Origin of the sequence: Yoonia sp. GPGPB17 (genome assembly GCF_037892195.1) — a bacterium.
In the GTDB taxonomy this organism is placed as follows: domain Bacteria; phylum Pseudomonadota; class Alphaproteobacteria; order Rhodobacterales; family Rhodobacteraceae; genus Yoonia.
In genome coordinates this window covers 2,508,243-2,738,928 of record NZ_JATACI010000002.1, presented here as the reverse complement: position 1 = coordinate 2,738,928, position 230,686 = coordinate 2,508,243, and the positions used below count along the sequence as shown (strand labels likewise).

Genomic DNA, 230,686 nt, shown 5'->3' with positions numbered 1-230,686 from the left:
CCCGGTGGTGGTGGCACACCCTTGGCTGCGGGGATGATGACTGCATTTGAGCAAGCCACCCAAGCTAGCTTTACGCGGGCTAACACCGACGGTTGCGATCCTTACCGACGGACGTGCAAATATCGCACTTGATGGGCAAGCCGACCGCAAACAGGCTGCAACGGACGCCCAACAGATAGCGCGTGTCCTGCGTGCACATGGCACCGACGCTATTGTCATCGACACGGGCAACAGGCCCGAACCCGCGTTACGCAACCTCGCGCAAACACTGGACGCGGCTTATCTGCCGCTACCCCGGGCCGATGCGGAACGGCTTTCGAAATCTGTCGCAACAGCGTTGGGCGACTGATGCGCTGGCCCGATGATGCCCGGGACTGGCCTCTGACAGCTTATTCACGCCAAATCCTGCATCGTCCACATCGTTGGCATGTTCAGGAACATGGAGAAGGCCCGCTCATCCTACTGATCCATGGTGCAGGCGGCGCCACGCAGAGTTTTCGGGGGCTGTTTCCGCTGTTGGCAAGAACACACCGTGTTGTGGCCGTAGATCTGCCCGGGCAGGGGTTTACCCAACTTGGCGCCCAGCAGCGTTGCGGGCTGGATCATATGTCCCATGACCTGCTGGCGCTATGCCGCAACCAAGGTTGGATGCCCGATATCGTCGTCGGGCACTCTGCCGGAACGGCGATTGCGTTGCGCATGTGGGAACTTGGCATGCAGCCCCGCGAGGGTATTGTCGGGATCAATGCGGCCCTTGGCAATTTCAAAGGTATGGCAGGCTGGCTTTTCCCGATGATGGCCAAGGCGCTTGCTGTTACGCCCTTCAGCGCCGGTTTGTTCGCCAGCACGACAACTCGCGCCAGCGTGCGCAACCTAGTGGAAGGGACAGGCTCGACGCTTGATCAAGATGGACTGGAGCTCTACTATCGACTTGCCACCGACAAAGGACATGTCGATGCGACCTTATCCATGATGGCACAGTGGTCGCTTGATGGGTTGCTGTCGCGGCTTGAACAGATTGATATCCGCGTGCATTTGATCGTCGGTTTGGCTGACAAAGCAGTGCCACCGGACATCAGCAGAAGGGCTGTCGAAAGACTGCCAAAGGGCTATCTGACTGAGTTGCCTGACCTCGGCCATCTGGCGCATGAAGAGGATCCCGAACAGGTCGCGCGCGTCATTCTTGAAACGTAAAAGGCCGTCGGGATTTTCCCCGCCTACCTGAATACCACCACACAAAAATGGGTTTGTTTGTCGCTTAAGCTTATTCTGCGACAAATGTTGCAAGGTAGGCATAAAGGTCATACGCCTGCTCTTCCTGACGGACCTGATAGGCCATTTTGCCGCGGGCGCGACGGTTATCAAGAGTTTCGCGCAACCAGCCGGTTGGGTCCTGAACATAGCCAACAAAGGATTCTTCAGTCCACAATGTCCCGGCTTCGCCCAGCTCGATCAATGCGTCGCTGTAGCGGAAATCTTCGACTGTACCCATTGTACGGCCAGCGATACCATAGAGGTTCGGGCCTGTGCGCGCATTGCGGCCAGCCAGGACCTCACCGGATGCGTCGGCAACCACATGGCACGCAACACACTGGCGGTTAAACTGCTCTTCTCCGGCAGCAGCATCACCAACAGTCGCGGCATGGCCATCGGCAAAGGCGGGTGCGGAAAGAACAGCAAAGGCTGCTGCGATTGTAAACTTCTTCATGATCGTATTCCTCTTCGATCTAGTTCTGTGACCGTTCGCCCCAGTCGGTGGGCAATGTAATACAACAAGCGGGACGGTCCACCCCCGGTGTGCAAAAGATTGCGTGATAGGCGCTATGCCACCGCGTGGGCGAGGGCGCATTGCCTCCACAAAACCCTTAAGGCATTGATAAGGTGATCAATATCAGCATCTGTATGAAGAGGGGACGGCGTGAAACGTAGCCGCTCGGTCCCCTTGGGGACGGTCGGATAATTGATAGGCTGCACATAGATATCCCATTCACGCATCAAATAATCTGCCAGCATGCGGGTCTTGACTGGATCACCAATCATGACGGGAACAATGTGACTTTCGTTCTGCATATGGGGGATACCCTCGCGATCAAGTGCAGCGCGCAAACGCGCAACCTGACGCTTTTGCTGGGCCCGTTCAAATTGGGATTCCTTCAAATATGCGATTGATGTCCGCGCCGCCGCCGCCACCGCTGGCGGCAGTGCTGTGGTAAAGATAAATCCAGAGGCAAAGCTACGGATAAAATCGCATAGCGCCGCCGACCCGGTAATGTAACCGCCCACAACGCCATAGGCCTTGCCCAACGTCCCCTCGATCAGGGTAATGCGATCAGCCAGCCCTTCGCGTTCGCTAACACCGCCGCCGCGGGGGCCATACATGCCCACGGCGTGCACCTCATCCAGATAGGTCATCGCACCATACTTCTCGGCCACTTCGACGATTTCTTTGATGGGCGCTATGTCGCCATCCATCGAGTAGACACTTTCAAAGGCAACGATCTTGGGCACGTTGGCTGGCAGGGTCCGCAGCTTCATCTCAAGATCATGGACGTCGTTGTGCTTCCAAATGACTTTGGTCGCGCGACTGTGCCTTATGCCTTCTATCATTGAAGCGTGGTTGCCTTCATCCGACAGGATGACGCAGTCTTTCAACCGGCTGCCCAATGTGCTGAGCGCGGCCCAGTTTGATACGTAGCCCGAGGTAAACAGCAGCGCTGCCTCCTTGCCATGCAGATCAGCCAGCTCGCGTTCCAGCAACAGGTGATCATGGTTCGTGCCAGAGATGTTGCGTGTTCCGCCTGCGCCGGTGCCGGTTCGCTCAACAGCTTCGCACATTGCGCCAATCACCTTGGGGTGCTGGCCCATGCCCAGATAATCGTTGGAACACCAGACGGTGACATCGCGCACGCCTTCCTCGGCGTGGTTGGCCGCCCTCGGAAACTTCCCGCATTTTCGTTCAAGCTCGGCAAAGTACCGGTAGTTACCTTCGTTTTTCAGCTGATCCAACTGGGCATTGAATAGGGCGTCAAAATCCATCGCTACTGTCTTTCTTCTTTGGGCATCGTTTTTTGCGCCGGAAGCATCCAACGCCAGAGTTTCGCATCTGGCAGTGGAACCACCATCAGCCAGTGTTCAAGCAGGGCAAGGCCCGCTATTGCGGTCAAAAGGGCAAAGCCCACGACCGTCACGTCCGATCCGGCAGTCCAGAGCCGTTCGGCGCAGACCGCGAGAAGCGCGGTCAAAATAGTGATCGCCGCCGGGAAGGCGAGGGTCACCGGACCACGCCGGAAGTATGATTTGAGGTGGGACAACCGGTCGGGCACAAATTCCAGATTGATTCGCGGCACCCCGTAAAACAGGTTCAGCTTGGCAGAAATGCGGGCGAGGAACAGGACCAGATAGGTCGCCATCGCAATCCGGTTCTCTGCCCCATCTGATGCTATGACCAAACCCCAAAGACCCATGGTCAGCGCCAGTTCGTGATAGGCCACGGTCTGAAAGGCGCGGAAGAATCTGTCGCGCCCGGATAGGCCCGGTGGACATGCTTCGCGTTGCGGGCCGGTAATGACCCCGGCCAAGAACGCCAATTCAATCCAGCCCCAGATCGCCAATGCGCCCAAAAACCCGATATAGGCACCTGCAACGCTGGCATCACTCAGCGATACAGCAACCGCCCAAACGCCCAGCGCCAGCAACGGCAGGCCCATGACTGTCGTCATCCCATGCGTGCCCAGACGATCCGCCCGGCGCACCGCCACCAAAATCGCCCCGGTGGCAAACCACCAGACGAAAATAGCAATCAGCGATGCGATCCACGGCGAGGTCATCAGTAAGCAGGCTCCAACCGTGGGCTGTCAGGCACAGCGTTTTTCTGGGCGGGAATGGTTAGAAGCGAGACAAAGGCAAAACCGGCCTTGACCGATCCGACCATTCGTTTGGCCCAACCACCAATCCCACCTTGCTTGCGGCCTTCGGCGATTTGCACATTGGCGTCCTGCATCCGGTTCAGCGTTGGCTCCCACCGTGGGTGGTCGATGTCCAATGTCATCGGGAACACCTGCTTGGAGATCTCGGACGTTTTGCGGAACACCTCTTGCCCGTACCACTTAGGATCAACGCCCAGCGCCTTGTGGAATTCAGGACGCTGGTGATCGCGCACCCACATGGTCGAGAAGACGGCGGTGAGGAAGAACTTGATCCACATTTTGTTGGCCCAAGTCTCGGTCAGCTTTGGATCGGTCTTCAGCAACAGCGCAAAGGCTTCACCATGCGAGAACTCATCATTGCACCACTCGCAGAACCACTTGAAAATCGGGTGGAACCGCTTGTCGGGGTTCGCCTCAAGATGACGGTAGATGGTGATGTAACGGGCATAGCCAATCTTTTCGGACAGATAGGTCGCGTAGTAGATGAACTTGGGACGGAAGTAGGTGTACTTCTTCGCCTGTGTCAGGAAGCCAAGGTTCACGGCGATACCGGCTTCGCGCAGGGCATCATTGATGAAACCAGCATGACGCGCTTCGTCCCGTGCCATCAATTGGAACAACGTCGTGATATCTTCGTTTGAGCCACGGCGCTTCATTTCCTTGTACAGAACACAGCCCGAAAACTCGGCGGTACAACTGGAAATCAGGAAGTCGATGAACTCGGCCTTCAGCGCAGGCTCCATCCCATCCCAATCAACATCGTCCCAGTCTTCGTTTTTCTTGAAGTGGCCCTTGTTCGGGTCAGCTTTCATTGCGGCGATCAGCTTGTCCCACTCTTCGCGGACTGGCGTGACGTCAATGGCGTCCATTTCATCAAAGTCTGTGGTATAGAAACGCGGCGTCAGCAACGTGTTCGCCATCGCCACTTCTGTCGCCTCTTCATTGGTCAGCGGCGGCAGGGCCTCTTGCGCGGCAATCGCCTCTTCTGCGGTCGCGGCAGTGGATGAATGCATATTCATGACATCACCTCTTCGCTGAATGAAAACTCACAAAGTTCCATAAACTCCAGATCGCCCGTGGCGCGGGTCCACAGCTGTTCGAGCTTGGAGGCGCGGGTAATCACCGCTGTACGCTTTTCTTCAATGATCTCGCCAAAAGCGGCCATGATCTCGGGCCCCTGCACCTGCACCGTGTCGCCTGGGTGGATCACTGCACCGTTGTCGAGGCGCACGTGCGCTGACAATTCTTCAAAGCGATGCGAGATTGTGACCGTGCAAGGCGCGGTTTCTTTCTCTCTGAATAGTAGTCCCATGTGAGTTCCCTTTCACATTAGGCGCCGGTGGCTAACCCGCGCACGGTTTCAGTTAAGCAGCTTGGCAAAAGCTGCCACGTTGTCTTTGCCGTATCCGATCAGTTCGACCCGCAAATCGGTCGTGTCATCAATGATGGCGATGTTGCCGTTTTCGCGGCGCACCACGGTGATGGGCGCATTCCCCTGCAGGTCATGCACCAGGCGTTCGCGGTCGATAACCCGGCCCATCACACCGATAAAGCCGCCCATTTCATCAGCCGAAGATGCGATCTGGGTGCCGTCCAAAGTCGTGACGGTGTAGGTGCCGCTGCGGTCGCCTTCCATCACAATGTCAAGCGATTGCACAACGGGTGCTTCAACCAGAACACCCCTGTTGGGCACATCAAACCATTGGGCATAGGCCACAATGGCAAGGCTTGCCGCCATCAGGCCAAACATGGCCTGTACTAAAATCCGAGGGACCATTTCTTTGTCCCGGTGACGCATTTGTTGTTCAAGCTGAGACATGGCCAGTTACTCCGCTGCGACGGCTGTGCCGTCTGGTTGATCAACCCGTGTGACACGTGGTTCGGAAATCCGGGTCTCTGCCGCTTCGGCAAAGATGCGGGCGACGTTTTCGGCATCCGGGATGCAGCGCAGCGCGGGCTGGGTCCGCGCCATGCGCCACGGCCGCACATGGGGCCAGGACATCAGATAGGAAATCCGGGTTTCGCCGATCAGCTCAAACGCCAAGGTGCCGTGACCGGATGGTTTGAGATCCAGTTTCGCTGTTCCAATCCAAGTGTAAGGCAGGTTCAGCGTCATCGTCAGCGCCGCGCCAATGCGCATCGCCACCCGCTTGTTGGTTAAGGTGTAGACCGTCGAACGCGCCTGCACATAGGCGATGCCACAAAGGATAGCACAGGCCAAAAAGCCAGAGATGATGAACGGCACCCCATGCATCAGCGCGATGCCAAATGGGAAATCCGCCGATGATACGCCAACCCGCCAAAAGGCCAGCAACGCAAAATAAGCCATGACCCAACGCACACCCAATGCCTCGCGCGCCAGGCGACGTGGATCAGGCGCACCCTGCCACAAGATATGTTCCCCTTCAGGCAACTGCTCAGGCAACCCTCTGATGGGTTCAAAGTTAAAGTCGTCATGGCTCATGGCATGTTCCCTTTCATTGCCGATGCGGCCCCGGTGGCGAGCCGGGGTCGCGGCGTTGCGTCATCAGATCAGGAGGCGTACATCGTGCCGCCGGCGTAATACGCCATGATCTTGTCTTCCTCGAGCACGGTCACCTGCTCCATGCTTCTGGTCGCGGGCACATTGTCCCAATTGCTTTCCATCAGTGACCGCACGACCACGCGGTCCGTGCCGATCTTGGCCATGTTGATGGGGATCAGGCGTGTTTTACCCGTCCCTTCTGGGTTCAGATCAACTGTTAGAAAACGCACCATCTGCTCGGGCACATCGACCCACATGTCCGTCACGCGGCCAACAACCTCGCCGTCACGGCCAACCACGGCCAACCCGCGCGGATCGCGACCTGCGGAAATTTTGAAGTCCGCCAGCAGCGACATCGGACGGATTTTGACGTGACCATGCGCATCCAGTTCAGGTTCGTCCCGGCGCGGTGCCCATGACGCAGGGCCAACACCATCAACCATCGGATCACCGGTGGGGATCCAAGGTGAGCCGGACGCCGCAGATGACTGCGCCAATGCCAGATCATTGCGCATCTTGGCATCTTCGTATTCACGTGACGGGACAGTCAGTTCACCGCGCCCATCGCGCAGCTTGAAGGTCTTTTCCTTTGGCATCGGCAACAGGCTCTCATTCGCCGGAACGCCATCTTCATCGTCACGCAAAGGATAGCCTTCACGCATGTTTTCGGTCTGCAGATAAACGATGAGACCCGCAAAGAAGATCCAGAAGAGCCAAATCGCCGCGCTCGCCAGATCGAAGTCTCCAAAGAATGTTTCACCAACCATTTTGATGTCCTTTCGGTGGTTAGGTCGGGAAATCTGCCAATCCCAGCTTGGCAGACCCCCCGGTGTTAATGGGCCGAAGCCGCACAAGCGGCCCCAGCACAATCAGGGTGATAAACAGAAGGCCAATTTCGGTGTGATAAACGACCGAATAGCCTGTGGCAGGCGTGGCGAGCGCCTCTCCCAAGGTGCCGTTCCCAGCGGCATGGTTCACGAGGTCACGGATCGTGCCCCCGATAAAGATGGACAGCCCGGCACCGGTGGCTTGCGCAGCCCCCCAGGCGCCCAAGGCCAAACCACGGCTAAGCATTGCCAAGCGTGGGCATTGTCATGGCAGCGGTCAGGGTTGAGACGCCAAAAAGGCCGCCTCCGAAACCGATCAAGGCCGCGCCGATATAGAACAAGACAGGCGATCCGACGGGTGCCGAAAAGATGACGGCACTGAAGGCAAGCACGCCAGCCAAAATGCCTCGCGCGCACATACGGTAAGGGTCCATGCCCTTCGCCAGCCAGCGCGCCGCAAAGCCAAATGCAATCAATGCGCCACCAGCCCACATGGCTGTAAGCAAGGTTGTCGCAGACACCGAAAGCCCAAGGATTTCGCCGCCATAAGGCTCCAACAAAACATCCTGCATATTGAACGCCATGGTCCCGATGAACACGACCGCCAAGAGACGCCCTGCATCGCCACCCGCCGCCAGATCATTCCAGGCGTCTCGGAACGTCGGTGAGGCCTCGGCCCGTTCCGCTTTGGTCATCGGCTTGACCTTCTCCTGCCGCCAAAGGGCGACCAGGTTCAGCAAGAGCGTTACAACCGCCGTGCCCTGCACAACCTGCACCAGACGCAGCGCCGAATAGTCACGCAGCAACGCACCAATGATGATGGCGGCAAACGCCATGCCCACAAGGTTCATGACATAAAGCAGGGCCACGACTTTGGGTCGCGTCTCCTCGGTCGCGCGGTCAGCAGCCAGTGCCAGACCTGCGGTCTGCGTCATATGCATGCCAAAGCCGGTCATCAAAAACGCCAGGGCTGCGCCAAGATATCCTGCGATTGGCAGATCAATCGTGCGGTCGCCAGACAGCACCAATAACGCCATCGGCATAATCGCCAAACCACCGAACTGCCACATGGTGCCCAGCCAGAGGTATGGAATACGCTTCCACCCAATCGCGGATTTGTAGTTGTCAGATTTGTAGCCAACCAAAGCGCGCAAGGGGGCAACCAAGACCGGCAATGCGATCATCGCCGCCACCAGCATTGCGCCGATATTCAGCTCAACGATCATCACCCGATTCAGCGTTCCCAGCAGCATAACAGCCGCCATGCCCACCGAAATCTGGAACAGAGACAGGCGCAGCAATTGGCCAAGCGGCAACTCATCGCTCACCGCATCGCTGAACGGCAGTAGTTTCACCGAGACTTGTTTCAGAGAGGAGGCTTTGAAGATCATGTCTTCCCTCCGTCAAAAACCAAGGCGTTCGAGATGTAGAAACCAGACTTCACACGGTCGATTTCAACCAGGCGGCCTTTCACACCTGCCATCCGCAGAGCGTCGGCAATACCGGCTGTTGTTTGGGGGATCATCGTCGGGCTGCGATCGGCCCGCGGGAACAGTTTGCCGACACGCCACATCGCCATTAGCGCAGGTGTGCGCGGCGGCAGGGTAAAGACGAACTTGCCGTTGATGCGCGGGCTTGCCTTCGCAAGCAAGGCGGCGATGTCGGGCGCGCTATAGTAAATCATCGAGTCCATCGCGAGCGCGTGGTCAAAAACACCGGTCGTGGCCTCAAGCATATCGCCTGCAACCCAAGTGATGTGTCCCGCTAGGTTTGCAGGCATCCGCTGTTCCGCGATCCCCACCAAAGCTGGCGAGATATCAACGGCCACCACGTCAGCCCCGCGCTGGGCCAGTTCCACGGCCATCGTGCCTGTGCCGCAACCCGCATCCAAAATCCGCGCACCGCGCAGGTCTTCGGGCAGTTGCGCCAGCATCAGCGCACGCATCCTGTCGCGCCCCGCACGCACCGTGGCCCGCACCCCGGAAACAGGCGCGTCAGACGTCAGCCGCTCCCAAACCTTGGTCGCGGTGCGGTCGAAATAATGCTCGACCCGGTCACGTGTGGCGGCGTAGTCAGCCATTAATCAAACCCAAGCAATTCAAAGATTTCACGATCAGGAAGTGGGGCCGGGGCCAAAGGCTCTGTCCCGTTCCAAAGCGTCTCAGCGAGGCGGATGTATTCCTTGCGGACCTGAACGATGTCCTTTTCGTCCTCCATCTCGAACAAGGTCTTCTTCTTCAGACGGCTGCGGCGGATGGCATCCAGATCAGGCATATGGGCAATGCGGTTGAAACCCACGGTCTCGCAATAGCGATCCACCTCATCGGTCTCGCGGCTACGGTTTGCGACGCAACCGGCCAACCGCACCTTGTAGTTGGCCGACTTCGCCTGAACGGCGGCAATAATCCGGTTCATCGCGTAGATGCTGTCAAAGTCATTGGCGGTCACGATCAACGCACGGTCGGCATGCTGCAACGGTGCGGCAAAACCACCGCAAACCACATCGCCCAAGACGTCAAAGATCACGACATCGGTATCTTCCAATAGGTGATGCTGCTTGAGCAGTTTCACCGTCTGCCCAACTACGTAACCACCACAACCGGTACCGGCAGGCGGACCACCCGCCTCGACGCATTTCACACCGTTGAAACCGTCAAAGATGAAGTCCTCGGGGCGCAATTCCTCAGAATGGAAGTCGACCTCTTTAAGGATATCAATCACCGTCGGCACCAAAGACCCCGTCAGCGTGAACGTGCTGTCATGCTTGGGATCACACCCAATCTGCAATACGCGCTTGCCCAGCATCGAAAAGGCGGCTGACAGGTTCGACGATGTCGTCGATTTCCCAATCCCGCCCTTGCCGTAGACCGAGAACACCTTTGCACCTTCAATCTTTGCATCGTCCGGCTGATGGACCTGGACGGACCCTTCGCCATCCAAGCCTTTTAGGTTCGGAACGTCATCTCTGGGGCTCATGCGAGCCTCCTTTCATTGTTGGGGACAGACCCCATTTCTCATGTTCAAAAATACCTCGGGGGAGTCCCGTAGGGACAGGGGCAGCGCCCCCACACCGGCGCTCCGAATGAGCGCAAAGCCCAATCAACACAATCATTCTGCTGCGACCCCCTCCATCCGATCTTCCAGCGCATCCGCTGCATCCTGAAGGGCCGCCAATGTGTCTTCGTCGGGCGCCCAGTATTCGCGATCCGACGCTTCAAGCAGGCGGTTCGCCATGCGCATGGACGCCTGCGGGTTGAGCGCCGCAAGGCGTTCGCGCATTTCGTCATCCAGAAGAAATGTTTCGGACAGGCGCTGATAGACCCACGGCTCCACTTCGCCGGTCGTTGCAGACCAGCCCAGCGTGTTGGTCACATGTGCCTCGATCTGGCGGACACCTTCGTGCCCGTGGTTCAGCAAAGCTTCGTAGAATTTCGGGTTCAGGCTCCGGCTACGCGTTTCAAGCGCCACCTGATCCTGCAAGGGTACGCACCTTGGCCGACCCACGGGTCTGATCACCAATGTAAACCGGCGCGCTCTTGCCACCTTTCGCACGCTTCACGGCACGGGAAATGCCACCGAGCGTATCGAAGTAATGGTCAACCGTGGTCACACCCAACTCGACTGACTCCAGGTTTTGATAGGCCAGATCAACGTCCTTCAACGCCTTCTGCAACAGGGCCGGGTTCTGTGCGGCCTTGCCGTTCACACCATAGGCAAAGGACTTGCGGGCCTCATAAGCATCGGCCAGTTCATCCTCATCGCCAAAGGCCGAGCTATCGACCAACTGGTTCACGTTGGACCCATAGGCACCCTCGGCGTTGCTAAACACCCGCAACGCCGCCGTCTCTAAATCGCACCCCATGTCCTCTGCGTAAGCCAGTGCATGCGCCCGGATGTAGTTCTGCTCCAACGGCTCGTCGGCCATGGCACATTTCAAAGCGGCCTCAGCCAGCATCCGCGTCTGCAAAGGCAAGAGATCACGGAAGATCCCAGACAGGGTCATCACCACGTCAATGCGGGGGCGGCCCAGCTTCTTTAACGGGATCAAATCAGCGCCGGACAAGCGGCCAAAACTGTCAAACCGCGGCTTCGCACCCATTAGCGACAACGCCTGACCGATCGGTCCGCCATCGGACTTGATGTTGTCGGAACCCCAAAGCACTAACGCCACAGTACGTGGCAAACCGGCATGGGTTTCCAGCAGCAGATCGGCCTGTTTGGCCCCTTCGGACATGGCGAAGGCGGTCGGCATGCGGAACGGATCAAACGCATGGATATTGCGGCCCGTGGGCACAATCTGTGGCGCGCGGATCAGATCGCCGCCGGGGACTGGCGGGATGTAGTGCCCGGACAAGGCACGCATCAGCGCTGGCAGTTCATGGTCTTCTTTCAACAGCTCTGCTGCATGATCCGCTGCTTCGCCCGCAGGCATCAGGCGGATCATATCTGCCCGTGCCGCGCCGGACAGCGGCTTGCCTACAACATGCAGACCTTCGGTGATCAAAGACCCTTCGGTCTCCAGCAACTTCAACCAAAGCCGGTCAATGTCGCGGGCGTTCATATCGACCGCATTTGCCTGATCGCGCATCAACTGCTCCAAATCGGCGCGCTGGTCATCGCCCTCTGGCATCTCGCGCCAGCGGGTCAGGCTGTCTTTCAGTTCAGCCAGCCCCTTGTAAAGGCCTGCTGTCGTCAAAGGGGGCGTCAAATGTGTGATCGTCACGGCATTGGAGCGGCGCTTGGCCAAAGTCGCCTCGGAGGGGTTATTGGCCGCATAAAGATATACATTTGGCATCTCGCCGATCAGGCGATCCGGCCAATCGCGCGCGCCCAATCCCGCTTGCTTACCTGGCATGAACTCCAGCGCGCCATGCATCCCGAAATGCAGCACAACGTCAGCTGCAAACGTATTGCGTAACCAAAGGTAGAAGGTGACAAAAGCGTGCGTCGGCGCAAAGCCCTTTTCAAAGAGCAGGCGCATTGGATCGCCTTCATACCCAAAGGCTGGCTGAACACCGACAAACACATTCCCAAAGTGCTGGCCAAGCACATAAACACCGCGCCCGTCTGACTGGATGCGGCCCGGTGCCGGCCCCCAAACGGCCTCAACAGCCGCAAGCGGTGGCGTGGTCCGCACAATCGTGTCGGCATCAACGTGGGCAGCGACATTCGCGTGCTGACCATATTGCGTCGCATTCCCCTGCAGGATAGCCGCACGCAGATCATCAACCGTTTCGGGAACATCGACGGTAAAGCCATCCATCTTCATCTGCGTCAGCGTATTGTGCAGGCTTTCAAACACGCTCAGATAAGCGGCGGTCCCGACAGCGCCTGCATTTGGCGGGAACCCGAACAGGACGACACCGACCTTCTTGTCAGCGTTCCGTTTGCGGCGCAGCTGCGCAAGGCGCAGTGTTTTTTCGGTCAGGCTGGTGATCCGTTCATGGCAGGGTGCCATCGCTTTGCAGTCAGATTGGGCAGAGCAAGCAACCGCACAGCCTTGGCAGCCTTCGGCACCATGACGTCCGGCAAAGACGGTCGGGTTCGTGGCACCGTCAATTTCGGGCAGCGCGACCAGCATGGTGGTCTCAATCGGGCCAAGACCCTGACCGCTGTTAGCCCACTGCCCTAAAGTCTGAAATTCAAGTGGCTGGGCGGCGATGTAGGGCACATCCAACGTCTCAAGAAGCGCCACGGCCGCGTCGCTATCGTTGTAGGCTGGTCCGCCAATAAGAGAGAATCCGGTCAAGGACACCATCGCATCAACGCGGCCCTGAAAATACCTTTCGACCGCAGGACGGCCATCAAGCCCGCCTGCAAAGGCCGGGATCACGCGCATGCCCTTGGCTTCAAATGATCGGATCACCGCATCATAATGGGCACTATCAGACGCAAGGATGTAGGATCGCAGCATCAACAGGCCGACGGTCGCAACCGGTGCCGTGGGAGCTGGCAAATCACCCAGCTCGGTAACAATGTGATGCCCCGGCAGATCAGGATGATATAGGCCGACATCAGGATACTCGATCGGCAAATCGGCTTTCGCGCCCTGCCAATTGGGCCGCGTCGCATAGCGCCCAATCAGAAAGCGGATCATCTGTTCGACATTATCGTCAGACCCGCCCAACCAGTATTGCATTGACAGGAACCAGGCACGCAAATCCTGCGCCTTACCGGGGATCAGTTTGAGGATTTTAGGCAAGCGGCGCAGGGTCTTCATCTGCTTGGCGCCCGAACTGGCCGAGGCCTTGGATGAGCCACGCAATTTCTTGAGCAAAGCCATCGCGCCGCTGGCAGGCTTGGACATATCCAGCTCACCCATGCGGGTCAGTTTGACGATTTCTGCGTCCGCGATCACACCCAACATCGCATCGCACTGGTCCCTGCGGGCCTGCATCGTCGGCAGAATGGCTTTCACATGTTCTTCAAGGAACAACAGGTTGGCAATGATGATGTCGCCCTGCGCCACGGCCTCTTGTGCGCGGGCCAGTGCGTCGGGGCATTCCGACCATTCAGCCGCCGCAACAACTTGCACCTCAAGCCCCGGAAAATCAGGGGCCAGACGCGATGAGACACGCAGCGCCGGACCAGCAGCATGCGCGTCCAGTGTGACAATCACCACGCGGTAAGGTTTATGTATCACCTCATCGCGCATAATGGGCCTTTGCTTCGTAAAGGGTGTCCAAGCTGATTTCGTGCAGCCCTTTTTCTATGGCGAATGTCTCGGTATTTCGGCGCGCCTTGCCGCGCACAAAGAATGGAATCTTCTTGAGTTCCTTTTCGGCGTCAGAAAGCCAAATCACATTGTCATCTATCGGCTGAATTTGCTCGGTAGGTGCATCTTCTGTCTTGGCTTTCGCCTTACCGCCGTGATGGCTTGGTCCTGCTTCGTCGTGGAACTCAAAATCATCGCGGAACATGGTCAACAGATGCTCTTCCAGACCCATCACAAGCGGATGGATCAACGTATCAAAGATAACGTTCGCGCCTTCAAAGCCGACCTGCGGCGAGTACCGCGCTGGGAAGTCCTGCACATGCACCGGCGCAGAGATCACGGCGCATGGAATGCCCAAGCGCTTGCCGATATGACGCTCCATCTGCGTGCCGAGGATCATTTCAGGGCTCAGCCGCTCAATCGCCGCCTCGACCTCCAGATAATCATCCGTGATCAGCGCCTCGACACCGTATTCCTTGGCCAGCGCCCTGATAGGTCGCGCCATTTCGCGGTTGTAGCAGCCGATGCCGACGACCTCGAAACCCATCTCGTCGCGGGCGATCCGGGCATGAGCCGCAACATGGGTTCCGTCGCCAAAGATAAAGACGCGCTTGCCGGTCAAGTAAGTGCTATCCACCGAACGCGACCACCAAGGCATCCGCAAACGGCTTTCATCAGGGCGACCAGTGACGCCGGTCATCTCCACGACTTCGTTGACGAAGTCGCGTGTCGCACCCACGCCGATAGGCACGACTTTCGTAAATGGCTGATCATGGTTCTTTTCGAGGAACCGTGCCGCAGCCTCACCTGTTTCGGGCGAGAGCAACACGTTGAAATGCGCCGCTGGGAGGCGCGCAATATCAGACGGCGTTGCGTTCAAGGGGGCGACCACGTTTACGTCGACCCCCATGTCGGACAGAAGCCCGGTCAGTTCTTCCACGTCATCGCGGGCGCGGAAGCCCAGCGCCGTGGGGCCAAGAATGTTGCAAGTGACCCGCGCAGTCCGCTCTTGCGGCTGCGCGAGGCTACGCACGATCTGATAGAACGTCTCATCCGCGCCGAAGTTTTCTTTGCGGCTATAGCTGGGTAGTTCCAATGGAATGACGGGGATGCTGAGGCCCATCGTTTCAGCCAATCCGGCCGGATCATCCTGGATCAGTTCAGCGGTGCAGGACGCACCAACAATGATCGCCTCTGGGTCAAACCGATCCACAGCATCCTGACAGGACGCTTTGAACAAAGTTGCCGTATCTGCACCCAAATCACGTGCCTGAAAGGTCGTATAGCTCACCGGCGGACGGTGATTGCGCCGCTCAATCATCGTGAACAGCAGGTCAGCATATGTATCGCCCTGCGGGGCATGCAGCACGTAGTGCAGACCCTTCATCGCCGTCGCAACACGCATCGCACCAACATGGGGCGGACCTTCGTATGTCCAGACGGTCAACTTCATTCGGCCGCCTCCAACTGGAGGACCGACTTGCGGCGCAGAGGACGCGAGAAAAGACCGGCGAGGTCGCCAGCTTGTTCGTAAAAGTGCACCGGTGTGAAAACCAGTTCGATGGCCCATTTGGTCGAAAGGCCTTCAGCCTCAAGCGGGTTGGCAAGGCCAAGGCCACAAACCGTCAAATCAGGGCGGGCAGCACGCGCGCGCGCTAGCTGTTTGTCAACATCTTGTCCTTCGGAAATTTGCGGACCAGCAGGTAGCAAGTCCAAGTCAGGGCCGTGCAGCGCATCGTGAATGTAGGGGCTGCAGACTTCTACGGCCGTCATCCCGCATTCGCGGGTCAGGAAGCGGGCGAGGGGGATTTCCAGCTGACTATCGGGGAAGAAGAACACCGATTTACCACGCAACGCCTCTGCCGCTTGCGCGATCGCCTTGCGCGCCCGCGTACGTGGGGCGGCTGTAACGGCCTCAAAGGTTTCATCGCTGACGCCAAATTCAATCGCGATGGCGCGCAACCATGCTGTTGTCCCTTCATCACCAAACGGGAACGGGGCCGCGATATGGCGGGCGCCCCGCCGCTCAAGTGCGGCATGCGTATCGCCTAGGAAGGGTTGGGTCAGCGCGAAGACGGTGTTCTCGCCGACGGCAGTGGTGTCATCAATCCGACGTGCTTAAGCAGCAGCCGGATCGGGCCGATGCCCATGTCGGTCAAAAGCGACATCATCTGATCTTCAACCACGTCAGGCAGGGCGCCCACAACAAGCAACTCGCGCGCAGTCGTGTCTTTCAATACCGGAACCATCGAGGCGAGGCAGGCGTCCTCACCTTCGGTGAATGTCGTCTCAATACCGGAGCCAGAGTAGTTCAACACGCGGACATGCGGCGCATGCACCTGGCTCAAACGCTCTGCTGCGCGAGCCAGATCAATCTTAATCACCTCCGACGGGCACGACCCAACCAAGAACAACTGTCGGATGTCTGGTCGGCGCGCCAGAAGTCTCTCAACCTCGCGATCAAGCTCCTGATGCGCGTCGGCCATTCCGGCCAAATCCTGCTCTTCCAGAATCGCCGTACCGAATCGCGGCTCTGCAAAGATCATCACACCCGCCGCAGATTGCAGCAGATGGGCACAAGTCCGGGACCCGACCACGAGGAAGAACGCGTCCTGCATTTTGCGGTGCAACCAGATGATTCCGGTCAGGCCACAAAACACCTCACGCTGGCCCCGTTCCTTGAGAACCGGAGCCGTGCGACAACCGCCGTTTGTGGGGGGCAGCGGGACGTTCATAAGCGCGCCTCTGCGTCCAGTCTGGCAAGGCGCAATTTCCAGACGAATTGGGCGGCATTGATGACATAGGCTGCATAGGCTGCGAGTGCGATATACATCAGATCCACGGGCGTAAATGCGTCAGCTAGAAGCGCAAAAACATATAGTAAATGCAATGCGATAACGGCAAAGCTGAACACGTCTTCCCAAAAGAATGCGGGTGCGAACAAGTACTGTCCAAAGACCACTTTTTCCCAGATTGCCCCTGTCACCATAATCAGCAGTAAAACCGCCGTTTTGATGACGATCGACAGGGTTGCTGCTTCGTAGCCGACACCGGTTACCAGATAGCGGATCACAAGCACCAAGGAGATCAGGAAAACAACAAATTGAAAGGGTGCCAAAAGGCCCTGAACAAGGGTCCATTTCGTGGCGTCTCGGCGGGCTCTTTCAGCATCCGAGTAAAGGCGCCGACCAAGCGATTGCGCACCTGTTGTATTGGTACTGGCGATGGTCATGTAAATGTTCCCTGACAGTCTATTGTGTCAAGAATAGGTGTCAAACTATCTATGTGTCAACTTCAAGTTACACCTATGTCAGGACGAGTTGACGCACGGGAAACGGCGATTGATCAAGGCTAAATGTCAATATAATAGGGCTTATTTCAAATACTTCGTTAACCAATACCTGTTCTATGTCAATTTACTTTGACATTCCTGCACCCACCAACGAGAATAACACAACTTCTGCAATAGAGGCCTTTTGGCATTGATTCAGTCAGAGGACACATAGATGGCCGATCGTCAGAACTTTGACGCCAAGAAGGAAAACACTGTACCCCGGGTGCAGGCAGAGCGTCGTGGCGCGATTCCTTTTTTTAATGATGGCGCCGACCAGAAAATGAATGCCGCACTTCTGGCGACACTCAAGGCGGCAGCGCTTAGCCCTGATCGCAATGCCTGTCGCGATACGGTCAATGTAGCCCTTGCAGACGGTACCCGGCCCGAGGATTTGGCAGATTTGTACATCCCGGCTATCGCACGTGATCTGGGTGACCAATGGTGCGAAGACGAACTGAGCTTTGCCAGCGTGACCATCGGTGTATCGCGGTTGCAAGCCATGATGCGTGAGTTGGGGCCAAGCTGGACCGGCGACAACGCCATGACGCCAGGTGCTCCATCCATTCTTTTGCTGGTTCTGCAAGACGTCTATCACACGCTTGGTGCCATCGTTTTAACCAGCCAGCTGCGCCGCAAGGGCTTTTCGGTAAAGCTTGTTTTGGGGTGCAGAGCCGAAGATGTAGCCGAACGCCTGGTGCGTACTAAATATCATGCTGTCTTTATATCATCATCGCGCGGCGAAACACTTGAATCACTGCGCCACATCATTGATGTTATAAAAACATCAACGGATACACCACCGCCTGTCGTGGTTGGTGGCACTATTCTGGATGTTGAAACAGTTGAAGATGTAACGGCACTCACAGGGGCTGACTATGCCACAAGAATTCCGGACGAGGCCCTGAAGCTTTGCAATCTACTAGAAAACACGCGCAACCAAATAACACACGCCAAAGACGGAACCTAACGCATGAAAAGGGTTCCCAATCACAGGCGTCTTCAATGACATCCCGCGGAACGAAATACTGGAATAGCGGGGCGATCCCACTGATTGCGCCTGAAATCCTTGGTAACATTATTGCAGAGGTTGCTGACGTTGGCGTGGTAATCTCTGAAACCGGCTCGATCCTCTCTGTCCTTGTGAACCCCGCAAACGAAGCTTTCCGCCAGCTTGAAAGCTGGGAAAACAAAGATATTCGTACCGCTCTGACGATTGAAAGTGTGTCCAAATTTGAAAGCCGCCTCGCAGAGTTCCTTGAAGATAACTCTCGGGTTCGCCCGGTCGAGCTGAACCACACAGATGGCAACAACCGGTGGGAATCTCCGGTGCGATACAGCTTTCACCGCATTGGGCCGGACGGCGCGATATTACTGCTTGGTCGCGATCTGCGCCCGATTGCGGAGATGCAGCAGCAATTGGTCGAAGCGCAGCTGTCTTTGGAGCGTGACTATGAGACCCAGCGCGAATACGACACCCGCTTTCGCGTGCTGATGGAAAGCACAAGCGACGCTGTGATGTTTGTGTCGGTACTGACTGGCGAAATTACGGAGGCAAACTCGGCCGCAGTTGCACTCTTGGATCGTCCGCTTGAAAACCTGATTGGCAATCAACTGTCAGGATGTTTTGAAGGGCGCAAACGAGGCGATATGGTCGATGCCCTGGCATCACAGGCAATCTCGGATCAGAACAAGAAGATGACGGTCGATTTACGCGGCAACGGTGGCACGGTTGAGGTTTTCCCAACTCTGTTCCGCGCCGCCGGAGAGCGTATCTTGCTGTGTAGGCTGGTCCCCGAAAACCAAACGAGCGCCAAGGCAGACGCACTTAGTCACAATCTTCAAGCACTCTATGCAGACGGGCCCGATCCGATGGTGTTTACCACGGATACCGGTGATGTGTTGTCAGCCAACGATGCATTCCTCAACATGATTGATGTGGCACATGACATCAATGTGCGCGACCGCAGTCTTGCTGATTATCTGCAGCGGGGCAGCGTAGATTTCAAGGTTATGGCAGAAAACGCAGCGCGCGCCGGGCGCATGCGCAATTACGCCACAAAAATCGCTGGCGCTTACGGAAGCCCTCGCGCCGTCGAGATTTCAGTCACAAAGCTTTTGGCGGGTCAAAACACGATCTTTGCGTTTGTGCTGCGCGACGCCAACCGCGCTGAAGTCGCCCATTCACGTACGCACCCCGCCAACGACGAAAGCATGCGCTCTGTCGTTGAACTTGTCGGCAGCGCGACTTTGAAAGATATCGTCGCCGAAACAACCAATGTCGTGGAAAAGATGTGTATCGAAACGGCGGTCGAGTTGACAATGAACAACCGGGTTGCGGCTGCAGAGATGCTTGGGCTTTCGCGCCAGTCACTTTATGTAAAATTACGTAAGTTTGATCTGCTGAACCGCGAAACCGAAGAAGACAAGTAGATCAGAAATGCCGCTTAACGCGGGCTGCGCTTTGCCAGGATGCGCTGCAAGGTTCGCCTATGCATTGAAAGCCGCCGCGCGGTTTCAGACACATTGCGGTCGCACAGCTCATACACCCGCTGAATATGCTCCCACCGCACGCGGTCTGCGCTCATTGGATTTTCCGGTGGTGGCGGCAGCTCATCTGTCAGTGCGAGAAGGGCATTGGTCACATCGGTCGCGTCCGCTGGCTTGGCCAAATAGTCGGTTGCACCAATCTTTACAGCAGCAACGGCTGTGGCTATCGCACCATATCCGGTCAGGACAACAATACGCGCATCGGGTCTGCGGGCGCGAAGGGTTTCGACAACATCAAGGCCATTCCCATCCTCCAGTCGCAGATCAACAACTGCATATGCTGGCGGACGCGCTGTTGAAACTGCCTTGCCTGCCGCGACAGAGCCCGCCATTTCGACGTCAAACCCGCGTTTTTCCATTGCTTTTGCAAGTCGGCGCAAAAACGCTTCGTCATCGTCAACCAAGAGAAGGCTTTTGTCTTCGCCCAGATCCAACGCCTCGGTATTCATATTCAGACCTATTGCTCTTTCCTAGACTTAGGTAGGATTGTCGCGGGCGACGTCAACTCGCACCGCCAAATCTATAGAGCATGTAAACCTAAGCGACAATCAAGTCGCATTGATCATCCTATCATTCAGGCTATCCTATCCACCACAGTTTGTATCGGACCAACACGTATGCCGTCGACCGACTTTCAGCTGCTGGAACGACAAGAGCGTAGCGACTGGGTTAGGCTGCGGACGCTGATGACCCTGCGCTGGTTCGCAATTATTGGCCAATCAGCAGCCATTCTTGTCGCGAACCGGGTCTACAATATTGATCTTGCCTTAGGTGCAGTAGCGCTTGTGGTTACGGTTTCCATTTTTGCCAATCTGGCGTCCTATTACGCTTATCCCACCAACAAGCGTCTCTCGGAGTTCGAAGCAACGCTTTGGCTGGTGTTCGATATATTGCAGCTCACGGCGCTTCTCTATTTCACAGGCGGGCTGAATAACCCGTTTGCGATGCTTGTATTGGCCCCCGTAACGATTTCCGCAACGGTTCTGCACACAAGAAGCACCATTTTTCTTGGCTTGACTGCGATGGCGCTGATGACAGTCATCAGCGGCAACAACATACCTTTGATAGGCGACGACGGTGCCGAGCTTGTAATGCCGGTGTTGTTTCAGTTCGGCTTCTGGGTCGCTTTGCTGATCAGTCTGGTTTTCCTTGCACTCTATGCACGTCAGGTCACATCCGAAATGAACGCCATGAACGAGGCCTTGCTTGCTACGCAGCTTGCGCTTTCACGCGAGCAAAAGCTCACGGATCTGGGCGGCGTTGTTGCCGCAACCGCCCATGAACTGGGAACACCGCTGGCGACCATCAAGCTGGTCAGCAGCGAGTTGAAAGAAGAACTTCAGGATCAGCCCGAATTGCTGGAAGATGCTGAACTGATCCGTTCTCAGGCCGATCGGTGTCGTGACATCCTGCAGTCTATGGGACGGTCTGGAAAAGACGATCTGCAAGTGCGCTTCGCACCGGTCGAGACAGTCATCCGAGAGGCTGCAGAGCCGCATCTGAACCGGGGCAAGCGAGTGGAGTTCAGTGTTGTGCCGCAGGACGGTGCCAACCTGACTCAGCCTAGCATTGAACGGCGCCCCGAAATTATCCACGGATTGCGCAACCTTGTTCAAAATGCTGTCGATTTCTCACGCTCACGGGTGATGGTGGACATGACATGGTCCGAAAACAGCATCGACGTGCGTATTTCTGATGATGGCCGCGGCTTTCCGCAATCTGTCATTGGCCGCATCGGCGATCCCTATGTCAAACGCCGCCGATTGTCCGAAGATGGCGCGCGGCGCCCCGGCTACGAAGGAATGGGGTTGGGGCTCTTTATTGCAAAGACTTTGCTAGAACGCTCTGGCGCAAAGCTGAAGTTCTCTAACAGCCGCAGGCACGGCCATGCAAGCTGGACCGGGCAGGCCACGGGCGGCGCGATAGTAGAGGTCAGTTGGCCGCGCAGAATGCTGCAAACCAACCAGCCAAACGAGAATGTACCGCTTGGCCAGAACCAACCCTTTGCAATTTGGCCTTAATTCCACCTTTGACGTTAAGCCCACATTAACTTTCCTGACCGATATTTTAACCGGGCAGACTCGGGAATGGAAAGATTATGTTGTTGAACGTGGCAGAGCTTGGCGCCATCACGGTTGCGGCTTTATGTGGCGCTGTGCTGATCATCGCACTGCTGCAATTCAGGAAATCGTCCGACGTACAGCCCGTCGCTGCATTCAACACCATGTCCCAGGATGGCATCGTTTTCCTTTTTGCTTAAGAAAGACCTGATTGATGCCACCGCAGAGGCCTGGGCACTGATCGGGCATGGTTCCAATAACATCAGTGATCTTGACCTGATGATCGCCAGTATCTCCCAAGAGTTTCCGCAGATCAAAGACAAGCTTGCCGACCCTGCCGCCAAAGAGTTCCGTATCTCGAGCGAAAGTGACCTGACTGTCTTTATCGATGCTAAACGGACTGGCGATCGTCTGCGGATATCACTAAATGGCGATGAAGACTGGGCGCGTGCGCTGGTTTCGCTACGCTTGTCGTGTGATGTCAGCAACGCCGAAACCGCTTTGATGAATGACATCACAGCACATTCCACTCAACTTGTCTGGCACGAAGACGGCAACGGCAATCTGCTGTGGGCCAACAACGCCTATGCTGATGCACTGCGGCACCTCAGCATTGATGCAATTCTCGACAACAACGACGACCCTTCAAACCCGCAAAAACGCCGGATTGCAGTGCACCCGGGGAACGACAAAAGAGAACAATGGTTTGATGTATCAACTGTCCCGCACGGCGATGGGCGGTTGCATTTTGCAAACAACGCGACCGAGGTTGTGCGTGCCGATGATGCCCGATCTGAATTTGTCAAAACACTTGGTAAAACTTTCGGAGAACTCTCGATCGGCCTTGCCATCTTTGACAAGAACAGGCAGCTGGCCATGTTCAATCCCGCCTTTGTGGACATGACATCGCTGCCATTTGATTTTCTGAGCGCTAGCCCGGCCATTGATACGGTTCTTGACCGTTTGCGCGAGTTACGCATGATGCCGGAACCCAAACACTATGCATCCTGGCGCGAACAATTCACCGCCGTGGAAGATGCCGCAAAGGCCGGAACTTACAGCAAGAAATGGACCTTACCCGAAGGCCAAACATACCGGGTCACAGGCTAGACCACATCCGGACGGCGCGTTCGCTTTGTTGTTTGAAGATATCAGTGCTGAGGTTTCGCTCACCCGGCGTTTCCGCTTGGATATCGAAACCGGACAAGCCGTGCTTGATACGCTTTCCGATGGGATCGCGGTCTTTTCATCAACCGGTACGTTGGTGATGTCCAATCGCGCCTATGGCAGGCTCTGGTCAAACGGGCCAGACCAGGTGATGGAGCATCGTATTCTGCAGTCAGAGATGAAAACATGGCAAAATCAGTGCATCCCGTCGCCAATGTGGAACGAACTGCGCGATTACATCCAACAACTGGGCGCAAGGCAGCCTTGGTCAGACACCGTACTGATGGATGATGGGCGGCATATGGAGTGCCATGCGAATCCCATTGCAGGTGGCATGACCATGGTGCGCTTTACCATTGCCCGGGCCAAACGGCCTGAAATCAGAAAGCTAATGATGCATGATACGGCCATACGGGCTGCCAAGCGCTGATTTCCGCTTGCAGGGCCTGCGCAAGCTCATAATGTCGGGGCATGGCCTACACATTGTTCGAGTTTCCGTTAGCCGATGAAGCAGCAACCGGTGCGTTGGCCACGCAAATCGCTGGACGCTTAAAACCGGGCGATACGCTTTTGCTGGAGGGTGAAATCGGCGCTGGAAAATCGGCCTTTGCGCGCGCACTGATCCGCGCACGTCTTGGCCGGATAGAGGACGTCCCCTCACCTACATTTACGTTGGTCCAGACATATGAAGATGCGGCAGGCGACATCTGGCACTGCGATCTGTATCGTTTGAGCCACCCTGACGAAGCATTGGAGCTCGGCCTTGATGAGGCCTTTGAAACAGCCATCTGCCTGGTCGAATGGCCTGATCGCTTGGGCGACGTTGCCCCCAAAACCGCGCTGACCCTGGCCTTTGTGGCGCAACACGACCAACACCATGTCACTGTTTCCGGACCCGCCTTTTGGGCCGATCGGCTGCGAGGGTTGGATGCCTGATCGCACCGCAGCTATCGCCAGTTTTCTAGCCAACAGCATTTGGCAGGACTGGGCACAAACCCCACTCGCTGGTGATGCGTCTGCTCGCAGCTACCTGCGTCTAGCATCGGGGTCCAAGACAGCCATTCTGATGGATGCACCACCCGAAAACGGGGAAGATACGACACCTTTTGTCGAAATCTCAAGGCTGTTGCACCAACATGGCCTTGCCGCACCAGATATCCTCGCACATGATCCAAAGCAGGGTTTGCTACTGCTTAGCGACCTAGGCCCCGTAGACTTTGCCCAATGGCTACAAAATGCACCATCCGATGAGAAGGTACTTTACCGTGCCGCCACAGATATCCTGCTGAAGCTCGAAAAGGTCGATGCGCCCAGTCACCTTCAGCGCATGACACCCGCCGCGGGAGCCAAGATGATCGAGATCATTGGCCCATATTACAGCAATAAACCCACCGATGATCTTTGCGCCCAAATCCAACTGGCGCTAACACATTATGCACCTGATGCAACCACGCTCGCCTTGCGCGATTTCCATGCCGAGAACCTGATATGGCGTAACGCGCAGCAAGACGACGCGCGCGTTGGCTTGCTGGATTTTCAGGATGCCTTTGTTGCGCCACCCGGCTATGATCTTGTCTCGCTTTTGCGCGACGCGCGGCGTGATGTCAGCCCCAAGGTCGCAGATGACCTCATCAGCTACTTTGCTGAACAGACCCATGCGAAAGGCCCCATTCGCACATCACTGTCCTGTCTGGGTGTGCAACGCAACCTCCGTATCCTTGGTGTATTTGCACGCCTTGTAGCTGAGGTTGGAAAACCAAGATATCTTGATTTTATGCCCCGTGTCTGGGGCCACATCCTACATGATCTGCAAGACCCCGCGCTCAAGGACCTGCAGCAAGCTGTATTGGACACGGTACCGGCTCCAACAACCAACAAACTGGCAGGGCTGACCGCATGAGCATGCCAATCCTGTTTTTTGCGGCGGGTATGGGCACCCGCATGGGTGCGCTAACCGAAACTGTGCCAAAGCCACTTATCCCAGTTGCTGGCAAGCCGCTGATAGACCACGCGTTGGAGATCGCTGCTGCTGCCCGCATAGAAAGACAAGTCGTTAATCTGCACTATCGTGGTCAGATGATCAAAGATCACCTGAGAGGTCAGCCCATCATCTTTTCTGATGAAAGTGACGCGCTGCTAGAAACCGGCGGCGGATTGCGAAAGGCACTGCCTTTGCTTGATGGTAATCCGGTGCTGACCATGAATACCGACGCCGTATGGAAAGGGCCAAATCCGGTGCAGTGCATCCTGCAATCATGGCGGCCAGAGATGGAGGCGTTACTTCTGATCATCGAAAAGCCCAATGTTCATGGTCATTTGGGAAAAGGTGATTTTCGTATCAACGGCGATGGGCGCCTGCACCGCGCGCCCGAAGAAATCTATACCGGCCTTCAAATCATCCGCACGGATGTTCTGGGCGAAATCCCTGAAACAGCTTTCTCAATGAACCTTGCATGGAACCTGATTGCCAGCCGCGGCGGTCTCTATGGTACAACTTATCCGGGGCAATGGTGCGATGTCGGGCAGCCCTCCAGCATTGCGGCGGCAGAGGCGATGCTAGATGTTTGAGCCAAGCCGAAAACCACGGGTCTTTGCCAACCCCCTTGGTGTTGATTTCGCGCAAGGCCTTGTTGATGGGTTGATCGCGCGTATCGCGCATATGACCCCGACTGATCTGGCGCGGGTCGAAATCTATGTGAACACCACCCGTATGCAACGCCGGATCAGGGCTGTTTTCGACGACGGCCCAGCGCGGCTGTTGCCGCGTGTGCGCCTGATTACAGACCTTGCCAATGATCCCGTTTCGCTGGCCCTGCCACCAGCCGTGTCGCCTTTGCGGCGGCGGTTAGAGCTATCGCAGTTCGTGGCCAAGCTACTGGAAAAAGAACCCGATCTGGCACCGCGTTCCGCACTTTATGATCTGTCTGACAGTCTGGCCAAACTGATGGATGAGATGCAGGGCGAGGGCGTTAGCCCCGAAGCAATAGCCGCCCTCGACATCACCGACCAGTCGGGACATTGGGAACGCGCGCTTGCTTTCCTTAAGATCATCACACCGTTCTTTGATCAGCAGAACGAACCGCCAGACCAAGAGGCACGGCAACGTATGGTGATCGAAGCACTTGCGACCAAGTGGGAAACAAACCCACCCGAGCACCCCATCCTGATTGCGGGATCCACCGGATCGCGCGGCGCGACTGCCCTGTTCATGCAGGCTGTTGCAAAACTGCCCCAGGGGGCGATCATCCTGCCCGGCTTTGACTTTGATCTGCCTGATCCCGTTTGGGATGCCATGGATGATGACATGACTGCAGAGGATCACCCGCAATTTCGGTTTCGCCATCTGATGAACCTGATGGGGTTTCAGCGTGACGATGTTAAACAGTGGTCATCTGGTTCCCCAACCCATCCGCAGCGGAATGCGCTGATATCCCTTTCGCTCCGCCCAGCGCCAGTGACAGATCAATGGTTATCTGAAGGGCCAGGTTTGGGTGACCTGCATAGGGCCACCGCCGGGTTGACACTGGTCGAGGCCGCATCGCCGCGGGCCGAGGCCGAGACCATCGCGCTGCGCCTGCGCCAGGCCGCCGAAGATGGAATATCAGCCGCGTTAATTTCGCCGGACCGGATGCTGACGCGACAGGTGACTGCAGCGCTTGACCGTTGGGACATCAAACCTGACGACAGTGCGGGCACACCGCTGGCCCTGTCGCCACCCGGGCGGTTCTTGCGCCACGTTGCTGATCTTTTTGGCAAACAGTTAACCGGCGAAGCACTCTTATCCTTGCTCAAACATCCACTGTGCCATTCCGAACGCGATGATCGGGGCGAGCATCTGCGCCACACCCGGGACTTGGAACTATACTTGCGCCGCTATGGGCCACCGTTTCCAAGGGCGGATGACCTTCTGTCATGGGCTAAGAAGGGAAATGGGCGCGACGATTGGGCTACATGGCTGGCGTCGCTAATCACCGGACTGGCAGACGCTGGGCCCGAAACGCTGACTAACCATCTAGACCGGCACATCGCGCTGGCCGAACGGCTTTGCGCTGGCCCCTCTGCGTTAGGATCGGGCGGGCTTTGGCATGAAGCCGCCGGGCGCGAAGCCCGCAAAACCTGCGACAACCTGAACCAAGCTGCCAGTGCCGCATGGCACAATGAACCCGCGCGATTACGCCGCCCTTTTTGGTGCAGTCATCGCTGAAGGTGTGGTGCGCGACCGTGATGCAGGTCACCCCAATATCCTGATATGGGGAACGCTTGAGGCGCGGGTGCAAGGGGTTGATTTGACGATCCTGGGTGGCATGAACGATGGGGTTTGGCCCGAGGCGCCGCCACCAGATCCTTGGCTGAATCGGGTTATGCGGGCAAAAGCAGGGTTGCTGCTACCCGAACGGCGGATTGGGCTGTCTGCGCATGACTATCAACAGGCGGTCGCCGGACGCGAGGTCTGGATCACGCGCGCGAAGCGCTCTGCCGATGCGGAAACCGTGCCGTCGCGCTGGGTGAACCGGCTGACCAATCTGCTGACGGGTTTGCCACAACAGAACGGCCCGGATGCACTGGCCGCGATGAAAGCAAAAGGCGATCATTGGAGCGCCATGGCGGCGGCACTATCGTCGCCGGACATGCGCGTGCCGCCAGCGCCGCGCCCATCGCCATGCCCGCCCGTTGTAGCACGGCCCCAAAAGCTATCCGTCACTCAGATCAAAACACTGATCCGCGATCCTTTTGCGATTTATGCCCGCAAGACCTTGCATCTCAATCCGCTCGATCCACTGTCACCTACCGCCGATGCCCCGCTGCGCGGCATCATCGTGCATGGTATCCTAGAGAAATTCATCCGCGCCGGACATGGCGCTGATGATCGGGAGGCACTGATGCGGATCGCTGCGGCAGAATTCGCAGCACATTGCCCGTGGCCGACAATCCGGGCCCAATGGATGGCGCGGATGGACCGTAGTGCCGATCAGTTCCTTGCCGATGAAGAGGCGCGACAAGCGCTTGCAGCGGACCACAAGACCGAAGCTTATGGGGAAATTCTGGTTGCCCCCACAGGCTTGCTACTGACCTGCAAGGCCGACCGTATTGACCTTACGGAAACACGGGCGGCATTGATCTATGACTATAAAACCGGGGCTGTGCCGACCAAGAACCAACAGCTTACGTTCGACAAACAACTGCTGCTTGAAGCCGCAATGGTCGAGCTTGGTGCGTTTAAGACCCTTGGCCCCGTGCCTGTCGGTGGTGCTGAATTTATCGGGGTGAATGCCGCGATGAAGAACGTCGCGGCACCACTCAAGGAGCAGCCAGCAGACCGGGTTTGGGCAGAGTTAGAAACACTTTTTACCAATTGGCAGGACCCCAAACGGGGGTATACGGCCCGCCTCGCGCTTTTCTCAAAAACCGACCAAAGCCCCTATGATCACCTATCGCGCTATGGGGAATGGGATACCAGTGATGATCCCGAACCACAGGTCCTGACATGATCCGTGATGCCGCCACCCAACGGCAGGTTGATGCCGCTGATCCGCGTACATCGACGTGGCTATCAGCGAATGCTGGGTCTGGAAAGACCCGCGTGTTGACGGACCGCGTCGCGCGTCTGTTGCTGGAAGACGTGTCGCCGCAAAACATCCTTTGCCTGACCTACACCAAGGCCGCCGCGGCAGAGATGCAGAACCGCCTGTTTCAGCGTCTGGGCGGGTGGGCGATGATGGCAGACAATGATTTGCGCGCCGAGTTGCAGGGCTTAGGCGTTGATCGTCAGATCACTGCATCGCAGTTGTCCCAAGCACGCACCCTCTTTGCCCGTGCAATCGAAACGCCTGGCGGCTTGAAGATCCAAACTATCCACTCTTTCTGCGCAGGCGTCCTGCGGCGTTTTCCGTTAGAAGCGCAGGTCAGCCCCCAGTTCCGCGAAATCGAAGACCGCGCAGCCGAGATTTTGCGCGCCGAAGTCGTGGATGAGATTGTGATGGGTCCGGAAGCCGACGTCGTACACCGATTGCTGGCCCATTTTTCTGGCAACGACTTGTCCAAGTTCACGGCAGAAATCGCGAGCCAACGCGATGTCTTCGCCAGACAGGCCTCTCAGGCTGATGTGAAGATATCCCTTGGCCTAAACGCGAAAGCCCAGCGCGAAGACGCTTTGGCGATGGCGTTTCGGGGCGATGAGGCAGAGACTGTTGCAGAGTTGCAAACCGTCTTTCAAGGGCAGTCTGCGACCTACAAGCAGTTTGCAGGGGCATTGGCCGCACTCGATCTGCAAAACCCCGATTGGGCCGCGTTAGACACGCTTTTTCAGCTGTTTCTTTATGCGGGCACCTGTAATTCCAAGTCTGTTAACTTCCCCCAAAGCAACCACGGCAAAGCAGTCGAAGCGATGGCACCGATTGCCGAAGCCGTCCACGATTGGATGGACCGGGTCGCTGGCGCACGCGCGCACCTGTGGGCCATGGATGCCTTGGACCGGACCATGGCGCTCTATGATTTTGCCGACATTTTTGTCCCGGCCTATGAAGATCGCAAGCTTGCGCTGGGCGCGCTTGATTTTGACGATCTGATCCGCAAAGCCAAGGCACTGCTGACGGACCGCGATGTAGCACAATGGGTGCTGTTCCGGCTAGATGGCGGCATTGACCATATCCTTGTGGACGAAGCCCAAGACACCAGCCCGACCCAGTGGTCCGTTATTGAACAGCTGACGCAGGAGTTTGCCACGGGCGAAGGCGCACGGATGGACCGCGAGCGTACCGTGTTTGTAGTGGGCGACAAAAAGCAGTCAATCTATTCGTTCCAAGGGGCTGACCCGGCTGCCTTTGATCAGATGAAAGCACACTTCAAAAATGCCCATCAGGCGATTAGCAAGCCGTTTGAAGTCACTTCGCTGGATCACTCTTTCCGGTCATCTCAAGCCATACTGTCGGTTGTGGATCAGACGTTCATCGGTGATCGCGCCGCAGGGATGGACGACAGCCTGACCCACATCGCTTTCAAAGAAAATATGCCTGGCCGTGTGGATCTTTGGCCTGTGATTGAAAAATCCAACGACGAAGATGATCGCAAATGGTTCGAGCCTGTCGATCAACCAAGTGCCACCGATCATACTGTCCTAATGGCCCAGCGCGTTGCAGAACAGATCAAATATATGATCGCGCATGAAACGATCCCCGACGAGATTGGGAATTCTGGGGCGTTTTGTCGCCGTCCGATTACCGAAGGTGACTTCCTTATCCTGGTGCAACGCAGGTCTGAGCTCTTTGCCGAGATCATTCGCGCCTGCAAGGCCGCCGATCTGAAGATCGCGGGTGCAGACAGGCTGCGTGTCGGTGCGGAGCTTGCCGTAAAAGACCTTGCTGCCGTTCTGAGTTTTCTCGCATTGCCCGAGGACGATTTATCGCTGGCTTCTGCATTACGATCGCCGCTGTTCGGGTGGACCGAACAGAGCCTGTTTACCCTCGCGCATCATCGCGCAGAGAATAGTTTTCTATGGGAAGCACTGCGTAACACCGACCACATCAACACGCTGGACATCCTCAACGATCTGCGCAGTAAATCGGACTTCTTGCGCCCCTATGATCTGATCGAACGCATCCTGACCCGGCATGACGGACGACGCAAACTACTCGCCCGTCTTGGGCCGGAAGCCGAGGATGGGATCGATGCGTTGCTATCCCAGGCGCTGGCCTATGAAAGCACCGGCGTGCCCAGCCTGACGGGATTCCTGACATGGATGGAAACGGACGATCTGGAAGTAAAACGCCAGATAGAAAGCCAAAGCGACCGCATCCGTGTGATGACAGTGCATGGCGCGAAGGGTTTGGAAGCACCAATCGTCATTCTGCCCGACACCGCCAAGCGTGATGTGAAGGTCAATCAGGAACTTCTGCCAGCGGGCGACCATCTGATCTGGAAAACGCCCGTCAAAACGTCAGCAACTGCGGTGACCGCGTTGCGCGATCAGGTCGTGGCAAAGCAAGCGCGCGAAAGGATGCGTTTGCTTTATGTCGCCATGACGCGCGCTGAAAAATGGCTGATTGTTGGCGCCGCCGGAGACGTGGGCGAGGGCGATGCCAGTTGGTACAACATCGTCGCTGACGGCATGAGCAGACGCGGTGATTACAATGCGATGTTGGGCGATATGCCGTTGCGCCGGGTGTCCGAGTTGGATTGGGATTCGCTTGAATTGGTGACGAAGACAGCAGAACCGAAACCGCATATCGCACCGCCGTCATTTGGTACATTACCAATCCCCCAACCCACCAAGACCATCGCCCCGTCAGAACTGCCAGGTGCCAAAATTATGCCAGGTGATCCCGCCGGTGACGATATCGAAGACGCACTCGCGCGGGGCACACAAATTCACCTGTTGCTCGAACATCTGCCAATGATCGCCAAAGATCAGCGACATCAACTTGGCCTGCAACTGTTGCAATCCGACGATGCAAGCCTTGTGGATGACGTGATCGCTCTGATCGAAAAGCCGGAACTGGATTGGGTGTGGGGGGCTGATGCCCTGACCGAAGTTGTCATCACCGCCGACATCCCCAACCTTGGCCGTATCCATGGGGCGATTGACCGGTTGATCATCGGGGCGGATACGATCACGGCTATCGACTACAAATCAAATCGGCTTGTCCCTGACACCGCTGACGCGACACCAATTGGCCTGCAACGTCAGCTTGCGGCTTATGATCATGCCTTGCGCGACATCTACCCTGATCATCAGATATCAACGGCAATTTTGTGGACGCACAGCGGCACTCTGACAGTTTTCTCGCAACAACATCTTCACGAAGCGCTGAACGCGCTCGCTACATCTTGACCAACCGCAGTAGGGTTCCTAGTTTCGGTCTTCAATGATTTTTCGCCAAGGAGTAACCCAATGGCAACCGTAGCAGTCACAGACGCAACTTTTGACGCCGAAGTCCGCCAGTCCGATATCCCCGTCGTCGTGGATTTCTGGGCCGAATGGTGTGGCCCATGCAAACAGATCGGCCCCGCACTTGAAGAGCTGTCCGCCGAGATGGAGGGCAAGGTCAAGATCGTCAAAGTCAACGTTGACGAGAACCCGAATTCTCCTGCTCAGATGGGCGTCCGCGGCATTCCAGCGCTGTTCGTTTTCAAGAACGGTGAAGTCGTGTCGAACAAGGCCGGTGCCGCACCAAAGGCGGCACTGCAGGGCTGGATCGAAGAGTCGATCTAAGCCACTTAATAGACTTTGCATGAAGGGCACCTTTTATGGTGCCCTTTTTGCGTTCAGACAGGCCAACCGTGATACCGCAATGACGCCGCTATCCGCTTCTTTGCCTCTGGCCGCCCTGCGTTGATCGCACGCAGTTGCAGGAACCAATAGAGGTATGCGGCATAGTTCGGCGCATGATCTTCGACTGACGCGAATGCGCGGTTTGCTCCCAATTCAATGGCGTTCAATGCGATATGATGAAAGTCTGACTTCGCGAATAAGATCAGCGGTTTGCTGAAGAAGTATCCCTCAAACCCAACACTTGAGTTCTGCGTCACGATGTAGTCGCAGTTTTGCAAGTAGCGGGGTGAACCAGCACGGTCGATGATGAGCCTGTCTTCGTTCGAATCCAAATCCTCCAACGCCTTTTGTTCCTCGATCGAATACGCCTCGGACGGGTGCAATGTGGCGACGACTTGTCGTTTCGAGTCATGGGCCAGTACCGCTTTCACCATCTCCAACGGGCTGCATGATTGAAACGATCTTTGCCGTAGAAGCTGGCCCTGCAACGGAATATAGACAAACCCGTCTTGACGGGCGTGGTCAGGTGCATCTTGAAACAGCCGTTGCCGCCACAACCGGTAGAAATTCTTGGCCTTGCGTGCATCAACCTTCTTTGGATCAAAAACATCTTGAGCGACCGGCCAATTCCAGCGCGCGGCCTCTTTCTCGATATGCCAGAACGGGTAAATATAGGTCTTTCGAAACGTCAACCCGCGCCCATTCACAGGTTGGTCCATGAGGTAAAGCCCGCGACCTGGCCGCGCCAACGCCCGAAGGCGCGCCAGATCATCATCGCCATCAAAGGCAACGGTCAGCCCAGCCTCCGAGAGCACCTCCGCCACCTTTTTGATGAAGTTTTGATTGCCCCGCTCAGCCTGTTTGCGCAGTTGCGGTGGTAGGTAAAATGTCACTGTATCACGGGCGCTCATCCGCCGAACGCTAGCTGTAGCATACACCATGAACAACCCGTCCGGGGTTGTTTGCCCCCATCGCCCCGCCATATAGGCGTGAGACGACAAGGAGCGATCAATGGCAAGTGAAGAATTCCCCGGCTGGCACGGCACGACAATCATCGGGGTTCGCAAAGGCGGGCAGGTTGTCATTGCTGGTGACGGACAGGTCAGCCTTGGCCAAACCGTGATCAAAGGCACCGCGCGCAAAGTGCGCTGTTTGTCCCCCGGTGGACAGGATGTGATTTGCGGCTTTGCTGGCTCGACGGCAGATGCCTTTACGTTGCTTGAGCGTTTGGAAAAGAAGCTGGAGGCGACACCCGGCCAATTGGCCCGTGCCTCGGTCGAACTTGCCAAGGACTGGCGCACCGACAAATACCTGCAAAAGCTCGAAGCGATGCTGATCGTCAGCGACGGATCCGAATTGTTTGTCATCACTGGTGCAGGCGACGTATTGGAACCAGAACATGATATTGCAGCTATTGGGTCAGGTGGAAATTACGCGCTAGCCGCTGGTCGCGCATTGATGGACACAAAGAAAGATGCCGAAACGATTGCCCGCGAAGCGATGGCGATTGCGGCGGATATCTGTGTTTACACCAACGGCAATCTGACGGTTGAGTCCATCAAAGCATGATCGAACGCGATGATCTCAAAGCCGCAGTTGGCAGCGGGCTGATCAGCGAAAGGCAGGCAGCAGGGCTGATCAGCCTATCTGACAGCCGCCGCGGTGCGCGCGAAAACCTGAACCCGGGCGATGAGCCGTTTGAACTGTTCAAAGGGTTCAATGAGATTTTCATCGTCATCGGCCTGATCATCCTGTCATTTGGCTGGTGGGGCGTTGTGGCCCTTGCGCTGGGCGATGAGGTCGTGAACCTGCAGGACTATGCGATGTGGGTCACGCTGATTGCGGCGGGTATTTTGTGGTTGCTGTCTGAATACTTCGTGCGCAAACGGCGCATGGTTGCCCCCGCTATTGCGCTTTCGATCCTATTTGCGGGAAATGCGGCATTTGGATTCAATGCTGTGCTGGCCGAGCCTTTCATGATCGCGCAGAATGACTATTCCAGCGTTCCTTTGCCCCTTTTGTTGGCGACCGTTGGTATCTTTGTCTATTGGTGGCGCTTTCGCGTGCCATTTGCCATGGCCATGATTGCATTAGGTTTGTTCGTCGTCGCGATCGTTTACGCGGCCAGCCAGCAAGGACGCGGCACAAACCTGAATGAGTTCTTCCTTCTATCCGCCGATGGGCCCTTCGCGTGGATCACCTTGGCCCTTGGAATCTTGGTTTTTATCGCTGCGATGATGTTCGACATGAGCGACCCGCACCGAGTGACACGCAGATCTGCGAACGGGTTCTGGCTGCATGTGGTCGCGGCCCCTGCCTTGGTCAACACCATGGCGTTATCGCTGCTGGATCAGGAAAACGGCGGATCAAACCTGATCCTCCTCGCTGTTCTTTTCCTGTTCGCTGTCGTCGCCATTGTCATTGACCGCCGGTCGTTCCTGATCGCCGCGATTGGCTATATTGTGGCGCTGGCGGCTACTGTTTTTGATGGTGACGGGGCCGCACTGACCGTGCTGATACTCGGCATTGTCCTCCTCTTGCTTGGTGCCTTTTGGGAACGGATCAGGGCACGCGTCCTGCGTCTGATGCCTGGCTTCGTCCCACTGCACCGCCTTCCGCCTTCTCAAGTTTAAGGACTGACATGACAGACCTCACCCCTCGCGAAATCGTCTCGGAACTCGACCGGTTCATCATCGGCCAGAAGGACGCCAAGCGCGCCGTGGCTGTGGCTTTGCGCAACCGTTGGCGGCGTAAACAATTGGGCGATGATTTACGCGATGAGGTTTATCCGAAGAACATACTGATGATCGGGCCCACAGGCGTTGGTAAAACCGAAATCTCGCGCCGTTTGGCGAAACTGGCGCGCGCGCCGTTCCTGAAGGTTGAGGCGACGAAGTTTACCGAGGTCGGCTATGTTGGCCGCGACGTCGAACAAATCATCCGCGATCTGGTGGATACCGCGATCATCGACACCCGCGAACACATGCGTGAAGACGTGAAAGCCAAGGCGCGTGCGGCAGCGGAAGACCGGGTGATCACCGCAGTCGCCGGAACCGATGCCCGCGACGCCACGCGCGAGATGTTCCGCAAGAAACTAAAATCGGGCGAGTTGGACGACACCATCATCGAACTTGAATTGACAGACAATTCCAACCCCATGGGCGGTTTCGAAATCCCCGGTCAGCCCGGTGGCATGGGCGGCATGATGAACCTTGGCGATCTATTCGGCAAAGCGATGGGTGGCCGGACCGTCAAGAAGCGGATGAGCGTCGCCGACAGCTATGAAGCGCTGATCGCCGACGAAGCCGACAAGTTGCTGGATGATGAAACTGTCACAAAGGCTGCGTTGGAAGCTGTCGAGCAAAACGGCATCGTTTTCCTGGATGAAATCGACAAAGTCTGCGCGCGCGCCGATGCCCGTGGGGCCGATGTGTCGCGCGAAGGCGTCCAGCGTGATTTGCTGCCGTTGATCGAAGGGACAACAGTTTCGACAAAACACGGGCCGATCAAGACGGACCACATCCTGTTCATCGCATCTGGCGCATTCCACGTGGCGAAGCCATCGGACCTGCTGCCCGAATTGCAAGGTCGCCTGCCGATCCGTGTCGAACTGCGTGCGCTCACGGAGGATGATTTTGTCCGTATCCTGACCGAGACAGACAACGCGCTGACGCTGCAGTATTCGGCGCTGATGAAAACCGAAGAGGTCACGGTGACTTTCACAGAAAACGGGATCAAGGCGCTGGCCAAGATCGCAGCCGAGGTCAACGAAGCCGTGGAAAACATCGGCGCGCGCCGTCTTTATACCGTGATCGAGCGGGTGTTCGAGGACCTATCCTTCAACGCGCCCGACCGCGCTGGTGACGAGATTGCCATTGACGCGGCCTTTGTCGAAGAGCATTTGGGCGAGCTGTCGCGGTCGATGGATGTCAGCCGCTATGTGCTTTGATCTGTGCTAAAGCTGAACAGATATCCGGTTTTTGCCATTCTGCTGATCGCAGGGCTTTTTACCATCATCTTTGCCTATGCCACGCTCAACCTGTTTCAGATGTCGATGGCAAACATTCGGTTCATCCGAGAGTTCGGGTGGACCGCTGTGATGGAAGGCGCGTTAGTGCAATTGCTAGAGATTGCCATTTCGGGGGCGTTAGCCCTGCTAAGCTATATTGGTTTCAAGATTTGCGAGAGCGAGTTGGTTCACAGATATCACGATTGGCAAAACAAGTGATTTAGGGCTTTCGTCCACTGTGGTCTGGGATCATCAAAGCGGGATGAGCCAGCCGACCGGATATCTGCGTTTCATCCGCGAAAATGTCCCGTTCCTTGCGACGGGGGCGCTATTGTCATTTCTGTCGAGTTTCGGGCAGACGTTTTTTATCTCGATCTTCGGTGGTGAAATCCGCGCGGCATACGGATTGTCCAACGGCGACTGGGGACTGATTTACATGGTCGGTACCGGTGCCTCGGCCCTCTTAATGGTGTTTGCTTAAGCGGGTTGGCTGATAGGTTCCGCGTGCGCACGCTGGGAATCATCGTCATTCTGATGCTCGCGTCCGCCTGCCTGTTCATGGCGTTCAATGCAGTTGCAGCGTTGCTACCCTTTGTCATTTTTGCACTGCGGTTCACAGGCCAGGGCATGACGCACCATGTCTCAACTGTCGCCATGTCGCGCTGGTTCATCGCGACACGCGGGCGCGCTTTGGCAGTCGCTGCTTTCGGCTTCATGTTGGGCGAAGCGACATTACCACTGACCATGGTCTGGCTGAAGTCATTCATCGATTGGCGTACATTGTGGGTTTGTTTCGCGGGTTTTTGTGTCTTGGCCTGCTTTGTCCTTTACCGCTTACTCAGGCTAGAGCGCACACCGCAATCCATGGCGGAAACAACCGAGGCAACGGGTATGGGCGGCAAGCATTGGACCCGGGCCGATGCCCTGCGTCATCCTTTGTTCTGGGCCATGATCCCTGCAGTCATGTCATTCTCTGGCTTTGGCACAGCCTTTTGGTTTCATCAGGCCCATTTCGCCGAGATCAAGGGTTGGTCGCATCTCGCGCTGGTGTCAGTTTTTCCGCTCGGTACGATCATGCTCGCTCTTTCAACTATCGCCTATGGCTGGGCGATCGATCGGTTCGGGGCGACGCGGCTTTTGCCGTTCTACCTGATCCCCTATGTGATCGCGTTCATCTTGCACTGGTATGCGCCATCATTGGGCTGGACTGCCCTTGCCGTCGTGTTGATGGGTACGGCTGGTGGCGGTCAGGCTACCTTGCTCAACGCCTGCTGGGCCGAGTTTTACGGCACCAAACACATTGGGTCGATCAAATCAGCTGCCGCTGCTTTGATGGTACTGGGGTCGGCTATCGGACCGGGCCTGAGCGGTTGGTTGATCGACCAAGGTGTTGGTTTCGAAGTGCAGATGCTGGGGTATGCTGCGGCCTTTGCCTTCGCCGCACTGATCCTGATCATTCCGACACAGACAGCGCGGCGGGCTTTAGCGGTTGCGCCTTAGGTAAACATAATACGCCCCGTGCCCACCATGTTTCAGGTGGGCTGGCGTGACCTGCAAAATCGCTTGCGATAAAGGCGGCAGTGCCAACCATTGCGGGACCTGATGGCGCAGCACCCCGAAGCGGGTTGGAATCGGGCCACCATCATCGCGGTCTTTGCCTTTGCCTGTGATCACCAAGACCAAACGGTGCCCCATAGATTGCGATCCAAGAATGAAGGCGACCAGTTCCGGGTGCGCCTCGGCCATTGTCATGCCGTGCAGGTCGATGCGTGCTTCGGGTTTGAGCTTACCGCGCTTCATTTTGCCGAACGACTTATTATCCATGTTCACCGGCGCGACCGCTAACCGATCAACCAATGGACGCATCACGTCATGGGTGCGTGCCATATCCGCTTTTTGACCAACGCGAAAATCAGGTATCGGGTCATGCAAAACCAAAGTTTTCTTGGGCTTTTGAACCGGTTGTGCGTCAGGCTTTGGCAAGTCTCGGTCCGCATGCAATGGCGTTGCACGTTCGGCGACCCGGTCCCAAAGCGCGCGTTCTTCCGCAGATAGATGACGAGGCTTGCGCACTACCGGTTCGCCACAACCAGACGATGCGCCATTGTCGTCGGCATAAGAACAACCATGCGACCCCCGTCCCTGATCTTGCCCGCCTCTCGTCCGGCCTCATCCCCGGTGCCAAAGAATATGTCTGCACGCTGCGCACCTTTGATCGCAGAGCCCGTATCCTGCGCGATCATCAGGCGGTTCATCGGCTCCGCACCTTCCTTTTCAATCCAGACAGGTGCGCCCAAAGTCACAAAGGCAGGATCAATGGCGATTGAGCGACCTTCGGTGATCGAACGGTTCATCGCGCCAAGCGGGCCCAGATCAGCAGGCACTTCGCTGACTTCCCGAAAGAACACATAGCTTTCGTTTTCCCACAAGAGCGCGCGGCCCTCTTCGCGATTTTGACGCACCCAGTTGCGGATCACGGCGGCGGACACCTGATGCGGTTCAAAAATCCCGCGATCAACCAGCGCCATACCGATGGAGGAATAGTTGCGCCCGTTTTTATCGCCATAACCCACACGCATCATGCTGCCATCTGGCAGGCTGATGCGGCCTGATCCTTGCACCTGCAAAAGAAAAGATCGACAGGATCAGTCAGCCAGGCCAGTTCCAAACCACGGTCGGCAAGCGGCTGATCCTCATCAATCTCGCGGCGCGTATAGTACGGCTCTCCAGACACAAGGTCATCCGGCACCCCGTAGATCGGATAGCGGTATGAGGCACGCTTTTCGCGCGACCCGGGAAGCTGGGGCTCGAAATAGCCCGTGAAAAGCATCTCGTCGCCATCTTCAATCAGGACAGGGTTAAAGAACTTTTCAAAAAAACCACGTGGATCAGGGTTCGTCTTGGTGAAATCACACAAGACCTCCCATTGGGGATCATCCAGATCACGGCAGGTATTGGTAAAAACATCAAAGGCGGCCTGATGATCATCATCACGCCACCCTTGCAAATCATCGAACGTCAGCTGGGTGTAGGTCGGTTCAGCCATTGCGCTGCCCGCAAGTAAAAAGAGAACGCTGCACCGACAAACCCAGCTAAGGATCATTCGCCGGTGGCAACAAGCCGCCAGTTCGGGTCGCCCGCGTCCATTTTGCGGGCGAAGGTCCACGTATCTTTCTGACGTTTGATTTCGGTTTCGCTGCCTTCGATAACGTCGCCCGCATTGTCACGCACGACAGATGTCATCTCGGACTTAAAGCGCACCGACACTTCACCCTCTTTCGAGAATTCGTCGAATACGGCCTCGGTCAAGGTCATATCGCTGATGCCGATAAACTTGGCATCAATGGTCAGGCCCTGACGCTGGCGCTCATCAACGACCGATGCGAAGGCCTCGTAAACATCTTCCGAGATGAACGGCACGATGCTATCCAGATCGCCGTTTTCAAAGGCCATCAGGATCATCTCATAGGCGCCGCGGGCACCACCCAGAAATTCACTGACGTTGAACGATGGGTCGATACGCTTCATCGCGGCCAACGCTTTGGCTGAGTCTGAATCTTCCTCAACGTGGTCCGTGATATCCAGATCAGGACCACCTTCGATGACATCGAAATCAGGCTTGCCAACGCGCGATGACGGCTCTGGCCGCGTCACGGCGGGCTTTTCAAAACCTTCGCGCGTGCCAAGCACGCCACGCAGGCGCAAAATCAAGAAAACAGCGATGCCAGCAAGCACCAAAAGCTGAATAAGCGGAGAGTTCATTGTGACCTCGTTTTGGGGAGGGCATGGAAACACGCCCTTTCGTCCCTTATGTAGGTCGCAGGCGGGGCCGAGTCCACCTTACCCCCCGCACATGTTATGAAAGGCACACCTTATGTGGCTGTTATTTGCGTTTATCGCAGTCCCGATGATCGAAATCGCGCTGTTTATTCAGGTTGGCGGGTTTATCGGGGTATGGTGGACCCTGTTGATCGTGTTCATGACAGCGATCGCCGGATCGTATCTGGTACGCAATCAAGGCTTACGGGAAATTGGCAACCTGCAAAGATCATTTTCGGAGCTGCAAGATCCGACTGAACCCTTGGCGCATGGCGCGATGATCTTATTTGCGGGAGCATTGCTGCTGACACCAGGGTTTTTTACAGATGTTGTTGGTCTATCACTTTTGGTTCCAAGTGTTCGCAGCGCAGCTTTTGTCTGGGCAAAGTCCAAAGTGAAAGTGCAGCGATTTGAAATGGGCCAAGGCCCCACCCAGCACCCACGCCAAACAGGTGATCGTGTGATTGACGGTGACTTTGAAGACGTAACCTCACAGAAAAGCCGCAACAACGGTCCGTCAGAGTGGACCCGGGATTGAGCCCGCACATTTAGGCTGATAGGAACGCGCGAACCTTATTTAACCGGAGCAGTTTTCCATGACAGATACACCTGAAAACGGTGCAGCCGCCGCACCAGCGGCCCCGCAAATCACCAGCCGCGTTTTAGCGCAATACATTCGTGATATGTCTTTTGAGAACATCCTCGCGCAAAAGGGTGTGACAGGTGATGCACAGCCCGAAATTCAGGTGCAGGTCAATCTAGATGCGCGCAAGCGCAGCACCGAAAACCAATACGAGGTGATCACAAAGCTGAACATCACCAGCAAAACCAAAGAAAAGGGCGACCCCCTTTTCGTGCTTGAAATTGAATACGCTGGCGTGTTCCACGTGGAAGGTGTGCCCGAAGATCAGATGCACCCTTACCTGCTGATCGAATGCCCACGTATCACATTCCCATTCCTGCGCCGGATCGTCAGTGACGTCACCCGCGACGGTGGTTTCCCGCCGCTGAACCTTGAAACAATTGATTTCCTGGCACTCTATCGGTCTGAGCTAGCACGCCGGACAGAAGCCGAAAAAGCGAAGGCCAACTAAACCAGATTCTTAGCTGTTCCAGATCGCGCCGTCGCCTAGCCGTTCAACAAACGCGGCATGGGCGGCGGCTTCTTCTTTCGTGAGCTTGGGTTCCAGCGGTTCGGGCCGCGGCATCGGGCGCCAGTCATCAGATTGATCCCCCTCAGTTTGGGTCCGCGCATCGGCAGCCAGCGCAAAGTCCGGCTGACGCCCCCCGATCAACTCAAGATATACCTCTGCCAGGATTTCACTATCCAGCAACGCGCCGTGCAGCGTGCGCGAACTGTTATCGATGGCGAAGCGGCGGCAAAGCGCGTCAAGCGATGCCGGTGAGCCCGGAAACTTGCGACGCGCAATCGCGAGCGTATCCAGCGCCTGATCCATTGGCAGCAAAGGGCGGTTCAACCAACCGAGTTCAGCATTCAAGAACTTCATATCAAAAGCGGCGTTGTGGATCACCAGTTTGGCATCTCCGACAAAATCAACGAAGTCTTGCGCGATATCCTTAAAAATCGGCTTATCCCGCAGTGTTTCTTGACCCGGCTTTGGCTCTTGCGGCGGTTCCAGCAAATCGGGGCCGATCCCATGCACACCAAATGCCTCTGTCGGCATTGAACGCTGCGGGTTAATATATTGGTGATAGGTGCGCCCCGTTGGAACATGGCCCATCAACTCGACCGCACCGATTTCGACAATCCGATCACCTTCATGCGGTTCAAAACCGGTCGTTTCGGTATCGAGTACGATTTCACGCATCTGTTTGCCCTGTCAGTTCTGAAATCAGTTTTCGCACGGCCATCCGGGTGTCGTCTAGGTCCAGCGTTTCAATCACATGGTCAGCGGCAGCACGTTTTTCAGCATCGGGCATTTGGCGCACAATAATCCGCTCGAACTGATCTTCAGACATTCCGGGACGGGCCATAACCCGGTCTTTCTGCACGTCAGCTTGGCGCTGAAACGACAAGAACGGAGGTTAACCAACCTTGCGCACTTGTTTCAAACAACAAGGGAATATCAAAGACGACAAGGGGACCATTGTTGGCATCAAGAAAGGCGGCGCGGTGCTGTGCGACCAAAGGATGCACGATTATTTCGAGTTCGCGCAGAACACCCAGATCATCTGCAATCATCTGTTTGAGACGGTCCCGGCTGACCCAACCATCTACGACAGCCTCTGGCAAGGCTGTTTGAATAGGTGAAACGGCAGCGCCACCTTTGGCATAAAGTTCATGCACGGCCGCATCAGCATCCCAAACGGGAACACCTTCATCACGAAACATCTGGGCCGTCGTGGACTTTCCCATGCCGATGGAGCCGGTCAATCCTAACAGATGCGTCACGCCAACACGGCCGCACGGGTGGCATCATCGACGTCAGGGCGCCGACCAAACCAGCGTTCGAAACCAGGGACACCTTGATGCAAAAGCATGCCCAGACCGTCAACCGTGATACAGCCCTTTTTAGTTGCCGCGAGCAGGAATGGAGTTTGCAATGGATTATAGACAATATCTGTCACGACGGCATTGGGCGAAAGCGCATCAAGTGAAACTTTGAATTCCTGTGCACCGGTCATGCCGAGGGATGTTGTGTTGATGACGGTATTGGCGTCTTCAAGCATCTGGTCGGCCTGCACCCAGTCAACAACACTGACACGTGCACCGAAGTCTGCGCGTAGTGCTTCTGCCTTGGCGCGGGTTCTATTCGCCAGAACAATCTGTGGAACACCTGCGTCAGCCAGCGCCACGATAATCGCGCGCGCAGCACCACCGGCGCCAAAAATCGCGGCGGGGCCAGCTTTCGGATCCCAATCCGGGGCGCTTTGCCGCAGATTGGCCATGAAACCATAGCCATCCGTATTATCCGCGAAAATCCTACCATCTTCCTTAAAGATCAACGTGTTGGCAGCACCGATCAGCGTCGCCCTATCGGTGATCTGATCGGCGAACTGCATCACACTTACCTTGTGAGGGATCGTGACATTTGCACCGATGAACCCTTGGGCGGGAAGGGTGCGAAGCGTTGTTTCAAGAGCATCCTCTGTCACTTTCAATGCTGTGTATTCGCCATCGATCTCATAACGGTTCAGCCAATAGCTGTGCAGCTTGGGCGAAAGAGAATGGCTGATCGGGTTTCCGATGACAGCAGCGCGCGGGATGTTTGTCATGACGGCAATGTTCCGCGAAGTGTCAAGTATGACAAGAGTTCAAGGAGCGGTAAGCCAAGGACATTGAAATAATCTCCTTCAATGCGTGTAAAAAGTCGCACTCCTTCTTCTTCCAGCTTATAAGCACCGACCGAATGGCGGATACTCTCCCAATTTCGATCGACGTAGTCTGCGAGGTAATCGTCAGAGGCATCCCGCATCAAAAGACGCACAACGCCGACGTGACGCCAAACTGGCTTACCATCACCATAGATCACCGCAGCGGACAAAAGCTGGTGTTTCTGGCCGCGCAATGATTGCAGCTGAGTCAATGCTTCGTCTGGGTTCTCCGGTTTGCCATAGATGTCTTGGCCAAGTGCCAGTATCTGATCGCAACCTATAACAAGTGCATCTGGATGACGTGCAGCAACGCGTTGCGCCTTAAGCTCGGCGAGCGTGTCGGCAATGTCACGTGGTGATGCGTGTTCGGCTTGCAGTGATGCGCGAACTGACTCTTCATCGACACGGGCAAGCGAAACGCCAAAATCCAAACCTGCATTCCGTAGGAGCTGAGCACGGATTTCAGAGCCGGAGGCAAGGATAATCTGGTCGCTCATGTGGATAACCTTTTGGACAAGTTCTGTGTTGTAGGACAAGCTGTTTCTGGGATAACTAGCATGCTGTCTAAGCTTGGGTAGAAATCTGTCGTTTCGCATTGGCCCAGCCAGCTTTCTCCACGGTGGATATGGATAAGTTGCCGCTGTGGAAGAATCATTGTGATAAGGTGGTCAACCCCACGAAAGACGAAAAATGGCTACAATTGGTTACACCTAAGTTTTTGTTTTTCATATACTAAAGTGTTCAGAATGAAATCGCCGCGCTTTTATTTCATTTCTACCGTCTTGGGATAAGTCTGAGGATCAATCAACAACCCACAGAAAATCACCCGACAAACAACAACATCATCTTTTCTTTCTCTTTATATTTATTAAGGAAGAGTAGGGCCCTGACAGTGGAATAGTATGATTGATCTTCTTGACAGTTTTTATCCGTGGATCAAAGCGATCCATATCATGGCTGTGATTGCCTGGATGGCTGGGCTGTTCTACCTGCCCAGGTTGTTTGTCTATCATGCGGAACGCGCCAGTGTTGGATCCGAGTTGGATCACACGTTTCAGATCATGGAAGAGAAGCTGTTGCGGGTGATTATGAACCCGGCGATGATTGTCGCATGGGTGGCGGGTTTGATCATGATCGGCTTGGGTGCGTTTGATTGGGGGTCTGCCTGGTCTTGGGTGAAGCTGGTGGCGGTGATCTTGATGACGGGAGCGCATGGATGGATGAGTGCCAGACGCAAGGAGTTTGTCGCGGGAACGAACACACGCTCGGGTAGGACATACCGGTTGTTCAACGAAGTACCGACAGTTCTCATGGTCTTGATCGTGGTGGCCGTGGTTGTGCGACCTTTTTAGTGGTTGATTGACTCTGGGGTTCGGCTTGCCTATGTCTTACCCAGCTTCCCGTCCGGGAAAGTGATTTTCCATTTCTAATCGCAAAGATGCTGGCGTTCATGTCAGCACTAGGAATATTTCATGTCACAGCACCGTTTGAATCTTGCCGATCTGAAAGCGCAGAGCCCGAAGGATTTGTTGTCCTTGGCTGAAGAGCTTGAGATCGAGAACGCCTCGACCATGCGGAAGGGCGATATGATGTTCGCCATCCTGAAAGAGCGGGCGGATGAAGAGTGGGTCATCGGTGGCGATGGTGTGCTGGAAGTATTGCAGGACGGGTTTGGATTTCTGCGGTCGCCTGAGGCGAACTATTTGCCAGGTCCGGATGATATCTATGTGTCGCCTGATATGATCCGGAAGCATTCATTGCGCACCGGGGATACGGTTGAAGGCGTGATGAAGGAACCGAATGATACGGAACGGTATTTTGCGCTGACCTCCGTTGAGACGATCAACTTTGAAGAGCCGGAAAAAGCCAAACATAAGGTTGCTTTTGACAACCTGACGCCGCTGTATCCGGATGAGCGTTTGAACATGGAGGTGGCAGACCCAACGGTCAAGGATCGGTCTGCGCGGATCATTGATTTGGTGTCGCCGATTGGGAAAGGTCAGCGATCTTTGATCGTGGCACCACCGCGGACGGGTAAGACGGTGTTGTTGCAGAACATCGCGAACTCGATCGAGCAGAACCACCCTGAGTGTTACTTGATCGTTTTGTTGATTGATGAGCGGCCTGAAGAAGTGACGGACATGCAGCGGTCGGTGAAAGGTGAGGTTGTATCCTCGACCTTTGACGAGCTTACGTCACGCCACGTGGCGGTGTCTGAGATGGTGATAGAAAAAGCGAAACGTCTGGTCGAACATAAGCGGGATGTTGTGATCCTGCTGGACTCGATCACCCGTTTGGGTCGGGCGTTTAACACGACCGTGCCGTCTTCAGGTAAAGTGCTGACCGGCGGTGTCGACGCGAATGCCTTGCAGCGGCCGAAGCGGTTCTTTGGTGCGGCCCGGAACATTGAAGAAGGCGGTTCTTTGACCATCATTGCGACGGCCCTGATTGATACAGGATCGCGGATGGATGAAGTGATCTTTGAAGAGTTTAAAGGGACTGGCAATAGCGAGATTGTTCTGGACCGCAAGGTGGCTGATAAGCGTGTGTTCCCTGCGATGGATATTCTGAAATCTGGAACGCGGAAAGAAGAGCTGTTGGTGGACAAGGGCGACTTGGCGAAGACCTATGTTCTGCGCCGTATCCTGAACCCGATGGGCACCACAGATGCGATCGAGTTCTTGATAGGGAAGTTGAAGCAGACCAAGACGAACTCTGACTTCTTTGATTCAATGAATACGTAACTTATTGTTATAAAACAATGGGTTAATATATGGATACTATCTTTGCTTTAGCCACAGCACAGGGCCGGGCAGGCGTTGCTGTTGTCCGTATCTCAGGTCCAAAGGCTATGGAAGCGGCAAGTCAGTTGTGTGGTTCTGTTCCGAAGCAACGGGGCCTGCGTCAGCTGCGTGATGCCACTGGTGAATTGCTTGATGAGGCGCTCATCTTGAATTTCAAAGAGGGGCGGAGTTTTACCGGTGAAGCTGTTGTCGAGCTTCACTTGCATGGCAGTCCGGCGGTCGTGACAGCTGTGCTGCGGTCGTTGGGTGAGATGCCAGATCTGAGGCAGGCAGAAGCTTAGCGAGTTTACGCGTCGCGCGCTGGAGAATGGTTGTCTGAACCTGGCGGAAGTTGAAGGTCTTGCTGATCTAATTGACGCGGAGACAGAAAGTCAGCGCAAGCAAGCGGTGCGTGTTTTTTCCGGGGCTTTGGGGGAGCTGGCAGAGAACTGGCGGACGCGTCTTATTCGGGCGTCTGCGCTGTTGGAAGCGACGATCGATTTTGCGGATGAAGAGGTGCCGGTAGATGTTGGCCCCGAAGTGAGAGAACTCTTATCTGGCGTACAGGCTGAAATGGTGCATGAGGCAGATGGTGTACGTGTTGCGGAACGGGTACGGGATGGGTTTGAGGTTGCGATCATTGGTGCACCAAATGTGGGTAAGTCGACGTTGCTGAATCGTCTCGCTGGGCGGGATGTGGCCATTACATCAGAGATAGCTGGAACGACACGGGATGTTATCGAGGTGCAGATGGACCTTGACGGGCTACCTGTGACGCTACTTGATACCGCTGGTGTGCGGGATACGGATGACGTTATCGAAGGTCTGGGTGTTGCAAGGGCACTGGATCGTGCGGCGCGTGCTGACTACCGGATTCACTTACAACTTGACCTTGCTGACGCGGCCTATGGTCCAGATGATTTGGTGGTGCAGGCGAAGTCGGATTTGTACGGGCAGAATGGCTTATCAGTATCCGGTAAGACCGGTGACGGTATTGATGATTTGATTGCTGCCGTCAGCTTACGCTTACAGGAGAAGGTGGGTCAAATCGGGATCGCAATGCGGGAGCGTCACCGCGTGGCTATGATGCGCGCTATCGTTTATATGAATGATGCGATGATGTCTCTGGATCAGTCAGATTCGATGACTGATATCATTGCTGAAGATCTTCGCTCCGCTATTCGCGCAGTGGATAGTATCGTGGGTCGTGTTGATGTAGAACACGTGCTGGATGAGATTTTCAGCAGCTTTTGCATCGGGAAGTAGGGAGTGTTTCACGTGAAACATCATGACTACGACGTTATTGTTATTGGTGGTGGCCATGCGGGTGCAGAGGCAGCACATGCGGCTGCTCGTATGGGAGTACGCACGGCGCTGGTTACATTGACCAAAGAATCGATTGGGGTGATGTCCTGCAACCCAGCAATTGGTGGTTTGGGCAAAGGTCACTTGGTGCGCGAGATTGATGCCCTGGATGGTGTCATGGGCCGTGTTGCGGATAAGGCAGGTATCCAGTTTCGCTTGCTTAATCGTAAAAAGGGCCCGGCAGTGCAGGGACCACGTGCGCAATCTGACCGTCAGATTTACCGCACAGAGATGCAATCGGAGCTGAAATCCCTTGAAAACCTGGACATTATCGAGGGTGAAGCTGTTGATTTGCTGATGACCGGCCAGCAAGTGACAGGTGTTCAAATGTGTGACGGTTCCGCGCTGAGTGCGCAGGGAGTCATTCTGACAACGGGTACATTTTTGCGCGGCGTGATTCATATCGGTGATGTTTCGCGGCCTGGCGGGCGTATGGGAGATGACCCTTCGGTGAAGATGGCGGAGCGCCTGGATAGCTTTGATTTGCCCTTGGGACGTTTAAAAACAGGAACACCACCGCGTTTGGATGGTCGGACAATTGCGTGGGATAAGCTTGAAGTACAGCCAAGCGATGAAGATCCGGTATTGTTTTCGTTTCTTTCTACTGGAACTTATGCGCCCCAAATTGATTGCGGGATTACCCACACAAACGTACAAACACATGAGATTATTCGAGAGAACCTTGGCCGATCTGCGATGTATGGTGGGCAAATTGATGGGGTGGGACCGCGCTATTGCCCGTCAATCGAAGACAAGGTGGTGCGTTTTGCCGAAAAGGCGTCTCATCAGATCTTCCTGGAACCGGAGGGGGTAAACGACCACACTGTTTATCCAAATGGCATTTCCACATCATTGCCCGTTGATGTGCAGGAAGACTACGTGAAATCTATCTACGGTCTTGAAAATGCTATTATTTTGCAGCCAGGTTATGCCATTGAGTACGACTATGTTGATCCCCGCGCGCTGCAAGCGACGTTGGAGTTACGCGATGTTGGCGGGTTGTTTTTAGCGGGTCAGATCAACGGTACAACAGGATATGAGGAGGCTGCGGCGCAGGGACTGGTGGCGGGATTGAATGCCGCCGCGAAAGCCAAAGGCCAAGAATCTATCATATTCAGCCGCCGCGATCTTACATTGGCGTGATGATTGATGATCTCATCACGCTGGGTGTGTCAGAACCTTACCGTATGTTTACGTCACGTGCCGAATTCCGGCTATCATTGCGTGCAGATAACGCAGATCAGCGTCTAACAGAACGGGGTCGTGATATCGGGTGTGTTGGCGAAGCCCGTTGGATGCACTTTAGTCGTAAGCTCGACCAGATCACCCGTGCAAAGGAAAAACTGGGAAAGATGACATTGTCGGCACGAGAGATCGCTGGCGTTGGCGTCAATCTGAATGCTGACGGCCCTCGCAGGACAGCGTTGGAGGCGCTTGCGCTTTCCGATTTTAATTTTCCCGATTTGGCAAAGTTGGAGCAAGATGTTGGTCAAATTCCGGCGCACATACAAGATCAGGTAAAGAAAGACGCGCTTTACGCACACTACATTGCACGTCAAGAGCGCGATATCGCGGTTTTGGAGCGGGATGAAAAACACCTGATCCCTGCGGATATTGACTATGCTGAAATCAAGGGGCTTTCGAATGAAATTGTATCAAAACTGGCCGCGGTACGGCCCGTCAATATTGCCCATGCAAGCCGCATCGAGGGTATGACACCTGCCGCCCTTATGTTGGTTGTTGCAGCTACCAAGAAGCACCAGAAGGCGACGGGAACTTAGCCTTATGGTTTCCAGCATCGCAGGTATAGATGTTTCACGTGAAACAATGGCTGAATTGGCGGTTTTTGGTGATCTGGTCGCAAAATGGACGCCCAAGATCAACCTGATTGCACGTGGCAGTGTAGCGTCAGTCTGGGAACGGCACATCCTCGATTCGGCACAGCTTTATCGTTTTGCACCAAAAGACTATGAAAAATGGGTCGATATCGGCAGTGGCGGCGGCTTTCCGGGTATCGTCATGGCAATCTTGGCAAAGTCATTTCATCCCCAAGCGCAATTCATTCTGATCGAAAGCGACCAACGCAAGGCCGCCTTTCTCAGGACAGCTGCCCGTGAATGCGGGGTGCGCGTGACCGTTCTTGCTCAGCGTATCGAAAACGCACCTGAACAAGCAGCAGATGTGGTATCAGCGCGTGCACTAACCGCACTATCTGGACTTCTACCCGTCGCCCAAAGACACCTCAAACCAGGGGGGTCGCCTTATTTCACAAGGGTCGACAGGCGCGACAAGAAATCGCCGACGGCCAAAAGAACTGGGCGTTTGACCTTGAAAGTTATGCCAGTATTACTGATCCTGACGCCCAAATACTTGCGATCCGAAGGATAAAAGCCCTTGGCCAATGACCCGAAAATCATCGCGATTGCCAACCAAAAAGGTGGTGTTGGTAAAACAACGACAACGATCAACCTTGGCGCTGCTTTGGCAGAACAGAAAAAGCGCGTCCTGCTGATCGACCTTGATCCACAGGGGAATGCGTCTACCGGCCTAGGTATTGATCATGACCAACGGGATGCCACAACATATGACCTTCTGTCCGGTGATGTCACCTTGGCCGAGGCGGTGCAGAAAACGAAAATAGATCACCTTTCAATTGTCCCAGCGACAACTGATCTCAGTTCTGCTGATCTTGAGCTTGTTGACAATGCAAAGCGCAGTTTTCTATTGCGCGATGTACTGCAAACGGCCAGCGCGTCCGTACTAGGTTTTGACTATATATTGATAGACTGCCCTCCATCTCTCAATATATTGACAGTCAATGCGATGGTCGCAGCGAACTCTATCATTGTTCCCTTGCAAAGCGAATTCTTCGCACTCGAAGGTTTGTCGCAGCTCATACTCACAGTTCGTGATGTACGCCAGACAGCAAACCCAGATCTTCGGATCGAAGGGATTGCGCTCACCATGTATGACAGCCGTAACAATCTGTCTCTTCAGGTCGAGGATGACGCGCGCGAGAATATGGGCGATATGGTGTTCAAAACTGTCATTCCGCGTAATGTGCGTCTCAGTGAGGCGCCCTCATTTGCTGTTCCGGTTTTGACGTATGACAGTGCATCTAAAGGTAGTGCAGCTTATCGGGCACTTGCAAAAGAACTTATTGAAAAAACAAAGAAAAAAAGGGCCGCATAAATGGCGCGTACGACAAAAAAATCTCGGGGGTTGGGTCGTGGTCTGTCCGCTCTCATGTCAGATGTCGCTGCCGATGAAACGCCACAAGCGTCACCACGGCGCCCTGATATGGTTGTACCGATTGAACAGGTTCAGCCAAACCCAGATCAACCTCGCCGAACCTTTGCCGAGGACGCTCTGAACGAGCTGGCGGCATCTGTGGCTGAGAAAGGGATCATCCAACCACTGATCGTCCGCCAGTCCCCATCGGCTGCTGAAACCTACGAGATTGTTGCCGGTGAACGCCGTTGGCGGGCAGCACAGATCGCAAAGCTGCATGAAATACCCGTGCTGTTGCGTGACTATGACGATACAGAAGTCCTCGAAATCGCCATCATCGAAAATATCCAGCGGGCTGATCTGAATCCGGTAGATGAGGCTGCTGGATACAAGCAGTTGATGGACCGCTTTGGTCACACACAAGATAAGCTGGCGTCAGCTTTGGGGAAAAGCCGAAGCCACATCGCCAACTTGCTACGTCTTCTTAATCTACCCAATGAAGTTCAGACCTACCTGATAAACGGCCAACTGACGGCAGGGCACGCTCGGGCTTTGGTTGGGCATGATCAGGCCGTCAGCCTTGCCCGCGAGGTTATCCAGCGTAACTTGTCTGTGCGCGAGACTGAACAACTCGCCAAAAAGGGCCCGGCGATCAAAAAACGCTCGGTTCCCGGCGCACCCGTTCCAAAAGATGCCGATACCGTTCAAATCGAAAATGAATTGTCAGCCACGCTCGGCATGAAGGTTACCATTGACCACGCGGCAGGATCAGACAGTGGAAAACTGGTGATCGGATACAAATCACTTGATCAACTTGATGATCTTTTGCGTGCCTTGTCGGGCGGCTAAACGTCGAGCATCTCGCGTAACACGGCATTCAATATCGGAAGCCCACGATCTGTTGCTTGGACCGTGCCATCTTGGTATTCGATCAGTTTAGAATCAACTAAAATATTGATATTATTATAATATTTATTATTCATCAGCTCCGGGAACCGATCAATCTTCACACCTTCACGCAGCCGCATACCCATCAGTAAGAATTCAACAACTTGATCCGCCCGATCAAGTCTCTCGCGGCAAGAATCGCCGTTTCCTGTCTTATGCACCTGTGACAACCAAACAGCTGGCGCGCGGGGTGCCTCTGTCGCGTATCGATGTCCGCCGAGCGTCAAGCGCCCGTGTGCACCGGGCCCGATGCCCGCATAGTCGCCATATTTCCAGTAAATCTTGTTATGAATGCTCTCACATCCGGGGCGGGCGTGGTTTGACACCTCATAGCCCAGTAAACCCGCGTCTCCACAAATGTCCTGCGTTGCTGCGTACATATCGGCTGCTGCATCATCATCTGGCAACCCACGCAGCCTCCCGGCTGCATAGCGATCACCAAAGGCCGTGCCGTCTTCAATTGTAAGCTGATAAAGCGACAGGTGATCAACAGCCAAACTTACGGCCTGTGACAGTTCTGATGACCAATCTGCGAGCGACTGTCCCTGGCGCGCATAGATCAAATCAAAACTGACCCGGTTAAAGACATCGCGCGCAACATCAAAGGCTTGTGTTGCTTCGGCCGCTGTGTGCAAACGACCCAATGCTTTCAGATCAACGTCGTTTAATGCCTGTATACCCATCGACACACGGTTCACACCCGCATCGCGATAGCCTGCAAAGCGGCCAGCCTCCACCGACGTTGGATTTGCTTCCAGTGTTATCTCAATATCATTGGCGATAGGCCATGTCGCACGCACTTTCGCTAAGATCGCATCGACAATATCGGGGTCCATCATGCTGGGCGTACCACCGCCAAAAAATACCGACCGTAGCACTCGGCCCTCAGTGTCGGCTCCAATCCGCGTGATCTCGCTCAGATAGGCCGCTTCCCACGCTTTCTGATCAATCTGAGCCACCACATGACTGTTAAAATCGCAGTAGGGACACTTTGCCTGGCAGAATGGCCAGTGAATATAGAGGCCAAAGCCTCCATGTTCCCAATCTTCAGGCAAAACAACCCGCAATCAGTTTGGCAACGGCATCTGCTCTGTGGCTGATCTTGTTCTTTTCCCAGCGGTCCATCTCACCAAAGGTGATGTCATAGCCCTCGGGCTGAAAGATAGGATCATACCCGTGTCCCTGATCACCGCGCATCGGCCAGACAATCTGGCCCGGCATTACACCAGGAAACACCTCATCATGACCATCTGGCCATGCCAGAACCAAAGTGCAACAAAACCGGGCTGTTCGTGGAAAAGGCGCAGAAACAGACTCTAACGCCGCCCAACTGCGCTCCATAGCCATCTTGAAATCACGACCATTCGGTGTTTCGGCCCAATCTGCCGTATGAACACCTGGTGCGCCATCAAGGCCATCAATCTCGATCCCACTGTCATCGGCCAAAGCCGGTAGACCGGTTGCTTTTGCCGCTGCATGCGCCTTGATCCGGGCATTGCCCACAAAGGTGGTCTCGGTTTCTTCTGGCTCTGGCAATCCGTGATCGGCGTTTGACGTCAAAGACACCCCATAGGGCTTCAGAAGATCTTCCATCTCTTCCAATTTGCCGTGGTTATGCGTCGCAATAACCAGTTCCTTGCCGTCAAACCGTCGCATCAGCCAACCGCCGCCAGTTGTGCCGCGGTTAGTTCGGCCACACCCTTTTCCGCTAGATCGACAAGCCCGTCCATCTGCGCCCGCGTAAATGTCGATCCTTCCGCCGACATTTGCACCTCAATCAGCTTGCCACCGGTCATCACAAAATTTCCGTCGACACCGGCCTCGCTATCCTCCGGGTAATCCAGATCAAGCACCTCTTGGCCCGCATAGACTCCGCAGGAAATCGCCGCGACAGGATCAATCAACGGATCGCTGATCACGTCGCCTGCTTTCATCAGTTTCTGCACCGCCAGCTTCAAAGCAACCCAACCCCCGGTGATTGACGCACACCGTGTCCCGCCATCAGCTTGAATCACATCGCAATCCACGACAATCTGCCGCTCACCCAACGCAACCCGGTCAACACCAGCCCGCAAAGATCGGCCAATCAGGCGCTGAATCTCTTGCGTCCGTCCCGACTGCCCATTCTTGGCTTCGCGCCGCATCCGCGTATTGGTGGCCCGTGGCAGCATGCCATATTCCGCCGTGACCCAACCCAATCCAGAGTTCTTTAGAAACGGTGGCACACGTTCATCGATCGATGCGGTGCATAAAACATGGGTGTTCCCGCATTTAATCAGGCACGAGCCCTCAGCATGCATCGTCACGCCAGTCTCAATCGAGATTTCGCGCATTTCGTTTGTCTGACGGCCTGATGGACGCATGGGGTCTCTCCTATCGGTTGCAGGGTGGGGATACGCTGCCCACATATGAAATCCAACCCCGATTGACGCGACCCTGAACTTCGTTTTAATTGCCCAGCCTTTGCCTGAGGACAAGATGACCGAACAACCGCTAGATATCGAAGAAATGAATGATCGCTCGCGCGAAGTTTTTCGGCGTGTGGTTGAAGGGTATCTGGAAAGCGGTGCGCCTGTCGGGTCGCGGACGCTAACTCGCGATTTCTCAGAACAGGTGAGTGCGGCGACAATCCGCAATGTCATGCAGGATTTGGAGTTTCTGGGCCTGTTGGGTAGCCCGCATGTGAGTGCTGGTCGTATCCCGACGCAACTTGGTCTGCGGATGTTCGTTGATGGTTTGCTCGAAGTCGGCGATCTTGATGGCGAAGATCGCCAAAAAATTGACCGCACGCTGACAACCAACGATCAGGATGTCACCTCTGTGCTTGATCAAGTCGGCACGGCGCTGTCCGGCGTGACGCACGGCGCTAGCCTTGTCCTGACGCCAAAACACGAAGCACCGATCAAACACATCGAATTCGTTTCGCTCTCTCAAGACCGGGCCCTTGTTGTTCTGGTCTTCGCAGACGGTCACGTTGAAAACCGCGTTTTCACGCCGCCACCTGGCCAAACCCCGTCCTCTATGCGCGAAGCGGCCAACTTCCTGAATGCTATAGCAGCAGGTCACACGCTCTCAGAACTCGGCGCCGTGATTGCCCGCGAAATTGCAGCCCGCTTAAGCAAGAGATTGACCAGCTCGCTGCTGCCCTTGTGGAAGATGGCATCGCGCTTTGGGAAAATGAAGGCGAACCCACCGAACGCCTGATCGTGCGTGGACGCGGCAATCTTCTGGGTGACAGCGAAAATGAAGCCGATCTAGAACGGATTCGCACCCTTTTTGACGACCTTGAACGCAAGCGCGATATCGCCGAATTCCTTGATCTGGCCGAGGAAGGCGAAGGCGTGCGCATTTTTATTGGCTCAGAGAACAAATTGTTCTCTTTATCGGGTTCATCTCTCGTCGTTTCCCCTTATATGAACGCCGACCGAAAGATTATTGGCGCGGTCGGCGTGATCGGGCCAACACGGCTCAATTATGGGCGCATCGTGCCGATTGTGAATTACACCGCAAAGCTGGTTGGCAAAATGATTGCTGACCGCTCTTAAAGGGAAGATCGATGTCTGAGAAAGACCAAGAACTGCAAAGCCTTGATGAACTCGCCGCCGAAGGCGATGAAATAGATTTTGACGCGGCAGAAGCCAGCTTTGATGAAATTGAGGCCCTGCGCGTTGAGCGTGACGAGTACCGCGATAAGTTCATGCGCGCCCTTGCGGATACCGAAAACCTGCGCAAACGGGCCGAACGCGATCGTCGCGAAGCCGAGGACTACGGTGGCTCCAAGCTCGCCCGCGATATGCTGCCTGTCTACGACAACATGCGCCGCGCGCTGCAGTCTGCCGCTGAAGCGGAGCAGGATGTGAATAAGGCCCTGCTTGAAGGTGTGGAACTGACCATGCGCGAGCTGATCAGCGTTTTCAAAAAGCACGGAATCGACCCTATTACGCCCGAAGTCGGCGATAAGTTCGATCCCAAGCTGCATCAGGCGATGTTCGAGGCACCTTTGCCCGATACTAAAGCAGGCGATATTATTCAGGTCGCTGCTGAAGGGTTCATGCTGCATGATCGGCTGCTGCGCCCGGCCCAGGTTGGCGTATCATCGACGCCCGCATCTTGATCAAACACCTCTTCGCGGGGGTCCTTTTCTTGGGTCTTTGGGTTGGCGCGGCCATTGCGCAGAGCTTTCCCGAAGACATCGACTTTTACGTCAATGACTACGCCGACCTGTTGACTGACTCAGAAGAGCAGGAACTGCGCGGTGATCTTGATGAACTCTACAACGAGCGCGGCATTGAGTTCAACGTCCTGACCATCACGCGGATGTCGGATTACGGACACAGCGGCAGTATCGAGGCGTTCGCAACCGATCTGTTCAACACCTGGGGCATAGGCGACGAAGAGCGCAATGATGGTGTGCTGCTTTTGGTCTCGCATCTGGATCGCGAACTGCGCATCGAGGTCGGCGCTGGTTATGGCACAACCCTAAACCGACCAATGGAACACGTGATTGATACCAAGATCGTACCTAACTTCCGGTTGGATGAATACGCAGACGGCATTCGCATGGGCGTGGAAGAGGCAATTTACCAAGTCGCGGGCGCAACGCCGGGCACCTATGATGCATCGCCCCTTCAAAAGACATGGATTGGGTTGAAGCGCTTTGTAACAGACCTTGGTTTGTGGCTGCTCGCACCTTTTGCCGCCGCGGTCCCATTTGTGATCCGTCTGGTGCGTCGGATAAAGCGTAACCGCCCGCGGACCTGTCCAAACGACGGATCGCGCATGCGCCGCTACTTGGAAGAAACCGAAGATGACAGCCTGTCGCCCGGTCAGTTGATGGAAGAGCAGCTTGAAAGCGTAGACTATGATGTTTGGTACTGTGACCGATGCGATCACGTGACAATTGAAGGGTATCGTGCATGGTTTTCACGTTATGGTGCTTGCCGCGAATGCAATTTTCGCACAGTAGAGGGCGACAGTCGCGTTGTGAGATCAGCGACCTATTCTTCAACTGGACTACGTGAAACAGATTATGACTGCCATCATTGTCATGCACATTAAACCGTGACAAAAACGATCCCTCGAAAGACCAGAAGTTCATCATCAAGCGGCGGCAGTCGTGGGGGTGGACGGTCCAGTGGTGGCGGTGCCAGTGGCAGTTGGTAACTATAGCTTGCTTTTCAGGTCATAGATCAACGCAAGCGCCTCTTTGGGTGTCAGATCGTCGGGGAAAACTGCCTTGAGCGCCTCTTCCACCTCGGATTTCGTTGCGGCGGCTGGTTTTGCGGCAGGTGTCGCGGCAAAAAGCGGCAAATCATCAATAATCGCCTTGCGTGATCCACCCCCTTCACGCTCACCTTTCTCCAAAGCTTCCAACACGACCTTCGCCCGTTCCACCACGACAGGCGGCAGCCCGGCCAAACGGGCCACTTGCACGCCATAGCTGCGATCTGCTGTGCCGCGTTTGACCTCATGCAGGAAAATTACATCGCCCTCCCACTCTTTGACAGCAACGGTCGCGTTATCGACCCCATCCAGTTTCGCCGACAGTGCTGACATCTCATGGTAATGGGTGGCAAAGAGCGCACGACACCGGTTGACGTCATGCAAATGCTCCAACGTTGCCCAGGCAATTGACAAACCATCATAGGTGGCGGTTCCGCGCCCGATCTCATCCAAAATCACCAGCGCCCGGTCATCGGCTTGGTTCAAGATTGCCGCAGTCTCGACCATTTCTACCATGAAGGTCGACCGCCCGCGTGCCAGATCATCCGATGCACCCACGCGGCTAAAGATTTGGCTGACTATCCCAATGTGCGCCTCGGCCGCAGGTACAAAACTCCCCATTTGCCCCAGAATCGCCAGCAATGCATTCTGCCGCAGGAACGTCGATTTACCCGCCATGTTCGGACCCGTCAGCAACCAGATTGAGGCGTCTGTCAGCCCGCAGTCATTTGCGATGAAAGGTGCGCCTTCCTTTTGAAGCGCCGCCTCAACAACCGGGTGGCGTCCACCGGCGATCTCAAACGCGCGGCTGTTGTCCACCTTGGGTCGCACCCAATTGTTCGTTACCGCCAGATGTGAAAGTGCGGCCATCAAATCAATCTCTGACAATGCGCGCGCCAACGCAGCAAGCGGTCCTGCCTGTGCGATAATCGCCTCAGTTAGGCTGGAATAGAGCCTCTTTTCGATCTCAAGCGCCCGTCCACCCGCGTTCAGAATACGCGTCTCTATTTCGGACAGTGCGACGGTCATAAACCGCACCTGATTGGCGGTCGTTTGGCGGTGAATGAAGGTTTCACTCAGCGGCGGCGCCATCATCTTGTCCGCATGAGTCGCGGTCGTTTCGATGAAATAGCCCAGCACATTGTTATGCTTGATCTTTAGTGAGGAAATACCAGAGGTCTCAATGTACTCTGCCTGCATGCTGGCGATGACAGATCGCCCTTCATCGCGTAACGTGCGCACCTCATCCAGTTCAGCATCATATCCGGGCGCAATGAACCCACCATCTCGCGAAAGAAGTGGCGGCTCTGCAATCAATGCCTCGTCAAGCAGGTCCAGTAGAGCATTATGCCCGGTCAGATCCCCGGCGGCATCTGCCAATATCTGCGGCATATCTCTTGGCAATTGCGTCGCAAGCTGCGCTGCATGCCCAATCGTGTTGCGAATAGCGGCCATATCGCGCGGGCCACCCCGATCAAGCGCCAGCCGAGACAACGCGCGATCCATGTCGTGCACGCCACGCAGGGCTTCGCGGATGTCTGTTGCTAAATGTGCGTTTTCCGCAAGAAAAGACACTGAATCCAGCCGCGAAGCGATCACATCTACATTGCACGAAGGTGAAGCCAAACGCCGCTCCAACAGCCGTGCCCCCGGCGGTGACTGTCCGATCAATGCAATGCAGAAGCGATCCTTGCTTGCCGCCATTCATAGCTTGGGTCAGTTCAAGTGATTTGCGTGTTGCGGCATCAATCTGCATCGCAGCAGACTGACCCTCTTGCATGGGTGGTCGCAGTAAGGGCAGGTTGCCGCGTTGCGTGATATCCAGATACTCGGCAACAGCAGACATTGCCCCGATTTCAGCGCGCCCAAAGCTGCCAAAGGCGTCGAGTGATCCGACTTTGTAGAGACTGCAAAGGCGTTTTTCACCCGACGTGCTATCGAAAGCCGCGGCACCCAAAGTCGTCAGCGTGGCACCAGAATCAGACACTATTCCTGCCCAGATCGCCTCATTTCCGTCGACGACAATCACTTCGCGCGGTGTCAGCCGGGCAAGTTCTGGCCCCAACTGCGCGCCTGAACAGGGCATCACGTGAAACGCGCCGGTTGAGATATCGACCCAGGCCAGTGCGCCTTCATCTCGCACCACGTGAAACGCGGCCAGAAAGTTGTGTCGGCGCGCATCCAGCAGTGAGTCCTCAGTGAGCGTGCCGGGCGTCACTAGCCGCACAACCTCGCGTTTCACGACTGCCTTATATCCACGCTTCTTTGCTTCTGCGGGGCTTTCCATCTGTTCGCAGACGGCGACGCGAAACCCTTTGCGGATCAGCGTCAGAAAGTAACCCTCGGCTGCATGATGCGGCACACCGCACATCGGAATGTCCTGATCATCGTGTTTACCGCGTTTGGTCAGCGCAATATCAAGGGCTTCAGCTGCAGCAACTGCATCGTCAAAGAACATCTCATAGAAATCACCCATCCGGTAGAACAGCAGGGCATCGGGATGTTCTGCCTTAATCTCCAGATACTGCGCCATCATAGGCGTTGTGGTGCTTTTGGTGCTGCTCATGCATCCCCCTGATCAACCCGCGCACATTAGCAGTACATAAAAGCTGCGAAACCCTGAAATGAACCCGTTGCGGCCCGGTGCCAGAAACCGCTATGTCTGGTTGAATTCAAAGGGGGGACCACATGTCGAAGAACAAGCTGACTCGTGAGGATGCGCTGCAATTCCACATGCAGCCGAGCCCTGGCAAATGGGAGATTCAGGCCACCGTCCCGATGACGACCCAGCGTGATCTGTCACTGGCCTATTCCCCCGGTGTGGCAATCCCTTGCGAGGAAATCGCGGCTGACCCTGCGACAGCCTATGATTATACAAACAAGGGTAATCTGGTTGCTGTGATTTCTAATGGCACCGCCGTTCTTGGCCTTGGCAATCTTGGCGCGCTGGGCAGTAAACCGGTGATGGAGGGTAAGTCGGTTCTGTTCAAACGCTTCGCAGATGTGAACTCGATTGATCTTGAACTCGATACCGAAGATCCTGATGAATTCATCAAAGCCGTTAAGCTGTTGGGCCCTACGTTCGGTGGCATCAATCTTGAAGACATCAAAGCGCCGGAATGCTTTATCATTGAGCAGACGCTCAAAGAACAGATGGACATCCCCGTATTCCACGATGATCAGCATGGCACGGCCGTGATTTGCGCCGCTGGCTTGCTGAACGCGCTGCATCTGTCGGGCAAAAAGATCGAAGACGTGAAGATCGTACTGAATGGGGCCGGTGCTGCTGGTATCGCCTGCCTCGAACTGCTCAAGGCGATGGGCGCCAAGCATGACAATTGCATCATGGCTGATACCAAAGGTGTCATTTACCAAGGTCGGACCGAGGGGATGAACCAATGGAAATCCGCCCATGCCGCCAACACCAAGGCGCGCACGTTAGATGATGCGATGAAGGGTTGTGATGTCTTCCTTGGGGTCAGTGCCAAAGGGGCTGTGACACAGGAAATGGTGTCTAACATGGCAAAAAACCCCGTTATCTTCGCGATGGCGAACCCTGATCCAGAGATTACACCTGAAGATGCACATGCTGTTCGTGAAGACGCGATCGTCGCCACAGGGCGCAGTGATTACCCCAATCAGGTCAACAACGTCCTTGGTTTCCCCTACCTTTTCCGCGGTGCGTTGGACATCCATGCCCGGGCCATCAACGATGAGATGAAAATTGCCTGCGCTGAAGCGCTCGCAGCATTGGCGCGCGAAGATGTGCCGGACGAAGTGGCCATGGCCTACGGCAAAAAGCTAACTTTCGGTCGCGATTATATCATCCCAACCCCATTTGACCCCCGCCTGATCCACCGTATTCCTACGGCCGTCGCTCAGGCAGGCATGAAAACCGGCGTCGCGCGCAGGCCCATTGTGGACATGGATGCATACGAGCTGTCCCTCAAGTCGCGGATGGATCCTACGCAATCGATCCTACGCAGCCTCAACGCGCGTGCCCGTGCGAACCAGTCTACCGTGGTCTTTGCTGAGGGCGACGATCCTCGTGTTCTGCGCGCGGCAGTCATGTACCAACGTTCCGGTATGGGCAAAGCGCTTATCGTGGGTCGTGATGATGACGTGCGCGAGAAGCTTGAAGCAGAGGGTTTACCAGAAGCGTTTGAAGAGCTTGAAATCGTCAATGCCGCGACGACCACGCACCTCGAAACATACAAGGCCTTCCTCTATGAACGCCTGCAACGCAAGGGTTTTGATGCGCAGGATGTGCACCGTTTGGCCGCGCGTGACCGTCACGTCTTTGCAGCACTCATGTTGGCACATGGGCATGCCGATGGGATGGTGACTGGGGCAACCCGCAAGTCCGCGCATATTTTGGAACTGATCAACCATGTCTTTGATGCACAGCCGCATGATGGTGCCGTGGGTGTGACAGCTGTGCTTCACAATGGCCGGATTGTTCTAATCTCTGACACGTTGGTGCACGAATGGCCTGATGAGAATGATCTGGCCGATATTGCCGAACGCGGCGCTTTCGTTGCCCGTGAACTTGGGTTGGAACCGCGCGTCGCCTTCTTGTCCTTCTCGACCTTTGGTTATCCGGTATCAGAACGCGCGGAAAAGATGCACCAGGCGCCTCGCGTTCTGGACGCACGCAAAGCTGACTTTGAGTATGAAGGCGAAATGACCGTAGATGTAGCTTTGAATGCGCTAGCGCAGGAAAACTATCCTTTCCAGCGTCTGACCGGACCGGCCAATGTTTTGGTTGTGCCAGCGCGACATTCAGCGTCAATCTCGGTCAAACTGATGCAGGAAATGGCCGGGGCGACCGTCATTGGGCCAATCCTGTCTGGCATCGGTAAACCAATCCAGATCTGTTCTACCGTTTCAACAGTGAACGACATTCTGAACATGGCGGTGATTGCCGCCTGCAAGGTTGACTGATGGCGATTTGGAACCTCGGCTCTATCAATGCGGATTTCGTTTACAGTGTGCCGCATATCCCGGCGCCGGGTGAAACGCTTTCTTCGACCAATCGCCAAGTGTTCCTTGGCGGCAAAGGCACGAATATGTCCGTTGCCGCGGCCCGTGCCGCCGCGCGCGTGCATCACATTGGCGCGGTTGGTGAAGATGGGCGCTGGGCGGTTGAACGGCTGCTCGAATATGGCGTCGATACACGCAATATCGCAGTGTTAGACACTGATACAGCGCAAGCGATCATTATGGTCGATCAGGATGGTGAAAACGCCATTGTCCTGCATCCGGGCGCAAACGCAGGGATCCCACAGGTAACTTTGCAGGCTGCCATGGCCGAAGCCGAAACAGGCGACTGGCTGGTCATCCAAAATGAAACCAATCTGCAACGGACCGCCGCAGAGATGGGCAAGAAACTGGGCTTGCAAGTGGCCTACGCCGCTGCCCCTTTCGATGCAGATCGGGTACAGGCTGTGTTGCCGTACCTCGATTTCCTCATCCTGAATGCGGTCGAGGCAGAACAATTACAGACTGCCACAGGCCAAGCCGCCTGCGACCTACCTGTGCGAGATGTGATCGTCACACGAGGATCAGAAGGTGCCGATTGGTATGGTGCTGCCGGGAAAGAACATTTCCCGGCAATCAAGGTTGACCCTGTCGATACAACCGGCGCGGGCGATACGTTTACCGGGTATGTTCTTGCCGGGCTGGACCGTGGCATGCCAATGGCGCAGGCGGTTGGGCAAGCCACCAAAGCCGGGGCGCTGATGGTTATGCGCCACGGCACCGCGGATGTGATCCCTGATTTATCAGAGGTGCAGGCGTTTCATTCGTGATGCGCAAACGGGGCGGCATCGCCCCATAGTTCCAGCACCCGCGCATCACGTCCGCACGCCTCGCGGTAGAACGCATAGGCTTCAGACTGTACCTTCACGCCGCGACGCGTGATGACACGATTTTCACCTTTGTAGTAGTCCTGATGGTAGTCTTCCGCCTCATAGAACGTTCCGGCGTCCAGGATAGGCGTTACAATTTGCTGGCCCAGCGCGCGTTGCGCACTGGCCTTTGCGGCCTCTGCTGCGGCCCGTTCGGCTGGGTTAGACACGAAAATGGCGGTGCGATAGCTTTCGCCACGGTCACAGAATTGGCCACCGGCATCGGTTGGATCGACTGAACGAAAGAAGGCATGCAGCAGTTGGCTGTAGCTGACAACATCCGCGTCATATGTGATTGTTGCGGCCTCATAGTGCCCAGACCCTTTGATGCTATCGTAGGTAGGGTTTGCCGTTGCACCGCCAGTGTAGCCGGATACCACCTCACTCACGCCCTGCACCTTTTCAAAGTCACTTTCAACGCACCAGAAACATCCGCCAGCAAAGATCGCGGTCTGAGTGTCGGCAGCGGCGCCTTGCGCAATCGGTAGCAACGCAAGGATAAATATGAAGCGTTTGAACATAAGAATTCTCCTTTTCCGGTACCTTTTCAGGCCGACCCACATCTGCGCAATCCGTGACATCCGATCTCACGCGCTCTTTACCACTTGGAACATCTCATCTGCTGTCCTAGCGTCCCCTTAAGGGAGAACAAGAATGACCGAAGTGACCACTCACCAGGCCGAAGATGACGTCCGCAATGAAAGCATCCTAATCTATCTCGACGGGAAGATCGTGCCGAAGGCGGAAGCCACAGTCAGCGTCTATGACAGCGGTTTCATGTTGGGCGACGGTGTATGGGAAGGGTTGCGGCTTTATGACGGTAAATGGGCCTTCATGGATGAACATATCGACCGATTGTTTGAGGCGGCAAAGGCGATTGATCTGGACATCGGGATGGACCGAAAAGGGATCATTTCCGCCTTGCTAGAGACGCAAAAAGCCAACGGAATGACCACGGACGCCCATGCGCGATTGATGGTCACCCGCGGTATTAAGGTACGTCCGTTCCAACATCCGAGCCTGTCGCAATCAGGGCCAACATTCGTTATAATCATGGAGCATTCGCAGCCCAAAATCCCCCGCCCGATCACACTCGCCACTGTGCCGCACCAACGCGGCTTGCCGATGACACAAGACCCCAAACTGAACAGCCATTCCAAATTGAATTGCATTCTGGCCTGCATCGCTGCGCAAAAGGCAGGTGCAGATGAGGCGCTGATGCTGGATGTGCATGGTTTTGTGAACACGACCAACGCCTGCAATTTCTTTGTCGTCAAGAATGGTGCCGTTTGGACCAGCACGGGTGATTATTGCATGAACGGAATCACCCGCCAAAAGGTGATCGACCTATGCCGTGCCAATGACATCCCGGTGTTTGAACGAAACTTCAGTCTTGTTGATACCTACTCTGCCGACGAGGCCTTCCTTACCGGTACCTTTGGCGCACAAACACCTGTCGGCACCATTGATGGCCGAACGATCGGTAGTGGCGAGCTTGGACCTATGACGAAACGCCTGCGTGGCCTTTACAAAGACTTGGTGGATCAATCATGAGAATTGCAATGTGGTCGGGCCCGCGGAATCTCTCTACCGCGATGATGTACGCCTTTGGAAACCGCGCCGATTTCGCGGTTTGGGATGAACCGTTCTATGCGCCTTACCTGAAAGCAACAGGGCTGGATCATCCGATGCGGGACGAAATTATTGCCACCCACGAAACTGATCCGCAGATTGTGGCCAAGCGTTGTATAGACACTATTCCAGCCCAAAAGCCTCACCTTTACATGAAACACATGCCGCATCACATGATTGACGGCTTTCCGCTGGATTGGGCTAAGGATTGTGTCCACGTCCATCTTATCCGGCACCCTGCACGTGTCATTGCCAGTTATGGCGCGAAGCGAGATGAGATGACCTTGGAGGACATCGGCTTTCAACAGCAGGCGGCGCTTTATGACAAGATTGGTGGCCTCGTCATCGACAGTGCCGACATCCGCGCAGACCCAGAGGGCATGCTGCGCAAACTCTGCGATGCAATTGATCTGCCGTTTGATCCTGCGATGCTGCATTGGAACGCCGGACCCCGCGAAGCGGACGGCGTTTGGGCAAAGCATTGGTATAATGCCGTACACCGAAGTACGGGTTTTGCGGGGGTAGAAGGCCCAGTACCCAAGTTGGCTACGGCCCAAGAAAAAATGCGGCACCTTGCGATGCCGCATTATGAAAAACTCGCTAAGCGAAAACTTTAGCCTTTCCGATTGCGCGCCGCCAATAGCTTCAACCGCAATGCGTTCAACTGAATGAACCCCTGCGCATCGGTCTGGTCATAAGCGCCCATGTCATCCTCGAATGTCACGTGCTCTTCGGAATAGAGCGTCTGATCCGACCAGCGTGCTACGGTTGTTACGGACCCCTTATAGAGCTTCACCCGTACGGTACCCGACACATGCTCCTGGCTTTTGTCGATCAGGGCTTGCAGCATCTCGCGTTCGGGCGAGAACCAGAAACCGTTGTAAATCAGCTCTGCATATTTCGGCATGATGCTGTCTTTCAGGTGCCCAGCGCCCGCATCCAGCGTGATCTGTTCAATCCCGCGGTGCGCTTCCAACAGAACGGTGCCGCCGGGTGTTTCGTAGATACCGCGCGATTTCATACCGATGAAGCGGTTCTCCACCAGATCAAGACGGCCCACGCCGTGTTTGCCGCCCAGCTCGTTCAGCTTGGTCAGGATCGTTGCGGGCGACATCATCTCGCCGTTAATCGCAACGGCATCGCCACGCTCAAAGGTGATCTCGACCATTTCAGGGGTCTCTGGTGCATCTTCAGGCGAAACGGACCGCTGATAGACATACTCTGGCGCTTCCTCGGCGGGGTCCTCAAGCACCTTACCTTCAGACGAGGTGTGCAGCAGGTTCGCGTCGACACTGAACGGGGCTTCGCCGCGTTTGTCTTTTGCAATCGGAATCTGATGCTTTTCAGCAAATTCAATCAGTTTGGTCCGGCTGCCCAGATCCCACTCGCGCCACGGGGCGACAACCTTGATCTCGGGGTTCAGCGCATAGGCGGCCAGTTCAAACCGGATCTGATCGTTGCCTTTGCCGGTCGCACCATGGGAAATCGCGTCAGCGCTTTCGGCGGCTGCGATCTCAACCAGTCGCTTGGAAATCAAAGGCCGGGCGATCGAGGTGCCTAACAGATACAATCCCTCGTATAGGGCATTTGCCCGAAACATCGGGAACACAAAGTCGCGCACGAATTCCTCGCGGAGATCCTCGATATAAATGGACGTCGCACCCATCATCTCGGCTTTTTTGCGCGCAGGCTCCAGCTCTTCCCCCTGACCCAGATCAGCGGTGAAGGTGACAACCTCACAGTTATACTCGGTCTGTAACCATTTCAGGATGATCGAGGTATCAAGGCCACCAGAATAGGCCAGAACAACTTTCTTCGGAGCGGTCATGAGGATGAGCCTTTACGTCAATGTAAGTTGATTGGCGCGATAGCGTTTTTCTGACTGCGCTACAAGTCGCCATCATTGACGGGCTGGCGTTTTGGGTTCAGTCCGAGCAGGTGACTTTAAAGGACGGCGCGTGACACGATTTATAGCTTTTGCGGCATTGGGGATTATCCGATCAAACGCCAAGCTGATTTTGATCAGCTCCATACCATCGGTTTTGCTGACACTTGCGGCTATTGTGGTCGTCAAATCGCTGCGCGGATACCCGGGTTTTGTATTTGCTGAGTTCTACACCACGGGGGTGCCGCAGTTTTTCTTGCAGGCAATCGTCATGTCTCTTTTTGCGACGCGCTTTCTACGGCTCTACTTGTTGCAAGAGGCCGCGCCGATAGGTTTTGCGACCTATATGAAAATGGTTGGCGGCTATATTGCGCGTGTTCTGGGATTGGGTTTTGTGGTTATTGTCCTTTGGACCATCGTGATCACAGCCAGTGTTATGATCATCGAGAGCCAACCCCTAAACAACACACAGATGTTGTATCTCCCACTCCTTATCACCCTTCTGGCATCCACTTTTTGTGGTTGGTTGTGGCTACGCTTTGCACTTGTGCTACCAGCCTATGTGGTGGGGCAACCCATGACATGGCGGGCGGCATGGCGGGCTTCGCGCGTTTACAAATATCATGCAATTCTATGGTCTGTTGTCTACTACCTAGCCTACTGGTTCATACTGATTTTTGTCGCGGTATATCTTGAGCGCCGTCTCTTTGTTGAACCTGCGTTGACAACACTGCTCATTTGGGCCTTTGCAGTGCTCAAGGTGACAACACTCGCCGCGATGTATGATCGCGCGCTCGTTGATCAGCAAAGCGAGATGTCGAGCGCTTTTGACTAAACCGCAGCGCCAGTCAGGTAAGTGCGCTGCACGAAATCGGCGTCTCCCTGATTGTACAACTTCATCACCGCATCCTGCGGCTCCAGCCACAACGCCAAATGACCTGGTTCCGTCGGTGGCCCATGTGGCCTCACCGGTCGCGCTAAATAGATATGGCACAGCTTTTCAGCCCAAAGGTCATATTCCGGCATAAACGTAAACCGCCGAAAAGTGCCGAGCTTGCGTGGCGCCGCGATCCGCCATCCGGTTTCCTCAAACACTTCGCGATGCAGCGCGTTCAGCGGATGTTCCCCGGGATCAATCCCGCCACCGGGGAGTTGGATTTCGAAATGCGGGTCGCCCTGATAGGTCAGCAGCAGTTTTCCGGCCAGCGGCAAAATCGCATAAACGCCCGCCCGGTGCTTATACCGCTGCCCGTTTTGCGGCACCTCGCCATACCGTCTGATCATAGCTACCCCCTTGGACGCTGCCTTGCCCCACCTATATAGGCGCGGTATGCCACCCCTAGACTTGTTAGGAAAGACTATGACCACAGGCACCCAAATCGCCTGGGACGATACCGTCCTGCCGTTTCAACTTGACGCCTCCGACATCCGTGGCCGGGTGGCGCGTCTGGATGGCGTGTTGGAACAGGTTCTCAAACAGCACAACTATCCCCCCATGATCGAAGGTCTGGTGGCCGAGATGGCTTTGCTGACCGCGTTGATTGGTCAAACCATGAAACTGCGGTGGAAGCTGTCTTTGCAAGTGCGTGGTTCCGGCCCCGCCCGTTTGATCGCGACGGATTACTATGGGCCCACCGATGATGGTGAGCCTGCGCGCATCCGCGCCTATGCCTCTTATGATGCGGAAACGCTGGATCAGTCGGCCAATCCGTTCAGCCAGATCGGAAACGGTTATTTTGCCATTCTGATCGACCAAGGTGAGGATATGACTCCTTATCAGGGCATTACGCCAATCGCCGGTGGGTCGCTTTCTGCCTGTGCAGAGACTTATTTTGCCCAATCCGAGCAAATCCCAACCCGCTTCCAACTGACCTATGGCCAGTCGCAGTTGCCCGGTGAAGCCACCCATTGGCGCGCCGGAGGTGTGATCTTGCAGCACATGCCCAAGGCATCGCCGCATGTGACCGGCGAAGGTGGGTCTGGTGAAGATGGTTTGTTGGATGCGACGGATATTCTGGATGCAGATGAAAGTGAGAACTGGAATCGTGCCAATGCGCTGTTGGATACTGTCGATGAGATTGAGCTGATCGGCCCAACTGTGTCGCCGACAGAATTGTTGGTTCGTTTGTTCCATGAAGAGCAACCGCGCGTATACGATGCCCAGCCCATCAAATTTGGTTGTAGCTGTTCTGACGATAAGGTCCGTCAGAGCCTGTCGATCTATTCGGCCAAGGACATTGCAACGATGACTACGCCAGAAGGTACCGTCACAGCTGACTGCCAGTTCTGCGGATCGCATTACACCTTTGACCCCGAAACGCTGGGGTTTGAGGCCAAGGATGCCAGTGCCTGACCTACGCCAAAAATTGCAAGACGCGCTGACCCAACCGGGCGGCGCGTCTTCGGATTTTGATCTGAACGCTGACGTGAAAGTACCCGAGCGCGAGTTGACCTCAGCCGCTGTCCTGATTGGCATTCGGGCTGAAACAGAGACTGTTATTCTGACAAAGCGCTCCGCGCGGCTCAAACATCACCCCGGCCAAATTGCCTTTCCCGGCGGCAAGCAAGACCCGACGGACGCGACGCTATCTGATGCTGCGTTGCGGGAGGCGCGTGAAGAGATTGGCTTGCCATCCACAATCGTTGATGTCCTTGGGCATTTGCCGCCCCACCAGACTGTAACGGGTTATCAGGTCACACCGGTGCTTGCGTTGGTTGAAGGTCAATATGAACCGGTGCCAGAGGCAGGCGAGGTCAGTGAAGTGTTCGAAGTCCCGCTTGCGCATCTGTTGAACAGCACAAACTACCTGATTGAGGGCCGTCGCTGGCAAGGCCGCCGCAGGCTCTACTACACTGTTCCCTTCGGTCCATACTACATCTGGGGCGCCACTGCCCGCATGTTGCGCGCCTTTGCAGAGCGGATGGTATGACCCGGATTTCTGCGCCTTGGTTGCAAGATGATGCCTCGCAAGCAATGTGCACGCTATTGACGGATGCTGGCCATCAGGCTTGGTTTGTTGGCGGATGTGTGCGCAACGAACTATTGGGTGAACCGGTTGCCGATCTTGACCTGTCCACCGACGCGGAACCGCGGACAGTCATGAATTTGGCCATTGCGGCTAACGTTCACGCGATTCCAACGGGTATCGACCACGGCACAGTGACCCTCATCATTGATGGCACCCCCTTTGAGATCACAACCTTTCGCCGCGATGTCGCCACTGACGGTAGGCGCGCCACGGTTGCGTTCTCTGACAACATCACCGACGACGCACGCCGCCGTGATTTTACGATGAACGCGCTTTATGCCGCCCCCAATGGGGAAATCGCTGATCCCCTTGGTGGATTGCCCGACCTGCAGGCCAAGCGCATTCGGTTCATCGAAGACCCGGATCGTCGGATCAAGGAAGACTATCTGCGTATCCTGAGGTTTTTTCGGTTCTATGCGTGGTATGGCGACGTCAGCGAAGGCCCGGACACCGATGGGCTGGCCGCCTGTGCCGAGAACATCGAAGGACTGCTATCTCTTTCGATTGAACGCGTGACGGCTGAGATGCTCAAACTGCTTGCCGCCCCTGATCCCGCGCCCGCTTTGGCGTCAATGGCCTCAACTGGTGCTTTGGCGCGGGTTCTGCCTGGGGCGGAACCCGGCAACCTTGCCGTTCTTGTCCACCTGGAGCAATCGCTCGCGGTGCCACCGGACCCTTTACGCAGGCTGGCAGTAATCGGTGGGGCACCCCATGATGCGCTACGGCTCTCCAACGTGCAAATGCGCAGGTTAGACACTTTGAGGTCGGGAGTTTCGCCTGTTGAAGCAAGTTACAGGGACGGTGCGAACATGGGGCGCGATGCGCTGCTGATTCAGTCAGCGTCGCTTGGCCAATCCGTCGATCACGCTGCGTTGAAGCTCGTCGTCGATGCAGCCCAACAGGTATTCCCTCTCAAAGCCGCCGACCTGATGCCAGACCTTAGTGGTCCCGCGCTCGGCAAAGCCTTGAAAGAGGCCGAGGCGCGGTGGATAAACTCGGGCTTCACGTTAACGAAAGCCGAACTGCTTGACTGAATTCCTGCCCCTCATTGGCTTTGTGTTCTTTGGGCTTTTCTCACCCGGACCAAACGTGATCCTGATCACCGCCTCCGGTGCGCGGTTTGGGTTTCAAAACACTGTGCCGCACATCATTGGCGTCGCACTAGGTGTTGGTGTGATCGCGGCTGTCACGGGGATTGGCATTGGTGTGCTGATCGAGGCGCAACCTGCACTACGCCTTGTGCTGACGATTGTCGCAAGTCTTTGGATTCTTTGGATGGCTAACAATCTGTGGCGTGCCGATCCGGCCAAGACAACTGAAACGGACAAGCCGTTTACTTTTATTGAGGCGGTCCTGTTCCAATGGGTGAATCCCAAGGTTTGGGCGGTTGCCCTGAGCGCCACCGCATATGTCGCGACCCTTGCGCCAGTGCAGCAGGCGCTGGCACTTGCCAGCACCTTCTCAACCGTCAACCTTGGTGTTTGCACCTTCTGGGCTGTGGCGGGTAGCCTGTTGTCCTACCTGCTGACCAACGCCGCCGCCTGGCGCATTTTCATGCGCATCATGGCGCTGGCACTGGTCGGTTTTTCGGTCCTGCTTTTTCTCTGACCGAACCTTTGCTATAGCTGAGCCATAACCCCAAGAGGCAAGCCAATGTTTCGATTCTTCGAAGGTCTTGTCGATCCCTATGTGCCATACAAAGAGACCGACACGCCGCCCAAGCGGCTCTATCCGTTTCTGCGTGAATACGCAGAGCCGTTTAAACGTGTGTTCTGGATCACGGGCATCACGTCCGTTGTTATCGCCATCGTTGAAATCTGGCTGTTGGGGTATCTGGGCCGTCTGATTGATATCCTCTCCGGTGGCTCACCGGCAGAGGTTTGGGCGGCCAGCGGGGCAGAGTTCATTCTAGTTGCGATCCTGATCCTGACCATACGGCCAGCCGTGCACATGCTGCAGATCATGTTGCTGAACAACACGATCCTGCCGAACTTTGGCACATTGGTGCGGTGGCGGGCGCACCGCCATGTGCTGCGCCAGTCCGTTGGTTGGTTCGAGGATGACTTTGCTGGCCGGATCGCCAATCGGATCATGCAAACGCCGCTTACTGCCGGTGCGGTCGTGTTTCAGCTTTTTGATGCGCTGACCTTCGCGGTTGCTTACGTTGTTGCCGCCGCCGTTCTGCTGGGGCAGGCAGATGTGCGGTTGCTTGTGCCGCTAATGTTATGGCTCGTTCCTTACATCTTCCTGCTGCGGTGGGTGATCACCCGTATCACGCTTAAGCATCGGAAGCGGCCTCCAACGCACGCAGCGCGGTGACGGGCCGCGTTGTGGACAGCTACACTAACATCCATGCGGTCAAGATGTTCGCGCATCATGACCGTGAAATCGACTATGCCAAGGATGCGATCGAAGAAGCGCGCCGCACCTTCCAGATCGAGATGCGCCTTTACACGATCATGGATGCAGGGCTGATGCTGCTGAACGGTATCCTTGTGGTCGGCGTTGTCGGCTGGTCAATCTGGCTATGGATGCAAGGTGCGGCCTCTGTTGGGGTGGTTGCGGTGGCGACGTCGCTTGCGCTGCGTTTGAACGCCATGTCCGGTTGGATCATGTGGGCGATGACCGATTTCTTTCGCGAGCTAGGTGTCGTGAAAGAGGGTATGCAAACCATCGCGCAGCCCGTCACTTTGGTTGATCAGCCAGCGGCAAAGCCATTGCAGATTGCCAGCGGAAAAGTCCAAATACAGTCTCTATCACACCACTATGGCAAGCAAACCGGTGGTTTGGATCGGATCGACCTGACGATTACACCGGGCGAGAAAGTGGGGCTTGTCGGGCAGTCGGGTGCGGGCAAATCGACCCTCGTGAAGCTGCTGTTGCGGTTTTATGACGTGGAACAGGGACAAATCCTGATCGACGGACAAGACATCAAGTTCGCGACGCAGGATAGCCTGCGCAGCGCCATCGGTATGGTGCAGCAGGACAGTGCGCTGTTGCATCGATCCGTGCGCGAGAACATTCTTTATGGCAATCCGGCTGCCACAGAAGATCAGATGATCGCTGCGGCCCGCAAGGCCGAGGCGCATGAGTTCATTCTTGGTCTGGAGGATAACGAAGGCAACACCGGCTATGATGCCCGCGTTGGTGAACGCGGTGTCAAACTGTCTGGCGGTCAGCGTCAGCGGATCAGCCTTGCGCGTGTGATCCTGAAAGATGCCCCAATCCTGCTCTTGGACGAGGCGACCAGCGCCCTAGATAGTGAGGTCGAGGCCGCAATTCAGCAGACGCTCTATGGCATGATGGAAGGGAAAACTGTCATCGCCATTGCCCACCGTCTTTCGACGATTGCCCAGTTGGACCGGATCATCGTGATGGATCAGGGGCGCATCGTCGAGGACGGCACGCACGATGCACTGCTAGCGGCAAATGGACAATACGCACGGTTCTGGGCGCGCCAATCAGGGGGTTTTCTGGGACAGGGCGATAAGGTAGCTGAATGACCCCGGAACGTTGGATCGACCCTTTTGAACCTGCCGAAGGACCCCCGCCGCAGACGCTGATGGCGTTCCTGCGGTGGTGTTTGAAAGGCAGCACAACAGTCACGCTTTTGGCCGGTTTGGTGTCTGCTTTGGCCGGTACGCTAGAGGTCGCGACGGCCCTGATGCTGGGCTGGGTGATCGATGCTGCGCTGAGTTCGTCGGGCGAGGGGTACTTTACCGAAAACGTGCTGCTCCTGCTGGGCGTCACCGCGTTCTTCATCATTTTACGTCCCATCATCCTTGGCGTTTCTGGCGTGATGCAGGCTGTGGTCGTTGGGCCATCTTTGGGCAACTTGATCTTGTCGCGGCTACATCGCCACTCACTTGGCCAATCTGTCACTTTCTTTGACGATGATTTCGCGGGTCGCATCGCGCAGAAGCAGATGCAAGCGGCCCGCGCAACGACCGATCTGATCGTCGATATGATCCATACGGTTGCCTTTGCGCTGGCGTCCTTGGTGGGGTCGGTCATCCTGCTGTTTACCATTGATGCGCGGTCCGCCGGTCTGCTGGCGCTTTGGGCGATTTCATACATCGCGCTGATCCGGTTTTTCATGCCACGTATCCGCGAACGGTCCAAAGCACGGGCTGCAAAACGCGCCATGGTGACGGGGCAGGTGGTCGATACGATCACGAACATTAAGACCGTAAAGCTGTTTGCCCATGACGATCATGAAGACCGTGCCGCGATTGACGCGATGGAGAATTACTGGGGCACTGCCGTGCGCTATGGTTGGTTATCCGCGTCCTTCCGGTTCTGGCTGATGGCGCTGGGCGGGCTATTGCCGGTGATCCTGGTGGGCATGACGCTCTATTTCTGGACGACCGGTGCTGCCTCTGCCGGGGATATCGCCGCAGCGGGAGCGATTTCGCTGCGCCTGTCGCAGATGACAGGTTGGGTCAGTTTCACCCTGATGGGCATGTACGCGAACGTGGGTGAGGTTGAGGATGCGATGAACACGCTCAGCCCCGCGCATACGCTGACCGACGCGCCCGACGCGACTGATCTGGTGGCCGACAATGGCAGTATCCAGCTGGATCAGGTGACCTTCAGCTATGGCGGTGGTCCGGGTGGGCTGAATGATGTGAGCCTTTCCGTGCAGCCGGGCGAAAAACTGGGTCTGGTCGGGGCGTCCGGTGCCTAAGCAAGTCGACTTTGGTCGCGCTGCTCTTGCGTCTCTACGACACAGAAGACGGCAAAGTGCAGATCGACGGCACCGATGTGCGTGACGTGACGCAGGAAAGCTTGCGCCGTCAGATTGCGATGGTCACGCAGGAAACGGCGATGTTTAACCGCTCGGCCCGGGATAACATCAAGTACGGCAAGCCCGATGCGACGCAGACCGAGATTGAAGATGCCGCCCGGCAAGCCGAGGCACATGCGTTTATTGAGACCCTCAAGGATCATAAGGATCGCAGTGGGTATGATGCGCATCTCGGTGAACGGGGCGTGAAGCTCTCTGGCGGGCAACGCCAGCGGATCGCGATTGCGCGCGCTATCCTGAAGGACGCTCCAATATTGGTGCTGGATGAAGCAACCAGCGCGCTGGACTCAGAGGTCGAAGCCTCGATTCAGGCTGCATTAGAGTCTGTTATGGAGGGAAAAACCGTCATCGCCATCGCGCACCGTCTGTCTACATTGGCACGCATGGACCGCATCGTCGTGCTTGACGCAGGCCGCATTGTCGAGGAAGGAACCCATGACGCGTTGCTGGCCCAAGGCGGGCTATATGCGCGCTATTGGAACCGGCAGTCGGGTGGGTTCATCAACGTGAAAGATGCGGCGGAGTAAATGCTGACGATAGAAAGTTTGACCCATCTGGGGATGGGGCGTGCCTCTGATGGGCAGTCCTTGCTGCCGCGCGTTTTACCGGGCGAAGAGGTGGACGTCGCACAGGATGGGACGGTGCGAATTGTGACGCCGTCGGTTGATCGGGTCGCGGCGCCCTGCCGCCATTTCAAATCCTGCGGCGGCTGCGCGATGCAGCATGCAACGGATGCGTTCGTCGCAGACTGGAAGCAGGATATCGTCGTAAAAGCTGTCCAAGCGCGCGGGTTAGACACTGATTTTCGCGAAATGGCCACATCGCCCACGCAGTCCCGCAGGCGGGCTAAACTGTCCGGCAGGCGGACCAAGAAGGGCGCGATGGTTGGATTTCATACGCGTGCCTCAGACACTTTGGTACAGGTGCCGGGCTGCCAATTGCTGACGCCAGCCCTGATTGCCAGTTTCCCCGCGTTAGAGGCGCTGACTGCGTTGGCCTGCTCGCGCAAGGGTGAGATTGATCTGACGGTGACGGAAGCAGACCTCGGCCCGGATGTACTGGTTGAGACCGACAAAGATCTGACACCACAATTGCGGGTCGAACTCGCCGCTTTGGCGAACCAATATGGCCTGTCACGATTGGTCTGGAACGATGAGCCAGTCGTGATGATCAACCCGCCGAAGCAAGACTTTGGTGGGAACGGCGTCGTGCCACCGCCCGGAGCATTCTTGCAGGCAACCAAACACGGCGAAGCAACGCTTGTGGCCGCAGTGAATGAGATCGCACGAACGGCATCTCGGATTGTCGACCTTTTCGCTGGGTGCGGAACCTTCTCGTTACCATTGGCAAAGCGAGTCGCGGTGCATGCGGTTGAGGGGGAAGCGGCAATGCTAAATGCGCTGGATCGCGGATGGCGTGAAGGCCGTCAATTGCGGCGCGTGACCACCGAGACACGCGATTTGTTCCGCCGCCCGTTGGAAGCTGACGAGTTGCGTCACTTTGATGCCGCGGTCATTGATCCGCCTCGCGCAGGGGCCGAAGCGCAGATAGCGACACTTGCGGCGTCTGAAATTAACACAATCGCAATGGTCTCGTGCAATCCTGTGACATTCGCACGGGATGCACGCACATTGGTTGACGCAGGCTTTGCAATGCCATGGTTGCAGGTCGTCGATCAGTTCCGCTGGTCCCCCCATGTTGAGGTTGTTGCATCATTCACGCGGAAATGAAGGCTTCTACGTCAGGTTCTCTTTTGTGATGAAGTTGTTTGGTGTAAGCAGGGCAAAAGCGGCGCAGACCGTAACGATGGGCAGAGATTATGATTTCACGACGTTCTATGATGGCAGGAACAGCCGCACTGGGGTTGGTTGGCTGCACAAGGCAATCGCCGACGTACAGCGGACCACAAGTGACACGTATTCAGGTTTTGAAAGAACGGCGCGAGATGCAGCTTTTGCACCACCGCACCCTCTTGAGGTCATACAGTATTGATCTGGGCTTTGCCCCTGTGGGCCACAAAGTTCAAGAAGGTGATGGACGCACGCCTGAGGGTGGCTATCGTATTGACCGGCGCAATCCCAACAGCTCGTTCCACCTGTCGTTGGGAATATCGTACCCTGATGCAAGTGATGTCGCCTATGCCCGCGCCAAAGGTGTTGATCCGGGCGGCGACATCTTTATCCACGGCACCCCGCCTATCTGGGAAAGAACCCCGGATTGGACGTGGGGGTGTATCGCCGTCACGAACAATGAGATGGATGAAGTCTACGCGATGGTGGAAACAGGGACGCTGATCTACATCTATGCCTAGAATGCTAGCCCGGCGATGGGTTGGCTGACCGCTGGGTCGCTGCCCATGTTCAATGTCCACCACAGCTTGGCTGATTCTTCCTGATACCAGGCAAAACCCATGAAACGTGCATTCGGGTCAAGGATCACAGCGCGCGTGTCTTCCTGTGCCATCCATGCAGCGAGGGTTTGTAGCTCTGATTCAAAGGATTCGGAAATGTTTTCACCCAATAGTCGCCCGGGATAACCAACGCGGCGCGCACGCTCCAACGGGCTGGACCCGTCAGAGCCGAAAAGCCAAGGGCGATTTTGCACCGCCATATCCCGTGCATGGGTCGCAGCTGCGGCATTCAGGCGGGCATCAAGTTCGACAGCCTGAACGCCGGAGGTTTGGCGCAGGGCATTGACGCTATCCAGCATGCGAAATTGGATTGCGGCCTCTTGGCCGGGTCGGATCACATAAGCCGATGGCAACGGCAGACCATCCGCCCCCAGCGGACGGGTCGTGGTTGTCCCGCAGGCCGACAGGCCGCTAGCCGCCAGCCCAAAGATTACTTCGCGTCGCAACATTCCACTACTCGCCTTTGCTTTGATCGCCATTCTTTAGCGGGAATAAGGTGACACTTCAAACCCACATCTTTGCCTAAGCTTAGGGATGACATTTGTTTGAATTGCAGCACTTTGCCAGACACATTATCTGTCAGTTCTGAAAGACATCTGATCCTTTTAAGGAGGACCAATATGACAAAGACACTCTCGCGGCGTGGTTTCCTGGCGGCATCCGCCGCTATGGTTGGCACAAGTGCGGTTGCACAGACCGCTGACAGCACCGAGGTTGAGGCTGATATCTCCACAAGTGTGCAGCGCAATGTCGCAAGCTTTCGGTCGCTGGATTGGCAACCCTACTTCAGCAACCTGAACAAGGGCGCTGTTCTGGTGGATATACAATCGCGCGCCTTGCATTATTGGTCCGAAGACGAGTCGGTCTACAAGCTGTTCCCGACCAGCGTTCCCTTGTCAGAGGAACTGACCCGAACAGGGCGCACATCAATCACCCGTAAAGTCGAAGGACCCAGCTGGGCACCGACGCCTTCAATGAAAATCCGTAACCCAGAGTGGCCAGATTTCATAGGTCCGGGCCCGGATAACCCGCTAGGCACGCATGCCCTGCACCTGACTTGGCAGTACTACCGTATTCACGGCACGCATGATACGCGCAAGATCGGGCGCCGCTCCTCAAATGGTTGTATCGGCCTTTATAACGAACAGATCGCCGAACTGTTTGCGCTGACCCAGGTGGGCACACAGGTTCTTTTGATCTAAGAGACTGATCGAAAACAAAAAGGGGCGCATCATACGATGCGCCCCTTTTTGTTTGAGTGGTCAGGTAGATTGTTTTCTGGGCGGTGACTTCTTGAGAAACCCAACACGCCACCAATTCTTCTTTTTCCAGGCGGCACGTTCCTGTTCAGCCAGACGTTCGGCCTTCTTCGCTTCAAGTTCGGCAACGGCCTTTTTGATGGCGCGCTGTTCTTCAAGCGTTTCAGTTGTTTCCTGATTGAACTCATCAACCCAGCCGGGGGAGGTGGTAATTTCTGGATCAACAGATTTGACTTGCTGTGGCGCCTTCTGAGGTTCACGCGGTTGCGAATTTAGGACGTACTCATTGGTTTCTGAAACCAGACGCGTCAACGTCTTTTCGAGGTCGAATCTCGACGAGACCTTGAGTTGCTGAACCCGCTTTCCTTCTTTGTTGATGATGTTCAACCATTCCGCTGCGGATTGCAGGCGTGCCTTTGGCAGAATCTGCATCGCCTTATCAATGGCCTCTAGGAAAGCCTGATCATATTCTGGAAAGCGCCCTGATAGCGGTTCACATGGGTCAGGGTTATTGCTTAAGCAAATTCAGCCATGCGGGTTTGACTGTTGGGCGGCGCAGCGCCGCTGATCAGGTGATAGAATGTGGCGCCAAGCGCATATAGATCACTGCTCGGGCCCTGCTTACCCCCAGCAAAGTAGAACTCCTGAGGTGAGTAGCCATCCTTGACGACTAGCACGGCTGATACAGCACGTGTTTCGCGGCTGGCTTCTTCACGGGCCGCGCCAAAGTCGATCAGAAACGGGCTACCCCATTTGTCGAGCAGGATGTTGTCAGGCGAAATATCCCGGTGCAGCAGATCGTTCTGATGGACAAGGTCCACCGCGTCCAAGACCTTGATCAGGATTTCTTTGATCTGATCGGGGGGTAGCGGGTCGTTTTTATCGTTGATGATGCTCAGCAGGTCGCGGCCATGGATCAGATCCAGAACCATATAGGCGGTTTCATTGTCTTCGAAAATCCGGTGTACGCCAACGATATTGGGGTGGCGCATCTTGGCGATGCTGCGCGCCTCGCGCATGAACATCTCAACAATTGTGCGGTATTTTGCGGCATGTTGATCGGAACGGACAAGCACGTTCTTGCCCTCGCGCATACAAAACACTTCCGGGTAGCATTCCTTGATGACAACATTCCGATCAAGGTAGTTGTCCTTTGCAAGATACGTAATGCCAAAGCCGCCGTTGCTCAGCGCTCTGTCAATTGTAAACTGGTCACCAAGTAGCGCGGTACCATCTGGAAGCGCTTCACTGCGCTGTTCTTGGCCCGCCTCTTCCTTTGCTTGCGTTACTGCCGTCATCTTCACCACTCGCCACGCCGGAACACGACGCGATCCAAACAATACACTTTCACAGTATATTTGATGTCATGGAAATATGTTACCTTTGCGGCAACCCTGCAAAAAAGTTATGTTTTTGCTCCAGAAAACAGAGTCTTTCTCGAGTGTTAGTATCATTTTTGCCTAAAAACCGTGCTTGTTAATCAGACGTTAACCAAGTTACCCGACCTTCCAAACAGAATCAGCCTAGCGTGCGGCTTTTATCCGGGTTGTTTTGATGACGTTGCCGTCCGTATCACAGATCAGCCGGACACGTTGATCAGAATACCAGAAAGTCAATCGAATTTGCCCAGCATCCTCGGCGACGCCCTCTTCTGATTGGCTGGTGATTTCGCCAGCGCGCATTTTGGCAGGCACGTCTGCCGGGTTCAGACCCAGAAGCGGGCCAAGATCATGGGCATCAATCGTAGCGCCACTTTCGGTCAGGGTTACTTTCATTGCATGACCCCAGTCGCGGGTTTAGCCAAGCCAACCCTTCAGGTTTTTCTCGATCACGCCCGATAGCGCATCAATATGCGACGGGTCGTCGTTGAGGCATGGGATATAGGTAAAATGCTCGCCGCCAGCCTCTTCGAAGCTTTCCTTGATCTCTTCGTTGATCTCTTCAAGCGTCTCGATGCAGTCGGCCGAGAATGCGGGAGCGCAAACGGCGATGTTCTTAACACCATCCTCTTCCGCCAGACGCGCCACCTCTTCGACCGTGTAGGGCTTCAGCCACTCTTCAGGACCAAAACGAGACTGGAACGTTGTGACAATTTGGGTGTCATCCCAGCCCAGACGTTCTTTCAGCAAACGCGTCGTTTTCTGGCATTGGCAGTGATACGGATCACCTTCGCGTAGATAGCGTTCCGGCACGCCGTGATAAGAACAAACCAGCTTTTCCGGTTTGGTTTCTGCCTCCGCATAGGCGCGCTCAATGGACTGCGCAAGCGCCTCGATATAGGCGGGTTCAGCAAAGTAAGGCTCTACAATGCGCGCAACAGGCTGCCACTTTTCTTCCATAAGTGCACGGAAGAACTGATCATTTGCTGTCGCAGAGGTCGCCCCGGCGTAGTGCGGGTACAGCGGAAAGAACAGGATTTTAGTACACCCGTCCTCTACCATCTCACGCACTTTGGATTTCGTTGATGGATTACCATAACGCATGCAGAAATCGACGCGTACATCGTCGCCATAGCGTTCGACCATCTGCGCCTTGATCGCCGCTGTCTGCTTTTTGGTGATTGTTAGAAGCGGGCTTTCATTGTCTTCTTCGTTCCAGATTGATTTGTAAGCCGCACCCGAAGAAAACGGGCGCTTGGTCAGGATGATCAACTGCAAAAGCGGCTGCCAGATCCAGGCAGAGTAATCCACCACGCGCTTGTCAGACAGGAATTCGTTCAGGTAGCGGCGCATCGACCAGTAGTCAGTGCCATCCGGGGTGCCCAGATTGGCGACAAGAATACCGACGCGTGCCGGTTTCACCGCCGGGTGATCGGGCTGCGCATGCACGGGGCATGTGGCTGGGCGCGCTTCGGCGTTGGCTTGTGCATCGAACATTTTCATTGCCTCTTAGGTAGCGCGATTTCGGTCCAAGTTAAATGGGACATGCGTTGCGTCATTCACTGGACCTATCTAGCGGTGTTTCCTGGGTATTCAATGCGTCCGCAAGCCGCGTTTTGGCGCTGCCGGGTCGCAATGGTTTCGGTTGGCTGTCGGCGGGTGCCCAACCTGTCAATGTGATGACCTCAAACGTGGCATCAACCCGGCCTTCGGCATTGCGAAAGTTCTCTGCGTAGATGCATGCAGCCTCGGTCAGCACATTGCGCCGTGTCGCATGTTTGATACGCTGGGCGAGTGCGTTGTTCTCGCCCATTTTACGCAGATCATGCATCAGGTGGAATGCGTTCGCATAGCTGGCCGTCAAGGGTGTGCTGTCGGCCACCGGTAACGCGAAACCGGCCCGTTGCAAAAGACCGCCAAGGTCACGAATTTCACCCATGGGTGCGATCCTTGGTGACAGACCGCCCGCGACGACTGCTTCTGCTTCCGCAAGCGACGCGCGCAGTTCATGTAGCGTCTGACCGCCAAGAAACGTGCAAAGCAAAAGCCCATCCGGCTTCAAGGCATGGCGGGTTTGTACCAACTGCCCCACGGGATCATTCGCCCAATGCAGGCACATCGTATGCAGGATCAGGTCATGTGCCTGCGGTTTCAGGTCAAGGGTCTGATCATCGGCCACGATTGTAGCATCAGGATAGCGTGTCGCCCAGAAATCGGGAAAACCAGTCACGATCGCGACTGATGTAAAGGTTCTGTTAACCTCAATCAGTCTCTCTTGCAGTTCATCGGCGGCGTGTTCTTGCAGGAACATTGATTCGGGGATGGCACGGGCGCGATTGCGCATCAGGGCTGCGCGGTCGGTGATTTGGGGCATATCCATGCGGGTCATTTAGGGTGCATTCATGCGGTTGCAAAGCGTCATTCGAGCAATTTATCCGCCGCAATGCGTGGCGTGCGACGCGCAAACAGACGATGATTTTGGGCTATGTGCGTCCTGTTGGAAAGAAACGCAGTTTATTGGCGGGCTGGTTTGCGACACCTGCGGGACGCCACTGCCCGGCGAGGATCATGGCGAGATTGTACAATGCGACGACTGCATGACGATCGCGCGCCCGTGGGACAAAGGACGATCTGTTCTGGTGTATAACGGTGTGGGCAGACGCTTGGTCCTGGGTCTCAAACATGGAGACCGCACTGACCTTGCGCCAACAGCAGCGCGATGGATGGCACAGAAACTGGCCTATTACCCTTTATTAGACACTGTGATTGTGCCCGTACCCCTACATTGGGTCCGTCTGATACGGCGACGTTACAATCAATCTGCTTTGCTGGCGCAAGAACTGGCAAAGGTTATGAACCTGCCCGTCTGCGTCGATGCTTTGCTGCGCTCCAAGAAGACGAATGCGCTGGAAGGTCATAGTCGCGATGCGCGGTTTTCAGAGCTTTCCGGCGCAATCATACCCAACCCCAAACGGGTGGATCAGATTGCTGGCAAGCAGGTCATCCTGGTTGACGATGTGATGACCTCTGGCGCGACATTGGCAGCCTGTAGCGAGGCCGCTAAGGCAGCCGGTGCCGCAAACGTGTCGATTGTTACACTGGCCAGAGTGGTGAAAGATGCCTAGATCAGGGGCGAAACCGATCTAAGGACGACCATTATGGCAACTGTTGAGATTTACACCAAACCGACCTGTGGCTTTTGCCACATGGCCAAACGTCTTTTGAACTCCAAAGGTATCAGTTTTGCCGAGGTCAATATTTCCGCCCAACCCGAACGCCGGGCCGAGATGATCCAGCGCGCGAATGGCGGCAGCACCGTCCCGCAGATCTTTGTCGATGGCACGCATGTGGGCGGCTGTGATGATTTGTTCGCACTCGAACGCGGTGGCAAATTGGACGCGCTGCTCGCGGCATGAAGGCTGCACTGCTTCAACTGAACGTCAGCGATGACCCGGTGGCAAACCTGCCGCAGACCATCGCCATGGTCGCAGAGGCGGCCAAGAAGGGTGCTGACTTCATCCTGACCCCGGAAGTCACCAACTGTATCTCGCAGGACCGTGCGGATCAGACGGCTGTTTTGCAGCACGAAGCTGATGACATCACGTTGAAGAAACTGCGCGAAGAGGCGGTGCGCCATGGCGTCTGGCTGTCAATCGGGTCAATCGCATTGAAAACCCATGATGCGGATGGCCGGTTTGCCAATAGGTCGTTCCTCATCGATCCGGCAGGCCAGATTGTCGCCCGTTATGACAAGATTCACATGTTCGATGTGACGGTCTCAGAAACTGAGACTTACCGCGAATCTGCAGGCTACCGTCCTGGTGGAAAGGCCGTAGTTGCCGATACGCCATTCGCCAAAATCGGGATGAGCGTCTGCTATGATGTACGCTTTGCGTATCTTTACAGGGCCTTGGCACAGGCGGGGGCTGAGATTCTGTTGATACCCGCTGCATTTTCGCCCGTCACTGGTGCGGCGCATTGGGAACCGCTCTTGCGTGCTCGCGCGATTGAGACGGGTTCTTATGTGCTGGCTGCAGCGCAGACGGGCACACATGCCTCTGCGTCGGGCAAACCGCGCAAAACATATGGGCACAGCATGGCGATTTCGCCCTGGGGCGAAGTTTTGGCCGACTTGGGTACTGAACCGGGTATGGCATTGGTTGATCTTGACCTGCGGTCAGTGGCACAAAGCCGCAAACGGATTGCGGCACTCAGCCACGATCGCCCCTTTGAAGGCCCTTGATGTCCGAAGCCGCTAACAACTTGGCTGTATCGCTGTTCAGCGAAATCCTTGCCGTTGATCAACTGGCGCGGGCCAATGTGGCGCGTGTGCTGCCCAAGGGTATGGAGCTGTCGCATTTTTCGGTATTGAACCATCTGGCGCATGCCGGTGTCGAACGCTCGCCTGCGCAATTGGCCAAGACATTTCACCTGACCCGCGGGGCAATGACCAATACGCTGCATAAGCTAGAGTGGGCCGGTTGGGTGCATATTCGCCCCGATTGGGATGATGCACGCCGCAAGATGGTCGCGATCAGCCCGTCGGGGCAATCAGCGCGCGATGCGGCACTTGCCGCAATTGCACCTGTGATCGCAGATGTGGTTAGTAAGGTGGGTGAGGATAAAGCGAAGGCGGTGCTGCCGGTCCTGCGCGAGATGCGGTTGAAGCTCAATCAGGTCGATTGACACCAGATCGCTCATTTTAAGCTGACTTACGTATCTGCCCGGTCTGATGAAGCGTGATTAGGCCATCTTGGAGTTTCATCTGTGGTGTCCAATCCAGCAGGCTTTCGGCCCTTCCAATGTCGGGACAGCGCCGTTGTGGATCATCAACGGGTCTGTCTTCAAAGACAATATCGCTTTTATTGCCGAACAGCGCATTGATCTGTTGCGCAATTTCCAGGATTGTCACTTCTGTTGGGTTGCCAATGTTGATGACCTGCCCCTTTGCGGCATCTACCATACCCAGCCGCATCAATCCTTCGACAGTATCACTGACATGGCAAAAGCTGCGTGTTTGCGTGCCATCACCATAGATGGTCAAAGGTGTGCCTTGCTCTGCCTGAGTGGCAAAATTGGGGATCGCGCGCCCGTCGCTGTCAGTCATCCCCGGGCCATAAGTATTAAAGATGCGGGCAATGCGCACATCAGCGGACGCGGTGCGAACTGCATCCATCAAAAGGGCCTCTGCCGCGCGTTTGCTTTCATCGTAACATGCACGTGGACCAATGGGGTTCACGTTCCCCCAGTCGGTTTCCTTTTGCGGATGAGAGAGAGGATCACCATAAACCTCGCTTGTGGACGCTTGTACCAGCGTCGCCCCGCAATCCAGCGCATGTTCCAACATTTTCAGAGTGCCCAGAACATTGGTTTTCCAAGTTTGAATTGGATCGCCTTGGTAGTGAACAGGTGACGCGGGGCTTGCCAGATTATAGACGACATCTGCCTTTGGCATCATCGTTGGTGTGCAGATATCATGGTGTTGTTGGGTCAGCTGCTGTTGTGTGCGTGGCTGAACCTCCAACGCGCGCCCGGTCGAGTGATTGTCGATCACATGAACGCTGGCATGGGCATTTAACAGCGCCTGAACAAGGTGCTGACCGATGAACCCTGCGCCGCCTGCTACGATGACGATCTTGTCATGCCAAAAACTCATCCGCGGGCTTCCCGCTCTTCGATGGTTTCGACGGCATATTGGCGTTCGCTTTCAAAGGTCAATCCCTTGGCAAAAGCCTGCCCGTGTTGGGCAACCTGGCGTGCTTTGGCTGGGTTGCTTTTGACCCAATCTATCTGGTCTTGCAAATCAGAGAGGTCAGCACGGATAGGCACGAAATGCTCCCAAGGAACCAGCTTGTGATAGTACCACTGGTAGAAGCCAAACTGGCTGTCAACCTTGAGCACGCAGCAGCCAAGCCTCAGGCGCTGCATGAAGTTGCTCCAAGCATTGGTGAAGCCGTCAATATCAATCGCATACTTCATGTTTGCCCATTCAAGGTGCCCAATGTAGTTTCCCGTCAGGCCGTTTTTTTGCAAGACTTTGCGGTGGCTTTTGCCTTTGTCTACAACAAACCTGAAATCGACATCCATGGTTTGGCACTTTAATGCCATGCGCAACCTTTGCGTCACCCCTTGATTGTCAATGTTTTTTGGATCAAGCGAAAATAATCCGGTTCCATTTAATGCGCCGCGCCAAACGATGTCATCTCTGCGATTATCCCAATCCGGGGCATGCTCAGCAGCATATTTGTCGGTCGCGCTATATCCATATCCTCGGAAAAAGTGGGGATCAGGTAACAATGCAAACTCGTCTGATGTTGTAGCGAACTTGTAGCCTGCCATGCTTGGGGCATTGCCATCCGAGAGGTCCACACTGATCTGCCGAATGTGGCTGCCAGTTTGATGAAACCAGTAGATAGGGGCTGCCAGCCTGCCCTGAACGTATGCCAAGATCCCGGGTGGCCAACTTTGATTGATAAGGGCAGTAATCTGATCGCGCTCTTTGCGGAGAATAACATCGGTCGGTGATGCGGGCTCTGATGATGCGGCTACTTTAAAAGAAACCGGTGCCACACCAATCTTTCTGAATTGTGCCCCGCATTTGCTTACGATTGAACGTCTCTGTCTATATCGCACAGCTGGTGCACGTAACGCCCGTCTGAATCGTAGAAATGAAATAGCCAACGTTCTCCTGAGAGGCTGATCAAAGTGCTTTCACAATAGCCAAGCTTCACGCGCTGGGCCGTAATATGGATCGTGGCGCAAGTATTGAGCTTATTCAACCGGCTTTGTCGCAGCGGTCACATAGTTGACTGATAGATCACGGTCTGAGATTGACCAGGTGAACTTGGCAAAGTTGAAGACAAAACCCTTGCGATCTACCGGCGTCATGCCAGCCTTTTCGATGAAACCAAACAGCTCATCGGGGGTGATGAACTTGTTCCATTCGTGGGTGCCCTTGGGCAGCCAGCGCATGATGTACTCGGCACCGACAATCGCCATGGCAAAGGATTTTGGGTTGCGATTGATGGTGGAACAGATGTGGATCGCGCCGGGTTTCATCAGTTTTTGGCAGGCATCAAGATAGCCTTGGGGGTCCGCCACATGCTCGACAACTTCCATGTTGAGCACAGCATCAAACTGCTCGCCAGCATCGGCCATCGCCTCGGCCGTCGTATGACGGTAGTCAATCTCCAGACCTGATTGCTCAGCATGAATCTTCGCAACAGGGATGTTTCGCTCAGCCGCGTCGGCGCCAACCACGGTCGCCCCAAGCCGCGCCATGGGTTCGCATAGCAAACCACCACCACAACCAATATCAAGGATGCGTAGGCCTTTGAAAGGTTCGGGTTGGCTCAGATCGCGGCCAAACTCTGCGGCGATCTGACTTGTGATGTAGTCCAGCCGCACCGGGTTCATCATGTGTAACGGCTTGAACTTGCCTTTCAGGTCCCACCACTCCGCTGCCATCGCCTCGAACTTTGCGATTTCACCGGGATCTACAGTGTTCGTTGCCGACATTTTCATCGCTCCGCCTCATGGTCAGTACGTTCAACACGCGATATAGAGTGGTTATGGACAAAGTCGTAGGACAAAAGCGCCCAGGCACGCATCTTTACCAGCCGATTGATCCTTTTGATCAGCGGATGTTGGAGGTGGGCGACGGTCACCGCATCTATATGGAGCAATGCGGAAACCCCGATGGGGTGCCTGTCGTTGTTCTGCATGGTGGCCCGGGTGGCGGGTGTAGCCCGGCAATGCGTCGTTACTTTGACCCAAATGTTTTTCGCATCATCCTTTTTGATCAGCGGGGTTGTGGTCGCTCGCGTCCGCACGCGAGTGTCGAGGCGAATACGACCTGGCATCTGGTGGCCGATATTGAGTTGATCCGCGAGACATTGGGCATTGATCGCTGGATTGTCTTTGGTGGGTCGTGGGGCGCCACACTGGCGTTGATTTATGCACAAGCGCACCCAGAGCGTGCCGCCGCCTTGACGTTACGCGGTGTTTTCCTAATGACGCAGCCAGAACTGGATTGGTTTTATGGGGGCGGTGCCGGAAAATTCTGGCCCGATCTTTGGGCGCGGTTTGCAAGCCTGATCCCTCAGGACGAGCAGGGCGATTTCATCGCTGCCTACCATCGCCGTCTCTTTTCGGGTGATCGTGCGCTTGAGGTCCGCTATGCCCGCGCCTGGGCGTCTTGGGAAAATGCGCTGGCATCCATTGATAGCGATGGTGTGACAGGCGATAGTCCGGCGGACTATGCCCGTGCCTTTGCGCGGCTAGAGAACCACTATTTTTATCACGGCGGCTTCTTGACTAAGGAGCAACAGATCTTGCATCCGGATCAAATGGCTAAGATAGCGAAAGTACCCGGTGTCATTGTGCAAGGTCGATACGACATGATCTGCCCGCCTGTATCGGCCCATAAGTTATCGCAGATGTGGCCGAAATCTCGGCTAACTTATATTGGCCGCGCAGGGCATGCATTGTCCGAACCGGGCATCAGTGCAGAACTTGTGCGCACAATGGATATGATGGGCGCGCAGCGGCATTCCTTGGGGCTTTAGGGTTTACAGATGAAATATTGCCGTTAAGCTTTCATGTTAAATAACAGGGAAAAAAATAAGTTTTGGGCAATGTCCTAACGATTATTCTACAGCGCCTGGCGCTTGGGCTCCTGACATTGTTGATTGTGTCGATCGTGATTTTTGTCGCGGTGAACCTTCTGCCAGGTGATTTTGCGCAATCCATTCTCGGTCAGGGCGCCACCCCAGAGGCTGTTGCATCGATCCGCGAAGACCTCGGCCTCGACCAACCGCTTGTGACCCGCTACTTCCAATGGTTGGGCGGCGTTTTGCAGGGTGATTTAGGCACCAGCTTTGCCCAAGCCAACTTTGCCAGCTTTACCGGAACAGAGTCAGGCGCCACGACTGTTGCCCAGCAAATCGCACCCCGTTTTGCCAATACGATGTTCCTTGCAATGATCACAGCGATCATCGCAGTCCCCTTTTCAATCCTTTTGGGTGTTCTTGCAGCGCTTTACCGCAATACCATCTTTGATCGGGCGACGAATATTTTTACATTATCCTCGATCTCAAGCCCCGAGTTTTTTCTGGCCTACATCCTGATCCTGTTTCTTGCCGTTCTGAACCCGATCTTCCCATCGCTATCGAACATCTTTGAGGGCATGCCATTCAGTGAACGGGTCGAGAAATCAATGCTGCCCGCGTTGACGCTGACCTTGGTTGTTACTGCGCATATGATGCGGATGACACGTGCGGCGATTATCAACCTTTTGGCCTCGCCCTATATTGAGATGGCGCGCCTGAAGGGGTTGTCGCCGATGCGTGTGATCGTGAAGCACGCCTTGCCGAATGCGCTGGCGCCGATCATCAATGTGATTGCCCTGAACCTGGCTTACCTGATCACCGGCGTCGTCGTGGTTGAGGTGGTGTTCGTCTATCCCGGCATTGGCCAGCTATTTGTTGATAGTGTGAAGATCCGCGATATCCCGGTTGTTCAGGCGTGTTGCCTGATCTTTGCAACGGCCTTTATCCTGCTCAACCTGACGGCTGATATCATGTCGATCCTGTCCAACCCACGTCTGAGGCATCCGAAATGATCTGGTTCGTTGCAGCACTCATGGGCATTGCGGCCCTTGCTTGGGGGTTCCGGTTTGCCGGGCAAGCGGCGACGGGCAATGCGCCCAAGTTTCGCGATATGCCCTATGGTGTGGCTTATGGATACGTTCTGGGTGTTGCCGTTCTGGCGTGGTTGGTCTGGGCCTATATGCAAGGGCGCAGCGATGATCAGGCCATTGCCAACAAGTTCTTCTTCCTGCGCATTGCGATTGAGGGCTTCATCCTCTTTGCCATTGCCGCCTGGGTATTCCGCCTGTTGGGGCGTTCCGTTGGCACGGCGGGCAGCAAAAAACTGTTCCGCTCCATGCCGCTGACCGCATCATTCGGAATTCTGACGATCCTGATCTATGCAATCTTTGCGATTTTCGCTGGTGCCATTGCGCCTTATGGGCAAGAGCAGATTATTCCCGGCGTGGCGGCAAACGTTATTCCGGGTGGCGATCCGGCGCTGGGCGGCAACCCGGACTTCCCGCTTGGGACGGACCAGATTGGCCGCGATATCCTCAGCCGTTTGATCTATGGCGCGCAGAATACCGTCGGTATTGCATTTGCAACGACCGTTCTGGCTTTCCTTTTGGGCGGCACATTTGGTTTTCTGGCGGCGACCTTGGGTGGTTGGCTGGACCAGCTTTTGTCACGTGCGGTCGATGTGCTGATGGCCATTCCGTCCCTGATCTTTGCGCTGCTCTTGATGACAATTGCGAGTGTTTGGGCACCTGAACTGGGTATCCCGCTGACGGTCTTTATGGTCCTGATCATTGCCGTGATTGACAGCACCCGCGTTTACCGTCTGGCCCGTGCCGTTGGGCAGAACATTGTGGTCATGGACTATATTGAAGCGGCAAAGCTGCGCGGTGAAGGGCTGGGCTATCTGGTCTTCAAGGAAATCTTACCCAATGCTATGGCCCCACTGCTGGCAGAATTTGGCCTGCGTTTCTGCTTTGTGTTCCTGACGATTGCGGCATTGTCATTCTTGGGTGTCGGCATCCAGCCGCCACTTGCTGATTGGGGGACCATGGTGCGTGACTTGGGCGGTTTCGTGAACTTCGCGCAATTCGCACCGATGGCTGCAACGGCCCCGTTGTTGGCCGCTGGCGCGATAGCATTGCTGACCGTGGCCGTGAACTTTGTGGTTGACTGGATGCTGCACAAATCGTCGGGGCTGAAAGAATGAGCGAAGAGATACTGGTCAAGATGCGCGATGTCTGGCTGGAAGGTCGGAGTGATGAGACATGGAACCCGATCATCAACGGTATCGACCTGACGTTGAAAAAGGGTGAAGTGCTGGGTCTGATTGGCGAATCCGGTGCTGGTAAGTCCACACTTGGTCTGGCGGCGATGGGGTACACGCGTGATGGTGTGCGCATCAGCAAAGGCAGTGTTGAGTTTGATGGCATTGATCTGCTGACGGCCTCGGCTGCGGTTAAACGCGACCTGCTGGGCAAGCGCATTGCCTATGTCGCGCAATCAGCCGCTGCCAGTTTTAACCCTGCGCACAAGCTGCTTGATCAGCATGTTGAAGGCCCGGTTCAGCATGGTGTGATGGATAAAGCCGAAAGCGAAACGGACGGGATGGAGCTCTACCGAAAGCTGCGCCTGCCGAACCCTGATGAGATTGGCTTTCGCTATCCGCATCAGGTGTCTGGGGGCAGCTACAACGCTGCATGACCGCGATGGCGATGTCTTGCCGCCCTGACCTGATCATTTTTGACGAACCGACAACTGCGCTGGATGTGACCACACAGATCGAGGTGCTTGCCTCGATCCGTGATATTGTCGAACAGTTCAATACGGCAGCGATTTATATCACGCATGATTTGGCCGTGGTTGCCCAGATGGCAGATACGATCAAAGTGCTGCTCAAGGGTGATGAGGTCGAAACGGCCGATACCCGCACAATGCTTGCCGCGCCAACGCAGGAATACACCAAATCTCTCTGGGCTGTGCGCAGCTTTGAGCGCCCACAAAAGCCAGCAGTTCAGACCGGTTCGGTTCCTGTTGTCAGCGTGCAGAACGTGGATGCCGCCTATGGCACGGTCCCGGTTTTGCATGACGTGAGCTTTGATATGCATGAAGGTCGCACTGTCGCTGTTGTTGGTGAAAGTGGGTCGGGTAAATCGACGACGGCGCGCTGCATTACAGGTTTGTTGCCTCCAACGGCCGGGCAGGTATTGGTTGATGGTGAAGTGATGCCACCTGACTATCGCAGGCGCAGCAAAGATCAGCTGCGTCAGGTGCAGATGATCTATCAGATGGCTGACACCGCGTTGAATCCACGGATGTCGATTGGTCAGATCATTGCGCGCCCGGTCGAATTCTATCTTGGGCTGAAGGGTGCGGAGAGACGCAAAAAAGTCGATGCGCTGTTGGAGCAAATCGAACTGGAGCCGTCACAGTACTATAATCGCCTGCCGTCCGAGCTGTCCGGCGGGCAGAAGCAACGTATTGGTATCGCGCGGGCCTTGGCGGCAGAGCCAAAATTTATCATCTGCGATGAGGTCACATCGGCCTTGGATCAACTGGTGGCAGAGGGAATTCTGCGACTATTGGCGCGCTTGCAGGATGAGCTGTCGCTTACTTATATGTTCATCACCCATGATCTTGCGACGGTGCGTGCCATCTCGGATGAGGTGGTGGTGATGAAAGACGGACGTGTGGTTGAACAAGGGCCCAAGACGGAAATGTTCAAACCACCCCATCACGCCTACACCGATCTTTTGCTGTCTTCGGTCCCTGAAATGGACCCGGATTGGTTAACCAATCTGCTCGCTGAACGCGGAGTTGATAACATCGGTGATGCAGCCGTTGATAAGATGTAACACGAATCGGTCACGCAAGTGACGACGCAATCGGGCGGCTCACGCCTGAATAAACAACTAGGGAGAATGGAAAATATGCAAGGAATTAGTAGACGCGGTCTATTGAAAACGGGTGTTGCTGCCGGTGTGCTGAGCCTTTCAGGCATGCCGCTGCGCGCACAAACACGTGGTGGAAAGCTGACGGCAGGCCTGTCAGGCGCCAACACATCTGACAGTTGGGACGGTCGGACACACTCTGATCTTTATATGATCGCTTCGGCGCAGGGTGCGGTTTTTGACAGCCTGACCGAAGTTGGCGCCGACGGTTTGCTGAAAGGCGAACTGGCAGAAAGCTGGGAAGCATCGGCAGATGCCAAGACCTGGACATTCAACCTGCGTCAGGGCGTAACATTCCACAATGGCAAATCATTTGGCGCTGACGATGTGATCGAGTCGCTGCAACTGCACGTGGCAGAGGGTGCAAAATCAGCGGCCCAGCCTATCGTTGCGGCAATCTCTGAAATGACGAAGATTTCGGACAGTCAGGTCCAGTTCACGCTGGAATCCGGTAACGCTGATTTCCCGTACTTGATGTCGGACTATCACCTGCTGATGTATCCTGCTTACCAGATCGAAGAAGCAATCGCCAATGGGATCGGCACAGGCCTTTATCAGGTCCAGTCCTTCGATCCAGGCGTGCGTATGGTCGCGACGCGTTACCCGGATCATTACAAAGGTGACAGCGCTGGTTTCTTTGACGAAATCGAATACATCGCCATCAACGACAATACAGCCCGCATGAATGCGCTGATGACCGGTCAGGTGGATGCGATCAACCGGATCGACTTTAAGACAGAAGCCCTGCTGCGTGCAAACCCTGCGCTGCGTATTCAGGAAGTAACTGGCAACCAGCATTATACCTTTGCGATGCTGACAGACTCTGACCCATTCGGCGACGTGAACGTGCGCCGTGCGCTCAAGTACGGCATCAACCGTCAGGAAATGGTCGACAAGATCCTTCTGGGGCATGGTAAAGTCGGCAACGACACACCGATTGGCCCTGCAAACCAGTTCTACCACGCAGAAATGGAGCAGCTGGAGTATGATCCTGACAAGTCCAAGTTCTACCTGCAGCAGGCAGGCCTCGATAGCCTGAACATCGACATCAGCGCATCAAACGCAGCGTTTGAAGGTGCGGTTGACGCGGCCCAGCTGTTCCAGGCTTCTGCTGCCGCTGGCGGTATCAACCTCAATGTGGTGCAGGAACCTGCTGATGGTTACTGGTCCAACGTGTGGCTGAAGAAGCCTTTCTCGGCTGTGTATTGGTCTGGACGTGCGACAGAGGACTGGATGTTCTCGACAGCGTATGAAGCTGGTGTGCCATGGAACGACAGCCAATGGGATAGCAATGATAACGCCCGCTTCCAGGAGCTATTGTTGATGGCACGAGCAGAGCTGGACAGCGACAAGCGCCGCGAACAGTACTTCGAAATGCAGCAAATTCTGCGTGACGATGGTGGCGTTCTGGTGCCAATGTTTGCCAACTACGTACAGGCGGTAAACAACCGGATCGCGTCGCCGGACACAGTGGGCAACCTCTGGCAGATGGACAACGCCCGCATGGCCGAGCGTTGGTCCGTGGCGTAAGCTAAGTCTGATCTGATACTAAACAAAACGCCCCGCCAGTTGGCGGGGCGTTTTGCGTTTTCGGTGATAGACGAAAAAGACTACTTGTTGTCCTCTTGCTGACCCATCCTCTTTTTGATTTTGGTTTTTAGACGGGTTAGCGCCGGAGGCTTTGTATATCGTGCGTAGAGCCGGGGATGGATGCAGTTCATGAATGCGAGGTTTGTAAGTGGATGCTGCCCCATCGATGCAAGCTTGCCCGCCAAATCTGACCCCTCTTTCACATAAAGAAAGCAGTTTTGCTGGTACCAGAATCGAACGTCAGGGTTACCCCAAAAGACAGGCCGAAACAGGTCGTAAGGGCGAAAGCCATACTTGGCGAACTCTTCGGCCCAACAGCTGTGCAGCCGTTCATTGATGTGATCTTTGCCGCCTTGCTTGTTGAAGGCTGCGCTAAACAGAACGACATCCGAGAGTGCCGTTAGAAGCGCTACGAAACCGACCGACCCTTCAGGCTCTAAGTGCTCGGCAACCTCTAACGAAATCGCCATATCATACCGTTTTTCGATGGCGATACTTGATGGATTGTTCAGATCTTCTTGCTGAAAGACAATGTCTTCATCGACCATGTCGGTTTGTGAGTTCCAACTACCATCAAGCCCAACAAGTTTCTGCACACCCAGCTCTTTGAATGCTTTTAACCACGTTCCTCTACCACAGCCCACGTCAACAATTTCTTTGGGCTGGTAGTAAGAGTTGAGATGCTCTGCAACAATTTGCGCGCTCTTGTAAGAGCCGTCCATCTGTCTGCTGTAGAAATCCTCATTGTAGCTGTCGTGTCGATCATTCATTTGTATCTTGCCTTTCCGAGCAGCACTTTCTCCTACTCTTAGACCGCATTGAAATCAAAGGCCATTCGCTTGCAGAACTCCAGTATCAGACGGTCTTCCACTGTGTCTCTTTCGATCTCTTGCACACGTCGCAGCAAAGTATCGGAGCGGCCATCCAGTCGCTTGAAGTGCCGGGTGAAGGTTGACTCGTTGATTGCTCCCTTTTCGACCTTTTCTTTGAATTGTTGATCTGATTTAGCGTAATAGTGGTTCAACTGCAGTGCGGCTGCGCAATGAAAATTTGCTTGGCGGTGCTCTCCGAATTCAAATTTCTGACCGAGCGAGTTGTAAATATCGCTTGAATGGTTGGTTTCAAAGCCGTGTACATAAGCTTTCGTTACACGTGACGGATTTACGATGCATTTGAAGTTCAGAACACCTTTGACGTTCGCCTGATAAGGATCTCGGAAGCGTTTCAAGAAATTCGGCAGAACGAGTGGTGGCGTCTCTGCAAATCCCTGTCTGCCAAACATTTGCCACGGCAGAACGATGTTATCGATATCACCGAGGGATAACAGATAGTCTTTAAGGCTGTGGGACCGGGTCGGAAACAAAAACTCATCAACATCAATGAATGCCATCCAACGGAAATCTTCGCCATAATTCGAAACGGCATGAGCAAAGGCGAGGCCTTGATTGTCCAGCGCATATCCGCTCTTTTCCTCCTTTATCCGTTGTGACCAGGGGATGATCTCAATGGCTTCCGTTGGTACGGCTTCACCTGCAACACTGAATGTTGCGTCACTACACCCGTCATCGTAGAGAAGAAATTTGTCTACCCCGGCGGCATAATGAAAACGAAGCCACTCTGCGATGGGTTCTGCTTCATCTTTGACTAACACAGCAATTGCTATCCGGTCGGGAGGGTTTGCCGATGGTTGCGGCTGTACATAAAACTTTGCTGCTTCAAGTTTCTGATGCTTGGATCGAAATAGACGCATGAACCGGACCTCGGTGTAGTCTCTGGCGGTATCTAGGAAATCTACAAAAACGTGCGTTTCGTCAATTGCATTTGTCAGAGCAGGTCACTCTGCCCTTGCAGTCTTGGCAAGGCTCTTCTATACGGCACTCAAAAGCGGCGTCTGGCTTCCACCCCCAGACACCACCGAAATTCACAACGGGCCGCGCGCCCGTTTTTTTGTGCCGAATGATAAGTCGGAAAATATGATGAACGATCTGATTGCCAAAGCGGCCATTGACCGCCGCATCGCTGAAATCATCACCCCTGTTGTCGAAGACATGGGGTTCGAAGTCGTCCGCGTGCGCCTGATGTCGGGCAAAGAGACGATTCTGCAGATCATGGTGCAACGTCCTGATGGCCAGATTGAAGTTGACGAATGCGGCCAAATCTCGACGGCGCTGAGTGCAACACTGGATGTGGAAGACCCGATTCTGGACGTTTATAACCTTGAGGTCTCGAGCCCTGGGATCGACCGTCCGCTGACACGAATGAAGGATTTCGATCAGTGGGAAGGTTTTGAAGCCAAGATCGAAACAGAAGAGCTGATTGATGGCCGCTTACGCTTCAAAGGTCAGTTGGCTGGCACTGAAGGCGATGAAATCCTGATCACAATTGCTGAGGGCACGATTGGCCTCAAGTTCGAATGGCTGTCAGACGCCAAACTGGTCCTGACAGATGAGTTGATCCGCGACGTTTTGCGCGGACGCAAAGATGCGGGTCAGATCGACGAGACCCAGTTTGATGAAATCGAAACCATCATCGATGGCGAGGAGAACACTTAAATGGCATATACATCCGCCAACCAGTTGGAGCTTTTGCAAACAGCAGAGGCTGTGGCCCGCGAAAAGAACATCGAGCCCGGGCTTGTTGTGGAAGCGATGGAAGAATCGCTCGCCCGTGCGGCAAAGTCCCGTTACGGCGCAGAGATGGACATCCGTGTCGCTATCGACCGCAAGACTGGTAAGGCCACGTTCACCCGCGTGCGGACAGTGGTCGAGGAAGAAGAGCTCGAGAACTATCAGGCGGAGTTCACAGTCGAGCAGGCTAAACAGTATATGGAAGACCCGGAGATTGGTCAGCAGTTCATCGAAGAGGTGCCGCCGGTTGAATTGGGCCGTATTGCCGCGCAATCTGCCAAGCAGGTGATCTTGCAAAAGGTCCGTGAGGCCGAGCGTGACAAGCAGTACGAAGAATTCAAGGATCGTGCTTAAGCACGATCATCAACGCGCTGGTCAAGCGTGAAGAATACGGCAATGTCATCGTCGATGTGGGTGCTGGCGAAGCTGTTCTGCGCCGCAACGAAAAGATCGGTCGCGAGGCGTACCGCCCTAACGACCGTATTCGCTGCTACATCAAGGAAGTACGTCGCGAACAGCGTGGCCCGCAGATTTTCCTTTCGCGTACAGCGCCAGAATTCATGGCAGAGCTGTTCAAGATGGAAGTGCCTGAAATCTACGAAGGCATCATTGAGATCAAGGCCGTGGCCCGTGACCCCGGTTCGCGCGCAAAGATTGCCGTAATTTCCTATGACGGGTCCATTGACCCCGTTGGTGCCTGTGTTGGTATGCGTGGGTCCCGTGTGCAGGCTGTCGTCAACGAATTGCAGGGCGAGAAGATCGACATCATTCCTTGGAATGAAGATATGCCAACCTTCCTTGTAAACGCCTTGCAGCCGCAGAAGTGGCGAAGGTTGTTCTGGACGAAGAAGCTGGCAAAATCGAAGTGGTTGTTCCCGAAGAGCAGCTGTCTTTGGCGATTGGTCGCCGTGGTCAGAACGTGCGCCTTGCGTCGCAGCTGACTGGCCTCGACATCGACATCATGACCGAGGAAGAAGAGAGCAAGCGCCGTCAGGCCGAGTTTGAGCTGCGCACCAAATTGTTCATGGACACCCTTGATCTGGACGAGTTCTTTGCCCAACTATTGGTATCTGAAGGGTTCACGAACTTGGAAGAGGTCGCCTACGTCGAAATCGACGAACTTTTGGTGATCGAAGGGGTTGATGAAGACACCGCTGGCGAATTGCAGGCCCGTGCGCGTGACTATCTGGAAGCTGAAGCCAAGAAAGCGATGGAAGCGGCGCGTGCCTTGGGTGTCGAAGACAGCCTTGTCAACTTTGAAGGTCTGACACCTGCGATGCTAGAGGCGCTGGGCAAAGACGGCGTGAAAACGCTGGAAGACTTTGCAACCTGCGCCGATTGGGAACTGGCCGGTGGCTGGACCACAGTTGATGGTGAGCGTGTGAAGGATGACGGCGTGTTGGAACCATTCGATGTGTCGCTGGAAGAAGCGCAAGACATGGTCATGACGGCCCGCGTGATGCTGGGTTGGGTTGACCCTGATGAACTTGCTGCCGAAGCAGCCGCTGCGGAAGAAGCAGAAGCTGCGGAGGAGGAGGCCTGATTTCAGGCCTCTGATGGGATCGCAGATGGCGCGTGGTGGCCATAACAAAGACCGCGGCGATGCAGAACGTAAGTGCATCGTCACAGGCGAGGTGCAGCCAAAGGCTGGGCTGATCCGCTTTGTTGTGGGGCCCGACAATCAGGTGGTGCCTGATGTTCTGGGAAAACTGCCTGGTCGGGGCATGTATGTGACGGCTGATCGTAAGGCGCTTGAAGAAGCAAAGAAAGGTCAGTTTTCACGATCAGCCAAACAGGCTGTAACGGTGCCGGACGGTTTGGCGGACGAAGTTGAACGCCAATTGGCCCGCCGCACCGTTGATCTGATCGCCTTGACCCGCAAAGCGGGCCGCGCGGTTTGCGGGTTTGAGAAGGTAAAGGGCTGGCTTGCCGGTGGTGAGCGGGTTCGTGTTCTGGTTCAGGCCTCTGATGGGTCGGAACGGGGCAAAACGAAACTATGGACGCCGGAAGGCGCCCGGTATTTTGGCTGTTTGACGGCACAGGAATTGGGTTTGGCATTTGGGCGGCAAAGTGTGATACATGGCGCGCTTGCGACTGGCAGACTCAGCGATCGTGTTGTAGAGGAAGCCACAAAGCTACGCGGTTTACGCGAAGGGAACGGGGGCGATACGGCTCTCGGGAAGGATAAAGAAGCTAAATGAGCGATAACGACGGTAAAAAGACACTCGGCCTTGGTGGTTCACGTCCTTCTAACGTGAAGCAAAGCTTTAGCCACGGGCGGACCAAGAACGTCGTGGTGGAAACCAAACGCAAACGCGTTGTGGTGCCCAAGCCCGGTGCGGCCAAACCTGCGGCCTCTAGCGGCCCGGTTGGTGGTGACCCTTCCAAGCGCCCTGCCGGTATCTCGGATGTGGAACTTGAGCGCCGAATGAAGGCGCTGAAGATGGCGAAAGCCCGCGAAGCGGAAGAAGCTGCAAAGCGCGAAGCCGAAGAAAAGGCCCGCGCCGCCGAACGCGATGCGCGCCGTGCCGAGATTGAGGCGAAAGAGGCCGAAGATCGTGCACGTGAAGAACGTGCCAAGGCCAAGGCTGAGGAAGAAGAGCGGAAAAAAGCTGAGGCAGAGCGTGCGAAAGCCGCTGCTGCCGCCCCTCCTGCCGCTGCTGCGGTTCCAGGTGAGACTGAGATTTCGCGCCCCACGGCTGCACCTCGTAAAACGGATCGCCCGCAGGAAAACCGCGACAACAAGAGCAAAGCCAAGCCGGGCCGTGGTGGCGATGGCCGCCGTTCCGGTAAGCTGACTGTCAATGATGCGATGGCAGGCCGCGACGGTGGCCGCCAGCGTTCGATGGCTGCGATGAAGCGCAAGCAGGATCGCGCCCGCGCGAAAGCCATGGGTGTGTCGGCCGAGCGTGAAAAGGTCTTCCGCGAAGTGGCTCTGCCCGAGGCGATTACTGTTTCTGAGCTTGCCAACCGGATGACCGAACGTGTGGCTGACGTTGTGAAAGCGCTGATGACCAATGGTATCATGGCAACACAGAACCAGACGATTGATGCAGATACAGCTGAACTGATCATCGAAGAGTTTGGTCACACCGTTGTCCGCGTGTCCGATGCTGATGTGGAAGATGTTATTCAGGCTGTCGAAGACAAGCCCGAAGACCTGCAAGGTCGCCCACCAATCATCACCATCATGGGTCACGTTGACCATGGTAAAACATCGCTGCTGGATGCGATCCGCAACGCAAAAGTTGTGGCAGGCGAAGCGGGCGGGATCACCCAGCACATCGGTGCCTATCAGGTGAAAACCGATAGCGGTGCTGTGTTGTCGTTCCTCGATACACCGGGCCACGCTGCGTTTACGTCAATGCGCTCGCGTGGTGCGCAAGTGACTGATATTGTTGTGCTTGTTGTGGCTGCTGACGATGCGGTCATGCCGCAGACGATTGAGGCGATCAACCACGCGAAAGCGGCGGAAGTGCCGATGATCGTGGCGATCAACAAGATCGACAAGCCCGAAGCGAACGCCGATAAAGTCCGCACCGACTTGCTGCAACACGAGGTCATCGTTGAAAAGATGTCCGGCGATGTGCAGGACGTTGAGGTCTCGGCCATCTCTGGTCAAGGTCTGGACGATCTGCTGGAAGCGATTGCCCTGCAAGCCGAAATTCTGGAACTCAAAGCCAACCCGGATCGCGCCGCTGAAGGTGCCGTCATCGAAGCGCAGCTTGATGTGGGTCGTGGCCCTGTCGCGACGGTTCTGGTGCAGAACGGCACACTACGCCAAGGCGATATCTTCGTTGTGGGCGAGCAGCACGGTAAGGTCCGTGCGCTGATCAATGACAAAGGTGAGCGTGTGAAAGAGGCCGGTCCTGCGGTCCCTGTTGAGGTGCTTGGCCTGAACGGGACGCCGGAAGCAGGCGATGTGCTGAACGTGGTTGAAACCGATGCGCAAGCACGCGAAATTGCGGAATACCGTGAAAAAGCCGCGAAAGAGAAACGTGCTGCCGCCGGTGCTGCCACCACCCTTGAACAGTTGATGGCGAACGCCAAAGCAGACGAAAACGTCAGTGAATTGCCAATTTTGGTGAAGGCTGACGTGCAAGGGTCTGCCGAAGCGATTGTTCAGGCGATGGAGAAGATCGGCAACGATGAGGTGCGCGTGCGTGTCCTGCACTCTGGTGTGGGTGCGATCACGGAAACCGATATCGGCCTGGCCGAAGCATCTGGTGCCCCGGTCTTTGGCTTTAACGTGCGTGCGAATGCGTCCGCGCGGAACACAGCCAACCAAAAGGGTGTCGAAATCCGCTACTACTCGGTCATCTACGACCTTGTGGATGATGTGAAGGCGGCGGCCTCTGGCCTGCTGTCTGCTGAAATTCGCGAGAAATTCATCGGCTACGCCAAAATCCAGGAGGTCTTTAAGGTCTCCAACGTGGGTAAAGTTGCCGGTTGCTTGGTCACCGAAGGTGTTGCGCGTCGTTCTGCGGGTGTGCGTCTGCTGCGCGACAACGTGGTAATCCACGAAGGCACGCTGAAAACGCTCAAGCGCTTCAAGGACGAGGTACCAGAAGTACAGTCCGGTCAGGAATGCGGTATGGCGTTTGAAAACTACGAAGATATCCGCGCCGAAGACGTGATCGAGATTTTCGAGCGCGAAGAGGTCGAACGGAACCTGTGATCCGTAAGGATAGCGGCAGAATACGGGGGCGGGCCAATAGGTCCGCCCTTTTGCTTTTAGGCGATAACGCGGGTCAGGCCGTTAAACTGCCGCCACGTTAGGTTGTGAATCCCCGACCCGACTGCGAATAAATCGGTTGGCCTCCGCGTAACCCCAGCAAGACCGGCAATAAAGCCGGTGCAAGCGGTGTCTCGCTGAGGCAACGGAAACGTGTTGAATGCCCTCTGTTAAAAGGTAAGCACATCGGACATATTGCACATAGTTTTGGATCAACCTTCACGGTAGGCATGACCTCGGATCAGTTCAAATCAGAAATGATTGCTTTGCTGCCGCGGTTGCGTCGCTTTGCGCTTAGCTTGACGCGGTCTGGCCCTGATGCCGACGACCTGTTGCAAGAGGCCTGTACGGCGGCGCTGCAAAAGTGGCAGCAGTATGATCCGGCGCAGCCCTTTGACCGGTGGATGTTTCGCGTAGTGCGTAACCTTTGGGTTAGTGAAATCCGCAAACGCAACGTGCGTCAGGGACAAGGCCATGTGGATGCACAAGAGGCACCAGAGCTTCACGCCGTCGGTAGCGCTGATGAGGTTTTGGAGGCCAAACAAGTGCGTAGCAAGGTCGCCGAACTTGGCGAAGAGCTTGGACAGCCTTTGCTGTTGGTCTGCGCTGAGGGATACAGCTACCGTGAGGTATCCGAACTGTTAGGGATTCCGATTGGTACGGTCATGAGTCGCATTCATCGGGCGCGAAAACAGCTTATTTCGGGTCTTGTAACGGAAAGGGCTGGCACATCATGACTGATTTTTCCACACAGTTGAGCGCCTACCTTGATGGCGAACTCGATCCCTCTGCGGCTTCCGCCGTTGAAGAACGCCTTGCCGCAGACCCTGCGGCGCAAGCGGAGCTTGATGCGCTGATTGCGGCGGATGTATTGGCCCAGGAAGCTTTTGAAGCAGAACTAAATGCGCCTGTTCCCTTTGCATTGGCGCAACAGATCAAATCGGCACCGATGCCAGAACCGGAAGCACCGAAAGCCCGCCCGGTTTGGGGTGCACTAGCCGCCAGCCTTGTCGTGTTCGCACTGGGCGGTATTGGTGGCTATGCGTTGAAGGGACAGAACACACCTGTCCAAACCGCGGGTTGGCTTGCTGATATTGCGGACTATCATGCGATCTATGCCAGTCAGGTGCGCCATTTGGTTGAAGTGGGCGCCGACGAATCCGATCATATTGAAAACTGGCTGGGGAACACCGTCGGGGCGACGTTCTCTATTCCCGATCTGACAGAATTTGGTCTGACGTTTGAAGGTGGGCGTTTGGTTGTCGCCAACGGGAAACCGGTTGCGCAATTGATGTATCGTGATGCAGATGGTGTGGTTGTGGCGCTTTGCTTGCAACGAACCAGCAAGACACCGCCCGCGACACCGACCTTCAATGAACAAACGATCAACGGCTTTGACTTTGTCTCATGGACGGCGGGCGAAGCGGATTATGTCGTGATCGGCCCCAGCGGCCAGCCTGACCTGAACGCGATTGCGGGCGCAGCCGCGTTAGACATCTAGAGCCAGTCGCGCAAAATCGGGATCAACGGGACATCAGCCGCTGGCATCGGGTAGTCTCGTAATTCGTTTGCCCGCACCCATTTCAGTGCCTGACCTTCCCGCGATTGCGGCGTGCCGTCCCATTTGCGGCAAGCAAAGAGCGGCATGAGCAAGTGGAAATCATCGTAGGAATGGCTGGCGAATGTCAGCGGCGCAAGGCAGGACGCCCAAGTGTCGATGCCAAGTTCTTCTTGCAATTCGCGGATCAGGGCCATTTCCGGGGTCTCACCTGCTTCGACCTTGCCGCCCGGAAACTCCCACAGGCCCGCCATTGATTTACCCTCAGGACGCCGCGCCAAAAGGATGCGCCCGTCGGCGTCGATCAACGCGACAGCCGAAACCAGAACTGTCTTCATGACCGGTAATCCGCGTTGATGGTGATGTAGCCGTGGGTCAGATCACAGGTCCAGACCGTGCTTTTGCCAACCCCAATGCCCAGATCAACACCTAGTTCCAGCTCAGCATTCTTCATATAGGCGCTTGCGGCCTCTTCCGAATAGTCCGGCGCGCGCCAGCCGTTTTCGGCGACCATGATTTCGCCAAAGCGAATACTCAGCCGATCTCGATCTGCGGCTGCCCCGGATTTCCCAACGGCCATCACCACCCGGCCCCAGTTTGCGTCTTCACCGGCAATCGCCGTCTTCACCAAAGGAGAGTTCGCAATCGCCAAAGCCACTTTATGCGCGTCGCCATCATCTTGTGCGCCGGTGACCTGCACCTCGACGAATTTGGTTGCGCCTTCGCCATCGCGGACGACCTGATGGGCCAGGTCGCGCATGACGTCGTGCAAAGCATTCGCAAACTCGGTGTTTCCGGTAACGTCAACGCCGGAAGCGCCGGTCGCCGCCACGATCAGCGTGTCTGAGGTGGATGTGTCGCTGTCCACCGTGATGCAGTTGAACGTCTTGCTGTTAAGGCCGGATACTGCTGTTTGCAGATCATCTTGGGCGATTTTAGCATCGGTGAAGATAAACACGAGCATCGTCGCCATATCTGGCGCGATCATACCGGAACCCTTGGCGATACCCGCAATGTTTACGGTTTCGCCATTGATGATCAGCGTCGCAGATGCCCCTTTCGCAAAGGTATCGGTGGTCATGATCGCCTCGGCTGCGTCCGAGATCGCACCGGGTGATTGCGCGGTTTTGAGCTCAGTTACCTTGCCAGCAATGCGGTCGTGCGGCAGCGGTTCACCAATCACCCCGGTCGAGGCCGTGAACACCCGTGTCTGCGGCACACCTGTTGCCGCTTCAACCGCTGCTGTGAGTGCCGTGACACTGCCATCACCATGTTTGCCCGTAAACGCGTTGGCGTTTCCTGCATTCACAAGGATCGCCGCAGGTGCACTGCTGTCACTGCCGAGTTTGGCCTGACAATCCAATACAGGTGCTGCGCGTGTTGCAGAGCGTGTAAAGACACCGGCAACAGCGGTGCCCTCAGCAAGTACCGCAAGCATAACGTCTTTACGGTTTTGATATTTTACGCCTGCAGCGGTCGCCGCGAATGTGGCCCCGCCAATTTCCGGCAACTGCGGAAAGGCAGCGGGGGCCAAGGGTGAGACGGGCATGTTTGGTCAGTCCAGCAGTTCAAGCGCATCAATCAGTGCCGGGTCAAACTCACCCGGCTCTGGTTTGGTGATGGTTTGCGCTTCGGCAAGCTCATCCAGACGCGCAGTCACAGCCGCTTCCTGAAGTTCGCGCGCGATTTCTGGACGGAGTTGATCAAGTGTAGGGCGGGCCTGCACGCGGGTTTCCAGCAAGGTCGCAACGTGCCAACCGAATTGTGTCTCGAAAGGCTCTGTCACGCCCCCGACTTCGAGCGCCATGATCGCTTCTTCAAACGTGGGCACCATCGCACCCGGACCAAACCAGCCAAGGTTGCCGCCATTGGGTCCGGTGGGCCCGGTAGAGACATCTCGCGCTACATCGGCAAAGGCCGCACCTTCATCAATCCGGGCTTTGGCGGCGGCGGCCTCTTCCTCGGATTCGACAAGCAGGTGGGCGGCGTTGAATTCCTGAATTTCTTCGGCATCTGCAAAGCGCGCATCATAAGCAGCTTGGACATCCGCTTCGGTGATTGCGTTATCTGCAATCGCGGTAATTACCTCACCCGCGATCAAAGCACGGCGTTCATTGCTGAGGGTGTATTCGATCTGAGCAGATACTTCTTCAGCCTCATCCGCCAACAGCTGCTGCTGGACCAACTGATCGATCAAGCCGTTGAACAGCGCGTCAACTGGCAACTGTGCGTATTGTGGTGGCAGCTGGGTGCGTGCGACAATAATTTCGCCCATGGTGATTTCTGTTTCACCGACGGTGGCAACCACTGTATCGGCAGTCACGTCTTGGGCGACGGCCCCTGTGGCCAAAACAGAAGCCACAGCAGCTCCACCCAAAAATGTAACATGTTTCAGCATTAAACGATCCCTTGATAGGCCGCAGAACCCCGCGGCGTTGACACTGTAGTAGCAGCCCCTTACATCCCAAAGATGCCTCGAGGAGGCCTTATAGTTCCATCACTTCGGCCCTTTCTATGTGGCCTTCGCCGGGCCTACAAGCGACCTCCTCTCAAATAGATGTCAGACAGGCGCACGTGCGCCGCCGGAGAGAATATGCTGGGTTTCGGAACGATTGCCAAAAAGGTGTTTGGCACCGCAAACGACCGCAAAGTCAAAGCCGCCCGCCCGTTGGTTGATAAGATCAATGCGCTGGAGCCTGAATTCGAGGCGCTCTCTGACGAGGACATCAAAAATAAGACGGAAGAACTGGCAAAACGCGCCATGGGTGGTGAGAGCTTGGATGACCTTTTGCCCGAAGCCTTTGCCAACTGCCGCGAGGCTGCCAAACGCGCGCTGGGCCTGCGTGCCTTTGATACGCAGTTGAAGGGCGGCATCTTTCTGCATCAGGGCAATATCGCAGAGATGAAAACCGGCGAGGGGAAAACCCTTGTCGCGACATTCCCTGCCTACCTGAATGCACTGACCGGAAAGGGCGTGCATATCGTGACCGTGAACGATTATCTGGCCCGTCGTGATGCGGAGTGGATGAGTAAGGTGTATGGTGCGTTGGGACTGACCACTGGCGTGATCTATCCCCAACAACCCGAAGATGAGAAAAAAGCGGCCTACGCATGCGACGTCACTTACGCCACCAACAACGAACTTGGCTTTGACTACCTGCGTGACAACATGAAGTCCGAACTCAGCCAGATGTTCCAGCGCGACCACAACTTTGCCATTGTGGACGAGGTCGACAGTATCCTAATTGATGAAGCGCGGACGCCGCTAATTATCTCCGGCCCCGCCCAGGACCGGTCCGAGATGTATGCGACGATTGATAAGGTCATCCCGGATGTGCTGGATGAACACTATACGCTGGATGAAAAGACCCGTCAGGTATCGTTCAACGATGAGGGCAATGACTTTCTCGAAGAAAAACTGAGCGCCTCGGGTCTGCTGCCTGAAGGGCAAACGCTTTATGACCCCGAAAGCGCCACGCTTGTGCACCATATCAATCAGGCATTGCGTGCTCATAAGCTATTTACCAAGGACAAAGACTATATCGTGCGCGATGACGAAGTTGTCCTGATTGACGAATTCACTGGTCGCATGATGGCGGGGCGGCGTCTGTCCGACGGCTTGCATCAGGCGATTGAGGCGAAAGAGGGGTGTTCGATTAAGCCCGAGAACGTGACCTTGGCTTCCGTGACCTTCCAAAACTACTTCCGCCTGTATGACAAACTGGGCGGCATGACTGGTACAGCCGCGACCGAGGCGGAAGAATTTCAGGAAATTTACCGTCTGGGCGTGGTTGAAGTGCCAACCAACCGCCCCATCGCCCGTATTGATGAAGACGATCAGGTGTATCGCACTGCACGCGAGAAATTCACCGGTATCGTCGATGAGATCAAAGACGCACATGCTACGGGCCAGCCGATCCTTGTTGGGACGACGTCGATCGAGAAATCCGAAGCGCTGGCAGAGATGCTCAAGGCCGAGGGAATCACCTTCAATGTGCTCAATGCGCGACAACACGAACAAGAAGCCCAGATTGTTGCCGATGCCGGGAAACTGAACGCGGTCACAATTGCGACGAACATGGCTGGTCGCGGCACCGACATTCAGCTGGGCGGGAATGTCGAGATGCGCGTGTTGCAGGCAATGGCGGAAGATCCCGATGCTGATATTGAGACGCTGCGCGCACGCATTGAGGCAGAAGTCGCCGATGAAAAAGAAAAGGTGAAAGCGGCGGGTGGTCTGTTCGTGCTGGCTACCGAGCGTCACGAAAGCCGCCGGATTGACAATCAGCTGCGTGGTCGCTCTGGCCGTCAAGGTGACCCGGGGCGCTCCGCTTTCTTCCTGTCTTTGGAAGACGATTTGATGCGCATCTTCGGCTCCGACCGATTGGACAAAGTGCTGTCCGGTTTGGGTATGAAAGAGGGCGAGGCCATCGTGCACCCTTGGGTGAACAAATCGCTGGAACGCGCGCAGGCCAAGGTGGAAGGTCGCAACTTTGATATTCGTAAACAGCTGTTGAAATTCGATGACGTGATGAATGAACAGCGGAAGGTTATCTTCTCGCAACGCCGCGATATCATGGAAGCGAAAGACCTTTCAGAGGTCACAAAAGATATGCGTGATCAGGTTATTGATGATTTGGTTGACGATTATATGCCGCCAAAAACCTATGCCGATCAATGGGATACTCAAGGTCTTTATGCTGCTGTGATTGAAAACGTCGGCGTTGACGTCCCTGTTATTGACTGGGCCGCAGAAGAGGGCGTCGATGATGATGACATCCGCGAACGCCTTGAAGAAGCCGCCGACAAGTTTATGGCGGAAAAGGCCGAGGCCTTTGGCGATGAGACGATGCGCAACGTTGAAAAACAGCTTTTGCTGCAAACGATTGATGCCAAATGGCGCGAGCATTTGCTGACATTGGAACACCTGCGTTCAGTCGTGGGGTTCCGTGGCTATGCGCAGCGTGATCCGCTGAACGAATACAAAACCGAAGGGTTCCAACTGTTCGAAAGCATGCTTGACGGCCTGCGCACGGATGTGACGAAGAAGCTGTCACAGATCCGGCCCATGTCGAAGGAAGAGCAGGAACAAATGGTTGCTCAAATTCGGCAGCAACAACAGGCTGCCGCCGCCGCAGCAGCGGCCCCAGCAACAGCGGTCGTGGCGGCCGGAGCCGCACGGGAAGGCTTTGACGAAAACGATCCAAAGACATGGGGCAACCCCGGTCGGAACGACCTTTGCCCATGCGGATCAGGTAAAAAGTTCAAACACTGTCACGGTCGGCTCGCCTAATTGCGGACATAATTGGGCCACGCTAAGACCTTTTGCCAGTCCTGTTCATGTCACGTTAACACGACATCACTATAACAGCTTTTCTGCCGCTGTGAGGGATGGGGATGTCTCGCTTTAGTACTGTCAAAACCGTTGCCTCTACGCTGACGATTGCCGTAACCCTTGGGTTCCTCGTGCAATATGGTGAAACGACGCCACGCGTTGGTGATGGTGAAAGTGAAGAAAGCTATAACAAGGCGCCGCGTTCCTTGATGCTGTCGACCAATGCGCAGGGGCAACCTGTGTTTGGTGTGCCAAATGTTGTAACTACTCCTCTTGATCATGCGGCCAATGTGCAGCGCGTCGTCGCAGTTGATGCTGTTTATGCTGAAATGGCTGTCCCTGAAATTGGGATGATCATGGCCTCGCCTGCACCGGGGTGTGATACGATGCTATCCGCGGCGCGCGAACCGGCCGCCATGGTTGCCTTGTCGTTATCTGCGCCTTGCGCCGAAGAACAGGTATTTGCCGTTTCGCACAGTGGTATGCAGGTTGCAGCCAACACGGATAGTCAGGGCAATGCAATTGTACGTATCCCTGCGCTGGTCACAAACGCAGAGTTCAAAGTGACGTTTGATAATATCCTACAGGCCACGACCCAGATTTTTGTACCAGAGCTGCGCCAATATGATCGCGCCGTCCTGCAATGGATGACATCTGACAACATGCGCCTGCATGCGCTGGAAAACGGTGCGCAGATTGGTGACCCCGGTCATGTCTGGTCGGCGTCACTGCATTCACCCCAGGACACCCGCGAAGGCAAGAATGGGTTTGTGGTCTATGTGGGTGACGCGAGTGCCGAAATTCCCTATCAAGCCGAGATCTACACGTTTCCCGAGGGTCAGATGAACCGCGATGGTGGGGTCGACTTGCGTGTCGGCGTTACTGTAACGGAACAAAACTGCGGACGAGAGATTGATGCGATGACCATCCAGACCAACGCTGGGCAAACCCTGATCAAGAGCGAGATTGCAGCCCAGATGCCTTCCTGTGCTCAGGTCGGTGAGGTGGTGTTCCTGCGGGACAAGTTTTCTGATCTGACCATTGTGTCGAACTAGATAGCCGCATCAAAAAGACCATGCGCGCGAAAGCTGGTCTCATTTGATTTTCCAATGATCAGATGATCGTGCACCGTAATGCCCAGCGTTTTGGCCGCTGCATCAATCTGCCGCGTCATCTGAATGTCGGCGTCTGAAGGCGTTGGGTCACCCGATGGGTGATTGTGGACAAGGATCAGCGCACTGGCGTTTAGCTCCAGCGCACGTTTCACCACCTCGCGTGGATAGACTGGCACGTGGTTCACTGTCCCTTTCGCCTGCTCTTCATCTGCGATCACGGTATTCTTGGTATCAAGGAAAAGAATGCGAAACTGTTCTGTCTCGCGATGCGCCATGGTCGTGTGGCAATAATCCAGCAAGGCGTCCCAACTTGAAAGAACATGCCGCTGCATGATCTTTGCACGCGATAGGCGATGGGCTGCTGCCTCTACAATTTTCAGTTCCAGTAGAACGGCATCGCCTACTCCCTTTATTGCAGACAACTGTGTCAAGGGCGCAGAGAGTACGCGGTTGAAATCACCGAATGTGTCGATCAGTTCCCGTGCAAGCGGTTTGACATCTTGCCGGGGGATAGCGCGAAAAAGAACCAGTTCGAGCAGTTCATAATCCGGCATCGCCGCGGCCCCGCCAGACAGGAATCTTTCACGCAGTCTTTTGCGATGATCGCGCATGTAAGATGGAACCTTGCCCTTTTGCAGAGGCAAAACCTGCGTCACGTCGTCATGATCGGCAAAGAGAGAGGGTGCTTCGGCAAAGTGGGTCATACCCCTACTCTGCCAAAGCGATGGTTACTACGCGGTTAACGCTAGCCTTTCATTGAATCCCAAAAGCTTTTGACGCTGTCAAAGAAACTGGACCCTTGCGGGTTGTTCTCTTCACTCAGCTGATCAAATTCTTTGAGGATCTCGCGCTGCCGAGCGGTCAGCTTTACCGGTGTCTCAACGGCAAGTTCGATAAACATATCACCGGTGCTACCACCGCGCAGCGCAGGCATGCCTTTGCCACGCAGACGCATCTGGCGGCCCGATTGCGACCCTTCGGGCACTTTCACCCGGCTGCGGCCGCCGTCGATTGTTGGCACTTCGATCTCGCCACCCAGTGCGGCGGTCGCAATGGACACGGGTACACGGCAGTAAAGGTTTGTGTTTTCGCGTTCAAACAGAGCGTGATCCTGCACCTCGATAAAGATGTAGAGGTCGCCCGTTGGCCCGCCGCGCATGCCCGCCTCACCTTCGCCAGCAAGACGAATGCGCGTACCGGTTTCGACACCTGCTGGAATGTTGACGGACAGCGATTTTTCCTTCTCAACCCGGCCTTGCCCATGACAGACTTTACATGGGTCCTTGATAATCTGGCCGAGGCCCGAACAGGTTGGACATGTGCGTTCGACAGTAAAGAAACCCTGTTGCGCGCGTACTTTTCCCATGCCGTTGCACGTCGGGCAGGTCTGCGGTTCCGAACCGCCCTCAGCACCGGTACCGTTGCAGGCGCCACAGCTGACCGCCGTTGGTACGGTGATGGTTTTCTGCATGCCGGCAAAGGCATCCTCGAGGTTGATCCTCAGGTTATAGCGCAGGTCGTTGCCACGTTGCGCAGCGCTGCGACGGCCACCACCGCCCCGGCCACCCATGAAATCACCGAACAGGTCGTCGAAGACGTCAGAGAACGCGCTGCCAAAGTCGCCCTGGCCGCCGCGTGGCCCGCCACCGCCCATGCCGTTCTCGAACGCAGCATGACCATAGCGGTCATAGGCGGCTTTCTTGTTGTCGTCCTTCAGAACTTCGTAAGCTTCGTTGGCCTCTTTGAACTGCGCTTCAGCGTCTGGATTGTCTGAATTGCGGTCTGGGTGCAGCTCTTTCGCCTTTTGGCGATAGGCTTTTTTGATGGCGGCTGCATCTGCGCCTTTGGCGACACCAAGAACATCGTAATAGTCACGTTTTGCCATGAATTTTTCCCCCTTGGGAATGAAAACGACCGGCCCGGTTTACGGGGCTTAGCCACTTTTCAACGGCGCATGGCCTTAGTTGTCACGCTTGTCGTCGTCCAGATCTTCGAAATCCGCATCAAGGATTTCTTCATCAGCACCCGGTGCATCAGGCTCTGCTTCGCCTTCTGCTTCTTGCTGCGCCTTATAGATCGCTTCACCCAGTTTCATGGCCGCTTCGGTCACGTTCTGGATGCCAGATTTGATCTTGTCAGCGCTTTCAGCTTCCAGATCGTCCTTGAGCGCGGCAATCGCCAGCTCAATCGCTTCGATTGTGGTTGGATCAACCTTATCCGCGTGCTCTTCCATCGACTTTTCGGTCGAGTGGATCAGGCTTTCTGCCTGGTTTTTGGCATCCACCAGTTCACGGCGCTCTTTATCGGCCTCAGCATTCGCTTCGGCGTCCTTAACCATTGCTTCAATGTCGTCATCAGACAAACCACCAGAGGCTTGGATCGTAATCTTCTGCTCTTTGTTGGTGCCTTTGTCTTTGGCGCCCACTTCAACGATGCCGTTGGCGTCGATATCAAAGGTGACCTCGATCTGTGGTAGGCCACGTGGTGCCGGTGGGATCTCTTCAAGGTTGAACTGGCCCAACATCTTGTTGTCGGCTGCCATTTCGCGCTCACCCTGGAACACGCGCAATGTCACGGCGTTCTGGTTGTCTTCGGCGGTTGAGAAGACCTGAGACTTCTTCGTCGGGATCGTGGTGTTGCGATCAATCAGGCGTGTGAACACACCACCGAGCGTTTCGATACCCAAGGACAATGGTGTCACGTCGAGCAGAACCACGTCTTTGACGTCGCCTTGCAGAACACCAGCCTGAATGGCGGCACCCATGGCAACCACTTCGTCAGGGTTCACGCCCTGGTGGGCTTCCTTGCCAAAGAATTTGGCAACTTCTTCCTTCACCTTTGGCATCCGTGTCATACCACCAACGAGGACAACCTCATCAATGTCAGAAGTGGACAGGCCCGCATCTTTGATGGCTTCCTTACAAGGCTTCATCGAAGACTTGATCAGGTCGTTGACCAGGCTTTCCAGTTTGGCACGTGTCAGCTTCATCACCATGTGCAACGGCTGACCGTCAGACCCCATTGAGATAAATGGCTGGTTGATTTCGGTGCTGGAAGACGAAGACAGCTCGATCTTTGCTTTCTCAGCAGCTTCTTTCAGACGCTGCAACGCCATCTTGTCCTTGGTCAGGTCGACCGAGTTCTCTTTCTTGAACTCATCGGCAAGGTAGTTGACGATGCGCATGTCAAAGTCTTCACCACCTAGGAAGGTATCACCGTTGGTGGATTTCACTTCGAACAGGCCGTCGTCGATTTCCAGAATGGTGACGTCAAATGTACCGCCGCCAAGGTCATAAACAGCGATTGTCTTGCTGTCTTTCTTGTCGAGGCCGTAGGCCAAGGCAGCCGCTGTCGGCTCGTTGATGATCCGCAGCACTTCAAGGCCCGCGATCTTACCGGCGTCTTTGGTTGCCTGACGCTGGGCGTCGTTAAAGTACGCTGGGACGGTGATAACCGCTTGGGTGACATCTTCGCCAAGATAGCTCTCAGCGGTTTCTTTCATCTTACCAAGAATGAAGGCAGAGATCTGGCTGGGGGAGTATTTCTCGCCCTTGGCTTCGACCCATGCGTCGCCGTTGCCGCCGTTGATGATCTCGAACGGCATGTTCTTTTTCTCTTTGGCAAGGTCCTTGTCGTCGAACCGACGACCGATCAGACGCTTGACCGCAAAGATTGTGTTTTCGGGGTTGGTGACCGCCTGGCGTTTCGCAGGCTGGCCCACAAGGCGCTCATCATCTGTGAACGCAACGATAGATGGCGTCGTGCGCGCACCTTCGGCGTTTTCAACGACACGTGGCTTTGCACCGTCCATAATGGCGATACAGGAGTTCGTGGTTCCTAGGTCGATACCAATCACTTTGGCCATTTTTCAAATCCCTTTACTTGAGGCGGTTTGAGCAGCGCGAACCCGCTTTCGGCACCCGCGCCAGTTACAAGAGTCAGTTCAGGGCTTTAGCCCACAAACTTCGATCTTGGCGTATATAGGGATGGGTTATTGGGGCTGCAAGCGTTTGCGTTGCGGCGAAATGCTTAAAATAACGGTTTTTCTTAATCGGGCGAATGCCAAACCATCTATCGTCCGGCAAACCAGCTGAGCGAAACATGCTGTCGGCCAAAAAACTCGCCCATCAGACCAATCATAACCAACCCAAGCGAGAGATAGATCGGATACTCCACACTGGTGAATTGGGGGTTGTAGTGTAAAAATACAGCCCCGCGCATTTGATCGATAATGTGAAACAGCGGGTTCCAGTCAAACATCGCCATCATCGATGCTGGCAGTGTATTGACAACAAAGAGCTTGCCCGACGCAATCATATTCACCCGAATGTAGATCGTTTTGGCGATACCGGTGAAGCGCGGGAACCAAGGCTTGAGCGCAAGAAAGATCATGCCGACTGCACACCCCGAAAACCACGCCAAGATCAGGAAACCAAGTGCTGCGATAGGATCATGAATCGTGATCGGCGTGAAGAGGATATGATAGAATACCAATATGATGATCAGCATGGTGAATTGCTGATAGAACGATGACACCGCTGCGGCCACAATAGCGATGATTGTATTCATAGGTCGATGCAACATCATGGACGATGTCGGGCCTGCTGCGCCCATTACCGCAGATACCGACTTGATATGGGTAAGATAAACAAAAATCCCGGTCATGATGAAAAGCAACATATCGCCGCGAATAGGCGAACTTCTAAGCCCAAGGATCTGATAGAAGAGCAGGAAGGCCACAATCATGGTAAGGCCCTGCACCATGTTCAAAAGAATGGCGATCACCGCATTCCGGTGACCACTGCGGGCCTGCCGGACGATCGTATGGTACATCACCTCAAGCATGCCAAGCAGGCTGCTGCGGTGTGTTCTATGGATCGGTGTCTGGAACATCGCGGGTCTGGTCAGCCCATCCTTACAGTTTGCCGGTTTGTCGCACGATATCCTTGCTGATCGCTTGACGAAACACCATAAACAGCCTGATCAGGGCTTTTTGATGACAGGCAATATATGATGGATTTCGCGAAGTTAACCAATGTGATGCGCGAGCTGGCCTTGCGGGCTGGCGACGAAATCATGGAGATCTACGGATCGGATGATTTTAAGGTCCGCTCAAAAAGCGACGAAAGCCCAGTGACCATTGCCGATGAAGCCGCTGACGCGATTATCAGCGCCGGTTTGCGTGCTGCATTCCCTGACACGCCGCTGGTGACCGAAGAACAGGCCGCGTCTCATACCCAATCTGTCAGCACGTTTCTGATTGTCGACCCGTTGGATGGCACAAAGGAATTCATCAAGCGCCGTGGTGATTTCACTGTGAACATCGCCTATGTACGCGACGGCGCACCGATCCGGGGTGTTGTCTATGCCCCCGCCAAAGAGCGGCTGTTTTACACCGATGCCAGTGGTGTTGCCGTGGAAGAGGAAGGCCCGTTTTCCAAAGATGCACCCGGTTCGACACATCCGATTAAAGTCTCGACGCCTGACGGCAACGCGCTCTTGGTTGTTGCGTCGAAATCGCACCGCGATCAGGCGACGGACGACTATATCAACAAATACGCTGCTGCTGACATGAAAAGTGCGGGTTCATCGCTGAAGTTCTGCCTTGTCGCAACAGGTGAAGCCGACATCTATCCGCGCCTTGGCCGTACGATGGAGTGGGATACTGCGGCCGGTCACGCCGTTTTGAAAGGTGCTGGCGGTGAAGTTGTGCGGTTTGATGATCATACGCCACTGACCTATGGCAAACCGGGGTTCGAGAACCCGTTCTTTATCGCCTACGCCCCCGGCGTGCAGTTAGAGAAACCTTGATGTCGGTGCTGATCGTTATCCCTGCGCGATACGCCTCTTCCCGTTACCCCGGTAAGCCGTTGGTCACATTGCGTGGTGCCAGCGGCGATGCCAAAAGCCTGATCCGGCGGTCGTGGGATGCGGCTTGCGCCGTCAAAGGCGTCGACAAAGTGGTGGTTGCCACGGATGATACACGTATTGCCCAGGCGTCCGAATCTTTTGGAGCGCAGGTCGTGATGACATCAACCGCCTGCCAGAATGGCACGGAACGTTGTGCCGAAACATTGGATAACTTGGGCGAGGATTACGACATCATCGTGAACCTGCAAGGTGACGCACCACTGACACCGGCGTGGTTTATTGAAGATCTTGTGCACGGGCTACGTGACAATCCAAACGCGGATGTTGCCACACCAGTTTTGCGCACCGAAGGGCGGGCGTTAAATGGGTTGCTGCAAGACCGGCGTGAGGGGCGTGTCGGTGGAACGACAGCTGTTTTTGGGGCTGATCGCAATGCGTTATACTTCTCGAAAGAGGTTATCCCTTATACGGGTCAAGTTTTTGCTGATCACGATGAAACCCCTGTTTTTCATCATGTTGGGGTCTATGCCTATCGGCCCAAGGCGCTGGCGGCATATGCGCAATGGGATGCAGGGCCACTGGAACAGCTTGAAGGGCTGGAACAGTTGCGTTTCCTTGAACGTGGCGTGCCGATGCTATGTGTAGAAGTGGCCGCCAAGGGCCGCCAGTTCTGGGAGTTGAACAACCCCGAGGATGTGCCGCGGATAGAGGCAATGCTTGCAGAGATGGGTCAAGAATAGGCAGTTGTGCAACTTCTGACGTAAGAAGGCTCAAATTCTGCCGCATTACCTTTATAATATTGCGGGTGGGCTATTGCTTCAGCATCACACGTTTTGAGGATTGGTTGGATGAACAGAAAAGTATCAAAAGCTATATTCCCTGTCGCAGGCTTGGGTACGCGGTTCCTGCCTGCAACGAAATCTGTGCCAAAAGAGATCATGACCTTGGTGGATCGCCCGCTGATCCAATATGCAATTGACGAAGCCCGCGCGGCTGGGATCGAGGATTTTATCTTTGTCACCTCAAGGGGCAAATCCGCGTTAGAGGATTACTTTGATCTGGCCCCCGATCTGGAAGCTTCACTTGCAGCGGCCTTAAGCAAGATGGAACTGCTGAAGGTTCTGCGCAACACCAACATGGACAGCGGCACAATTGCTTATCTGCGGCAGCATAAGGCGCTGGGCCTTGGGCATGCTGTGTCGTGCGCCCGCAAACTGATTGGGGATGAACCTTTTGCTGTTATCCTGCCTGATGACGTGATTGCAGGCGACAAACCATGCTTGCAGCAGATGGTCGAGGCGTATCAGGAAACCGGCGGCGCGATGGTCGCCACGATGGAAGTGCCGCCCGAACAAACGTCGGCTTATGGTGTGTTGGACGTAGAAGACCAAAGCCCGCGTATCGTGACTGCGCGCGGAATGGTCGAGAAACCACCAGCAGGTACAGCGCCGTCGAATCTTGCAGTGATCGGGCGTTATATTCTGACGCCACAGGTGCTTGCGAATTTTGATCATGTTGGACGTGGCGCAGGTGGTGAGATCCAACTGACTGATGCGATTGCCGAGGAAATTCGATCCGGTCGTGACGTGTTCGGCTACCGGTTTGAGGGTCAACGTTATGACTGCGGTTCCAAGGCGGGTTTTTGCAGGCCACGGTAGCTTTCGCATTGGCCCGCGACGACCTGCGCGATGAACTCGATGCGTTTCTGACGCAGTTGCAAGTGGCCAAGCAGGCCGCGCAGTAGGCGCCCATGTCACCACCTCGGACCAGCCTTTGGCATGCTTACCGCCTGCGTTGGAAACGCAGGCGGTTTCTGTTTCGGATATGGCGCAAGCGCAAAGAGTTGACCGTTTCGGTTGATCGGACGCAGCAGATTTCTGCCGATGCAATCCTCGCGTTTTCGACGGTAAGAAATGAAATGGTCCGGCTCCCGCATTTTTTGGCCTACTACCGCAAACTTGGAATTAACCATTTTCTGTTTGTTGATAACGGCAGCGATGACGGCACGGCTGCGTTTCTGGCAAAGCAGCCTGACGTTTCGTTGTGGACGACAGCGCACAGCTATCGGTTGTCACGGTTTGGGATGGATTGGCTTGGGTGGTTACAATGGCAATATGGGAACCAGCATTGGTGTCTGACCGTCGATGCGGACGAGTTGCTGACCTATCCCGATTGCGAAAACCGCGATTTGCGCGCGCTAACAACGTGGCTGGATGGTCAGGGCGAGGCGTCGTTTGGCACGCTTATGCTTGATCTTTATCCCAAGGGACCGTTGGGGTTGGTCACGTATACGCCCGGCGATGATCCAACCCGGGCGCTGTGTTGGTTTGATGCGGGCAACTACCGCAGTCAACTGCACCACTATTATCAAAATCTGTGGATACAGGGTGGCGTGCGTGAACGAGTCTTTTTCGCAGATGAGCCCGCCCGTGCGCCAACGCTCAACAAGACGCCTTTGGTGCGGTGGTCGTGGCGCTATGCCTATGTCAGCTCGACTCATCAAATCTTGCCAACCCGTTTGCACGATGTGTTTGACCTCGAAGGCAATAGTAAGGTCAGCGGTGCATTGCTGCACACCAAGTTCCTGCCCATCGTGGCCGCGAAATCTGCCGAAGAATTGACACGCAAGCAGCATTTCCAGAACACGGCGCTGTATCAGGATTACCATCGCAAGCTGACTGAAGGCCCTGACCTTTGGTACGATGGGTCTTGTCCCTATCATGGGCCCGCGCAATTGGTTGAACTTAGGTTGATGACCAAAGGGCGTTGGGTCTGATATGGTAAATGGTAACGGGACAAACAGGTCACATCAGGCGTGAGCTTTCTGACATCATATCGGCTGCGGTGGCAGCGCAAGCGCTTGCGTGCGCGGGCTTTGCGCAAAGGGCGCGAGTTGCTGCCGGTGTCCGACCGGACCGGCGATATTGGCCCTGATGACGTGCTGCTGTTTTGTACCTTCCGCAACGAAGACGTGCGGCTGCCATTCTTTTTTGACTACTATCGTAAGCTGGGCATCAATCATTTCCTGATGATCAACAATGGCAGCGAAGACGCGGGGCCCGCCTTTGCGCAAGCGCAACCTGACGTATCGTTGTGGCGCACGGACGCCCCTTATGGCGACGCACGCTATGGTGTGGACTGGCTGACCTATCTGCAGGGCAAATATGCGGATGGGCACTGGGCGTTGACCGTCGATGTGGATGAGTTCTTTGTTTATCCGTTCTGCGATACGCGACCTATTCGCGCTTTGGCCGATTGGCTGGATGCATCCCAAGTGCGTTCATTCGGGGCGATGTTGCTGGACATGTACCCCAAAGGGCCCGTTGGGCAGACGGCCTATATGCGCGGGGATGATCCGTTTGAAACGGTCAATTGGTTTGATCCCGGCAACTACTTTATGACGCAGAATAAACTGCTCAAGAATCTCTGGATTCAGGGTGGCCCACGTGCGCGCAGTTTCTTTGCGACGAAGCCAAAACAGGCACCTGCGCTGAACAAAATACCTTTCGTCAAGTGGCGTAAGCCTTATGCCTATGTCAGCTCAACCCATATGATGCTGCCGCGCGGGCTCAATCTGGTTTATGACCAGCAGGGTGGGGAGAAGACGTCAGGTATCTTGCTGCATGCGAAATTCCTGAACACTTTCGGGGACCGCGCGACCGAGGAGGCACAGCGCGCCGAACACTACCGCAGTGGTCAGGAATATAAGACTTACGCCGAACGCTATGGCGCGGACCCTGACTTATGGTGTCAGTGGAGCGAGCAATACCTTAACTGGCGTCAACTCGAAGTACTGGGCCTGATGTCTAAAGGGAACTGGGCATGAGTTTGGGTATCATCATGCTGGTGCACACGGCGTTTGACCGGGCGGAACAGATGGTGCGCCATTGGGCCGCTGCCGGATGCCCGGTTGTGGTGCATGTGGATAGCAATGTGCCGGTTGCGACCTATGACACTTTTTCCCAATCGCTGGCCGATCTGCCCGATGTACGCTTTTCAAAAAGGCACCGGTGCGAGTGGGGGACCTGGGGGCTGGTCGCCGCGTCGCAAGAGGCAGCGACGCTCTTGCTTGAGGAGTTCCCGGATGTGCAGCACGCGTTTCTGGCGTCTGGGGCCTGTCTGCCGTTACGCCCGATCGCTGATCTGCAATGCTATTTGGACGCCCACCCGGACACGGATTTTATCGAGAGCGCGACGACGGCAGATGTGCCCTGGACCGTAGGTGGGTTGGATCGGGAACGGTTCACTCTCAAGTTCCCCTTTGCATGGAAAAAACACCGGCGTTTATTCGATGGGCTCGTTAAACTACAACAAATGCTGGGTTACCGGCGCAACATCCCCGATGGGATCGTGCCACATATGGGGTCGCAATGGTGGTGCCTGACCCGGCAAACACTTGATGCGATCCTAAGTGACCCCAACCGCGCGACGTATGATGCCTATTTTCGCAAAGTCTGGATTCCCGATGAGAGCTATTACCAAACGCTGACCCGCCTGCATGCCCGCAAGGTGGAAAGCCGATCTCTGACCTTGGCCAAGTTCGATTATCAAGGCAAGCCGCATATCTTTTTCAATGATCACGCCGAACTGCTGCAACGTTCAAAGAGTTTTGTTGCGCGTAAGATATGGCGTGACGCGGACCAGCTTTATCAGATGTTTCCGTTGTCCGATGATCCGCTGAGTGCTGATGAGGAACCGAATTCTGGTGCGGTCGACCGGGTCTTTTCGCAAGCGGTCGAGCGACGAATATTGGGCCGCGCCGGTCTTTATATGCAAAGCCGTTATCCCAGCATTGACCGTCAGTCTTGTATCGCTGCCGCCCCCTATGCGGTGCTGCAAGGGCTGGACAATGTATTCCCTGATTTTCCGGTGTGGCTGACGCGGCAAACGGGTGCGCAGGTGCATGGGCATCTGTTTGCAAAAGACCGGGCACATTTCGCTGACGGAAGCGTGGTTTATCGCGGCGGGCTGTCTGATAATGCGCGGCTGCGCGACTATCACGGCAAAATGTTTCTGACCAACCTGATCTGGAATGGTCGGGACCAACATCAATGTTTCCAGTTTGGGCCTGCGGATACACAAGAAATACGCTGGACGTTGGCTCGGGATACCAACGCCAGCATTTGGGTGGTGTCCGGTGCTTGGTCAATTCCGCTGTTTGCTTCGGGCCGGTCGGCCAGTGACGTCCGAACCGAGGCCGCGCGCTTGCAACGGATTGAAGACAAGTTTCTTAAGGTCCTGCGCTCGCCGGAAGCACGGGCGCGGATCAGGATCATGACCCTCGCACAGTTCATCGAGGCACCAATGGATGTGCTTCAAACCATCATTGATGAAATTGCGGGGCACCGCGGGAATGCGTTGAAGGAAGTGCCGAAGATGCCCGATTTGACAGGCTTGCCAGACTTTCTGCAAGACTTGAAGAATCAAGGAATGCACCCGTTCCTGACGGGTGACATTACCGGGGGAAATACCCGGCAGACAAAGCCAACCCCTCGTCGCAAACCTTACGTGATTAGCGGGAAATGAGCAGGTTTCATTCTTTTATCCTGTTGGCTGAAATGCGCACGGGGTCCAACTTGTTGGAAGCGAACCTGAACATGTTGGACGGGGTCAGTTGCCATGGGGAGGCTTTTAACCCTGCGTTCGTTGGCTACCCCAAGATTGACGAAGTGTTAGGTGTTGACCGTGATTCCCGCGAAAAAGACCCGCACGCCTTACTGAAAAAGATCAGGGACGGCGACGACCTGGCAGGGTTTCGGTATTTTCACAACCATGACCCGCGCGTTCTGGATACATGTATTGATGATCCGCGCTGTGCCAAAATCATCCTGACGCGCAATCCGCTGGACAGCTTTGTCAGTTGGAAAATCGCACAGGCCACGGGCCAGTGGAAGCTGACAAATGCGACACATTCCAAGTCGGTGGCGATCACCTTTGATCCCGCTGAATTCGAAGCCCATCTTGATGCGATCCAGGCTTTTCAATTGCGTATACAACGCACCCTTCAGGTGACCGGTCAGACAGCATTTCACATCAACTATGACGATCTCCGGGATGTGGATGTGCTGAACGGTCTCGCGCGGTTTTTGGGTGTGGATGCCCGCCTGCCAAACGTGAACAAGAAGCTGAAAAAGCAAAACCCGGAACCTTTGGAGCAACGGGTCAAGAACTATGATGAGATGACACAGGCGCTGGCGCGTCTTGATCAGTTTGTTCTGGCACGAACCCCGCATTTCGAGCCTAACCGGGGCCCGGCGATTCCCACCTACATCGCCGCACCAAAGACGGGGCTGATGTACATGCCGCTGCGGTCGGGGCCAGACCGCGCTGTGCGGCAATGGCTTGCAGCGGTTGATAGCGCGTCAACTGATGTGCTGATTGAAAAATTCACACAAAAATCCTTGCGCGCATGGCAGGACATACATCATCCGCACCGCAGCTTTGCCGTGCTACGTCACCCTTTGGCGCGGGCACATGCTGCTTTTTGTGACCGGATCTTGTTGAAGGGGCCGCGCGGCTTGCCTGAAATTCGGGCCAATCTGATCCGGGTGCATAAACTGAAGTTGCCCGATAACGACCCAGCGCTGGATGATCAGACGGCCTATTCGGATCAGGATCACAAACACGCTTTCTTGGGGTTCCTGACATTCCTAAAGATGAACCTGGCCGGACAGACAAGCATTCGTGTCGATCCGTCATGGGCCAGCCAACTGACACTTTTGCAGGGTATGGCACAGTTCGCTGTCCCGGATCTTGTACTTCGCGAAGACAATCTGCGCGAAGAACTTGAGCACCTTGCGCGGGCCGTAAACATACCCGATCCGCCCACGTTAACGAACACGGCACATAGATGGGAGGGTCGGCTGAAAGCGATCTATGATCAATCCCTCGAAGAAGCAGCGCGCGCTGCCTATGGGCGCGACTACGCAGCATTCGGATTTGAGAGCTGGTCTTAGGCCGCTTGCGACGCTTCTAGTTCGGTCAGGATTGTGTGCAGCGTGTTGGCATCGCTGTTAGAGCGCAATTTATTGCAGACCGAATTGTCGCGCAATGTACGAGACACCAGCGCTAGTGCTTTAAGATGTTCAACGCCTGCGTCCTCTGGTGCGATCAGCGCAAAGACCAGATCGACGGGCTGGCGGTCAATCGCATCAAAATCGAGTGGCTTTTCAAGTCGCAAAAACAGACCAAATACGCCCTCAGCACCGGCCATGCGGGCATGTGGCAGAGCGATACCCTGACCAACGCCCGTTGGACCCAGGGCTTCGCGATCAATCAGGGCGTCAATAACGTCAACAGCGCTCAAGCCATAGCTGGCCTCGGCGAGATCGCCCAAATCATGAAAAAGACGCTTCTTGCTGGTGCAAGAGGCAATAGACTTCACCGCATCCGCTTTCAGAATGGTGCCAAGTTGCATTGATCGCGTCTTTCATTTGATGTTGGTGTCTAGCCCGCTGTGCGGGGGTCGATCCAGCCAATGTTTCCGTCGTCGCGTCGGTAGACGACGTTCACTCCGTTATGTTTTTCGTTCCGGAACACCAATACCGGTGCACTCGCCAGTTCCATCTGCATAACCGCTTCGCCAACAGATAGCGACGGAATTTTCGTCTCCATCTCGGCGACGATCATCGCGTTCACCGAATCCTGCGAAGCTTCATCAGTCTCGTCTCTTGATTCGAGGATATATGATCCAGCGTCCGAAAGTTCAACTGGTTGTGACCGCTCCTTGTGGTGGTCTTTCAGGCGGCGTTTATAACGACGCAGCTGTTTGTCCATTTTTTCAGAACTTGCGTCAAAAGCCGCATAAATTTCGTTCGCTTTACCAGTCGCTTGAGCGTTCAATCCCGTCGAAAGATGCACCACGGACTCGCAGACAAACTCATGGCCTGACTTTGAGAAAACAACATAGGCTTCGGTCGGTCGTCCGGCATATTTGCTCAGAATATCCTCCAACTCTGTCTTTACGTGGGTCTGCAGAGCCGTGCCAATGTCGATTTGCTTTCCGCTGATTTGGTAACGCATCGTTTCTCCTTTAGTAGTCACGACAGAAAGTAGGTCATGGCCTGCCAAACAGGCGCATACCACTTTTTGTCATATGAGTGGATACCGATAACACCCTGATATTCTTAAACTTACCTGAACTAACCGGAGATTTTCCGGAAAACATACAGGGAAAGTGAATGGGTTCGTCATCACCTCTATTTGGCGATGAATCCCCACCGATTGTCAATGATCCAGTAGTCAATACTGCAAAAGAATCAGTTCACACGGAAGTTGTTGCCAAGATAAACCCGGCGCACGTTCTCGTCCTCTATGACTTCGCTGGTTGTCCCGCTCATCAGCACTTTACCATCGTGCAGAATGTATGCGCGATCAACAATTTGCAGTGTTTCCTGCACGTTGTGATCTGTGATCAATACGCCGATCCCACGGTTTTTGAGATCGGCTACCAAATGCCGGATTTCACCCACGGCAATTGGATCCACCCCGGCGAAAGGTTCGTCCAACAGAACATATTTTGGCCCTGCGGCAAGACAGCGCGCAATCTCAACCCGGCGGCGTTCACCGCCCGACAATGCCATAGCAGAGGCACGGCGCAGATGCTCGATCGAAAACTCTGACAGTAGTTCTTCCAGACGTTCGCGGCGGCGGTGGCTGTTGGATACCGAAATTTCGAGAATCGACATGATATTGTCTTCCACAGACATACCCCGAAAGATCGACATTTCCTGCGGCAGATACCCGATCCCAAGTTGCGCACGGCGATACATCGGCAGTGTCGTAACATCACGCCCATCGATGATGACGCGCCCGCCTTCCGGGGTGACAAGCCCAGCGATGGAATAGAAACACGTGGTCTTACCCGAACCGTTCGGCCCCAGCAACGCCACAACTTCACCACGCGCAAGGTCGATGCTGACATCGCGGATGACTGGTCTTTTTCGATAGCTTTTTCGCAAGCTAACAATGTGCAGGCCAACATCGCCATCCTGAACAGATAGCTGAGGGGCGGCGTCCTGCATCAGTTGTCGCCCTGTTGCAGAACGGTCCGCACGCGGCCGTCCATAGCCGCAGTGCCATCGGTCACGTTGATTGTCATCTGATCAGCAGAGATTGCACTTGGGCCCTGGGTTAGCAAAACATCGCCCGCCAGAATCAGAAGCCCTGTGGTCACATCATAGTCTGCTTCTTGGGCCTCGGCAGCTTCCTCTGCCGTTACGAAAGTCACAGCTTCGGTTGCGATCAGACGCGCAATTTGAGACGTGTCAGTGCCGTAAAGCACCTCGACCCGACCCGCGGTCAGGCGCAGGTCGCCCTGAACAATGATCACGTTGCCATTAAACACTGCTTTACCACTGGCCTGATCAACCGAAAGGCTATCTGCCGTCACTTCGATGGCGGCGGAAGTGTCGACCGCAATTCCGCCCAGATTGATGTTGGACTGGGCGAAAGCTGGTCCTGCCGTGACGACAAAGAGAGCTGCACAAAGGGCGATCAGTCGAAGCATAGGTGCCGTATCCTTGGTCACGGGGTCTGCGGTTTGTATAACAGGCGGACGCCATCAGTGAATAGCATCTGCTGTGCGATATTTTCTGATGCCACGCGAAAGGTCACTTTACCGGCTGTCAGCTGTCCAAAGGGCGCACGAATTTCCAACAGCCCGTCACTTGTGACCAACCCGGTCTGCAACTCAGCGATCAGTCCGTTTGTTTCCATTTCATATCCGCTGGATGTGACAAGGCGGGCGAGTCCCAGAAAACTGGCCACTTGCGTGCGGCCATCAATTTCACCTTGTGTTGCGGTGACTTCGATACTGCTGCCGTCAGTATTGTCCATGCGCATCAGGATATCATCTATGCTGACTTTATCGGGCTGCGTGTTATCCGGGCGGGCGGAGTTGGCCGAGATCACAATGATTGCACCGTCGTCGGTCAGCCCCGAAAATTCTGGCGCCGAGACACGCTGTTCGCGTGCGATGGTTTCCACCTCTTCCAATGTGATCTCGCCGGGCTCGGTCGATGAACTTGCGAGTAGGAACAAAGTCGATAGCAGGCCCAAAGCGCAAAGCGGCAGGATGATTTTTGCCCATCCGACAAGCTGTGAATAGGTGTTGTCGGCTGGAACCATTGTCAGACAATCCCGGCGCGCAAGCAGTCGTGGATATGCAAGAACCCGCCCGCAGTACCGGTACCGGCGGGATCAACAGCAAAAAGGCAGGTGATCTTCTTGTCATTCATCAGGGCGACGGCCTCTTCTGCCAAGGCATCAGGTGATACAGTTGCGGGCTGTGCCGTCATCACTTCGCTTGCTGTATGGTCCAGCAGGTTGACCATATGCCGCCGTAAGTCGCCATCAGTGACAATCCCGATCAAACGGTCGCTGTCATCCGTGACGCCCACGACGCCAAAGCCTTTCTGACTGATCACCAAGAGCGTTTCGCTCATCGGTGTGTCGGCTGGTACAAGCGGGACAGCATTTGCCACATGCATCAGATCAGAGACTTTGGACAGCTGTGCGCCCAGTTTGCCACCTGGATGAAACTCGCGAAAATTCGCGGGCGTGAAATCGCGGTGCTCCATCAGCGCGACGGCAAGGGCATCGCCAAGCGCCAAAGTCATCGTGGTCGAGGTCGTGGGCACGACACCCGTTCCACAGGCTTCGCCCAGTTGAGGCAGCACGATGGCGACATCGGCCCGTTGTAGCAATGTGCTTTTTGGTTTGCTGGCCACCCCGATCATAGGGATACCAAAGCGGCGGGTGTAGGCCACAAGATCCGCCAGTTCGGGTGTTTCGCCAGAATTAGACAGGACCAGAACAACATCGCCGCGCGTCATCATACCCAGATCACCGTGGCTGGCCTCGGCGGGGTGGACAAAATGCGCAGGGGTGCCGGTGCTGGCAAAGGTTGCGGCTATTTTGCGAGCGATATGCCCTGATTTCCCCATGCCGGATACGATCACCCGGCCTTTGGCGTGCAACAACAGGTCAACCGCTGCGCCAAAACTGTCGCCCAAATGGTCGGATAGAACGGTCAATGCCTCCGCTTCTTGGGTGACGACCCGTCGCGCGGCGGCCAGAAATTTAGCGTGATCTGCCATCAGTGCGCGAAGATATCTGTTTCAGGCCAACCAGCCAGATCAAGCTTGGCGCGCGTTGGCAGGAAATCAAAACAGGATTGCGCTATCTCGGTCCGGTTTTCGCGGGCCAGAAGCACATCGAATTTTTCCTTGAGCTGGTGCAGGTACAAGACATCAGACGCGGCATAGTCAAGCTGCGCTTCGCTCAACTGCGGCGCGCCCCAATCGCTTTGTTGCTGGTGTTTGGAGATGTCGATGCCGACCATATCCTGCAACAGGATTTTCAGGCCATGCCGGTCCGTATAAGTGCGCACCAACTTGGATGCGATCTTGGTACAATAAACGGGTGCCGTCAGTGCGCCAAAGGCATTAAGCAGCGCGGCAATGTCGAAACGGCCAAAGTGGAACAGCTTCAACACATTGGGATTTTCCAGCATTTTACAAAGGTTCGGCGCTTCAGTTTGCCCCGGTGTGACCTGCACCAGGTGACAATTGCCATCACCGCCAGACATCTGGATCAAGCACAGCCGGTCACGATGCGGGTTTAGCCCCATCGTTTCACAGTCAATCGCGACAACAGGACCAAGGTCTAGCCCATCCGGTAGATCGTTCTGGTAGAGATGATTGGCCATGCGTTGCCCTTTTCTGGTCAGTCTTACCCGCTCCAGATACGGTTTGTCTGCATGATCCTCAAGTGGCTCAGGCGAAGCGCGTCAACGCCTGAGTAGCCAAAACCGGGTTTTTTGCGTGTAGTTCAAGCCAGCGCGTGAATTCTTCTGCTGGCATGGGCTTGCCAAAGCCATACCCTTGCCCCACCCCGCAACCGCGCGCGTTAAGATGTGCGGCCTGTTCATCCACTTCCACGCCTTCGGCCACGACATGAAGCCCCAATTCGGCAGCAAGGGCTAAAATGGCCCGCACAACGCTGTCGGCTGCTTGATCGGGCAGGGGTGCCACAAGTGATCGGTCAAGCTTGATCCCGGCCAAGGGCAACTGCGTCAACTTTGATAGAGACGCATAGCCGGTGCCGAAATCATCCAGTTCCAGCGCGATCCCGCAATCTGCAAGGCTGTCGATGTTGATTGCGGCGATATCATCCTTGCCGTTGATCAATGTCGTTTCCAGCACTTCAACGATCACCTGATCGGCGCTCAGGCCCGAGCGTTGCAGGGTAAGCAAGAAACGCTCTAGCAAGTGAGGGTCGGAAATCGTGTCTGGCGCGGCATTCAACGAGATAACAGGGTTCCAAATCGCAGAGGTCTCCCATGCTTTTGCGTGATCCATAGCTGATCGCCAGATTGCGTGGTCAAGGTCAATCATTAGTCCTGCGCGTTCTGCCGCTGCAGCGAAAGGCATCAGGCGTCAGCAGGCCACGTGTCGGATGCCGCCAGCGAGCAAGAACCTCTGCACCGTGCAAGCGGCCGTCAGAAAGGCGCACTTGTGGCTGAAACCATGGTTCGATTTCGCCGTTGACGATTGCGTCCATCAGGTCAAGTTGCAGCTGTTGCATCATGCTCAGATCGTCCCGCAGACGCTGCGTATAGGCCTGCGCGCGGTTTCCGCCGGTATTCTTGGCAAATTGAAGTGCGATCTCGGCATCCGCCAGAATATCGAGAGGCGCTTTGCCGTCCCCACCCATCTCCAAATGTCCGATGCTGGCATTGATGGGAATGCGCCGCCCTTTGATGGCAAATGGTTCTTGAAGCGAAGCCACAATGCGTTGAACGACGTAGGGTATCGGTTCGCTCGAAATCAACGCAAACTCATCCCCGCCGACATGGGCAACAATGTTGTCGTAGTCAACGCAGCTTTTCAAAGCCCGGCTGACCGCAATCAAGAGCGCATCACCATAGTCGTGCCCCATCGTGTCATTGATAGACTTGAAATCATCAAGCCCCACCAGCAGCAGGTTGAACCCTTCTGCGTTCTTTGTGGCAACCGCATCATTCAGGTATTCGGTCAAAGATCTGCGGTTGGGTAGCCCCGTCAACTGGTCATGCTTAATGGTATGTTCCAACTGGCTGTTCATTTCTTCCAGTTGCTTTTGCGAGGTGCGCAGCTCCTGCGTTTTTTTTCGCATGGCATATATATTGGCCAGCACAGATCGCTGAGCGGGTAAAAAGATAAAGAGCGCTTCGGCCAAAAGCACCACACCAGATGCAACGAACATCGCACGCTGCACCCTGCTGAAATAGGCTGCTTCAACCTCAATTTGCCGGGCGACGAGTTTGGCCGTCAAAAGCAGGTCTGTTTCCAACTCGCTATCGTACAACTGCTTGATTTGCATGTTGAGGGTTTGCCTTGCGTCGGGCAGAGCATCTGGCAACTGCCTGGCAATGTCTATGAAGGCCCGCATCCGCTGATGCACGCCCGATTCCTTTGCAAAGAAATGGCCATCAAGCGTATCAGAGCGCACTTGGGTCGCCAAAATGCGCCCATAGATCACCTCGAACCTGTCAACTGTTTTCTCCAGCCCCGTAAGATCTGTCGCCCCGCTTGCAACCAAATCATCCGAGAGTGCGACAATGTCTTGTGCGAGCAGGATATGTTCGCTGGTCTTTGCGATACCGTCTGCGGCAACAAGCCCGCGTTCGACCATGATGCGGTTGATAAGGTGGGTCGCCACGATCAGGCAAAACACAATCACCAATGCGAAACAGTAGTGAATCCACAATCGGTCTGGCCTGCGCAGGAAAAGGCGGGCTGTGGCGTGTTCAGCCTGATTTCGGGTTGGGAGCATGTATGATTCCTGCAGCAGCGCTGCCAGAGTATCGCCCTGCATAGATTAAGGGAGCGTTGCTTCAATCCGATTAAAACTGTGCCTATCCGTTTTGCGCACCTTGTGGACCATGGTTTCATCAGCCAGCGCTAGGTCCGCCAATTGTCATAGTCGCGAAAACCGATGCCTACACAATGGCACGAACAAGACACGTTATCTGCGCGGATCGAAGCGATCTGGCGCCCCCGCATTTGGTTTTCGTCCAAATGGATCCGATGGGGCCGTGGTGCCGCCGATCGCGATGATTTATTTCAGCGGGGCAGTCATATGCGGCGTATCATCAAAAGGCGCCGGTCGAATGATCATAAGGCGGCCGCCAATTTGTGATAAACCGCAGTATAGTCGTCACGGACATCAACGGGTGGCCGGAGTTGAATACGCAGGCTGTCCGCCAATGCCGGGTCCTGTTTGCCAAAGAACTTGTCAGCTTCCGCCTGCGTAAAGCCTGCGATCTGGATCGCCTCCAGCCAGGCCGAAAGCTTATCGGCCTTCTTGATCTGTTTTTTGACAGTCGCCGGTATTTGCGCAGGCAGACCAAACCGCAGATGGATCGCAGCGGTCAGCCGATCATCCAACTCGCCATAACCGGGACCAACGGCGGCCTTTACCGGGCTGATCATATCGCCGATCACATATTCGGGGGCATCATGCAGTAAGGCGACAAGCTGCCATTTGACCGGGGCTTTGGGCTGTTGGCGTTTGAAGATTTCGGTCACCAACAGCGAATGCTCGGCCACCGAATAGGCAAAATCACCCTTCGTTTGCCCGTTCCAGCGCGCGACAAAGGCCAGACCGTGGGCAATATCCTCAATTTCGATATCGACCGGTGTGGGATCAAGCAGATCAAGCCTGCGTCCTGACAGCATCCGCTGCCACGCCCTGGGTTGTGTTTTCGCCATGCCCGCTCCGCTTAATACCGAACTTTCGACATAAGGCGGAGCGGCCAATCGGTAAAGCACAGTGTCAGATTTTCATAACGATCCGGCCGTCGATCTCGCCTGCTTTCATCTTGTCGAAGATCGCGTTGATGTTCTCCAGCTTGTCCCATGCAAAATGCGAGGCAACGGCGCCTTCGCCCGCAAAAGAAAGGCTCTCGGCCAAATCGTTTCTGGTACCTACGATGGAACCGCGCACAGTGATGCCTTTCAGCACGACCTCAAAGATCGGCAGCGGGAAGTCGCCCGGTGGCAGGCCGACCAGCGATAGGGTGCCACCGCGTCGCATCATCCCAACGGCTTGCGAAAACGCGCTGTTGGACACAGCGGTGACAACTGCGCCATGCACGCCACCCAGTTGTGTCTGGATTTCACCGACAGGATCTTGGTCCACGGCATGAATTGTCAGATCTGCACCAAGATCGCGTGCGAGCTTGAGTTTATCGTCGGATACATCAACGGCTACCACATGCAGGCCCATCGCTTTGGCGTATTGGACGGCCATATGACCCAGACCACCGATTCCTGAAATCGCGACCCAATCACCGGGCTTGGTGTCGGTTTCCTTCAGGCCTTTGTAAACCGTTACACCCGCGCAAAGGATCGGTGCGGCGGGGCCAAACTCTAACTGATCAGGCAATCGCCCCACATAGTTGGCATCAGCGCGTACGAATTCGGCATAACCACCATCGACGCTATATCCGGTCATTTGCTGACTTTCACACAGCGTTTCCCAGCCACCCACACAGTGTTCGCACCGCCCGCAGGCCGTATGCAGCCATGGGGCGCCGATGCGATCACCTTCTTTCAGGTGGGTCACGCCTTCACCGACGGCTGCAACCTCGCCCACGCCTTCATGACCCGGAATGAAGGGGGCGGTCGGTTTGACGGGCCAATCGCCCATCGCCGCATGCAGGTCTGTGTGGCAGACACCGCTGGCACGCACGCGCATCAGCACCTGGCCCGGTCCAACTTCGGGGACTGGCACTTCGCGAATATCAAGGGGATCACCTAGTGCCGTTACAACGGCGGCCTTCATGGTCTTAGGCAGTGTCATTGGCTAGCTCCATAATGGGTTAATCCTTCCAGACTATGAGGCTGATGTGACTGGTCATTGATATTGCTCAATCGGCGCGACCTTACCGCCATTGTCGCAAGGCAAAAGCCCTGCTATCAGCCAGGCAAACGCATCAATCGCCCGCCGAGGAGGCAGCAATGAAAGACTATATCGTCAAGGACATCGCCCTTGCACAGTTTGGCCGTAAAGAGCTGGATATCGCTGAAACTGAAATGCCCGGCCTGATGGCATTGCGCGCGGAATATGGTGACAAGAAGCCGCTGGCAGGTGCGCGTATCGTCGGGTCTTTGCACATGACGATTCAGACGGCTGTGTTAATCGAAACGCTGACCGCCCTTGGCGCCGATGTGCGCTGGGCGTCTTGCAACATCTTTTCAACGCAAGATCACGCCGCCGCTGCCATCGCCGCAAGCGGCACACCAGTGTTCGCGATCAAGGGTCAGTCGCTGGAAGAGCATTGGGATTACCTTGACCAATCCTTCATGTTCCCCGAAGGCCCCAATATGATCCTTGATGATGGTGGTGACGCGACGCTCTACGTTCTGCTTGGGGCACGTGCCGAAGCGGGTGAAGATATCATCTCGGTCCCGCAGTCCGAGGAAGAAGAGGTTATCAAGAAGCAGATCGCCAAGCGTATGGCTGCCAGCCCGGGTTGGTTCACCAAGACGCGCGATGCGATCAAAGGCGTGTCCGAGGAAACGACAACCGGTGTGCACCGTCTTTACGATCTGCACAAGAACGGCCAGCTGCCGTTCCCTGCGATCAACGTGAACGATTCTGTCACCAAGTCGAAGTTTGATAACAAATACGGCTGCAAGGAGTCGCTGGTCGATGGTATCCGCCGTGCGACGGACACAATGATGGCCGGTAAGGTTGCTGTTGTCTGTGGGTACGGCGATGTGGGCAAAGGTTCTGCCGCGTCACTGGCTGGCGCTGGCGCACGCGTGAAGGTGACCGAAGTCGATCCGATCTGTGCTTTGCAGGCGGCCATGGACGGTTTTGAGGTTGTCGTGCTTGAGGATGTGCTGGACAGCGCGGATGTCTTCATCACCACCACCGGCAACAAGGACGTGATCCGTATCGAGCATATGCGCGAGATGAAGGACATGGCGATTGTCGGCAACATCGGCCACTTCGATAATGAAATTCAGGTTGCGGCCCTGAAGAACCACAAGTGGACGAACATCAAAGAGCAGGTCGATATGATCGAGATGCCATCTGGCAACCGTTTGATCCTGCTTTCCGAAGGCCGTCTGCTGAACCTTGGTAACGCCACAGGGCACCCATCCTTTGTGATGTCTGCCTCATTCACCAATCAGGTGCTGGCGCAGATGGAGTTGTGGAAGAACGGCGACGCTTATGAAGTCGGCGTACATATTCTGCCCAAGCATCTGGACGAGAAGGTCGCGCGCCTGCATTTGGCCCGGATCGGCGTCAAGCTGACAGAGTTGAAGAAAGAACAGGCAGATTACATCGGTGTGACCGTCGAAGGGCCGTTCAAGCCAGAGCACTACCGGTACTAAACGCCGATGCGGCATGCCAAGCGACAGCAAATGGCGCAGGATGCCGCTGAGAAGCAGCGCAGGAAAAGTGAACGCAGTGGGGCCGTCGGAAGCGGTGTCACTGCGTTTTTTGTGGCGGCTGTGCTGGCTTTTACGGGCTATCAGGCCGTCATGCATTCAGACACGCCGTTGCCGCAGGAATGGAACCCGACCCAGCCTTTGCGGATCAGCGACCCGGTGACGGCAATGACAGGGTGGAAACTGAATCGGGCGGTGGCGTCCGAAGAAAAGTGCCTGGCTGCCCTGGATGGCCATGCGGCCCTGCAACCGCTCGCGCCGTTGGAAGACAGCGATCAATGCTTCATTCGTGACCGGGTTGATCTGCGTGCGGTCGGGCAATCGCGACTGGCCCCGGTCGAGACGCGCTGTGCTATCGCCCTTCGGCTGGCGATGTGGGAACTGCATAGCGTCCAACCGGCAGCGGCAGTTTTTCTGGGAACCTCGGTCAGCAGCATCGATCATATTGGCAGCTATAATTGCCGGGTGATGCGCACCGCCAGCGGACCCTCAACACGGATGAGTACGCACGCGACGGCAGATGCCATAGATATTGTCGGGTTTGGGCTGGCCGATGGCAACCGTATCAGATTGCTTGCCGATTGGGAGCCTGCCGGGCCAAGGGCAGAGTTTCTACGTACCGTCCGTGATGGGGCGTGCGATTGGTTTAGTCTTACGCTTTCGCCTGATTACAACAGGCTGCATGCTGACCATTTCCATCTGCAATCGCGTGGTTGGGGCCTGTGTCGGTAGGTGCTGGCGCGCACTATGATGTACGCGACAGAAGTGAACTTAGAAGTTAAATGCGACACGCGCCTTGAACGTTGTCACGCTGACATCAAGCGCACCGCCATTATACTCTTCAAACTCGTGCTGCAGGACTTCAGCACCGATGGTCATATTGCTTGATACCGGCAGGTCGTATCCGGCACCAAAAAAGTAGCCATCATCATCACCCAATTCTGGAGAAGTCGCCCAAACCAAACCTGCTGCACCATAAAGTAAGCCGCCACCCACTTCAGAGCCCATGCGGCCTTTCAAGCGTGTTGTCGAGTCGACCTCAGCGTCGCCGTCGACGTCATACTCGGTCGTGTCATAGTCAAATTCGCCACCATAGACGAGATTGCCCGCTTGGATGTTGTAGCCTGCAAAGACGCCATATGATGGCCCGTCGCCTGTCAGAGGCGCGCCATCAACGTCGATGTCTGAACCGCCGATCTGAAATCCGGCATAAGGACCGGTCCAGTCCTGTGCAAATACGGTCGCTGGGGTCGCCGCCAGTGCAGCAGCAGCAGCAATGAGTGAGTGCAATTTCATTTCCGATTTCCTTTGATGATTGGATATAGGATTTACGACCTCTTAACTTGATTGGATGCTCACGGCAGGTGCACGTTACTGTGATCGGAGCGCGAAGAACGCGCGCACGTGTTGCGCGCGTAAAAGCGAAACATTGCCACCCAACCGGCTTTTTTCTTTACCTGATGCAGCCAGTCCCATTAACGTGCGCCTACTGGGGCGCAGCGCGCCACTATTGAAACAAGAAAACAAACAACGGGGACACTCTCATGGGTAAAAGAGACGATTTAATTGCAAAGTACGCGGACGACCTGAAAAACAAATGTGGTATGACACCAGACATGGATCTTCTTACGAAGGTGACCATTGGCTGCGGTCCCGCGATTTACAATGCAGACGCCTCGACCGTTGCTTAGCAGCCAGGCTGGCGAAATTGAAACCGTGAAGACCAACTTTCTGATGAAAAAGCTTGGACTGAAAGATAGCCCTGATCTTGATAAAGCGATTGCATCGGTTCTCGACACTTACGGCCAATCCGAGCGCAACAAATACCGCGCCGTGGTCTATTACATGCTGACAAAACACTTCGGCAAAGAGTCCGTTTACGGATAGATTCTCATAGAACGAATAAGAAGCGCCCGCCTATCTGGCGGGCGCTTTGCGTTATTGTGTCGCGGACGTCTCTGATTTGAATTGCTTTCGAAGCGCTTAATGTTTGCTAGGGAAGACCATATCTTGTTAAGGTCGGTTGTGGACTAGGATGGTCTGAACCAGATATTCAGTTGCGTGTGGTGGAATAGGAACACGCGGGGTGAAGAGAGGGTTTGGTGCAGGTCCGAACCCTCTCTTTTCGTTAAAGCAAGGCAACGACCGACAGGTGAATGCGATAGCTCTCGGATAATGATCCGGTGTCACAGGCATCCTCTTATCTTTCTCAGCCAGCCGAAGACGTGACAAAGTACAGGGTTTGAACGGCCTGCACGACACTGGACCACAATCAGCCTGAACAACTGCGGCACACTTGCGCAGGCTTAGGCGTCATTTGTGTCAACCATCTTGAACGCTTGCTGCGGCAAGTGGGGTTGCAGCATTACGCTGTAATGTATACATCGGCATACAAATGCGATGAATCAGCACTAACGTCCTGGTGCAAACTCGATCAATTGCAGTTTTCAGATACACTTTTCTGCGCTGGAGCCAGGTTATGAGCCAATATACACAATACCGCGAAGAGATTGCGACACGCAAAGAGCAAGGACTAAGCCCCAAGCCAATTGATGATGGCGCGCTGACAGCTGAGATTGTTGCTACTTTAGACGATCCGGCACATCAGCATCGCGATGAGGCCCTCAACTTTTTTATCTACAATACCCTGCCCGGCACGACCAGCGCGGCTGGTGTCAAAGCCCAGTTCCTGAAAGAGATTGTTTTGGGGCGAAAAACCGTTGCGGAAATCTCGGTTGCTTTTGCGTTCGAGCTTTTGTCGCATATGAAAGGCGGCCCTTCCGTTGCGGTCTTGCTTGATCTCGCGCTTGGCGATGACGCTGAGATTGCGCGCCAGGCTGCTGAAGTACTTAAAACCCAAGTCTTCCTTTACGAGGCTGATACAGCCCGGCTGAAAGAGGCATTGGATGCTGGCAATGCCGTCGCAAAGGACATTCTGGAAAGCTACTCTGACGCCGAGTTCTTTACAAAGCTTCCCGATGTGGAAGACGAGATCAAAGTTGTTACCTACATCGCGGGTGAAGGTGATATCTCGACTGACCTTTTGTCGCCCGGCAATCAAGCGCACTCTCGTTCCGACCGTGAGCTGCACGGCAAATGCCTCATCTCTGAGCAGGCACAAAGGGAAATCGAAGCGCTGAAGTTGCAGCACCCTGACAAACGGGTCATGTTGATCGCGGAAAAAGGCACGATGGGTGTTGGATCATCGCGTATGTCGGGGGTCAACAATGTTGCGCTCTGGACCGGCAAACAGGCCAGTCCCTATGTGCCATTTGTCAATTTTGCACCTGTAGTGGCAGGCACAAACGGCATTTCGCCGATCTTTCTGACTACCGTTGGTGTGACAGGCGGCATTGGTGTCGACCTTAAGAACTGGGTCAAAAAACTGGGCGAAGACGGCAAGCCGATCCTCAACAACGATGGCAACCCCATCCTAGAGCAGAAATACTCGGTCGAGACCGGCACCGTACTGACGATCAACACCAAGAAGAAAACACTTTATGACGCCGCTGGCGATGAAGAGCTTGTCGATATGTCGGCCTCTTTCACCCCACAGAAAGTGGAATTCATGAAAGCGGGTGGGTCTTACGCCATTGTCTTTGGCAAGAAGCTACAGACATTTGCCTGCGAGGCGCTCGGCATTCCGCTGAAATCTGCTTTTGCACCTTCCAAGGAAGTCTCGCACGAGGGTCAAGGTCTGACGGCAGTTGAGAAAATCTTCAATGCAAACGCACGTGGCAATACACCAGGTAAAGTGCTGCACGCGGGCTCTGATGTCCGGGTTAAGGTCAATATTGTTGGCTCTCAGGACACAACCGGCCTGATGACCAGCCAAGAGCTCGAGGCGATGGCCGCAACCATTCTGTCCCCTTCTGTGGATGGTGCCTATCAATCAGGCTGCCACACGGCCTCTGTCTGGGACCTTAAGGCGCAAGCGAATACGCCGCGTTTGATGGCATTTATGAACAAATTCGGTTTGGTTACCGCGCGCGATCCCAAGGGCGAATATCATGCGATGACCGATGTGATCCACAAGGTGTTGAACGACATCACCGTGGATGACTGGGCGATTATCATTGGCGGTGACAGCCATACAAGAATGTCCAAGGGTGTGGCCTTTGGCGCGGACTCCGGCACGGTTGCGCTGGCCCTCGCAACAGGCGAGGCGTCAATGCCAATCCCTGAATCCGTGAAAGTGACGTTCAAAGGCGATATGGCACCCCATATGGATTTCCGGGATGTGGTCCATGCCACACAGGCACAGATGCTGGCACAACACGGTGACAACGTGTTTCAGGGTCGCATCATCGAGGTGCATATTGGCACGTTGCTGGCTGATCAGGCCTTTACGTTCACCGACTGGACAGCCGAGATGAAGGCAAAAGCGTCAATCTGTATCTCAGAAGATGACACACTTATCGAGTCGTTGGAAATCGCCAAGGCGCGCATCCAAATTATGATCGATAAGGGGATGGAGCATGAAAACGGAATGCTGCAACGCCTGATCGACATTGCGGACAATCGGATCTCACAAATCCGGTCTGGTGAAAAACCGGCTCTGAGACCGGACGACAATGCCACGTATTTTGCCGAAGTCGTGGTCGATCTGAATGCCATTGACGAACCGATGATTGCTGATCCCGACGTTGGCAATGTCGACGTCTCGAAACGCTACACACACGACACTATCCGCCCAATCTCATACTACGGTGCAGAAAAGAAGGTCGATCTTGGCTTTGTTGGGTCCTGTATGGTGCATAAGGGCGATGTAAAAATAGTCGCCCAGATGTTGCGCAATCTGGAAGCCGAATACGGCAAGGTTGAGTTCCAGGCCCCGCTGGTCGTGGCCGCTCCAACCTACAACATCATTGATGAGTTGAAGGAAGAAGGGGATTGGGCGGTCTTACAGAAATATTCAGGCTTTGAGTTTGATGATCTTGCCCCCAAAAGCACAGCGCGGACGGAGTATGAAAACATCCTCTATCTTGAGCGCCCGGGTTGCAACCTATGTATGGGGAACCAGGAAAAGGCGGCAAAGGGCGACACGGTTCTGGCAACTTCCACGCGTCTGTTCAAAGGCCGGGTTGTAGAGGATTCAGCGGAAAAAACCGGCGAGTCGCTCTTGGCATCAACACCAGTTGTGGTTTTGTCGGCAATTCTTGGCCGGACCCCAACACTTGATGAATACAAAACGGCGGTCGAAGGTATCGACCTGACCAAGTTTGCACCCCCAACGCAAAAGCCACTGGATACGCTTTCGGTTCATTTCTAGGTTCAGGACCCGATAGTAGGCTTAATGCCGCGTTGTTGTCATGGTTCACGCGCCCCAATGATTTGGGGGACAGATGAGTGATCTCTATTGGCTCAAATAGCGTAGATGATGCGGCTTATAAAAAGGGGGACGTGGATGCCTGATTGGGCAAACCAGGGCCGGAATGAACACCAAGCCGCGTGTTGTCACTGAAACCGACAGCCGCCCGGTCTGCTTCTTCATCACCACCGGTCAGATCAGCGACTACACCGATGCGATGGTTTTGCTGACCGGTGTATCGGATGCGCAATGGCCAGTGGCTGATCGCAACTATGATGTCGATTGGTTGTGCAAGACTCACCGGACTTTGAAAGTGATAACCGTAATGGAAGTCGTCCGGCGGATCGCATCTGGGGCTGCCGATCTGGTTGGTATCATCGACACGAATGAGGAAGCGCGGTCCTTACAAGAAGCGAATTTCAAAATGACCCACTACCACTCAGAACGTCAGCTTGCACCTGCGTGCAGCTGACATCAGTCAAAACAGCCCACTACCTGGTGCGGTCCATTGTGCGTGCTGTGACGCACCTATGACATGCTTTTGGTCAAAGAGTGTGAAGGGCAGGCGGGGCGATTGGGCCGATTTTCAATGTCGGGGCTACGTTTCTGGAGGACCCAACGCAGAGGTGCTGATAAGTCCTCGAGGATTAGGATTGTAGCTGGTACGGCAAGTAGTAGTATCGGCGTCGCTATCAGGATGCCAAAACCAAGACTGATCGCCATGGGGATCAGAAACTTGGCCTGCATCGACGTCTCATAGATCATTGGCAATAGCCCGAACGCCGTTGACAGTGTGGTCATGAGGATCGGGCGGAACCGGCGCGCCGCGCTGTCAGCCAAGGCCTTCGCCTTGTCGATCCGCGGATAATGTGACAATCGCCGTCCGTAGTCATCCAACAACAAAATTGTGTCGTTCACGACAACCCCGGACAGGGCGACGATCCCAAAGAGCGACACGAAGGTTAGCGGGTAGCCCAGCCAAACATGCCCGACAACCGCGCCCACGACGCCATAAGCCACGGTGGTGAGGATCACCATCGGCATGACGTAGCTGCGGGTAAACGACGCCAGCATCACGAAAATCCCCAGCATCGCGATGCCCATCGCACCCAGAAGGTTCGTCAGGTCCTCATTCTGATCCGCGGCTTGACCGCTTAGGGACCATGACAGGCCGACATAGCGGTCGGAAAGCTGTGGCAGGAAAGCTGTGGTGAGATTGCCGTTCACATTGTCCGCAGTTGTGACGTCCGGGTCGACCTTGGCGGTGACACGCAGGACGCGCCGTCCGTCGGCCCGCTCGATGGTCGAAAACCCGCGCGTTTCGGAAATGTCCGCAACAGCGGTGATCGGCACTGTGTCGCCACCGGGCAGTGCGATGCGCAACGCGTAAACATCGCTGAGGCTGCTGCGCGCATCTTGCGGATACCGTACCACGACATCGACCTCTTCCAGCCCGCGTTGCACAGTTTGGACGGTTTCACCAAAGAACGCGTTGCGGATTTGGCGGGCCATGTCTGTTTCGGTCAGACCGAGGGATTGACCGACCTCGGAGAGCTGAAACTCAAGCTGCCGTTTGCCGAACTGAAGCGAAAAATCGATATCGGACACGCCTGCGGTGGCAGCAAGCTTAGCCGTCCAGCGCCTCGGCGGCGGCAATCAATGCCTCATCGTCGGGGTGGCTCAGTTCGATGCTGACATCGTCGCCAAGGACAAAGAGTCCGCTGACGAAGATCATGCTTTCAGTCCCGGCGAGGGCCCCAACTTCATCGCGCCAGAGCTTTTCGAAATCGACCGAGGCGATGTTGCGGGCGTCCGACGGTGTCAATTCGACCCGGATTTGTGCGACATTGGCGCCGTTGTCCGCACTACCGCCCATAGGAGTGGTCGCAACCGCCTGACCAATGGTGGCGGAGGTTCGCAAGACCGGTGCTGTGCCGTCGCGTGCGGCGATCCTGTCATTGACCCGTGACGCGGCCAGTAGCGCGGCCTCTGCGCCCATTCGAGTGGTCGAAAAGGGCGCGCCTTCCGCCATGGTCAGGGTCAACTGGACCCCATCGGCTTCGGTCGGGGGCAAGAATACAAAACGAAGGTGACCGGTCAGAAAGGCGACAGCGGATAGCGCGATGCCCGCTGCCACCAAAGCCATCGTCAGATACCGGAACCTGACCGCGCCCCGGACCAGTGGGTGCAAAATGCGACTAGTGAAGGCTTGAAGCGAAGCATGTACCCCGCGTTGAATCGCGGCGAGCGCACCGACGCTCCACCGGCCGCCGCCAGACAGATGGGCCGGTAGGATAAACAGAGATTCCACGAGTGAAACGAAGAGGATCGCAATGACGACAATGGGTACGACCGAAATGATCTGTCCAAGCGACCCGCTCGTGAAGGCCAGTGGGGCGAAGGCCATGATCGTCGTTGTGACCCCCAAGGTGACCGGGGCAGCAACCTCTTTCAGCCCTTTGAGCGTTGCGTCAAAAGGGCTCAGCCCCTCGACTTGCGCTTGATAGACGTTCTCGCCGACCACCACGGCGTCATCGACAACGATGCCCAGCACGATGATCAGTGCAAAAAGCGAGATCATGTTGATCGAGGCGCCGAAGACACTGGCAATCGCCAGCCCGCCCAGAAACGATACCGGGATCGCGAGGCTGGTCCAGAAGGCCAGTTTCAGGTCCAGAAACAGCACCAGCGACAGGAAGACCAACCCAAAGCCAAAAATCGCATTACGCAGCATGAGATTGATCCGGTCGCGCAGCACATCCGTGTCGTTGTCGCGAATTTCCATTGAGATACCGTCTGGAAGCCTGACCCCATCAAGAAAGTCGCGCAAGATGGCCTCCGTCGCCATGGCGCCTTGCTCTGGCGCGCGATAAATCGTGACAAAGACGGCGGGCTCGCCATTGTAGACGTTGATCAGATCACCGTCGGCAAAACCGTCCCGCACTGTGCCGATATCCGACAAACGGACGGTTGCGCCATCCTCGGTCACGATGACGGGGACGTCGCTGAACTCAGTCGCATCGGTCCGTTCGGCGGGTGTACGCAGAAGTATGTCCCCGTTGGCAGTGCGCAACGTCCCGCTTAGCTAGATCAAGTGACGCGGCAGAGATTTTCTGCGAGATCGTCTCAAAGGTCAGATTATAGCGTTGCAGCGCCTGTTCATCCACATCAATCGAAATCTCATAGGATCGCACGCCGCCCAACTCTACCTCTGCAATCTGGTTGACCGTCAAAAGATCGTCGCGCAAGCGTTCGGCCGTCTGGCGCAAAGGGCGTTCCCCGACATCGCCAAACAGGGCAATCGTCATCAGCTGTGGCCGGACGGCAGCTTTTTCGACAGAGGGGTCTTCCGCACCTTCGGGCGGGAAATCGGGAAGCCGGTCAATCGCGTCGCGCACATCGGCCAGGACTTCATCAGCATCTGCGAAAGAGGTCAGCTCCGCCGTGACCATGCCTAGCCCTTCCTCAGCCAGCGAGGTGATCCGCGCAATTCCGGAAATTCCGGACAAAGCGGCCTCCATCCGGATCACGAGGCCGCTTTCGACTTCTTCGGGGTTGGCGCCGGGGTAAGAGACACTGGCCGAGACCTGACGCGGATCAATTGGGGGAAAGACCTCGGTTCGCATCGTCATGACCGTGTAGACACCCGCCACGACCACGGCGACCATCAGAATATTGGCGGCAACGTGGTTGCCCGCAAACCAGCCAAGGATACCTCCGCGCTTTTCGACAGAATCGGTCATTCTGCGTCTCCTTCGCTGAGGCTGGCGGAATGGATGTCCGGGCCAGCAACTGCCTCGGCCCGGATACGCATGCCGTTTGCGGCGCTGGCGATGGTGCCGAGCGCGATGCGCGCGCCGTCTTCGAGGCCGGTGACAAGAGTAGTGTCGCGTCCGCGCAGGATCACGCGCAGATCTTCGGTTAAGAACAGTTGATCACCATCCAAAAGCCAGACCTGATCATTTTCCTGCAGCGCGGCGTTTGGGACCTCGGCCACGTTTTCTATCTCGGGTCCGTCAAAGGCCACAGTGACAAAAGTCCCTGGTTGCAGGCCCACGTCCCGCACAACGGCGGGGTCCAACCCGACGATGATCTGCGTCAGGCGCGTAGCGCGGTTCACCTCGCCCTCGATCCGGGTAACGCTGCCCTGCAATGTCACGGGTTTGCCCAAGACCCGGGCCGTCACCGTCGCGGGCGTGCCCGCGACGCGGTCCAACAACGCGAGTTCTTCCGCCGACAGCGAGACAGTCACCTCAATACTGTCAAAGCCGTAGACCCGGCCATAGGACTGGCTAAGCACTGACCCGCTGGCCCGCCGCCAGAGAGGTCTCAACCACTCTCCCCGCAAACGGAAGGCTGTAGCCCGCGCGGTCGAGGTTCAGTGCAGCGGTGTCGACCTGCGTCTGCGCGATCAGTACCTGCGCCTCGGCAGAACGGACCTGTGGTCCCCGTGCCGCGAGATCGGTGATCTCGCCGCGGCCAAAGCTTTCCCATTCCCGCCGCGCGTTCTCAGCCTGTGCGCGTTCGATATCCAGCGAGGCAGCCGCTGAAGCAAGGTCGGCCTCTCGGCGGCGCAACTCGATCACCAGATCATCGCGAAAGATGCTGAACAAGGTATCGCCCGCCTCGAAGGCCGCCCCTCCGGCTAACCCCGGTGCGACGGTTTCGATCACGCCCGACACCTCGGGCGAGATATCGACATAGACCGTGGGTTCAACCGAACCCGTCTTTTCCAACGGAATGCGCCGTGTTTCGATCAACACAGAGGTCGTGCGCACTGTTGGCGTGAGTGTCTGCGTTTCAATCTGCACACGCTCCGGCTGATTGTCGCGCATGTAGTTCGACACCCATACCGTGCCGCCGACCACTGCGATAACTGCCAAAAGCTGCGCGATGCCCGCGACAAAGACCATCATACGGGCCCGGGGTTTGGGATTGCTCATTGGGTGACCTCCGGTTGGGGTGTGATTGGGGCCCAAGTGCCGCCAAGCGCTAGCATCAGGTCGACCCGGTTCAGCCACCGCGACTTTTCGACGTTCAGAAAGGCCGTCTCTGCCGAAGCTTCGCTGCGGCTGGCGTCTAGCAAAGTCAGGTAAGTGCCGGTGCCGTCGCGGTAGCGTTCGCGGGCGATGGAGGTCGCCTCGCGCGCGGCAGAAAGCCGTGCCGTCAACAATCTTGACCGTTCTGCCAAGAGCCGCTCACCGGCCAGCGCGTCCTCAACCTCGGCTACGGCGGACAGAACGGCCGCCACATAAGACTGCGCCAGCTCCTCGGCTTCGGCCCGGCGCAGCGAAACCAGCCTGCTGCCGCGCCCCCCATCAAAGACCGTCAGCAGAAGGTCGGAGGTTAGCGATGCGACGACATTGTCGATGTCCAACAACTGATTCAGATCGCCGCTAGAGCGGAGACTGGCCGTCGTCGTCAGCGCCGGAAACCGATCAGCGAGCGAGACATTGATGTTCGCATTTGCGGAAATCAGCTGCGCCTCTGCAGCGCGAATGTCGGGCCGCCGGTGCAACAGGTCGATCGGGCGGCCTGTTGACTGCGCCATAACGGGCAACCGCCCGGGCAATTGCGCTTTGATGTCTGACCGCGATGTCGGGATGCGGCCCACAATCACATCAAGCGCATTAGAATTTCGCCGAATCGAGAGCTCGAGGTCGGGAAGATCTGCGCGGGCGGCGGCAAGGTTTTCTTCTGCAGACTTCACTGTGCTTAAGCAGAGGTGTCTTCGACCCCCAACCCAAACCTCTCCTGTGTTACCGAAAGGCTGGTGGCCCGACTGTCAACAATCCGTCGGGTTGCGCCGATCTGCCGCCTGTCAAACGAGATTGATACATATGTGCGAACAACCGACGCAATCAGTGAATTAGCCAACGCATCCCGGTCATAGCCTGTTGCCAAAAACCGGGCCGCCGCTGAATCGCCCTCGCTTTCGATCCGGCCCCAAAGATCCGCTTCCCATCGGACGGTCGCACTGAGATCGGTTGTGGTGCTGGTATCGCGTTCACCTGCCGGAGTGCTTGCATCGGTCGTTGTGCGGGTCAGACCAGTGGTCGCCGTGGGACGCATCTGGCTGCGAGTGTTTCCAAGCTCCAGTTCCGACTGCAGCACCCGAAAGGAAGCTGCGGCGAGGTCGGGATTGTCTGCTAGAACCTGTCCGATTAGCCCGCTAAGCTCCGCGCTACCGAGACTATGCCACCAGTTTGATGACACCATCGGCAATGCGGAGGACGGGAGCCCCGAGGAGAAGGCTCGGGCCACAGTCAGCTCGGCTGTCGGGGTCGGAACGAGATCAGCGGTGGGTGTGCAGGCTGCGAGAAGACCACTAACCATCACGAACGTCACCGAACGACGTGATATAGGCATATCAGGACCCTCCGCGCTGACTGAAGTGCAAGGACTGACCCGAAGGTCTTGGCCTGCGCCGCCGGATTGCGTCCCCGATGACCAACAGTGAAACCCACAGGATCAACCGTGGATTGACAGTCGGCGAAATGGTCGATGGTGCAGAATACCAGCCATCAAGCGAGTTACTCAGCACCGGATAGCAGGCCGCGACACAAGCCCCAGCATCATAAGGGCGCCATATTCCCGTGCTGCCGTCTCCATCTCTGGTGTGCGCCCCTGCTCGGCATCGCGGTTGACCATGTAGAAAGGCGCGCCGTCATCGCTCAGAAAGAAGTCGAGAAAGGCCTGTGAACCCGCGCCCTCGTCTCGGTCCACGGTATCAAAAAAGTTCCCAAAGACGGCGCGGACGTCCGCTTCACTCAAAGAGCCACGCAAAGGCCGATGCCACGCGATGAATGCCGCATAGAAAGGGGTCGGACCAGTCCAAAGTGTTACGTTACATTTCATATTGCTATTGTCCGTTCATAGCGCAGCCAAAGGTTGCCCGTCCGGTGATCGGGGCAACTGATCTATCGGCCCCTGATAAGATGCTCCATCCTCAAGCCGGATCACGTTCACCTCGTTGATCTCAAACTCTAACCGGTGGTGTTCGTTGACAGTGCTTTCAACACGAACGCCACCTGTCAGACCTGCGCCGGTGATGCGCGTGATATCCGCGATATGGAAAAACGTGCGGTTATATATGGTTTGATAGGTGAACTTCCCATCGTGGGGGCATCCGGGGGAGCGTAAGGCAATCGCTTTTGCCGCATCCCCCTGTCGAGGCTCGTTCTTGAACCAATGCGGTGCTGTCAAGCCTGGAGAGAACGCAGCATAGGCCTCGACCGTCCAATCCGTCGTCACCCATACTTCACCGCGGATGGTGTCGATCAGTTCAAATCCGACGGGCTGTCCGGCTGTGTCTGGACTAATTCTGATGCAGTAATCACGGCTCTGGGTTCCTGTGAAGGCGAAGCCCAAGGTCACGGCCAAGAGTGTCGTGGCGAAGAATAAAAGCGAATTCATCAATCTGATCCGTTTTTTAAAGAAAAGGCGCCGCACCAGAGGATTCTGGGGGATGGGGCAAGATCCGCTGGCGCGGCGCAGATGTCGCCGCCGGGTGAGTGGTGGCAAAGCTTGGCGACGACGGGTCCGCAGGTCAGTGCCTTGTCGTCATTGGGTGGCCGGTAACTCTTGCGGAGAGACGACACCGTCACCGTTCGCATCAATGTGCGCGAAGGCGCGGGCATGCATGCCGCGTGCACTGATCCTTGCTGCTTGGCCAAGACCATCGGCGGCATTCAGATCAATGAAGGTGGCAAACTCGGCGTATGCGAGCACGCCATCGCCATTCGCGTCCGCCTGCCGATAGTTTTCGGCGCCAAGTTCGGCCTGTTGCGCTACTGCGGGAACGGCCAGCGTGACGGACGCGCTTAAGACGGTTGTCAGTATTAAGTGGTTCGGGCGGGTCATTTGGTTTCTCCTTTCACATCGCGTTCAGCGAGAGATCGTAAGCTGGAAAGTGGCGGTTTCGCCTGATGGTCCGGTGATCGATCGCGGCCGTGTACATGTTTCGTCTTCACAGGCCGTGTTTCCCGATCTTGCAAGGCTGCTCGGCTTACGTCCCGGCTGTGTCTGATTTGTCTCGAACCTTGAGCTGGCCAAGAATCTGTTCTTCCACGTGGCGGCGTGCCTGAGTGTCACCGCACGAATTTGCGTCCGTCCATTCCCGATAAAGGCGGGCGCGGTCAGTGTCAGATAAAGGTGGAAGCTCTGGATCCGTCTTTTGATCTTGACAAGCCTCTTTTGCCGCCGTTCGGGTTTGATTTGGTTTGCCTGGACTGGTCATGTCCGCTCCTTGCTCATCTGGGACCGGCTTTTTCCGGTCTTTGGTTTTGCTGTGAACAAGGATAGGCGCGCGGCGTCACGCCCATATAAATAGCGCGAAACCATGTGTATTTTTTTGTCGAGAACATGTAACAATGTGTAACGATCGCTGCTGTGACTTGCCGGAGGCTGGTGTGCCGTGAATATTGCGGATATGACACTGCCTGCGCCGCTTATCCTGCTGGTCGACGACGACCCCGGCATCCGGGACCTTTTGAGAGACTTCCTTGAAAGGGAAGGTTTTGCTTTGGACACCGCGTCAGATGCGACCGAGATGGATACAAAGCTGGCCCAGCTGCGTCCTGATCTGATCGTTCTGGACCTTATGCTGCCCGGAGAGGATGGTATCTCGATCTGCCGTCGCCTTTCGCGCGACGGGGCACCGCCGATCATCATGCTAACCGCAAAGAACGACGAGATTGACCGCATCCTTGGCCTTGAAATGGGGGCTGATGACTATGTTGCAAAGCCTTTTGCACCGCGGGAGTTGCTGGCCCGCATCCGCGCGGTCCTACGCCGGGCCTCGACGCCGAAGGCTGCTGATGGGACGCCTAAGTTGGCTTTTGACCGGTTCGTGATTGAAGTCGATGCGCGTCAGGTGTTTGCCCTAGACGGCACGCGCATTCCGCTGACCAGCGGAGAGTTCGACCTTCTGGCTTGTTTTATCCATCGCCCGCGCCGGGTTCTTTCGCGGGACCAGATCCTGGACGCGTTGCGCGGGCGTGGGGCTGAACCCTTTGACCGGACTGTTGATATGTTGGTGTCGCGCCTTAGGCGGAAACTAACTGAACATGGCGCGGATCAGGACCTGATCAGTACAGTCCGGAATGTAGGCTATCTTCTGACAAAGACCGTCAAGGAGATATCATGACCGGTGGACGCGTCATTCGCTGGCGGATCGGTGTCATGTTCATCATCGGGTTTCTGGCCGTTGTGACCATCCCGATCGCATTGTTCTACGCTCTTCGCGGCCCAGACATAACAACTGCACTGCCGCCGCCTAGCCAGTTGCAGGCCATGGTTCGGCTGGCAGAGGAGGCCTCCCCTCAAGAACGTATCCGTGCATTTGAAGCGCTTCGCTCTGCCCAGATGTCCGTCCGTGTCGCATCGGATGCCGAAGTTGAAACAAACCTTGAACTTCTATGGTCAGACGACCATGCACAGTCAGGGGCCTACCGCGCAGCACTTGGCGCGCGCGCATTGGCGGTCTATGCCCTGCCGCGATCCCTGTTCTCGAACGGCTTTGGTCGGCCGCTTTGGGCAGTCGAATTCAGGGTTGGCCTAAAGACGGGCGGTGTCCTGATCGTGGCATATGAAGGGGCTGCATTGTTCACCCCAGCGGGCGTTCCGGTGGGTTTTCCAACAGCTTTTCTTGGGGTGCTCATCGCATTTGTCACCCTTCTGTGGCTTAATCGTGAATTTCGCGCGGTCTTGCGCCTTGCACGTGCCGTCGAAACGTTGGACCCTGCCAACCCCGACGCTGCATTGCCTGACATTCGTGCCGGAAGCCCGGAAGTCCGCCTGTTGATCGAGGCGTTCCAGAAACAGCAGGCGCAGGTTTCGACTTTGCTCAAAGCCAGGTCGGCCTTGATCGGTGGCATTCAACACGATGTTCGAACTTTCGCGACGCGGCTTCGTCTTCGTATTGAGAAGCTGGCCAGTATCGGGGATCGACGACAGGCTGAAACGGACATCACCGATCTGGTTTCGCTGATGGATGGCGCACTGCTGGCAACGCGCAGCGAGGCGGGCAGGCTTGATCTGGAACTGATCGATTTTGCGGATTTGGTAGCTGACGAAGTCGAAGACCGGTGGGCAGCGGGCTTTAAGATCGATCTTGCCGTTGCACACACGAAAGCCGACTACGAAGTATTGGCGGACCGCGTGGCACTGCGGAGGGTTTTGTTCAATCTTGTCGAGAACGCACTGCGATACGGTACATCAGCACATGTCGCCATAAGCGCGAATGAGCACTGTGTAACTCTCTACGTGGATGATGAAGGTCCCGGCATTCCAAAAGACAGCCGTGACGAACTGATGCAGCCGTTTTCCCGGTTAGAAGCTTCACGGTCCCGTCAAACCGGGGGGCCGGGCTGGGTCTGGCTATCGTTCAGACCCTTGTCGCTGCCCATGACGGTGATGTCTCGATCTTGGATGCGCCTGAAGGTGGTGCCCGTTTCGTCGTAACCTTGCCAAAGTTTTCAAGTTCGACCAATCGCCAAAACTGATCAATGGACTGCAATGACGCTGTTTGCTGCACCACAACCCTCGTCTGGCGCCAGCACAAGTGCCTAGGCCGAAGATTCGGCCTTTGTTCCACGCGGGACGAAGTGTCCGAATAGCCGACAGCTTTGGCAAAGAATAGCTTACTTATGCGGCTCAGACGCCGCGTTTGGTACCGCGTTCCGGAAACTGGCGAGGGCGTAAGCTATGGGTTTCGGCCCTCAACGATATCAGGTGATTGTCCCATCGCAATGCGGCATGTGTGGTTGTCTGATCACTATTCAGCCCGACAATCTTGCCCGTACCCGTGGTCACGATCACTTCACCGGGTGCATTGGCCACGCCACATGCGTCTTCAAGCGGGGTTTGGTTGGTCAAGGCGCCGACCGTCGCGTCAAAGCGCTGTACCAGGCCACCGCGGGGCGATGTGGCAATCACCTCAGCCCCGCTTTGTCCAAAGGTGATGCTGCCAACATAGCCCTGCATCTGGCGCAGCGCCGTACTTTCGATTGAAAAGAGATGCGGTGCCTTGGCACGCATATGCGTGCCGACCAGCGGCAAAGCTGGGCCATCGCCTTGCCACTGCATGCCAAAGGCCACGTTGCCATCATGGGCCACGCTGAGATGCCGGATTGAGTTCTTATGGTAGTCGGGATCGAGCGTTACCACCTCAACAACCTTACCATCCGCAATGTAGCTCAAGTTTGGTCGCATCGTCGCGATGTTCAGTTTGGTGCGACCGCTGTCCGGATGCGTGTCGATGCCGCCATTGGCGACCACCAGCGTATCGGTATCTGGCAATCGTTTGATGTCATGCGGCCCGATGCCACCGCTGGCAAACTCTGCCGCGCGCTGGAAACCGGCGGACACGTCCCACACGCCAACACGCCCGGTCCCTGCCTCGTAGTCGTTTTCGGTTGTAAACAGCCATGCACCATCCTGGCTAAAGGCGCCGTGTCCGTAAAAATGCCGCCCCTGAGGCGCGTTAAGCATGGCGATGGATTGGCCTGATGCGCAGTCAACCACGACTGCAAACGCCCCGGGACGGCGGGCAAAAGCCACGGCCAGCGGTTTTATCGGATGTGCCGCTGCGGCGTGGCCACGGGTAGGCAGCGGGATCTGAAACAGAATGTCCCGATCCGTACTGATCCCACAAAGCACATAGGCACCATCTGCCCGTGCGGCCGCTGACAGAAACGCAGGTGATCCCGCGTCAGCCCACGTCGGCAGTGGCGCGAGGCCTGTTGCCAAAAGCCCAGTAAGGAATTGCCTGCGGTTCGCCATCAATCACCGTCAAGCGCGTTGAACCCGGACGCCACGCCGAGGCTGGTTCCCAGATCATTGCTTGCAATCTCGCGGATTTCTTCGACGCGGCTGCGGATCGCCTCAACCTTGATGCGCGAGACGGGGTTGGCGACACCCGCAAAGGCGGGGTCGTCAAGTGCGTCAATCTGAGCCTGCGCGCGTGCAAAGGCGGCCAACAGCTCCTCTTGTAACGCGGGGTCGTCCTGTGACAGCCGCTCCCCCAGATCAGCCAAATTTGTGAGGGCAACCGAGACATGACGGGCAGAGCGTTCCGAGCGCCATGCCTCTGCCCTTCTGGGACGCGGACGATCGAAGGTGCCCAAGGGCCGGGCCAACCGCGCGTCAGAGGTCAATTGCAGCCCCGTGGTCAGAGCTTTGAAGAGTTCTTGCTGGGCCTCGAGGTCGGACCGGTAGAGCCCGTCATCGGTGGGGTTGGTCAACAGTGCAGCATAGGTGCTTTGCCAATCGGTGGCGATGTCCTGCGTCAGGTTTGCGATATCGGCGGCGACGGTCTGGACCAATTGGCAGCGATAGTCATCATCACCTGCAGTACTGATTGTTGAATCATAAAGCAGGAACTCCATGGCAAAAAAGCCACGGGCTGCAATGGACATGTCGCGGTAAGCTTCAGCACTTTGCGCAATCGGGTCTGCGTCGCTGATCAATGTGGCCAGTGCTTTGGGTGTGGCGCCCCGGCTATCGGGCCAGAAAGCGAGCGCAAAGGCACGGTCTTCGGTTTCTGTTGGGCCAAAACGCATATGGCTGACGGCGATCCATGCGTCGAAGGCCGTGCCATAAGCCGCGCGTAGTGGTGTGGATGTGGCGGTGCAATCGCGGGTAGCTGCGTCAGAGAGGGCCTGGCCACTTGCCCCGAGCGCATTGAAACGTGGCAGGATGTGATTTTCTACGATATCCGTTGTGATTGTTTGCGCTGACGCAAAAGCGGGCAGCGCAGCAACGGTGCAAGCCAGAAGAAAGGTTCTCATAGGGATTCCAAAAATTTGATCAGGGCATCGCGATCTTCTGATGGCATCTCGACAACGGCATCGCGTTGGGCTTGTGCTTCGCCGCCATGCCACAGGATGGCTTCGAGTAAGGACCGCGCCCGACCGTCGTGCAAGAAATAGGTGTGGCCGCTGACCTGCTCGGTCATACCGATGCCCCAGAGTGGCGGGGTTCGCCACTCATACCCATTCGCCTGCGCCTCTGGCCGGTGATCAGCCAGCCCTTCGCCCATGTCATGTAACAACATATCGGTATAAGGCCAGATGAGTTGAAAGCTTTGCGCGGGCTGGTCTTCCAGGCGGTGCGTCACGAAACTTGGTGTATGGCAGGCTACACATCCTGTGGTGTGGAATACCTGCTTGCCGTGTAGCACCTGCGGATCATCGACGTCGCGCCGCGCAGGTACGGCCAGATTTTGGCTGTAGAAGGTCACCAGATCGAGGATTTCCGCATCAATTTCATGCACACGGTCATCGCCATCACCATGAATCGCATTTTGGCATGCGACCTGCGTTTCTGTGCATTCGCCAGCGCCATTGGGGTTGATCGGTGATGAAATTCCGATGTCGCCGGCAAAGGCGTCGGCAGATTGCTGGCGCACGGTTGGGTTGCTTAGCTTTCAGGCCGAACCGCCCGAGCATATATTGATCATACTCCTTGGACCAGACGATATTGGGTCTGCCGGACACACCATCGCCATCCAGGTCATCCGGATCAGCATTTGCAAGGATATCCGTCGCCGGGATAGCCTCAAGCAGGCCGAGCCCAATCATTTGTGGTGCTACGCGCGGTGAAAGCATGATGTCGGGATGCAAGGGGCCGTAGTTGAGATCGGTGAGCCCGTATTCAGGGCGGCGGAGCGACACGACTTCGCCATCTGATAACAAGACCTCCTCCTCGGTATAGGTGATCTGGATCTGCGCTTCGGCATCAAACCCCTGAACCGAGAAGTCCTGAATTTGCTCACCATAATTGGGATCAGGCAAAGTGGCGAGGTAAGCCTCCAGTTCTGCTGTCTTTTCGCGGTATCCGCCGGGGATCGACACGCGCATCAGCATCGAGATAGCGTTGTCATCGCCGTATTCAGGTGGGTGGCCGCGTCCATCCTTGATATGGCAGCGTTGGCAGGACCGCGCATTGAACAGTGGTCCCAGCCCGTCCGAGGCCAGAGTAGACGCGGGCGATGACACCCAGAGTTTGCGGAACAGGCCGTTGCCTACCTTGAAGGTCAGCTCTTCTTCAAACGCAATGTTGCCCGAGGGTTGCGAGAATGCATCGGCGTTGCTGCGCGCCCGTACTGTGGCTGCACCGGCGCTAAGCTCTTCGAATGCACTGGCTTGCGAAAAGTCGGTAGGTAGCGCTGTGACAGCGGCGATTCGGGCGGCTTCGTCTGCCGTGCGCGGGATAAAATTGAGATGTGGGTCGCTAAATGGATCAGCAGCAGCGAAATTTGGAGTTGAAAAAACCACAATTCCGAGAATTTTCACGATTTGGCGCATCAACGGTCTTTCAATATTTTGGATACCCTATAATTATAGTCAGGAAAAAGAAACTGCGAGGGTTTTCTGCCCCGCGCTGCGAAAGTCTGTTGCGACATGCTGTCACTGTCACCGCTTCTAGATGTCCCCGAGGCTCCGCGCCCAGCACATGCTTTGCCGGGGGAATGGCGGGGTGTTCTGAATGCACTGCGGGTCACAGCACTGGGCTGCCGGACGGCTGCACGGACGGACCTGTTCGAAGCTTGTGCTTTGATTTCCAACAAAGAAAATACGGCGCGCGATGCATTTGCCCAAGCATTGTTCCGATGCCTGAGCCAGGCGGTCAGCACCAAGCCAGTGTTCTTTCAGCCCGGTACGGTCGAGATGTCATTTGATGAGTCTTGGTTGATCCGTGCATTGATTGCATCACGCACCGGCGACGGTGACAGTCTGGCCTTTCTGATCCGGTCGCGGGTACCAAAAATCCACCAGCGGCAGATCGCCTTTTTGATCAAAGGCATATCTGACCAGTTTTCTCAGACTTAGAATTATTCTAAAAAGTCCTTGCCTCCTGATATTGGAGCGTTATGTAGGTTGGCACAAGCCAGCCAGCGCTATGCCAGCCAGCCAGACTTTTATATCCATTGGAGACCGGCCATGACACAGACAGCCAGCGCACTTAGCACAGACGCCAAAACCGCAATTGCAGACGCTCTAAACCAATCTGTGGCCGAGACGGCGGTGACAACGATGCTGGCGCAGAACTTTCACTGGAACGTAAAAGGCATGGCATTCGGGCCCTTGCACGCCTTGTTTCAGGAAATCTACGAAGATCACTTTACCGCGCAGGATGATCTGGCCGAACGTATTCGTGCCATTGACGCCCATGCCGAAGGCACGCTTGCAGGTATGCTGAAGCGGTCAAAGATTGATGAGCATGATGGCCATGCCACGGACAAGGAAATGATCAAGATGATGCAGGATGCGCAAGAGGCGCTGGCTGCAACAATTGCTGGTTGTGGTGAGTTGGCCGCCAAGCATGGCGATACACTGACCGAAGATCTGTGCATTGCGCGTGGGCAGACGCATGAAAAATTCGCATGGTTCCTGCGGTCACACTTGGCATGAGCATCCGACAGTAGTTTAGACATAGGCGAGCCTTCGTTGGCTCGCTTTTGTGTAGAAAGTCGACTTGCAAGAGAGCTTTATTCTACCGATCTGTATCGCACCTAAAACGGCATAGAGATTGTACAATGTGGCGCAGCAGATATCCCAAAAAGAGTGCAAATCTCCTGATTTTGCGAGCTTCATAAACGGCAGCTGGTGCGACGTTTTCTTGCTTCAATGTCTTTGCGGGAATCCATGGAAATGTACGTTTCAAGAACCGGCACTGACACGCCAGCGACAACCTTGCCACTGGTTACCCCGATTTCTTCAGTGGAATCCACGCCAAACACTGCAAGACAGGCGAATTTCAACAATAACCGGTCGGCTTAGCAGACATGCGGCAGTCAGGTTGACTTTGACACCATTGTCATTTTCTCCGCGTAAGCGCAGGTGAAAACGCCCGCGACAACGTTTCCTGCGGCCCCCGAAGCGTGCAGCGGGGCAGCTACCGCATGGGGCCAATAATCACCTTTGAGAGGTGACTACGACACCCTCCAACCCTAGCCTGCGGTCATGCAATGAAAAAGGGCGCCGCGAGAACGGCGCCCTTTCTTGTCAGGAGAGGTGGCAGGATTATTCCCAACCAACCTGGTTAAAGATTTCCTGCGCTGCAGGCACGTTCTTGGCAACGGCTGTCAGATCAACCGCATCGGGGCGGAACAGACCCATGGACGCAACGGAGGCCGCAAGGCCAACCCCTGGCACAGCTGGGTATTCGTCGTTACCCGCGCTGAAGTAATCCTGTGCCTGATCGGATGCGAGGTATTCGAGGAACTTGATCGCGTTGTCACGGTTTGGCGCATTTGCCGCCACACCACCGCCGGACAGGTTCATATGTGCACCTTCAGCGTTTTGCGCAGGGAAGATCCAGCCGATGTTGGCCATTGCGTCCGCTGGCAGGCCGTCGACATCTTTGCGCAGGGCACGCGCAAAATAGTAGGTGTTCGAGATCGAGATATCACACTCGCCCGAGACCAGACCGCGCAGCTGATCGGTGTCACCACCCTGTGGATCACGCGCGAAGTTGTTCACAAAGCCCTGCGCCCATTCGGTGGCTGCTTCTGTACCGAAGTTTTCGATAATCGCGGAGACCAGTGTCTGGGAATAGACGTTGGTCGAGGACCGGTGGCAGACCATGCCTTCATAGGCAGGATCAGCAAGAGAGACATAGTCCATAGGTGGGTTTGCGACATCTGTTTTGTCGTAGAAGATGATCCGGGCACGCTGGCTGAAGCCGAACCATTCGTTGTCGGCATCTTGCAGGTTTTCAGGAATGCGCGCTTCCAGCACATCGCTCTCAATGGATTGCAGGACGCCGGCGGCCTTCGCGCGCTCAAGACGAGATGTATCAACCGTCAACAGGATATCAGCGGGCGAGTTGACGCCTTCCGCTTCCATCCGTGCGATCAGCTCATCCGCATTTGCTTCAATACGGTTGATCGTAATGCCTGTCATTTCGGTGAAGTCAGAATACAGACGCTCATCCGTGTCATAGTGACGAGAAGAATAGAGGTTCAGTTCGCCTTCAGCAAATGCCGATGATGCGATTGCTGTTGCAACGGTCGCGGAGGCAAGCAGTACTGTGGTGGTCTTTCTCATTGTCGTCTCCCAAAATATATCAGCGAGTATTTTACTCAGGTTTCCCATTTAGCAGCGATTTCGTAGAAGTAAAGTTTCCTGATAAAAGTTGTCGGATTGACATATCCTATAAAATCACTCAGGTTTGAACTCAAGATTTAGCCACCCCTGTTTTCAACAAGGGAAGCCCGGAATTTTGCCAAATGAAAGGACTTCTCGTCATGCCAAAAAAATTGGACGCACAGAAAGACCCCGTTTGTGATGATCGCCTGCAGGTCCCAACAAAGGCCGAGTTTCTCGAGGTTTTGCATAGCGATAGCAGCCGCGCAGGCCTGCCTCTGGAATGGATGCTGGACCGCTGCGCAGATCGCGAGAGGACAGTTTGATGGGACTCCATAAAGTGATGCAAACAACAGAGATCCCGACCAAACAACTGCCGCGCTATGACGCACGCGATCTGATCGAGGATGGCGATCAAGCGCATATCATCCTCGACGATCAGGTTTACGTGCTGCGAATCACACGGGCCGGAAAGCTCATTCTCACAAAATGAATATGATGCCGACACACCGCGGCGGCGCAACGGTTGGCCGCCTGCAAGACTATGACGATCTGGCGGCAACGGCGGTGGTTTATCTGCGTATGTGGTGTGATAGCCCAAAAACGCAAAGCACCGTGATCACCGATCTGGTCAACACACTTGGCAGCGGCAAAGGCCACAAAGCGATCGAAACCTTCGCCGATCTGTGCGGCATGTGCATTCAACACGGGCGCTTACCACTGGTCCGCCATGACGTGAACTGCAAATGCGTCGGCGCCGATGAAGCCAGTTTTGCCCATTTCATCGCGACCGCCGCCGAAGGTCAGCGCGAAGATGCGATGCTGATCGCTATTCTGCTGGTGCGCCCGGATATGGCTGCCGCTGTGACGACGCTTGCCATGCATTTCGGCTTTGCGCTGAAACAAATGAAACTCGCCACGCCACGCGCGATGGCCCAGACCTCAATCTATCAACCAACTCTTCACTAACAGGGAATAAAACTATGAGATCCACATATCTTGCGTCAACGGCACTCTGCCTGGCACTCGCGACGCCTGCATTGGCTGTCGAGAAAACCGACGTTCTGGACAACTATGCCGATATTGCTGCGGCCAAATACGCAGACAGCCTCAGCTCGGCGCAGGTTCTGCAAACAGCGGTAAACGCACTTGTCGCTGACCCCTCTGCCGAAAACCTGGAAGCCGCCAAAGATGCTTGGCTTGCCGCGCGCGTGCCTTACCAGCAGACCGAAGTCTTCCGTTTTGGCAATGCAATCGTGGATGACTGGGAAGGCAAAGTGAACGCATGGCCATTGGACGAAGGTCTGATCGACTATGTTGATGCATCCTACGGTGGCCCAACCGATGAAAACGAGGCAGCGGCACTGAACGTCATTGCGAACGCATCGTTCACCCTTGGCGGTGAAACAGTTGATGCATCATCCATCACACCAGCCCTGCTGGAAGACACTCTGCAAGAAGCCGACGGCGTCGAAGCGAATGTCGCCACCGGATATCACGCCATCGAGTTCCTTTTGTGGGGGCAGGATCTGAACGGACACGGCACAGGTGCAGGCAACCGTCCCTGGACAGATTATGCGATGGGCGACGCCTGTACCGGTGGAAACTGTGATCGTCGGGGCGAATATCTGGTCGCGGCGACTGATCTTCTGATCTCTGATCTTGAGTACATGGCCGCACAATGGGTTGATGGCGGCGACGCCCGCGCAGAGCTGACATCGGATGTTGACGCCGGTATCGCAGCCATTCTGACGGGCATGGGTTCACTGTCTTACGGTGAAACCGCAGGCGAACGCATGCGCCTTGGCGTGATGCTGAACGACCCCGAAGAAGAGCATTCCTGCTTTGCCGACAATACGCACAACGACCACTTCTACAACGGTGTAGGCATCCAGTCAGTCTATCTGGGCAGCTACACGGGTGTCGACGGTACAATCACATCAGGCCCTTCCTTGTCTGAACTGGTCGCTGAAGCTGACCCGGCGCTTGACGCCGAGATGCGTATGAAGCTGTCTGATGCCGTTCTGGCCCTTGGACGGATCAAAACAGCCGCCGAGGCAGGCTTTACCTACGACATGATGCTGGAACGCGGTAACGACGCCGGTGAAGCATTGATCATGGGTGGCGTGAACGGTTTGATCGACCAGACCCGTTCGATCGAACGCGTGATTGCGGTGCTTGGGGCCGATGGCATTGAGATCGAAGGTTCTGACAGCCTCGATAATCCAGACGCGGTCTTCCAGTAAGCCTCTTCGCTTACTAGATACCAAAGGCAGCCCTTCATCCCGGGGCTGCCTTTTTGCGTCGGAGCCCGGCATGTCCAAAACACCTAGCCCCTGTATTGATGTCTGTAAGTTCAAACGCCAAGGCCATTGCATTGGCTGTTCCATGACCAAAGTGCAGAAATCTCTGTTCAAATCACTCAAGAAAGACAGCCACCGCGCCGCCTTTGTCGAGATGCTGATGGCACAGCAGGCGCAGATGGGCAAATACGGCGGCTGGAAAATCGCCTACACCAAAAAGTGTAGGAAGAAGGGCGCCAAGGTGCCCTTCGATGTAACGGATGCCGCTTAGCGCAGTTAAACAACAAGCCGTGTGCAGGGTGCGAATTCGCCACAACTGGGCCGAAAACAGTTTTCGGTATTTCGTTTTCCTATCGTCGCCTGCGATGTCTGACATGCGGCTCGAATTGTATGTCGGTCATGCGCCGTCCGCCTCCCGCTTTCGTAAGCGCCGCCCACAACGGAGGCGAAGGCGATGTTCTTTCAACTCTGGCTAAGAGAAACTACTGTGAAAGGCTCCAGCCTCTAAAGCAGTCGAGGATCGATGACAGAGCAACCAAATATCGTTGTCATTCTTGCCGACCATGTCGCCTTTGCGGGTCACTATGGCCAAGAGCGATACGCATACTGCTGGCCGGAGCTTGAACGCATCGCCCAACAAGGTGCATGGTTTGATCGCGCATACGCTATCACGCCGATCTGCACACCATCCCGGGCCAGTTTTTTGACCGGGAAACGCCCTGACAAACACGGGCTGCGCTGGAACTCTGAATATCCAATTCCGCACAACCGCAAAGAGTTCCGTGATGATGAAGAGCTTTATGCCGACCACCTCTCCGCAGCCGGTTATGACAACTATTACTTCGGGAAATGGCACTGTGGGGTGGATAAAACGGCGGCAGATTATGGCATGAAGGGTTGGAGCCTTCCCGAATACGGCAATTTGTACGCGAGCGAGAGATACAAAAAATACCTGAAAGCCATTGGCGAAGCCCAACCGCGATGCCGCATTGAGCATCATCTGCTGCGGCCGGAACTGAATGGTACCGAAGTATTGATGGATCCCGCAGAACCATGGGACTACATGGATGGTGCCGGTGTGCTGCTTGGCTCTCCTGAGGTGAACGAACAGTTCTTCGTGGCGAATATGGCATGTGATCAGCTCAAGGAGCTGGAACGTGCAAAACGACCATTTTCGATGGTGATCAGCATGTGGGGGCCACATCATCCATACTACCCAAGCCAGGCCTACGCAGATCTTATCGACCCATCAGAAATCCCGCGCTACCCAAGTTTTGACGAGGACCTGACAGACAAACCTTGGCGGTACCGCGTGCAGCGTGATCTGCGTTGCCAGCATCGTACGTTTGAACGCTGGCCTGAATGGCGGACCTGGCAAACTGTTCTGGCGCGGTGTTATGCAGCCGGGCTTCAAACGGACGCTGCAATCGGACGGGTTGCCGACCAACTAGACCAACTTGGGCTGTCCGATAACACGCTCTTTGTTGTCACGGCTGACCATGGCGATGGCATTGCCGCACACGGCGCAGGTTGGGACAAATACTCAACGTTTTCTGAGGAGGTCGGACGCATTCCACTCGTCATCCGGTATCCGGCTCGCATAGCGCCGGGTCATCGTAGCGCTCAGCCCGTCAGCCTGCTGGATGTGACAGCAACAATGGTGGAGGTTGCAAACGTAAGGGAGCTGAGCCACCCGCTTCCGATGGATGGTGAAAGCCTGATTGGAATTGCAGATGGAACCCGTGCCCGGGATGGGCTTTTTTGTGACCATTTTGGCCATTCGGGGGACGTAAGCTTCCAAAAGATTCTCTATCTGGACGGGTGGAAATACGTGTCTGTGTGGGGCGACGATGATGAGCTTTATTGTCTGGATGATGATCCCTTCGAGTTAAGTAACCGCCTCGACGACCCGGACACCTATGATCGCCAAACCATGATGCGCGAGATGATCATTGATCATATTGTGGAGCGTCGCGCCGAACGCAGCGGCTGGCAACCGGCGGAGTTTTGGGAAGCCGGCATCGTCTTTTCATCACCCGAATGGCCGCGCGAAGAGACCTTACAACTCTACAAACTGCGCACACAGCAGGGGTACGCTCTGTAACGTCACGGCTTTCTAAGCTGTCATGTGAACCGGACCCTTTATCGCGTTTCATGAGCAACAACAGATGTTCTGGGTGGCTATTTTGCATGCGGCTGTGAAAGCACCACGCCCCATTCAAAAAAGTAGTTATTCGTATAAGACCCTTTGTGAAGTATTTTGTGCGTGTTAACCTTCTTGCATGTGAAGGTTAGGGAACAGAACAATGACTAGTTTTAGAATGATTGGTGTGGTGGCGTGCGTTGCGACAACAGCATTGGGCGGTGCTGCAATTGCACAGGATTTTGAGCAGGATTGGGAAGGATTTTATGGTGGTCTCCATCTGGATGCGAGCATGTATTCGGTAACGACAACCGACCCAAACAACTCATTTTTGAACGATTTTCCAGAAGAGTCCCTTATCGTCGGGCACGGTGGCCTCATGGGGGGTTACAACTATAGGCTTGATGGAAATCTGCTGATCGGTGCGGAGCTTGATTACACGTCCGAATTGGCGATTGATGATTTCTTCAGTTCTAATGAAGCCGAGACAACCGGCCTTGAGCTTGATTGGCGTATTGAAGGCATTACAACGCTACGCGGACGTGCCGGTTTTGTTCAGGGGAATGCGCTAAGTTTTATCTCAATTGGCGTTGCAAACGCGACGATCAATATGGAAACGTTTGAGGTCGATACGGCCTCGACTGAACTGAGCTGCGACACGAGCACCTGTGCCAAGGCAACCGAAGATCTGCTGGGACTCACGGTTGGGGCCGGTGTTGATTGGGCTTTCCGCGAAGATTGGATCGGTCGCGTGGAGATCCAGCACTATGCATTTGAGAACGTCCAAACTCAGGTCTTGAACTCTGATGGCGACCCGTTTTGCGGTGAAACAGATCAATGTACCGTCGGCTATGCACCAGAAGTGACGTCTATCCGCTTCGGCGTCTCATATATGTTCTGATCGCCATAGACTAATGACGTTCACAGCATTGGTTGTGGGCGTTTTTGCTCTAACCTCGGGTCCCAAAAGAAAAAGGCGCGCTGGTCTGGCCCTGCGCGCCTTCCTTGATTGTCAGTTGCCACGTTTATGCCGCGTCGCTGTCTCCGTTACGTGCGGCAATGCGCTGCGTCATCGGTGTCAGGTTGTTCAGCGACTGCAGGTGCAGATAGCACAGCTCCAGCTCATCGGTTTTGGCCATCTCAGCCAGCGTTTCAGCAGGCAGGTTGCGCAGTTTTTCGCGGTTGATGGTTTTGAAGCCAGACAGTTGCGTCCGCTCACCACCGGCAAGGCTGAATTGTGCCTGGGCAGGTTCCAACAGATCAAGGTCTTGCAAGCGCTTGGCAAAGGCTTGGGTCCGGGTGAACTGGGCCTGATATTCAGTCGAGAACGCGAGAACGTTTTCAAGGTATTGCGTCCGCTGGCCATCGGCATCAAACAGTCGCTCGCCTTTGCCCTTTTTGTTCAGACCCTCGTATTCTTCGTCGATGCAAAGCGTGAAGGTTGACTGATCTTCGGACGCTGCAAACACGAACGGATAGCGGCGGAAGAACGCAGGCACATAACGCCCGTCCCAGCTGCCGTCTTCCTTGACGTGGGCATTGTTCCCTTCCTTCATTCCCAGAATAACCGAAGGGAACACAACATCGCCTTCGCCTGCAAAAATGATCGTGTACTCCATCGCGGAAGGCGCGAACTCAGCGGCCAGAACAGGAACAGAGTTTACTTCGCGGGCGAAGCTAAAATCGTTTTCGGCTTTGACCGACCATCCTTTGTGGGCTTCGATGGAAACGGGAACAGCCCGTTCGTAGATCATGAGTTGTTTTGCCATGCGGCGAAATCCTCTTTCTTGGTTTACCCCGGTGCGTTGCCGGGTGTCTGTGATGGTTAGGGTTTATAACAGGGTTACTGGCGTTAGTCCGCCGCAAAAATCCCAAAGATTGTGTTGCCGTTTGCGCCATTGACGGAAAAGACGCCGCCAGCCTCGACCGGGCCATTGGGGTCACCACCAAAGAACGCGCCACTTGCGCTTTCGGTGGTGCTGGGGCCAAGGGCTGGCTCGACAGGAGTAAGCCCACTGGCGAAACTGGTGAAACCGGTGCCGGTCCGTTCAAAGGTCGCATTGGCACCAGATGAGATCACCAGATCATCGATCCTGACGGTATCGAAAGGCATGCCATTCTCATTCAGCTCATCAATGACAACGTCGACCAGTCCGTTGGCAAAATCTGCGGTCAGTGTCAGCTCGCCATCGCTGCCAAAAGCGTCGCCGGGGGTTGCGCCATCACCGCCAAGAATGACGTCTACCCGGGCCTGCCCGGTGTAGTTGACCGTACCACTGTCGGTAGGCAGGTCTTGCGTCCGCGACACGACACCAACGATGTAATTGCCTTCAAAATCGCCATCATCCACCGTGACCGGCAGGAGGAAGTCGTAGTTTGTGTTCGCAAACACCGCCAGTTCAGACGGTGAAACGATTGTGCCATTGCTACCAAGCCAAGTTCCGTTGCTTTGCAACTCACCTTCAACAATCACGCCAGCAATGCTGAGTGTTCGCGGTTCGCGATCCAGCGTGCCAACTTGAACTTCGGTACCGTCGGGCAGCCCTGAAGGGGCCGAGCGTGTCAATCCAGCCGCTGCAATTGTCGAGGTGCCCGGTACACGGTTTTCGAAAGTTTGATAAGTGAAAACGGTTTGTGGTCCGCCACCACCACCGCCCCCGCAAGCTGCGAGTAGTCCGATCACCATCATCGCACTGTAAGTCTTGAAATGAAACATGATTACCCGAACCTTTTGTTGCGGTGTTAAACGAAGATAAAGCTTTCGGCGGTCAACTCATCTGCTGTCAGCCCCCAGAAGGTCAGGCTATCAGGGCCAGCGCCGACCTGGAAAACGGCGTTCCCGTCGACATCGCTGACGTTGTCCATGACGTTGCCCGCGTTGATGCCTGCAAAGCCAGAAAGCTCTACCGTGTCCCGCCCAACCGTGAAATCGCGGCCAAGGGTGCCGCCCGATGTATAACTACCGTCGCTTTCCACGGCCTCAAAATCGGCGATAATGTCGTTCCCGCCGCCGAAACTGAAGACAAACACGTCCGTGCCCAATCCGCCGCGCATGTGGTCATTGCCTGCACCGCCATCCAGACGATCGGCAGCACCGATTATTTGTGATGCCGCATCGCCATCGATAAAGTCGTCGCCTGCGCCGCCGGTGATGGTGTCACGCCCGACGCCACCTTTGAAGTAGTTGCTATCCGTAGCCGTACCGCCAGCGTCATCAATAACGTTGGTGCCACTTAGCGCTGTGATGTCGTCATTGCCAGCCCCGCCTGACAGCGCGTCGTTGCCAAAGCTGTCGGTGATCGTATCGTCACCAGCCCCGCCGTTGACCGTATCGTCACCGGCACCCGTGTCGATGACATCACCATTCGCCGTGCCGGTCACGGTTTCATCACCGCTCCCGAAGAAGGCCGTCACACCGTCGGACCCGGGGTCGACCAGCTGATATACAGCGCCAGTACCGGGTGTGTCGTCTTCGTCGCGGCCTTCGATGGTCAGATCGAAAGATGCTCCGGTTGGTCCGAATGGCGCGATGGTTTCCGTCACCGTTTGCGCGGAGGTCAGGCCCGATAAATCAGCTGTCAGGAAATAGGTGAAACTGGTTCCGTCTGCGCTAACAACAAAGGTGCCGAATGTGCCCTCAATCGACTGCCCGTCCAGGTTGGGATTGTCGTTTTGATCGGGGTCCGACACGGCAAAGCTGCCGCTGATCGATGCCATATCTTCGGTCAGATCAAAACCGATATCATTGGGTGTGACAGCAAATTCGGTCGGGTCGTCTTCACCGATGATTGTGATGTTGATCGCACGTTGGCTACCATTGCTGGCGGTCAGCACAATCTGGTCTGCGACTGTTTCGCCTGCGCCGAGGAACAGCAGTGATGCGCCACCGAGTGCGTAGATCCAGCGGTCATCACTCGGGTCGTCATCAATAACGGTCAGTGTACCGTATGTGCCAGTTCCCTCTGGAGTGTTTGGATCGGCAATCGTGTTGAACGTGTCATCACCGAGTGTGCTGATATCGTCAATGGTGATCGTGCCATCGACGCTGCTCTCGCTGAGCCTCAGGTCGATTGTGCCTGTCGTTGTGCCGCCAAAGGTCACATCGTTATTTGTCGCGATGAAGTCCACGTCTGGCGCCGTGCCATCAAGAAAATCACCAACGTCAATATTGCCGTCTTCCACGCCATCCAACGCATCAAGTGCGGCTAGGTTTGCCGTACCGCCAAGCACGCCAAAGACCTTGCCATTGCCAGCATCGCCTGCGTCAGGCGTACCAAGTGCAAAGTCAGCAATCCCGTCATTGTTGACATCACCCAGACCGGCAGCTGTGAGAACGGTATCTAATGCAGGGTCTGCGAACAAACCGATGTCGATGTTGCTGAGGATAAAGCCATTCGTTCCGTCCAGTGACTCTAGATCGAGGTCGCCCACCCCAGCGCCACCAAAGACAAGATACGCTCGACCAGCGCCCAAGGCATCAAACCCGCCGATCAAGATGTCGTCGATGCCGTCGCCGCTTACATCGCCAAGGTTCGTGGTGACAACCCCGGCGTTTCCGCCAACGATGCCGCCGCTGAGTTTGGAAATCCCGTCCGCCGGTTGAATGTCGCCAAGGTCAAAGGTTGCGGGCACGCCATCTACTGGAAAGAATTCACTATGGTCACGGCCAAACAGGACGTAGACCGTGCCGCCATTGAGCGCACCATCATCAGCAAAAGGTGCGGCAATCAAAGCGTCGTCGTAACCATCGGCGTTCAGATCTCCGGCTGATGAAACAACCGTCCCCGCGGCGTCCCCGAGGCCAGCGCCTTCGATTAGAATATCACCATATGGGGTCTGGATGCGGACAAAGCCTTCATCACTGCTGTCGCCATCAGTGCCGGGTGCACCAATAATGGTACTCGGCTCTGGCCCGACACTGATCAAATCAGTCAGATTGTTGATATTTGCGATAGACGTCCCGAACTTGTCCCCACCGTTTTCGCCAGTGAAGTTGTCCGAGAACGTGGCGCGTAGGCTGGTGCCCCCGCCTGGATCCGCAAACAGACCAACAGTCGCCATGGCACCCTGCTGTGCATCATCGCCGACACCAAACTCTGGCGCGCCGATAAGAAGCGTATCCCTGCCGAAAGGTAACAGGCGTGCGCCAAGGCTCAATCCAAATCCCGTGCTGGATCCATCTGAGTTGGCCAGTCCTTCAATGACTTCGCCCACCGTTCCGTCGAGGTCGGTTACCGTGATTGTTGAGCCATCCAAATCGGTGTTGCCACCATACAGGATGTACACCTCGCCAATGCCGCTGTCCGCCAGTGGTGCGCCGATCGCTACATCGGCGATGCCGTCGTTGTTGAAGTCGTATCCACCGATTACCGCTGTTCCGGTGCCAAGGCCCGCGCTGGTCTCAAAGGTGAACTGACTTAGGTTTGCACCATCTGCGGCAAGGCCACCGGCCCCGTCGCTGACACCGCTGTAGATGAACGCACCTGTGGCGTTGCCGTTACGTGTGCCGACAATGAACTCCTGAACGCCCGAGCTTCCGTCATCAAAGTTGCCCGCCGTCGAAATCGACGCACCTAAGCCATCGCCATCTGCGCCTTCAAGAATGAAATAAGCTGAACCGGCCATAGCAAATCCTCTGAAATCGTTATCACGCAGAAAAATGTTAACTCAGCATCCCTCACTGCGGGAGAAGATAAACATGTAACAGCCCTCTGTCGCAATTGCTTTATGGATTTATTAACGAATTCTGGGCGTTTCAGAGAGCTTCGACAACAACATTGCTACTTTTACCGTTTTGCTTTTGCATAGTAGTGCCCGTGGCGGCTGATTGTTCGCGCAATCCTCATGCCGTGCCGCTGCGCCGGTTGAAGAAGATATGCCCAGATTGCACGGCTTTGGGCGCGTTAGATTTCGGTGCCAGCATGACAACTGACTTTCCTTGGTTGGAGACTTTGCAAGGTGCTGCAGCGGTCGATGTTGCAGCGCGATGTGGTTTGCTTTCTGATCTTGCTGATGGTCAGAAATGTCCCGCCCGTCCCGCCTTGCTGGAGCACCTTTTGATTGGTGCAGGCGTCACTGTGAGAGAAGCGCATGGCCTTGCTTTCACAGCAGAATTTGCGGCTGCATGGCGTGCAGATAGCGCTGCGATCATGGCCCGCGCATCCTTTATTCGGCGGGCTGCGGCAGACGTTGCGATGGGGTTGGATGAGATGGTTTTTGATCTTCCAGCGTTTATGGAGAGATCAGCGACGTTCCGCTTGTTTCGCTATGATATGGCCGAAGGTACAACATCAGAACATCTGAACGCGACCCGTCCTTGGGTGGATTATGTGGAGGCACTATCCCGGAGCGAATCACCTCATCTGGTGCCGCTGATTAATCTCCGTGAGGGGGACCGTATCCTTGAAATCGGAGGCAATACCGGGCTCATGTCAGAAGCCCTTATTTCAACCTATAAGGGTGTAACGTCGCGCGTGCTGGATCTGCCCGCGGTCTGTGCGTTGGGACGCGAAAGGCGTGTTGTGCCAGGGCTGGAGTTTTGTGCCGGTGATGCGAGAAAACCAGACGCATTGGCACCTTTCGATGGTTTGATTGATGTCGTGCTTTTCAAATCTGTACTACACGATTGGCCTGCCGATGACGCTGAGAATATGCTGGCGCGCGCGATGGGTATCTTGTCGCCGGGCGGGCGTGTCATTGTCTGCGAAAGAGGTGCATATGGCCCAGAAGATGCAGGGGCTAAAGATGCAAATACACTAGCAAATATGGTATTTTCGCGGTTTTACCGCGATCCGCTATTCTATGAGGACATCATGAAGCGCAATGGGTTCGCAGTGACACGGAAATCCGTTCAATTGGACATGATGTTCCATGCCACGACCGGGACTTGCCCATGACCAGAACTGTCGTTTCAGTGTCAGGTCCGCCGGGGGCTGGCAAGTCTACGTTGGTGCAAGCTTTGGCTGGGGCGATGGGGGGCGTTGTCGTGGAATATGACGACTATGAAGTCATCACGTCCTGGCCCCCGGACAAGGTCATCGCTTGGCTGGACGCGGGGGCGCCGCTTGAGAATGCAATCGCTCCTGGATTGCATGAAGCGTTGATGGCGAAAACTGGGTTGGTGTTTCTTGAAACGCCCTTTGGGCGGGCCTGCCCACAGACCGGGGGTTTGATCACGACGTCGATCTGGTTGGAATGCCCCAACGATGTTGCCTTGGCGCGCAAGATCGCATCACTCGCTGCACTAAACGTTGAAAATAAGGGTTTTGCGGCGTTTATGTCGGGATGGCTACACGCATATGAAGCGTTTACGCGTCGCGCACTTGCGGTTCAGCGCGAACGGGTCAAGCCAAAGGCTGATCTGTGCATCGGAGCGGAGGCTGGCGCAAATGATGTTTTGTCAAGAGTCATTTTGTCATTAAAGAAGGCTTAATCATCCTTAAAATTGCCCAAATTGCTTGAAAAAACGGTGCAATACCGCGAGGGTGACATCAGGTTGTTTGGAGCAATTACGGCTCCATGCTTCCGTTGTAGCAGGCTGTCCCCAAGTTTGCCTGCGTTGTTTTGGTTAATATGCTCGGGATATGGGAGTTCCGAGTCACTGGAAGGATTGACTCATGTCAATGCCGTTTGATCGTCAAGCCGCAGGCGTTCTACCGAAAATTCCTCTCAATCGCCGGAACCGTGCACGCTTGCGTCGCAACGACCGCGCACGATTTGATAAGATTAAGGAAGCCGCATGGCGCCTGATGCTGGACCCTATGGAACAGCGGGTTCTGCTCAGCGCGGATCCACTGAACATCAGTGCCGTCAGTATTGCGAACCCGAGCAGTAGTGACGCGCTGACCGTTCGCTTCTTCGAAGAAGAGACTGCGCCAGCATCCGGGACTTACATCCAGAAGGTATCCGTCAGCTGGGCGGGCGGCCCCGAGGACATTACTGAGATTGGTGTGGACAATCGTTTCGTTATCAACACCGGCGGCGGTGACGATGACGTTACGATCATCATGGATACCCGCCAGGACGCGACAAACGATGATTTTGAGTTTGTTGTGAATACCGAGGGCGGCAATGACTCGATCACGATTACCAGCTTTGCGGAAGGGTTCGTTGGGGACCTGAACCTTTCTGCCGAACAGATCACAATCAACAGTGGCGTGTCGCTTGGGGCGACCGGTGCTGAGGTTGGCAATGTCACGCTGGCGGCAGCTGACAGCGCATCGGGCACATTTCTGGCCCCTGCCGATGATGCGGTTGCAAGTGTAACAATCGACGGATCCATTGTTTCGGATGGCGTTGTTTCGGTTTCTGCTGATGCTGTCGCAACGGCCAGCCAGACGTCCTATGTGGCCTCGTTCAGCGGTTTCGATCTGAGTGCAACCGCGACTGTTGCTGTTGGTGATGGCGTTGAGATCACAGGCGACGCAGTGTCGTTGACCGCTGATACCCAAGTGGATGTGGATGTATCGGGCGATTACGTGCGATTGGCCGTGGCGTTGACTGATGTTGAAACGACCACAACTGTTTCTGTTGGGGCGGGATCTACGATCACTGCCGCGTCAGGGTTGGTTGACGGCAATGCGGGTGATCCGTCTTTGCGGCTGTCTGCCGAGACTGAAACCAACGTGGATGTCGAACTCCAGTCCGCGGCCAATTTCTTTGGCGGCGCGACCAATGTTGATTTCACCAACGGGTTTGATCTGCTGCTTTCGACCCTTGATGTCAGCCGTGACACCAGCGTTGAACTGAACGGAACCAGCGGCAACCTGGCGACCCTGAACGCCGGTGGCGTTGCTGAGGTATCTGCCGCCAGTGGTGGCGATATCAAGAATATCGTGAAGTCCGACTTTGTTGGTGTGTCGACGACCGACCTGAGCACTGATGTGACGGAAATTCTGGGTACACATCTTTCCAGCAATACGCTCGGTATCTCTATGCAGGCGAGTGCGCTGACCCAAACTGTCACGGAAGGCAAGGTTGCGGTCAACGAGTCCAAGAACAATACCAAGACCAGCGTTTCACTTTCGAATGCGACAGTGAATGCGGGGGCGTCTGGCATTGATATTGATGCAACGGATACTGCGCGCTTCTATGCCATATCCACATCTGCAACGATGGATCCGGGCATCTTCACGACCATCGATCTGGATTATGCCGCGGCGCTGAACCTGTTGGATCGCGACACGACTGTTGTGTTGAGCGATGCTACGTTGGATGCGGATGGCGCGGTAGGAGTAAATGCGACGAGCGCTGTCTGGTCAATCGTTCTGGCTGAAAAGATGCAGGCACTTGGCACCGCGCAGGTGCCCTTCGATAACTCTGGCACAGCACAGTCATTTGTGTTCGGCGGCACGATGGCAGTTAACGAGATGAACGGTGAAGTCAGCGTCACAACGACCGGCGGCCAATTGGACGGCAGCGCGGTAACGGTGGGCGCAGATAACGACGCGATCTTTAATGCACATGCGCAAGCAGGTCAGTCGCTCAGCGGTGACAGTGGTGGTGCCGTTGGCATCTCTGTGGCGATGAACGTGTTGGGCTTTAGCGTTTCGAATTATCTTTTGTTGGGTGTTGATGCGCTGATCGGTATCGACATGGGCACGACGCTGACCGGCTATGGCGCTGTTGTCACGATGAATGGCACAGCGGTGAATGCAACTGGTGCAGCAGCGCTGACTGCGGACAACCAGTTGAAGGCAAACGCCTTTATGTCTAATGCGGCCGAAAGCACAGCAGATTCCGCTTTCCGCAACAACTCTGGTGCCGCAGTGGCCTTTGCGCTTGCGACCAACAAGATCGCGACGCGCGCGCGTGTTGATATTTCGGGCGCAACCGGTGACATCTCTGCCAGCAAGCTGGACGTTCTTGCGACAGACAAAGCTGAAATTTTTGCTGAGACCCTGATTGTGTCTTCCAGCACCACGTCGTCCAATTTTGGCGTCAGCTTGACCGATACGCTGATCGCGAATTTTGCAAATGCGGATTACCGGACGGATGGCACGACAGTATATACTGACGGCATTCAGGGTTTGACCCTTGTTGAACAGACCGGCACCGTCGATCTGACCTTTGGCGACCGTGTCATGGCGCTGCCTGATTTTACCGAAGATGGTGACAGCAAGGGCGCTGCGAATACAACCTATAAGTTTATGGGTGACAGCGCGACAGGCGTTGATCTTGCCGCGACAGACTTTACTGACAAGTCGCTTTGGCAGGCCACGCCCGAAACGGATATTGCGCCGACTGGTCTGAATTTCTCAAAGTCTGACAGCATGGCCTTTGGTGGTATGTTGGTCCGCAACGAAGTGACGACAGAAGCCGCCGCAGTTGTTGCAGACCTCACCATGGATATCGGTGGTGACACGACCATTTCTGCGACCGAAGCAACAAAGGTAAATGCAACGGGTGACTTGGGAATTTCGTCTTCGGGCGGCAGCAGCATTGACGGCAATGGCACCAGCCTTGCCGCTGGTGGTGCGTTGGTTATCAACACGGTCCAGGGCGACGCTACCGCGACAGTCACTAACGTCGATGGCACGGAAATTGACGGCAAGCTATCGGTGCTGGCGACCAGCACGATTGAACTGGATGCAACGCTGAACGCCTTGGTTACATCGGGCAATCAGGCGGGTCTTCTTCTGATTGCATTCAACACTTTGGGCTATGACCCGGGTAACATTCTGGAACAGTCGCTTGATGCGCTGATCGGTCTGGAGCTTGGTCCCAAAAGCATCGCAACGACAACTGCCGGCATTGATAGCGATGACGTTACGGTCGGGTCTGTCGAAGTTACCGCTACAAATGCGTCCACTTTGACGTCATTGCGCGATTCCAAGGCGGATTCTGCGGCGGCTGCGGCCACCGGTGCTGGTGGTGAAGTCATGTCCGGCACTTTGGTGTCAAACGCACTGGCAGGCGGGGCAGAGGCCTATATTCGCAACGCAGCGTCGGGAACGCCGATCACGACCACCACCGGCGGTGTCACTGTTACGGCTGATGACAACGCAACGCTGTCTGCAACAAGTGCTTCGGTTGCGTCTCAGTCTACCAGCAATGATTTGCTGTCAGGCACGATCAACGATATCGCGCAGAAACTGTTGGACGCATACACCTATACGAACCAATCCGGCACGCGGGATATGTCGTTCGGTGATACCGTTTACGTTGACGGTGTTGTCTATAAATATATGGGCGAAGGCCCAACCTCGACCGATCTGGCCACCGCACCTTATACCAATGTGAACCTGTGGAAGGCGATGACCGCCACGACCATCGTACCGTCAAGCGTTGCCAAGATCATTTCGAAGCTTGCCGGTCTAAAGGGCGGCGATTCCAAATCCAGCTTTGCCATGATTACCCGCAACGAAGTCGAAGGCGGGGCCAAAGCCTATATCATGAACGCGACTGTTCTTGCCGAAGGCTCCATTGAGGTTACGGCCACTGAACGCTCAAAGCTGACCGCACTTGAATCCAGCCAAGTGTCTGCAAAAGAAGCCAAAGCCGGTGTTTTGGCGACGAACTCTGTTTTGTCGCAAGCACAAGCCTTTGTTGAAGATTCCGACCTGACCGCAAATGGTGCAAACAGTGACATCAATGTCAAAGCGCTCAACCTGATCGTTGCGGATGCCACTGTTACAATGACAACCAGTGCCAAGGGTGATGCCCTTGGCCTGATCTTTGCCTTTAACACTGTCGGCTATGACAATCACAACGTGTTTTTCCAAGCGGCTGAAGCATTGTTGGGTGCCGATTACCTGACCCCATTGGTGACGGAGAGCCAGACCTATGGTGCAGAGGCGTATGTGAACGCGTCTAACCTGCTGGCCGGTGCCGATATCAATGTCACTGCCGAAAGCCGCGACCTGCAGGGTGCAACCGATAGCTCAGTCACAGCACAGATGCTGGATGATCTGGGCAACGTTGCCGGTGACAGCACGGACGCTGAGCAGGACGCGAGTTTCGCCGCCGCGCTGAAAGCACAGCTGATCGCAATGGGCGCGCTAGAAGCAGATTCCGAGGCCGCTCTGACAGTTGAAACCTTGGCTGTTGGTAGCCAGTGGTATGTGATCGACGACAGCGGCACAATTTGGCAGGTCCTTGCCGAGCTGAATGAAGCTGGCACCGACGTTGTTTTGAACGTCTATCTGGTTAACCTGCTGAACGCCCGCGTCGGCAATGACCAATCCGTCAAGGCCAAGAATGACCTTGTGTTGGTCGACCGCTTCATCGCGCAAGACAAGCTTGATGCGGACAAAGCTGCCGCTGAGAAAAAGGGCGAAGAGTTTAAAGGCAAGCTCAAGTACGGTTCCAGTGGTGCTGCAGCGGGGGGCATTCTGGCATCGAACAAGGTGCTGAGCGAAACCAAGGCCTGGATCAAGGGTGATATCGCCAAATTCAAGTCGAGCCAGACTGTTTCTGAGTTGCTGAACGGCGATATCGTGCGCGATGGTGACAGGTTCTTTGAATATACCGGGACAGATCAGGTTCGTGTGTCCGACTACGATGAGCTGAGCATCGCAACACCGGTTGCATTTGCTGATCAGGCCACGATCAAACTGTCTGCCGATATTCGCGCTGATGGCGCAACTTTCCTTGATGCGCCACTGTTTCGTGCAGGCGATATTGTGCAATACACAGGAACAGCAGTGTCCGATGCCGGTGGCATTGATCTTGAGGCGCTTATTCGTAACAACGCCGGTAGCTTTGCGGTCATCAACCCGGCTATTTCCATTGATCTGGATGCAATCACCTTTGCGACAGATGCAGATTGGACAGAGGTCCTGACCACGGCGACTTTCACAGCGACAGCCACGGATGGCACGCTGAATGTCTATGCCGCTGACACCGCAAACCTGCGCGTCGATACGTCACTGTCCGTGCTTGCTGAAGTGAAGAACAACATCGATGGTTTCAAAAAGCTGGCCGCTGATCTGACAAAGGATGACTATAGTTATACCACGTCGTCGGGCACGCAGGATCTGTTCAAAGAAGATGTCGTGCGCATTGGCGATGCTGGCGGGCCAGCCAGCGAGATTGGCAAATACTACAAGTTTATCGGGAACGGCATTGCAACCATCGCAGGCGGCAATGAACTGGCTGACTTTACACTGTCGCCTGAGGTTTCAATCAGCGTTGATCTGGGCGCATTGGTTGCCGATGGCACCACGGTCGGTGCGCAAAACCTGCTGGATACTGATTACTGGCAAGAGATTTCCGACAATACCGATCTGTCTGATGTGTTGTTCCCCGATGTGGGGAATCTGGCCGATTCCAACAGTAAAGCGCTGGGCGGCATCATCATTCTGAACGACGTGCAGGGCGGTGTCTCTGCGACGGTCGACAGCATGACAGTTGTCGCCGGCACGGGTGTTGATGTGACGGCAGATGCAAATGCATCGCTGTTGGCTAACCTTATTTCTTCAGTCGAAAGCTCGGGTGGCTCTGCTTGGGGTACGGGCGATTCCATTGCCCGCCAGGGCGTGATCTCGACGAACGTGGCCCGAAACTCTGCCGTGGCGGAAATTGCGAATTCGGACATCACCGCCAATGGTGGCGACGTCGATGTGAAGGCCATGCAGCAGACGGTGATGGATGCGACGCTGAACGCGACATCAAACACCGGGGATGAAGGCGTGACGGTCACGCTGGCATTTAACTCTTTGGGTTATAACGCGTCGAACGTACTATTTAACACGATTGAAGCGGTCACAGCCGACCCGACCTTCCACCGTCTGGTAGACCCGTCAAACCCGACGTCCGCCGAAGCGCGGATCACAGCGAGTGATGTGGATGCGACCGGAGATGTTGTTGTCGATGCACAATCTGCTGAACTGCTGAATGCGACTGTGTCGAATACGACCAACTCTGCTGCAGGCGCGCTGACTGGTGCGGGCGGCAGTGCGTTTGGTTTGATCATTGCGTCAAACAAGGTGCTGGGCGAGGCACATGCCTTGATCGACAATGCACAAGCCGGGGTTGCCGATACCATTGATGCCGGAGGCGATATCAGCGTCACCGCTTTGGACAAGCAGCGTCACTTCTCGAATGTGAAGCTGGTTGCGGATAGTGCGACGGTGAACGATGGCGGCGCGGCCGTCTTGCAGGAAACACTGAATGATGTGACCGCCGTTGACTGGTCCATGAACAGTGAACCGGAACAAAAAACAGCGCTGCGTTTTGGCGATCTGGTGCGTGTGGTTGATGGGTATACATTCAGCGGAACCCCCGCTGATCCTGACTTTGCCGCAGGCGGCAAGATCATGCAGTACATGGGCCCGAGCGATCCGCTTCAGGGTGCCAGTGTCTATGACAGCGAAGGCCGCGCGACCACAATTGAAACCGGTGACTATGTGCGCGTGGCCGATGCTGGTGCCGGAACGGTCAAGTTCTTCGTTTATGACGGCCCAACGCTTCAGACGCTGAATGGCGGCCTGCCTTTGCTGGATGGTTTTGATATTTCAGGTATTGATTTCTCAGGCCCAAGCGCACCTGCTGGCTGGACAGAAGTCACCGAAGGTATCAACGGTCTGCCGATTGATGGTTTGATTGACCTTGCCGCAACAGATTTTTCCGACACTGACTACTGGAAAGAAACCGTTGGGTCGCAGTTGATCCCGCAGGGCCTGAACATGCCCAATGCCGGACCAAACGGCGAAGACAGCGATAGCGTCGCGACAGGTGCGATGTTCGTTTACAACCAGTTGGTTGGTGAAACGACGGCAACAGTCAAAGACGCGACGCTGCGCGCGGATGACGACATCACTGTACGTGCAACACTCGACAGTCAGATGAACGCGACAACTGATGCTGCGACCTCTTCATCTGGTGGTACTGTGGCAGGCACTGGCACAAGCCGTGCGATCAGCGGTGTAGTCGCAACCAACCTTTTGACTGGCAATGCGGTCGCTTCTGCGCAGGATGCGACCTTGACGGCGCGCGTCGATGCGGCTGATACCACAGGCAGTGTGACCGTAGAAGCGCTCAATACCGTTGAGATGAACGCTAACACTTCGGCCGTCGTGGCGACGGGCGATGAAGGCTACAACGTTCTTCTGGCCTTCAACTCAATGGGTTACGACCCAACCAACTTGCTGTTCAGCTCTTTCGATGCACTGGCAGGAGACCCTAACCTCGCCAATGATCTTGCTGGTCTTGATACGCGCAATGCGGTCGAAGCTTATGCGTTCATGACGGGTGTCACCGCAACAGCCGCAGACGCAATCATCGTGAACGCCGTGAACGAGGCGACTTTGACCGCCTTGGTCAACAATCAGACCACAAGCGCGGCCAGCGCGTTCATTGAAGCGAGCGGCACAGCCGTTAGCGTTGTGATGTCACTAAATAAGATGCTGTCAGGTGCTCGTGCAGAAGTGAACGGCGGCCAGTACTATGCCGAGGACGGTGCGAAGGTCGACATCAAGACCGGGGATCAGGTGATTGCCGCCGACGGAACGGTCTACGAACGCACCGGTGCGGATATTGATGACCTTGATTTCGGGGCTATCGACAACTTTGAAGGCGGCACCGGCTGGACAGAAGTAACCGTTGCTCTTGCGTCGCAGAACACACTTGACGCCGGTCGTGCTGTTATCGTGACGGCAAGCGACGACTCCATCGTTGATGCCGACAACAAGATGGAAACCACAACGACTGTCGTCAATGACGGTGGTACAAGTATCCTGACCGGCTTTATCGAAAGCCTGCTGGGGGACTACTCCTTTACAACATTATCCGGTTTGCAGTTGTTGAAAACCGGACAGCAGGTTCTTGCAGGGTCCAACAGCTCGCAAGCGGGCAAGCGCTATACCTATACCGGCAGCAACACAGCCTCGGCCGTTGATCTTGGCGCAATCGACTTTGGAGCGATCGACGGGAGCGTCAAAGTTCTGGATGATGCCAATCGTGTCACGACAGTTGAAACCGGTGACTATGTCAGCGTTATTGACGCGGCGACAGGGCTGGAGAGTTTCTACAAATACATCGCGACCGATGCACTTGAAGTGCTGGACAATGGCGATCCCGTGCCTGACGGCGTTAATCTTTCAACAATTGACTTCGAGGCAGACGCCGCTTGGAGCCTTGTCACCGACGGTGCAGAGCTGGCCAATATCATTGGCAGCCAGTGGAAAGAAGTCGTTGTTGACGACATCGAAAGCCTGATCCCTGCCGGAATTAACCTGAACGTCACGAGCTCTGATGCGACGGCAGTTGGCTTGCTGTTCTCGGTCAACGATCTGCAATCCGGTGTTGTGGCCCGCCTTGCCGCGGCTGATGTTGATGTCACAGACGGTTTTGTCCTTGTGTCTGCGATCGAAAACGCAACCATGGATGCCAAGAACGCCTAGCTCTGTAAAGGCTGATGGCGGCTCTTTCTTTGCAGCTGGCAGTAAGGTTATTGCGGTCAACGCAAATGTTGCCACGAACACCGTGACCTCGTTCTCAGTTGCTGAAGTCAGCGACGCAGATGTGACGGTTGGCGATCTTGCTTAAGCGCTGTAAACCCCAACGCCGATATCGTCGTTTCTGGCCGCGAGGAAGTGCTGGACGATGAAGGCGCGGTTGTGACACCAAGCACGATCCGCACAATTTCGCCAGAAGATGGCGATCTGATCGTACAGTCCGACAATACGGCTGGCATCAATGCATCGCTTGATACCAGCACCATCGCTGAAGGTGGTGGTGGTAACACCGTTGCGATTGGCGCATCGGTTGCGTTCAACTCTGTCGGGATCGACGGTCAGAATATTCTGTTCAATCTTGCTGACACATTCGTTGGCACGACAGTTGCGACACCAAACCCAAGCAGTGCAACGGCCCGTGTGGCCCGGTCCACCGTTGATGTGGCCGAGGATGTCATTGTCGATGCCGATAATAACACAACGATCAAATCCGAGATTGTAAACGCAGCGGTTGCGACAGGCGTATCGATTGCCGATAAGTCCAACGCTGTGGCCGTTGGCATGGTCATCGCCATGAACCGGGTTGCATCCGATACTACAGCCGAGATCGTGGATGCCCCAAGCGTCATTGCTCAGGATGGTTTGGTCAAAGTCACATCTGACGATGTAGCAGCAGTCGAAGCCGCTGTAACAGCCGCAACCGTTTCTGCTTCGGTTGGCGCGGGCGGCGCGAAATCCGTTTCGGTCGCGGCGAGCTTTGCCCGTAACGAAATCACTTCGAACGCAGATGCGGCGATCCTGCGCTCTGATGTTGAGGCGGAAACAGATCTGACTGTTGCGGCCATCCGCAACGCACAGATCGACGCCAAAGGTCTGTCGGCAGCAGTAGCTGTTGGTTTGACGGCCGGTGGTGGCAGCGGTGGCGATGTCAGCTTCTCCGGCGGTGGCGCGGTTGCGTTCAACTCGATCCGCGGGCAAGCAGCAGCCAAGGCTGCTGACAGCACGTTGGATGCCAAAGGCACAATTCTGGTCGATGCAAAGAGCATCAGCGCGATCAACGCGACTGTTCTCGCGGCCAGCGTTTCGGGTATGATCAATATTGGCGGCAGCGGCACGACTGCCGTTGGTATCGGTGCCTCCTACGTCGACAACATGATCGGCTATGATCAGAGCACGCCTGATCTGACCGGCGAAACGGTTCTGAACACGACCCAACGGGTCACAACAGTGAATACCGGAACCTATGTGCAAGGCACAGAGGGTAGCCCGGTTTCCGGACATACATACAAATACATCGGGACCGCCCCACGCCAGGTCCAGGACGAAAACGGTGGTGTACTGGCAAACGGTGTTGATCTTGCCCTTGAGGACTATTCTGACACGAACTTGTGGGAACGTGTTGGCCTGCAAAAGGCCGCCAACGCAACGGCCCTTGCCTCTGTCGACAATGTTCAGACCACAGATACGACACCTGCAAAACTCTCAGTGACAGCGCTTGCTGCGCAAACAATTAACGCGACCGCTGCTGCGGCCGCTGTTGCGCTGGCTGGTTCGACCGCGAATGCAACGGCTGTCGCGGGTGGCGGTGCTGCGGCCCGTAACCGGATTGCCGGTGGCGCTGTTGCTGAGGTGACTGGGACAAACACTGACATCACAGTTGGCGCCGCCGAAGTTCTGGCCCGTGATGCCAGCACCATCAACTCTCTGGTTGGTGCAGCAGCTGTTAGCGCGGCTGTTTCCGGGAAGTCGGCTGTGTCGCTCTCAATCGGGATTGCGCTCGCCTTTAATGACGTCGCAAACGAAGTAGCAGCGCGCATTGTAGGTGCGGATGTCACCGCTACAGGTGCAGACGGCGTCAAGGTGGAAGCTGTGACGGCCCCGCCTGAAAGCTTCTCGATCACTGGCAATAGCACTGTGACCGCCGCGAACCTTGATGACCTGGCGCAGGAAGAAGTTGACGCTGACGGCAATGATATCAACGGCGATGCTGCTGGTGACGGCAATGTGTTGACGGCTTTGGTCGGGCTGATTGATGCGGAAATTGCTGGTGATACAGTTGGCAGCACGGTCAGCAACCTCAGCGATCTGGTCTTTACGGAATCCGAAGACGGTAATGGCTGGACCTTGATTGATGGTCTGGGGCGCAAGATTTCCCTTGCGACTGGTACCGGCAATACATTTGACGTCGAGATTGGTACGATTAACGCTGTCTCGGGCGCGGCTGCCTTTGCACTTGGCGGAGGGAAAACCGGTGTCGCAATCGCCGGTGCCGGTGCCTATAGCGAAAACGTCGTTCAGTCGAACACCACCGCATATCTTGATGCCGCGACGGTCACTGCAACGGGTGGCAACGTAGACATCGACGCCACTAACAAGAGCGCGATCAACGCGATCACAGTTGCGGCTGCGATGTCTGTCGGTCTGGGTAAAACCGGCGTTGGCGTGTCCATCGGTGCCGCGATTTCGCAAAACCTGATTGGGCGCGAGGCCCGTGGTGCTGGCGATCCGATTGGTACCTCAGCCTACATCAAAAACAGTGACGTCTCGGCCTCTGGTGATGTGAGTGTCGATGCATTGTCCGAACAGAAGATCAATGCGCTGAACGTCGCGGGCTCTGTGGCTATTGCGGGCGGCAAAATTGGTGTCGCGATTTCAGGTTCTGGCGTCTATGTGCGCAACGTGATTGATACCGAAACATCCGCCAAGATCATCGGCGATGTTGGCCTTGCCAGTCCCGCTGCTGTCGATGGTGAGAATGTCACCGTGAAGGCGCAGAACAAATCCGACATCAACGTTATCGCCGCGACGGTGTCGGTCTCTGCCGCCTTTGGTAAGGCTGCTGTTGCGGTTTCAATGGGTGCGACAGTTGCTGAAAACCAGATCTACGGCCTGACGACGGCCCAGATTGTGGATTCAAACGACGGTGGCGTTCAGGCCCGCACCGGCGATGTGCTGGTCGAGGCAAACGACATGGCCCGGATCAATGCGGTTGCCGCCGCTGGTGCGCTGGCCATTGCGGGCGGTGCGGCTGGTATCGGTGTCGCACTTGCAGGTGCGCTGGCCTTTAACCGCATCGGCGCTGGCGTGTCCGCAACGGTTGAGAATTCACTTGTCACCGCCACAGCGGGCGATGTCAGCATTCTTGCAAGCGCAGATGGGCGTATTGATGCCCTGAACGGTGCTGTGTCCGCTGCGATTGCTGCGGGCGGCACGGGTGTTGGCGTGGCCATCGGTGCCGCCTTTGTCAGCAACCAGATTGGCTATGGTTACGGGGCATTGGTTGCAGACTACAACAGCAGCCAAACGGTGAACGCAGGTGACATCACAAATGGCACGACTGTGCGGATCAACAGCGGCATCAACGAAGGCCGCACGTTCCAGTACATTGGCGACGCCCGCCTTGAACCGAATGTTGATACCAACGGTGACTGGGAGATCACAGCCCCGGGCGACAACATTCCGCTGATTGCGGTTGACTACAACAACCCCGAACAGTGGGTTGAGGTCAATCTTGCCAAGGATGCCGTTCTGGTCACGGCAGGCGCGATGAACAGTGACATCAACGCGGGCGGCGACCTGTTGATTGATGCGCAAAGCAATCAAAAGATCAACGCAGCCTCACTCGCTGTTGCGGCGGCGATGGCCTTTGGCGGCACAGGTGTTGGGGTTTCGGCCTCTGGTGCTTCTGTCCTGAACCGGATCGCAAGCAGCCCACTGGCCTTTATCAGTGGCAAGCTCAGCACGGGTGTATCGGCCGGTACGGTGACTGTCCAAGCAGATGATGAAAGCACCATCAACGCAGCAAGCGTTGCCGGTGCCTTGTCCGTTGCGGGTGGGTCCACTGGTGTGGCTGTCGCGTTGGGTGTCTCTGTTGCCTACAACACCGTTGAAAATGCGGTAACAGCAAAGATCGACAATAGTGCAACTGTCGTCGCAACCTCTGCTGTGGGCGACAATAGTGTACTTGTCCGGGCAGGTTCAGCGACCCAAAACGCCGAAAGCCCACTTAGCATGGGTGGCTTGACCGCTGCGCAGCTTGATGATGCTGCCGGGACGGAACTTGAAACAGTCCAGGCAACCATCGAAGAGGTAGTCAATGGTGTGGTGACCATGGTCACCAAGGATGTCGAGCGCGCAGTTGCATCTGACGTCAGCGCCGACAATGCAGTGCTGGCCACGCTCAAGACAGCGCTTGAAGCGAACTACACTGTTGAGGGTGCGCTACGGATCAGCGTTGTCTCGGAAGGGCAGTATTGGGTTGTCGTAGACGAATCCGGCACCGCCTGGAACATCACACGTGATGGTGCGAACTTCTCTGCACAACGTGTCACCATCAATGCATTGTCTGGCGCTGTATCTCTTGCCGCCGGTTTCGGTTCGGCGGGTATTGCGATTGCCGGTGCGGGTGCCTTTGGCCAGAACGTCGTTCTGACCAACGTGGACGCCCATATCGACAGTGCGACCGTGACGGCGAATGCCGAACAATGTGAAAGTCCTGGCCGATAGCCAGTCTGTCATCAATGCGGCCGTCCTGTCCACATCGCTGGCACTTGCCGCCGGATCAACAGGCGTTGGTATCGCCATCGGCGTCTCTGTCGCGCAGAACTATATTGGCAAGTCCGGTTCAACCGGAGCGACACTGCCCGGCACGGGGGTTACAACCGCCTACATCAGCAACAGCACTGTCACCGCCTCTGATGATCTGATTGTCAAGGCGACGTCCGACAAGGCGATCAATGCACTTGTTTTTGCCGGTGCGGGTGCGGTCAGCGTGGGTGCTGTCGGTGTCTCGGTTTCCGGGTCGGGCGTTTATGCTGAAAACATCATCGGTGGTGCAACCGAGGCGAATATCGCCATCGGTAACCAACTTGTCCAAGGTGGGACAGTCACTGTCCAGGCGATGGACACATCGCGGATCGAAGCGATTGCTGCGGCAGTTTCGCTTTCGCTTGCGCTGGGCAACATCGGCGTTGCGGTATCGCTTGCCGGGGCTGTCGCCGAGAATGCGATTGATACGACAATCAAGGCCTCTGTCACCGAGGTCGCTGCGGCAAGTACCGGCAGCTTGGTCGCGACATCTGGCAATGTGCTGATTGATGCCAAAGACGATGCGACGATCCGCGTGATCTCTGCTGCTGCGGCGATTGCGTTGGTAGAAGCGGTATCACTGCAGGTGTGGCTGTTTCAGGCGCAGGTGCGCTGGCATTCAACCGGATCACCAACAAAGTATCTGCCGAAGTCATCGGCGCGACGATCAATGCGGCCTCTGCCACAGCACTGGTCCCTTCTGGCAACGACGTGCAAGCGACCGCTGGCGCAGGAAGCCAGATTTTTGACGATAGCGGTGTTCTGCTGCCAGCCTTTGCAAATGCCTATACCATCGCGCGTGATGCTGTGACCGGCGCGCCGATTTATCGGCCTGTTGCCGGAGGGTCAGGTTTTGAACTGGCCCTTGTGCAGGTCACAGGCCCAACTGCTGCCGATGATCTGGTATGGCTGGCGAACCCTGATGCAGATGCACAGGACCTGAAGGAATACAAATACAAGACCGAAGTGCTGACCCGTCAGCTGCCGGTTCCAGACACCAACCCTCAGGAATTCGTCGAAGACACATACACTGTCGTCACATTCGAGGAACCAACAGTTGATAACGACGGCCTGCTGAGCGTTTGGTTGCCTGACGATACCTCTGCTGGCACAGAGCCTACCGTGGTTGAGGCCCGTGTTCCCGAACTGGTCGCAGGCACGCCAATCCCGCAGAGCATCTCTGTTACGGCAACGGGCGACGCGACGATTGAAGCGGCGATTATCTCTGCGTCTGTATCGCTGGGTATTGGCGGAACAGCCGGTGTCGGCGTTGCGGTTGGTACGTCCTACGCCAAGAACGAAATTGGTGCCAACAATGCCGCTGCCGGTGAGCCAAGCGGCGTCTTTGCCAAGATTGATGATGCAAGCCTGAGCGCCAGTGATGATATCACGGTCAGCGCCCAAATGACGTCTGACATTGACGCCTTTGTTGGCAGTTTCTCGGTTGCATTGGCAGGTGGCTTCGTGGGCGTATCCGGCGCTGGTGCCGGTGCATTCGCCGATAACACCATCGACTATGCTGTCATGGCCGAGGTTGACGACTCCACGCTTGATGCCGGTGGAACTGTATCCGTTGTAGCCACAGACATGGCCACCATTGATGCAAAAGTTGACTCCGCTTCTGTGGCCCTTGCCGCGGCGTCGTCGCCTTTGCAGGCGCAGTTGCGGTATCGACTGCCGACAACGCGGTCGACAACACGATCGAAGCTTCTGTGAATGGGTCAGACGTTGAGGCCACCAATCTGAACGTCACGGCGACAGATGACACCACTGTCAGCGTTCAGGCCCGTGCGGCTGCGCTGTCGGCCTCGATCGGTTTGGGTGGTGCATTGTCAGGCGGTGGTGCATTGGCCGACATCACGGCAACCAGCACTGTCACTGCTGAAATCAGAGGTGGTGGGAACGCGGATAAGGTGAACGTCAGCAATAAGATCGATGTTGCTGCGACCAACCAATCTGATCTGGACGCCAATGTCGAAGTCCTCAGCGTTGCAGCCAAGCCTGATCGGTCTTGCTGCCAGCGGTTCGTTTGCGACTATTAACACCCGTCAGACAGGTTCAGCCAAAAGCGTTCAAGCCAATGTCGGCGGTGTCGATCTTGATGCAGGTACCCTTGAGGTCGATGCGCTGTCATTGATCGCAGCCAAGGCCAACGTCGAAGGCATTACCGTAGCTTCCACCGCAGCGGTTGGCGTCAGCGAAGCCAATATCCGCACCGGTGCCCAAGTTGGCATGGAGATCGGCAACAGCCTGGGCAGCATCAACGTTGGCACACTGGATGCCACTGCTGGATCAGACGGAAACCCTGCTGGATCACGCATGGCTGACGCTACCGCGAAAGCATCGGGCGGCGGGCTACTGATAGGTATAAACTCGACCTCTGTTTTGGTGTCGAACACCGACGATGTTGCTGCAACCGTCGGAAATGGCGCAGATATCACTGCGGGCACATTCGTGATGGACGCGTATTCCAACGTCAAACAGCTGGCCAATTCAAAGGCGGCGAGTGTTGGTTTGGTCGGCGTGGGTGCTGCGGCATCGCGTGCGGAAAGCAATACATCGGTGACGTCTATCATTGGTGTTGGGGCCGATATCACTGCTGGTGCAATGACTGTAACGGCGAACGGCACAACCGATAACGACGCGAAAACAGAAACGGGTGCCTTTGGCCTTGTTGGTGCGGCAGCGGCAAGCCCAGAGACATCAACAACCGCTGTTGTCAAAGCGGGTCTTGCAGACGGCACCAGCACAGCAAACCGCGCTGAACTTGATGTAAGCGGCCTGTTGCGGATGACGGCAGCACAGCTCAGCAATGTTGATACTGAGGTGGTGACGGAATCCTACGGTGCCATCGCGGGTGCCGGTGCAGTTGCGACCAACACGATCACCTCTACCGTTGACGTTGAATTTGGTACATTTGCCAAGGCGTCCGCAGGGGAAATGGATCTTCAGGCAACCAACAAACTGGTTCGCACAGCGGGCGACAATGACATCGACGGTAAAACAGGTGGTATTGCGTCCGGTGCCAGCGCCAAGAGTGATACGCGCGCCGAAATGCACACGACCATCACCTTTGGCAACGACAGCGATATTGACACGACCGATCCGCAGGGTGATCTGTTGGCCAAGGCGTTCAACGAAATCGCATATGCAGACAAAGTCCGTTTGGAAACCGCTGGCGCCTTGTCTGGTGCGGGTGCCTATGTGACCTTCAACGAACGCGAGAGCGGCGTTTCGGTACCGATCAAAGCGGACATCATCGTCGGTAACCGCGCTGACATCGAAGCCCGTGGCGAGTTGGAATTTGAAGCTTCAGGTAAATTCGATGTCTACCTGCAATCTTACTCGGAAACCTATGGTGCCGCGACAGTAGCTCTTGGCAGCGCAATCATTGATATCCAGCCAGAGAACACGATCCGCATCAAGTCGAATGCCGAGGTGCTGAGCCATCGCGATATGTTCATGTCCACAGGCACAGATCGTAATCTGACCATTGAAGACAGCAATTTAGAAGCCCGGGTCGACAACTTTGCCGGTTCGGTCATTCCAATCGACGACTTGCGCACCCAAGCCATCTATCTGGCCCGCAACGTCATTGTGGTTGAAGCGAATGCGCTGGTTGAGAGTTTCCTCAACATTGACTTGAATGCAGACGAGCTTGGTCTTGCTTCGGTTATCGGCATGGCAAAGGGCACCAACTGGGCCTCTGCCGTTGCTGACGGCATTAACAGCCTGACCGGCGGCACAGATAATTCGACCGGCCCGGGTGAGGGCCTATCTGATGCCCGTTCCCAGATTATCAACAATGGTTTGATCAAGACCGGCGCGCGTCGTGATCTGGAGCTCTCTATTGGTGAAGTGCGCGATGCGAATGATAATCTTCTGGGCTATACATATAACGGCACGCTTGACCCTGACTTTGTTGGTGACGTGAATGACCAGTTCAACCCTGATCGCCTGATCATCAAGACCAGCGAAAAGACCTCTGTTATCCCATCCTCGGGTCAGATTGCGCTGACAAATGCCTATAACAATCTGGCAACCTATGGTGTCTTCACCAGCCCCGGCGTGCCGGACTTGAGTAACAACTTTACCAAATCCTATGTCGATACAATCGCACGGATCGAAGCCCAGATGATCGCCAGCGGCGAAGGCTTCCGCGATGCTGCTGACAACTTCGGCACGATTGAGCGGACAAACCGCGTTATCGTGATTGACGATATCGTCGCAGCTGCCGGTCGCATCAGAATTCTGACCGATCAGCTGACAGGCACCGGTACATTTGATGCGCCACAAGACGTGAAGGTCGAAATCACAAGCGATAGCACTGCGTCGATTGAGTTTGGCGAAATCTACATTCCACAGCGCAACGGTGGCGTTGATTTCAACGGCATCACAGTAACCAGCTTTGATGATGTTGCCGATATCCGTGCGGCAATTCTTGCTGAAAACCAAGTTTCGGTTGCCAAAGACAACCGCCCGCTTGACGTGATTGATGACCTGCAGTTCCTGGGCTTTGTTTCCACGCTGTCGCCAAACAGCTTGCAGTTCAGCCCTGAAACTGTCGGGAGCGGACCAGGTGCCGCCCCCGAGATCACCATTCAGATTGACAAAAATGTGCGCGAAGTGCCGTTCCAGGCAGGCACCCTGCCGACCGGCGATCAGGTTGTGACATTCAAGGGCGAAGTCTTTGCACCAACCGCGAACCTGTCAATCTTTGGCCCACGCGGGCCGAACGAGGTCAGCGTTCTGATTGAGGCTGACGTCAACGTGGCAAACCAAACGGTTATTGTCGGTGGTACGATTCAGATCGGTGTCAAAGGTGACATTCACACCAACGGTGATCCTTATGGCAAATACATCAACAGTGGGATTATCGGTGACACACCGCTGACTGCAGGTACGGAAAATGCGAAAACACCACAAGGTTCAACTGTTGAGCAAATCACTGCTGATCTAATCCGTCGCCAGAATCTAATCAACGAACTCGGTGGCCCACAAACCGGCAGCTCGGCGACCTACATCGACGACACAACCGGTGAGCTTGTGCGTCAGGGCCTCCAAGCGAACACGATCATTCTGCGTGGTGGTTTCGTCAACGTGAACGGCCTGATCCAGGCGGGTCAGTCGGAATTCTCGCTGACACTGACGGATTATGTGCGCAATCAGTTGCTAAATACCAATGGTGTGCGCACCATTGATCTGGGCAACGATGATTTCTTTGGCCGGTACGATAGCGGTCTGAACCGTCTGACTATTGTTGGCATGAACCCCAAGGGTGGTTTGGTCGACATTGAAGGCCGGATTGTTGCCACCAGCCAAGGCAAGATTGTTAGCCATGCGGGATACCCGCATATCACAATCGACAACCAGATGAATCTGGAAGGTCTTGCCATCGAAGGCCTCGACCTTGTGATTGAGTCGATGGATGTCTCGCTGAAGGGCGAAGGCACAATCATCCTGAAGGACAAGACCCGCGGTGTCCGCGACGACGACTCGGATTTGGCGATGTACTATACCGAGTACAAGAGCGACGCGAACGGTAATGTCACAACGACAGACGGGCTGATTGATCCGGTTACTTGGGATGCGTCAAGAGCGATGGGTGCTCTAGGGACCGTTAACGCCAATGCGACCCACTCCGGCGGAAACGCCAGTGGGTCTGTCGGTGGTGAGATCGTGGCAAAGCGTGGCTATAGCACAGCAGACGGTTTCCGTTATGGCTGGGTTGTCGGGCAAGGTGCGCGCACAGAAATCATTCAAGAGAAAACCTATAACTCCTTGTGGGGATTGGACTTCTTGCTTGCTGATGTCACCAACATTCCGGTTGTCGATACAACAATCCTGAGCACCAGCCTGGTTCCAAACTCGAACTACTTCTACTTCGACAATTCGACCAATGCCGATTACACATATGACAGTGATCGTCAGGCCACGCTCGGCACACCAGAGCGGACCGCCTATAAGACGACTACGTCCTGGTACGGCAAGAAGTCGACGTTCGTGCAGTTCACAACGATCGAAACAAGCTTTACCAAGCACAACCATACGATTGCCGCCGACAAGACAATCGACATTGAATTTACGGGCTTCAACAACAGCTCGTTGAACGTCAATGCCGGTCAGGCGAACCTGATCATTGCAGGTAAGATCACCAACGAAAATGGTACGACCACGCTGTCGTCACAGGGCACGATCACCACAGAAAAGGTTGCGGCACAGGGTCTTGCGCCGACAGTTGGCGGTACGACCATCAACATCACGGGTCTGGCCGGTGTTGGTGTGCGTGACTATGGCGTTATCCGCCCAACGGATGCACAACCCTATACGGCCGGTGACAGCCGTGCGCTGAACGCGTTGCAACTCAGCCAGACCGCTGGCGGCACGCTGAATGTCACATCCAACAGCGATATATTGTTGCAGCAAAAGACGGGTGATCTGTCTATTGGCAGTATCCGGTCCTTTGGTGACGGCCTTGTAGAAATTCTGACAGGCGATCGTGACGAAGGCGCGATTGGTGCGAACGGCGGTTCTATCCTGAACGCCGCTGGCGGCAGCTATGTTCAGGGTGGGTCCATCCGTCTTGACGCTGACGGTGCAATCGGTGGTGCCACCGCGATCACGATCGATACAGGCACACGTACAAACGATGTTCTGACCGCCCTTGCGACGGACGATATCAACCTGTTCCAGAACACAAACGATCTGCGTGTCTTCCAAATCGCCTCTAGCTCGGGCGACGTGACCGTGACCATGACGGGCGACAATGACCTGATTGATGCCAACCAAATCCAAGAGGCCGACACCCGGTCGCGCGAAGCGCTGCTTGGCGGCGTCTGGGGTGACATGGAACTGCTTGGCGATGTGACCGCTGCGGGTTCGACCGAAAGCCCGGCGGAGCTCAAAATCCTTGAAGCGATTGAGCGTCTGAACAGCGCCCGCGTCGAGGACTACCGCACGTATTGGGATTGGCGGAACCTGCACAACGACACCGAGCTTGCAGCGGTGATCGCTGGTGATCGCCTTGTCAAGATTTCAGAGGACGACAACACCGATGGCCTGAAGGCCTCCATTGTCGCTCAGCTAGTTGCTGGTGGTGCGAACCAGGCCGACGCTGAAGCCGCCGCCGATAGTCAGATCATAACACTGCAACAGGCCCGCACTGCACAGTTCCTTGAGCAAAATGCACGCTATGGCACAGAGACCAGCGAGAACCTTGATCCCGCGCTTGATCTGACCTCAGCCGACGAAAAGCAGGCGATCCGTGACAGCATCAAAGTCTGGACGCAGGACGAATTGCTGAATGCGATTGGCTCTGGCCTGCTCAAGCCGGTAACCGATACGACGGTCAATATTGAAGACCCCAACATCATCGGCGCGCGCGTTGCAATTGACATCGAAGGTAAAGTTGGCCGGACTGAGGGCGACGTGACCATTCTTGTCAGCGATGGCCGCACCCTGACCGAAGAAGAGCAACTGATCATCGCCGCGGCAGAGCGCAGCGACCTGTTCTTCCTTGTCTCAGAAATCGACACGGTAAACGTGACGTTCAGCCAGGCTGATAACGCGATGATCCGCAGTAGCGGCAGCTGGACTGATGGCACTGGCCCAGAGTTCCGGGTTGGTCAAACCGTTCAAATTCAGGGCAACACCCCGAATGCGACCGAAGACGAGCGTTACTATGTCATCAGCGGCTTCTCTGGTGACGGCAGAACCATGTTCTTTGAGGACACAGGCACAACATTTGCCAAGTCCGTCCTGACCGTCGCCTTGACGACACCGGTTCCGGCGCAGGTGAATGTATCGGCAATCGTGAACGATCCATCGGGTGCATCTGTGCCTGTTATCGCTGATGTCAGCGGCAACACTATCACATGGACAGGCGGCGACTATGACTTTCTGGGTGCCGCACAGGGCGCGTTTGATGACATCCAAGGCTTCCGCGAAGGTGATTTGATCCTGTTGTCCACGACACGGGCCTACACGCCTGCCGAGACCGCAGCACAGGTCGCGACCACCAACGCCAATGACAACCTGTCGCTGTTCCGCATTTCTGCAGTGACTGCGACATCTATGACGTTGACCGATAAGGATGGCAACGCTGTCTCGCTGAATGCGGAAACCGGTGTGACACTGACTGTGGACGAGTTTGTTGAACTGGTCGGTGTGCAGGTGCTTCAGCGTGAGGACTTTGACATTGAGTCCAGCGAGAACCTGAATATCGCTTCGGTTGGCGAAACCTTTGTCGGTACTGAAAACCAGATCCTGCTGGGCACAATCACCGTGGCAGACGCCGCAGATGGCAGCGACGGACAACTCCGCCTGAAATCTGGCAACGGTATTCTGAACAACATTGGATCAACTGCCACTAACATCATCGCTGACTCGATCGTGCTGGAAGGTGGCGATGGTTCTATCGGACGGCTTGCAACAGACACGCTGGCCGAAAACCGCATTTACATGAACCTGTCTGAAGGCAGCATCGTAACAGCACGGACCCAAGGCGAAGTTGTCCTGGCCGAGCGCGACGGTGATTTCCTTGTCGGTACGCTGTACTCGGCGAGCAGCGATGTTGATGTAAAGGCGCTGGCCTAAGCAACATCTATGACGGGCTTGGCAACGGTTTGGTCAATATCGAAGCCAATGACATCATCCTGATGGCCAGTGGCAACATTGGTGAAGTTAACAACGACCTGGAGTTAGAAGCGCGTGACGCCAATGACGGTGTTCTCAAGCTGATGGCTGGCGACAATATCTATGTCTCCGAAGAAGGCAACATGTTGATCCATGATGTTACTTCGACAGGTGGGGTCGGCACTTCTGTTCGCCTGACCTCTGAAAACAACATGTTTGATGTTGATGATGATCAGACCTCGACCAACGCTGTTATCACCGGCCATAACATTGAAACGATTGCTGAATTCGGCCTGATCGGTAGCCTTGCACAGAATGTGCGGATCAACACAACCGGTGGTCTCCTTGATGCATCAGCGTTGCGCGGCAACATCAGACTGGTCGAAGTATCTGTTGACGGTGGCAATGCAGGCGATGACCTGAGCATCAACCAAGTCGGCACAGGTGACGGCTTTACGGCATTTATCACCTCCACCGCTGGTCGTATCCTGAACGGTGCGGCACTTGGTCTGTCCAACGTTACGGGCGGGCGCGCGTTCCTTGTTGCCAACAAAGATATCGGCGCAAGCGACAAGCGCCTGTTTACGACGATCGGCTCGATCCAATCTGTTTCGACCACCGGGTCCACCTATGTCTATAACGACGGTGCGCTAGAAGCCGTGACCGAGAACACTGACCCGGCAATGCAAGCTGGCGGCAGTATCTTTGTCACAGCGACAAGCCCGATCACAGTCACATCGAACATCGTCGCGACCTCTGGCAACATCAACATTGTGGCCAATGAAAGCTCGGACGCTGAATATGCCGCTGACCTGAATGCCGCTGTGATCGCAGCACGGCCAGCGAACTATGGCAGCTTGACAGCGCAAGAGCAGGCCGACATTGACGCGGCAAGTGCAGCGGCCTTCCCATCGGAAGATGACTATGACAGCGTGACAGTGGCGGCTGGCGTGACAGTTGCGGCGACTGCAGGCAGCATCAACATCTGGGCTGGCGATCATGCTGTTATCGAAGACACAGCGCTCCTCGTTGCGAACCTTGATGTCAACATCTTCACGGATGTGGCGACAAATGCAGCGAACTCTGACGGATCAAGCAACCTGGATGGAACGACCCCGGTTGTCGTTGTGCAGGCAAACCGTGACGACCTTGATGGTGGTGACGTGACCGTGGCTGGTTCGATCAATGCTGGCCGCAACATTCAGATCAACACAGGCGCTGCCGGGCCACTTGACCTGGTGGCGGTCGAACAGCGTGACGTTGTGACCGTGACCGGTGCGCTGACGGCGGCCAGCCGTATCGACATCCTCACCGGTGGCGACAAAGACACTGTGATCCTGACCGATATGACAATGTCGGCCCCAATCATGCGGGTTGATGGCGAAGCGGGCGAAGACTTTATCCAGATCCGTGACGGCGGTGCTGTCACAGGTGCGCTGACCCTTGCAGGTGGCGTGGATTCCGACCGGATCGAAGTGATCCGTCTTGCGTCTCATGCGGCAGGCGACAGCCTGACGTTGGATGGCGGCGACGATGCTGATGAAATGATGATCCAGACTTGGGGTTCATCTGCTTACGCCGCAGCCGGTATCGACTATCGCATCGCGATTTCGAGCGCGACCGATATCAGCCCAGCCAATGGGGTCGATAACCTCGAAATCCTGGGCGTCGATGATGAAGACAACGGCGATATCTTCCTGAGCCGTGCAAATTTCGCGGCCCTGCTGCACGGCACCGAAAATCAGATCATCGGCACCGAAGCCGGACGTCCGGTCACGGTTGAACGGATTGACTATGACCGTAGCCTGAACGGTCGTCTGACCCTCGCAGGTTTGGCGGGTGACGATGTGTTCATCTCTGACGACAACGGCACCATCATGACGATGGACGGTGGTCTGGGTGATGACCGCTTCCAGTTCGGCCAGATCTTTGGCTCGCGCCCTGTGGCTGGCGGCACCTACGAAAACGATGCCGGTCAGATCGTGTCCAATGGCATTGCCCCGGGCGATACTATCGCCACGCTGCAGACCACGCGCGGCTTCCTGTCCAATGGTGCAACCTTTGCGGTCACCGCATTTGGTGGCGAAGGCGCCGACCAGTTCACCGTTTACGCCAACCGTGGCGAGGTCCGTCTTGAAGGTGAGGACGGTAACGACCAGTTTGTCGTCCGTGCCTTCCTGCTTGAAACCGATGTTGATGGCGACGCGGGCCAAGGTGACGTCAAGTTGCTGGCCGGTGCTGGCGATGACAGCATCGAATACAACATCAACGCTCCGGTAGATATTGATGGTGGCGCGGGCTTCGACTCGGTCATCGCGATTGGTACCGAAGGAGATGATACATTCGTGATTACAGAGGATGGCGTCTTTGGCGCGGGTCTGAACATCACAATCAGCAACACCGAAGAATCTATCGAAGTTGATGGTCTTGAAGGTGATGATACGTTCTACATCCAATCTACGGCCTCTGGCACCGTCACAAACGTGATCGGTGGTCTGGGGTCTGATACGTTCAACGTCACGGGTGATGTGAATGGTCAGGTCTTTGCGGCTGATCTTGCCGGGCGGTCTGCAGGTGTAAACCACCGCGCGGATAGCAATGATGTTGACTACACCACCACATTGTTGGGCGGTTTGACAGCGACTGTTGCGGATGCTGAACAAGGTGCCGTTGTCATCAAACCAACGGGCAGTGGCACCACCCTTGCCGAAGGTGGTTTGCTGGACAGCTATACCGTCGAAATGGCGGCTGATGCAGCGCCCACCGATGGCAGCAGCGTCTTCATCACGATTTCGGCCGGTATCGCATCGCGGCAGGACCGCCGCCTTGACGTGCCAACAATGGCAGACGGCACTGTGCTGACGCTGAGCGGGAACACGATTACCCGCGATAGCGGCACGTGGGGCGCTGATGACTTTGGCGACTGGCAGGGCATCACGCTCACGGGTGCTGGCGATAACTCGGGCGACTACAACATCGTGTCGATTTCCGCTGATGGTCTAACGCTCACAATCGATGGGACATTCGTCGATAACGTTAATGCACCAACGGGCGAAGTGCTGACAGCCAGCGTGTCCGGTCAGATCGCTGCAACGGTTGAGATGAGCACCGATGGCACCACCTTTACCAACGGTATTGTGCTTGAGTTCAATGCTGCGAATTGGGGTGATGCGCAAACAGTGCAGCTTCGTGCGATTGATGATGCTGCCGAAGAAGGCGCACGGATTGTTCAGATCAGTCACGCGGTTGACAGTACGAACGATGACTACAATGGCACCAAAGTGACCAATCTTGTGGTCAACGTGGAAGACAACGATCTGCTTACGGTCAAGCTGACCGAAAGTGGGCCAGATACCTTTGTCCATGAAGGTGGGGATATCGAAATACCGAATCCCGACTATGACGAAAACGATACGTCACCCACAGCTGAACCAGAATTCCTGACCGTGAACACGGCGATCACGGATACCTACGAAGTTGTTCTTACTCGTCAACCAGCGGACAATGAGACCGTCACGGTTGCGCTGAGCGATGACAGCAACTCGGACGACCTGATCTTTATGGTCGGTGGTTCAGTGATCTCGGAACTGGTCTTTGACTCTGACACCTGGGATACGCCGGTCACCGTGACGGTGATGGCCAACACTGGTGGCGACAATGGCATCGAAAATGGCGAGCGCGTGATCGTTTCCCATACGGTGACATCTGAACTGACGGCCCCAACAGCCGGTCAGGTTGGCATCTACGCCGATGCGTCGGTGGCCGAATTGCGGGTTGAAGTCTCTGACGGTGACACAGCTGGTCTGATCGTCCGCGAAAGCGACGGCGAGACAATCATCGTGGATGCGCCTGGCGAAACGGACACTTACACATTGCGCCTGTCAAAGGCACCAACGGATCCTGTCACAATCAATATCATTGATGATGGGCAGAACCGTGTTGTTCCAGATGGCGATCGTGTGACCGAAAACGTGTTGATCAACAACGCGTCGATCCCGCTGACCTTTGTCAACAACCCAGAGGGCCCCGATACAATCGTGCGGACAGACGGTGGCAACTTCCTGACCGACGGCTTCGTTTCTGGCACTGTGATGGATATCACCGGCACGGCCAGCAATAACGCCCCATTTGGTATTGGCGAAATCTCGGAGGATGGGACCACGATCACGCTGTCTGCTGGACAGGAAGTGGTTGCTGAAACAGTGACCGCAAACGTCACGGTCATTGTGGCACAGGTCACATTCACGGCTGAAAACTGGTTCGAAGACGTAACGATCACGCTTGAAGCGGATACGGGCTTTACCCCAACCGCGCTTGATCGTGTCACCAAAACGTTCCCGATCCAGTCGCACACAACATCGCGCATTAACGGCCCGCTGATCATCGATGGCGGACCAACGACAGGCCGTGAGATTCAGGCTGCGATTATGCTGGCGACAGAAAGTGATCCGGGCCCAATCGGCCTGACCGTTGCAACCGATGAGGCCGAACAGAACGACCGGATCAATATCTTCAACGACTCCTCCGTTCTGGATGACAACGGGCGTATGTATAACATCGTTGATACGGACACAGGTGTGACCCGGACACAGATCGACGGTCTTGGCTTTGGCACGGGCGTGGTCTCAATTCCACAAGGTGACGGCCTTGATGATCTGGTGTTCAACAAAGGTATATCGATCGCGACTGTCGAAATTATCGAGGTCATGCTGGGTCAGGGCGACGATACATTTGATATCAATGGAACCAACGTCAGCTCTGACTATAACAACACTGGTGACGGCGTGGTGAACCTGCCGATCACACTGATCCACGGCGGCGGCGGGGCTGACACAATCACCGTGAACGAGCTGTCCATCGGTGACGATGGCGCGCGTACGCTGCTTGCGATCTATGGTGACACTGATGCCGATGGGCGCCGCTACAACTTTGAAGGTGGTATGCCAAACGGCAATGCGTTCAACTTTGATGCGGTTGGTTCGCCAGAAACGCATGGCGATATCATTAATGCGTCAGGCGCTGGGCTGGACGCTGACGATCTGGGTGTTGTGATCTACGGCGGTATTGGCAATGACATCATCACCGGTTCCGGTGGGCGCGATCACATCGCTGGTGGCGGCGGCAATGATAACATTGCTGCGGGCGGTGGCGACGATATCGTTTATGGTGACAATGGCTTTAGCATTGACCTGCCAACGCGCGATCTGATCGAGGTCAGCTTTGTCAACGATACCCCCCAATACCTGAGCGCCGATACGCGCCTTGGTGGCCGTGACACGATCACGGGCGGCGGTGGCCGCGACGTGATCTTCGGTGACCACGGTCTTGTCTGGCAGGTGCCGGGAACGAACCGGATCACATCGACAGCCGACTTTGCGCGCATCGAAAGCACAGAATTTGGTGCTGGTGACAACGACATGCTGAGCGGCAACGCAGGTGATGACATCATCATCGGCGGTGCGGGTGCAGATAACGTGAACCTTGGCGGCGGCAACAACATCGGCTTTGGTGACAACGGTCTGATCGACTGGACCATGTTTGACGGCGACAACAGCTCGATTGATCTGATCCAGACAGTTGCAGCTGTTGTTGGTGGTGCCGATACGATCACGGCAGGGGGCGGGAACGACGTTGCTCTGGGTGGTCAGGGTGTTGACACGATCAACCTTGGTGCAGGCACGAATGTTATCATCGGTGATGCGGGCCGGATCACGGGCTATGGCTCGGGTGCCGGGCTGGATACGCTAGAACTGACGCTGAACACGATCACCAGCACTGATCCTACGGTAGGCGGTGGCGATATCATCACTGCGAATGCAGGTAGCGACTACATTGTTGGCGGCACAGGCGATGATCAGATCACGGCAACAGACGGCAGCTTGGCACCTGATGTGATCTTTGGTGATCACGCCCAGATCAAGTTCCGGGTTGCTGTTGCGGGCGATACTATTCCTGTGGTGCTCGCTGCGCGCTCCGCATTCATCACGTTGGGTGGCAACGACACGATAGAAACCACGGCCGGTGGCGACATCGTCGTAGGTGGCGTCGGGACAGATCTGATCAGCGGGGCCGGTGGCAACGACATCATCTTTGGTGACAATGGCCTGATAAGCGGCTTTGCTGATGCACCAGTTGGTGCTGCACTGATCAGCCTTGCGCTGGCGCAAAGCATGGCCTCGACAATCGGGGCGCGCGATGAAATCCAAATCGGCGCGGGCGCGGCTATCGTCTTTGCTGGCGCAGGCAACGACCTGATCGACACCGCGACCGGTGGTACGGTCGATGCGGCCGATATCCTCTTTGGTGACCACGGGCGTGCGCGCTTTGCGGTGCCAGATGCAGGGACGACCCAGCCAATCGCGATCTTGATTGAAAGCACCAACACCACTGATGGCGACGACGACGTTATTACATCGGGCAGTGGCGCTGACATCGTGATCGGCGGCTTTGGCATCGACACGCTGACTGGTGGCGATGGGGATAACATCGTCTTCGGTGATCATGGACGCCTGATTGGTACGCAAGATGCGGCATTGGCAGAGGATGGTCGTCCGATCAGCCTTGTGAGCCTGACAACGATCGATCCGACAATTGGCGACGATGATATCATCAACACCGGTCTTGGGCGCGATATCGTGCTCGGCGGTGCTGGCAGCGATGACATCAAAGCCAATGAAGGCGATGGTCCTGCTGTCTTTGATGCATCAAACATCATTGCGGGTGATCATGCCGAGATTACGTTCCATAACCCTGTCAGCGGCACAAACTTCCCATCATTGGTGCGGTCGATTGACTCGCTTGAGGGCGGCAACGACACCATCCAATCGGGTGCTGGCAACGATCTGATCATTGGCGGTACAGCCAGCGATGTGATCTACGCTTTGGGTGGCGAAGACCTCATTGCCGGTGATCATCTGGAAGTGACAGGTACGATTGACCTCGACACGCTGCCGCTGAGCGATCCGGGTGCGGATAATATCCAGGCGCTCTCAATCGGGACGGGCGTTGCTGATGGCGGCGCGGCGGATACCATCTTTGGTGGCGCAGGCGATGACCTGATCATGGGCCAGCAAGGGGCTGACACCATCTTTGGCGGTCAGGGCGATGACGATATCATCGGTGGTCACAACGTGGCCGGTGGTGCTGACGAGGGCGACGCCCTTGACGGCGGCGCAGGCGACGATGTGGTTCTTGGCGACAACGGCACGATCTATCGAACCGAAACGCTGATCGACAACAGAATGCGTGTGTTGGAAGGCTCTACGATCTACGGCACGAACGTGCATGCAGATCAGGGCGCAGTGGATGATGGTCAGCTTCTGGTGACGGATCAGGCGCAAGCAAATGTTGACGGCACAACCCAACGCGCAATCACACTGTTTGACCACGTTGTTGGCGCCGCACCCACGGTCTTTGGTGCCGACTACATCGCTGGTGGTTCCGAGGACGACATGATCTTCGGCCAACTGGGCGACGATGTGATCCAGGGTGATGGCAGTATCGACTTTAACCAAGACGGCATTGCGGATGTGTTCCAGGATGCGGCTGTAGGTGCAGGTCGTGATGGCGATGGTCTGTTGGTCATCAACGCCTCGATTGAAGACTACAATGGTGTGGGCCGTGACGGCGATGACTACATCGAAGGTAACGCCGGTGCAGATGTTGTGTTCGGTAACCTTGGCCGGGACGATATCATTGGTGGCTCCTCTGATGGTTATGGTCTGGTGACGCGCGAAATGCGCTTTGACGGCAAGGACATGCTGTTTGGTGGTGCAGGCACAGACGTGGGCCGCAACGAACTGGGCGACGATAGCCCTGAGGCTTACGGGCGCGACAACGACACCATCGCCGGTGACAACGCCAATATCTACCGGCTTGTCGGCATCAACGGCGTGTCGTCAGGTGCCTACCTGACCTTCGCCTACGATACCTATGGCGACGTGAAGATTGTACCGCGTGGTGTTGAGTTGCTTGACTACACCGAGGGTGGTGTTGACCTTGACCCGATCTCTGCCGCAACCGACCAAGGTGGCGCAGATGAGGTGCATGGTGAAGGTGGTGACGATACCATCTATGGCCAGTTGGGTGACGATATCCTGTTTGGTGATGCACAAAGCGATGACATCATCGGCGGTACTGGCAATGACTGGATTTCTGGTGGTACCGGGGTTGATGGTGTGATCGGCGACGATGGCCGCATCATGACAAGCCGGAATTCGACAGAAACCGGCGAGTCGCTTTATGGTATCGATGCGCTTGATGCGGTTGATGTGCTGTTGATCGCGGAAGGCCAGGAAGCGCTGCGGACGGTCGTGGATCGCGACGGCCTGCTGGTGAAATCAGTGAACCTGACACCGTTCTCGACCAACCCGGATGATCCAAACGATCAATACTGGAAGGCCACTGATGCGTCCGACATCATCTTTGGTGGCTGGGGCTCTGACTTCTTGCATGGTGGCGTTGGCTCTGATGCGATCTCAGGTGCAGAAGCACTGCCTGTCGAAGCACGTCCACAGGACTTGTTTGGGAACATCATCAGCTTTGACACGCCGTTTAACCCCGGCAACACGGCTGCTGTAAATGAAACCGAGTTTGCAGGTGCAGTATCTCCGGCCGTCCATCTTGTCTATCTGCCACTGCTCGACCTCGGAGAGCCACGGGGCGTGATCTCTTTCAACGCTGACAACGAAGTTACACTGGAAGCTGGCAATAATCCGTTCTTCCTCAACTTCGATCATACCGAAGGGCAGGTAGATGCACGTTCTGAAAATGGGCTGGTATCAGACGGTGATGACCGGATCTTCGGCTCCATCGGCCATGACATCCTGTTTGGCGGTACTGGACGCGACTCGATCTACGGTGGCTACGGTAATGACCTGATCAGCGCCGATGACAAGCTGGACAGTGGCGGTATTGATGATCCGCTGACACTGGATATTGACGAATCCACTTTGCTGGGACTCAACAATGTTCCAGACGATGACATCAGCTATGAGGACTTCGTCTTTGGTGGCGCTGGCCGTGACTTTATGATTGCCAACACATCTGGTGATCGTCTGGTCGACTGGAACGGTGACTTTAACGAATACTTCGTCCCTTACCGGAACGCGGGTGTGCCAACAGTTATCAACTCATTCAACACTGCGTTGGAAACCTACATTATCCGTGTTGCTACTGCTGATGGGGTCGATCAAACACGGGCTGCTGACGTTGATCCAATCCTGACGGCAGATGGCACGCCGCTTTCTACGGCGGGCGAGCCTTATGGCGAGCTGGGTCTGATCAACAACAACATCGACAACCCAGTAAACCTTGCCGAGTTCAGCAAACAAACTGCGGCTGGCATTCTGGCAGGTCGTGGTACGGTTGATGATGGTGTCATCCTGACACCGGATCTGATCCCTGACGGTGACCAATTGGCCAACAGCCCGCTCGATGATTACGGCTATACACCGCAGCTTGCCGCAGTAACCGGTCTTTACGATACTGATGCAACCATGATTGACACGCCAATCACCGCTGACACAGGTGCAAACCGCCCAGACGCTGATCTGATCACATCGTTCTCGGGCACAGTTGGTATCGTGGTGGGTGGCGATGGCCAAGCAACGATCGGCGGGATCAACATTGGTGGCGAGGCACTGAGCTACATCTACAATGAAGCGACTGGTGAGTTCGAACAGGCAGCCACCAGACCTACGCAAGTCTCTGGCACCAACACTGTGCTTGAACTCTTTGATACTGACGGTGAACTCTTCGCCTATGTAGACGAAGCTGGCGGTGTCTGGATTGTAGATGATATCAACGACAATCCAAATGGCCAGCGTGACCGGTCAGAGCCAGCGGCACCAGAAGAAGATCTGATCGAAGACGATTGGTTGTTGGAAGCAACGGTTGTATCCAACGGGGCTGCCGCGGTAGCTTTACCATTCCGCACAACGCGGAATTGACCAACAAACAAGGTGGATCAGGCTTATGGCCGACGACAAAACGAACCAGGGCGGGATGAACCCCGCCCTTGAACCGGGGCAGCACCGGTCTGCGATCAATTGGGACGACGCCAATATGGCGACCAGTTTCGCCAATGTAGTGAATATCCAAGGCACGCGTGAACAGGTCGAGTTGTTCTTTGGCACGCACCGGTCCTGGAACCTTGCCAAAGAAGGTGACGTCAGGGTCGATTTGACGAACCGGGTTATCCTGACGCCTTATGCCGCCAAGCGGCTGAATACGATTCTGACCAATGTGCTGTCAGAATACGAAGCGCGCCATGGTGTACTCAAAACGGACGATCAAAAATGACAGCTGAAAATCAGGAAAACCTGATTCTGAAGCAATCCGAAGAAACCAAAGTCGCGGCCGTTCCAACGGGAAATGCTGGCCTTTGGCGGGATCTGTCCGACCGAAGCGATCTTGGCAAACAAGCCCAAAGCTGGGCCGCGCTGATGCATGCGCAACTGGACGAAAATGCATCCACCAATCCGGTTGCCGTTTTTGCGTTCCGCTATGACCTGCCATCACGACAACTGACGCCCATTGGGGGGCACCCAAAGAACCGTGTGGGTTCGGCATTGGCGATTGATGCGGCCCAATCGGCTGTCGACAATGGGCGGCCTGTGGCACGCGGCGAGATGCCGGGCAACGAAAGCCAGCCGCTGATGCAACCGATGGCCGCCGCGGCGCCATTGATGGTCAAGGATGTGCCCGTCGGGGTGGTTGTTGTGGAAATGCGCCCCAATACCCAAACTGATATGCGATGGGCGATGCGGCGGCTGCAATGGAGTGCGGCATGGCTGCGCGATACAATGCGCGCAGAAGAAAGCCAGCGCGAAGAAACCCGCTATACCGCCGCCGTTGAGGCACTGAATACGATTATCGTCGTCGCCGAACGCGAAGACTTCATGACCGCAGCTAGCGCCACCGTAACCGATCTGGCAACCCGCTTTGATTGTGATCGCGTCGCGCTTGGTTTGCGGCGGTTTCGACGCACCAAGGTCAGGGCAATCTCGCACTCTGCACAATTCTCAAAACGAATGGAGCTGGTCGCCCGGTTGAACGCGGCAATGGATGAAGCGGTCGACCAGCGCGCCGCCGTCCTATGGCCTGACGACAACACAGAAGAGGTGTTTGCAACGCATGCGGCCGCTGCATTGGCGCGTGAACATGGGGCAGGCCACATCTATACTGTGCCGCTTTATTCCAACGGAAAATTCATCGGCGCGCTGACATTCGAACGACCCAGCGACAAACCCTTCGATGAACGTCAGCTCGACGTGCTTGAGGCCGTCAGTACGGTGCTCGCGCCCATTCTGGATGAGAAGCGGCGCAATGACCGCTGGCTTATCACAAAAATCGCAGAAAGCGGTTTGGTTCAGCTCAAGCGGCTTCTTGGCCCCGCGCATTTGATCCGCAAGCTTTTCGTGGCCTGCGTGATTGGATTGGTAATTTTCTTCTGGTTCGCGCGAGCAAACTACGAAGTCAGCGCCGAAGCCCGCGTTGTTGGCACGATCGAACGGTCAGTTGTGCCCGGTTTTGACGGGTTTATCGCGACAGCACCGGTACGTGCCGGTGATGAGGTGGCCCAAGGCGATTTGCTTGTGCAACTTGACGACCGCGATTTGACCTTGGAGCGCCTACGCCTTGTAACGCAGCGCCAACGCCAACAGATCGAATTTGACCGCGCCGTTGCGGCCCGGGATCGGGCCGAAATCAACATTCGGCAGACCTTAATTGACCAAGCCGATGCCGAAATCGGGCTGTTGGACGAACAAATCAGGCGCACACGGCTTCAAGCGCCCTTCGACGGACTGGTTGTTTCGGGTGATCTTAGCCAATCTATCGGCTCGGCCGTCTCGCGCGGGGAAACACTGCTGACCATCGCGCCTGCTGATGCTTATCGCGTGATACTGCAGGTCGATGAACGCCAAATCGCGGATCTTCAACCCGGCCAGAGCGGCGCTTTGCGCGTCACGGCCTTGCCGGACCAGACCTTCACCATTGCAGTTGAAAAGATCACGCCCGTAGCGACCTACGCCGAAGGTGCCACAACCTTCGAAGTCGAGGCGCTTTTCGCCGGTGATGTCATCGCATTGCGCCCCGGTATGCAGGGGGCGGCACGGATCGAAGTTGATGAACGCCGCCTGATTGCGATCTGGACCAAACCCCTATTGGATTGGGCACGGATCACCTTGTGGCGCTGGATGCCGGTCTAGGACGGCAACAGCATGGTACGCGCGCTTCTTTCATCAGATTGGTACCGGGTCGCTCCGCTCAAACCGCGCTTGCGTGGTCATGTTGAGGTGCACCGTCAGCGGTTTCGCGGCGCCACATGGTTCGTGTTGCAAGACCTGCACAGTGGCAAATATCACCGGATCACGCCCGCAGCGAACTATATTCTGGCGCTCATGAACGGGCATCGGACGATGCATGAAATCTGGGAAGCCGCCTGTCGCCGCTTCGAAGACGACCCGCCCACCCAATCCGAAACCATCAAACTGATGAGCCAATTGCACCGCTCGGACCTGATCGCCAGCGACCTGCCCCCCGACATGGAGGAAATTGGCCGCCGTCATACCAAACAGGAACGGCAAACGATGATCGCCCGGATCAAAAACCCGATGGCGCTGCGTCTGCCATTGTTTGATCCTGACAAGTTTCTTGGTGCAACGGTTGGGTTGGTGCGTTTCTTGTTCACGCCATTTGGTTTCGCATTGTGGTGTGCCGTCGTTGGTGCCGGGGTCGTGTTGGCGATCTTAAGTTGGCAGCAGCTGACCGAGGGTTTCACCGATCAGGTACTTGCCGCGGAAAACCTGCTGCTGATTGCGCTTGCCTACCCGTTGGTGAAGGCCCTGCATGAACTTGGGCACGGCTATGCTACGAAAGTATGGGGTGGCGAAGTGCACGAAATCGGGGTCATGTTCCTTGTCTTCATCCCGGTGCCTTACGTCGATGCGTCTGCTTCCGCGGCATTTGACAGCAAATGGCGGCGTGCCGTTGTTGGTGGTGCCGGGATCATGGTGGAAACAGCGCTGGCCGCACTTGCGTTGATCGTATGGCTGAACGCAGAGCCGGGGCTTGTGCGCGCCTTTGCCTTTAACGTGATGCTGATCGGTGGGGTTTCGACCCTTCTTTTCAACGGCAACCCACTGTTGCGTTTTGACGGCTATTTTGTGTTCTCCGATCTGATCGAGATCCCCAATTTGGGCCAACGGTCCAACGCGTACATCTTCTATCTTATCCGAACTTACCTGTTTCGGGTTAAGGATGTCCCTGATGGTGTGACCGCGAAGGGAGAGCGGAAGTGGCTGTTTTTCTACGCCATTGCTGCTTTCATCTACCGGATATTCATCAGCTTCGCGATTGCGCTGTTTGTAGCTTCGAAGTTCTTCTTTATCGGCATTCTGCTGGCAGGATGGGCGCTGTTTAACACCTTCATTCAGCCGACGCTGAAGGGGATCAAATACATGATCACCAGCCCCGAACTTCGCCAGAAGCGGGGCAAGGCAATAGGATTGGTTGGTGCGACCTTTGCTGGTGTCGCCGCACTTCTTTTCAGCCTGCCCGCCCCCTACGCCACTGTGGCGCATGGGGTTGTCTGGCTGGATCAGAACGCAATTATCCGGGCAGGCACCGATGGCTTTGTAGACAGTGTTGATGCACCCGCCGAACAGCGGTTGGCCGCAGGTCATCCCGTCGTCAACCTTCAGGACCCGATCCTTGATAACCGCATTGCCATCCTTGAAAGCCAGCTGCGCGAAGCGCAATTGCGGTTGCGCGCCATCCTTCTTGTCGATCAAGTGCAGGCCCAATTGCTGCGTGACCGTGTGTTGCTGCTTGAGGACCAGCTCAACAGCCTTAAACAGCGGCGCGATGACCTCATCGTGCAAATCAGAACAGAGGGTAGCCCCGTCATCCCATCCGCCGAAAACCTGACTGGGCAACTGATCAAGCAAGGCGAAGTGCTGGGCTATATGATTGGGGGCGATGATATGCGTCTGCGTGTTGCGATCCCGCAGGGCCAGGCCGAGGTGGTGCGCAGCCGGACCGATGATGTGCAAATCATGTTCCTTGATGACATAGGCACATCTGTTCCCGGTCGTCTTGTCATTGAGGTCCCGCAATCGCAGGACACAATCCCCTCACTGGCGCTTTCGACCGAGGCGGGTGGTGACATCGTCCTGAACCCGGCAGGTGCGACAGAACTCTCGACACTCCAGAGCGTCTTCCAATTTGAGATTGCGACCAAGTATCCGATGCCCGTCACCCATGTTGGTGCGCGCGCTTTGGTCAAGTTTGATCATGGTGTCGAACCGATTGGTTACCGTCTCTATCGCAGCATCCGGCAGTTGTTCCTGCGGCAGTTCCGTGTCTGATTTTTCATCACAAAGCCCTGTGCGCCGCATGCGCCTGCCCCGGATCGTTGATTATTCCGAGGCACCGGACCGTGAAGAAACCGAACTTGATCGTGCATGGGCATGGGTACAGGGGGCCTATGTGTCGCAGGGTGCGCGGTGGCGGGCGTTGCGGTTACGGCCGATCCTTTGGGCTGTGCGCTGGCATCAACGCCGGTTTGCCAAAATGTCTGATGAAGAACTGCGCGCCAGCGTGCGCGGCGTCCGTATCAGGTTGCGACAGCGCCTGCGCAATCAAGATCTGCCGACATGGGCGGTAAGCGAAGCCTTCGCCCTGATCCGCGAAGCCTCGACCCGTGTTTTGAAAATGCGGCACTACAACGTTCAGATACTCGGGGCGTGGTCGATGCTGCGCGGTCAAATCGGCGAGATGCGCACAGGCGAGGGCAAGACACTTTGCGCAACACTCGCTGTTGCAACCATCGCGCTTTCCGGGCGGCAGGTTCATGTGATGACGGTGAACGACTACCTTGCTGAGCGGGATTCCGAGGAAACCGGCCCGCTCTACGATTTTTTGGGTCTTACACGAGCCACCGTGCTGGAAGGTCAAGACGGCCCGACCCGTCAAATGGCCTACATGCAGGAAATCGTCTATGGCACGAACAAAGAACTCGCCTTTGACTATCTACGCGATCGGGCCATTCTACGGCGTGCGCCCGGCAATCTGCGGCGCAAGGTTGACAAACTGATTCCCGGGGGTGGGCCAACCGAACCTCTGCGCATGCAGGGCTTGCCATTTGCAATCATCGACGAAGCCGACAGTGTGCTGATCGATGAAGCGCGCACGCCGTTGATCATCTCGGGAGCTGGCGCGCTTGAGGGTGGTATCCCCGAAGATGTTTTTGTTGCTTAAGCATGGACGCTGCCAAAAACATGATCGAAGGGCGGCACTACAAACTTCCCCGTGGGGTCAAGCGCGTCGAAATCCTTGAAGCGGGGTATGACTATCTGGAGGACCTGACCGAAGGCAAGATGGATACGTTTTCCATTCCCGTGATCCGGGATCACGCCGTGCAGCAAGCGCTGAATGCACTGCATCTTTTCAACCTGGGTGATGCCTATATCGTAAAAGACGACAAGGTGCAGATTGTTGATGAAAACACCGGACGGACGATGCCTGATAGAACGTGGTCGGATGGGTTGCACCAGATGGTCGAGCTGAAAGAAGGGCTTGAGATTTCGCCGACCAATGAAACCCTATCGCGGATGACCTATCAGCGTTTTTTCAGGCGCTATAATCGGATTGGCGGGATGACGGGCACAGCGCAGGACGCCGCGTGGGAGCTTTGGACAGTCTACAAGCTGGCCGTTGTGAAAATCCCAACCAACAAGCCCGATATCCGACGCAAAGCACCAGACCGCGTGTTCCGGACGGCAAACGCCAAATGGCGCGCAATTACGAAACGGGTAACCAAGTTACATGCAGCAGGCAAGCCCGTGCTGATCGGCACACGGTCTATTCTTGCGTCACAGGAAGCCAGCAAATGGCTGACCGAAGCGGGGCTGGCGCATATGACATTGTCAGCCGACCAGGACGCCAACGAAGCAGAAATCGTCGGGCGGGCGGGACAACCCGGGCAAATCACCGTGGCCACCAATATGGCGGGGCGGGGCACTGACATCAAACTTGGCAAGGGCGTTGCAGACAACGGCGGATTGACCGTGATCCTGACTGAAAGACATGACAGCCGCCGCGTTGACCGACAGCTGGAGGGGCGTTGTGGTCGACAGGGCGAACCCGGTCGGATTGAGGCCTATCTTAGCCTCGAAGACGATCTGATGCAGGGGCCGGACGCTGCCCGCGCGCGCCGCTTAGCCTATATCGTGTCCTTCATTTTGGGCACCCGCGCTATTGGCCGCTTTATCCGCGACAGGCAACGTAAAACTGAATCCGCCCATTCCCAAATGCGCCGTGATCTGATGAACCAAGACCGGAACCTTGGGGATCTCATGGCGTTTTCCGGGCAGCTTGAATAAGATGTCCATAGGGCTGAATTTTTTGGAGACATCCATGCGACCTGCTTTCTTGTTTGTGACTGCGGTATTTTGTGCCACCGCTTCTTTTGGGCAAGCACAGACCCTTTCCGAAGAAGCATTCGACTGCGTCATGGACCCTGCCGATATCATCGAGGTGGGCGCGCCTGTCGCCAACTTGCTCGAAGATGTGACTATGCGGCGCGGAATGACGGTCAGCAAAGGCCAGGTCATTGCGCAACTCGAAAGCAGCGTGGAACGCGCGACGATCGGTCTTTTGGAAACCCGCGCGAACAATGATGTTGCCATTCAGGCCCAAACAGCACGGCGCGATCTTATCCAGATTCAGCAAGAACGGATCAAAACGCTCGTCGAACGCAACGTGGCATCAGCCGACCAACTGCAGGAAGTCGATGCAGAACTTGTCACGGCTGATGCGCTTTTGGCGCAAGCCATTCTGGACAAGGAAATCGCGGGTCAGGAATTGGCACGCGCACAACAGCAACTGGAACAACGAACGATCAAAAGCCCGATTGACGGGGTCATCCTGACCAAGAACCTCTCGGCCGGGGAGTTCGTCGCATCAAACGGCACGATCGTTTCCATCGTCCAGCTTGACCCGCTGCTGATCGAGGCGTTCCTGCCGGTTGAGCTTTACCCCCAAATCTCAAACGGTCAGATCGCAACCATCGCCCCTGCCGCGCCGATTACCAACAGTTTTCAGGCGACAGTTATTGCCTTCGATCAGGTCTTTGATGCGGCTTCGGGTACTTTCGGTGTCGCGCTGGAACTTCCCAATCCGGGCGGTGCTCTGCCAGCTGGGCACCGCTGCATCCTCACCTTTCCGACCGCAGGCTAATATGAGCGTCTCGGATCTGCTCTCGGTGACCGCAGAACTGGATGCGCCGCGTATATTCGAACGCTCAATCAAGTTAAGCGATGGACATCTGGCCGAGGACCGGGGGCTTGTCAGCATGGACAAACGCGCGCTTTACCCCGGACCGCGCAATACGTTGATTGAGGTTTGCGCGGCTCTTGGCTGCCCGGACAGTAGCGCATTGCACCCACATCTGAAGCAAGCGAGCGCCGTACATTTTGGAGCCGACGGTGACATCGGAAAATGCTATCTGGAGTTCCCACCAGATGCGGCCCCCATGCCCCATCTGGTGTTTCTTGCGATCAAATGGCGTGGAGATGACGTGCGGCTTAATCACTATACGGGCATCGCCCACAAGCCGCATTCTGACAAGAAGGCACTGGTCGATAGCCTGATCCCGGATGGACCCGTTCAAACGACCACCCATGCGTGCCTCAGCCTTGCACGCGACGGCGATCCAGATAACGAAGCCGTTGTTTTGCATGTCACCGAAGCAGGTTCAGCCCGCGCGTCCATCGATATCTCGGTTGCAGATGCACAACGGTCGATATCTGATGCCGCCACTCTGCTGAACCCGCTTTTTGATGCTTTCGGATTGGACGGCAAAGCGTTTTTCAAGACCTCAGGGGCCGCACGCTTTGGCCATATCGCGGCTGGTTCAGACCGAAAAGGCGCGCCCTTTGCGACACTCTACTACGGGGCCAAAGAGCTATGACCAACTGGGACGCGAAAGCACGCGCGCAGTTCAGTCGGCCCAGTGACATGGCACTGGATTTTTGCCTCTGGCCTTACCAACGGCCAAGGCCCGCGGCTGATGACGCGCTGCGAACCTCTGCACTGCTGTACAAAAGCTTTGAGGTTGCCAACCTTGGGCCCGAAATGGGTGCGCTGACAAACGCTATCATGAACGCATGGGGGCGTTTCGCAACCGTTTGGGGGATGAAATGGGGCGACACCGGACCCAGTTGGGAGTTCTATTTCTACGACTACGAACGCGGCGACCGCAAATATGGCATTGCGGACTTTCTGAGCGCCACGAAGGGTCATCTCAGTTGCAACCTGACGCCCGACGACACGCTGCCCTATTTCATGTTTTCCGTAGAGATTGAACCACGCCACCTGACAGGGGTGCCCTTGGATCAAATCGACATCTACATGGGCAACCCGGGATCAACCGTGTCATCGGGCATCTGTTATGGGCTCACGAACGATGGCTATGAGATGCGCAACTTCTATTTTTCTTCAACGCGCTGCGCGAGGCCCAACAGATTCAGGACAAACTCACTGAATCTGTGCATCTACCTGTGGCGAAGGTGAACCTGCACGATCTGTTGTGGCCAGAAATGGAAGGCGTTGAAACCATCGTTGTCGCCAACAAGCAACTGCGCGATGGTCTGTATTTTTCGCGGATCAGAGCGGCACAACTGGGGCATTTCCTGAGAAAACTGCACTTTCCGCAGGACTTGCAGGATTTCCTTGCGGAACATCATGACGCATTGGACCATCACCTGTATGATGTAGGCTGGGACTTTGCATGTACCCCGAACGGTCAGGTCACGCCAACCAAAGGCAGCTTTTATGGACTCCTCTAAGCACGACCCACGTGCAGCAGTTGATGTGATAAAGTCCCCCGGTACGCGGGTTGGACTGACAACGCCTGTCGCACAGCTGGACCGCATCAAGGGGCTTAGCCTGCGCGACCATGAAAAATATGTCTCGTTGACGATGGAGTTCCGCTGCAACCTGAAATGCGTGCACTGCATGATCGAAGGCACGATGGACAGGCTCGCACCCACTTCAGATGCGACGCTGGAAAAAGTTTGCAAGGATCAATCCGACACCGGTCGCTGGGAAGGTCTCGTGCTGACGGGGTCGGAAATCACCCTGCGGCGCGACCTCCCCGAGATCGCCCAAAAGGCCAAGGCCGCCGGATTCAAGCACGTTCGCATTCAGACACATGGCATGCATCTGGGGCGCACGGATTATGCCGATAAGCTGGTTGATGCCGGTGTCGATGAATACTTTGTCTCTGTGGCCGGGTCTGACCGGGAAAGCCATGATCGCATCACACAGGTCAATGGCGCGTGGGACAAGATGATGCGCGGGATGGAGCATCTTGACCAGTATGACCATGTCAAACTGATCACCAACTCTGTCATCACGACCCAAAGCTACATGTTGCTGCCCGGCATGGTCGATGCGCTCGCACATCTCAAACGACTGGTGCAGATGGAGTTCTGGAACTTCTTTCCCATGGCCGAAGACGATCCGAAAGACCTTGCTGCACGGCACGGCGATATCCTGCCCTATCTTCGCGAAGCGATCGAGAAATGCCGAGCGACCGGTCGCTATGTTGAGGCAAAGAACTTTCCCGAATGCATGTTGGGTGAATTGGGCGATGCGTTGGTCAATGCACAGCCCACATTGCTGATCGACCCTGCTTTCTGGAATGAATTCGACCGAAACGGGTTTTATCAATGCCCCCATCAAGAAGCGTGCGGATCAACCGAGTGCCTCGGCCTGACAACGGCTTATATCGGCAAGTTTGGCGATGAAGCCGAGATGCTTAGTCCACTACCACCGCGTTAGCTGGTTTCGGTATCCAGAGCGACGGGCATCAGATGACTCCAACGCGACGTTAACCGCCCGCCAATGCTTCGGTCGTTGTCCGTCGCCCGCACACCTGCCCCACGCAGCCGCGATGTTTTGGTGGCGGGGGTGGTCTGAACGATCAGGGCCCTGCGTGCGGTACGGGCGAGGCAGCATTGATTTGCGCTTCTAGCTGCTCGCCTTTCTTTCAAGATCTTGGGGTAAAATTTTCGGCGTAGAACCGATGCCAGTTATCCCCCATGATGCCCGCCACTTCGGCCGCGTTCAGGCCAGCGGCGTGCAAACCTTTCTCGATATTGCCAAAATCGCGGTTGTCCTGAAACCAACTCGGCATCGGCGGAAAGCCTGGGGCTGCGGCTGATCCTTCTCCGTAGTCAACTTCCTTGCTCCAGCGCCCGACGCGCATCCATTCGACAATGCTGTCCGGCTGATCCTGGCACAGGTCCGTGCCGATGCCCAAATGCTCTGCGCCAAATTTCTCCGCTGTTCGCGCGATCATCTCGCAGAAACTGTCCAACGTGCAGTCGGATTTGTCCCTGAGGTGATGCGGGTAAACTGAAAACCCAAGCATTCCGCCATTTTGCGTTACAGCGCGGATCACATCGTCTTTCTTGTTGCGTAGGGCGGGCGACCATTCATAAGGGTTTGCGTGGGTGATTGCGATCGGGCGCTCGGACAGATCCGCAGCTTCGATTGTCGATCGGTCAGCAGAATGGCTCATGTCAACCACCAGCCCGACGCGGTTCATTTCCTTGATCACCTGTTTGCCCATGCGGGTGATGCCTGTATCATGTGCTTCATAACAACCCGTCGCGAGCAAAGACTGGTTGTTGTATGTCAGCTGCATAAACCGCGCGCCAAGGGTGTGGAGGATTTCGATTAATCCGATGTCATCTTCCATCGGACTGGGGTTCTGGAACCCAAAGAAGATCGCTGTGCGCCCGGTTTCCCGCGCGCGCGCCACATCAGAGGCCCATTGCCCCTTCATGATCAGATCGGGGTACTCTTCAAACCAACGGTTCCACCGCTCAAAATTCAACACGGTCTCGCGAAACGTCTCGTGGTAGGAAATGGTAACGTGAACGGCATCCACGCCGCCCTCGCGCATTTGGCGAAAGATCTTTTCAGACCAGTTGGCGTATTGCAGGTTGTCGATCCGCACTACGATGGTGTCCCTGAACTGATGTATGCGGTTTTGACGATTGTGTAGAACTCTGCGGCGGCCTTGCCTTGTTCACGAGGCCCGTAAGAGCTGTCACCGCGTCCGCCGAAGGGGACGTGATAGTCTGTGCCTGCGGTCGGCAGGTTGACCATCACGCAACCCGACTGCGCGTTGCGCCGGAAGTGGGTGGCGCGGGCGAGATTGGTGGTCACAATCCCGGCGGTCAGGCCAAAGTTCGTGTCATTGACGACGCCAAGCGCCTCATCATAGCTGTCCACAGGGATCACACAGGCCAGTGGGGCGAACATCTCTTCACGGTTGATGCGCATATCATTGGTGGTGCCGACGAACACGCCGGGCGACATGTAGTAGCCTTCCGTTGGCATCTCTAGGCGCTGACCGCCGCATAGCAGTTCAGCCCCCTCTTGCGCGGCCAGATCGACATAGGCCAGATTCTCGTTCAACTGCTGTTCTGAGACGACGGGCCCCATTTGGGTGCCGTCTTCCAGCGCATGACCAACTTTCATCGCCTTGGCCCCGGCGACCAGCTTGTCAACGAACTGGTCGTGCACCGACCGGTGCACCACAAGGCGCGAAGATGCGGTGCATTTCTGGCCTGAACCGCCAAAGGCGCCACCAAGGGCCAGCGTCACCGCCAGATCAAGATCCGCGTCATCCATGACGGCCAGCGCGTTTTTCGAGCCCATCTCCATCTGCACTTTGGTCAGGTTCTGAATGGCCGTGGTGGCGATGCCCTTGCCAACCGGTACAGAGCCGGTGAAGCTGATGGCATTGACCTGCGGGCTTTCCACAAGCTGTTGGCCGATGGTGCTGCTTACCCCCATCACCAGCGAGACCAGCCCTTTGGGGATGTCCTGACGTGCGATGATCTCAACCAGGGCAACGGCGGAGGCCGCATGTGACATTGGCCGGTTTCCACACCACGGCGTTGCCGTAGCAGAGCGCGGGTGCGATTTTCCACGATGCGGTCGCTGTCGGGAAGTTCCATGGCGAGATGATGGCAACCGTGCCAACCGGTTCGCGCCGGACGTCAATTTCGATACCGTCGCGCACAGAATCAGCGTTTTCCCCAATCTGGCGCAGGCACTCTGCCGCATAATAGGTAAAGAACTGACCGGCCCGGTAGACCTCGCCTTTGCCTTCCGCAAAGGGTTTCCCCTCTTCGCGGGACAGCAAGGTGCCCAACTCGTCGGCCCGGGCCATCATTTCGGTACCGATGGCCATCAACACATTGTATTTCCGCTCAATGCCATAGGCTGCCCATTCGGCTTGCGCCTTGCGCGCCTGCGCCAAAGTGGCCTCAAGCTGATCTGGACTGGCCTGCGCAAACAGACCAACCAGATCACTCAGATCCGATGGGTTCCTGTTTTCAATCTCGCTGGGCCCAGTGACCCATTCCCCACAAATGTAGTTTCGGTTTTGCATCTGATGTTCCTGTTTTGCTTCGCGCGCCATTTGCCGAAGTTTGTTCGAGGGTACACCGACATTGAATTTCAGCCAATCAAGAACTTTAAGATACTAATTCAGGTATACTGAATTTATAGCTCACACACGAGGGCGCCGGACTGCTTCATCTTGGACACAAGCGTCAGGAACTCGCGAAGGGCTGGCGTCATCCGGCCCTGTGGTTGCGACAGCATTTGCACAGGACGCCGGATCGTTGCATCGTGTAACGGAAGAAATGCAATGTCGTCTTTTGCACCCAATGCAGCCAGTCGTGGCAGTACGGAAATTCCAACACCGGCACGTACCAACCCCAAAAGCGAAGCTGTGCTGGGCACCATGAGTTCAGAGCTTTCCAGAATAGGGAGAAAATCAGGATCCTTAATCAGGTGGCACAGACCATTGGCAATGAAGACATGGTCATTCAAATCGCGCCAGGTCAATTGATCCCAATTTTGAGCGAGGGGATGGTTCTTGTGGCAGATGACACCAAAGCGATCGCTGAATAGATCGGTGTGGATCAAATCCCCAACTGGCTGAAGCGAGCCAATGCCGATATCGGCGCGGCCGTTGATCATCTCATGACTGATGGCGGCAGAATCCATATCCCTCAAATCCAACTGAATGCCAGGGAACCGTTGAACGTATTCTTGGATAATCGAGGGTAGAACATTGATCGCCACGGAAGGCGTCACGACAAGCCGCAGGAATCCGAATTCGGACCGGCTAAGCCCTTCGATCACCGATACAGTTTTTTCGAAATGGCTCACCTCCTGGCGGGCCTCCTCGTAGATCAGCGCGCCTATGGTCGACAGTTTAGATTTGCGTGCAGTTTCAAACAGGGACACCCCGATGTGATCTTCGAATTGCTTGAGCATCATAGAAACGGCTGACGGCGTGCGTCCCAAAGCGTCAGCGGCACTCGAAAGGCTGCCATCTTTGGCGACCGCGACGAAGCACTTCAGCATATCTATCTTAATCGTCAATTTCAGGCACTCTGAATAAATTCCACCTGAATCAAGTTTGGCTTATGCGCCGTGCTATGTCCATAAGACGCGGTTAACGGCCCAGATCATCTGAGCTCTATAGTGAGAAGAGGAGTGGTGCCTCAAGAGGGACTCGAACCCCCGACCTTGTCCTTACGAAGGACCTGCTCTACCAGCTGAGCTATTGAGGCTTACCGCGCAGGCAGATACCATTGCCGTAAACACCGGGAAAGAGCTTATTTTGCCTCTTCACCTTCGACGACTACCGCCTCTTCCACGACCTTTGTTGAGGGCAAAGCATGTTCGGATGATTGCCCGACAATGAGTGGTAACATCTCTGTTCCGGCAGGCATTGCAACCTCACTGGCGGGGGGCGTTTTCCATGCCAGCGTGTCGAAGGATCCGCAGTTGTCACAGGTGGCGGCCCATGTCGCATGGATATGCTGACAGTTGTCGCAAATCCACTGCGGCCCACGCGGTGCTGTCAGCGCCTTTGTCAGCCAGCCGCGCACAACTGAGTCATCAGCACCTTCGCCCCGTTCAATCGCCGCCATCAATGTCAGATTGCGGGCTGTGGGATCTTTCTCAACCAGATCGCCCAGTGCACGTTTGGCCGACGGAAAATCCTCAGCCGAGATATGCAGTTCTGCCATCAGCATCTTTGTTTCGGGGTGGTCCATGGTTGATTTCGTCAGCGTCCTGAACCGCTTCAATCGGGCCTCTGTTTCTTCGTCTGGTGCAATTTCGGCAAAGGCCGCAGCGATATCGGGGTGTGGTTGCGCATTCCAGACCTTGGTCAGAACACGGGTGGCGTAGCGGGCGTTGCCTTCGCCAATATAGCCGCGCGCTGCCATGATCGCCGCAGGGATCAAATCCGGAGACAAGCGGTTCGCTTCAATCGCAGCTTCACGTGCTTCAATGGTTTTGCCATCGTCCAGAATATCGCGCGCTTCAGACAGGGCCAGAACAGCATCGCGCCGCTTGTGCACATCCCGTGGCAGGCTGCCTGACTTCAACTTGGCCCCAAGCGTTTTGCGTGCACCCGCCCAATCAGATTTCTCGGCTTGCAGGCGCAGCAGGATATCTTGGGTTTCCTCATGCTTGGGCTTAAGTGCAAAGGCTTTCTGTGCAAGCGCCATCGCGGTGTCGGTATCACCTTCACCCAGCTTTTGCTTCATGATCCCGCGTACGCCGACAAAACGGGTTTTGTCATCAGTCAGCAGCTTTTTGTAGGTTTCTTCGGCGGTCTTGCGATCGCCTGTCATCTCGGCGGCTTGTGCTGTTAGCAAATTGGTCAGTTGAGGCTGTTGCAGGTATTTATCCGCACGGGCTGCCTTGGTCATTGCCAAGTGACCTTCGCCAGAGGCCAGCGCCATCATGCCCTCGCTCAGGGCTTCATAACCTTTGCGCTCGCGATTGCGGTCGAAGTAGCGCGAGATTGCCGTTTCATCACCGTTGAGAAACTTGAAGGTCGCGACACAAAGCGCCAACAGCTTTAATCCCAACCACACAACAACAACCAATGCGCCGATGGCAAAGACCATTTCCAACGGGCTGAGCGTGAATTCCTGACCGGCAACATCCACCGTCGCGCCGCCATCCACTTCCATCAGCTGTGTGCCGCCGTAGGTCAATGCCGTCACGGCCAAGACAAACGCCATAATTTTAATGAGGGACCAGAGCATACGGTTCGCCTTTAGTTATCTGAAAGAGATGTAGAAAGAATATCGACGGCGGCAATCGCATCTGCACGCATTTCGGCCAGGGCCAACCACTCGGACATGTCAGCGCGGGCCACTTCTGGCAATGCGCTAATCTCGGCTAGTGCATCGGACAGGCGCCCGGTCCGAATAGCGGCTTCCGCGCGTGACAAAACAGCATCGGCGCTGTCACCTTCCTGTGGCGTGGTTGAGCGGACATCGAATTGATTGCGCATGAACGTCCCAAAGCCCGTTGTTTCTTCGCCTGATACGCCTTCGCTGCGGGCTGTCGCCAAGGCCGCACGCGCCATATCAGGGAACTGATCCTGTAAACTGGCCAGCGTTGGCACGCCGTCCTGTACGGCGATCAGGGCATCAGGGGCACTTTCACCCAAGGCCTCTTCCAGATCACCCAAGGCCGCACCAATGGGTGCGCCGCTTTCCAAGGCCGTCTGAACGCGGGCCAGGGCCGCACGCGCGGCTGCGTTGCGGGCTGCTGCTGCAGCGTTTTCTTCGATGGCGGCAGCTTGCGCGCGTGCCTCGGCCAACTCTGTCTGGGCCGCGTCTGTCATTTCGGCGATCTGGGCGCGCAGCGCGTTCATTTCGTCTGCTACACCTTCGCCTGCCGCACCCGAAACTACAGTACCAACGGGTCGTTCCTCCAAGGCAGTCAAGCGTGCAACGATGTCCGATAGCTGTGCAGCCAAACTGGCTTGTGCCGTCTCAACACTGGTCAGATCCACTTCGGGGATCGCGGCCAAGCGCTGTTCCAATGCGCTGATCTGTGATGATTGGGCGGCAATCTGATCAGCTAACGTCGTGTCTGTTGTTGGTGCCGTCAACGATGCAACGGCAAAGCCAATGATGCTTAGCGACCAGACCACCGAGCACCAAGGGAAGGAACCCGCTACCCTTTGCGGGCTGCGCAGCTTTTGGTGTTTCGGGGGCTTTGGCGCATCTGGCGCTGGGGTTGGTTTGGTTTTTTCGACAGCAGGCACAGCCGGTTTTTCGACCGTCTTTTGTTTATTGGGTGCTGCTTTGTTGTGCACTTCAGCCGGAATTGTATCGACCATCGGTTTGGTGTCAGCTACCGATCGGACGTCACGGCCTCCGTTTTGGCTGTTTTTTTTGGTTTTGCGGGCGTCTTGCGACCCTTGGCTGGCTGTTTTGCCACGTTTTCACCCTTTCAGCGCACACACCCCCGAAGTCGGCAGGTGAGAAGATAGACTATCGCGCATCATCTTGACCCTCAAGCGATGCGCGTAGGGTTAGCCGCGACCGATTTGCGCCTGCATGGCAGTTAACGTTGCTGAAAGCATCGCGTTCCCGTCGGGACTAGCGGCTAAGGTGATCTCCCGAGAGATCGTTGGCGAGACAGCCGCTTTCACGGCTTCGCTCAGTGCTACGACATGGACATGGGCCGCAAACGGCCCCTCATTGCTGAGTATCTTGGCGGTGCGCGGCGAGAAGAGAGGAAAGACAACAGAGTTTTGCGCGGAGGTGGCTGATATTGCCTCATCCGTAAGGCCAAGCACCGTTTGATCGTAGGCTACGACGTCCGTGCAGGTGATCCCGGCGGCGTTCAGTCGGGCACTCACATTGCCGCGTGTATGCGTACCGCGGATGTGCGCGACTACGCCGGTAGGCTTGTCTGCAATGATATCGGCGACCAATCCATCCGCGTCACCGGGGCCCGTGATTGTCGCAAATCCCGCAGCACGAGCCAGTCCAGCCGTTTTCGATCCAACGCACCAAGCGGTCAAGCCGATTGGCAATCCGAGCCGTTCGGCGGCTGACACGCCATTGGCTGAGGTAAAGATAACCGCGTCGGGCATGCGACAGGTGACATCCACCGGTACAATCTTGATCAAGGGTGCGATGACAATCGCTATCGGGCCATCCCATGCCGCCCGCAGCTTTGCCGCAAAGCTTGCGCTTTGGGCCTTTGGACGGGTCAGGATTACGGTGGGCGTCATGCGGGCACCATTGTTTGCGGGCTGCACCAGTGTTACCTGCGACAGACCTACACGCAACCGGAACCAACATGACACGCCCCTTGACCATCCTTGGCATCGAAAGCAGTTGTGACGATACAGCCGCGGCTGTCGTGCGGGGCAATGACGTACTTGCTTCGGTTGTTTATGGACAAACTACGCTTCACGCTGATTTTGGCGGTGTTGTGCCCGAGATCGCAGCGCGGGCGCATGCTGAAAAACTAGACCATTGCGTCGAAGAAGCGCTGGCAGATGCTGACCTTACGCTGACTGACCTCGATGGGATCGCAGTGACTGCTGGCCCCGGCCTGATTGGCGGTGTCTTGTCCGGTGTGATGTGTGCCAAGGGACTGTCAGCGGCAACCGGGTTGCCCCTGATCGGGGTGAACCATTTGGCAGGGCACGCGCTGACACCGCGCCTGACGGATCAGTTGGCTTATCCCTATCTGATGCTTCTGGTGTCAGGTGGGCACTGCCAGTTTCTTATTGTCGAAGCGCACGACAACTTCCAACGGATCGGTGGGACGATAGACGATGCGCCGGGCGAAGCCTTTGACAAGACGGCCCGCTTGCTGGGCTTACCACAGCCCGGCGGCCCAGCGGTCGAAAAGGCGGCCAGCACGGGTGACCCGAAACGCTTTTCTCTCCCACGTCCTCTTCTGAACCAACCTGGATGCGATATGTCATTTTCAGGTCTCAAGACTGCCATCTTGCGTGCGCGGGATAGTGTTGTGGCAGAAAAGGGTGGTTTGACGGTGCAGGATCAATCAGACCTGAGCGCCAGTTTTCAGGCAACCATCACCGATGTACTGATTGAAAAGACGCGACGCGCATTGGCCGAATACCTTAGCTTAGAGCCTGCCACACCTGCCTTTGCTATTGCAGGCGGCGTTGCCGCAAATGGGGTGGTCAGGCAGGGATTGATGGAGCTTTGCACCGCGTTAGACACTGATTTTGTCGCACCACCCTTGCACCTTTGCACGGATAATGCGGCGATGATCGCATACGCTGGGATCGAACGGATGACAGCTTAAGCGAGACTGATGACCTGACCCTTTCCGCCCGGCCGCGCTGGCCTTTGGACCAACGGGCGGCACCCATGCTAGGGTCGGGCAAAAAGGGGGCCAAGGCATGAAAATCGGGATTGCAGGTGGGGGTGCTTTTGGTACCGCATTGGCGGTCGCGCTTGCCTTGGATGGTAATCAAATTCAGCTTTGGGCGCGCAGCGCATCAGCGGTGGCCGAGATGCAAAGAACCCGCAGCAATCCGAAATTGCCGGGCGTTGATCTCTCACAGAATATCAACATCTCGGCAGCGTTAGACCCGCTTTTTGCCTGTGATACGGTATTGCTGGCCATTCCGGCGCAAACGCTGCCTGCGTTCCTGACGACGCATATGGACAGGCTGGATGGCAAGAATCTTGTGGCCTGTTGCAAGGGTATTGATCTTAAGCGCATGACGGGTCCTGCCAGCACGATCCGCGATCTGGTGCCGGGGGCTGTGCCTGCGATGCTGACGGGCCCCAGCTTTGCCGCTGATATCGCGCGGGGCCTGCCGACCGCGCTGACGCTGGCCTGCGCGGACGATGAAATGGGCGCGATCCTGCAAACGGCCCTTTCGACCACCAGCCTGCGGATTTATCGCACAACAGATACTGTCGGGGCAGAACTGGGTGGCGCATTGAAGAATGTTATGGCGATTGCCTCGGGTATCGCCATTGGCGCGCGCTTGGGCGAAAGCGCGCGTGCGGCGCTTATCACGCGTGGATTTCCAGAGATGCAGCGCCTAGCGCTGGCTTTGGGTGCGCAAACGGACACGTTGTCTGGGCTGTCGGGTTTTGGCGATCTGGTGCTGACCTGCACCTCGGAAGGATCGCGCAACTATCGTTATGGTCTGGCGTTGGGCACGGGTGCGGAATTTGATCAAAACACGACAGTCGAAGGCGCCGCGACCGCCCGCGCTGTACGACAGTTGGCCGATGAACTGGACATTGATATGCCCATTTGTACTGTGGTCGCTGATCTGACCGACAATAAAACCGACGTGACAACGGCACTGAACACGCTGCTGTCCCGTCCGCTAAAGGAAGAATAAATGCGCTTTGCCCTGATGACGAAAGACAAACCCGGCGCGCTGCAGACGCGGATGGACAACCGCGACGCGCATCTGGCCTATATTGCCGATACCGGCGTGGTCGAGATGGCAGGCCCCGTGCTGGATGATGGTGGGCAGATGTGTGGTTCGTTGATCGTGCTGGAGGTCGATGACCTGGCCGCGGCGCAGGCATGGGCCGATAATGACCCTTACGCCAAGGCAGGCCTGTTTGCGGACGTAACCCTGCGCGCGTGGAAAAAGGTGATTGGCTGATGGCCTACTGGTTGTTCAAATCAGAACCCGATGTCTGGGGCTGGGACGCGCAGGTTGCCAAAGGCGAGGCAGGCGAAGAATGGGACGGTGTACGCAACTATCAGGCGCGCAACAACATGCGCGCGATGAAACTGGGCGAGAAGGGGTTTTTCTACCACTCGCGCACCGGGCTTGAAGTGGTTGGTATCGTTGAAGTCTGTGCCGAGGCGCATCCTGACAGCACAACCGATGATGACCGCTGGGAGTGTGTAGATGTAAAGGCCGTGCGGCCTTTCACGAAACCGGTCACGCTGGAAACCATCAAGGCCGACCCCCGCCTTGCCGATATGGTTCTGGTCAACAACTCGCGCCTTTCTGTGCAACCGGTCAGCGACGAGGAATGGGCGCTCGTTTGCGCTTTGGGTGAAACGACAGCTTAGCCTGCCATCGGTTGGCGAACGCCTTTTATCTTAATTTGGGTCTTTTTTATTTCGCCCTGATGCCGCGTGTCTGGGATATCGCATGGCGTATATGTGTATTGTATATAAAACAAAGTTTGATTATCAAAACGCTGAGGTGTATCAACCGAAGTGATTGGCTCGGTCATCGTGAAGTTGGTGAGAGAGCAAACCGGTTTGACTATTGGTGCTGACCGACTTGAATGTCATCGCCTTGGACGCGGCGTACTGGCACGGTCGAACACCGACAAAAGGAAACATGCTCATGCAGACACAGACAGCAACGCTCACACTGCCGCTTCCCTATTGCTGGTTTGAGGCGGACACCTCTTTGCCTTCACATCGTTTTAATGAGCAACGGCTTGGGTCCGGCATGGGTGCTTTCGAAGCTGTGGCGCGTCGGGTTCAAGGCGCAACCAGCGATATCAAAGCTGATCGCAAAGACAATACGCTCGACGGTGCGCAGCGAAACTTTGATGCGTACTTCAACGTTGAGCGGGCAGACGATGAACCGGTGCCGCAGTACCGTGTCGCGCTGGGTCAAACGCTCAAAGGATGTTATCTGGACATGGCTGCCGGGGGCGTGTCACTGACCGACAAAGATCTTGAGGTTCTGGCGCTTGGACTGCACCGTCTTGCTGATTGGGCGCAGTTTCGGACAGATGAAGGCAATACTGACAGCTGGCCCGCGCTCGCGCCATCTGCCTTGTTCCGTTGGAAACAACAGCACCATCTATTCTTTGTCATCATCCACGGCATGCTTTATCTGCTTCATGTTCTGGAAGAGGCGATGGAGCGAAACCATGCCCCAGTGATCAAAGCGATCTTGCAGGATTTCGCTGAACTGATGGACGCGTCAGAAGTTGCGTTTCGTCTCGCGAGTGATTTCTCGCAAGACGCGTACGAAAACGAAATTCGCCCCGATATGCACGCCTTTGATCCCCATTTTTCCGGCTTGTTTTATGCAGACCATAAAGAGCTGATTTCGCGGATGCGCCTGTTGCGCCGTGTCAGTGACGACTTTCAGCAAGAACTTGATCACATTGATGCTGCCATCACGCAGTCATACGAAGCACACGCCTTGGTTTGCCTGCGATTTGTGGGTGAGACATCCAGCCTGGCGTCCAAAAGCGAAACACGGGTTGCCGCCGAAAGCATCAGAGAGAAATATGTGCGGCGCACCAAAAAGATCGCCGGTTTCAAGGCATAAAACCAGCGATCCAAAAACAGTTCTAACCACCTCACTAGAACCTGCCGCAATCGACTTTCATCTTGTCGCCGGTGATCGCTGACGACAGATCACTGGCATAGTAAAGCGCTGCGCGGCCGACTTCTTCGGGGGTAACCCAACGCTTCAGGGCGGCAACGTCGGTATAGTTTTCGCGTTCGATATCGCCGACAGGGCGGCCTTCGGCCTCTGAGCGCCTCTTGAGGATGCGGTCCATGTTTTCTCCTGATACTGCACCGGGCATCAGCGCGTTGACGCGTACGTTCACGGGGCCAAGTTCACGGGCCAGTGTCTCTGTAATCCCAATCAACGCGAACTTGGATGCTGTGTAAGCCGACCGCATCGGATAGCCCTGAATGCCCATCAGTGAGGACATATTGATGATTGAGCCGGATTTTTGGGCGCTCATAATCTTGGCGGCTTCTTGCAGGCAGTACATTGCGCCTACCAGATTAATGTTCATACAGCTAATCCAGTCGGACATATCGACGTCGGCGACAGGTGCGATCGGGCCTGGGCCACCTGCATTGTTCAGCAGGACATCAACTCTGCCGGTGATTTGTATCGCGTCGGCAAACATTTTTTGGACATCTGCTTGGTTCGAGACATCGCAGGCAATGGCGTGGCCGCCCACCGCGTTGGCGACGCGTTGAAGTGGCTCAATCCGGCGCCCTGTCACTACAACCTTTGCCCCTGCGTCTGCAAATATGCGCGCGGATGCTTCGCCAATGCCGCTACCCCCGCCGGTGATGATGGCGAGTTTGCCGTCCAGGCGGCAGGTGTCTGTAGAGATCAGGCTCATATCGTTTCCTTACTGAAATCGCGCCCCGGATCGAACAAGGGCAGTTCGGGCTCGCGCCCCAGAATGGCGTCCCCCATCAGTTTCCCGATGTATGGACCAATGGTGTAGCCGCCGCGCACGCAGCCAAGGACAAATGCATCTTCGACACCCGGCAAGCCGCCAGCGAGCGGGTAGAAGTCGGGCACGTTGGCCTCAAAACCCGTCCAACTGCGCAGCACACGCGCACGGCCCAAATCAGGCAAGGCGAACTGCCCAAGGGCTAGATTTGGTATGACGGTCGCAGCCGTCACTTCGCCGCGCCCTTCTTGCGGTGTACCGCGACCTTGCCAGCCACCACCGACAAGAACCGTGCCGTTGGCCTTTTGCTTCATTGTCAAAAGGCCAGTGGCATGACCAATCACATGTGACGTCAGCGGCGGCATGCGTTCCGTGACGGACACAGTGTTGATCCGCGCATTGACTGGCAGGTTTACGCCCAACATCGCCGCAACAGGTTTCAACCATGCCCCAGCAGCAAGCAACAGGCGGGTGGCATGGATTGTGCCGCTTGGCGTGTTCAGCGCAAAGCCTGTTTTGCTTAGCTCAATTGCTTTGACGGGCGAGCGCTCGCGATAGTCGATGCCTCGATCCTGCAATCGGCCTCGATAATACTGCCCGGTCAGCGATGCGTTGGCATAGCCGTCTTCGGGACAGTAGCTTGCCGCTTTCACCGCATGGGTCAGGTGTGGTTCGGCGTCCCGAAGTGCATTGTTGGACACAAAGCTGATCGGCGCACCAGCCTCGGCCTTCAGCGTTTGGCGCTCATGCAGCAATGCTTCTTCGCGGTCGTTGAACGCCAGTGTGTAGCCGCCGGTTTTGCGAAACCCGACCGCGTTGCCCATCGCCTCCCATTCATGGTGACCGCGCAGGGCATAGGGCATCAGTTTCACGCGCTTGATCTGCAAGGACAGCGTCCCGGCATTCACCCCTGACGCGCCTTGCCCCAGATCACCCTGATCCAGCACGATAGGTTGCATGCCGCCCTCGGCCAGACGCAGCGCCGCACTGCATCCCATGATACCGCCGCCGATGATCGCGATGTCACGAAGATCAGTCATAGTGGTGCGGGCTTTGGGATGGGCAAGTCTCCGTAGTTGAAATCGCCCGCTATCTCGGCCATGGGCACAGGCCGTAGAGGCGGGCGGGCTATGGGCAGCGGCACATCAGCCTCAGCCCCGTCGTCAAGTTGCGCAATAAGCCGTGCAATCGCGGTTTGGCAGAACTGGCCTCCACAAGGGCCCATGCCCGCGCGCAAGCCGGATTTGACTGCGTTGGCTGATTGCGCCCCCGAAGCGACCTCTGTCACAATAGTTGCCTGGGTCAGGCTTTCGCACCGGCACAAGATAGTCTCAGGTGTGGTCAGTACTTGATACCCCGGTTTTGGCATGTTCAGCGCTGTCATCGCCAAACCAAACCGCGCAGCGCGTGCATAGGCTTTTTTCAACCCCGGTGGCGCGGAACTGGACATCTTGCCAACATATACGGACGCGGCATGTCCAACCAGTTCCCCTTGGATTTCGGCAGCGGCGGCACCGCGAATACCTGCACCATCACCGCAGACATAAAGGCCAGGCACATCTGTTGTGCCATCCACTTGTGTTTTTGGCACCCAGCCGCCCAGCTCTGGTCGGTGTTCGATGGAAGCCCCCGCAAGCTGTGCCGCCTCAATCGCTGGGATTAACCCGTTGCCCAGACATAGGCTGTCGGCTGATATCTTTTTTGTAAGCCCTATTGGCGCACCGGTCTTATCCAGCTTTTGGAATGTGACGACATTGACGGCTGGGCCGCCCTGCACCCCAGTCGCGGCGTGACCCCAATAGATTGGCACGCGCGCCAACATCAAATCTGCAACCCAAACCGCACCGCGCCATAGCAGATCAGGCCGCTGCAACATTGCTGGCAAAGCCCGGGCCCAATCGGTGCGGGTATTTGATGTCACGATTGCCGCGACCTGACCGCCCAAGCGGCGGATTTCACTGGCGACAAAAAACACCAGAGGTCCGGTGCCTGAAACAACGGTGTTTGTGCCTGGCAAAGTTAGGTCTTGCTTGAATAAGGCGGTCGCTCCGGCAAGGCCAAAAACCCCAGGTGTCGTCCAGCCTGGGATGGGCTGCACGTATTCGCGTGCGCCCGTAGCAAGTATCAGAGCTTTGGCTTTGATCTGTATCGTTTTGCCCAATGACAGGGTGTACACAACCCACCCATTGCTATCGCGTTCGATTTGCCACACGCGGGCATCGCCAAGATGGGTGACATCGCTTGCTGCCAGATCGGACCGCAAGGCATCGCCGAGCACAGTTTCCGGGGTTGCGGGGGCTTTCACGATAGCCGCGCTTTTGGCACGCCACACCTGTCCGCCGGGTTTTGGTTGTTCGTCGACAACTGCGACACTGGCCCCAGCCCGTGCCGCCGTCATCGCGGCATTTGCTCCGGCGGGCCCGGCACCAATCACTGCAATGTCGTAGCTGTCAGACATCAGATCGTCGTTTCAAAGATGTCACCGACAGACCGTCTGTCACAAGTTGCCGACAGCTTTCAATCTGCCGACCATCAACCTGCACGATACATTCCTGGCAAAGTCCCATGCAGCAAAATGCACCGCGTGGGGCGGCATCTTCTGGGGCATCGCGCAAGTGGTGAAACCCCGCGCGGGTGAGTGCGGCCAGAACAGATTCGCCCCGATAGCTAAGCAACATTGTGCCCGTCGAATGTAAAGACGACTGGGTCTGCGCGGGTAGTCTTGCCGGAATGATCTGGCGTTAGTCGGATCATGAATAGCTGATCCCAAGATCATCAAAGGTTCGTTTGATCTTGTCGATATCTGTTTGTGTCGCTGGCAATACCGGATCACGCGGCACCCCGGCAGGTTGGCCGATCAGATTCAATGCGGCTTTGAAGGATGCAGGCCAAGTCGCCGTGCCCATCAGCATTTCGTAGAGAACGGTAAGTTGCTTGTGGGCATGACGATACGTGTCGCCGGGTGCGCGCGTCCCGATCGCCGCCATCTCAGACGGCAAAAGATCGGTGAACTCGGGCCCTGTTGCGATAAACCCTTTTGCACCCAGGGCAAAGGCAGGCATGATGTAGTGGCATGGCCCGGTCATCACAGACATCTTGCTGCCCAAGCGGTCCAGCAGATGCGTGTGGTAGAAAAAGTCACGCTGGCTTTCCTTGATCCCAATGACATTATGGTTGTTCAGCAGCGTCTCGGTTTGATCAATTGTCAGCGAAAAACCCATGCGACGTGGTGAGTTATACAGCACCAACGGCTTATCTGTGGCGGCTGATACTTTATCGAACCGGTTCATCAATTCAGCCTCGGATGCTTTCAACACATAGGTTTGGGGCATTGATAACAGGACGTCCGCGCCGTTCTCCTCTGCCGCATGAACATAGGCGAGCGAAGCATCAATTGTCGGCGCTGATATACCCATCATGATGGGCACGCGCCCCTTGGATGCGTCTTTTGCCACGCGTACCAAACGCCCGCGTTCCTCGGCTGACAAAGCCCAACTTTCACCGTTGTCACCGGCGATACATACGCATGTTGCCCCACGGCTTAAGAGGAACTCAAAGAGATCGACAAATGCGTCCTCCATAATCGCACCATTGTCGTCAAATGGTGTGGCGATGGCGGGCACATAGCCGTGCAGGTCGTCTTTGTTCATAGGGTCCTCATTGAGATGGGAGATCACAGTGAAACACCGTGCCGTATTGGGCATCGATGATGATAAGCCGGTTTGCATGATCGGGGTGGAACGTAACGGATGTGGTCCAGAGCCCCTTTGGCAGCAGCACCTCAAACAAAAGGGTGCCAAGTGTATCGAACACATACGCGCGTCCCGCTTGCGCCTGTGCGACGGCCAGCCAGCCAACGGCATTGACGGCCAGCCCATCAGGGCCCAGACCGCCGGACAAATTCAGGTATGTGCCCACCATCGGTTGACCAGTCTTGGGCAGCTTCGATGAAAAGCGCCACACCTGATTTGCGCGGGTCGCGGCGACATAGACCCACTCTCCGTCAGGAGACAAGCAGATGCCGTTTGCATATGGCACGCAATCCAGAACAAGGCGCAAGGCACCGTTCTGGGGTAGGCAGTACACCCGTCCGGTTGGATCGCTAAGCGAGGTTCGCCCACTGTCGGTGAACCAAAGCGTTCTATCAGGGCCATAGGCCATATCAGACAGGCCCAGAAAGGGTTGATCAGGCAGGCCCGTGCTTAAGTTTTCAAAACGGCCTTGGTCGTTCAGCGCAATCAGCCCGTGACGATAGTCGACTGCAATATGACGCCCATCCGGTGCAATCCGCATGGCGTGGGGTTCGCCGTCAATCTGATGCATGACGTCCCACACACCATCCGGCGAAATGCGGAAAATACGACCGTAGGGCACATCAGCCAGCCAGAGGTTTCGGTCCTCATCAAAGAACGCTGCTTCAAGGAAAGAATGCATCTGTTGCCCGGGACGCGTCATCTTTGCCCAGGCTGAAGGTTCACCCCTATGTCGCAAGGCATCTGGCAAGGTGGTGAATTCTGTCGCCGTCAGGATATGTGGTTGACGCATCATACGACCACGCCTTTCGCAACCAATGCTGCGATCTGTGAATCATCCAATCCCGCCGCACGCAGTACGTCTTTGGAGTGCTGCCCTATTTTGGGCGGACCACTTGTTAATGCAGGACCGCCCTGTGTCATATGAAATGCTGCTACCGGAAGCGTCTCGGGCGAGCCGTCCGGGTTTGGTTGGAAATAGCCGCGCGCCGCTAGTTGGGTGTTCTCAACAGCCTCGGCGAGCGAGGTTACCGGTTCTGCAGGCAAATCGGTCGCGCGCAAGTCCCGCACCCATTCCGCGCAGCTGCGAGATAGCATAACATCGACGAGCGATGCTTTTGTTGCGTCCGGCAAGGCCCAGACGTCCTCCCAAGTTTGGATCATCGCAAGTTCAGGTATCTCGTGGCCAAGCTTGGCGAGCAACACAGACAGCTTGCGGTATTGCGCGGGGTGAAACACGCCAAGTGTCAATTGCCCATCGGCTGTATCATAGGTTGTGATCCCAGCCTCTTTGCTACGCGGCGATTTTACCAGGTGCTGCACCGCTGCGACTTCGGGTGACATCATCTGCATCGCGACCTCCAGCATTGACACTGAGATATGGCAACCCTTGCCGGTCTGCACACGCTGTACCAACGCTGAAGATACGGCAAATGCCGCTGCATACCCTGTACTATAGTCAATAAAGGATACGCTCGGCTTTTCGCCCCCGCATTGTGCAATCGTCCCGCTCGCCGCTTGGATGACGTTATCATAAGCACCTGTGGCCGCGTCCGGTCCGCTGTCACCATAGCCGCTGATCGAACAGTAAATCAGCGTAGGATTGATCTGTGCCAGTGTACCATAGTCCAGTTTCAGCCGGGCCATGGCATCTGTGGTATAGTTTTCAACAAGCACATCCGCCTGCGCGACAAGAGATAGAAGCGCCTCGCGCCCATCTGGTTGCGAGATATCAAGCGCCAAAGCGCGTTTGTTGCCGCCTTGGGTTTGGTAGTTCAAACCAAGGCCCTGCGCGTTTGCTGCGGCGTCGGGACCACGTCCACGGGCGCAATCTGGATTGTGAGGTGATTCAATCTTCACGACATCGGCACCGAGCAGCGCCATTTGATAGGTGCAGAACGGCCCGGCCAAAACGTGGGTCATGTCTAGAACAGTAATGTTGCTCAATGCGCCCAATGGGTTTTCCTTCGGCTGGAGTCGTCATGAATGGCGCTTGCTTATCAGCAATGCGTCTAATATACAAAACATTGTTCCGGATGCAATACGGCAATCACATGACCTATGTTCTACACCGCTCACTTGGCACGCAACTTCCGTCGGTTGTTGGGGGTGAGGGGAGCTATCTGATCGATTCAGACGGCAAGCGCTATCTTGATGCTTGCGGCGGTGCGGCTGTGTCCTGTCTTGGGCATGACAATCAACGGGTCCGCGACGCCCTCAAGAAGCAGATCGACAAGATCGCTTTTGCCCATACCAGCTTTTTCACCAACGCACCTGCCGAAGAGCTTGCCGCATTTTTGATCCGGCGCGCCCCGCAGGGTACGGGTGACGGTCGGGTGATGTACCTAGGTAGCGGGTCCGAGGCGATGGAAGCCGCATTGAAACTTGCCAGACAGTATTATCTGGAACGCGGCGAAGGATCGCGCACCAAGATCATTGCGCGCAAGCCAAGCTATCATGGCAATACACTTGGCGCATTGGCAACAGGCGGTCACGAGGGCCGCCGTGCGCCCTTCCAGCCGATGCTGATGGATGTTGAACATATTGATGCTGCCTACGATTATCGCATGCGCTCAGACGGTGAGTCAGAAGAGGCATTTGGTCTGCGCATGGCCAACCTGCTCGACGCGCGCATCCAGAAGCTTGGACCCGAAAATGTTATGGCCTTTGTTGCCGAGCCTGTTGTCGGCGCGTCACTCGGCACACAGCCCGCGCCAAAGGGCTATTTCAACCGCATTCGCGAGATTTGTGATACGTATGGAGTCCTATACATCGCGGACGAGGTGATGTGTGGCATGGGCCGCACCGGAACATTGTTCGCACTGGAACAAGAAGGCATCCATGCCGACATCACGACATTGGCCAAAGGTCTGGGCGCTGGATATCAGCCGATCGCAGCTGTGATGGTCAGCGAAGGCGTGGTGTCAGCCATCAGGGATGGCAGTGGCTTGCTTTGGAACGGACACACATACATGTCGCATGCGGTCGCTGCCGCAGGCGCGTTGGCTGTACAGCAGGTGATTGAAAAGGATGATTTACTTGCCAATGTCCGTGCGCGTGGGTTGCAGTTGAAAGACGCCTTACATGCACGTTTCGGGCAGCATCCAAACGTGGGCGACATTCGTGGGCGCGGGCTGTTCTGGACGGTTGAAGTCGTCAAAGATAAAGCAACAAAAGAACCATTTCCTGTCGCGGCGAAACTATCCCCAAGAATCCAAAGCATTGCTTTGGATGAGGGCCTTATGTGCTACCCGGCGCAGGGCTGTGCTGATGGTATCAACGGTGATCACATTCTTTTGGCACCTTCCTATACCGCGACCGAGGCCGAAATAGTGCAGATCGTCGCCCATATTGGCCACGCAATCGACGCCAAGCCTAGAGGCTGTCACGCAATGACCTGCAAAACTATCCTGACCTGCGCGGTCACAGGCAACCTGATGACGCCAGAGACAAGCCCGCACCTGCCTGTAACCCCAGCCCAGATTGCCGACGAGGCTTTGAATGCTGCAAAAGCGGGGGCCTCAATTGTTCACTTGCACGTACGTGACCCCGAAACAGCGAAGGGGTCTATGGACCTTGCGCTTTACCGTGAACTGGTCGCGCGCATTCGTGAAAAGAATGAAGATGTTATCCTAAACCTGACGACGGGCGAAGGCGGCCGCTTTGTGCCTTCAAAAGATGATCCAAAGATTGCAGATCCGGGTTCAACCCTCTGCGCACCGGAAAAACGTGTGGCGCATGTTGAGGCGCTGAAGCCAGAGATTTGCACGCTCGACTTCAACACGATGTGGTCCGGCCAGGCCAGCGTGATCAATGCGCCGTGGAACCTCGAACAGATGGCCGAGCGGATCTACGCCGCTGGCGTAAAGCCGGAAATCGAAGTCTTTGACAGTGGCGATCTGCATATGGTCAAGGATTTCGTCAAACGTGGCATCATCAAGACCCCGTTGATGGTGCAAATGGTGCTTGGGGTACGGTTTGGAGCGGTCGCCAACCCGGAAACAATGGCTTTTTTGGTCAGCCAGTTACCTGAAGGGACCGAATGGGCAGCCTTTGGCATCGGGCGCATGGCCTTTCCGATGCTGGCCCAAGCGTATCTGTTGGGCGGACATGTGCGGATCGGCATGGAAGACACAGCCTATATTGCCAAGGGGGAGCATTGTCGATCAAACGCACAACTTGTCGAAAAGGGCGTGTCTATTGTTGAAAGTCTTGGTGGTAGCATCGCCACCCCTGACGAGGCGCGTCAAATTCTAGGTATCGTTTCTTAACAATGTCACTCAGCGCCTGCATATCCCAATTCGCGCGAGATTTGCAGCGCGGTTGCTTTGGTTTCGGGCACATAAAAGCTCTCGATCCGGTCAAAATCGAAGCCGCTGTCAGGGCCGGACACGTTCACGCAGGCCACGACACGCCCGGTGTTGTCGCGCACAGGCACAGCGACGCTCGACCCTCCGGGTTCGCGAAATCCCTTAGAGAAAACATAGCCCTGTTTTCGCGCAGCCTTTACGCGATCGCGCAGCATGGCAAAGGTTGTTGGCGTCTCATCTGTGAAAACCGACATCTCTATGTTCTCGCAGAACGTTTTAAGGTCATCATCAGAATGGCTACCCAACAAACACCAGCCGATGGCCGAGGCATAGGCCTGTGTCCGCGTACCGGTGACCATATTGGATACAAAGCCGCTGCGGGCCTGATGACTACCCAGATAGAGAACATCCGCCCCCTCCAACACGCTCAGATGCGCACTGACTTCCGTTCGGTCGCGCAGATTGGCCAGATAAGGACGCGCAATCGAAGTAATGGGTTGCTGGTTGAGGTAGGCAAACCCAAGATTGAGGACACGCGCCCCCAACGTATAGGTGTTTTTCTGTTCGCCATCCTTCAGAAAGCCCATTTGATTAAGTGTGTAGATCAACCGAAAAGTCGAAGACCGGCTCAGATCCATCGCGCGGCCAATGTCGCTGATCGACATGGGTTCATCCGCCGCGCCCAATATCTCCAATACGCGCAAGCCGCGTTGCAGGCCTGGAACAAAATAGACTTTGTGATTGGAAGATTCTGGCATGAGGCACCCTTGACAAGTGAACGCCGTTTTATCTGCAAAACGCTATATGCACAATAAGGAGGAGGTAGAGTGACAGATGATCTTCGCAAGAACGCCTTGCCGCCAACAAATGAAGATACCATCGGCCCGTATTTCCCGATCTACTTTCGCGACAAGACACTGGAAGATCTGACAAGCCTGGGTGAGGGGGTTGTCGGCGGCCCCCAAGGTACGCAAATCATCATCCGCGGTCGTGTCTTTGACCGGCACGGCAATCTTGCCAACGGCGTGTTGCTGGAAATCTGGCAAGCAAATGCGAAAGGCGTCTATCGTTCGCCAGCAAATGCGGGACACCCAGACGTTGATCCGTGGTTCAATGGATACGGACGCCAGCGCACCGCAACAGGTGAATACGCTTTCCGCACCATCAAGCCCGGTGCAGCAAGTGGTCGCGCGCCAAACATTACCTTCACGATCTTTTCGGACGGCATCAATCGTATCGTCACACAGATGTTCTTTGAACATCAGCCCGAGAACGATGGCGACCCTGTCTTGAACGTGTTGGGCCCCGACGATCAAGCGCGGCTGATCGCGCGTCATGATGGCCGTACCGCCGACGGCGCTGAGGTTTACCTGTTCGATATCGTGATGGCGGGCGACAATGAAACACCATTCTTTGATGATCTTGAAAGCTAGGGGACAGGCATGACAAAACTTGGCAGACAAATTGGTATTGGACCAACCGACAATACATCGGATCAGCGCACCCCACGCAAACGCTTGCGCCTGATCCCAGAACAGGCCCGTGACAGCTTTGTTCCGGTCGTGCCTGCGCGCTATGCAGCACGCGCAAATGAATGGGATATGACACGTATATCCCCTGATCGCCCGCGCGCCGTAGGGTCCCGATCGAAGTTACCGGTACTGTCCGCACAGAAAGCGGCGCCCCTGTCCGCGGCGGCTTGCTGGAGATATGGAACGCAAATCATTTTGGCCGTTACCGTCATATCGAGGATCATTCGGGCTTACAGCTGGATGACAACTTCTTTGGGATGGGCCGTGTGCTGACAGACGACGACGGCAACTACCGGTTTTGGACCATCAGCCCCGGCGCATACCTA

General features: G+C 55.8%; 185 protein-coding genes, 1 tRNA gene and 22 pseudogenes (2 of these 208 only partly in view). 115 read left to right on the top strand and 93 right to left on the bottom strand.

What is annotated here, in order from left to right; all coding sequences use genetic code 11:
- Both QTO30_RS14470 and bchO read left to right on the top strand, forming a co-directional pair.
- A pseudogene (locus tag QTO30_RS14470) lies at nt 1-349 on the top strand (magnesium chelatase subunit D); it begins 1,266 nt to the left of the window's first position.
- Complete coding sequence (bchO, locus tag QTO30_RS14465) at nt 349-1,194, top strand: alpha/beta fold hydrolase BchO (RefSeq protein WP_340424801.1); 846 nt, start codon at nt 349-351, stop codon at nt 1,192-1,194. Before QTO30_RS14470 ends, bchO begins: the two are co-directional and overlap by 1 nt.
- Before the next feature lie 70 nt (nt 1,195-1,264).
- Here the strand turns inward: bchO and QTO30_RS14460 are convergent, their stop codons facing one another.
- The 15 genes and pseudogenes from QTO30_RS14460 to bchF form a co-directional block, all read right to left on the bottom strand.
- The gene (locus tag QTO30_RS14460) at nt 1,265-1,708 is read right to left on the bottom strand and encodes a c-type cytochrome (RefSeq protein ID WP_340424800.1); all 444 of its coding nucleotides are present in this window, start codon (nt 1,706-1,708) and stop codon (nt 1,265-1,267) included.
- Nucleotides 1,709-1,821: 113 nt separating this feature from the next.
- Complete coding sequence (gene hemA / locus QTO30_RS14455; RefSeq protein ID WP_340424798.1) at nt 1,822-3,036, bottom strand: 5-aminolevulinate synthase; 1,215 nt, start codon at nt 3,034-3,036, stop codon at nt 1,822-1,824.
- Between the two features lie 2 nt (nt 3,037-3,038).
- Nucleotides 3,039-3,827 carry a putative photosynthetic complex assembly protein PuhE gene (gene puhE / locus QTO30_RS14450; RefSeq protein WP_340424797.1) on the bottom strand — a complete coding sequence of 263 codons (789 nt, stop codon included), beginning with the start codon at nt 3,825-3,827 and terminating at the stop codon, nt 3,039-3,041.
- Complete coding sequence (gene acsF / locus QTO30_RS14445) at nt 3,827-4,945, bottom strand: magnesium-protoporphyrin IX monomethyl ester (oxidative) cyclase (protein WP_340424796.1); 1,119 nt, start codon at nt 4,943-4,945, stop codon at nt 3,827-3,829. The genes puhE and acsF overlap by 1 nt, the downstream gene beginning before the upstream one ends.
- Nucleotides 4,942-5,238: a hypothetical protein gene (locus tag QTO30_RS14440; RefSeq protein WP_340424795.1), complete on the bottom strand. Its 297-nt coding sequence runs from the start codon at nt 5,236-5,238 to the stop codon at nt 4,942-4,944. The genes acsF and QTO30_RS14440 overlap by 4 nt, the downstream gene beginning before the upstream one ends.
- 48 nt (nt 5,239-5,286) lie before the next feature.
- A complete protein-coding gene (puhC, locus tag QTO30_RS14435) occupies nt 5,287-5,745 on the bottom strand; it encodes a photosynthetic complex assembly protein PuhC (RefSeq protein ID WP_340424794.1) in 459 nt (152 codons plus the stop codon).
- Between the two features lie 6 nt (nt 5,746-5,751).
- Entirely contained in the window at nt 5,752-6,390 is a 639-nt protein-coding gene (gene puhB / locus QTO30_RS14430) for a photosynthetic complex putative assembly protein PuhB (RefSeq protein ID WP_340424793.1), read from the bottom strand.
- Nucleotides 6,391-6,458: 68 nt separating this feature from the next.
- Complete coding sequence (puhA, locus tag QTO30_RS14425) at nt 6,459-7,217, bottom strand: photosynthetic reaction center subunit H (RefSeq protein ID WP_340424791.1); 759 nt, start codon at nt 7,215-7,217, stop codon at nt 6,459-6,461.
- Between the two features lie 19 nt (nt 7,218-7,236).
- Nucleotides 7,237-8,668: pseudogene (locus QTO30_RS14420) on the bottom strand (PucC family protein).
- A complete protein-coding gene (bchM, locus tag QTO30_RS14415) occupies nt 8,665-9,357 on the bottom strand; it encodes a magnesium protoporphyrin IX methyltransferase (protein WP_340424790.1) in 693 nt (230 codons plus the stop codon). The pseudogene QTO30_RS14420 and the gene bchM overlap by 4 nt, the downstream one beginning before the upstream one ends.
- Complete coding sequence (bchL, locus tag QTO30_RS14410) at nt 9,357-10,253, bottom strand: ferredoxin:protochlorophyllide reductase (ATP-dependent) iron-sulfur ATP-binding protein (RefSeq protein WP_340424789.1); 897 nt, start codon at nt 10,251-10,253, stop codon at nt 9,357-9,359. Before bchL ends, bchM begins: the two co-directional genes overlap by 1 nt.
- A 132-nt stretch (nt 10,254-10,385) precedes the next feature.
- Nucleotides 10,386-13,932: pseudogene (locus QTO30_RS14405) on the bottom strand (magnesium chelatase subunit H).
- A complete protein-coding gene (gene bchB, locus QTO30_RS14400; protein WP_340424788.1) occupies nt 13,922-15,445 on the bottom strand; it encodes a ferredoxin:protochlorophyllide reductase (ATP-dependent) subunit B in 1,524 nt (507 codons plus the stop codon). Before bchB ends, QTO30_RS14405 begins: the two are co-directional and overlap by 11 nt.
- A pseudogene (locus QTO30_RS14395) lies at nt 15,442-16,727 on the bottom strand (ferredoxin:protochlorophyllide reductase (ATP-dependent) subunit N). Before QTO30_RS14395 ends, bchB begins: the two are co-directional and overlap by 4 nt.
- Entirely contained in the window at nt 16,724-17,224 is a 501-nt protein-coding gene (gene bchF / locus QTO30_RS14390; RefSeq protein ID WP_340424787.1) for a 2-vinyl bacteriochlorophyllide hydratase, read from the bottom strand. Before bchF ends, QTO30_RS14395 begins: the two are co-directional and overlap by 4 nt.
- 274 nt (nt 17,225-17,498) lie before the next feature.
- On the opposite strand from bchF, the gene QTO30_RS14385 reads away from it, so the two are divergent.
- Complete coding sequence (locus QTO30_RS14385; protein WP_340424786.1) at nt 17,499-18,293, top strand: cobalamin B12-binding domain-containing protein; 795 nt, start codon at nt 17,499-17,501, stop codon at nt 18,291-18,293.
- A 35-nt stretch (nt 18,294-18,328) separates the two neighbouring features.
- Complete coding sequence (gene ppsR, locus QTO30_RS14380) at nt 18,329-19,756, top strand: transcriptional regulator PpsR (protein ID WP_340424785.1); 1,428 nt, start codon at nt 18,329-18,331, stop codon at nt 19,754-19,756.
- Nucleotides 19,757-19,770: 14 nt separating this feature from the next.
- On the opposite strand, the gene QTO30_RS14375 is transcribed toward ppsR, so the two are convergent.
- Nucleotides 19,771-20,322: an ActR/PrrA/RegA family redox response regulator transcription factor gene (locus QTO30_RS14375; protein WP_340424784.1), complete on the bottom strand. Its 552-nt coding sequence runs from the start codon at nt 20,320-20,322 to the stop codon at nt 19,771-19,773.
- A 168-nt stretch (nt 20,323-20,490) separates the two neighbouring features.
- Here QTO30_RS14375 and regB point away from each other — a divergent pair, with 168 nt between their 5' ends.
- From regB to trxA, 11 genes are all read left to right on the top strand, one after another.
- Entirely contained in the window at nt 20,491-21,894 is a 1,404-nt protein-coding gene (regB, locus tag QTO30_RS14370; RefSeq protein ID WP_340424783.1) for a sensor histidine kinase RegB, read from the top strand.
- A gap of 77 nt (nt 21,895-21,971) precedes the next feature.
- The gene (locus tag QTO30_RS14365; protein WP_340424782.1) at nt 21,972-22,133 is read left to right on the top strand and encodes a hypothetical protein; all 162 of its coding nucleotides are present in this window, start codon (nt 21,972-21,974) and stop codon (nt 22,131-22,133) included.
- Nucleotides 22,126-23,043, top strand: a complete 918-nt coding sequence (locus QTO30_RS14360) for a hypothetical protein (protein WP_340424781.1) — start codon at nt 22,126-22,128, stop codon at nt 23,041-23,043. Before QTO30_RS14365 ends, QTO30_RS14360 begins: the two co-directional genes overlap by 8 nt.
- A gap of 28 nt (nt 23,044-23,071) precedes the next feature.
- Nucleotides 23,072-23,530 carry a PAS-domain containing protein gene (locus tag QTO30_RS14355; RefSeq protein WP_340424780.1) on the top strand — a complete coding sequence of 153 codons (459 nt, stop codon included), beginning with the start codon at nt 23,072-23,074 and terminating at the stop codon, nt 23,528-23,530.
- A gap of 41 nt (nt 23,531-23,571) precedes the next feature.
- A complete protein-coding gene (tsaE, locus tag QTO30_RS14350; protein WP_340424779.1) occupies nt 23,572-24,036 on the top strand; it encodes a tRNA (adenosine(37)-N6)-threonylcarbamoyltransferase complex ATPase subunit type 1 TsaE in 465 nt (154 codons plus the stop codon).
- On the top strand, nt 24,029-25,000 hold the full coding sequence (locus tag QTO30_RS14345) for an aminoglycoside phosphotransferase family protein (RefSeq protein ID WP_340424778.1): 972 nt from the start codon (nt 24,029-24,031) through the stop codon (nt 24,998-25,000). The genes tsaE and QTO30_RS14345 overlap by 8 nt, the downstream gene beginning before the upstream one ends.
- On the top strand, nt 24,997-25,668 hold the full coding sequence (locus tag QTO30_RS14340) for a nucleotidyltransferase family protein (protein ID WP_340424777.1): 672 nt from the start codon (nt 24,997-24,999) through the stop codon (nt 25,666-25,668). The genes QTO30_RS14345 and QTO30_RS14340 overlap by 4 nt, the downstream gene beginning before the upstream one ends.
- Nucleotides 25,661-27,304 (top strand): hypothetical protein, encoded by a 1,644-nt coding sequence (locus tag QTO30_RS14335; protein WP_340424776.1) that lies wholly within the window; start codon nt 25,661-25,663, stop codon nt 27,302-27,304. Before QTO30_RS14340 ends, QTO30_RS14335 begins: the two co-directional genes overlap by 8 nt.
- Complete coding sequence (locus tag QTO30_RS14330; RefSeq protein WP_340424774.1) at nt 27,258-28,589, top strand: PD-(D/E)XK nuclease family protein; 1,332 nt, start codon at nt 27,258-27,260, stop codon at nt 28,587-28,589. Before QTO30_RS14335 ends, QTO30_RS14330 begins: the two co-directional genes overlap by 47 nt.
- The gene (gene addA, locus QTO30_RS14325; protein WP_340424773.1) at nt 28,586-31,927 is read left to right on the top strand and encodes a double-strand break repair helicase AddA; all 3,342 of its coding nucleotides are present in this window, start codon (nt 28,586-28,588) and stop codon (nt 31,925-31,927) included. The genes QTO30_RS14330 and addA overlap by 4 nt, the downstream gene beginning before the upstream one ends.
- 60 nt (nt 31,928-31,987) lie before the next feature.
- Nucleotides 31,988-32,308, top strand: coding sequence for a thioredoxin (trxA, locus tag QTO30_RS14320; RefSeq protein ID WP_247228516.1), 321 nt, complete (start codon nt 31,988-31,990; stop codon nt 32,306-32,308).
- A gap of 53 nt (nt 32,309-32,361) precedes the next feature.
- Here the strand turns inward: trxA and QTO30_RS14315 are convergent, their stop codons facing one another.
- The gene (locus QTO30_RS14315; RefSeq protein ID WP_340424772.1) at nt 32,362-33,279 is read right to left on the bottom strand and encodes a capsular polysaccharide export protein, LipB/KpsS family; all 918 of its coding nucleotides are present in this window, start codon (nt 33,277-33,279) and stop codon (nt 32,362-32,364) included.
- Nucleotides 33,280-33,379: 100 nt separating this feature from the next.
- Here QTO30_RS14315 and hslV point away from each other — a divergent pair, with 100 nt between their 5' ends.
- The 5 genes and pseudogenes from hslV (at nt 33,380) to QTO30_RS14285 (ending at nt 37,877) form a co-directional block, all read left to right on the top strand.
- Nucleotides 33,380-33,937, top strand: coding sequence for an ATP-dependent protease subunit HslV (gene hslV, locus QTO30_RS14310; RefSeq protein WP_340424771.1), 558 nt, complete (start codon nt 33,380-33,382; stop codon nt 33,935-33,937).
- Complete coding sequence (locus QTO30_RS14305) at nt 33,934-35,001, top strand: hypothetical protein (RefSeq protein WP_340424770.1); 1,068 nt, start codon at nt 33,934-33,936, stop codon at nt 34,999-35,001. Before hslV ends, QTO30_RS14305 begins: the two co-directional genes overlap by 4 nt.
- 8 nt (nt 35,002-35,009) lie before the next feature.
- The gene (gene hslU / locus QTO30_RS14300) at nt 35,010-36,317 is read left to right on the top strand and encodes an ATP-dependent protease ATPase subunit HslU (protein WP_340424769.1); all 1,308 of its coding nucleotides are present in this window, start codon (nt 35,010-35,012) and stop codon (nt 36,315-36,317) included.
- Nucleotides 36,318-36,320: 3 nt separating this feature from the next.
- Nucleotides 36,321-36,596 carry a hypothetical protein gene (locus QTO30_RS14295; RefSeq protein ID WP_340424768.1) on the top strand — a complete coding sequence of 92 codons (276 nt, stop codon included), beginning with the start codon at nt 36,321-36,323 and terminating at the stop codon, nt 36,594-36,596.
- A 43-nt stretch (nt 36,597-36,639) separates the two neighbouring features.
- Nucleotides 36,640-37,877: pseudogene (locus QTO30_RS14285) on the top strand (MFS transporter).
- Here the strand turns inward: QTO30_RS14285 and QTO30_RS14280 are convergent.
- The 3 genes and pseudogenes from QTO30_RS14280 to QTO30_RS14270 all read right to left on the bottom strand — a co-directional run bounded on the left by QTO30_RS14280 (nt 37,860) and on the right by QTO30_RS14270 (nt 40,139).
- Entirely contained in the window at nt 37,860-38,450 is a 591-nt protein-coding gene (locus QTO30_RS14280) for a Smr/MutS family protein (RefSeq protein WP_340424765.1), read from the bottom strand. The pseudogene QTO30_RS14285 and the gene QTO30_RS14280 sit on opposite strands and share 18 nt — an antisense overlap.
- A pseudogene (gene mltA / locus QTO30_RS14275) lies at nt 38,450-39,423 on the bottom strand (murein transglycosylase A). Before mltA ends, QTO30_RS14280 begins: the two are co-directional and overlap by 1 nt.
- 53 nt (nt 39,424-39,476) lie before the next feature.
- Nucleotides 39,477-40,139 carry a Tim44/TimA family putative adaptor protein gene (locus QTO30_RS14270; RefSeq protein ID WP_340424763.1) on the bottom strand — a complete coding sequence of 221 codons (663 nt, stop codon included), beginning with the start codon at nt 40,137-40,139 and terminating at the stop codon, nt 39,477-39,479.
- Between the two features lie 112 nt (nt 40,140-40,251).
- Between QTO30_RS14270 and QTO30_RS14265 the strand changes: the two genes are divergently transcribed.
- Both QTO30_RS14265 and secB read left to right on the top strand, forming a co-directional pair.
- Nucleotides 40,252-40,734: an FxsA family protein gene (locus QTO30_RS14265; RefSeq protein WP_340424762.1), complete on the top strand. Its 483-nt coding sequence runs from the start codon at nt 40,252-40,254 to the stop codon at nt 40,732-40,734.
- Nucleotides 40,735-40,792: 58 nt separating this feature from the next.
- Nucleotides 40,793-41,290, top strand: a complete 498-nt coding sequence (gene secB / locus QTO30_RS14260) for a protein-export chaperone SecB (protein WP_340424761.1) — start codon at nt 40,793-40,795, stop codon at nt 41,288-41,290.
- A 9-nt stretch (nt 41,291-41,299) separates the two neighbouring features.
- Here the strand turns inward: secB and dnaQ are convergent, their stop codons facing one another.
- From dnaQ to QTO30_RS14240, 4 genes and pseudogenes are all read right to left on the bottom strand, one after another.
- Nucleotides 41,300-42,025, bottom strand: coding sequence for a DNA polymerase III subunit epsilon (gene dnaQ / locus QTO30_RS14255; protein ID WP_340424760.1), 726 nt, complete (start codon nt 42,023-42,025; stop codon nt 41,300-41,302).
- Nucleotides 42,018-42,609 (bottom strand): annotated as a pseudogene (gene coaE / locus QTO30_RS14250) (dephospho-CoA kinase). The gene dnaQ and the pseudogene coaE overlap by 8 nt, the downstream one beginning before the upstream one ends.
- Nucleotides 42,606-43,433, bottom strand: a complete 828-nt coding sequence (locus tag QTO30_RS14245; protein ID WP_340424759.1) for a shikimate dehydrogenase — start codon at nt 43,431-43,433, stop codon at nt 42,606-42,608. The pseudogene coaE and the gene QTO30_RS14245 overlap by 4 nt, the downstream one beginning before the upstream one ends.
- Nucleotides 43,430-44,029 carry a Maf family protein gene (locus QTO30_RS14240; RefSeq protein WP_340424758.1) on the bottom strand — a complete coding sequence of 200 codons (600 nt, stop codon included), beginning with the start codon at nt 44,027-44,029 and terminating at the stop codon, nt 43,430-43,432. Before QTO30_RS14240 ends, QTO30_RS14245 begins: the two co-directional genes overlap by 4 nt.
- A gap of 405 nt (nt 44,030-44,434) precedes the next feature.
- Between QTO30_RS14240 and hemJ the strand changes: the two genes are divergently transcribed.
- The 7 genes and pseudogenes from hemJ (at nt 44,435) to QTO30_RS14205 (ending at nt 51,760) form a co-directional block, all read left to right on the top strand.
- On the top strand, nt 44,435-44,884 hold the full coding sequence (gene hemJ / locus QTO30_RS14235) for a protoporphyrinogen oxidase HemJ (RefSeq protein WP_340424757.1): 450 nt from the start codon (nt 44,435-44,437) through the stop codon (nt 44,882-44,884).
- 120 nt (nt 44,885-45,004) lie between these two features.
- The gene (rho, locus tag QTO30_RS14230; RefSeq protein WP_340424756.1) at nt 45,005-46,276 is read left to right on the top strand and encodes a transcription termination factor Rho; all 1,272 of its coding nucleotides are present in this window, start codon (nt 45,005-45,007) and stop codon (nt 46,274-46,276) included.
- A gap of 29 nt (nt 46,277-46,305) precedes the next feature.
- A pseudogene (mnmE, locus tag QTO30_RS14225) lies at nt 46,306-47,581 on the top strand (tRNA uridine-5-carboxymethylaminomethyl(34) synthesis GTPase MnmE).
- A gap of 12 nt (nt 47,582-47,593) precedes the next feature.
- Nucleotides 47,594-49,461: pseudogene (gene mnmG / locus QTO30_RS14220) on the top strand (tRNA uridine-5-carboxymethylaminomethyl(34) synthesis enzyme MnmG).
- Between the two features lie 46 nt (nt 49,462-49,507).
- Nucleotides 49,508-50,068, top strand: a complete 561-nt coding sequence (gene rsmG / locus QTO30_RS14215; protein WP_340424755.1) for a 16S rRNA (guanine(527)-N(7))-methyltransferase RsmG — start codon at nt 49,508-49,510, stop codon at nt 50,066-50,068.
- Between the two features lie 6 nt (nt 50,069-50,074).
- Nucleotides 50,075-50,872 (top strand): ParA family protein, encoded by a 798-nt coding sequence (locus QTO30_RS14210; protein WP_340424754.1) that lies wholly within the window; start codon nt 50,075-50,077, stop codon nt 50,870-50,872.
- Nucleotides 50,873-51,760: a ParB/RepB/Spo0J family partition protein gene (locus QTO30_RS14205; RefSeq protein ID WP_340424753.1), complete on the top strand. Its 888-nt coding sequence runs from the start codon at nt 50,873-50,875 to the stop codon at nt 51,758-51,760. It abuts the gene before it with no gap.
- On the opposite strand, the gene hemW is transcribed toward QTO30_RS14205, so the two are convergent.
- From hemW to rph, 3 genes are read right to left on the bottom strand one after another with little or no spacing between them, the layout of a single operon-like run.
- Nucleotides 51,757-52,914, bottom strand: a complete 1,158-nt coding sequence (gene hemW, locus QTO30_RS14200) for a radical SAM family heme chaperone HemW (protein WP_340424752.1) — start codon at nt 52,912-52,914, stop codon at nt 51,757-51,759. The two genes, QTO30_RS14205 and hemW, sit on opposite strands and share 4 nt — an antisense overlap.
- Entirely contained in the window at nt 52,907-53,515 is a 609-nt protein-coding gene (rdgB, locus tag QTO30_RS14195; protein WP_340424751.1) for an RdgB/HAM1 family non-canonical purine NTP pyrophosphatase, read from the bottom strand. The genes hemW and rdgB overlap by 8 nt, the downstream gene beginning before the upstream one ends.
- Nucleotides 53,515-54,222 (bottom strand): ribonuclease PH, encoded by a 708-nt coding sequence (rph, locus tag QTO30_RS14190; RefSeq protein WP_340424750.1) that lies wholly within the window; start codon nt 54,220-54,222, stop codon nt 53,515-53,517. Before rph ends, rdgB begins: the two co-directional genes overlap by 1 nt.
- Before the next feature lie 115 nt (nt 54,223-54,337).
- Here rph and hrcA point away from each other — a divergent pair.
- The 3 genes and pseudogenes from hrcA (at nt 54,338) to QTO30_RS14175 (ending at nt 56,917) form a co-directional block, all read left to right on the top strand.
- Nucleotides 54,338-55,404 (top strand): annotated as a pseudogene (gene hrcA / locus QTO30_RS14185) (heat-inducible transcriptional repressor HrcA).
- An 11-nt stretch (nt 55,405-55,415) separates the two neighbouring features.
- On the top strand, nt 55,416-55,973 hold the full coding sequence (locus QTO30_RS14180) for a nucleotide exchange factor GrpE (RefSeq protein ID WP_340424749.1): 558 nt from the start codon (nt 55,416-55,418) through the stop codon (nt 55,971-55,973).
- Nucleotides 55,974-56,002: 29 nt separating this feature from the next.
- Nucleotides 56,003-56,917, top strand: a complete 915-nt coding sequence (locus QTO30_RS14175; protein ID WP_340424748.1) for a TPM domain-containing protein — start codon at nt 56,003-56,005, stop codon at nt 56,915-56,917.
- Between the two features lie 105 nt (nt 56,918-57,022).
- On the opposite strand, the pseudogene mutS reads toward QTO30_RS14175, so the two are convergent.
- Nucleotides 57,023-59,648, bottom strand: a pseudogene (gene mutS, locus QTO30_RS14170) (DNA mismatch repair protein MutS).
- A 122-nt stretch (nt 59,649-59,770) separates the two neighbouring features.
- Between mutS and QTO30_RS14165 the strand changes: the two are divergent.
- Together QTO30_RS14165 and QTO30_RS14160 are read left to right on the top strand one after the other, a co-directional pair.
- A complete protein-coding gene (locus QTO30_RS14165; protein WP_340424747.1) occupies nt 59,771-62,026 on the top strand; it encodes an NADP-dependent malic enzyme in 2,256 nt (751 codons plus the stop codon).
- Nucleotides 62,026-62,892 (top strand): ribokinase, encoded by an 867-nt coding sequence (locus QTO30_RS14160; RefSeq protein WP_340424746.1) that lies wholly within the window; start codon nt 62,026-62,028, stop codon nt 62,890-62,892. The genes QTO30_RS14165 and QTO30_RS14160 overlap by 1 nt, the downstream gene beginning before the upstream one ends.
- Here QTO30_RS14160 and msrA read toward each other — a convergent pair.
- On the bottom strand, nt 62,883-63,512 hold the full coding sequence (msrA, locus tag QTO30_RS14155; protein WP_340424745.1) for a peptide-methionine (S)-S-oxide reductase MsrA: 630 nt from the start codon (nt 63,510-63,512) through the stop codon (nt 62,883-62,885). The genes QTO30_RS14160 and msrA overlap by 10 nt on opposite strands.
- A 133-nt stretch (nt 63,513-63,645) precedes the next feature.
- Here msrA and QTO30_RS14150 point away from each other — a divergent pair, with 133 nt between their 5' ends.
- Together QTO30_RS14150 and QTO30_RS14145 are read left to right on the top strand one after the other, a co-directional pair.
- Nucleotides 63,646-64,545 (top strand): D-amino acid aminotransferase, encoded by a 900-nt coding sequence (locus QTO30_RS14150; protein ID WP_340424744.1) that lies wholly within the window; start codon nt 63,646-63,648, stop codon nt 64,543-64,545.
- Nucleotides 64,542-65,240: a sulfotransferase-like domain-containing protein gene (locus QTO30_RS14145; protein ID WP_340424743.1), complete on the top strand. Its 699-nt coding sequence runs from the start codon at nt 64,542-64,544 to the stop codon at nt 65,238-65,240. Before QTO30_RS14150 ends, QTO30_RS14145 begins: the two co-directional genes overlap by 4 nt.
- Here QTO30_RS14145 and QTO30_RS14140 read toward each other — a convergent pair.
- Complete coding sequence (locus QTO30_RS14140; RefSeq protein ID WP_340424742.1) at nt 65,237-66,451, bottom strand: argininosuccinate synthase; 1,215 nt, start codon at nt 66,449-66,451, stop codon at nt 65,237-65,239. The genes QTO30_RS14145 and QTO30_RS14140 overlap by 4 nt on opposite strands.
- 130 nt (nt 66,452-66,581) lie before the next feature.
- Here QTO30_RS14140 and QTO30_RS14135 point away from each other — a divergent pair, with 130 nt between their 5' ends.
- Nucleotides 66,582-67,343: a hypothetical protein gene (locus tag QTO30_RS14135; RefSeq protein WP_340424740.1), complete on the top strand. Its 762-nt coding sequence runs from the start codon at nt 66,582-66,584 to the stop codon at nt 67,341-67,343.
- Here the strand turns inward: QTO30_RS14135 and QTO30_RS14130 are convergent.
- On the bottom strand, nt 67,340-67,792 hold the full coding sequence (locus QTO30_RS14130) for an NUDIX hydrolase (protein ID WP_340424739.1): 453 nt from the start codon (nt 67,790-67,792) through the stop codon (nt 67,340-67,342). The genes QTO30_RS14135 and QTO30_RS14130 overlap by 4 nt on opposite strands.
- Nucleotides 67,793-67,868: 76 nt before the next feature.
- Between QTO30_RS14130 and hslO the strand changes: the two genes are divergently transcribed.
- The 8 genes and pseudogenes from hslO (at nt 67,869) to QTO30_RS14090 (ending at nt 76,655) form a co-directional block, all read left to right on the top strand.
- A complete protein-coding gene (hslO, locus tag QTO30_RS14125; protein WP_340424738.1) occupies nt 67,869-68,861 on the top strand; it encodes an Hsp33 family molecular chaperone HslO in 993 nt (330 codons plus the stop codon).
- The gene (locus QTO30_RS14120) at nt 68,854-69,438 is read left to right on the top strand and encodes a CoA pyrophosphatase (protein ID WP_340424737.1); all 585 of its coding nucleotides are present in this window, start codon (nt 68,854-68,856) and stop codon (nt 69,436-69,438) included. The genes hslO and QTO30_RS14120 overlap by 8 nt, the downstream gene beginning before the upstream one ends.
- A complete protein-coding gene (locus QTO30_RS14115) occupies nt 69,435-70,571 on the top strand; it encodes a CCA tRNA nucleotidyltransferase (protein ID WP_340424736.1) in 1,137 nt (378 codons plus the stop codon). Before QTO30_RS14120 ends, QTO30_RS14115 begins: the two co-directional genes overlap by 4 nt.
- Nucleotides 70,564-71,145, top strand: coding sequence for a LysE family translocator (locus tag QTO30_RS14110; protein ID WP_340424735.1), 582 nt, complete (start codon nt 70,564-70,566; stop codon nt 71,143-71,145). Before QTO30_RS14115 ends, QTO30_RS14110 begins: the two co-directional genes overlap by 8 nt.
- Before the next feature lie 45 nt (nt 71,146-71,190).
- A pseudogene (locus QTO30_RS14105) lies at nt 71,191-73,040 on the top strand (ABC transporter ATP-binding protein).
- Nucleotides 73,037-74,871: pseudogene (locus tag QTO30_RS14100) on the top strand (ABC transporter ATP-binding protein). The pseudogenes QTO30_RS14105 and QTO30_RS14100 overlap by 4 nt, the downstream one beginning before the upstream one ends.
- Complete coding sequence (locus tag QTO30_RS14095) at nt 74,872-76,074, top strand: class I SAM-dependent RNA methyltransferase (RefSeq protein WP_340424734.1); 1,203 nt, start codon at nt 74,872-74,874, stop codon at nt 76,072-76,074.
- A 107-nt stretch (nt 76,075-76,181) separates the two neighbouring features.
- Nucleotides 76,182-76,655: a L,D-transpeptidase family protein gene (locus QTO30_RS14090; protein WP_340424732.1), complete on the top strand. Its 474-nt coding sequence runs from the start codon at nt 76,182-76,184 to the stop codon at nt 76,653-76,655.
- On the opposite strand, the gene QTO30_RS14085 is transcribed toward QTO30_RS14090, so the two are convergent.
- On the bottom strand, nt 76,652-77,203 hold the full coding sequence (locus QTO30_RS14085; protein WP_340424731.1) for a CAP domain-containing protein: 552 nt from the start codon (nt 77,201-77,203) through the stop codon (nt 76,652-76,654). The two genes, QTO30_RS14090 and QTO30_RS14085, sit on opposite strands and share 4 nt — an antisense overlap.
- A gap of 171 nt (nt 77,204-77,374) precedes the next feature.
- Between QTO30_RS14085 and QTO30_RS14080 the strand changes: the two genes are divergently transcribed.
- Nucleotides 77,375-77,956, top strand: coding sequence for a L,D-transpeptidase (locus QTO30_RS14080; RefSeq protein WP_340424730.1), 582 nt, complete (start codon nt 77,375-77,377; stop codon nt 77,954-77,956).
- Between the two features lie 60 nt (nt 77,957-78,016).
- On the opposite strand, the gene QTO30_RS14075 is transcribed toward QTO30_RS14080, so the two are convergent.
- The 5 genes from QTO30_RS14075 to QTO30_RS14055 form a co-directional block, all read right to left on the bottom strand.
- A complete protein-coding gene (locus tag QTO30_RS14075; protein WP_340424729.1) occupies nt 78,017-78,445 on the bottom strand; it encodes a hypothetical protein in 429 nt (142 codons plus the stop codon).
- 83 nt (nt 78,446-78,528) lie between these two features.
- Nucleotides 78,529-79,311 carry a serine/threonine protein kinase gene (locus tag QTO30_RS14070; RefSeq protein ID WP_340424728.1) on the bottom strand — a complete coding sequence of 261 codons (783 nt, stop codon included), beginning with the start codon at nt 79,309-79,311 and terminating at the stop codon, nt 78,529-78,531.
- Between the two features lie 225 nt (nt 79,312-79,536).
- On the bottom strand, nt 79,537-79,788 hold the full coding sequence (locus tag QTO30_RS14065; RefSeq protein ID WP_340424727.1) for a DUF6522 family protein: 252 nt from the start codon (nt 79,786-79,788) through the stop codon (nt 79,537-79,539).
- 21 nt (nt 79,789-79,809) lie between these two features.
- Nucleotides 79,810-80,889 (bottom strand): ferrochelatase, encoded by a 1,080-nt coding sequence (gene hemH, locus QTO30_RS14060; RefSeq protein WP_445327155.1) that lies wholly within the window; start codon nt 80,887-80,889, stop codon nt 79,810-79,812.
- A 58-nt stretch (nt 80,890-80,947) separates the two neighbouring features.
- On the bottom strand, nt 80,948-81,772 hold the full coding sequence (locus QTO30_RS14055; protein WP_340424724.1) for a methyltransferase domain-containing protein: 825 nt from the start codon (nt 81,770-81,772) through the stop codon (nt 80,948-80,950).
- A gap of 22 nt (nt 81,773-81,794) precedes the next feature.
- Here QTO30_RS14055 and QTO30_RS14050 point away from each other — a divergent pair, with 22 nt between their 5' ends.
- The 4 genes from QTO30_RS14050 to QTO30_RS14035 are packed head-to-tail and all read left to right on the top strand — an operon-like array spanning nt 81,795 to nt 84,078.
- On the top strand, nt 81,795-82,517 hold the full coding sequence (locus tag QTO30_RS14050) for a ComF family protein (RefSeq protein ID WP_340424723.1): 723 nt from the start codon (nt 81,795-81,797) through the stop codon (nt 82,515-82,517).
- Between the two features lie 33 nt (nt 82,518-82,550).
- Nucleotides 82,551-82,808 carry a glutaredoxin 3 gene (grxC, locus tag QTO30_RS14045; protein WP_100368181.1) on the top strand — a complete coding sequence of 86 codons (258 nt, stop codon included), beginning with the start codon at nt 82,551-82,553 and terminating at the stop codon, nt 82,806-82,808.
- Nucleotides 82,805-83,635 carry a carbon-nitrogen hydrolase family protein gene (locus tag QTO30_RS14040; protein WP_340424721.1) on the top strand — a complete coding sequence of 277 codons (831 nt, stop codon included), beginning with the start codon at nt 82,805-82,807 and terminating at the stop codon, nt 83,633-83,635. The genes grxC and QTO30_RS14040 overlap by 4 nt, the downstream gene beginning before the upstream one ends.
- Complete coding sequence (locus QTO30_RS14035; protein ID WP_340424720.1) at nt 83,635-84,078, top strand: MarR family winged helix-turn-helix transcriptional regulator; 444 nt, start codon at nt 83,635-83,637, stop codon at nt 84,076-84,078. Before QTO30_RS14040 ends, QTO30_RS14035 begins: the two co-directional genes overlap by 1 nt.
- Before the next feature lie 16 nt (nt 84,079-84,094).
- Here the strand turns inward: QTO30_RS14035 and QTO30_RS14030 are convergent, their stop codons facing one another.
- The 3 genes from QTO30_RS14030 to ubiG form a co-directional block, all read right to left on the bottom strand.
- Nucleotides 84,095-85,048 (bottom strand): NAD-dependent epimerase/dehydratase family protein, encoded by a 954-nt coding sequence (locus QTO30_RS14030; protein WP_340424719.1) that lies wholly within the window; start codon nt 85,046-85,048, stop codon nt 84,095-84,097.
- On the bottom strand, nt 85,045-85,731 hold the full coding sequence (locus QTO30_RS14025) for a glycosyl transferase family 90 (RefSeq protein WP_340424718.1): 687 nt from the start codon (nt 85,729-85,731) through the stop codon (nt 85,045-85,047). Before QTO30_RS14025 ends, QTO30_RS14030 begins: the two co-directional genes overlap by 4 nt.
- 432 nt (nt 85,732-86,163) lie before the next feature.
- A complete protein-coding gene (gene ubiG / locus QTO30_RS14020; protein ID WP_340424717.1) occupies nt 86,164-86,916 on the bottom strand; it encodes a bifunctional 2-polyprenyl-6-hydroxyphenol methylase/3-demethylubiquinol 3-O-methyltransferase UbiG in 753 nt (250 codons plus the stop codon).
- Nucleotides 86,917-86,963: 47 nt separating this feature from the next.
- Here ubiG and pip point away from each other — a divergent pair, with 47 nt between their 5' ends.
- From pip to QTO30_RS13995, 5 genes and pseudogenes are all read left to right on the top strand, one after another.
- Nucleotides 86,964-87,959: a prolyl aminopeptidase gene (pip, locus tag QTO30_RS14015; protein WP_340424716.1), complete on the top strand. Its 996-nt coding sequence runs from the start codon at nt 86,964-86,966 to the stop codon at nt 87,957-87,959.
- Between the two features lie 62 nt (nt 87,960-88,021).
- A complete protein-coding gene (locus tag QTO30_RS14010) occupies nt 88,022-89,014 on the top strand; it encodes an ABC transporter permease (protein WP_340424715.1) in 993 nt (330 codons plus the stop codon).
- On the top strand, nt 89,011-90,207 hold the full coding sequence (locus tag QTO30_RS14005) for an ABC transporter permease (RefSeq protein WP_340424714.1): 1,197 nt from the start codon (nt 89,011-89,013) through the stop codon (nt 90,205-90,207). The genes QTO30_RS14010 and QTO30_RS14005 overlap by 4 nt, the downstream gene beginning before the upstream one ends.
- Nucleotides 90,204-91,852, top strand: a pseudogene (locus tag QTO30_RS14000) (ABC transporter ATP-binding protein). Before QTO30_RS14005 ends, QTO30_RS14000 begins: the two are co-directional and overlap by 4 nt.
- Before the next feature lie 75 nt (nt 91,853-91,927).
- Entirely contained in the window at nt 91,928-93,478 is a 1,551-nt protein-coding gene (locus tag QTO30_RS13995) for an ABC transporter substrate-binding protein (protein ID WP_340424713.1), read from the top strand.
- A gap of 80 nt (nt 93,479-93,558) precedes the next feature.
- Here QTO30_RS13995 and QTO30_RS13990 read toward each other — a convergent pair whose 3' ends face one another.
- Together QTO30_RS13990 and QTO30_RS13985 are read right to left on the bottom strand one after the other, a co-directional pair.
- Nucleotides 93,559-94,260 (bottom strand): class I SAM-dependent methyltransferase, encoded by a 702-nt coding sequence (locus QTO30_RS13990; protein ID WP_340424712.1) that lies wholly within the window; start codon nt 94,258-94,260, stop codon nt 93,559-93,561.
- 86 nt (nt 94,261-94,346) lie between these two features.
- Nucleotides 94,347-95,288: a glycosyltransferase family 92 protein gene (locus QTO30_RS13985; protein ID WP_340424711.1), complete on the bottom strand. Its 942-nt coding sequence runs from the start codon at nt 95,286-95,288 to the stop codon at nt 94,347-94,349.
- A gap of 226 nt (nt 95,289-95,514) precedes the next feature.
- Here QTO30_RS13985 and rimP point away from each other — a divergent pair, with 226 nt between their 5' ends.
- From rimP to QTO30_RS13955, 6 genes and pseudogenes are all read left to right on the top strand, one after another.
- On the top strand, nt 95,515-96,090 hold the full coding sequence (gene rimP / locus QTO30_RS13980; RefSeq protein WP_340425943.1) for a ribosome maturation factor RimP: 576 nt from the start codon (nt 95,515-95,517) through the stop codon (nt 96,088-96,090).
- Nucleotides 96,091-97,708: pseudogene (nusA, locus tag QTO30_RS13975) on the top strand (transcription termination factor NusA).
- 25 nt (nt 97,709-97,733) lie between these two features.
- Nucleotides 97,734-98,366 (top strand): RNA-binding protein, encoded by a 633-nt coding sequence (locus QTO30_RS13970; RefSeq protein WP_340424710.1) that lies wholly within the window; start codon nt 97,734-97,736, stop codon nt 98,364-98,366.
- Nucleotides 98,363-100,843: a translation initiation factor IF-2 gene (gene infB, locus QTO30_RS13965; protein ID WP_340424709.1), complete on the top strand. Its 2,481-nt coding sequence runs from the start codon at nt 98,363-98,365 to the stop codon at nt 100,841-100,843. The genes QTO30_RS13970 and infB overlap by 4 nt, the downstream gene beginning before the upstream one ends.
- A gap of 287 nt (nt 100,844-101,130) precedes the next feature.
- Nucleotides 101,131-101,637 carry an RNA polymerase sigma factor gene (locus QTO30_RS13960; RefSeq protein ID WP_340424708.1) on the top strand — a complete coding sequence of 169 codons (507 nt, stop codon included), beginning with the start codon at nt 101,131-101,133 and terminating at the stop codon, nt 101,635-101,637.
- Nucleotides 101,634-102,401 carry an anti-sigma factor family protein gene (locus tag QTO30_RS13955; protein WP_340424707.1) on the top strand — a complete coding sequence of 256 codons (768 nt, stop codon included), beginning with the start codon at nt 101,634-101,636 and terminating at the stop codon, nt 102,399-102,401. Before QTO30_RS13960 ends, QTO30_RS13955 begins: the two co-directional genes overlap by 4 nt.
- Here the strand turns inward: QTO30_RS13955 and mutT are convergent.
- Genes mutT through QTO30_RS13940 form a run of 3 tightly spaced genes read right to left on the bottom strand, consistent with a single transcriptional unit; the run spans nt 102,398 to nt 104,856 of the window.
- A complete protein-coding gene (gene mutT / locus QTO30_RS13950) occupies nt 102,398-102,796 on the bottom strand; it encodes an 8-oxo-dGTP diphosphatase MutT (protein ID WP_340424706.1) in 399 nt (132 codons plus the stop codon). The genes QTO30_RS13955 and mutT overlap by 4 nt on opposite strands.
- Nucleotides 102,793-104,007 carry a bifunctional glutamate N-acetyltransferase/amino-acid acetyltransferase ArgJ gene (gene argJ, locus QTO30_RS13945; RefSeq protein WP_340424705.1) on the bottom strand — a complete coding sequence of 405 codons (1,215 nt, stop codon included), beginning with the start codon at nt 104,005-104,007 and terminating at the stop codon, nt 102,793-102,795. The genes mutT and argJ overlap by 4 nt, the downstream gene beginning before the upstream one ends.
- A gap of 6 nt (nt 104,008-104,013) precedes the next feature.
- On the bottom strand, nt 104,014-104,856 hold the full coding sequence (locus QTO30_RS13940; RefSeq protein WP_340424704.1) for a peptidylprolyl isomerase: 843 nt from the start codon (nt 104,854-104,856) through the stop codon (nt 104,014-104,016).
- Nucleotides 104,857-105,051: 195 nt separating this feature from the next.
- Here QTO30_RS13940 and secA point away from each other — a divergent pair, with 195 nt between their 5' ends.
- Nucleotides 105,052-107,751, top strand: coding sequence for a preprotein translocase subunit SecA (gene secA, locus QTO30_RS13935; protein WP_340424703.1), 2,700 nt, complete (start codon nt 105,052-105,054; stop codon nt 107,749-107,751).
- A 104-nt stretch (nt 107,752-107,855) separates the two neighbouring features.
- On the top strand, nt 107,856-108,848 hold the full coding sequence (locus QTO30_RS13930) for a hypothetical protein (protein ID WP_340424702.1): 993 nt from the start codon (nt 107,856-107,858) through the stop codon (nt 108,846-108,848).
- On the opposite strand, the gene radC is transcribed toward QTO30_RS13930, so the two are convergent.
- The 4 genes from radC to QTO30_RS13910 all read right to left on the bottom strand — a co-directional run bounded on the left by radC (nt 108,845) and on the right by QTO30_RS13910 (nt 113,801).
- Complete coding sequence (gene radC, locus QTO30_RS13925) at nt 108,845-109,612, bottom strand: RadC family protein (protein WP_340424701.1); 768 nt, start codon at nt 109,610-109,612, stop codon at nt 108,845-108,847. The genes QTO30_RS13930 and radC overlap by 4 nt on opposite strands.
- A gap of 41 nt (nt 109,613-109,653) precedes the next feature.
- Entirely contained in the window at nt 109,654-110,793 is a 1,140-nt protein-coding gene (gene dnaJ, locus QTO30_RS13920) for a molecular chaperone DnaJ (protein ID WP_340424700.1), read from the bottom strand.
- 75 nt (nt 110,794-110,868) lie between these two features.
- Nucleotides 110,869-112,773, bottom strand: coding sequence for a molecular chaperone DnaK (gene dnaK, locus QTO30_RS13915; RefSeq protein ID WP_340424698.1), 1,905 nt, complete (start codon nt 112,771-112,773; stop codon nt 110,869-110,871).
- Nucleotides 112,774-112,979: 206 nt separating this feature from the next.
- Nucleotides 112,980-113,801, bottom strand: a complete 822-nt coding sequence (locus tag QTO30_RS13910) for an ABC transporter permease (RefSeq protein WP_340424697.1) — start codon at nt 113,799-113,801, stop codon at nt 112,980-112,982.
- A 120-nt stretch (nt 113,802-113,921) separates the two neighbouring features.
- Between QTO30_RS13910 and cysQ the strand changes: the two genes are divergently transcribed.
- The 7 genes and pseudogenes from cysQ to QTO30_RS13875 all read left to right on the top strand — a co-directional run bounded on the left by cysQ (nt 113,922) and on the right by QTO30_RS13875 (nt 121,735).
- On the top strand, nt 113,922-114,719 hold the full coding sequence (cysQ, locus tag QTO30_RS13905) for a 3'(2'),5'-bisphosphate nucleotidase CysQ (RefSeq protein WP_340425942.1): 798 nt from the start codon (nt 113,922-113,924) through the stop codon (nt 114,717-114,719).
- Entirely contained in the window at nt 114,719-115,519 is an 801-nt protein-coding gene (gene kdsB, locus QTO30_RS13900) for a 3-deoxy-manno-octulosonate cytidylyltransferase (protein WP_340424696.1), read from the top strand. Before cysQ ends, kdsB begins: the two co-directional genes overlap by 1 nt.
- A gap of 108 nt (nt 115,520-115,627) precedes the next feature.
- Nucleotides 115,628-116,523 (top strand): annotated as a pseudogene (locus QTO30_RS13895) (UTP--glucose-1-phosphate uridylyltransferase).
- 6 nt (nt 116,524-116,529) lie between these two features.
- Nucleotides 116,530-117,555 (top strand): glycosyltransferase family 2 protein, encoded by a 1,026-nt coding sequence (locus tag QTO30_RS13890; RefSeq protein WP_340424695.1) that lies wholly within the window; start codon nt 116,530-116,532, stop codon nt 117,553-117,555.
- A 39-nt stretch (nt 117,556-117,594) separates the two neighbouring features.
- On the top strand, nt 117,595-118,605 hold the full coding sequence (locus QTO30_RS13885; protein WP_340424694.1) for a glycosyltransferase family 2 protein: 1,011 nt from the start codon (nt 117,595-117,597) through the stop codon (nt 118,603-118,605).
- Complete coding sequence (locus QTO30_RS13880) at nt 118,602-120,305, top strand: DUF5927 domain-containing protein (RefSeq protein ID WP_340424693.1); 1,704 nt, start codon at nt 118,602-118,604, stop codon at nt 120,303-120,305. The genes QTO30_RS13885 and QTO30_RS13880 overlap by 4 nt, the downstream gene beginning before the upstream one ends.
- Nucleotides 120,302-121,735 carry a sulfotransferase family 2 domain-containing protein gene (locus QTO30_RS13875; protein ID WP_340424692.1) on the top strand — a complete coding sequence of 478 codons (1,434 nt, stop codon included), beginning with the start codon at nt 120,302-120,304 and terminating at the stop codon, nt 121,733-121,735. Before QTO30_RS13880 ends, QTO30_RS13875 begins: the two co-directional genes overlap by 4 nt.
- Here the strand turns inward: QTO30_RS13875 and QTO30_RS13870 are convergent.
- From QTO30_RS13870 to adhP, 11 genes are all read right to left on the bottom strand, one after another.
- Nucleotides 121,732-122,196 (bottom strand): PTS sugar transporter subunit IIA, encoded by a 465-nt coding sequence (locus tag QTO30_RS13870; protein ID WP_340424691.1) that lies wholly within the window; start codon nt 122,194-122,196, stop codon nt 121,732-121,734. The two genes, QTO30_RS13875 and QTO30_RS13870, sit on opposite strands and share 4 nt — an antisense overlap.
- A 29-nt stretch (nt 122,197-122,225) precedes the next feature.
- Nucleotides 122,226-122,801 carry a ribosome hibernation-promoting factor, HPF/YfiA family gene (hpf, locus tag QTO30_RS13865; RefSeq protein ID WP_340424690.1) on the bottom strand — a complete coding sequence of 192 codons (576 nt, stop codon included), beginning with the start codon at nt 122,799-122,801 and terminating at the stop codon, nt 122,226-122,228.
- A gap of 236 nt (nt 122,802-123,037) precedes the next feature.
- On the bottom strand, nt 123,038-123,802 hold the full coding sequence (gene lptB, locus QTO30_RS13860) for an LPS export ABC transporter ATP-binding protein (RefSeq protein ID WP_340424689.1): 765 nt from the start codon (nt 123,800-123,802) through the stop codon (nt 123,038-123,040).
- Nucleotides 123,802-124,287 carry an LptA/OstA family protein gene (locus QTO30_RS13855; protein ID WP_340424688.1) on the bottom strand — a complete coding sequence of 162 codons (486 nt, stop codon included), beginning with the start codon at nt 124,285-124,287 and terminating at the stop codon, nt 123,802-123,804. The genes lptB and QTO30_RS13855 overlap by 1 nt, the downstream gene beginning before the upstream one ends.
- 17 nt (nt 124,288-124,304) lie before the next feature.
- Nucleotides 124,305-124,907 carry a hypothetical protein gene (locus QTO30_RS13850; RefSeq protein ID WP_340424687.1) on the bottom strand — a complete coding sequence of 201 codons (603 nt, stop codon included), beginning with the start codon at nt 124,905-124,907 and terminating at the stop codon, nt 124,305-124,307.
- A 2-nt stretch (nt 124,908-124,909) separates the two neighbouring features.
- Entirely contained in the window at nt 124,910-125,878 is a 969-nt protein-coding gene (locus QTO30_RS13845; protein ID WP_340424686.1) for a KpsF/GutQ family sugar-phosphate isomerase, read from the bottom strand.
- Nucleotides 125,878-126,489 carry a ribonuclease D gene (locus tag QTO30_RS13840; RefSeq protein WP_340424685.1) on the bottom strand — a complete coding sequence of 204 codons (612 nt, stop codon included), beginning with the start codon at nt 126,487-126,489 and terminating at the stop codon, nt 125,878-125,880. Before QTO30_RS13840 ends, QTO30_RS13845 begins: the two co-directional genes overlap by 1 nt.
- Nucleotides 126,490-126,556: 67 nt before the next feature.
- Nucleotides 126,557-127,177: an EAL domain-containing protein gene (locus QTO30_RS13835; protein WP_340425941.1), complete on the bottom strand. Its 621-nt coding sequence runs from the start codon at nt 127,175-127,177 to the stop codon at nt 126,557-126,559.
- Nucleotides 127,170-128,597 (bottom strand): diguanylate cyclase domain-containing protein, encoded by a 1,428-nt coding sequence (locus QTO30_RS13830; protein WP_340424683.1) that lies wholly within the window; start codon nt 128,595-128,597, stop codon nt 127,170-127,172. Before QTO30_RS13830 ends, QTO30_RS13835 begins: the two co-directional genes overlap by 8 nt.
- Nucleotides 128,598-128,938: 341 nt before the next feature.
- Nucleotides 128,939-129,535, bottom strand: a complete 597-nt coding sequence (locus QTO30_RS13825; protein ID WP_340424682.1) for an HD family hydrolase — start codon at nt 129,533-129,535, stop codon at nt 128,939-128,941.
- A gap of 64 nt (nt 129,536-129,599) precedes the next feature.
- On the bottom strand, nt 129,600-130,628 hold the full coding sequence (gene adhP / locus QTO30_RS13820; protein ID WP_340424680.1) for an alcohol dehydrogenase AdhP: 1,029 nt from the start codon (nt 130,626-130,628) through the stop codon (nt 129,600-129,602).
- Between the two features lie 158 nt (nt 130,629-130,786).
- Between adhP and ahcY the strand changes: the two genes are divergently transcribed.
- The gene (gene ahcY / locus QTO30_RS13815; protein WP_340424679.1) at nt 130,787-132,172 is read left to right on the top strand and encodes an adenosylhomocysteinase; all 1,386 of its coding nucleotides are present in this window, start codon (nt 130,787-130,789) and stop codon (nt 132,170-132,172) included.
- Between the two features lie 30 nt (nt 132,173-132,202).
- Entirely contained in the window at nt 132,203-132,961 is a 759-nt protein-coding gene (locus QTO30_RS13810; RefSeq protein WP_340424678.1) for an extensin-like domain-containing protein, read from the top strand.
- Between the two features lie 39 nt (nt 132,962-133,000).
- On the opposite strand, the gene QTO30_RS13805 is transcribed toward QTO30_RS13810, so the two are convergent.
- Nucleotides 133,001-133,525: an outer membrane protein gene (locus QTO30_RS13805; RefSeq protein ID WP_340424677.1), complete on the bottom strand. Its 525-nt coding sequence runs from the start codon at nt 133,523-133,525 to the stop codon at nt 133,001-133,003.
- Nucleotides 133,526-133,773: 248 nt separating this feature from the next.
- On the opposite strand from QTO30_RS13805, the pseudogene QTO30_RS13800 reads away from it, so the two are divergent.
- The 3 genes and pseudogenes from QTO30_RS13800 (at nt 133,774) to QTO30_RS13790 (ending at nt 138,012) form a co-directional block, all read left to right on the top strand.
- Nucleotides 133,774-134,116 (top strand): annotated as a pseudogene (locus QTO30_RS13800) (DUF2853 family protein).
- A 592-nt stretch (nt 134,117-134,708) separates the two neighbouring features.
- Nucleotides 134,709-137,501: a bifunctional aconitate hydratase 2/2-methylisocitrate dehydratase gene (locus QTO30_RS13795; RefSeq protein WP_340424676.1), complete on the top strand. Its 2,793-nt coding sequence runs from the start codon at nt 134,709-134,711 to the stop codon at nt 137,499-137,501.
- Nucleotides 137,502-137,664: 163 nt separating this feature from the next.
- Entirely contained in the window at nt 137,665-138,012 is a 348-nt protein-coding gene (locus QTO30_RS13790) for a hypothetical protein (protein WP_340424675.1), read from the top strand.
- A 56-nt stretch (nt 138,013-138,068) separates the two neighbouring features.
- Here the strand turns inward: QTO30_RS13790 and QTO30_RS13785 are convergent, their stop codons facing one another.
- The 10 genes from QTO30_RS13785 to QTO30_RS13740 form a co-directional block, all read right to left on the bottom strand.
- The gene (locus QTO30_RS13785) at nt 138,069-139,196 is read right to left on the bottom strand and encodes an efflux RND transporter permease subunit (RefSeq protein ID WP_340424674.1); all 1,128 of its coding nucleotides are present in this window, start codon (nt 139,194-139,196) and stop codon (nt 138,069-138,071) included.
- On the bottom strand, nt 139,168-140,613 hold the full coding sequence (locus tag QTO30_RS13780) for an efflux RND transporter permease subunit (RefSeq protein ID WP_340424673.1): 1,446 nt from the start codon (nt 140,611-140,613) through the stop codon (nt 139,168-139,170). The genes QTO30_RS13785 and QTO30_RS13780 overlap by 29 nt, the downstream gene beginning before the upstream one ends.
- Complete coding sequence (locus QTO30_RS13775) at nt 140,552-141,283, bottom strand: efflux RND transporter permease subunit (protein WP_340424672.1); 732 nt, start codon at nt 141,281-141,283, stop codon at nt 140,552-140,554. Before QTO30_RS13775 ends, QTO30_RS13780 begins: the two co-directional genes overlap by 62 nt.
- Nucleotides 141,280-141,873 (bottom strand): HlyD family efflux transporter periplasmic adaptor subunit, encoded by a 594-nt coding sequence (locus QTO30_RS13770; RefSeq protein WP_340424671.1) that lies wholly within the window; start codon nt 141,871-141,873, stop codon nt 141,280-141,282. Before QTO30_RS13770 ends, QTO30_RS13775 begins: the two co-directional genes overlap by 4 nt.
- A complete protein-coding gene (locus tag QTO30_RS13765) occupies nt 141,833-142,483 on the bottom strand; it encodes a hypothetical protein (RefSeq protein ID WP_340424670.1) in 651 nt (216 codons plus the stop codon). The genes QTO30_RS13770 and QTO30_RS13765 overlap by 41 nt, the downstream gene beginning before the upstream one ends.
- Complete coding sequence (locus QTO30_RS13760) at nt 142,480-143,250, bottom strand: TolC family protein (RefSeq protein WP_340424669.1); 771 nt, start codon at nt 143,248-143,250, stop codon at nt 142,480-142,482. The genes QTO30_RS13765 and QTO30_RS13760 overlap by 4 nt, the downstream gene beginning before the upstream one ends.
- 5 nt (nt 143,251-143,255) lie before the next feature.
- Nucleotides 143,256-143,909: a TolC family protein gene (locus QTO30_RS13755; protein WP_340424668.1), complete on the bottom strand. Its 654-nt coding sequence runs from the start codon at nt 143,907-143,909 to the stop codon at nt 143,256-143,258.
- Nucleotides 143,910-144,077: 168 nt separating this feature from the next.
- Nucleotides 144,078-144,398, bottom strand: a complete 321-nt coding sequence (locus QTO30_RS13750; protein ID WP_340424667.1) for a hypothetical protein — start codon at nt 144,396-144,398, stop codon at nt 144,078-144,080.
- Nucleotides 144,399-144,413: 15 nt separating this feature from the next.
- Nucleotides 144,414-144,956: a hypothetical protein gene (locus QTO30_RS13745; protein ID WP_340424666.1), complete on the bottom strand. Its 543-nt coding sequence runs from the start codon at nt 144,954-144,956 to the stop codon at nt 144,414-144,416.
- 147 nt (nt 144,957-145,103) lie between these two features.
- Nucleotides 145,104-145,403 (bottom strand): hypothetical protein, encoded by a 300-nt coding sequence (locus QTO30_RS13740; protein ID WP_340424665.1) that lies wholly within the window; start codon nt 145,401-145,403, stop codon nt 145,104-145,106.
- 553 nt (nt 145,404-145,956) lie between these two features.
- Between QTO30_RS13740 and QTO30_RS13735 the strand changes: the two genes are divergently transcribed.
- Nucleotides 145,957-146,688 carry a response regulator transcription factor gene (locus QTO30_RS13735; protein ID WP_340424664.1) on the top strand — a complete coding sequence of 244 codons (732 nt, stop codon included), beginning with the start codon at nt 145,957-145,959 and terminating at the stop codon, nt 146,686-146,688.
- Nucleotides 146,685-148,045: pseudogene (locus QTO30_RS13730) on the top strand (ATP-binding protein). The gene QTO30_RS13735 and the pseudogene QTO30_RS13730 overlap by 4 nt, the downstream one beginning before the upstream one ends.
- Nucleotides 148,046-148,196: 151 nt before the next feature.
- On the opposite strand, the gene QTO30_RS13725 reads toward QTO30_RS13730, so the two are convergent.
- The 3 genes and pseudogenes from QTO30_RS13725 to QTO30_RS13715 form a co-directional block, all read right to left on the bottom strand.
- Entirely contained in the window at nt 148,197-149,324 is a 1,128-nt protein-coding gene (locus tag QTO30_RS13725) for a DUF1513 domain-containing protein (RefSeq protein WP_340424662.1), read from the bottom strand.
- The gene (locus QTO30_RS13720; RefSeq protein WP_340424661.1) at nt 149,324-150,331 is read right to left on the bottom strand and encodes an imelysin family protein; all 1,008 of its coding nucleotides are present in this window, start codon (nt 150,329-150,331) and stop codon (nt 149,324-149,326) included. The genes QTO30_RS13725 and QTO30_RS13720 overlap by 1 nt, the downstream gene beginning before the upstream one ends.
- Nucleotides 150,328-151,849, bottom strand: a pseudogene (locus QTO30_RS13715) (di-heme oxidoreductase family protein). The gene QTO30_RS13720 and the pseudogene QTO30_RS13715 overlap by 4 nt, the downstream one beginning before the upstream one ends.
- 96 nt (nt 151,850-151,945) lie before the next feature.
- Here QTO30_RS13715 and QTO30_RS13710 point away from each other — a divergent pair.
- Nucleotides 151,946-152,374 (top strand): hypothetical protein, encoded by a 429-nt coding sequence (locus QTO30_RS13710; RefSeq protein WP_340424660.1) that lies wholly within the window; start codon nt 151,946-151,948, stop codon nt 152,372-152,374.
- Between the two features lie 111 nt (nt 152,375-152,485).
- Nucleotides 152,486-152,956, top strand: coding sequence for a Dps family protein (locus QTO30_RS13705; protein ID WP_340424658.1), 471 nt, complete (start codon nt 152,486-152,488; stop codon nt 152,954-152,956).
- A 612-nt stretch (nt 152,957-153,568) separates the two neighbouring features.
- Here QTO30_RS13705 and QTO30_RS13700 read toward each other — a convergent pair.
- Nucleotides 153,569-154,594 (bottom strand): extracellular solute-binding protein, encoded by a 1,026-nt coding sequence (locus QTO30_RS13700; protein WP_340424657.1) that lies wholly within the window; start codon nt 154,592-154,594, stop codon nt 153,569-153,571.
- Nucleotides 154,595-154,794: 200 nt separating this feature from the next.
- Between QTO30_RS13700 and QTO30_RS13695 the strand changes: the two genes are divergently transcribed.
- From QTO30_RS13695 to QTO30_RS13665, 7 genes are all read left to right on the top strand, one after another.
- Nucleotides 154,795-154,959 (top strand): hypothetical protein, encoded by a 165-nt coding sequence (locus tag QTO30_RS13695; RefSeq protein WP_340424656.1) that lies wholly within the window; start codon nt 154,795-154,797, stop codon nt 154,957-154,959.
- Nucleotides 154,959-155,126 carry a hemin uptake protein HemP gene (hemP, locus tag QTO30_RS13690; RefSeq protein WP_445327154.1) on the top strand — a complete coding sequence of 56 codons (168 nt, stop codon included), beginning with the start codon at nt 154,959-154,961 and terminating at the stop codon, nt 155,124-155,126. Before QTO30_RS13695 ends, hemP begins: the two co-directional genes overlap by 1 nt.
- Before the next feature lie 2 nt (nt 155,127-155,128).
- Nucleotides 155,129-155,602: a hypothetical protein gene (locus QTO30_RS13685; protein ID WP_340424655.1), complete on the top strand. Its 474-nt coding sequence runs from the start codon at nt 155,129-155,131 to the stop codon at nt 155,600-155,602.
- Nucleotides 155,603-155,616: 14 nt separating this feature from the next.
- Nucleotides 155,617-156,879: an imelysin family protein gene (locus QTO30_RS13680; protein ID WP_340424654.1), complete on the top strand. Its 1,263-nt coding sequence runs from the start codon at nt 155,617-155,619 to the stop codon at nt 156,877-156,879.
- A gap of 70 nt (nt 156,880-156,949) precedes the next feature.
- The gene (locus tag QTO30_RS13675; protein ID WP_340424653.1) at nt 156,950-157,207 is read left to right on the top strand and encodes a DUF1289 domain-containing protein; all 258 of its coding nucleotides are present in this window, start codon (nt 156,950-156,952) and stop codon (nt 157,205-157,207) included.
- 252 nt (nt 157,208-157,459) lie between these two features.
- Nucleotides 157,460-159,040: a sulfatase-like hydrolase/transferase gene (locus tag QTO30_RS13670; protein ID WP_340424652.1), complete on the top strand. Its 1,581-nt coding sequence runs from the start codon at nt 157,460-157,462 to the stop codon at nt 159,038-159,040.
- Nucleotides 159,041-159,242: 202 nt separating this feature from the next.
- On the top strand, nt 159,243-159,980 hold the full coding sequence (locus QTO30_RS13665; protein ID WP_340424651.1) for an outer membrane protein: 738 nt from the start codon (nt 159,243-159,245) through the stop codon (nt 159,978-159,980).
- Nucleotides 159,981-160,104: 124 nt separating this feature from the next.
- Here the strand turns inward: QTO30_RS13665 and QTO30_RS13660 are convergent, their stop codons facing one another.
- The 3 genes from QTO30_RS13660 to QTO30_RS13650 form a co-directional block, all read right to left on the bottom strand.
- Nucleotides 160,105-160,848 carry a SapC family protein gene (locus tag QTO30_RS13660; RefSeq protein WP_340424650.1) on the bottom strand — a complete coding sequence of 248 codons (744 nt, stop codon included), beginning with the start codon at nt 160,846-160,848 and terminating at the stop codon, nt 160,105-160,107.
- 83 nt (nt 160,849-160,931) lie between these two features.
- Nucleotides 160,932-161,795, bottom strand: coding sequence for a hypothetical protein (locus tag QTO30_RS13655; RefSeq protein ID WP_340424649.1), 864 nt, complete (start codon nt 161,793-161,795; stop codon nt 160,932-160,934).
- A 26-nt stretch (nt 161,796-161,821) separates the two neighbouring features.
- Nucleotides 161,822-164,704 carry a beta strand repeat-containing protein gene (locus QTO30_RS13650; RefSeq protein ID WP_340424648.1) on the bottom strand — a complete coding sequence of 961 codons (2,883 nt, stop codon included), beginning with the start codon at nt 164,702-164,704 and terminating at the stop codon, nt 161,822-161,824.
- Between the two features lie 296 nt (nt 164,705-165,000).
- Between QTO30_RS13650 and QTO30_RS13645 the strand changes: the two genes are divergently transcribed.
- The 20 genes from QTO30_RS13645 to QTO30_RS13550 all read left to right on the top strand — a co-directional run bounded on the left by QTO30_RS13645 (nt 165,001) and on the right by QTO30_RS13550 (nt 208,548).
- A complete protein-coding gene (locus QTO30_RS13645) occupies nt 165,001-165,975 on the top strand; it encodes a methyltransferase (protein WP_340424646.1) in 975 nt (324 codons plus the stop codon).
- On the top strand, nt 165,972-166,511 hold the full coding sequence (locus QTO30_RS13640) for a hypothetical protein (protein ID WP_340424645.1): 540 nt from the start codon (nt 165,972-165,974) through the stop codon (nt 166,509-166,511). Before QTO30_RS13645 ends, QTO30_RS13640 begins: the two co-directional genes overlap by 4 nt.
- A 184-nt stretch (nt 166,512-166,695) precedes the next feature.
- The gene (locus QTO30_RS13635; RefSeq protein ID WP_340424644.1) at nt 166,696-175,422 is read left to right on the top strand and encodes a beta strand repeat-containing protein; all 8,727 of its coding nucleotides are present in this window, start codon (nt 166,696-166,698) and stop codon (nt 175,420-175,422) included.
- Complete coding sequence (locus tag QTO30_RS13630) at nt 175,406-175,567, top strand: hypothetical protein (RefSeq protein WP_340424643.1); 162 nt, start codon at nt 175,406-175,408, stop codon at nt 175,565-175,567. Before QTO30_RS13635 ends, QTO30_RS13630 begins: the two co-directional genes overlap by 17 nt.
- A 47-nt stretch (nt 175,568-175,614) precedes the next feature.
- A complete protein-coding gene (locus QTO30_RS13625) occupies nt 175,615-179,982 on the top strand; it encodes a beta strand repeat-containing protein (protein ID WP_340424642.1) in 4,368 nt (1,455 codons plus the stop codon).
- Nucleotides 179,963-180,874, top strand: coding sequence for a hypothetical protein (locus tag QTO30_RS13620; RefSeq protein WP_340424641.1), 912 nt, complete (start codon nt 179,963-179,965; stop codon nt 180,872-180,874). Before QTO30_RS13625 ends, QTO30_RS13620 begins: the two co-directional genes overlap by 20 nt.
- Nucleotides 180,775-181,779, top strand: a complete 1,005-nt coding sequence (locus QTO30_RS13615; protein WP_340425939.1) for a hypothetical protein — start codon at nt 180,775-180,777, stop codon at nt 181,777-181,779. Before QTO30_RS13620 ends, QTO30_RS13615 begins: the two co-directional genes overlap by 100 nt.
- A complete protein-coding gene (locus tag QTO30_RS13610; RefSeq protein WP_340424640.1) occupies nt 181,776-182,105 on the top strand; it encodes a hypothetical protein in 330 nt (109 codons plus the stop codon). The genes QTO30_RS13615 and QTO30_RS13610 overlap by 4 nt, the downstream gene beginning before the upstream one ends.
- Nucleotides 182,035-188,658 (top strand): hypothetical protein, encoded by a 6,624-nt coding sequence (locus QTO30_RS13605; protein ID WP_340424638.1) that lies wholly within the window; start codon nt 182,035-182,037, stop codon nt 188,656-188,658. Before QTO30_RS13610 ends, QTO30_RS13605 begins: the two co-directional genes overlap by 71 nt.
- A gap of 29 nt (nt 188,659-188,687) precedes the next feature.
- Entirely contained in the window at nt 188,688-198,647 is a 9,960-nt protein-coding gene (locus QTO30_RS13600; protein ID WP_340424637.1) for a hypothetical protein, read from the top strand.
- 25 nt (nt 198,648-198,672) lie between these two features.
- On the top strand, nt 198,673-198,999 hold the full coding sequence (locus QTO30_RS13595; protein ID WP_340424636.1) for a DUF3467 domain-containing protein: 327 nt from the start codon (nt 198,673-198,675) through the stop codon (nt 198,997-198,999).
- Complete coding sequence (locus QTO30_RS13590) at nt 198,996-200,909, top strand: efflux RND transporter periplasmic adaptor subunit (protein WP_340424635.1); 1,914 nt, start codon at nt 198,996-198,998, stop codon at nt 200,907-200,909. The genes QTO30_RS13595 and QTO30_RS13590 overlap by 4 nt, the downstream gene beginning before the upstream one ends.
- A 12-nt stretch (nt 200,910-200,921) precedes the next feature.
- Entirely contained in the window at nt 200,922-203,069 is a 2,148-nt protein-coding gene (locus QTO30_RS13585; RefSeq protein ID WP_340424634.1) for a PqqD family peptide modification chaperone, read from the top strand.
- Nucleotides 203,062-203,961: a hypothetical protein gene (locus tag QTO30_RS13580; protein ID WP_340424633.1), complete on the top strand. Its 900-nt coding sequence runs from the start codon at nt 203,062-203,064 to the stop codon at nt 203,959-203,961. The genes QTO30_RS13585 and QTO30_RS13580 overlap by 8 nt, the downstream gene beginning before the upstream one ends.
- A gap of 2 nt (nt 203,962-203,963) precedes the next feature.
- Nucleotides 203,964-205,085: a preprotein translocase subunit SecA gene (locus tag QTO30_RS13575; protein WP_340424632.1), complete on the top strand. Its 1,122-nt coding sequence runs from the start codon at nt 203,964-203,966 to the stop codon at nt 205,083-205,085.
- A 34-nt stretch (nt 205,086-205,119) separates the two neighbouring features.
- Entirely contained in the window at nt 205,120-205,941 is an 822-nt protein-coding gene (locus tag QTO30_RS13570; RefSeq protein WP_340424631.1) for an efflux RND transporter periplasmic adaptor subunit, read from the top strand.
- A 1-nt stretch (nt 205,942) separates the two neighbouring features.
- Nucleotides 205,943-206,674 (top strand): hypothetical protein, encoded by a 732-nt coding sequence (locus QTO30_RS13565; protein WP_340424630.1) that lies wholly within the window; start codon nt 205,943-205,945, stop codon nt 206,672-206,674.
- A complete protein-coding gene (locus QTO30_RS13560) occupies nt 206,671-207,276 on the top strand; it encodes a hypothetical protein (RefSeq protein ID WP_340424629.1) in 606 nt (201 codons plus the stop codon). Before QTO30_RS13565 ends, QTO30_RS13560 begins: the two co-directional genes overlap by 4 nt.
- The gene (locus QTO30_RS13555; protein WP_340424628.1) at nt 207,273-207,551 is read left to right on the top strand and encodes a hypothetical protein; all 279 of its coding nucleotides are present in this window, start codon (nt 207,273-207,275) and stop codon (nt 207,549-207,551) included. Before QTO30_RS13560 ends, QTO30_RS13555 begins: the two co-directional genes overlap by 4 nt.
- A complete protein-coding gene (locus QTO30_RS13550; RefSeq protein WP_340424626.1) occupies nt 207,538-208,548 on the top strand; it encodes a radical SAM protein in 1,011 nt (336 codons plus the stop codon). The genes QTO30_RS13555 and QTO30_RS13550 overlap by 14 nt, the downstream gene beginning before the upstream one ends.
- Nucleotides 208,549-208,756: 208 nt before the next feature.
- Here the strand turns inward: QTO30_RS13550 and QTO30_RS13545 are convergent, their stop codons facing one another.
- The 7 genes and pseudogenes from QTO30_RS13545 to QTO30_RS13515 all read right to left on the bottom strand — a co-directional run bounded on the left by QTO30_RS13545 (nt 208,757) and on the right by QTO30_RS13515 (nt 215,857).
- Nucleotides 208,757-209,731 carry a membrane dipeptidase gene (locus QTO30_RS13545; protein ID WP_340424624.1) on the bottom strand — a complete coding sequence of 325 codons (975 nt, stop codon included), beginning with the start codon at nt 209,729-209,731 and terminating at the stop codon, nt 208,757-208,759.
- A pseudogene (locus tag QTO30_RS13540) lies at nt 209,731-211,177 on the bottom strand (aldehyde dehydrogenase family protein). The gene QTO30_RS13545 and the pseudogene QTO30_RS13540 overlap by 1 nt, the downstream one beginning before the upstream one ends.
- Nucleotides 211,178-211,290: 113 nt before the next feature.
- Nucleotides 211,291-212,181 carry a LysR family transcriptional regulator gene (locus QTO30_RS13535; RefSeq protein ID WP_340424622.1) on the bottom strand — a complete coding sequence of 297 codons (891 nt, stop codon included), beginning with the start codon at nt 212,179-212,181 and terminating at the stop codon, nt 211,291-211,293.
- 115 nt (nt 212,182-212,296) lie between these two features.
- Nucleotides 212,297-212,372, bottom strand: a tRNA-Thr gene (locus QTO30_RS13530).
- A 45-nt stretch (nt 212,373-212,417) separates the two neighbouring features.
- On the bottom strand, nt 212,418-213,866 hold the full coding sequence (locus tag QTO30_RS13525; protein ID WP_340424621.1) for a heme biosynthesis protein HemY: 1,449 nt from the start codon (nt 213,864-213,866) through the stop codon (nt 212,418-212,420).
- A gap of 11 nt (nt 213,867-213,877) precedes the next feature.
- Nucleotides 213,878-214,954, bottom strand: coding sequence for a COG4223 family protein (locus QTO30_RS13520; protein ID WP_340424620.1), 1,077 nt, complete (start codon nt 214,952-214,954; stop codon nt 213,878-213,880).
- Between the two features lie 195 nt (nt 214,955-215,149).
- Nucleotides 215,150-215,857, bottom strand: a complete 708-nt coding sequence (locus QTO30_RS13515) for a uroporphyrinogen-III synthase (protein ID WP_340424618.1) — start codon at nt 215,855-215,857, stop codon at nt 215,150-215,152.
- A gap of 68 nt (nt 215,858-215,925) precedes the next feature.
- Between QTO30_RS13515 and tsaD the strand changes: the two are divergent.
- The 5 genes and pseudogenes from tsaD to QTO30_RS13490 all read left to right on the top strand — a co-directional run bounded on the left by tsaD (nt 215,926) and on the right by QTO30_RS13490 (nt 219,889).
- Nucleotides 215,926-217,010: pseudogene (gene tsaD, locus QTO30_RS13510) on the top strand (tRNA (adenosine(37)-N6)-threonylcarbamoyltransferase complex transferase subunit TsaD).
- On the top strand, nt 217,007-217,969 hold the full coding sequence (locus QTO30_RS13505; protein ID WP_340424617.1) for an NAD(P)H-dependent glycerol-3-phosphate dehydrogenase: 963 nt from the start codon (nt 217,007-217,009) through the stop codon (nt 217,967-217,969). Before tsaD ends, QTO30_RS13505 begins: the two are co-directional and overlap by 4 nt.
- On the top strand, nt 217,970-218,242 hold the full coding sequence (locus QTO30_RS13500; protein WP_340424616.1) for a YciI family protein: 273 nt from the start codon (nt 217,970-217,972) through the stop codon (nt 218,240-218,242).
- Nucleotides 218,242-218,661, top strand: coding sequence for an EVE domain-containing protein (locus QTO30_RS13495; RefSeq protein WP_340424615.1), 420 nt, complete (start codon nt 218,242-218,244; stop codon nt 218,659-218,661). Before QTO30_RS13500 ends, QTO30_RS13495 begins: the two co-directional genes overlap by 1 nt.
- Before the next feature lie 283 nt (nt 218,662-218,944).
- A complete protein-coding gene (locus QTO30_RS13490) occupies nt 218,945-219,889 on the top strand; it encodes a hypothetical protein (protein WP_340424614.1) in 945 nt (314 codons plus the stop codon).
- A 34-nt stretch (nt 219,890-219,923) separates the two neighbouring features.
- On the opposite strand, the gene QTO30_RS13485 is transcribed toward QTO30_RS13490, so the two are convergent.
- From QTO30_RS13485 to QTO30_RS13460, 7 genes are all read right to left on the bottom strand, one after another.
- Nucleotides 219,924-220,709, bottom strand: coding sequence for an SDR family NAD(P)-dependent oxidoreductase (locus tag QTO30_RS13485; RefSeq protein WP_340424613.1), 786 nt, complete (start codon nt 220,707-220,709; stop codon nt 219,924-219,926).
- A complete protein-coding gene (locus tag QTO30_RS13480; RefSeq protein ID WP_340424612.1) occupies nt 220,706-221,806 on the bottom strand; it encodes an NAD(P)/FAD-dependent oxidoreductase in 1,101 nt (366 codons plus the stop codon). The genes QTO30_RS13485 and QTO30_RS13480 overlap by 4 nt, the downstream gene beginning before the upstream one ends.
- The gene (locus QTO30_RS13475; protein WP_340424611.1) at nt 221,803-223,224 is read right to left on the bottom strand and encodes an NAD(P)/FAD-dependent oxidoreductase; all 1,422 of its coding nucleotides are present in this window, start codon (nt 223,222-223,224) and stop codon (nt 221,803-221,805) included. The genes QTO30_RS13480 and QTO30_RS13475 overlap by 4 nt, the downstream gene beginning before the upstream one ends.
- Nucleotides 223,217-223,444 (bottom strand): 2Fe-2S iron-sulfur cluster-binding protein, encoded by a 228-nt coding sequence (locus tag QTO30_RS22130; protein ID WP_445327153.1) that lies wholly within the window; start codon nt 223,442-223,444, stop codon nt 223,217-223,219. Before QTO30_RS22130 ends, QTO30_RS13475 begins: the two co-directional genes overlap by 8 nt.
- A gap of 72 nt (nt 223,445-223,516) precedes the next feature.
- Nucleotides 223,517-224,416 carry a dihydrodipicolinate synthase family protein gene (locus QTO30_RS13470; protein ID WP_340424609.1) on the bottom strand — a complete coding sequence of 300 codons (900 nt, stop codon included), beginning with the start codon at nt 224,414-224,416 and terminating at the stop codon, nt 223,517-223,519.
- 7 nt (nt 224,417-224,423) lie between these two features.
- Entirely contained in the window at nt 224,424-225,314 is an 891-nt protein-coding gene (locus tag QTO30_RS13465; protein WP_340424608.1) for an SMP-30/gluconolactonase/LRE family protein, read from the bottom strand.
- Nucleotides 225,311-226,465: a CaiB/BaiF CoA transferase family protein gene (locus tag QTO30_RS13460; protein WP_340425938.1), complete on the bottom strand. Its 1,155-nt coding sequence runs from the start codon at nt 226,463-226,465 to the stop codon at nt 225,311-225,313. Before QTO30_RS13460 ends, QTO30_RS13465 begins: the two co-directional genes overlap by 4 nt.
- A gap of 107 nt (nt 226,466-226,572) precedes the next feature.
- On the opposite strand from QTO30_RS13460, the pseudogene QTO30_RS13455 reads away from it, so the two are divergent.
- Both QTO30_RS13455 and QTO30_RS13450 read left to right on the top strand, forming a co-directional pair.
- Nucleotides 226,573-227,886 (top strand): annotated as a pseudogene (locus QTO30_RS13455) (aspartate aminotransferase family protein); the annotation flags it as partial.
- Between the two features lie 24 nt (nt 227,887-227,910).
- Complete coding sequence (locus QTO30_RS13450) at nt 227,911-228,789, top strand: BKACE family enzyme (RefSeq protein ID WP_340425937.1); 879 nt, start codon at nt 227,911-227,913, stop codon at nt 228,787-228,789.
- Between the two features lie 5 nt (nt 228,790-228,794).
- Here QTO30_RS13450 and QTO30_RS13445 read toward each other — a convergent pair whose 3' ends face one another.
- A complete protein-coding gene (locus tag QTO30_RS13445) occupies nt 228,795-229,586 on the bottom strand; it encodes an IclR family transcriptional regulator (protein ID WP_340424607.1) in 792 nt (263 codons plus the stop codon).
- Nucleotides 229,587-229,655: 69 nt separating this feature from the next.
- Between QTO30_RS13445 and pcaG the strand changes: the two genes are divergently transcribed.
- Nucleotides 229,656-230,261: a protocatechuate 3,4-dioxygenase subunit alpha gene (gene pcaG, locus QTO30_RS13440; RefSeq protein ID WP_340424606.1), complete on the top strand. Its 606-nt coding sequence runs from the start codon at nt 229,656-229,658 to the stop codon at nt 230,259-230,261.
- A 212-nt stretch (nt 230,262-230,473) separates the two neighbouring features.
- A protein-coding gene (locus QTO30_RS13435; protein WP_340425936.1) for a dioxygenase family protein crosses the window boundary here: on the top strand, nt 230,474-230,686 show its start. The gene runs 375 nt beyond the window's last position; only the first 213 of its 588 coding nucleotides appear in the window; its start codon is at nt 230,474-230,476; the stop codon falls past the right edge of the window.

Excerpts from the sequence above, each read along its gene's own strand:
- bchO (WP_340424801.1), top strand. The coding sequence starts at position 349 with ATGCGCTGGCCCGATGATGCCCGGGACTGGCCTCTGACAGCTTATTCA.
- QTO30_RS14460 (WP_340424800.1), bottom strand. The coding sequence starts at position 1,708 with ATGAAGAAGTTTACAATCGCAGCAGCCTTTGCTGTTCTTTCCGCACCC.
- hemA (WP_340424798.1), bottom strand. The coding sequence starts at position 3,036 with ATGGATTTTGACGCCCTATTCAATGCCCAGTTGGATCAGCTGAAAAAC.
- puhE (WP_340424797.1), bottom strand. The coding sequence starts at position 3,827 with ATGACCTCGCCGTGGATCGCATCGCTGATTGCTATTTTCGTCTGGTGG.
- acsF (WP_340424796.1), bottom strand. The coding sequence starts at position 4,945 with ATGAATATGCATTCATCCACTGCCGCGACCGCAGAAGAGGCGATTGCC.
- QTO30_RS14440 (WP_340424795.1), bottom strand. The coding sequence starts at position 5,238 with ATGGGACTACTATTCAGAGAGAAAGAAACCGCGCCTTGCACGGTCACA.
- puhC (WP_340424794.1), bottom strand. The coding sequence starts at position 5,745 with ATGTCTCAGCTTGAACAACAAATGCGTCACCGGGACAAAGAAATGGTC.
- puhB (WP_340424793.1), bottom strand. The coding sequence starts at position 6,390 with ATGAGCCATGACGACTTTAACTTTGAACCCATCAGAGGGTTGCCTGAG.
- puhA (WP_340424791.1), bottom strand. The coding sequence starts at position 7,217 with ATGGTTGGTGAAACATTCTTTGGAGACTTCGATCTGGCGAGCGCGGCG.
- bchM (WP_340424790.1), bottom strand. The coding sequence starts at position 9,357 with ATGGCTGACTACGCCGCCACACGTGACCGGGTCGAGCATTATTTCGAC.
- bchL (WP_340424789.1), bottom strand. The coding sequence starts at position 10,253 with ATGAGCCCCAGAGATGACGTTCCGAACCTAAAAGGCTTGGATGGCGAA.
- bchB (WP_340424788.1), bottom strand. The coding sequence starts at position 15,445 with ATGAAGTTGACCGTCTGGACATACGAAGGTCCGCCCCATGTTGGTGCG.
- bchF (WP_340424787.1), bottom strand. The coding sequence starts at position 17,224 with ATGACCATCGCCAGTACCAATACAACAGGTGCGCAATCGCTTGGTCGG.
- QTO30_RS14385 (WP_340424786.1), top strand. The coding sequence starts at position 17,499 with ATGGCCGATCGTCAGAACTTTGACGCCAAGAAGGAAAACACTGTACCC.
- ppsR (WP_340424785.1), top strand. The coding sequence starts at position 18,329 with ATGACATCCCGCGGAACGAAATACTGGAATAGCGGGGCGATCCCACTG.
- QTO30_RS14375 (WP_340424784.1), bottom strand. The coding sequence starts at position 20,322 with ATGAATACCGAGGCGTTGGATCTGGGCGAAGACAAAAGCCTTCTCTTG.
- regB (WP_340424783.1), top strand. The coding sequence starts at position 20,491 with ATGCCGTCGACCGACTTTCAGCTGCTGGAACGACAAGAGCGTAGCGAC.
- QTO30_RS14365 (WP_340424782.1), top strand. The coding sequence starts at position 21,972 with ATGTTGTTGAACGTGGCAGAGCTTGGCGCCATCACGGTTGCGGCTTTA.
- tsaE (WP_340424779.1), top strand. The coding sequence starts at position 23,572 with ATGGCCTACACATTGTTCGAGTTTCCGTTAGCCGATGAAGCAGCAACC.
- QTO30_RS14345 (WP_340424778.1), top strand. The coding sequence starts at position 24,029 with ATGCCTGATCGCACCGCAGCTATCGCCAGTTTTCTAGCCAACAGCATT.
- QTO30_RS14340 (WP_340424777.1), top strand. The coding sequence starts at position 24,997 with ATGAGCATGCCAATCCTGTTTTTTGCGGCGGGTATGGGCACCCGCATG.
- QTO30_RS14335 (WP_340424776.1), top strand. The coding sequence starts at position 25,661 with ATGTTTGAGCCAAGCCGAAAACCACGGGTCTTTGCCAACCCCCTTGGT.
- QTO30_RS14330 (WP_340424774.1), top strand. The coding sequence starts at position 27,258 with ATGAACCCGCGCGATTACGCCGCCCTTTTTGGTGCAGTCATCGCTGAA.
- addA (WP_340424773.1), top strand. The coding sequence starts at position 28,586 with ATGATCCGTGATGCCGCCACCCAACGGCAGGTTGATGCCGCTGATCCG.
- trxA (WP_247228516.1), top strand. The coding sequence starts at position 31,988 with ATGGCAACCGTAGCAGTCACAGACGCAACTTTTGACGCCGAAGTCCGC.
- QTO30_RS14315 (WP_340424772.1), bottom strand. The coding sequence starts at position 33,279 with ATGAGCGCCCGTGATACAGTGACATTTTACCTACCACCGCAACTGCGC.
- hslV (WP_340424771.1), top strand. The coding sequence starts at position 33,380 with ATGGCAAGTGAAGAATTCCCCGGCTGGCACGGCACGACAATCATCGGG.
- QTO30_RS14305 (WP_340424770.1), top strand. The coding sequence starts at position 33,934 with ATGATCGAACGCGATGATCTCAAAGCCGCAGTTGGCAGCGGGCTGATC.
- hslU (WP_340424769.1), top strand. The coding sequence starts at position 35,010 with ATGACAGACCTCACCCCTCGCGAAATCGTCTCGGAACTCGACCGGTTC.
- QTO30_RS14270 (WP_340424763.1), bottom strand. The coding sequence starts at position 40,139 with ATGAACTCTCCGCTTATTCAGCTTTTGGTGCTTGCTGGCATCGCTGTT.
- QTO30_RS14265 (WP_340424762.1), top strand. The coding sequence starts at position 40,252 with ATGTGGCTGTTATTTGCGTTTATCGCAGTCCCGATGATCGAAATCGCG.
- secB (WP_340424761.1), top strand. The coding sequence starts at position 40,793 with ATGACAGATACACCTGAAAACGGTGCAGCCGCCGCACCAGCGGCCCCG.
- dnaQ (WP_340424760.1), bottom strand. The coding sequence starts at position 42,025 with ATGCGTGAAATCGTACTCGATACCGAAACGACCGGTTTTGAACCGCAT.
- QTO30_RS14245 (WP_340424759.1), bottom strand. The coding sequence starts at position 43,433 with ATGACAAACATCCCGCGCGCTGCTGTCATCGGAAACCCGATCAGCCAT.
- QTO30_RS14240 (WP_340424758.1), bottom strand. The coding sequence starts at position 44,029 with ATGAGCGACCAGATTATCCTTGCCTCCGGCTCTGAAATCCGTGCTCAG.
- hemJ (WP_340424757.1), top strand. The coding sequence starts at position 44,435 with ATGATTGATCTTCTTGACAGTTTTTATCCGTGGATCAAAGCGATCCAT.
- rho (WP_340424756.1), top strand. The coding sequence starts at position 45,005 with ATGTCACAGCACCGTTTGAATCTTGCCGATCTGAAAGCGCAGAGCCCG.
- rsmG (WP_340424755.1), top strand. The coding sequence starts at position 49,508 with ATGGCTGAATTGGCGGTTTTTGGTGATCTGGTCGCAAAATGGACGCCC.
- QTO30_RS14205 (WP_340424753.1), top strand. The coding sequence starts at position 50,873 with ATGGCGCGTACGACAAAAAAATCTCGGGGGTTGGGTCGTGGTCTGTCC.
- rdgB (WP_340424751.1), bottom strand. The coding sequence starts at position 53,515 with ATGCGACGGTTTGACGGCAAGGAACTGGTTATTGCGACGCATAACCAC.
- rph (WP_340424750.1), bottom strand. The coding sequence starts at position 54,222 with ATGCGTCCATCAGGCCGTCAGACAAACGAAATGCGCGAAATCTCGATT.
- QTO30_RS14180 (WP_340424749.1), top strand. The coding sequence starts at position 55,416 with ATGTCTGAGAAAGACCAAGAACTGCAAAGCCTTGATGAACTCGCCGCC.
- QTO30_RS14165 (WP_340424747.1), top strand. The coding sequence starts at position 59,771 with ATGTCGAAGAACAAGCTGACTCGTGAGGATGCGCTGCAATTCCACATG.
- QTO30_RS14160 (WP_340424746.1), top strand. The coding sequence starts at position 62,026 with ATGGCGATTTGGAACCTCGGCTCTATCAATGCGGATTTCGTTTACAGT.
- msrA (WP_340424745.1), bottom strand. The coding sequence starts at position 63,512 with ATGTTCAAACGCTTCATATTTATCCTTGCGTTGCTACCGATTGCGCAA.
- QTO30_RS14150 (WP_340424744.1), top strand. The coding sequence starts at position 63,646 with ATGACCGAAGTGACCACTCACCAGGCCGAAGATGACGTCCGCAATGAA.
- QTO30_RS14145 (WP_340424743.1), top strand. The coding sequence starts at position 64,542 with ATGAGAATTGCAATGTGGTCGGGCCCGCGGAATCTCTCTACCGCGATG.
- QTO30_RS14140 (WP_340424742.1), bottom strand. The coding sequence starts at position 66,451 with ATGACCGCTCCGAAGAAAGTTGTTCTGGCCTATTCTGGTGGCCTTGAT.
- QTO30_RS14130 (WP_340424739.1), bottom strand. The coding sequence starts at position 67,792 with ATGATCAGACGGTATGGCGAGGTGCCGCAAAACGGGCAGCGGTATAAG.
- hslO (WP_340424738.1), top strand. The coding sequence starts at position 67,869 with ATGACCACAGGCACCCAAATCGCCTGGGACGATACCGTCCTGCCGTTT.
- QTO30_RS14115 (WP_340424736.1), top strand. The coding sequence starts at position 69,435 with ATGACCCGGATTTCTGCGCCTTGGTTGCAAGATGATGCCTCGCAAGCA.
- QTO30_RS14095 (WP_340424734.1), top strand. The coding sequence starts at position 74,872 with ATGCTGACGATAGAAAGTTTGACCCATCTGGGGATGGGGCGTGCCTCT.
- QTO30_RS14090 (WP_340424732.1), top strand. The coding sequence starts at position 76,182 with ATGATGGCAGGAACAGCCGCACTGGGGTTGGTTGGCTGCACAAGGCAA.
- QTO30_RS14085 (WP_340424731.1), bottom strand. The coding sequence starts at position 77,203 with ATGTTGCGACGCGAAGTAATCTTTGGGCTGGCGGCTAGCGGCCTGTCG.
- QTO30_RS14080 (WP_340424730.1), top strand. The coding sequence starts at position 77,375 with ATGACAAAGACACTCTCGCGGCGTGGTTTCCTGGCGGCATCCGCCGCT.
- QTO30_RS14075 (WP_340424729.1), bottom strand. The coding sequence starts at position 78,445 with ATGCAGATTCTGCCAAAGGCACGCCTGCAATCCGCAGCGGAATGGTTG.
- QTO30_RS14070 (WP_340424728.1), bottom strand. The coding sequence starts at position 79,311 with ATGACGGCAGTAACGCAAGCAAAGGAAGAGGCGGGCCAAGAACAGCGC.
- QTO30_RS14065 (WP_340424727.1), bottom strand. The coding sequence starts at position 79,788 with ATGAAAGTAACCCTGACCGAAAGTGGCGCTACGATTGATGCCCATGAT.
- hemH (WP_445327155.1), bottom strand. The coding sequence starts at position 80,889 with ATGTTCGATGCACAAGCCAACGCCGAAGCGCGCCCAGCCACATGCCCC.
- QTO30_RS14055 (WP_340424724.1), bottom strand. The coding sequence starts at position 81,772 with ATGGATATGCCCCAAATCACCGACCGCGCAGCCCTGATGCGCAATCGC.
- QTO30_RS14050 (WP_340424723.1), top strand. The coding sequence starts at position 81,795 with ATGCGGTTGCAAAGCGTCATTCGAGCAATTTATCCGCCGCAATGCGTG.
- grxC (WP_100368181.1), top strand. The coding sequence starts at position 82,551 with ATGGCAACTGTTGAGATTTACACCAAACCGACCTGTGGCTTTTGCCAC.
- QTO30_RS14040 (WP_340424721.1), top strand. The coding sequence starts at position 82,805 with ATGAAGGCTGCACTGCTTCAACTGAACGTCAGCGATGACCCGGTGGCA.
- QTO30_RS14035 (WP_340424720.1), top strand. The coding sequence starts at position 83,635 with ATGTCCGAAGCCGCTAACAACTTGGCTGTATCGCTGTTCAGCGAAATC.
- QTO30_RS14030 (WP_340424719.1), bottom strand. The coding sequence starts at position 85,048 with ATGAGTTTTTGGCATGACAAGATCGTCATCGTAGCAGGCGGCGCAGGG.
- QTO30_RS14025 (WP_340424718.1), bottom strand. The coding sequence starts at position 85,731 with ATGGCAGGCTACAAGTTCGCTACAACATCAGACGAGTTTGCATTGTTA.
- ubiG (WP_340424717.1), bottom strand. The coding sequence starts at position 86,916 with ATGAAAATGTCGGCAACGAACACTGTAGATCCCGGTGAAATCGCAAAG.
- pip (WP_340424716.1), top strand. The coding sequence starts at position 86,964 with ATGGACAAAGTCGTAGGACAAAAGCGCCCAGGCACGCATCTTTACCAG.
- QTO30_RS14005 (WP_340424714.1), top strand. The coding sequence starts at position 89,011 with ATGATCTGGTTCGTTGCAGCACTCATGGGCATTGCGGCCCTTGCTTGG.
- QTO30_RS13995 (WP_340424713.1), top strand. The coding sequence starts at position 91,928 with ATGCAAGGAATTAGTAGACGCGGTCTATTGAAAACGGGTGTTGCTGCC.
- QTO30_RS13990 (WP_340424712.1), bottom strand. The coding sequence starts at position 94,260 with ATGGACGGCTCTTACAAGAGCGCGCAAATTGTTGCAGAGCATCTCAAC.
- QTO30_RS13985 (WP_340424711.1), bottom strand. The coding sequence starts at position 95,288 with ATGCGTCTATTTCGATCCAAGCATCAGAAACTTGAAGCAGCAAAGTTT.
- rimP (WP_340425943.1), top strand. The coding sequence starts at position 95,515 with ATGAACGATCTGATTGCCAAAGCGGCCATTGACCGCCGCATCGCTGAA.
- QTO30_RS13970 (WP_340424710.1), top strand. The coding sequence starts at position 97,734 with ATGGCGCGTGGTGGCCATAACAAAGACCGCGGCGATGCAGAACGTAAG.
- infB (WP_340424709.1), top strand. The coding sequence starts at position 98,363 with ATGAGCGATAACGACGGTAAAAAGACACTCGGCCTTGGTGGTTCACGT.
- QTO30_RS13960 (WP_340424708.1), top strand. The coding sequence starts at position 101,131 with ATGACCTCGGATCAGTTCAAATCAGAAATGATTGCTTTGCTGCCGCGG.
- QTO30_RS13955 (WP_340424707.1), top strand. The coding sequence starts at position 101,634 with ATGACTGATTTTTCCACACAGTTGAGCGCCTACCTTGATGGCGAACTC.
- mutT (WP_340424706.1), bottom strand. The coding sequence starts at position 102,796 with ATGAAGACAGTTCTGGTTTCGGCTGTCGCGTTGATCGACGCCGACGGG.
- argJ (WP_340424705.1), bottom strand. The coding sequence starts at position 104,007 with ATGCCCGTCTCACCCTTGGCCCCCGCTGCCTTTCCGCAGTTGCCGGAA.
- QTO30_RS13940 (WP_340424704.1), bottom strand. The coding sequence starts at position 104,856 with ATGCTGAAACATGTTACATTTTTGGGTGGAGCTGCTGTGGCTTCTGTT.
- secA (WP_340424703.1), top strand. The coding sequence starts at position 105,052 with ATGCTGGGTTTCGGAACGATTGCCAAAAAGGTGTTTGGCACCGCAAAC.
- QTO30_RS13930 (WP_340424702.1), top strand. The coding sequence starts at position 107,856 with ATGTCTCGCTTTAGTACTGTCAAAACCGTTGCCTCTACGCTGACGATT.
- radC (WP_340424701.1), bottom strand. The coding sequence starts at position 109,612 with ATGACCCACTTTGCCGAAGCACCCTCTCTCTTTGCCGATCATGACGAC.
- dnaJ (WP_340424700.1), bottom strand. The coding sequence starts at position 110,793 with ATGGCAAAACGTGACTATTACGATGTTCTTGGTGTCGCCAAAGGCGCA.
- dnaK (WP_340424698.1), bottom strand. The coding sequence starts at position 112,773 with ATGGCCAAAGTGATTGGTATCGACCTAGGAACCACGAACTCCTGTATC.
- QTO30_RS13910 (WP_340424697.1), bottom strand. The coding sequence starts at position 113,801 with ATGTTCCAGACACCGATCCATAGAACACACCGCAGCAGCCTGCTTGGC.
- cysQ (WP_340425942.1), top strand. The coding sequence starts at position 113,922 with ATGGATTTCGCGAAGTTAACCAATGTGATGCGCGAGCTGGCCTTGCGG.
- kdsB (WP_340424696.1), top strand. The coding sequence starts at position 114,719 with ATGTCGGTGCTGATCGTTATCCCTGCGCGATACGCCTCTTCCCGTTAC.
- QTO30_RS13890 (WP_340424695.1), top strand. The coding sequence starts at position 116,530 with ATGTCACCACCTCGGACCAGCCTTTGGCATGCTTACCGCCTGCGTTGG.
- QTO30_RS13880 (WP_340424693.1), top strand. The coding sequence starts at position 118,602 with ATGAGTTTGGGTATCATCATGCTGGTGCACACGGCGTTTGACCGGGCG.
- QTO30_RS13875 (WP_340424692.1), top strand. The coding sequence starts at position 120,302 with ATGAGCAGGTTTCATTCTTTTATCCTGTTGGCTGAAATGCGCACGGGG.
- QTO30_RS13870 (WP_340424691.1), bottom strand. The coding sequence starts at position 122,196 with ATGCAACTTGGCACCATTCTGAAAGCGGATGCGGTGAAGTCTATTGCC.
- hpf (WP_340424690.1), bottom strand. The coding sequence starts at position 122,801 with ATGCGTTACCAAATCAGCGGAAAGCAAATCGACATTGGCACGGCTCTG.
- lptB (WP_340424689.1), bottom strand. The coding sequence starts at position 123,802 with ATGCAGGACGCCGCCCCTCAGCTATCTGTTCAGGATGGCGATGTTGGC.
- QTO30_RS13855 (WP_340424688.1), bottom strand. The coding sequence starts at position 124,287 with ATGCTTCGACTGATCGCCCTTTGTGCAGCTCTCTTTGTCGTCACGGCA.
- QTO30_RS13850 (WP_340424687.1), bottom strand. The coding sequence starts at position 124,907 with ATGGTTCCAGCCGACAACACCTATTCACAGCTTGTCGGATGGGCAAAA.
- QTO30_RS13845 (WP_340424686.1), bottom strand. The coding sequence starts at position 125,878 with ATGGCAGATCACGCTAAATTTCTGGCCGCCGCGCGACGGGTCGTCACC.
- QTO30_RS13840 (WP_340424685.1), bottom strand. The coding sequence starts at position 126,489 with ATGGCCAATCATCTCTACCAGAACGATCTACCGGATGGGCTAGACCTT.
- QTO30_RS13835 (WP_340425941.1), bottom strand. The coding sequence starts at position 127,177 with ATGATTGACCTTGACCACGCAATCTGGCGATCAGCTATGGATCACGCA.
- QTO30_RS13830 (WP_340424683.1), bottom strand. The coding sequence starts at position 128,597 with ATGCTCCCAACCCGAAATCAGGCTGAACACGCCACAGCCCGCCTTTTC.
- QTO30_RS13825 (WP_340424682.1), bottom strand. The coding sequence starts at position 129,535 with ATGGCGAAAACACAACCCAGGGCGTGGCAGCGGATGCTGTCAGGACGC.
- adhP (WP_340424680.1), bottom strand. The coding sequence starts at position 130,628 with ATGACACTGCCTAAGACCATGAAGGCCGCCGTTGTAACGGCACTAGGT.
- ahcY (WP_340424679.1), top strand. The coding sequence starts at position 130,787 with ATGAAAGACTATATCGTCAAGGACATCGCCCTTGCACAGTTTGGCCGT.
- QTO30_RS13810 (WP_340424678.1), top strand. The coding sequence starts at position 132,203 with ATGGCGCAGGATGCCGCTGAGAAGCAGCGCAGGAAAAGTGAACGCAGT.
- QTO30_RS13805 (WP_340424677.1), bottom strand. The coding sequence starts at position 133,525 with ATGAAATTGCACTCACTCATTGCTGCTGCTGCTGCACTGGCGGCGACC.
- QTO30_RS13795 (WP_340424676.1), top strand. The coding sequence starts at position 134,709 with ATGAGCCAATATACACAATACCGCGAAGAGATTGCGACACGCAAAGAG.
- QTO30_RS13790 (WP_340424675.1), top strand. The coding sequence starts at position 137,665 with ATGAACACCAAGCCGCGTGTTGTCACTGAAACCGACAGCCGCCCGGTC.
- QTO30_RS13775 (WP_340424672.1), bottom strand. The coding sequence starts at position 141,283 with ATGACCGATTCTGTCGAAAAGCGCGGAGGTATCCTTGGCTGGTTTGCG.
- QTO30_RS13765 (WP_340424670.1), bottom strand. The coding sequence starts at position 142,483 with ATGAGCAATCCCAAACCCCGGGCCCGTATGATGGTCTTTGTCGCGGGC.
- QTO30_RS13755 (WP_340424668.1), bottom strand. The coding sequence starts at position 143,909 with ATGCCTATATCACGTCGTTCGGTGACGTTCGTGATGGTTAGTGGTCTT.
- QTO30_RS13750 (WP_340424667.1), bottom strand. The coding sequence starts at position 144,398 with ATGAAATGTAACGTAACACTTTGGACTGGTCCGACCCCTTTCTATGCG.
- QTO30_RS13745 (WP_340424666.1), bottom strand. The coding sequence starts at position 144,956 with ATGAATTCGCTTTTATTCTTCGCCACGACACTCTTGGCCGTGACCTTG.
- QTO30_RS13740 (WP_340424665.1), bottom strand. The coding sequence starts at position 145,403 with ATGACCCGCCCGAACCACTTAATACTGACAACCGTCTTAAGCGCGTCC.
- QTO30_RS13725 (WP_340424662.1), bottom strand. The coding sequence starts at position 149,324 with ATGGCGAACCGCAGGCAATTCCTTACTGGGCTTTTGGCAACAGGCCTC.
- QTO30_RS13720 (WP_340424661.1), bottom strand. The coding sequence starts at position 150,331 with ATGAGAACCTTTCTTCTGGCTTGCACCGTTGCTGCGCTGCCCGCTTTT.
- QTO30_RS13710 (WP_340424660.1), top strand. The coding sequence starts at position 151,946 with ATGCTGTCACTGTCACCGCTTCTAGATGTCCCCGAGGCTCCGCGCCCA.
- QTO30_RS13705 (WP_340424658.1), top strand. The coding sequence starts at position 152,486 with ATGACACAGACAGCCAGCGCACTTAGCACAGACGCCAAAACCGCAATT.
- QTO30_RS13700 (WP_340424657.1), bottom strand. The coding sequence starts at position 154,594 with ATGAGAAAGACCACCACAGTACTGCTTGCCTCCGCGACCGTTGCAACA.
- QTO30_RS13695 (WP_340424656.1), top strand. The coding sequence starts at position 154,795 with ATGCCAAAAAAATTGGACGCACAGAAAGACCCCGTTTGTGATGATCGC.
- hemP (WP_445327154.1), top strand. The coding sequence starts at position 154,959 with ATGGGACTCCATAAAGTGATGCAAACAACAGAGATCCCGACCAAACAA.
- QTO30_RS13685 (WP_340424655.1), top strand. The coding sequence starts at position 155,129 with ATGATGCCGACACACCGCGGCGGCGCAACGGTTGGCCGCCTGCAAGAC.
- QTO30_RS13680 (WP_340424654.1), top strand. The coding sequence starts at position 155,617 with ATGAGATCCACATATCTTGCGTCAACGGCACTCTGCCTGGCACTCGCG.
- QTO30_RS13675 (WP_340424653.1), top strand. The coding sequence starts at position 156,950 with ATGTCCAAAACACCTAGCCCCTGTATTGATGTCTGTAAGTTCAAACGC.
- QTO30_RS13670 (WP_340424652.1), top strand. The coding sequence starts at position 157,460 with ATGACAGAGCAACCAAATATCGTTGTCATTCTTGCCGACCATGTCGCC.
- QTO30_RS13665 (WP_340424651.1), top strand. The coding sequence starts at position 159,243 with ATGACTAGTTTTAGAATGATTGGTGTGGTGGCGTGCGTTGCGACAACA.
- QTO30_RS13660 (WP_340424650.1), bottom strand. The coding sequence starts at position 160,848 with ATGGCAAAACAACTCATGATCTACGAACGGGCTGTTCCCGTTTCCATC.
- QTO30_RS13655 (WP_340424649.1), bottom strand. The coding sequence starts at position 161,795 with ATGTTTCATTTCAAGACTTACAGTGCGATGATGGTGATCGGACTACTC.
- QTO30_RS13650 (WP_340424648.1), bottom strand. The coding sequence starts at position 164,704 with ATGGCCGGTTCAGCTTATTTCATTCTTGAAGGCGCAGATGGCGATGGC.
- QTO30_RS13645 (WP_340424646.1), top strand. The coding sequence starts at position 165,001 with ATGACAACTGACTTTCCTTGGTTGGAGACTTTGCAAGGTGCTGCAGCG.
- QTO30_RS13640 (WP_340424645.1), top strand. The coding sequence starts at position 165,972 with ATGACCAGAACTGTCGTTTCAGTGTCAGGTCCGCCGGGGGCTGGCAAG.
- QTO30_RS13635 (WP_340424644.1), top strand. The coding sequence starts at position 166,696 with ATGTCAATGCCGTTTGATCGTCAAGCCGCAGGCGTTCTACCGAAAATT.
- QTO30_RS13630 (WP_340424643.1), top strand. The coding sequence starts at position 175,406 with ATGCCAAGAACGCCTAGCTCTGTAAAGGCTGATGGCGGCTCTTTCTTT.
- QTO30_RS13605 (WP_340424638.1), top strand. The coding sequence starts at position 182,035 with ATGTCGAAGTCCTCAGCGTTGCAGCCAAGCCTGATCGGTCTTGCTGCC.
- QTO30_RS13595 (WP_340424636.1), top strand. The coding sequence starts at position 198,673 with ATGGCCGACGACAAAACGAACCAGGGCGGGATGAACCCCGCCCTTGAA.
- QTO30_RS13590 (WP_340424635.1), top strand. The coding sequence starts at position 198,996 with ATGACAGCTGAAAATCAGGAAAACCTGATTCTGAAGCAATCCGAAGAA.
- QTO30_RS13585 (WP_340424634.1), top strand. The coding sequence starts at position 200,922 with ATGGTACGCGCGCTTCTTTCATCAGATTGGTACCGGGTCGCTCCGCTC.
- QTO30_RS13575 (WP_340424632.1), top strand. The coding sequence starts at position 203,964 with ATGGACGCTGCCAAAAACATGATCGAAGGGCGGCACTACAAACTTCCC.
- QTO30_RS13570 (WP_340424631.1), top strand. The coding sequence starts at position 205,120 with ATGCGACCTGCTTTCTTGTTTGTGACTGCGGTATTTTGTGCCACCGCT.
- QTO30_RS13565 (WP_340424630.1), top strand. The coding sequence starts at position 205,943 with ATGAGCGTCTCGGATCTGCTCTCGGTGACCGCAGAACTGGATGCGCCG.
- QTO30_RS13560 (WP_340424629.1), top strand. The coding sequence starts at position 206,671 with ATGACCAACTGGGACGCGAAAGCACGCGCGCAGTTCAGTCGGCCCAGT.
- QTO30_RS13550 (WP_340424626.1), top strand. The coding sequence starts at position 207,538 with ATGGACTCCTCTAAGCACGACCCACGTGCAGCAGTTGATGTGATAAAG.
- QTO30_RS13525 (WP_340424621.1), bottom strand. The coding sequence starts at position 213,866 with ATGCTCTGGTCCCTCATTAAAATTATGGCGTTTGTCTTGGCCGTGACG.
- QTO30_RS13520 (WP_340424620.1), bottom strand. The coding sequence starts at position 214,954 with ATGGTCGATACAATTCCGGCTGAAGTGCACAACAAAGCAGCACCCAAT.
- QTO30_RS13515 (WP_340424618.1), bottom strand. The coding sequence starts at position 215,857 with ATGACGCCCACCGTAATCCTGACCCGTCCAAAGGCCCAAAGCGCAAGC.
- QTO30_RS13505 (WP_340424617.1), top strand. The coding sequence starts at position 217,007 with ATGAAAATCGGGATTGCAGGTGGGGGTGCTTTTGGTACCGCATTGGCG.
- QTO30_RS13500 (WP_340424616.1), top strand. The coding sequence starts at position 217,970 with ATGCGCTTTGCCCTGATGACGAAAGACAAACCCGGCGCGCTGCAGACG.
- QTO30_RS13495 (WP_340424615.1), top strand. The coding sequence starts at position 218,242 with ATGGCCTACTGGTTGTTCAAATCAGAACCCGATGTCTGGGGCTGGGAC.
- QTO30_RS13490 (WP_340424614.1), top strand. The coding sequence starts at position 218,945 with ATGCAGACACAGACAGCAACGCTCACACTGCCGCTTCCCTATTGCTGG.
- QTO30_RS13485 (WP_340424613.1), bottom strand. The coding sequence starts at position 220,709 with ATGAGCCTGATCTCTACAGACACCTGCCGCCTGGACGGCAAACTCGCC.
- QTO30_RS13480 (WP_340424612.1), bottom strand. The coding sequence starts at position 221,806 with ATGACTGATCTTCGTGACATCGCGATCATCGGCGGCGGTATCATGGGA.
- QTO30_RS13475 (WP_340424611.1), bottom strand. The coding sequence starts at position 223,224 with ATGTCTGACAGCTACGACATTGCAGTGATTGGTGCCGGGCCCGCCGGA.
- QTO30_RS22130 (WP_445327153.1), bottom strand. The coding sequence starts at position 223,444 with ATGTTGCTTAGCTATCGGGGCGAATCTGTTCTGGCCGCACTCACCCGC.
- QTO30_RS13470 (WP_340424609.1), bottom strand. The coding sequence starts at position 224,416 with ATGAACAAAGACGACCTGCACGGCTATGTGCCCGCCATCGCCACACCA.
- QTO30_RS13465 (WP_340424608.1), bottom strand. The coding sequence starts at position 225,314 with ATGATGCGTCAACCACATATCCTGACGGCGACAGAATTCACCACCTTG.
- QTO30_RS13450 (WP_340425937.1), top strand. The coding sequence starts at position 227,911 with ATGACCTGCAAAACTATCCTGACCTGCGCGGTCACAGGCAACCTGATG.
- QTO30_RS13445 (WP_340424607.1), bottom strand. The coding sequence starts at position 229,586 with ATGCCAGAATCTTCCAATCACAAAGTCTATTTTGTTCCAGGCCTGCAA.